General features: G+C 45.8%; 199 protein-coding genes (1 of these 199 cut by a window edge). 110 read left to right on the top strand and 89 right to left on the bottom strand.

Annotated elements, in window-relative coordinates; all coding sequences use genetic code 11:
- Positions 1 to 1,053: the 5' portion of an autotransporter assembly complex protein TamA gene (locus tag AC0J2X_RS11880; protein ID WP_278711894.1), read on the bottom strand. Its footprint begins 786 nt before the window's first position; 1,053 of the gene's 1,839 nt are visible here — the first part of the coding sequence; the start codon lies at positions 1,051 to 1,053; its stop codon lies off the left edge, out of view.
- A gap of 617 nt (positions 1,054 to 1,670) precedes the next feature.
- On the opposite strand from AC0J2X_RS11880, the gene AC0J2X_RS11875 reads away from it, so the two are divergent.
- A complete protein-coding gene (locus tag AC0J2X_RS11875) occupies positions 1,671 to 3,662 on the top strand; it encodes an alpha/beta hydrolase family protein (RefSeq protein WP_014951398.1) in 1,992 nt (663 codons plus the stop codon).
- Positions 3,663 to 3,802: 140 nt separating this feature from the next.
- Positions 3,803 to 5,050, top strand: coding sequence for a multidrug effflux MFS transporter (locus AC0J2X_RS11870; RefSeq protein ID WP_187289704.1), 1,248 nt, complete (start codon positions 3,803 to 3,805; stop codon positions 5,048 to 5,050).
- A gap of 133 nt (positions 5,051 to 5,183) precedes the next feature.
- Here AC0J2X_RS11870 and ilvC read toward each other — a convergent pair whose 3' ends face one another.
- Positions 5,184 to 6,662, bottom strand: coding sequence for a ketol-acid reductoisomerase (ilvC, locus tag AC0J2X_RS11865; RefSeq protein ID WP_014951396.1), 1,479 nt, complete (start codon positions 6,660 to 6,662; stop codon positions 5,184 to 5,186).
- Positions 6,663 to 6,819: 157 nt separating this feature from the next.
- Here ilvC and ilvY point away from each other — a divergent pair, with 157 nt between their 5' ends.
- The gene (ilvY, locus tag AC0J2X_RS11860; protein WP_156079065.1) at positions 6,820 to 7,692 is read left to right on the top strand and encodes an HTH-type transcriptional activator IlvY; all 873 of its coding nucleotides are present in this window, start codon (positions 6,820 to 6,822) and stop codon (positions 7,690 to 7,692) included.
- 20 nt (positions 7,693 to 7,712) lie between these two features.
- Here ilvY and AC0J2X_RS11855 read toward each other — a convergent pair whose 3' ends face one another.
- Complete coding sequence (locus tag AC0J2X_RS11855) at positions 7,713 to 9,227, bottom strand: YifB family Mg chelatase-like AAA ATPase (RefSeq protein ID WP_278711922.1); 1,515 nt, start codon at positions 9,225 to 9,227, stop codon at positions 7,713 to 7,715.
- Between the two features lie 208 nt (positions 9,228 to 9,435).
- A complete protein-coding gene (locus AC0J2X_RS11850) occupies positions 9,436 to 10,053 on the bottom strand; it encodes a trimeric intracellular cation channel family protein (protein WP_014951393.1) in 618 nt (205 codons plus the stop codon).
- A gap of 442 nt (positions 10,054 to 10,495) precedes the next feature.
- On the opposite strand from AC0J2X_RS11850, the gene ilvD reads away from it, so the two are divergent.
- Together ilvD and ilvA are read left to right on the top strand one after the other, a co-directional pair.
- Entirely contained in the window at positions 10,496 to 12,346 is a 1,851-nt protein-coding gene (gene ilvD, locus AC0J2X_RS11845; protein WP_014977810.1) for a dihydroxy-acid dehydratase, read from the top strand.
- A complete protein-coding gene (gene ilvA / locus AC0J2X_RS11840) occupies positions 12,346 to 13,899 on the top strand; it encodes a threonine ammonia-lyase, biosynthetic (protein ID WP_278711923.1) in 1,554 nt (517 codons plus the stop codon). The genes ilvD and ilvA overlap by 1 nt, the downstream gene beginning before the upstream one ends.
- Positions 13,900 to 14,144: 245 nt before the next feature.
- On the opposite strand, the gene plsB is transcribed toward ilvA, so the two are convergent.
- A complete protein-coding gene (plsB, locus tag AC0J2X_RS11835) occupies positions 14,145 to 16,598 on the bottom strand; it encodes a glycerol-3-phosphate 1-O-acyltransferase PlsB (protein ID WP_014951390.1) in 2,454 nt (817 codons plus the stop codon).
- Positions 16,599 to 16,865: 267 nt separating this feature from the next.
- Between plsB and AC0J2X_RS11830 the strand changes: the two genes are divergently transcribed.
- From AC0J2X_RS11830 to AC0J2X_RS11800, 7 genes are all read left to right on the top strand, one after another.
- Positions 16,866 to 19,151: a sensor domain-containing diguanylate cyclase gene (locus AC0J2X_RS11830; protein ID WP_252119424.1), complete on the top strand. Its 2,286-nt coding sequence runs from the start codon at positions 16,866 to 16,868 to the stop codon at positions 19,149 to 19,151.
- Between the two features lie 172 nt (positions 19,152 to 19,323).
- Positions 19,324 to 22,884, top strand: coding sequence for a COG1470 family protein (locus AC0J2X_RS11825; protein ID WP_278711924.1), 3,561 nt, complete (start codon positions 19,324 to 19,326; stop codon positions 22,882 to 22,884).
- A 112-nt stretch (positions 22,885 to 22,996) separates the two neighbouring features.
- The gene (lexA, locus tag AC0J2X_RS11820; protein WP_014951387.1) at positions 22,997 to 23,623 is read left to right on the top strand and encodes a transcriptional repressor LexA; all 627 of its coding nucleotides are present in this window, start codon (positions 22,997 to 22,999) and stop codon (positions 23,621 to 23,623) included.
- A 582-nt stretch (positions 23,624 to 24,205) separates the two neighbouring features.
- Positions 24,206 to 25,369 (top strand): cytochrome c oxidase subunit II, encoded by a 1,164-nt coding sequence (gene coxB, locus AC0J2X_RS11815; protein WP_014951386.1) that lies wholly within the window; start codon positions 24,206 to 24,208, stop codon positions 25,367 to 25,369.
- Between the two features lie 9 nt (positions 25,370 to 25,378).
- A complete protein-coding gene (gene ctaD / locus AC0J2X_RS11810) occupies positions 25,379 to 27,007 on the top strand; it encodes a cytochrome c oxidase subunit I (protein WP_039228778.1) in 1,629 nt (542 codons plus the stop codon).
- A gap of 147 nt (positions 27,008 to 27,154) precedes the next feature.
- Positions 27,155 to 27,742 (top strand): cytochrome c oxidase assembly protein, encoded by a 588-nt coding sequence (locus AC0J2X_RS11805; protein WP_014951384.1) that lies wholly within the window; start codon positions 27,155 to 27,157, stop codon positions 27,740 to 27,742.
- Positions 27,743 to 27,765: 23 nt separating this feature from the next.
- Positions 27,766 to 28,659: a cytochrome c oxidase subunit 3 gene (locus AC0J2X_RS11800; protein WP_014951383.1), complete on the top strand. Its 894-nt coding sequence runs from the start codon at positions 27,766 to 27,768 to the stop codon at positions 28,657 to 28,659.
- A gap of 15 nt (positions 28,660 to 28,674) precedes the next feature.
- On the opposite strand, the gene AC0J2X_RS11795 is transcribed toward AC0J2X_RS11800, so the two are convergent.
- Complete coding sequence (locus AC0J2X_RS11795; RefSeq protein ID WP_039221374.1) at positions 28,675 to 28,884, bottom strand: DUF2909 domain-containing protein; 210 nt, start codon at positions 28,882 to 28,884, stop codon at positions 28,675 to 28,677.
- 45 nt (positions 28,885 to 28,929) lie between these two features.
- Between AC0J2X_RS11795 and AC0J2X_RS11790 the strand changes: the two genes are divergently transcribed.
- Genes AC0J2X_RS11790 through AC0J2X_RS11765 form a run of 6 tightly spaced genes read left to right on the top strand, consistent with a single transcriptional unit; the run spans position 28,930 to position 33,529 of the window.
- Positions 28,930 to 29,634, top strand: coding sequence for an SURF1 family protein (locus AC0J2X_RS11790; protein ID WP_061096216.1), 705 nt, complete (start codon positions 28,930 to 28,932; stop codon positions 29,632 to 29,634).
- Positions 29,627 to 30,166, top strand: coding sequence for a hypothetical protein (locus AC0J2X_RS11785; protein WP_014951380.1), 540 nt, complete (start codon positions 29,627 to 29,629; stop codon positions 30,164 to 30,166). The genes AC0J2X_RS11790 and AC0J2X_RS11785 overlap by 8 nt, the downstream gene beginning before the upstream one ends.
- Positions 30,167 to 30,171: 5 nt before the next feature.
- Positions 30,172 to 31,389: a COX15/CtaA family protein gene (locus AC0J2X_RS11780; protein WP_278711925.1), complete on the top strand. Its 1,218-nt coding sequence runs from the start codon at positions 30,172 to 30,174 to the stop codon at positions 31,387 to 31,389.
- Positions 31,382 to 32,299: a heme o synthase gene (gene cyoE / locus AC0J2X_RS11775; protein ID WP_014980735.1), complete on the top strand. Its 918-nt coding sequence runs from the start codon at positions 31,382 to 31,384 to the stop codon at positions 32,297 to 32,299. The genes AC0J2X_RS11780 and cyoE (AC0J2X_RS11775) overlap by 8 nt, the downstream gene beginning before the upstream one ends.
- Positions 32,296 to 32,940, top strand: a complete 645-nt coding sequence (locus AC0J2X_RS11770; protein ID WP_014977801.1) for an SCO family protein — start codon at positions 32,296 to 32,298, stop codon at positions 32,938 to 32,940. Before cyoE (AC0J2X_RS11775) ends, AC0J2X_RS11770 begins: the two co-directional genes overlap by 4 nt.
- Before the next feature lies 1 nt (position 32,941).
- The gene (locus AC0J2X_RS11765; protein WP_014951376.1) at positions 32,942 to 33,529 is read left to right on the top strand and encodes a GNAT family N-acetyltransferase; all 588 of its coding nucleotides are present in this window, start codon (positions 32,942 to 32,944) and stop codon (positions 33,527 to 33,529) included.
- Positions 33,530 to 33,608: 79 nt separating this feature from the next.
- On the opposite strand, the gene AC0J2X_RS11760 is transcribed toward AC0J2X_RS11765, so the two are convergent.
- On the bottom strand, positions 33,609 to 34,835 hold the full coding sequence (locus tag AC0J2X_RS11760; RefSeq protein ID WP_278711926.1) for a polysaccharide deacetylase family protein: 1,227 nt from the start codon (positions 34,833 to 34,835) through the stop codon (positions 33,609 to 33,611).
- 121 nt (positions 34,836 to 34,956) lie between these two features.
- On the opposite strand from AC0J2X_RS11760, the gene AC0J2X_RS11755 reads away from it, so the two are divergent.
- Entirely contained in the window at positions 34,957 to 36,303 is a 1,347-nt protein-coding gene (locus AC0J2X_RS11755) for an MATE family efflux transporter (protein ID WP_061096212.1), read from the top strand.
- A 65-nt stretch (positions 36,304 to 36,368) separates the two neighbouring features.
- Here the strand turns inward: AC0J2X_RS11755 and AC0J2X_RS11750 are convergent, their stop codons facing one another.
- From AC0J2X_RS11750 to nfuA, 4 genes are all read right to left on the bottom strand, one after another.
- A complete protein-coding gene (locus AC0J2X_RS11750) occupies positions 36,369 to 37,103 on the bottom strand; it encodes a class I SAM-dependent methyltransferase (protein ID WP_069945215.1) in 735 nt (244 codons plus the stop codon).
- 292 nt (positions 37,104 to 37,395) lie between these two features.
- The gene (locus AC0J2X_RS11745) at positions 37,396 to 37,779 is read right to left on the bottom strand and encodes a VOC family protein (protein WP_069945214.1); all 384 of its coding nucleotides are present in this window, start codon (positions 37,777 to 37,779) and stop codon (positions 37,396 to 37,398) included.
- Positions 37,780 to 37,866: 87 nt separating this feature from the next.
- Positions 37,867 to 38,571 carry an aspartate/glutamate racemase family protein gene (locus tag AC0J2X_RS11740; RefSeq protein ID WP_061486839.1) on the bottom strand — a complete coding sequence of 235 codons (705 nt, stop codon included), beginning with the start codon at positions 38,569 to 38,571 and terminating at the stop codon, positions 37,867 to 37,869.
- 473 nt (positions 38,572 to 39,044) lie between these two features.
- Entirely contained in the window at positions 39,045 to 39,623 is a 579-nt protein-coding gene (nfuA, locus tag AC0J2X_RS11735) for a Fe-S biogenesis protein NfuA (RefSeq protein WP_014951369.1), read from the bottom strand.
- Positions 39,624 to 39,783: 160 nt separating this feature from the next.
- On the opposite strand from nfuA, the gene AC0J2X_RS11730 reads away from it, so the two are divergent.
- Positions 39,784 to 42,441, top strand: a complete 2,658-nt coding sequence (locus AC0J2X_RS11730; protein WP_069945213.1) for a M14 family zinc carboxypeptidase — start codon at positions 39,784 to 39,786, stop codon at positions 42,439 to 42,441.
- Between the two features lie 56 nt (positions 42,442 to 42,497).
- On the opposite strand, the gene AC0J2X_RS11725 is transcribed toward AC0J2X_RS11730, so the two are convergent.
- Positions 42,498 to 43,211 (bottom strand): ComF family protein, encoded by a 714-nt coding sequence (locus AC0J2X_RS11725; protein ID WP_014980725.1) that lies wholly within the window; start codon positions 43,209 to 43,211, stop codon positions 42,498 to 42,500.
- A gap of 98 nt (positions 43,212 to 43,309) precedes the next feature.
- On the opposite strand from AC0J2X_RS11725, the gene bioH reads away from it, so the two are divergent.
- From bioH to AC0J2X_RS11710, 3 genes are all read left to right on the top strand, one after another.
- Positions 43,310 to 44,119: a pimeloyl-ACP methyl ester esterase BioH gene (gene bioH, locus AC0J2X_RS11720; protein WP_278711927.1), complete on the top strand. Its 810-nt coding sequence runs from the start codon at positions 43,310 to 43,312 to the stop codon at positions 44,117 to 44,119.
- A 177-nt stretch (positions 44,120 to 44,296) separates the two neighbouring features.
- On the top strand, positions 44,297 to 44,614 hold the full coding sequence (locus tag AC0J2X_RS11715) for a hypothetical protein (protein ID WP_278711928.1): 318 nt from the start codon (positions 44,297 to 44,299) through the stop codon (positions 44,612 to 44,614).
- 14 nt (positions 44,615 to 44,628) lie between these two features.
- Positions 44,629 to 45,555: a putative metalloprotease CJM1_0395 family protein gene (locus AC0J2X_RS11710; RefSeq protein ID WP_156087273.1), complete on the top strand. Its 927-nt coding sequence runs from the start codon at positions 44,629 to 44,631 to the stop codon at positions 45,553 to 45,555.
- A gap of 121 nt (positions 45,556 to 45,676) precedes the next feature.
- Here AC0J2X_RS11710 and AC0J2X_RS11705 read toward each other — a convergent pair whose 3' ends face one another.
- The 3 genes from AC0J2X_RS11705 to greB all read right to left on the bottom strand — a co-directional run bounded on the left by AC0J2X_RS11705 (position 45,677) and on the right by greB (position 50,945).
- Complete coding sequence (locus AC0J2X_RS11705; RefSeq protein WP_278711929.1) at positions 45,677 to 47,455, bottom strand: C1 family peptidase; 1,779 nt, start codon at positions 47,453 to 47,455, stop codon at positions 45,677 to 45,679.
- 435 nt (positions 47,456 to 47,890) lie between these two features.
- Positions 47,891 to 50,281, bottom strand: a complete 2,391-nt coding sequence (locus tag AC0J2X_RS11700) for a Tex family protein (protein ID WP_278711930.1) — start codon at positions 50,279 to 50,281, stop codon at positions 47,891 to 47,893.
- A 178-nt stretch (positions 50,282 to 50,459) separates the two neighbouring features.
- Positions 50,460 to 50,945, bottom strand: a complete 486-nt coding sequence (greB, locus tag AC0J2X_RS11695) for a transcription elongation factor GreB (protein ID WP_014951337.1) — start codon at positions 50,943 to 50,945, stop codon at positions 50,460 to 50,462.
- A 192-nt stretch (positions 50,946 to 51,137) separates the two neighbouring features.
- Between greB and AC0J2X_RS11690 the strand changes: the two genes are divergently transcribed.
- Entirely contained in the window at positions 51,138 to 51,389 is a 252-nt protein-coding gene (locus AC0J2X_RS11690) for a hypothetical protein (RefSeq protein ID WP_472996056.1), read from the top strand.
- 266 nt (positions 51,390 to 51,655) lie between these two features.
- Here AC0J2X_RS11690 and fkpA read toward each other — a convergent pair whose 3' ends face one another.
- Positions 51,656 to 52,441, bottom strand: a complete 786-nt coding sequence (gene fkpA / locus AC0J2X_RS11685) for an FKBP-type peptidyl-prolyl cis-trans isomerase (protein ID WP_014951335.1) — start codon at positions 52,439 to 52,441, stop codon at positions 51,656 to 51,658.
- 197 nt (positions 52,442 to 52,638) lie between these two features.
- Between fkpA and AC0J2X_RS11680 the strand changes: the two genes are divergently transcribed.
- The 3 genes from AC0J2X_RS11680 (at position 52,639) to AC0J2X_RS11670 (ending at position 54,271) form a co-directional block, all read left to right on the top strand.
- Complete coding sequence (locus AC0J2X_RS11680; protein WP_080986360.1) at positions 52,639 to 53,571, top strand: WD40 repeat domain-containing protein; 933 nt, start codon at positions 52,639 to 52,641, stop codon at positions 53,569 to 53,571.
- Positions 53,572 to 53,580: 9 nt separating this feature from the next.
- Entirely contained in the window at positions 53,581 to 53,829 is a 249-nt protein-coding gene (locus tag AC0J2X_RS11675) for a SlyX family protein (protein ID WP_156079025.1), read from the top strand.
- Between the two features lie 283 nt (positions 53,830 to 54,112).
- Positions 54,113 to 54,271 carry a hypothetical protein gene (locus AC0J2X_RS11670; RefSeq protein WP_012520154.1) on the top strand — a complete coding sequence of 53 codons (159 nt, stop codon included), beginning with the start codon at positions 54,113 to 54,115 and terminating at the stop codon, positions 54,269 to 54,271.
- Positions 54,272 to 54,293: 22 nt separating this feature from the next.
- Here the strand turns inward: AC0J2X_RS11670 and AC0J2X_RS11665 are convergent, their stop codons facing one another.
- Positions 54,294 to 55,406, bottom strand: coding sequence for a DUF748 domain-containing protein (locus AC0J2X_RS11665; RefSeq protein ID WP_039235742.1), 1,113 nt, complete (start codon positions 55,404 to 55,406; stop codon positions 54,294 to 54,296).
- Between the two features lie 178 nt (positions 55,407 to 55,584).
- A complete protein-coding gene (locus AC0J2X_RS11660; RefSeq protein WP_012520152.1) occupies positions 55,585 to 55,791 on the bottom strand; it encodes a YheV family putative zinc ribbon protein in 207 nt (68 codons plus the stop codon).
- Between the two features lie 118 nt (positions 55,792 to 55,909).
- On the opposite strand from AC0J2X_RS11660, the gene AC0J2X_RS11655 reads away from it, so the two are divergent.
- Genes AC0J2X_RS11655 through AC0J2X_RS11640 form a run of 4 tightly spaced genes read left to right on the top strand, consistent with a single transcriptional unit; the run spans position 55,910 to position 59,692 of the window.
- Positions 55,910 to 57,862, top strand: a complete 1,953-nt coding sequence (locus tag AC0J2X_RS11655; protein ID WP_014977788.1) for an ATP-binding cassette domain-containing protein — start codon at positions 55,910 to 55,912, stop codon at positions 57,860 to 57,862.
- Positions 57,843 to 58,352 (top strand): TIGR02444 family protein, encoded by a 510-nt coding sequence (locus AC0J2X_RS11650; protein ID WP_014977787.1) that lies wholly within the window; start codon positions 57,843 to 57,845, stop codon positions 58,350 to 58,352. Before AC0J2X_RS11655 ends, AC0J2X_RS11650 begins: the two co-directional genes overlap by 20 nt.
- Before the next feature lie 20 nt (positions 58,353 to 58,372).
- Positions 58,373 to 59,407, top strand: a complete 1,035-nt coding sequence (locus AC0J2X_RS11645; RefSeq protein WP_014951329.1) for a hydrolase — start codon at positions 58,373 to 58,375, stop codon at positions 59,405 to 59,407.
- Positions 59,408 to 59,455: 48 nt separating this feature from the next.
- Positions 59,456 to 59,692 carry a YheU family protein gene (locus AC0J2X_RS11640; protein WP_014951328.1) on the top strand — a complete coding sequence of 79 codons (237 nt, stop codon included), beginning with the start codon at positions 59,456 to 59,458 and terminating at the stop codon, positions 59,690 to 59,692.
- 53 nt (positions 59,693 to 59,745) lie between these two features.
- Here AC0J2X_RS11640 and AC0J2X_RS11635 read toward each other — a convergent pair whose 3' ends face one another.
- On the bottom strand, positions 59,746 to 60,300 hold the full coding sequence (locus AC0J2X_RS11635; protein WP_014977785.1) for an outer membrane beta-barrel protein: 555 nt from the start codon (positions 60,298 to 60,300) through the stop codon (positions 59,746 to 59,748).
- A gap of 826 nt (positions 60,301 to 61,126) precedes the next feature.
- On the opposite strand from AC0J2X_RS11635, the gene AC0J2X_RS11630 reads away from it, so the two are divergent.
- On the top strand, positions 61,127 to 62,752 hold the full coding sequence (locus tag AC0J2X_RS11630) for an OpgD/OpgG family glucan biosynthesis protein (RefSeq protein ID WP_069945204.1): 1,626 nt from the start codon (positions 61,127 to 61,129) through the stop codon (positions 62,750 to 62,752).
- The gene (gene mdoH / locus AC0J2X_RS11625; RefSeq protein ID WP_069945203.1) at positions 62,733 to 64,724 is read left to right on the top strand and encodes a glucans biosynthesis glucosyltransferase MdoH; all 1,992 of its coding nucleotides are present in this window, start codon (positions 62,733 to 62,735) and stop codon (positions 64,722 to 64,724) included. Before AC0J2X_RS11630 ends, mdoH begins: the two co-directional genes overlap by 20 nt.
- A 113-nt stretch (positions 64,725 to 64,837) precedes the next feature.
- On the opposite strand, the gene AC0J2X_RS11620 is transcribed toward mdoH, so the two are convergent.
- The 3 genes from AC0J2X_RS11620 to nudE all read right to left on the bottom strand — a co-directional run bounded on the left by AC0J2X_RS11620 (position 64,838) and on the right by nudE (position 66,962).
- On the bottom strand, positions 64,838 to 65,422 hold the full coding sequence (locus tag AC0J2X_RS11620; protein ID WP_039228733.1) for a YceI family protein: 585 nt from the start codon (positions 65,420 to 65,422) through the stop codon (positions 64,838 to 64,840).
- Positions 65,423 to 65,549: 127 nt separating this feature from the next.
- The gene (gene cysQ / locus AC0J2X_RS11615) at positions 65,550 to 66,395 is read right to left on the bottom strand and encodes a 3'(2'),5'-bisphosphate nucleotidase CysQ (RefSeq protein ID WP_061486826.1); all 846 of its coding nucleotides are present in this window, start codon (positions 66,393 to 66,395) and stop codon (positions 65,550 to 65,552) included.
- A gap of 3 nt (positions 66,396 to 66,398) precedes the next feature.
- Positions 66,399 to 66,962 carry an ADP compounds hydrolase NudE gene (gene nudE / locus AC0J2X_RS11610; protein ID WP_014951322.1) on the bottom strand — a complete coding sequence of 188 codons (564 nt, stop codon included), beginning with the start codon at positions 66,960 to 66,962 and terminating at the stop codon, positions 66,399 to 66,401.
- A gap of 71 nt (positions 66,963 to 67,033) precedes the next feature.
- Here nudE and yrfG point away from each other — a divergent pair, with 71 nt between their 5' ends.
- From yrfG to AC0J2X_RS11590, 4 genes are all read left to right on the top strand, one after another.
- Positions 67,034 to 67,747: a GMP/IMP nucleotidase gene (yrfG, locus tag AC0J2X_RS11605; RefSeq protein WP_069945202.1), complete on the top strand. Its 714-nt coding sequence runs from the start codon at positions 67,034 to 67,036 to the stop codon at positions 67,745 to 67,747.
- 13 nt (positions 67,748 to 67,760) lie between these two features.
- Complete coding sequence (gene yjjX / locus AC0J2X_RS11600) at positions 67,761 to 68,306, top strand: inosine/xanthosine triphosphatase (RefSeq protein ID WP_014951320.1); 546 nt, start codon at positions 67,761 to 67,763, stop codon at positions 68,304 to 68,306.
- A gap of 280 nt (positions 68,307 to 68,586) precedes the next feature.
- Positions 68,587 to 69,975 carry an NAD-dependent succinate-semialdehyde dehydrogenase gene (locus tag AC0J2X_RS11595; protein WP_014951319.1) on the top strand — a complete coding sequence of 463 codons (1,389 nt, stop codon included), beginning with the start codon at positions 68,587 to 68,589 and terminating at the stop codon, positions 69,973 to 69,975.
- Between the two features lie 233 nt (positions 69,976 to 70,208).
- The gene (locus AC0J2X_RS11590) at positions 70,209 to 71,264 is read left to right on the top strand and encodes an MBL fold metallo-hydrolase (protein ID WP_069945201.1); all 1,056 of its coding nucleotides are present in this window, start codon (positions 70,209 to 70,211) and stop codon (positions 71,262 to 71,264) included.
- Between the two features lie 58 nt (positions 71,265 to 71,322).
- On the opposite strand, the gene AC0J2X_RS11585 is transcribed toward AC0J2X_RS11590, so the two are convergent.
- The 13 genes from AC0J2X_RS11585 to gspC all read right to left on the bottom strand — a co-directional run bounded on the left by AC0J2X_RS11585 (position 71,323) and on the right by gspC (position 84,310).
- Positions 71,323 to 72,756: a YdgA family protein gene (locus AC0J2X_RS11585; protein WP_039228728.1), complete on the bottom strand. Its 1,434-nt coding sequence runs from the start codon at positions 72,754 to 72,756 to the stop codon at positions 71,323 to 71,325.
- A 100-nt stretch (positions 72,757 to 72,856) separates the two neighbouring features.
- On the bottom strand, positions 72,857 to 73,612 hold the full coding sequence (locus AC0J2X_RS11580; RefSeq protein WP_039228726.1) for a type II secretion system protein N: 756 nt from the start codon (positions 73,610 to 73,612) through the stop codon (positions 72,857 to 72,859).
- Entirely contained in the window at positions 73,609 to 74,088 is a 480-nt protein-coding gene (gene gspM, locus AC0J2X_RS11575; RefSeq protein ID WP_014977776.1) for a type II secretion system protein GspM, read from the bottom strand. Before gspM ends, AC0J2X_RS11580 begins: the two co-directional genes overlap by 4 nt.
- The gene (gspL, locus tag AC0J2X_RS11570) at positions 74,085 to 75,284 is read right to left on the bottom strand and encodes a type II secretion system protein GspL (protein WP_039228724.1); all 1,200 of its coding nucleotides are present in this window, start codon (positions 75,282 to 75,284) and stop codon (positions 74,085 to 74,087) included. Before gspL ends, gspM begins: the two co-directional genes overlap by 4 nt.
- Positions 75,284 to 76,330: a type II secretion system minor pseudopilin GspK gene (gene gspK / locus AC0J2X_RS11565; RefSeq protein ID WP_069945199.1), complete on the bottom strand. Its 1,047-nt coding sequence runs from the start codon at positions 76,328 to 76,330 to the stop codon at positions 75,284 to 75,286. Before gspK ends, gspL begins: the two co-directional genes overlap by 1 nt.
- Entirely contained in the window at positions 76,327 to 76,953 is a 627-nt protein-coding gene (gene gspJ, locus AC0J2X_RS11560; RefSeq protein ID WP_014951312.1) for a type II secretion system minor pseudopilin GspJ, read from the bottom strand. The genes gspK and gspJ overlap by 4 nt, the downstream gene beginning before the upstream one ends.
- Position 76,954: 1 nt before the next feature.
- Positions 76,955 to 77,383 carry a type II secretion system minor pseudopilin GspI gene (gene gspI / locus AC0J2X_RS11555; protein WP_014951311.1) on the bottom strand — a complete coding sequence of 143 codons (429 nt, stop codon included), beginning with the start codon at positions 77,381 to 77,383 and terminating at the stop codon, positions 76,955 to 76,957.
- Positions 77,380 to 78,006 carry a type II secretion system minor pseudopilin GspH gene (gene gspH / locus AC0J2X_RS11550; RefSeq protein WP_014977775.1) on the bottom strand — a complete coding sequence of 209 codons (627 nt, stop codon included), beginning with the start codon at positions 78,004 to 78,006 and terminating at the stop codon, positions 77,380 to 77,382. Before gspH ends, gspI begins: the two co-directional genes overlap by 4 nt.
- Positions 78,007 to 78,011: 5 nt before the next feature.
- Positions 78,012 to 78,449, bottom strand: a complete 438-nt coding sequence (gspG, locus tag AC0J2X_RS11545; RefSeq protein WP_014951309.1) for a type II secretion system major pseudopilin GspG — start codon at positions 78,447 to 78,449, stop codon at positions 78,012 to 78,014.
- The gene (gspF, locus tag AC0J2X_RS11540) at positions 78,449 to 79,675 is read right to left on the bottom strand and encodes a type II secretion system inner membrane protein GspF (RefSeq protein ID WP_472996055.1); all 1,227 of its coding nucleotides are present in this window, start codon (positions 79,673 to 79,675) and stop codon (positions 78,449 to 78,451) included. The genes gspG and gspF overlap by 1 nt, the downstream gene beginning before the upstream one ends.
- Complete coding sequence (gspE, locus tag AC0J2X_RS11535) at positions 79,676 to 81,241, bottom strand: type II secretion system ATPase GspE (RefSeq protein ID WP_014980696.1); 1,566 nt, start codon at positions 81,239 to 81,241, stop codon at positions 79,676 to 79,678.
- A 1-nt stretch (position 81,242) separates the two neighbouring features.
- The gene (gene gspD, locus AC0J2X_RS11530) at positions 81,243 to 83,294 is read right to left on the bottom strand and encodes a type II secretion system secretin GspD (RefSeq protein ID WP_015000022.1); all 2,052 of its coding nucleotides are present in this window, start codon (positions 83,292 to 83,294) and stop codon (positions 81,243 to 81,245) included.
- A gap of 98 nt (positions 83,295 to 83,392) precedes the next feature.
- The gene (gene gspC, locus AC0J2X_RS11525) at positions 83,393 to 84,310 is read right to left on the bottom strand and encodes a type II secretion system protein GspC (protein ID WP_069945197.1); all 918 of its coding nucleotides are present in this window, start codon (positions 84,308 to 84,310) and stop codon (positions 83,393 to 83,395) included.
- A 129-nt stretch (positions 84,311 to 84,439) separates the two neighbouring features.
- Here gspC and hslR point away from each other — a divergent pair, with 129 nt between their 5' ends.
- The 5 genes from hslR to AC0J2X_RS11500 all read left to right on the top strand — a co-directional run bounded on the left by hslR (position 84,440) and on the right by AC0J2X_RS11500 (position 91,766).
- Complete coding sequence (gene hslR / locus AC0J2X_RS11520; protein WP_014977772.1) at positions 84,440 to 84,844, top strand: ribosome-associated heat shock protein Hsp15; 405 nt, start codon at positions 84,440 to 84,442, stop codon at positions 84,842 to 84,844.
- A 23-nt stretch (positions 84,845 to 84,867) separates the two neighbouring features.
- The gene (gene hslO, locus AC0J2X_RS11515) at positions 84,868 to 85,767 is read left to right on the top strand and encodes an Hsp33 family molecular chaperone HslO (RefSeq protein ID WP_069945268.1); all 900 of its coding nucleotides are present in this window, start codon (positions 84,868 to 84,870) and stop codon (positions 85,765 to 85,767) included.
- Between the two features lie 445 nt (positions 85,768 to 86,212).
- Positions 86,213 to 87,775: a phosphoenolpyruvate carboxykinase gene (locus AC0J2X_RS11510; RefSeq protein ID WP_069945196.1), complete on the top strand. Its 1,563-nt coding sequence runs from the start codon at positions 86,213 to 86,215 to the stop codon at positions 87,773 to 87,775.
- Between the two features lie 253 nt (positions 87,776 to 88,028).
- Positions 88,029 to 90,452 carry a TIM-barrel domain-containing protein gene (locus AC0J2X_RS11505; RefSeq protein ID WP_069945195.1) on the top strand — a complete coding sequence of 808 codons (2,424 nt, stop codon included), beginning with the start codon at positions 88,029 to 88,031 and terminating at the stop codon, positions 90,450 to 90,452.
- Between the two features lie 141 nt (positions 90,453 to 90,593).
- Positions 90,594 to 91,766, top strand: a complete 1,173-nt coding sequence (locus tag AC0J2X_RS11500) for an MFS transporter (RefSeq protein ID WP_039235783.1) — start codon at positions 90,594 to 90,596, stop codon at positions 91,764 to 91,766.
- A gap of 26 nt (positions 91,767 to 91,792) precedes the next feature.
- On the opposite strand, the gene envZ is transcribed toward AC0J2X_RS11500, so the two are convergent.
- From envZ to AC0J2X_RS11475, 5 genes are all read right to left on the bottom strand, one after another.
- On the bottom strand, positions 91,793 to 93,112 hold the full coding sequence (gene envZ / locus AC0J2X_RS11495) for a two-component system sensor histidine kinase EnvZ (protein WP_014951299.1): 1,320 nt from the start codon (positions 93,110 to 93,112) through the stop codon (positions 91,793 to 91,795).
- A 136-nt stretch (positions 93,113 to 93,248) separates the two neighbouring features.
- Positions 93,249 to 93,971, bottom strand: coding sequence for an osmolarity response regulator transcription factor OmpR (gene ompR, locus AC0J2X_RS11490; protein ID WP_014951298.1), 723 nt, complete (start codon positions 93,969 to 93,971; stop codon positions 93,249 to 93,251).
- A 298-nt stretch (positions 93,972 to 94,269) separates the two neighbouring features.
- Positions 94,270 to 95,415 (bottom strand): DUF2855 family protein, encoded by a 1,146-nt coding sequence (locus AC0J2X_RS11485; RefSeq protein WP_061486811.1) that lies wholly within the window; start codon positions 95,413 to 95,415, stop codon positions 94,270 to 94,272.
- Positions 95,416 to 95,582: 167 nt separating this feature from the next.
- A complete protein-coding gene (locus AC0J2X_RS11480) occupies positions 95,583 to 96,488 on the bottom strand; it encodes a phosphoribulokinase (RefSeq protein WP_014951296.1) in 906 nt (301 codons plus the stop codon).
- 122 nt (positions 96,489 to 96,610) lie between these two features.
- Positions 96,611 to 97,546 carry an ion transporter gene (locus AC0J2X_RS11475; RefSeq protein WP_014977768.1) on the bottom strand — a complete coding sequence of 312 codons (936 nt, stop codon included), beginning with the start codon at positions 97,544 to 97,546 and terminating at the stop codon, positions 96,611 to 96,613.
- Between the two features lie 157 nt (positions 97,547 to 97,703).
- On the opposite strand from AC0J2X_RS11475, the gene AC0J2X_RS11470 reads away from it, so the two are divergent.
- Positions 97,704 to 98,465 carry a sugar-binding protein gene (locus tag AC0J2X_RS11470; protein ID WP_061486810.1) on the top strand — a complete coding sequence of 254 codons (762 nt, stop codon included), beginning with the start codon at positions 97,704 to 97,706 and terminating at the stop codon, positions 98,463 to 98,465.
- A gap of 169 nt (positions 98,466 to 98,634) precedes the next feature.
- On the opposite strand, the gene AC0J2X_RS11465 is transcribed toward AC0J2X_RS11470, so the two are convergent.
- The 7 genes from AC0J2X_RS11465 to prmA all read right to left on the bottom strand — a co-directional run bounded on the left by AC0J2X_RS11465 (position 98,635) and on the right by prmA (position 106,555).
- Positions 98,635 to 99,387, bottom strand: a complete 753-nt coding sequence (locus AC0J2X_RS11465; RefSeq protein WP_069945194.1) for a glucosaminidase domain-containing protein — start codon at positions 99,385 to 99,387, stop codon at positions 98,635 to 98,637.
- A 468-nt stretch (positions 99,388 to 99,855) separates the two neighbouring features.
- A complete protein-coding gene (gene purD / locus AC0J2X_RS11460) occupies positions 99,856 to 101,148 on the bottom strand; it encodes a phosphoribosylamine--glycine ligase (protein ID WP_014977766.1) in 1,293 nt (430 codons plus the stop codon).
- 27 nt (positions 101,149 to 101,175) lie between these two features.
- Complete coding sequence (locus AC0J2X_RS11455; RefSeq protein ID WP_039228695.1) at positions 101,176 to 101,991, bottom strand: class I SAM-dependent methyltransferase; 816 nt, start codon at positions 101,989 to 101,991, stop codon at positions 101,176 to 101,178.
- Positions 101,992 to 102,302: 311 nt separating this feature from the next.
- Positions 102,303 to 103,901, bottom strand: coding sequence for a bifunctional phosphoribosylaminoimidazolecarboxamide formyltransferase/IMP cyclohydrolase (gene purH, locus AC0J2X_RS11450; RefSeq protein WP_061487019.1), 1,599 nt, complete (start codon positions 103,899 to 103,901; stop codon positions 102,303 to 102,305).
- An 82-nt stretch (positions 103,902 to 103,983) separates the two neighbouring features.
- On the bottom strand, positions 103,984 to 104,277 hold the full coding sequence (gene fis / locus AC0J2X_RS11445) for a DNA-binding transcriptional regulator Fis (protein ID WP_012520109.1): 294 nt from the start codon (positions 104,275 to 104,277) through the stop codon (positions 103,984 to 103,986).
- A gap of 30 nt (positions 104,278 to 104,307) precedes the next feature.
- The gene (gene dusB, locus AC0J2X_RS11440) at positions 104,308 to 105,306 is read right to left on the bottom strand and encodes a tRNA dihydrouridine synthase DusB (RefSeq protein WP_014951289.1); all 999 of its coding nucleotides are present in this window, start codon (positions 105,304 to 105,306) and stop codon (positions 104,308 to 104,310) included.
- Positions 105,307 to 105,676: 370 nt separating this feature from the next.
- Positions 105,677 to 106,555 carry a 50S ribosomal protein L11 methyltransferase gene (gene prmA / locus AC0J2X_RS11435; protein WP_061486807.1) on the bottom strand — a complete coding sequence of 293 codons (879 nt, stop codon included), beginning with the start codon at positions 106,553 to 106,555 and terminating at the stop codon, positions 105,677 to 105,679.
- 291 nt (positions 106,556 to 106,846) lie between these two features.
- On the opposite strand from prmA, the gene AC0J2X_RS11430 reads away from it, so the two are divergent.
- Together AC0J2X_RS11430 and AC0J2X_RS11425 are read left to right on the top strand one after the other, a co-directional pair.
- Complete coding sequence (locus tag AC0J2X_RS11430; protein WP_014951287.1) at positions 106,847 to 107,608, top strand: substrate-binding periplasmic protein; 762 nt, start codon at positions 106,847 to 106,849, stop codon at positions 107,606 to 107,608.
- A 129-nt stretch (positions 107,609 to 107,737) separates the two neighbouring features.
- Positions 107,738 to 109,357: an amidase gene (locus tag AC0J2X_RS11425; protein ID WP_069945193.1), complete on the top strand. Its 1,620-nt coding sequence runs from the start codon at positions 107,738 to 107,740 to the stop codon at positions 109,355 to 109,357.
- A gap of 98 nt (positions 109,358 to 109,455) precedes the next feature.
- Here the strand turns inward: AC0J2X_RS11425 and AC0J2X_RS11420 are convergent, their stop codons facing one another.
- The 3 genes from AC0J2X_RS11420 to AC0J2X_RS11410 form a co-directional block, all read right to left on the bottom strand.
- Positions 109,456 to 109,749 (bottom strand): high-potential iron-sulfur protein, encoded by a 294-nt coding sequence (locus tag AC0J2X_RS11420; RefSeq protein WP_014951285.1) that lies wholly within the window; start codon positions 109,747 to 109,749, stop codon positions 109,456 to 109,458.
- A gap of 222 nt (positions 109,750 to 109,971) precedes the next feature.
- Positions 109,972 to 110,601 carry a flavin reductase family protein gene (locus tag AC0J2X_RS11415; RefSeq protein ID WP_014951284.1) on the bottom strand — a complete coding sequence of 210 codons (630 nt, stop codon included), beginning with the start codon at positions 110,599 to 110,601 and terminating at the stop codon, positions 109,972 to 109,974.
- Positions 110,594 to 110,785, bottom strand: coding sequence for a zinc ribbon domain-containing protein (locus AC0J2X_RS11410; RefSeq protein WP_014980678.1), 192 nt, complete (start codon positions 110,783 to 110,785; stop codon positions 110,594 to 110,596). The genes AC0J2X_RS11415 and AC0J2X_RS11410 overlap by 8 nt, the downstream gene beginning before the upstream one ends.
- Positions 110,786 to 110,971: 186 nt before the next feature.
- On the opposite strand from AC0J2X_RS11410, the gene AC0J2X_RS11405 reads away from it, so the two are divergent.
- The 3 genes from AC0J2X_RS11405 to AC0J2X_RS11395 all read left to right on the top strand — a co-directional run bounded on the left by AC0J2X_RS11405 (position 110,972) and on the right by AC0J2X_RS11395 (position 113,878).
- Entirely contained in the window at positions 110,972 to 111,259 is a 288-nt protein-coding gene (locus AC0J2X_RS11405; protein WP_230598863.1) for a hypothetical protein, read from the top strand.
- Positions 111,260 to 111,376: 117 nt separating this feature from the next.
- Complete coding sequence (locus tag AC0J2X_RS11400) at positions 111,377 to 113,512, top strand: exonuclease domain-containing protein (RefSeq protein ID WP_069945192.1); 2,136 nt, start codon at positions 111,377 to 111,379, stop codon at positions 113,510 to 113,512.
- 102 nt (positions 113,513 to 113,614) lie between these two features.
- A complete protein-coding gene (locus AC0J2X_RS11395) occupies positions 113,615 to 113,878 on the top strand; it encodes a TIGR03643 family protein (RefSeq protein ID WP_014977757.1) in 264 nt (87 codons plus the stop codon).
- 52 nt (positions 113,879 to 113,930) lie between these two features.
- On the opposite strand, the gene AC0J2X_RS11390 is transcribed toward AC0J2X_RS11395, so the two are convergent.
- From AC0J2X_RS11390 to cutA, 8 genes are all read right to left on the bottom strand, one after another.
- Positions 113,931 to 114,371, bottom strand: a complete 441-nt coding sequence (locus AC0J2X_RS11390) for a hypothetical protein (RefSeq protein ID WP_069945191.1) — start codon at positions 114,369 to 114,371, stop codon at positions 113,931 to 113,933.
- A 250-nt stretch (positions 114,372 to 114,621) separates the two neighbouring features.
- Complete coding sequence (locus tag AC0J2X_RS11385) at positions 114,622 to 115,566, bottom strand: hypothetical protein (protein ID WP_069945267.1); 945 nt, start codon at positions 115,564 to 115,566, stop codon at positions 114,622 to 114,624.
- Between the two features lie 619 nt (positions 115,567 to 116,185).
- Positions 116,186 to 117,529: an acetyl-CoA carboxylase biotin carboxylase subunit gene (gene accC / locus AC0J2X_RS11380; protein WP_039228980.1), complete on the bottom strand. Its 1,344-nt coding sequence runs from the start codon at positions 117,527 to 117,529 to the stop codon at positions 116,186 to 116,188.
- Positions 117,530 to 117,543: 14 nt separating this feature from the next.
- Positions 117,544 to 118,008, bottom strand: coding sequence for an acetyl-CoA carboxylase biotin carboxyl carrier protein (gene accB, locus AC0J2X_RS11375; RefSeq protein WP_014951276.1), 465 nt, complete (start codon positions 118,006 to 118,008; stop codon positions 117,544 to 117,546).
- A gap of 14 nt (positions 118,009 to 118,022) precedes the next feature.
- Positions 118,023 to 118,463, bottom strand: a complete 441-nt coding sequence (aroQ, locus tag AC0J2X_RS11370; protein ID WP_014951275.1) for a type II 3-dehydroquinate dehydratase — start codon at positions 118,461 to 118,463, stop codon at positions 118,023 to 118,025.
- Between the two features lie 303 nt (positions 118,464 to 118,766).
- On the bottom strand, positions 118,767 to 119,576 hold the full coding sequence (locus AC0J2X_RS11365; RefSeq protein WP_069945190.1) for a M23 family metallopeptidase: 810 nt from the start codon (positions 119,574 to 119,576) through the stop codon (positions 118,767 to 118,769).
- 115 nt (positions 119,577 to 119,691) lie between these two features.
- Positions 119,692 to 121,578, bottom strand: coding sequence for a protein-disulfide reductase DsbD (locus tag AC0J2X_RS11360; RefSeq protein WP_069945266.1), 1,887 nt, complete (start codon positions 121,576 to 121,578; stop codon positions 119,692 to 119,694).
- A 63-nt stretch (positions 121,579 to 121,641) separates the two neighbouring features.
- Positions 121,642 to 121,956, bottom strand: coding sequence for a divalent-cation tolerance protein CutA (gene cutA, locus AC0J2X_RS11355; protein ID WP_014951272.1), 315 nt, complete (start codon positions 121,954 to 121,956; stop codon positions 121,642 to 121,644).
- 214 nt (positions 121,957 to 122,170) lie between these two features.
- Here cutA and AC0J2X_RS11350 point away from each other — a divergent pair, with 214 nt between their 5' ends.
- From AC0J2X_RS11350 to AC0J2X_RS11290, 13 genes are all read left to right on the top strand, one after another.
- Positions 122,171 to 122,695: an FxsA family protein gene (locus AC0J2X_RS11350; protein ID WP_061096170.1), complete on the top strand. Its 525-nt coding sequence runs from the start codon at positions 122,171 to 122,173 to the stop codon at positions 122,693 to 122,695.
- Positions 122,696 to 122,971: 276 nt separating this feature from the next.
- Positions 122,972 to 123,262 (top strand): co-chaperone GroES, encoded by a 291-nt coding sequence (locus AC0J2X_RS11345; protein ID WP_012520088.1) that lies wholly within the window; start codon positions 122,972 to 122,974, stop codon positions 123,260 to 123,262.
- 40 nt (positions 123,263 to 123,302) lie between these two features.
- Complete coding sequence (gene groL / locus AC0J2X_RS11340) at positions 123,303 to 124,940, top strand: chaperonin GroEL (RefSeq protein WP_014951270.1); 1,638 nt, start codon at positions 123,303 to 123,305, stop codon at positions 124,938 to 124,940.
- 393 nt (positions 124,941 to 125,333) lie between these two features.
- Positions 125,334 to 126,197 (top strand): DUF2971 domain-containing protein, encoded by an 864-nt coding sequence (locus AC0J2X_RS11335; protein ID WP_472996054.1) that lies wholly within the window; start codon positions 125,334 to 125,336, stop codon positions 126,195 to 126,197.
- A gap of 76 nt (positions 126,198 to 126,273) precedes the next feature.
- The gene (locus AC0J2X_RS11330) at positions 126,274 to 126,870 is read left to right on the top strand and encodes a recombinase family protein (protein WP_472996052.1); all 597 of its coding nucleotides are present in this window, start codon (positions 126,274 to 126,276) and stop codon (positions 126,868 to 126,870) included.
- A gap of 395 nt (positions 126,871 to 127,265) precedes the next feature.
- A complete protein-coding gene (locus tag AC0J2X_RS11325; RefSeq protein ID WP_069945187.1) occupies positions 127,266 to 128,318 on the top strand; it encodes a ParB N-terminal domain-containing protein in 1,053 nt (350 codons plus the stop codon).
- Positions 128,319 to 128,386: 68 nt separating this feature from the next.
- Positions 128,387 to 129,316, top strand: coding sequence for a hypothetical protein (locus AC0J2X_RS11320; protein WP_069945186.1), 930 nt, complete (start codon positions 128,387 to 128,389; stop codon positions 129,314 to 129,316).
- Positions 129,317 to 129,349: 33 nt separating this feature from the next.
- Entirely contained in the window at positions 129,350 to 129,640 is a 291-nt protein-coding gene (locus AC0J2X_RS11315; protein ID WP_069945185.1) for a hypothetical protein, read from the top strand.
- 392 nt (positions 129,641 to 130,032) lie between these two features.
- On the top strand, positions 130,033 to 130,215 hold the full coding sequence (locus AC0J2X_RS11310) for a hypothetical protein (RefSeq protein ID WP_139125445.1): 183 nt from the start codon (positions 130,033 to 130,035) through the stop codon (positions 130,213 to 130,215).
- A complete protein-coding gene (locus AC0J2X_RS11305) occupies positions 130,206 to 130,457 on the top strand; it encodes a hypothetical protein (RefSeq protein ID WP_069949005.1) in 252 nt (83 codons plus the stop codon). The genes AC0J2X_RS11310 and AC0J2X_RS11305 overlap by 10 nt, the downstream gene beginning before the upstream one ends.
- Before the next feature lie 206 nt (positions 130,458 to 130,663).
- Complete coding sequence (locus AC0J2X_RS11300) at positions 130,664 to 131,662, top strand: phage major capsid protein (RefSeq protein WP_069945184.1); 999 nt, start codon at positions 130,664 to 130,666, stop codon at positions 131,660 to 131,662.
- A gap of 99 nt (positions 131,663 to 131,761) precedes the next feature.
- Complete coding sequence (locus AC0J2X_RS11295) at positions 131,762 to 132,799, top strand: DUF262 domain-containing protein (RefSeq protein WP_472996051.1); 1,038 nt, start codon at positions 131,762 to 131,764, stop codon at positions 132,797 to 132,799.
- A 17-nt stretch (positions 132,800 to 132,816) separates the two neighbouring features.
- Positions 132,817 to 133,533 carry an RNA-binding domain-containing protein gene (locus AC0J2X_RS11290; protein ID WP_472996050.1) on the top strand — a complete coding sequence of 239 codons (717 nt, stop codon included), beginning with the start codon at positions 132,817 to 132,819 and terminating at the stop codon, positions 133,531 to 133,533.
- 65 nt (positions 133,534 to 133,598) lie between these two features.
- On the opposite strand, the gene AC0J2X_RS11285 is transcribed toward AC0J2X_RS11290, so the two are convergent.
- From AC0J2X_RS11285 to AC0J2X_RS11265, 5 genes are all read right to left on the bottom strand, one after another.
- Complete coding sequence (locus tag AC0J2X_RS11285; RefSeq protein WP_069945182.1) at positions 133,599 to 134,801, bottom strand: DUF6538 domain-containing protein; 1,203 nt, start codon at positions 134,799 to 134,801, stop codon at positions 133,599 to 133,601.
- Positions 134,802 to 134,997: 196 nt separating this feature from the next.
- The gene (locus tag AC0J2X_RS11280; RefSeq protein ID WP_472996049.1) at positions 134,998 to 141,135 is read right to left on the bottom strand and encodes a pectinesterase family protein; all 6,138 of its coding nucleotides are present in this window, start codon (positions 141,133 to 141,135) and stop codon (positions 134,998 to 135,000) included.
- A 98-nt stretch (positions 141,136 to 141,233) separates the two neighbouring features.
- Positions 141,234 to 144,167, bottom strand: coding sequence for a TonB-dependent receptor (locus AC0J2X_RS11275; protein WP_472996048.1), 2,934 nt, complete (start codon positions 144,165 to 144,167; stop codon positions 141,234 to 141,236).
- Positions 144,168 to 144,314: 147 nt separating this feature from the next.
- Positions 144,315 to 145,637 (bottom strand): pectate lyase family protein, encoded by a 1,323-nt coding sequence (locus tag AC0J2X_RS11270; protein ID WP_156078998.1) that lies wholly within the window; start codon positions 145,635 to 145,637, stop codon positions 144,315 to 144,317.
- Positions 145,637 to 146,380 carry an IclR family transcriptional regulator gene (locus AC0J2X_RS11265; protein ID WP_231513126.1) on the bottom strand — a complete coding sequence of 248 codons (744 nt, stop codon included), beginning with the start codon at positions 146,378 to 146,380 and terminating at the stop codon, positions 145,637 to 145,639. The genes AC0J2X_RS11270 and AC0J2X_RS11265 overlap by 1 nt, the downstream gene beginning before the upstream one ends.
- 516 nt (positions 146,381 to 146,896) lie before the next feature.
- Here AC0J2X_RS11265 and AC0J2X_RS11260 point away from each other — a divergent pair.
- The 6 genes from AC0J2X_RS11260 to cyoE (AC0J2X_RS11235) all read left to right on the top strand — a co-directional run bounded on the left by AC0J2X_RS11260 (position 146,897) and on the right by cyoE (AC0J2X_RS11235) (position 152,466).
- Positions 146,897 to 147,304: a hypothetical protein gene (locus AC0J2X_RS11260; protein WP_156078997.1), complete on the top strand. Its 408-nt coding sequence runs from the start codon at positions 146,897 to 146,899 to the stop codon at positions 147,302 to 147,304.
- Between the two features lie 150 nt (positions 147,305 to 147,454).
- On the top strand, positions 147,455 to 148,396 hold the full coding sequence (cyoA, locus tag AC0J2X_RS11255; protein WP_014977737.1) for a ubiquinol oxidase subunit II: 942 nt from the start codon (positions 147,455 to 147,457) through the stop codon (positions 148,394 to 148,396).
- 2 nt (positions 148,397 to 148,398) lie between these two features.
- Positions 148,399 to 150,387 carry a cytochrome o ubiquinol oxidase subunit I gene (gene cyoB / locus AC0J2X_RS11250; protein WP_014977736.1) on the top strand — a complete coding sequence of 663 codons (1,989 nt, stop codon included), beginning with the start codon at positions 148,399 to 148,401 and terminating at the stop codon, positions 150,385 to 150,387.
- Complete coding sequence (gene cyoC / locus AC0J2X_RS11245) at positions 150,384 to 151,001, top strand: cytochrome o ubiquinol oxidase subunit III (RefSeq protein ID WP_014977735.1); 618 nt, start codon at positions 150,384 to 150,386, stop codon at positions 150,999 to 151,001. Before cyoB ends, cyoC begins: the two co-directional genes overlap by 4 nt.
- Positions 151,001 to 151,372, top strand: a complete 372-nt coding sequence (gene cyoD / locus AC0J2X_RS11240; protein ID WP_014977734.1) for a cytochrome o ubiquinol oxidase subunit IV — start codon at positions 151,001 to 151,003, stop codon at positions 151,370 to 151,372. The genes cyoC and cyoD overlap by 1 nt, the downstream gene beginning before the upstream one ends.
- A 197-nt stretch (positions 151,373 to 151,569) precedes the next feature.
- Positions 151,570 to 152,466 carry a heme o synthase gene (gene cyoE / locus AC0J2X_RS11235; protein WP_014977733.1) on the top strand — a complete coding sequence of 299 codons (897 nt, stop codon included), beginning with the start codon at positions 151,570 to 151,572 and terminating at the stop codon, positions 152,464 to 152,466.
- An 84-nt stretch (positions 152,467 to 152,550) separates the two neighbouring features.
- Here cyoE (AC0J2X_RS11235) and AC0J2X_RS11230 read toward each other — a convergent pair whose 3' ends face one another.
- Positions 152,551 to 153,063 carry a YgjV family protein gene (locus tag AC0J2X_RS11230; protein ID WP_080590411.1) on the bottom strand — a complete coding sequence of 171 codons (513 nt, stop codon included), beginning with the start codon at positions 153,061 to 153,063 and terminating at the stop codon, positions 152,551 to 152,553.
- Positions 153,064 to 153,249: 186 nt separating this feature from the next.
- On the opposite strand from AC0J2X_RS11230, the gene ppiC reads away from it, so the two are divergent.
- On the top strand, positions 153,250 to 153,531 hold the full coding sequence (gene ppiC, locus AC0J2X_RS11225; protein WP_012520075.1) for a peptidylprolyl isomerase PpiC: 282 nt from the start codon (positions 153,250 to 153,252) through the stop codon (positions 153,529 to 153,531).
- Between the two features lie 93 nt (positions 153,532 to 153,624).
- Here ppiC and AC0J2X_RS11220 read toward each other — a convergent pair whose 3' ends face one another.
- The 3 genes from AC0J2X_RS11220 to AC0J2X_RS11210 all read right to left on the bottom strand — a co-directional run bounded on the left by AC0J2X_RS11220 (position 153,625) and on the right by AC0J2X_RS11210 (position 156,237).
- On the bottom strand, positions 153,625 to 154,371 hold the full coding sequence (locus AC0J2X_RS11220; RefSeq protein ID WP_014977731.1) for a hypothetical protein: 747 nt from the start codon (positions 154,369 to 154,371) through the stop codon (positions 153,625 to 153,627).
- Positions 154,372 to 154,547: 176 nt separating this feature from the next.
- Positions 154,548 to 155,654 (bottom strand): FecR family protein, encoded by a 1,107-nt coding sequence (locus AC0J2X_RS11215; RefSeq protein WP_156078995.1) that lies wholly within the window; start codon positions 155,652 to 155,654, stop codon positions 154,548 to 154,550.
- Complete coding sequence (locus AC0J2X_RS11210; protein WP_039229032.1) at positions 155,647 to 156,237, bottom strand: sigma-70 family RNA polymerase sigma factor; 591 nt, start codon at positions 156,235 to 156,237, stop codon at positions 155,647 to 155,649. The genes AC0J2X_RS11215 and AC0J2X_RS11210 overlap by 8 nt, the downstream gene beginning before the upstream one ends.
- 210 nt (positions 156,238 to 156,447) lie before the next feature.
- Here AC0J2X_RS11210 and AC0J2X_RS11205 point away from each other — a divergent pair, with 210 nt between their 5' ends.
- Positions 156,448 to 159,612 carry a TonB-dependent receptor gene (locus AC0J2X_RS11205; protein WP_231513125.1) on the top strand — a complete coding sequence of 1,055 codons (3,165 nt, stop codon included), beginning with the start codon at positions 156,448 to 156,450 and terminating at the stop codon, positions 159,610 to 159,612.
- A 35-nt stretch (positions 159,613 to 159,647) separates the two neighbouring features.
- Here AC0J2X_RS11205 and AC0J2X_RS11200 read toward each other — a convergent pair whose 3' ends face one another.
- A complete protein-coding gene (locus AC0J2X_RS11200) occupies positions 159,648 to 159,830 on the bottom strand; it encodes a DUF6435 family protein (RefSeq protein ID WP_039229326.1) in 183 nt (60 codons plus the stop codon).
- Positions 159,831 to 159,994: 164 nt separating this feature from the next.
- A complete protein-coding gene (locus tag AC0J2X_RS11195) occupies positions 159,995 to 162,322 on the bottom strand; it encodes a TonB-dependent hemoglobin/transferrin/lactoferrin family receptor (RefSeq protein WP_014977728.1) in 2,328 nt (775 codons plus the stop codon).
- A gap of 225 nt (positions 162,323 to 162,547) precedes the next feature.
- Between AC0J2X_RS11195 and AC0J2X_RS11190 the strand changes: the two genes are divergently transcribed.
- Genes AC0J2X_RS11190 through AC0J2X_RS11180 form a run of 3 tightly spaced genes read left to right on the top strand, consistent with a single transcriptional unit; the run spans position 162,548 to position 165,706 of the window.
- The gene (locus AC0J2X_RS11190) at positions 162,548 to 163,342 is read left to right on the top strand and encodes a DUF4198 domain-containing protein (RefSeq protein ID WP_014951253.1); all 795 of its coding nucleotides are present in this window, start codon (positions 162,548 to 162,550) and stop codon (positions 163,340 to 163,342) included.
- A gap of 25 nt (positions 163,343 to 163,367) precedes the next feature.
- The gene (locus AC0J2X_RS11185; protein WP_014951252.1) at positions 163,368 to 164,267 is read left to right on the top strand and encodes an EF-hand domain-containing protein; all 900 of its coding nucleotides are present in this window, start codon (positions 163,368 to 163,370) and stop codon (positions 164,265 to 164,267) included.
- Positions 164,267 to 165,706 (top strand): DUF2271 domain-containing protein, encoded by a 1,440-nt coding sequence (locus AC0J2X_RS11180; protein WP_014951251.1) that lies wholly within the window; start codon positions 164,267 to 164,269, stop codon positions 165,704 to 165,706. The genes AC0J2X_RS11185 and AC0J2X_RS11180 overlap by 1 nt, the downstream gene beginning before the upstream one ends.
- A gap of 104 nt (positions 165,707 to 165,810) precedes the next feature.
- Here the strand turns inward: AC0J2X_RS11180 and AC0J2X_RS11175 are convergent, their stop codons facing one another.
- The 4 genes from AC0J2X_RS11175 to AC0J2X_RS11160 all read right to left on the bottom strand — a co-directional run bounded on the left by AC0J2X_RS11175 (position 165,811) and on the right by AC0J2X_RS11160 (position 171,826).
- The gene (locus AC0J2X_RS11175) at positions 165,811 to 166,518 is read right to left on the bottom strand and encodes a DUF6445 family protein (RefSeq protein WP_472996047.1); all 708 of its coding nucleotides are present in this window, start codon (positions 166,516 to 166,518) and stop codon (positions 165,811 to 165,813) included.
- Positions 166,497 to 167,240: a SapC family protein gene (locus AC0J2X_RS11170; RefSeq protein ID WP_014951249.1), complete on the bottom strand. Its 744-nt coding sequence runs from the start codon at positions 167,238 to 167,240 to the stop codon at positions 166,497 to 166,499. The genes AC0J2X_RS11175 and AC0J2X_RS11170 overlap by 22 nt, the downstream gene beginning before the upstream one ends.
- Before the next feature lie 26 nt (positions 167,241 to 167,266).
- The gene (locus tag AC0J2X_RS11165; RefSeq protein ID WP_014951248.1) at positions 167,267 to 168,835 is read right to left on the bottom strand and encodes a tryptophan halogenase family protein; all 1,569 of its coding nucleotides are present in this window, start codon (positions 168,833 to 168,835) and stop codon (positions 167,267 to 167,269) included.
- 84 nt (positions 168,836 to 168,919) lie between these two features.
- Positions 168,920 to 171,826 (bottom strand): TonB-dependent receptor, encoded by a 2,907-nt coding sequence (locus AC0J2X_RS11160; protein WP_014951247.1) that lies wholly within the window; start codon positions 171,824 to 171,826, stop codon positions 168,920 to 168,922.
- Positions 171,827 to 172,367: 541 nt separating this feature from the next.
- On the opposite strand from AC0J2X_RS11160, the gene AC0J2X_RS11155 reads away from it, so the two are divergent.
- The 5 genes from AC0J2X_RS11155 to speA all read left to right on the top strand — a co-directional run bounded on the left by AC0J2X_RS11155 (position 172,368) and on the right by speA (position 177,887).
- Positions 172,368 to 173,525, top strand: a complete 1,158-nt coding sequence (locus tag AC0J2X_RS11155; protein WP_014977727.1) for an NAD(P) transhydrogenase subunit alpha — start codon at positions 172,368 to 172,370, stop codon at positions 173,523 to 173,525.
- 2 nt (positions 173,526 to 173,527) lie between these two features.
- Positions 173,528 to 173,809: an NAD(P) transhydrogenase subunit alpha part 2 gene (locus AC0J2X_RS11150; RefSeq protein ID WP_014951245.1), complete on the top strand. Its 282-nt coding sequence runs from the start codon at positions 173,528 to 173,530 to the stop codon at positions 173,807 to 173,809.
- A gap of 11 nt (positions 173,810 to 173,820) precedes the next feature.
- Positions 173,821 to 175,209, top strand: coding sequence for an NAD(P)(+) transhydrogenase (Re/Si-specific) subunit beta (locus tag AC0J2X_RS11145; protein ID WP_014951244.1), 1,389 nt, complete (start codon positions 173,821 to 173,823; stop codon positions 175,207 to 175,209).
- 186 nt (positions 175,210 to 175,395) lie between these two features.
- Positions 175,396 to 175,818 (top strand): hypothetical protein, encoded by a 423-nt coding sequence (locus AC0J2X_RS11140; protein WP_014951243.1) that lies wholly within the window; start codon positions 175,396 to 175,398, stop codon positions 175,816 to 175,818.
- 158 nt (positions 175,819 to 175,976) lie between these two features.
- A complete protein-coding gene (gene speA, locus AC0J2X_RS11135) occupies positions 175,977 to 177,887 on the top strand; it encodes a biosynthetic arginine decarboxylase (protein ID WP_014951242.1) in 1,911 nt (636 codons plus the stop codon).
- A 43-nt stretch (positions 177,888 to 177,930) separates the two neighbouring features.
- Here the strand turns inward: speA and AC0J2X_RS11130 are convergent, their stop codons facing one another.
- Positions 177,931 to 179,079, bottom strand: coding sequence for a serine hydrolase domain-containing protein (locus tag AC0J2X_RS11130; RefSeq protein WP_014951241.1), 1,149 nt, complete (start codon positions 179,077 to 179,079; stop codon positions 177,931 to 177,933).
- Positions 179,080 to 179,378: 299 nt separating this feature from the next.
- On the opposite strand from AC0J2X_RS11130, the gene AC0J2X_RS11125 reads away from it, so the two are divergent.
- From AC0J2X_RS11125 to AC0J2X_RS11115, 3 genes are read left to right on the top strand one after another with little or no spacing between them, the layout of a single operon-like run.
- Positions 179,379 to 180,821 carry a DNA-3-methyladenine glycosylase 2 family protein gene (locus AC0J2X_RS11125; RefSeq protein WP_342324272.1) on the top strand — a complete coding sequence of 481 codons (1,443 nt, stop codon included), beginning with the start codon at positions 179,379 to 179,381 and terminating at the stop codon, positions 180,819 to 180,821.
- Positions 180,822 to 180,835: 14 nt separating this feature from the next.
- Entirely contained in the window at positions 180,836 to 181,384 is a 549-nt protein-coding gene (locus AC0J2X_RS11120; protein ID WP_014951240.1) for a methylated-DNA--[protein]-cysteine S-methyltransferase, read from the top strand.
- 33 nt (positions 181,385 to 181,417) lie between these two features.
- Positions 181,418 to 182,302, top strand: coding sequence for a DMT family transporter (locus tag AC0J2X_RS11115; protein ID WP_014951239.1), 885 nt, complete (start codon positions 181,418 to 181,420; stop codon positions 182,300 to 182,302).
- A 17-nt stretch (positions 182,303 to 182,319) separates the two neighbouring features.
- Here the strand turns inward: AC0J2X_RS11115 and AC0J2X_RS11110 are convergent, their stop codons facing one another.
- Positions 182,320 to 183,741, bottom strand: coding sequence for a sensor domain-containing diguanylate cyclase (locus tag AC0J2X_RS11110; RefSeq protein WP_014977725.1), 1,422 nt, complete (start codon positions 183,739 to 183,741; stop codon positions 182,320 to 182,322).
- Positions 183,742 to 183,979: 238 nt separating this feature from the next.
- On the opposite strand from AC0J2X_RS11110, the gene glmU reads away from it, so the two are divergent.
- From glmU to AC0J2X_RS11070, 8 genes are all read left to right on the top strand, one after another.
- Positions 183,980 to 185,338, top strand: a complete 1,359-nt coding sequence (gene glmU / locus AC0J2X_RS11105; protein ID WP_472996046.1) for a bifunctional UDP-N-acetylglucosamine diphosphorylase/glucosamine-1-phosphate N-acetyltransferase GlmU — start codon at positions 183,980 to 183,982, stop codon at positions 185,336 to 185,338.
- 289 nt (positions 185,339 to 185,627) lie between these two features.
- The gene (locus AC0J2X_RS11100; protein ID WP_014951236.1) at positions 185,628 to 186,668 is read left to right on the top strand and encodes a Gfo/Idh/MocA family oxidoreductase; all 1,041 of its coding nucleotides are present in this window, start codon (positions 185,628 to 185,630) and stop codon (positions 186,666 to 186,668) included.
- Positions 186,669 to 186,865: 197 nt separating this feature from the next.
- Positions 186,866 to 187,678, top strand: coding sequence for a DeoR/GlpR family DNA-binding transcription regulator (locus AC0J2X_RS11095; protein WP_014977723.1), 813 nt, complete (start codon positions 186,866 to 186,868; stop codon positions 187,676 to 187,678).
- A gap of 2 nt (positions 187,679 to 187,680) precedes the next feature.
- A complete protein-coding gene (gene glmS, locus AC0J2X_RS11090) occupies positions 187,681 to 189,513 on the top strand; it encodes a glutamine--fructose-6-phosphate transaminase (isomerizing) (RefSeq protein ID WP_014951234.1) in 1,833 nt (610 codons plus the stop codon).
- A 274-nt stretch (positions 189,514 to 189,787) separates the two neighbouring features.
- Positions 189,788 to 190,774 (top strand): LLM class flavin-dependent oxidoreductase, encoded by a 987-nt coding sequence (locus AC0J2X_RS11085; protein ID WP_014951203.1) that lies wholly within the window; start codon positions 189,788 to 189,790, stop codon positions 190,772 to 190,774.
- A gap of 124 nt (positions 190,775 to 190,898) precedes the next feature.
- Positions 190,899 to 191,921: an ABC transporter substrate-binding protein gene (locus AC0J2X_RS11080; RefSeq protein ID WP_014951202.1), complete on the top strand. Its 1,023-nt coding sequence runs from the start codon at positions 190,899 to 190,901 to the stop codon at positions 191,919 to 191,921.
- 19 nt (positions 191,922 to 191,940) lie between these two features.
- Positions 191,941 to 193,866 carry an ATP-binding protein gene (locus AC0J2X_RS11075; RefSeq protein ID WP_014951201.1) on the top strand — a complete coding sequence of 642 codons (1,926 nt, stop codon included), beginning with the start codon at positions 191,941 to 191,943 and terminating at the stop codon, positions 193,864 to 193,866.
- Positions 193,867 to 193,970: 104 nt separating this feature from the next.
- Complete coding sequence (locus AC0J2X_RS11070) at positions 193,971 to 195,047, top strand: GGDEF domain-containing protein (RefSeq protein ID WP_014951200.1); 1,077 nt, start codon at positions 193,971 to 193,973, stop codon at positions 195,045 to 195,047.
- A gap of 23 nt (positions 195,048 to 195,070) precedes the next feature.
- Here AC0J2X_RS11070 and AC0J2X_RS11065 read toward each other — a convergent pair whose 3' ends face one another.
- On the bottom strand, positions 195,071 to 196,069 hold the full coding sequence (locus AC0J2X_RS11065; protein ID WP_014977722.1) for an NADP-dependent oxidoreductase: 999 nt from the start codon (positions 196,067 to 196,069) through the stop codon (positions 195,071 to 195,073).
- A 387-nt stretch (positions 196,070 to 196,456) separates the two neighbouring features.
- On the opposite strand from AC0J2X_RS11065, the gene AC0J2X_RS11060 reads away from it, so the two are divergent.
- A complete protein-coding gene (locus tag AC0J2X_RS11060) occupies positions 196,457 to 197,815 on the top strand; it encodes an OmpP1/FadL family transporter (RefSeq protein ID WP_014951198.1) in 1,359 nt (452 codons plus the stop codon).
- 127 nt (positions 197,816 to 197,942) lie between these two features.
- On the opposite strand, the gene AC0J2X_RS11055 is transcribed toward AC0J2X_RS11060, so the two are convergent.
- Entirely contained in the window at positions 197,943 to 198,827 is an 885-nt protein-coding gene (locus tag AC0J2X_RS11055) for a LysR family transcriptional regulator (protein ID WP_014977721.1), read from the bottom strand.
- A gap of 314 nt (positions 198,828 to 199,141) precedes the next feature.
- Here AC0J2X_RS11055 and AC0J2X_RS11050 point away from each other — a divergent pair, with 314 nt between their 5' ends.
- On the top strand, positions 199,142 to 200,152 hold the full coding sequence (locus tag AC0J2X_RS11050; protein ID WP_014951196.1) for a 5'-methylthioadenosine/S-adenosylhomocysteine nucleosidase family protein: 1,011 nt from the start codon (positions 199,142 to 199,144) through the stop codon (positions 200,150 to 200,152).
- 194 nt (positions 200,153 to 200,346) lie between these two features.
- Here the strand turns inward: AC0J2X_RS11050 and AC0J2X_RS11045 are convergent, their stop codons facing one another.
- Complete coding sequence (locus AC0J2X_RS11045) at positions 200,347 to 200,790, bottom strand: DUF2721 domain-containing protein (protein ID WP_014951195.1); 444 nt, start codon at positions 200,788 to 200,790, stop codon at positions 200,347 to 200,349.
- 317 nt (positions 200,791 to 201,107) lie between these two features.
- Between AC0J2X_RS11045 and AC0J2X_RS11040 the strand changes: the two genes are divergently transcribed.
- The gene (locus AC0J2X_RS11040) at positions 201,108 to 203,177 is read left to right on the top strand and encodes a TonB-dependent receptor (protein WP_014977720.1); all 2,070 of its coding nucleotides are present in this window, start codon (positions 201,108 to 201,110) and stop codon (positions 203,175 to 203,177) included.
- A 185-nt stretch (positions 203,178 to 203,362) separates the two neighbouring features.
- A complete protein-coding gene (locus AC0J2X_RS11035) occupies positions 203,363 to 204,655 on the top strand; it encodes an NAD(P)/FAD-dependent oxidoreductase (protein WP_014951193.1) in 1,293 nt (430 codons plus the stop codon).
- 76 nt (positions 204,656 to 204,731) lie between these two features.
- Here AC0J2X_RS11035 and AC0J2X_RS11030 read toward each other — a convergent pair whose 3' ends face one another.
- Positions 204,732 to 205,298 carry a YceI family protein gene (locus tag AC0J2X_RS11030; protein WP_014951192.1) on the bottom strand — a complete coding sequence of 189 codons (567 nt, stop codon included), beginning with the start codon at positions 205,296 to 205,298 and terminating at the stop codon, positions 204,732 to 204,734.
- A 22-nt stretch (positions 205,299 to 205,320) separates the two neighbouring features.
- Positions 205,321 to 205,848, bottom strand: coding sequence for a cytochrome b (locus AC0J2X_RS11025; protein WP_014977719.1), 528 nt, complete (start codon positions 205,846 to 205,848; stop codon positions 205,321 to 205,323).
- Between the two features lie 460 nt (positions 205,849 to 206,308).
- Here AC0J2X_RS11025 and AC0J2X_RS11020 point away from each other — a divergent pair, with 460 nt between their 5' ends.
- The 4 genes from AC0J2X_RS11020 (at position 206,309) to AC0J2X_RS11005 (ending at position 208,234) form a co-directional block, all read left to right on the top strand.
- The gene (locus tag AC0J2X_RS11020) at positions 206,309 to 206,542 is read left to right on the top strand and encodes a hypothetical protein (protein WP_014977718.1); all 234 of its coding nucleotides are present in this window, start codon (positions 206,309 to 206,311) and stop codon (positions 206,540 to 206,542) included.
- Between the two features lie 43 nt (positions 206,543 to 206,585).
- Positions 206,586 to 207,149 (top strand): CBS domain-containing protein, encoded by a 564-nt coding sequence (locus AC0J2X_RS11015; RefSeq protein WP_014951189.1) that lies wholly within the window; start codon positions 206,586 to 206,588, stop codon positions 207,147 to 207,149.
- A 130-nt stretch (positions 207,150 to 207,279) separates the two neighbouring features.
- Positions 207,280 to 207,726: a hypothetical protein gene (locus AC0J2X_RS11010; protein ID WP_014951188.1), complete on the top strand. Its 447-nt coding sequence runs from the start codon at positions 207,280 to 207,282 to the stop codon at positions 207,724 to 207,726.
- 73 nt (positions 207,727 to 207,799) lie between these two features.
- Positions 207,800 to 208,234 carry a hypothetical protein gene (locus AC0J2X_RS11005; protein WP_318483345.1) on the top strand — a complete coding sequence of 145 codons (435 nt, stop codon included), beginning with the start codon at positions 207,800 to 207,802 and terminating at the stop codon, positions 208,232 to 208,234.
- A gap of 9 nt (positions 208,235 to 208,243) precedes the next feature.
- Here AC0J2X_RS11005 and AC0J2X_RS11000 read toward each other — a convergent pair whose 3' ends face one another.
- On the bottom strand, positions 208,244 to 209,173 hold the full coding sequence (locus AC0J2X_RS11000) for an alpha/beta fold hydrolase (protein WP_283631061.1): 930 nt from the start codon (positions 209,171 to 209,173) through the stop codon (positions 208,244 to 208,246).
- Between the two features lie 146 nt (positions 209,174 to 209,319).
- Between AC0J2X_RS11000 and arfB the strand changes: the two genes are divergently transcribed.
- The 4 genes from arfB to AC0J2X_RS10980 all read left to right on the top strand — a co-directional run bounded on the left by arfB (position 209,320) and on the right by AC0J2X_RS10980 (position 212,952).
- Positions 209,320 to 209,736 (top strand): alternative ribosome rescue aminoacyl-tRNA hydrolase ArfB, encoded by a 417-nt coding sequence (gene arfB / locus AC0J2X_RS10995; protein ID WP_014951185.1) that lies wholly within the window; start codon positions 209,320 to 209,322, stop codon positions 209,734 to 209,736.
- Positions 209,737 to 209,862: 126 nt separating this feature from the next.
- Positions 209,863 to 210,540, top strand: coding sequence for a hypothetical protein (locus tag AC0J2X_RS10990; protein WP_014951184.1), 678 nt, complete (start codon positions 209,863 to 209,865; stop codon positions 210,538 to 210,540).
- Positions 210,541 to 210,663: 123 nt separating this feature from the next.
- The gene (locus AC0J2X_RS10985) at positions 210,664 to 211,683 is read left to right on the top strand and encodes a hypothetical protein (RefSeq protein ID WP_472996045.1); all 1,020 of its coding nucleotides are present in this window, start codon (positions 210,664 to 210,666) and stop codon (positions 211,681 to 211,683) included.
- A gap of 249 nt (positions 211,684 to 211,932) precedes the next feature.
- Positions 211,933 to 212,952 (top strand): outer membrane beta-barrel protein, encoded by a 1,020-nt coding sequence (locus tag AC0J2X_RS10980; RefSeq protein WP_014951182.1) that lies wholly within the window; start codon positions 211,933 to 211,935, stop codon positions 212,950 to 212,952.
- A gap of 41 nt (positions 212,953 to 212,993) precedes the next feature.
- Here the strand turns inward: AC0J2X_RS10980 and AC0J2X_RS10975 are convergent, their stop codons facing one another.
- Positions 212,994 to 214,370 carry a S8 family serine peptidase gene (locus tag AC0J2X_RS10975; RefSeq protein ID WP_472996044.1) on the bottom strand — a complete coding sequence of 459 codons (1,377 nt, stop codon included), beginning with the start codon at positions 214,368 to 214,370 and terminating at the stop codon, positions 212,994 to 212,996.
- 350 nt (positions 214,371 to 214,720) lie between these two features.
- Between AC0J2X_RS10975 and AC0J2X_RS10970 the strand changes: the two genes are divergently transcribed.
- The 3 genes from AC0J2X_RS10970 to AC0J2X_RS10960 are packed head-to-tail and all read left to right on the top strand — an operon-like array spanning position 214,721 to position 216,580.
- On the top strand, positions 214,721 to 215,218 hold the full coding sequence (locus AC0J2X_RS10970; protein WP_039229337.1) for an RNA polymerase sigma factor: 498 nt from the start codon (positions 214,721 to 214,723) through the stop codon (positions 215,216 to 215,218).
- Positions 215,215 to 216,069, top strand: coding sequence for an anti-sigma factor (locus AC0J2X_RS10965; protein ID WP_472996043.1), 855 nt, complete (start codon positions 215,215 to 215,217; stop codon positions 216,067 to 216,069). Before AC0J2X_RS10970 ends, AC0J2X_RS10965 begins: the two co-directional genes overlap by 4 nt.
- Positions 216,059 to 216,580: a CC0125/CC1285 family lipoprotein gene (locus tag AC0J2X_RS10960; protein ID WP_014951178.1), complete on the top strand. Its 522-nt coding sequence runs from the start codon at positions 216,059 to 216,061 to the stop codon at positions 216,578 to 216,580. The genes AC0J2X_RS10965 and AC0J2X_RS10960 overlap by 11 nt, the downstream gene beginning before the upstream one ends.
- 157 nt (positions 216,581 to 216,737) lie before the next feature.
- Here the strand turns inward: AC0J2X_RS10960 and AC0J2X_RS10955 are convergent, their stop codons facing one another.
- The 3 genes from AC0J2X_RS10955 to AC0J2X_RS10945 all read right to left on the bottom strand — a co-directional run bounded on the left by AC0J2X_RS10955 (position 216,738) and on the right by AC0J2X_RS10945 (position 219,558).
- Positions 216,738 to 216,929: a CsbD family protein gene (locus tag AC0J2X_RS10955; RefSeq protein ID WP_014951177.1), complete on the bottom strand. Its 192-nt coding sequence runs from the start codon at positions 216,927 to 216,929 to the stop codon at positions 216,738 to 216,740.
- A 201-nt stretch (positions 216,930 to 217,130) separates the two neighbouring features.
- Positions 217,131 to 217,904, bottom strand: coding sequence for a siderophore-interacting protein (locus AC0J2X_RS10950; RefSeq protein WP_014951176.1), 774 nt, complete (start codon positions 217,902 to 217,904; stop codon positions 217,131 to 217,133).
- Positions 217,905 to 218,394: 490 nt separating this feature from the next.
- On the bottom strand, positions 218,395 to 219,558 hold the full coding sequence (locus tag AC0J2X_RS10945; protein WP_207198635.1) for an MFS transporter: 1,164 nt from the start codon (positions 219,556 to 219,558) through the stop codon (positions 218,395 to 218,397).
- Positions 219,559 to 220,647: 1,089 nt separating this feature from the next.
- On the opposite strand from AC0J2X_RS10945, the gene AC0J2X_RS10940 reads away from it, so the two are divergent.
- The 7 genes from AC0J2X_RS10940 to AC0J2X_RS10910 all read left to right on the top strand — a co-directional run bounded on the left by AC0J2X_RS10940 (position 220,648) and on the right by AC0J2X_RS10910 (position 227,947).
- Positions 220,648 to 223,251 carry an efflux RND transporter permease subunit gene (locus AC0J2X_RS10940; protein WP_472996042.1) on the top strand — a complete coding sequence of 868 codons (2,604 nt, stop codon included), beginning with the start codon at positions 220,648 to 220,650 and terminating at the stop codon, positions 223,249 to 223,251.
- Between the two features lies 1 nt (position 223,252).
- Positions 223,253 to 224,143, top strand: a complete 891-nt coding sequence (locus AC0J2X_RS10935; RefSeq protein WP_472996041.1) for an outer membrane lipoprotein-sorting protein — start codon at positions 223,253 to 223,255, stop codon at positions 224,141 to 224,143.
- Positions 224,144 to 224,171: 28 nt separating this feature from the next.
- A complete protein-coding gene (locus AC0J2X_RS10930) occupies positions 224,172 to 225,785 on the top strand; it encodes a hypothetical protein (protein ID WP_472996040.1) in 1,614 nt (537 codons plus the stop codon).
- Positions 225,786 to 225,812: 27 nt separating this feature from the next.
- Complete coding sequence (locus tag AC0J2X_RS10925; RefSeq protein WP_472996039.1) at positions 225,813 to 226,019, top strand: YgaP family membrane protein; 207 nt, start codon at positions 225,813 to 225,815, stop codon at positions 226,017 to 226,019.
- A 150-nt stretch (positions 226,020 to 226,169) separates the two neighbouring features.
- Positions 226,170 to 226,751 carry a DUF3299 domain-containing protein gene (locus AC0J2X_RS10920; protein ID WP_014951170.1) on the top strand — a complete coding sequence of 194 codons (582 nt, stop codon included), beginning with the start codon at positions 226,170 to 226,172 and terminating at the stop codon, positions 226,749 to 226,751.
- A 5-nt stretch (positions 226,752 to 226,756) separates the two neighbouring features.
- Positions 226,757 to 227,203: a hypothetical protein gene (locus tag AC0J2X_RS10915; protein ID WP_472996038.1), complete on the top strand. Its 447-nt coding sequence runs from the start codon at positions 226,757 to 226,759 to the stop codon at positions 227,201 to 227,203.
- A 15-nt stretch (positions 227,204 to 227,218) separates the two neighbouring features.
- Positions 227,219 to 227,947: a DUF3299 domain-containing protein gene (locus AC0J2X_RS10910; RefSeq protein ID WP_472996036.1), complete on the top strand. Its 729-nt coding sequence runs from the start codon at positions 227,219 to 227,221 to the stop codon at positions 227,945 to 227,947.
- A gap of 18 nt (positions 227,948 to 227,965) precedes the next feature.
- On the opposite strand, the gene AC0J2X_RS10905 is transcribed toward AC0J2X_RS10910, so the two are convergent.
- The 4 genes from AC0J2X_RS10905 to AC0J2X_RS10890 all read right to left on the bottom strand — a co-directional run.
- Entirely contained in the window at positions 227,966 to 228,763 is a 798-nt protein-coding gene (locus tag AC0J2X_RS10905) for a 5'-nucleotidase, lipoprotein e(P4) family (protein WP_472996035.1), read from the bottom strand.
- 62 nt (positions 228,764 to 228,825) lie between these two features.
- Entirely contained in the window at positions 228,826 to 229,752 is a 927-nt protein-coding gene (gene folE2, locus AC0J2X_RS10900) for a GTP cyclohydrolase FolE2 (protein ID WP_075177252.1), read from the bottom strand.
- Between the two features lie 95 nt (positions 229,753 to 229,847).
- Positions 229,848 to 230,324, bottom strand: a complete 477-nt coding sequence (locus tag AC0J2X_RS10895; RefSeq protein WP_230633809.1) for a MerC domain-containing protein — start codon at positions 230,322 to 230,324, stop codon at positions 229,848 to 229,850.
- Positions 230,325 to 230,395: 71 nt separating this feature from the next.
- A partial coding sequence (locus tag AC0J2X_RS10890; RefSeq protein ID WP_472996034.1) for a ZrgA family zinc uptake protein occupies positions 230,396 to 230,686 on the bottom strand: 291 nt, incomplete at its 5' end.

The raw sequence follows: 230,686 nt of genomic DNA, 5'->3' as shown, positions 1-230,686 counted from the left end.
GTAATCCCGCGTTATGTTTCTCATCGGTATACGGTAGTCGGCAGTCACTGATTGTTCTGGCGCTGAAATGAAAATATCAGATGAAACAGAGTGCCCTTTACTATTCACCCAAGGACGCTCCCATCCTAAGCGAACCCGTGGGCCCGTGTCAGTGGCTGCGCCAACAGAAACGTTAAATGCGTCTGTGGGTCTGTGAAGTAACGATACCTCAACCGGTACCAGCAAACCATCAGCCTCACTTACAACCGGGCGAGCAATAACGCGGGTAAAATACCCAGATTGATTAAGGCTTCTGTTGAAATCGGCAAGTGTTGATGAAGAGTACGCATCGCCTGTTTTAAACGGCTTTAGCCGCTCAATGATGGCTTTCGCCTTGTCATCGCCAATAAATTTTAGCTCTCCAAATTGGTACTGGGGCCCGCTTTGCGCAATCAAAAGTACGTTTGCTTGTTTTTCGTCACGCACTAGGTCGAGACGCGTCGCCTGCCAAAAATAATCAAAATAGCCATTAGATAAGGCGTAGTTAAACATGGACGACTTAAACGACTCGTAAATGGTTTGGTTTAACACGTCGCCTTCTTTAAGCTTTAGTGAATTAAAACGTTCTCTGAAAGCCTTATCTTCACGTCCTGCACCTATTATTTCGCGAGTAACCTTATTTATGGTAAGCGGCGCATTCAAAGCAACATTCACTGTAACCTTGTCGCCCTCTTCAATACTTACCTTGGTCTCGCTGTTGTAATAACCATAGGGTTGAACCGCTGTCGCTACTGTTTCGCCCACTTCATCTTGCCAGTAAGGGTCAGTAAGCAACGATTTTTCCACGTCGAGACTGTTTAAATGCAGGCGGATATTATTACGCAGTTTGTCGTCTTCTACGCCCTGAATGTTATAGGAAATAGGGTCTTGGGCATGTGAAAAAGTAAAGAGAGCACACACTAGCGTGCACAATGTACTGCCCACCAAAACTCGGACTGCTTTGGTGATTCTAAACATAAATTGTCGGAAAAGATGGTCTTGCAAACTGGCAAGCCCGCTCCAAATCGAAGGCATGAAAAGGCTAAGTCCTTAAGGTAACGCTGGGCTGTGAAGCTTACCGCTTGATGGTAAAATCCATATTATGTCTGTGGTTAATGATACCACATTTGCAATTTGTATCCGCAAACTACGACGAGAGATCAAATAATTGCGCTGACGTCGGTAAATAATACCAATCCGCATGATAATTGCCCACTCAGAAGGCGCTGGCAAGTTTCCTAGCAAAGCGTGGGAATGCAGGAATGGCTGTTCCCTTTCAAATTCCCAGAATGAAGCTAGGAAGCTTGCCAGACCTTCCCGAAGGGCGAGTTTAAAATGTCCGTACTCTTTGTTGTGTCACCTTGATGTAGAACCACTATACCTGCGGTAACACGCCGCGATTACGAACATTTTAACTCTCGCTGAGTGGGTAATGATCTATGCGGATTGGTATAGAATGCACTCAACGTATTTTCCTCACTAGAATGCTCTTCTTCAGAACATATCTGGCACATCCACTCACTGAACATAGAGCCTAGCATTGCTTTGTTTTTGTACATCTGGGCATGAGTGAGTATACTCTGTGTAACTTAACTTCGAGTTTTTTGCCTAAGCTAAGTTCCACTAACAATAAAAAACAACAAGGGAATGTTATGTCTTCTAATAAGGCTCTCCTACCTACGACACTAGTTACTTTGCTACTGTTGGTTTGCTCTTTCTCCACACTGGGCGCAGATCAAACTAAGGCAGAACCCGAGTACGAAAAATTCAGTTCTTTGCCAACTTATTGGACTCCGTCGCTGTCACCCGATGGCTCAAAAATCGCTTTTGTTCAAAACGTTGAGCAAGAAGAAGCGTTTGCCATGCTTGCCACTTACGACTTAAAAAAGGGTGAAAAGCACTACCTACTGCGATCGGACAATGAACGCGTAAAAATTAACTGGTACAACTGGGTGAACAATGAACGGCTGGTGGTTAGCGCTCGTTACGAAACCCGACGTGGCACCACGAAAGTTCACGACACACGGTTGTTAAGCATTAAGTTTGACGGTGAAGGCGGTGCATTCAACTTGGTTGAATGGGAGAGAATAAAGCGTCGAGCAGGTAACCCGAACCACATTCCTCAATTTCACGATGACGTTATCGACTGGCTGCCTGACGATCCAGAACATATTCTAATTGCCTTAGACGCTGAGGTGTTGGGGCTGCCGTCGGTTTACAAAATCAATGTTAATGATGGTGGCGTAAGTCGCATTATTCGCGGGAAAAAACGCATTAGAGATTGGATGACGGACCAACAAAATAACGTTCGTATAGGTGTTTCGCTTGATTACGATACAGGGGAGCGAGAAGTCTTTCTAAAAGAAGGAGACGATTGGCGCACCTTATTTGCTTACAACGCTATGTCTGACAAGGGTGAATACCCAGTTGGCTTTGCAAAAGACCCAAATATTCTTTATTTCAAAGGTTATAAAGGAGACTTCCGTGCATTGTACACCTTGAACCTTACTACTAATGAGCGAACAGAGGTGTATGCTGATGAAGGGTACGATGTTAATGGTAGCCTTATCTATTCACCGGTTACCCGAGATGCAATAGGAGTACGCCATGACGGTCGACATTATTGGGATGAACGTTACGTCGCTCTTCAAAATGGTATCGATGCTGGTCTTCCTGATTACGACAATACCTTAGTCAGCTTTAGCGACGACGAACAAACATATGTTGTTTATTCAGAGTCAGACACCTTACCAGGAGTTTATTTGTTGGGTGACCGTAAAGAAGGCACGTTAGTGATGCTTTTTGAGCAGTATGCTCAAATAGATCCGGCAAAATTATCTGAGCATACGTTAATTGAATATGAAGCCAGAGACGGCATCAAAATCGAAGCGTATTTGACTTTACCAAAAGGCGAAGGCCCGTTTCCTACCATTATTCATCCCCACGGCGGCCCCGGAGCAAGAGATTTCAGTGGTTTCGACTATTGGACAGCGTATTTTACGTCGAAAGGTTATGCAGTACTAAGGCCTAACTTTAGAGGTTCTAGAGGGTATGGGTACAGCTTTGCGCAAAGCCAAATGAAAGGTTGGGGCTTGGCTATGCAAGATGATATCACCGATGCGGCAAACTGGATGGTAGAGCAGGGGCACGCTGAGCAAGACAACATGTGTATTGTGGGCGCTAGCTATGGCGGTTACGCCGCCCTGATGGCAACTGTCAAAACCCCGGATCTGTTTAAGTGTGCGGTGAGCTTTGCTGGCGTAAGTTCACTTAAACACGTCATTATTCATTCTCGCCGTTTCCTGAACAACGAATTTGTGAAAAACCAAATTGGGGATGATTATGATGACCTTGAAGCGCGCTCGCCTTACTACAATGCGAAAGGGATAAAGACGCCAATTTTGCTGGTACATGGAGATGAAGATAGAGTTGTCCCTCCACTTCATAGTCGCTACATGGCTGACGAGTTAGATGATTACGACAAGGTCTACAAATATGTAGAGCTTGAAAGTGGCGACCACAATTTGTCTATTCAGCGAAATCGTCATATTTTCTTTAAGGAAATGGATGCATTTTTAGACCAACACCTTAGGCCAGCGAGTAAAGCGAGTGCTGCAACGGCAAACGTTTCAGCTTCCGAGTAACACCCGTTAAATGCACCAGTATTTACGACAAGATTTTGCTTGGCTGGCGGCTTTTTAACCAAGTTTCAGGTATACTCAACAAGGCGCGTTAATTTCGCGCCTTTTTAATTTCCCCCACTTTATTTCATATTCGAGACTTTATGCCCCAGACTTCTAATGGCGTATCTGAGGATACTGCAGTTGTGCAAAAGCCAGCGCTTGGCCTTGTTGAATTTGTTGCGCTAATGGCTACGATGACATCCCTTGTCGCGTTGAGCATTGACGCTATGCTGCCTGCGTTGATTCAAATTGGCGAGTCACTACAGGTCGCCGAGGCGCATCAAACCCACTTAATCGTTACCGTGTTCTTTTTAGGCATGGCACTGGGTCAAATGTTCTTTGGGCCTTTTTCCGATAGCCGCGGCCGTCGCCTAACTATATTAGTGGGCCTGTGTATTTTCGCCTTAGGTACATTTGTTTGCATGATGGCCACCAATTTGGAGACCATGCTGGTAGGTCGCGTTATTCAAGCATTTGGGGTGTCTGGGCCACGAATAGCCTCTATGGCAATTATTCGCGACCTTTACGTTGGCGATGCGATGGCAAAAGTCATGTCGTTTATCATGATGGTGTTTATATTAGTGCCTATGTTGGCGCCTATTATTGGGCAAACGGTGATGGAGTTGACCTCATGGTTCCATATTTTCACTATGTTTCTCATTGTGGCTACCATGGCCGGCATTTGGTTTTTTTCTCGTCAAGGGGAAACCCTGCCAAGAGCAAGGCGTAAAAAGTTTTCATGGGCGCAGTTTTTCGCATCTTCAAAGTTCATTCTCACTAACCCAGCAGTGATGGGTTACACCTTTGCCATGGGCTGTATTTTTGGGGCATTCTTGGCGTATTTAAGTGCTTCGCAAACCATATTTACTGTGTTTTACAACGTAGGTGAATGGTTTCCCTACATCTTTGCAACGCTTGCTTTTTCAATTGGTCTCGCCTCTTACTTTAACGGCAAAATGGTAATGCGTTTTGGGATGCGCAAGCTTTGTCGTTTTGCACTTAAAGGAGTTAACGGGTTTGCTGTTGTGTATTTAGCGTTGCTGTTGGCGTACGACGGCTTGCCGCCTTTAATTCCTACGGTTACGGTTATGTTTGTAGGCTTTTTCTTTGTGGGCATACTGTTTGGTAACTTAAACGCCATGGCGATGCAGCCGCTTGGCGATATGGCAGGTTTAGGCGCGGCCATAATTGGCTCATTTTCTAGCCTTTTCTCGGTGCCTGTTGCACTGTTCGTCGACAGTTTCTTAAATGGAAATTTAATGCCTATCGGCTGGGGATTTCTCGTCTTTTTTGCTTTGTCTTACGTATCCGTACGCTATGCTGAGCGCGTTCGTGAAGGTTCTATTTAGAAGGTGTATCGGCGTGTCGCAGAGGTCAGTTGCGTAAGAAAGATACTTATTAGCAGGCTTACGGACATAAAAAAGCCCGACCAAAATGGTCGGGCAAGAGGGCTTAGTTAAGCACCTAACGACAGAAACTGTCCTAACCTATGATGGCCTTCATGTCAGTCATGTAGCCACGTAAGGTCTTACCTACCGATTCCACACCGTGTGAGCGGATGGCTTCGTTAATTTCAACAAGGCGTTTGTTCTCTACCTGATTAGAAGTAGCGGCTAAACCCTTACCGATAACGCTGGTATCAATGGTAGGCATAAATTTCTCACGCAAAATTGGAATTGCTGCGTTAGCAAACAAATAGTTTCCGTATTCTGCTGTGTCTGAAATAACCACGTTCATTTCATACAAACGCTTACGTGCGATTGTATTAGAAATAAGCGGTGTTTCATGCAGTGATTCATAGTACGCAGACTCAGGTAAAATACCGGCTTCAACCATTACGTCGAACGCAACTTCAACACCACACTTGATCATGGCAACCAGTAAGATGCCGTGGTCAAAGAATTCTTGTTCACTGATTTCACCTTCATAAGCCGGTGCGTTTTCAAACGCGGTTTCACCGGTTTCTTCACGCCACTTAAGCAGGTTCGCATCGCCATTGGCCCAATCTTCCATCATGGTGCGAGAGAACTCACCGCTGATGATGTCGTCTTGGTGCTTTTCAAATAGCGGACGAAGTAAATCAGTTAACTGCTCAGAAAGCTCAAACGCTTTCACTTTCGCAGGGTTTGAAAGACGGTCCATCATGTTAGTCACACCGCCAATCTTAAGTGCTTCAGTAATAGCTTCTAGGCCGTACTGAATAAGTGCACCTGCGTATCCTGGCTCGATACCGTCATCAACCATTTTTTCAAACGCAAGTACCGCTGCAACTTGTTGCATACCACACAAAATGGTCTGCTCGCCCATGAGGTCAGATTTAACTTCAGCCACAAATGATGACTCAAGTACACCTGCGCGGTCACCGCCCGTTGCACTTGCAAGTGCTTTGGCTTGATCCCAACCTTTACCTTCAGGGTCGTTTTCTGGGTGTACAGCAATCAGAGTTGGTACACCGAAGCCACGCTTATATTCTTCACGTACTTCAGAACCCGGGCTTTTCGGCGCACACATGATTACTGTGATATCGCTACGAATTTGCTGCCCTTCTTCAACGATATTGAAACCGTGAGAGTAACCTAGCGTTGCACCTTCTTTCATAAGCGGCATAACGGCTTCGACTACGCTAGCGTGCTGCTTATCAGGTGTTAAGTTATATACTACGTCTGCTTCTGGAATGAGCTGTTGGTAAGTTCCAACGGTAAATCCGTTACTGGTTGCGCGCTTATATGAGTCGCGTTGCTCATCAATGGCTGCTTGACGCAGCGCATAAGAAACATCTAACCCTGAGTCACGCATATTCAAGCCTTGGTTAAGGCCCTGCGCGCCGCAGCCTACAATGACAATTTTCTTGCCTTTTAAGAACTGACAACCGTCAGCGAATTCATCGCGTGCCATGAAACGGCAGCGGCCAAGCTGATCTAACTGCTGGCGAAGTGACAGGGTGTTGAAATAATTAGCCATAAAAATTTCCGAACAACATTCATTTTTGTCAATATCAAACACCGACCTTGGTGTTGACAGACCTCGTCTATGACGACTTGATATTGAGACTAAAAGATTTCTTTTGTTTTGGAAAATGATATATTTGCAAGATAATATTGCATAAAGTGAAATGTTTATGGATTTTCGCAGTCTACAGCTGTTCAATCACCTAGCTACCAGCCTACATTTTGGCATTACCGCCGAGGCCATGTATGTGTCGCCTTCTACATTAAGCCGGGTTATTCAACGCCTTGAGGACGAGCTAGGCTGCACGTTGTTTAAACGTGATAACCGCAAAGTGGCGCTAACCCACAGTGGGCACAAGCTGCTGTCTTTTTCAAAGCAAGCGCTGAAGGATTGGCAGCAGCTAAAGGTCGACTTAAAAGAAGATAACGACGCATTGCAGGGCGAGCTCAGCGTATTTTGCTCGGTTACCGCCAGTCAAAGCCATTTACCCGCTATGCTTAGACAGTTCAGGCAACAGCACCCGGGTGTTGATATACGCCTAATTACCGGCGATCCTGCCCTTGCGATAGAAAAAGTGAAAGGCAAACAGTGCGACTTATCTATTGCTATCTACACCCCTGATATGCCGACAGATTTACATTTCACCGCGCTTGATAATGTACCTTTGGTACTTATTGCCCCAAGAGAGTGGCGACTTACTCAACTAAGCCAGTTGGACTGGACCAAGCATCAGGTGATTATGCCCGAAACTGGCCCAACCCGTCGTACTGCCTATCACTGGTTTGCTGAGCATGGCATTCGTCCAAATGTGTATGCTTATGTCGGCGGTAACGAGGCCATCGTGAGCATGGTGGCACTTGAATGTGGCGTGGGATTTGTGCCTAAAGTGGTACTTGATCACTCCAGTATGGCCAATGCTGTAACCCAAATACCTGTTGAAGATATTGAGCCTTATGCTTTAGGTTTGTGCTGCTTGCAGGATAAGCAAAACGAGCCGCTTATTAACGCCTTTATGCAGCTTAATTTGCAAGCGCGAGGCTAAGTTTAAGGCATAGCTGATGATTAGCTAGTGCTCAACTGTTTAATAAGGTTATCGAGGGCGCGATAGCCCAATGCTTCTGCAATGTGCGCCCGCGATACGGCGTGCTCATCTTCAAGATCTGCAATGGTTCTTGCCACTTTTAACGTGCGATGAAACACCCGCATAGACAAATTAAGCTGTTTAGCAGCGGCTTGTAGAAACTGCAAATCAGCGTCATCTAGGAAGCATATATCGGCAAGCTCACCTGCGTGCAGCGCACCATTTGGCTTACCTTGCCGTAGCCCTTGTTTGTGACGCGCTGCAATGACTCGCTCTCGCGTTGCGTGTAACGAGTCGTCAGGTCTATTGGCACGCTCTGGCAGGTCGTAGTCAGGTAGGCGCGGCACTTCGACTTGTATATCAACTCTATCAAGCAGTGGTCCCGATAACCGGTTCAAGTAGTTGAGCTGTTGCTGCGGGGTTAGTCGGTTATCATCAATATCACCCGTCGGGCTTGGATTCATCGCAGCTACTAGTTGAAAGTTAGCGGGGTATGTGGCGCTTCCTGAAGCACGAGACAAATGCACGTCGCCGGTTTCAAGTGGCTCGCGCAATACATCCAGTGCCTTTCGCCCAAATTCAGGCAGTTCGTCTAGAAACAAAATACCATTATGAGCCAGCGATATTTCACCCGGTACAGGGTTTGAGCCACCGCCAGTAAGCGCCACCGCAGAGCTAGTATGATGGGGCGAGCGGAGGTGGCGAGTTAGAAAACGCTCTGCATGCAGTTTTTCGCCTTTCACAGAGTGAATGGCAGCCACTTCCAACGCTTCTTCCTCGCTCATATCGGGTAATAGCGATAGCATTCGGCTGGCGAGCAGGCTTTTACCTGTGCCAGGAGGGCCCACCATAAGTAAATTGTGTGCTCCACTTGCTGCGATAACAAGCGCTCGTTTGGCTTGCTCTTGGCCGATAATGTCATCCCACCCTGAAAGGGGACTGTTAAGTGCTCGCGAGGTAAACGGTTGGCCTTTAGCAAGTTTTTTGTTGCCGGCAAGGTGTTCATAAACAGACTGTAAATCGAAAGCAGGATAGCGTGTTGCGTGAGAAACCAATGCAGCCTCTACGTCATTATCACCCGGGTATACGAGCGCAATGTCTTCGTGTGCAGCTGCCATTACCACAGGAATAAGCCCGTTTACTGGCTTTATTTCGCCGTTTAATGCAAGCTCGCCCACAAAGGCAATGTTGAGCAGGCTAATGTCTGAGATGTAGCCCGACGCAGCTAAAATGCCTACGGCAATGGGAAGGTCGAACCGCCCGCCAAACTTGGGAATATCTGCTGGCGCTAAATTGACGGTTATTCGTTTTGCGGGAAACTCAAAACCACTGTTTATCAGGGCGCTGCGTACTCTTTCTCGCGCTTCTTTAACGCTGGTTTCTGCCATGCCGACCAGTTGAAAAGCAGGTAAACCATTAGCTAGGTGAATCTCTACACTTACCTCTGGCGCTGCCACGCCCTGCCCTGCAAAGGTTTTAACAACAGCCATTCCCATAATCTAAACAACCTCCTCTCGCTGAATACTTATGATTCGTGGTTATGAAACGCAAACGTGTCAGCGCGGTAAAAATGTAAGCCAACGCAGTCGGCGTAAACTTTAGAGAGAGTCGGGATAAGATGTAACTGTACTAACGATGGGATCTACTGAGAGTGCATAAAACGCTTGGCATGTAATGATCCTGCTCAGCAAACTTAGGCTAGTGCTAGTGGTGGTCGTTGTAGAAAACGGGTAGCTGCCAATGCCAGCGCATGGCGCCAAGCCTAAACAGTACGGTTGTGACAAGGGCCGCAATACCACACCACTGTGTGGCGAGTTCCATTTGCATGCCTATTCCATAAACCACGCCCCCTGCAATACAGGTCATTGCATACAGTTCGCCGTTGAGTACCAGCGGTACCTCTCGGCAAATAACGTCCCGTAACAGACCGCCAAACACGCCGGTAATGGTGCCCATGGCAACCGCCACGGCCATGCCTGTGTCGTTGGCTAAGGCTTTCTCTATGCCAACTACGTTAAAAAGCGCGAGCCCGAAAGCATCGGCGATCAATAAATAGTGAAAAGGAAAGCGCGGACTAATACGCAGCCAGATAATGGGTATAAAGGCGGCTATCAGTGTGGTGTATAAATAATCGGTATCGGCAATCCAGAAGACCGGGACATCTAACATGACATCACGTAGTGTTCCGCCGCCAATGGCGGTAGCGCTGGCAAGCACGACCACGCCAAATCCATCCATACGCTTTTGATAGGCCATCAGGGTGCCGGAAATTGCGCACACTGCAACCCCCGCTAAGTTTAACCAATGAAACCAATCAAACATCTTCTTGTACCCTTTTACTACCCTTAAAAACTCGCCATTCCTACCGCAAAATACTTGATCAGGCCTTATGTTTCATGCTATTTCTTTGCCCAATATCGAAACGTACTGTTGAGATTACGGTTCGTGATATTGAGTGATGAGGTAAAGCCATAACCTCTAACGAACAACATTTCATAACTACAATGCCAATGGATATAGGTATTGTATGTCAAATATATCATATAAAACAAAGCGCTACTGATGTGTTAGCAGTTAGGCTTTGTTGCTCCTCGCTTTGAACGACCTTAGATGATGTGTTACATCATCAGTATGACATGCAATTTTGAGTAAAACAGCGCGTATTGGAAGTTGAGCCAAAGCATTACTGGTTTACCACTGTTTTTTAGTTTCACAAAAAGGTCTAGCGCCTAAACCTAGAACCTTAAATTAACGGGAAGGATTTATGCCCAAGTTACGTTCAGCAACTACCACCCAAGGTAGAAATATGGCGGGAGCTCGCGCGTTATGGCGAGCAACTGGAATGAAAGACTCTGATTTCGGCAAGCCTATTATTGCTATTGCGAACTCATTTACGCAGTTCGTACCTGGGCATGTTCACCTAAAAGATCTCGGCCAATTAGTGGCACGAAGCGTTGAAGAAGCGGGTGGTGTGGCGAAAGAATTCAACACTATCGCAGTGGATGACGGTATCGCCATGGGGCACAGCGGTATGCTGTATAGCTTACCATCTCGAGAAATCATTGCTGATGCAGTGGAATACATGGTGAACGCACATTGCGCCGATGCCATCGTTTGTATTTCTAACTGCGACAAGATTACCCCGGGAATGCTAATGGCGTCTATGCGCTTGAACGTACCGGTCATTTTTGTGTCTGGGGGCCCAATGGAAGCGGGTAAAACCAAGCTTTCAGACCAGCTTATTAAACTAGACTTGGTTGACGCCATGGTAGCGGCTGCTGACGACAAAGTTAGCGATGCTGATACCGACGAAATTGAGCGCTCAGCCTGCCCTACCTGCGGCTCATGTTCAGGGATGTTCACCGCGAACTCCATGAACTGTCTAACCGAAGCGTTAGGTTTATCTTTGCCGGGCAACGGCTCTATGCTGGCTACCCACGCCGACCGTGAAGGTTTATTTAAACAAGCGGGCAAACAAATTGTTGAGCTGTGCAAGCGTTACTACGGCGACGATGATGACAGTGTATTACCACGTAATATCGCTAACTTTAAGGCTTTTGAGAATGCCATGAGCTTGGATATTGCCATGGGTGGGTCGACCAATACCATTTTGCATCTGTTAGCAGCGGCAATGGAAGGCGAAGTGCCGTTTACTATGGCAGACATCGACAGATTGTCTCGCAAAGTGCCTCACCTATGCAAAGTGGCACCTTCAACACCCAAATACCACATGGAAGACGTACACCGAGCGGGTGGCGTTTTGGGTATTTTGAACGAGCTAAATAAGGCTGGCTTGCTGAACACCGATGTTAATCATGTTTTAGGAAAACCGCTTACCGACGTTATCAGCGAGTGGGACATCACTAACCCTGAAAACGAAGACGCTATTACCTTTTATCGCGCGGGTCCTGCGGGTATTCGCACGACAAAAGCATTTAGCCAAGATTGTCGCTGGGACGAAGCCGATGACGACCGCGAAAACGGCTGCATCCGCTCTATCGACCATGCGTTCAGTCAAGAAGGTGGCCTAGCCGTGCTTTACGGTAATGTGGCTGAAGATGGCTGTATTGTAAAAACGGCTGGCGTAGATGAGTCTATTCTTAAATTCAACGGAACTGCGAGAATCTACGAAAGCCAAGATGATGCGGTAGCAGGTATCTTGGGCGATGAAGTAAAAGCCGGTGATGTGGTCTTCATTCGCTACGAAGGTCCCCGCGGCGGCCCGGGTATGCAAGAAATGCTGTACCCAACGTCTTACTTGAAATCTAAAGGGTTAGGCAAGCACTGCGCTTTGGTAACAGACGGACGCTTTAGTGGCGGTACCAGTGGGTTGTCTATAGGTCACTGCTCACCTGAAGCCGCCAGTGGTGGTGGCATTGGCCTAGTGGAAGATGGCGATAAAATTGAAATAGATATACCCAATAGAAGTATCAATATTGCTATTAGCGATGAAGAACTAGCAGAACGCCGCGCGAAAATGGAAGCCAGTGATAAGCCTTGGAAGCCGAAAGATCGCGTTCGTGAAGTCTCCACATCACTTAAAACCTTTGCGGCGTTAGCAACCAGTGCCGATAAAGGTGCAGTGCGTGATGTGACTAAGCTGGAAAATCTATAATGGCAGCCGAACACGTTAGCGATCATGAATATTTGAAGAAGATCTTACTTGCCCCTGTTTACGATGTAGCAGTGGCAAGTGAACTTTCCTATATGTCTTTGCTTTCAGCCGAGCTTGGCAATGAAATTTTTCTGAAACGCGAAGATCAGCAGCCGGTAAAAAGCTTTAAGCTGCGCGGTGCCTATAACCGTATTTGCTCACTAAGCGACGAGCAATTGCAAGCTGGCGTAATTGGCGCCTCTGCGGGTAATCATGCGCAAGGCTTAGCGTACAGTGCAAAAATGAAAGGTATTCAGGCGACTATTGTCATGCCTGAAACCACGCCTGATATCAAGGTAGACGCAGTACGACGCTTCGGCGCTGAAAACGTGAATGTGGTATTGCATGGCACCAGCTTTGATCAAGCAAGTAGCCATGCAAAAGCATTATGTGAGACCCACGGTTATACCTTTGTTCCGCCCTTTGACGACCCCGATGTCATTGCAGGGCAAGGTACAGTCGCGCGAGAGTTGCTAGAGCAAAACCCACACCTCGATATCTTATTTATTGCTGTGGGCGGCGGTGGTTTAGCCGCTGGTATTGCGGTTTACTTAAAGCAACTAAAGCCAAGCATAAAAATCGTTGCGGTAGAGTCGGAAGAATCGGCCTGTTTCATTAAAGCAAAGGCGCAAGGCGCGCCTACCGAGCTTGAAAGCGTCGGCATTTTTGCTGATGGCGTTGCTGTTAAAGTGATGGGGCAGGAAACTTTCCGTCTGTGTAATCGTTTAATTGATGAAACCATTACGGTTACTAATGATGAAATATGCGGAGCAATTAAGGATATCTTTGATGATACCCGTGTTATTGCAGAGCCTGCGGGCGCATTGTCGGTGGCGGCAATTCGCAAGTACGCTAAGCAACACGACCTCAAAGGTAAGAAGTTAGGCGGCATTCTGTGTGGCGCAAACATCAACTTTCATACCCTTCGCTATGTGTCTGAACGCTGTGAATTAGGTGAGCAGAAAGAAGCGGTCTTTGCGGTCAAAATTCCTGAAAACAAAGGTGCGTTTAAACAGTTTTGCGAGTGCGTTGGGGCAAAAGCAATCACCGAATTTAACTATCGCTATGCCAGTGAGAGCGAAGCACATATTTTCGTGGGCGTTAAGCTTAAAGGCGGGCAGCAAGAGTTTGCTGCACTGCAAAGCGACCTTGAAAGCAAAGGGTATGACTGCGTTAACTTAACCGATAATGAGTTAGCGAAGCTCCATGTTCGTCACATGGTTGGTGGCCGTCCGCCAACTATTCTCAACGAGCAAGTCTTCAGCTTTGAATTTCCTGAGCGTCCGGGTGCGCTACTGAACTTCTTAAATACGTTAGGTGAACAGTGGAATATTACCCTATTTCACTATCGCAACCATGGCGCAGCAGAAGGTTTGGTATTGGCAGGCTTTGATATCGCACCAGAAAGTAGAGATGACTTTAACCAGCATGTTGCTGAGTTAGGCTATAAGGTTGAAGAAGTAACAGACAACCCCGCCTATCGTTTTTTCCTGTCGCAACCAGCGAAGGTCTAAATAGCGAAACAGGCGAAACGAGCCTATCTCCCGTTTTCGCTTTGTATTGCTTCGCGTTAAGCGCAGGTTTACCGGGGAGCGATACGAAGCGGCACTATCTAGCGTCTATCTATCAATGAAGTATGGGGATTTTCAATGCCTGCCAAGATAGATTGACGCGCAATAAAAAGCCCATGCAGTAGCATGGGCTTTCTCTTTTTACCTAAGCTCCGTAGTGCTGGCAAATTCAGCCAGCTAGCGTCGCCTTAATTCGAAGCGTTTAGTGTAACGTTCTCCAAATGCTGCATCATTTCTGGCCAAATCAGTGCCATTACGTCAGCACGTAAGGCTTCACACTCTTCTGAGTACTTCAAGCTGCCATCTTTTTCAGAGTCCAGCCAGTGGTTTTCTTTCAATGCACTGATAAAGCTAGACAACACATTCTTATCGTAAAACTCTGGTGAGCTTAGCCCGTAGAGAGCAGATAAGCGTTCAGCCACTTGCTTACTTTCGCGCTCAAGCGCACTTCGGCTAATCACTTTTTCTTTATCAAGAATGGTCAATACCACCGCGTAACGCTGAAGCGTTTCCTGCATACATCGGCTTAACAGCCATGCTGAGTGGAATTGTTTGCAGTGTGCATCTGGCGGCAACAGTTCATCGCCCTCCTGACGCAACAATCCTTTGTTTAGTAGCGCTGTTATAAGCGCATCAGTATGCGCAAGCGCCTCATCTTGGGTAAGGTGCAAGAATAGCTCTTTTTGCAGCAACGGATAAAGCGCCGCAATAAGCTGAAAAATACTGTTTTTCGTGGTGCCTTTCTTCGCGAAGATAGACGCCATAATAAGACCTGGGATCGCGAATAAATGCAAAATGTTGTTGCGATAATAAGTAAGGTATACCGCTGATTTTGGTTGAGGACTGATCAAACGCCCATAATCGTCTTCTTTTACGTCAAAGCGGCCTAATTTCAGCGTATCGCGCAGTAGCTCTTCCGCTGATGAATCCGGAATGGTGGCATCATCGCTGAACGGTACCGCTTTAAACAAGTCCATGAAATCGCCCATTGCTTGTTTTAACTCAGCTTCACTCATGGTCTGTCGTTTAGAAGACAGTAAGCATAACGACGCTAACGCCATACCATTTAATGCCGCTGCGCGGTTAATTCGCGTCATGACATTATTGGCCAGTTCGTTAACCGCAGGTGTCAGCCACGCTGGTTTTTTCTCTGGCTCGGCATCGCGACAATCTCGCCAGTTAGGCACATGATTTTCAAGAAACTGGTTAAGCGCAATGGGTTCGCCAAAATTCACGTATCCGTGACCATAATTCTTGAGTTTACGAATAGCTGAGAACACCTGAAGGTTAGATTCTTTTTTCTTCTTAGAGCCTTTGAGTTCGTTCAAGTAGCTCTTCACTTCCATCACGTTCTCATAGCCAATATAGACAGGCACGATACTAACGGGACGGTTAACGCCTTTGAGCATGGCTTGAATGGTCATGGCTAGCATGCCCGTTTTCGGTGGGATCAAACGGCCGGTTCGGCTGCGGCCACCTTCGGGATAGTATTTTACCGAATAGCCTTTGTTAAACAGCAGCTCTAGATATTCTCTGAATACAGCTGTGTAGAGCTTGTTACCTGCAAAACTGCGGCGTAAGAAAAAAGCACCGCCACGACGGAACATTTTTCCAACCGGCCAAAAGTTCAGATTGATACCTGCAGCGATATGTGGCGTAACCATACCTTCGTGATAAATCACGTAGGTCAATAATAGGTAATCCATGTGACTACGGTGGCACGGTACGTAGATGATTTCATGACCATTAGCCGCCAATTCACGAATGCGATCGGCATGACCTACACTAATACCGTTATAAATTTTGTTCCAGATACGGGTAAGTAGCCTGTCGCCAAAACGAATTAGCCCTTCGCGGTAGTCTGCCGCGATTTCTGTGATGTAGGTTTGGGCAGTCTCTTTCGCTTTTTCATGAGACACCTTCTTGCTTCTTGATTCCTCAGCAATAGCGCGACGCACTGCATCAGAGCCCAACACACTATTATTGAGTTCTTGGCGCTCTAACAGCGTAGGGCCAGTCATGCTTTGGCGCTTTCTTTGAAAGTGAGTGCTTGCTACGCGCACAAGCTTATGTGCAATACTTTGGTCACTACCATGTTGATTGGACATCGCGCGTGCAGAAACGGCTTTAGAGTAGTTAATAAAGTTGTCGCGGCCCAAAAACAGCACAATGAACAACTTACGAAGCCAACTTGGCGCCGCTTTATCAGCAATGAGATCGCTTAAGCCTGGCTTACCACGACCCGGGGCACGGCCCCACGTCACATAGACAGGAACAACTTGTAAATCTAGGTTTTCATGGTCTCTATGCAAATGAAAGAGGTCAGTAAAAACGTCTTCAATTCCCGTATCTTTAGCCGACGAACGGAAAAGAGGCTGGGTTTTGCGTAAAAATAAGGTCGACGAATACTCTCGCCCCGCTAATGTGAGGGTTTCTGTAGGACTAGGTAAACCTAGCGCTTTAGTCGACATTCTCAGTGCAAGTTGGTCTGTCACTGAGTTGGTGGGGAGTAGATAAACGATAGGTTTACTTTTATCTATTCCTAATTCGGTTTCAACGTTAACTGGAATGCTGTGGGCTTTAACCAGTAACTTAACAGGATAATGAAATACCGACAGAAGGGCTTTTCGCATCCACGACATGAATTATGTAATCCTATGAAATAAAAACGGGTGAAGTGTAACACAAACGCGTCACAATCTCGCGACAAGCCAATTTCATCGCTTCTCATGCTGTAATGACTATCCATAACATGGGAAGTTCAAAAGCGCCCTTCTCCTTTTCTTGTGAGTCACAGCCATTTCTATAATGGGTTCGAATACAGAGAACGTAACATTAGCTGTATTTAATTGCGGTACAGCCGGACTGTTACTACTTTTATAAGGGTAAATGAATATGAGCAAGCAGTAGTGGATGATCAAAGCCGGTTAAAGACAATTGATGACTTTATGCTCAATAGCGAAGTGCCGTTAGATCTTGATGATTTAATGATGGTGCTCGCAGAGGCATACAAGGTGCCGATCGCACTCATTGGCGTCGTCGGAGAGTTTGAAGAAACCTTTAAAGCACACTACGGAACCACTCTTTCTAAAGTCACTCGTGAACATGCGTTTTGTAGTCATGTTGTTGAAGAGCGCAAGCAGGTGGTTGTTAGCAACGCGCAAGAAGACCCACGGTTTATGCATAATCCTCTCGTCACCGGAGAGCCTCACATTTGTTTTTACGCAGGAACGCCGATCGAGATAAATGATCAGGTAATCGGTGCCGTATGTTTAATTGATACCGTGCCAAGAGAAATAGACGCAAAACACTTAGAAGTTTTAGAGAGAATAGGTGCTTTGGTTAGTCAGCATATTTCGCTTTCAAGAGAACACGAAGCGCTTAAACGCGAGCATGGGCTTATTGAGAAGTCTCCTATTGTGTTGGCAACGTGGCGCTATGATACGTCGTTGAGGCTGGTGTATATCTCGAAAAATAGTGAGCGTGTATTGGGAGTTTCACCCCAAGATTTGCTCACTGGAACGGTGGCATTGAGTGAGGTGCTGTCTGAGGAGGCGGAGGGTGATTTTACCTTTGCTATGCAGGCCCACATGGAAGGTGTTGAAACGCACACCTGCCGTCTTCAGATAAAGACGCCAACGCGTACTATTTGGGTGAGCATGATATCAACGGCAAATTTTCGCGAAGACGGCATGTTGTACTCGGTTCAAGCATTTTTGTTTGACACTAGTGACCAAAAGTATGTGGAAGATAAGCTCAACAAAACCAATCAGCGGATGCGTTTATTACTCGAGGCTTCAGAGTTAGGAACATGGGACTGGAACTTGGCCGCCGATGTTAATCAAGTCAACAAGCGCTGGTGCGACATTGTTGGTCTTGAGTATGAATACTATGACAGTGGCTCCCGCTTTTTTAGACAGCTCATTCATCCCGCGGATTACGTCAAAGTTGAAAAGCAGCTCAACATGCATCTAATTGGTAAGAGCAAAGTCTTTAACACCACATTTCGCATGAAACACACTGATGGCTCTTGGGTTTGGGTTGAAAGTTATGGGAAAACCGTTGAGACAGATGCCCAAGGTAAGCCGGTTCGTATAGCAGGTATTCATAGAGATATAACGCAACGAATGGAAAGCGAACTGCATGAGAGAAAGAAAACCCAGCTCCTTCAATTTATCAATAAAACCCGGGCATCATATCTCCAAAACAATGACTTGACGATGGCGTGTCAGTCCGTATTGGCCGAACTCATAGATATCTCAGATAGCCAGTTTGCCTTCGTCGGCCAAATGAAAGGAGACGGTAGCTCATCTAGACTTTTCATTCATGCGATTTCTGAAATTGTTTGGGATAACAGTAGCTTTTCTCAATATGCAGAATACAAAAAACGAAACCTCTACTTTAGTAACTTCGACAACCTTTTTGGAACCTCAATTTTAACGGGAGAAGTTACCATTAGTAATGCGCCAAACAGTCACCCTAATTCCAAAGGTGTTCCGCACGGTCATCCGCGCATTAGCCGATTTTTAGGCCTACCAATAAAAGTGAAAGATAAAGTAGTGGGAATGGTCGGTTTAGCGAATAAGTTTGATACCTACACTGACGAAGATGCTGAGTTTCTACAGCCCTTTTTAGATGCTTTGGCTGGCTTGTTCTACGCAGTAGAGCTTGAGGAAGCCCGAGCCGTTGCTGAAGAGAAGCTTAGGCATTTGGCGATGACTGATTCTTTAACGGGCCTTTATAACCGACGCGCGTTCCTTGACGAGTGCATCTCATTTTCAAAACAACATTGTCGAGGATGTGTTGCTATTGTCGATATTGATCACTTCAAAAAAGTAAACGATACCTACGGTCACGATGCTGGAGATCAGGCGCTTATTGCTGTTGCGAGAAAAATAGCTAAACATAATCAAGCGCCAAATGTCGTGGCTCGATTAGGAGGAGAAGAGTTTGCAATAGTCATGATAGGTGACAAGAAAGAAGAGATCCATAGGCAGCTAGAAGCACTGCGCATTGCTGTTGAAGAAGGAAGGGTGACCTACAAGACAGACACTATGAATTTATCGATCAGCATCGGCGCAACATTTATCAAAGACACCTTTGAGGCGGATTTCAGCGCCCTCTTATCGCTTGCTGACAAGGCGCTGTACAGAGCCAAGGAGCAGGGCAGAAACCAAGTCGTATGGGATGAATAATAATAGTACGTGGCTTCGCCTACATTAAATATAAGCGTATACGCTCAAGGCGCTGTTGCTAGATTGATAAAGTTAAGTTATAAAAAACGAATATTTTATTAAACTTAATAATTAGGCTTGTTTTGAGCTTTTAACTAAAAAGCCGACATGCCTTTTAAATCAGGGACGATGTATGAAAACTTCGCGCTTGGGTTTTTCTGGCCTTTTTTCTCTTTTAGCTCTAACTGCGTGTGGTGGTGGAGGTGGCTCTGATTCTTCTCCACCTACAAACCCACCACCTCCACCTGAGCCGACAGCACTAGAAATTTTATCAAATCCTTTAGATTACTCAGAGTCACGACTAAACTCGGCGGCAACCACCTATGCTGATGCGAACTACAGTGGAGAAACGAAAGTCTCTACTGTGGATATCAGCGCAGTACAAGAGGTTTACATCACGCTCTTTGGTGACAATACAAGTGGCTCACCCTATGTAGATCAATATGATATCTACACCTTCCTAGATGAGAACGGCAACGTTGAAGGTACGACCGAGTGCTATGAATCAGGATCAGTAACATACTCAGGTAAGCTTGATGAAGACACGGGTAAAGGAACGATTACTGTAGACTATGATCAGTGCATTCAATATTACGACTCCACTCGGTATGACGGACAATTTTCGCTAGTTATTACTGACGCAGGTGAAAACAGCTCCGAAGTAACGTCTTATTTCACTACTTTGTCTATGCTAGACGGTGGCGTGCGCACAACATTAAAAGGCTACTTAAGTGTTGATTTTCGCTACCGCCCACAAACAGGTACGTTTTATGAAGAGACGAGGCAGTATCTTACTGTCACGCACAATGGTGAAACTTACAAGGTCAGTGGCACATCAGCAGAAGGGGTGACAAACAACACCTTCGTGTCTGAACTTAATGGTTCAATCTACATTGCGTCTAAAGGCAAATTGGACTTTGCATATTCTTCTGATCAGGGCGACCTTCCCTATTCGTCATCTGGCTCGCTGGTCGTAAAAGGAGATAAAACGGCTGGAATTGACGTTATTGATGGCGCAGTTCGCTATGGCGAAGATAACAACGGCGATGATATTTACGATGTAGGTGTATACTTTAATAATCTAACAGCGTTTGCCAGCGGAAATCATACTGGCCTTGCGCTTTCAGATATCGATGCGATATCCGTACCTCCTGTAGTGAATCAGCCTTATTACTATGCCTATGAGACTGTCTATACCACAGATGAAGTCACCGTTGAGCCTGGCTACTATCATGATTCAGATACTCCCGACTCAGAGCTGGTGATTTCGTTTCGCTGGTATGTAAATGGTGTAGTCCTTGACGATGTTAATGGTACCACGCTGCCACCTTACAGCGCAGTCTTCGGTGATGAAGTTAAAGTTACCATGGTGGTGTCAGACGGTATTAACGTTGTTGAATCCCAGCCTACTTTCGTTGAGATCGGCAATTCTCCTATGACGCTCACTGCATCGAATATGCCTGAAGTAGTAACTGCGGGCGGATACGTAGAGTTTACCGTATCGATGAGTGACCCAGACAGAGTTGACGATGACGTCGCGGGACAGCTTATTTCAGCGCCTCCCGGTGCTTCGTTAAATGCGGAAGGTCTGATGACCTGGAATGTACCTGCGAATCAACTTTTCAACGCTCAAACTTATATGTTTAGTTTCGCTAGCTTAGACGGAACTGAATCCCAACAAACGCTCGAAATCACTTCTTATGCGGACAAGGCCCCGGCTTATGCTCGTACTACTGTGATGACACCAATTTATAATCACGGCTTTGCTATTGCTTCGACCAATGGTGTAAGTGAACTTATCACGGTAAATGCTCGCAACGTGGGCGCATTTTCGCTAGAAGGCAATACGCTTAAAAATACCTATGTGTATCCGTATAAACTGCCAACTAAAGGCGAAATTAGAAGCGTGCATACCCAAGATGTTGATGGTGACAATAATGATGAAATCTACCTTCTTACTCAACAGGGATTGTCTGTAATAAAAGACCGCGAAAGTAACGCAGAAGCGGTGTTTATTATTGAAGATAGTATTATTTCTGGCTTATTTTACGACATCAATGGTGACGGAGTTGATGAAGTTGCTTATTTATATGGGAGCGAATATTACAATGCGACTTCTATTGCCATTGTAGATGTTCGCACAGGTGAGCAGTTGCAACAGTACGATATTGACGGCGTCAATAACCTTGCTTTTGGTAACGTAGATGATGACGCATCGATAGAAATGGTAACGAACAATGGTTATGTATTTGATATCGAAAGCGGTGCCAACCAATGGCTATACGGTAGCGGGTTCAGCGACGCATTTGTTGTGCTGGGTGATATGAATAACGATGGTGTAGATGAAATCATCGGTGCCGATAGTTGGAATGATATCTCAATCTACTCAGCAGTATCGAAAAGCAGTTTGGCAACGGCGGAACATGGTGACATTTGTGATATCGCCTATAGTAAAGAAAGCCCAGCTACAGAAGGAATAGTGGTTGTCTCCGAGTGTCAGTGGGGACAAGTTAGAGGTTTTGCATTAGAAGCGGGACAAATCTCTGAGCAGTGGGCTCTTAACCACAACACTTACAGTGGCATGTCACTTCTCATTGACGATTTAGACAATGACAATGTGGACGACATTATTTGGACTGGTGAGAATCAAATTTTAGTAGCGCAACAAGATGCCAACGGTGAATATGCCTTGTCAGATATAAAAGGTGCGCCGCGCGCGAGTAGATATCATGCCGCGGGTTGGGCACCTTATGGCGATAATGATGAAAGAGCCGTCTTTGTTAGCGATACAAGTAGTTACGAATCATCTATTCAGATTTTATCGGTAGATAAAGAGGATAACTTTGCGATAAGTGCTGAGGTTGGCGAAGATGTCTATAACTATAGCAAACCGGTCGTTACAGACTACAACAATGACGGTGTGGGTGAGTTACTAATAGGGGCACTGGATTATAGTTCGTCGTTTAATGTCGTGAGACTTACAGATAACGCTATTCAGTGGACACTGAACAATAATCAGAATAGTGAAATTTCGTTTATTGAAGCCATTGACGTAAATAACGACAGTTACGCCGATGCAGTTATTATTGAGAACAATCGACTTAAAGCGTTTGATATCGAGAATCAGGTGCTTATCGACTCAATCATTAACGATTTTTCAATTAATGCGCTTGCTGCCTCTGAAAAAGACGGTGTGCATTATTTTGCTGTTGGGGGCTATAGTTCGCTCAAGCTCTATAAAATGCAGGATGGTGAATTTGTTGGATTGAATGAATTGGAAACCAATTGTGACCAATTGCTCACGGTAAATTTTGATAGTGATAGCGAACTTGAATTTGCGTGTTTAAATAGAAACTACAACACCATCAATGTTTATGACGTGGCGAGCGGTGCATTAGAACTCAAAGACGCTATAGCACCGTCATTCTACCCTCAGTATATAGCGGCTGTTCCAACGACGTCGTCTAATCAGTCGATTCTCGCTATCTACCAGCCTAACGAGAATGACTATTCGTACAATTATTATGACAGCATCGCATATCGCGTGGTTGAGGTTGATAATAAAGGCAATGTGGTGTGGCAAAGCCCTGGACTTGGGCTCGATAATGTTGAAGGCATGCGCACACGTCAAAATAGTGATGGGGAGCTGGAGTTACAAATTAGTAACCCGAACATGGCTCTTCTCGTAAAATAAGAGGAAAGCACTTGTCGTAGGCTATTGCAGATCGCAAAAGACGCGGCAAGTGCTTGTTATTTAGTTTTAGGTGTATATACTTACAGGAACTGTATGAACAGACAGGTCTTTTATGCGCCCACTCACAGCTCGACAAACCGAAGTTTTAGAACTTATTAAAACAACCATGTTAGAAACGGGAATGCCGCCTACTCGTGCGGAAATAGCCCGTCAGCTTGGCTTTCGTTCTGCTAATGCAGCAGAGGAACATTTGAAAGCATTGGCGCGTAAAGGCGTGATTGAAATTTTGCCTGGTACGTCTCGTGGCATTAAGCTCAATATCCCTCTTGATAACGACGCACAAGAAGAAGAAGGCCTACCGTTAATTGGGCGTGTTGCAGCTGGTGAGCCGATCTTGGCGCAAGAGCATGTTGAATCGCACTACAAAGTCGATCCTGCACTGTTTCAACCCCATGCCGACTTTTTGCTACGCGTTAACGGTATGAGCATGAAAGACATTGGTATTTTAGACGGTGATCTTCTCGCTGTTCATCGCACTACTGATGTACACAACGGTCAGGTGGTTGTGGCGCGTGTAGATGAAGACGTCACCGTAAAGCGTCTAGAGAAACGCGGGCGTGAAGTATTGCTTCATGCTGAAAATGATGAGTTTGCACCAATAAAAGTTGATTTGGCGACTGAACATTTTGCGATAGAAGGTATTGCGGTGGGTGTGATCAGAAACGCTGACTGGATGTAGTATTTTAGCTTGTTTGTATAAAAGCGGCGCGTTAGCCGCTTTTTTTATGTCTTTTGTTCCTGTTTTTTTCTTCAATCTGCCAACTTAGGTTTTATCCTGCCCAGCAAACCTGTTAGTTTTCTTCGCGCCTATTTTTATCATTACTCACGTTATTCTTTCTATGAATGCTTCAAGTATTTTCCATTTTTTATTGTGAATTTTGTTTGAAATCGACATTGAGTCATCGATTACTTATTGATTTCTTAACTAGTTAGTCGAGCATTTACTTTAACCCCGTGTTCAAAATGCCTGTTTGATTCCAAGGGCATCCCACAGCAATCGCTTTCTCTTTTTTGCACTTGAAATCCCCGCGACCATTTTAGTAAATGATTAAAAATTAACCACTTCGTTAAATTTTTAATAGAAAAGACTAGACGGCACGACATTATTGCGCAATTCTTATACAGAGATTAACAAAATAATAACAATGACTCTAAATTTGTTTTACAAGTTGAGGTTATGGGTCAATCGTTCGCAAACCATTTGGTAGGGCATCGCGCAAATTAATCAGCGTCTTTGACCACGCCATTACGGAGGTGCTGAGTGAAACAACTAACGACCGTTTTCGCAAAATGGTGTTCTAGTATACCAATTTTGCTTTTTTCCCCTTTGCTTTTTGCACAAGAAGCAAGCGAAGAAGCCTCTTCGCTTAATTTGAGACGCGGTGCTACCGACATCAGTGGGCAGGTATACGACCTCCATATGTTGATGTTCTTCATTTGTGTAGGTATCGCGGTTGTAGTTTTTGGCGTGATGTTCGCCTCAATGTATCTACATAGAAAATCCCGTGGCGCCAAGCCAGCGAATTTTCACGAAAACGTGAAGGTCGAAATTGCTTGGACCGTTATTCCTTTCCTTATTCTTATTTTCATGGCGGTACCCGCAGCGAATACTCTAATTGCTATGGAAGACACGTCTGAGCCTGACATGACGGTGTTAGTAACAGGCTCTCAATGGAAATGGCATTACAAGTACATGGATAGCGATGTCGAGTTTTATTCTTTACTCGCCACTCAGCGCGAGCAAATAGAAAACAAATTTCAGAAAACAGATAACTACCTGCTTGAAGTTGACCGCCCTCTGGTTATTCCTACTGGGAAAAAAGTACGCTTTCTTATTACTTCTGACGACGTTATCCACTCTTGGTGGGTTCCTGACTTTGCCGTGAAAAAAGATGCCAACCCCGGCTTTATTAACGAGTCTTGGGCCAAGGTGAATGAGCCGGGTATTTATCGCGGACAGTGCGCAGAGCTTTGTGGTAAAGACCATGGCTATATGCCGGTTGTGGTAATTGCTAAAGAACCCGCCGAGTTTGAAAAGTGGATGGGCGAACAAGAAGAGATTGTTCGTAAAGCAAAAGAAGAAGAACAGCGTCTACTTTCTATGAATATGTCTATGGATGAACTGATGAAAGAGGGCGAGCGAGTATACAACGCAACGTGCGCTGCTTGCCATATGCCAAATGGTGAAGGTTTACCTGGCGTTTTCCCGGCATTAAAAGGCAGCAAGATGGCACTAGAAGATCAGCAAGGTCACATTGACATCGTGCTGCATGGAAAGTCAGGAACAGCCATGCAAGCGTTTGGAAAAATGCTAAGTCTTAAGGAAATTGCCGCCGTAGTCACTTACGAGCGAAATGCCTGGGGCAATAAAACTGGCGATATGGTTCAAGCCAAAGATGTCAACGCAGTGGCAAACGGAAACTAGGAGCAGACAATGAGCAAAGCAACTGAAGTTATTTCGCCAGATACCTCTGCGCCTCATGACGGTCACCTACATGATGACCATGAACACCACGATCATATTCCTAAAGGGATAACGCGTTGGTTGTTTACCACTAACCATAAAGACATAGGTACACTTTACCTGTGGTTTGCCTTTATTATGTTTTTAGTTGGTGGTGCGATGGCCATGGTGATCCGCGCTGAACTATTCCAACCCGGTCTACAAATTGTAGAGCCAAACTTCTTTAACCAAATGACTACGGTACACGGGCTTATCATGGTATTTGGTGCAGTAATGCCAGCCTTTACTGGGCTCGCAAACTGGCTTATTCCCATGATGATCGGCGCCCCTGACATGGCGTTACCGCGCATGAATAACTGGAGCTTCTGGATTTTACCAGGCGCCTTTCTCATTCTATTGAGCTCGCTCTTTATGGAAGGCGGCGGCCCTGCTTTTGGATGGACTTTCTACGCGCCCCTTTCAACGACTTACAGTGGCGATTCGACAGCGTTGTTTGTGTTCTCTGTTCACATCATGGGTATTTCATCCATTATGGGTGCGATTAACGTGATTGTGACCATCTTTAACATGCGTGCGCCAGGCATGACCTGGATGAAAATGCCGCTGTTTGTATGGACGTGGCTTATCACGGCATTCTTGCTGATTGCGGTAATGCCAGTGCTCGCCGGTGCGGTTACCATGGTGTTAACTGATAAGTTCTTTGGCACGAGCTTTTTTGATGCTGCTGGTGGCGGCGACCCGGTTATGTTCCAGCATATTTTCTGGTTCTTCGGGCACCCTGAAGTGTACATTATGATCTTGCCCGCTTTCGGCATTATCTCGCAAATTGTTCCTACCTTCTCTCGAAAGCAGCTGTTTGGATACGCGTCTATGGTGTACGCCACGGCGTCGATTGCGCTGCTCTCTTTTGTTGTATGGGCTCACCATATGTTCACCACGGGCATGCCGGTGTACATGGAAATGTTTTTCATGTTTGCCACCATGCTTATCTCGGTGCCTACTGGCGTGAAAGTGTTTAACTGGGTAGCGACCATGTGGCGCGGCTCACTGAGCTTCGAAATGCCAATGATGTTCGCTATTGCCTTTATTGTGCTGTTCACCATTGGTGGGTTGTCAGGGCTAATGTTGGCGATCACGCCCGTGGACTTCCAATATCACGACACTTACTTCGTTGTAGCCCATTTCCACTATGTACTGGTAACTGGCGCGGTCTTTTCCATCATGGCTGCGGTGTATTACTGGTTGCCTAAATGGACGGGAAAAATGTATGACACAACCTTAGCTAAATGGCATTTCTGGTGCTCATTGGTATCGGTCAATGTGTTGTTCTTCCCTATGCACTTTGTGGGTTTGGCTGGTATGCCACGCCGTATTCCTGACTATGCATTGCAGTTCGCTGATTTTAATAAATGGATAAGCCTGGGTGGTTTTGCATTCGGTTTATCTCAGCTCATCTTTCTTGCCCTGCTTATCAAGGCATGCAAAAAGCAAGGTGAGCCGGTATCAGCGCAAGTTTGGGACGGCGCAGAAGGATTGGAATGGGAAATTCCATCACCCGCTCCTTATCACACGTTTGAAACGCCACCTGTCGTTAAGTAACGGTAGGTGGAGTTGTGAATAGGTCATTCCTTTCAACCGGCAAAAGCCGATGGGAATGACATTCACACATTGCAGGTGGTGAGGGAGATAAACGACTAAGCAAGCGTTTACCAACCTTCATCTATGGATTTACCCGGAGGTCACGTGATGTCACAGCAAAGCGCGAACAACAAGATGGTTATTAAACTTGTTGCTATTGTCATTGGCATGTTTGGCTTCGGCTTTGCCCTTGTTCCCTTGTACGACGTATTTTGCGACGTTACGGGAATTAACGGAAAAACCGAAGGCACGGCTGCGGTTTATCAATCGGTTGAGATTGATGAGTCGCGAGAAGTGACCGTCGAGTTTATTACTCGCACAAATACCGGTATGCCGTGGGAGTTTCGTGCTGAAACCAAGCGCGTGAAAGTGCACCCTGGCGAACTTAATACGGTGTCGTTTTATGTGAGAAACCCTGCATCAAGCAATATCGTAGCTCAGGCCATTCCCTCTGTATCCCCCGGAACGGCAGCACTGTACCTGAACAAGACTGAATGCTTCTGCTTCAATCAGCAGCCATTAGATGCGGGTAGTGAAGCCTATATGCCCATGCAGTTTTATGTAGACCCTCAGCTACCTGAAGAAATTACGTTTTTTACCTTGCAGTACACACTCTATGACGTCACAGCGCGAGCCAGTGACCTAACGACAACACCGAATCCCTTTATGGCTTCAACACCATCAAATGGCGAATAGGCCGAAGGGGTAAGGAGAAGAAAATGCAACCCGAAGTACAGAATCACGAATACCAAAAATATTATGTACCCGCACAAAGTCCATGGCCCATCGTAGGGGCCGTTGCTCTATTTCTTATCGCCGTAGGTGCGGGCAATTATGTGGTGCAAGCAACCAAAGGTGAAACAGGCTATGGCGGTCATATCCTTTTAGCGGGGATAGCAGTATTGCTCGTTATGCTTGTAGGTTGGTTTAAAAATCAAATAGACGAATCTATGGCAGGGCTTTACAGCGATCAGCTGGGGCGTTCATATCGACAAGGTATGAGCTGGTTTATCTTTTCAGAGGTAATGTTTTTCGCTGCGTTTTTCGGCGCCCTCTACTACGCGAGATTTATTTCCGTTCCGTGGCTGGGCGGCGCATCGAACAACGCTATGACCAATGAGGTCTTATGGCCGACCTTTGAGGCCATGTGGCCGCTGGTGTCAACGCCAGGCGGCACTACCACACAGGAAATGAGTGCTGCGGGGTTGCCCACAATCAACACGGTTATCTTGCTTATCTCATCTATTACACTGCACTTCGCTCATGTGGGACTAGAGCAAAACAAACGCAAACAGCTAACCCTAATGCTGGGTATCACTATCTTACTTGGATGTGGGTTCTTGTTCCTACAGGTAGAAGAGTACATACATGCGTATCGCGACTTGGGGCTTACGCTTCAGTCAGGCATTTACGGCAACACCTTCTTTATGCTCACAGGGTTTCACGGCATGCATGTGACCCTTGGCACCATCATTCTAATTGTACTGTTTTTTAGGGTCTTGAAAGGCCATTTCACGCCTGAAAACCACTTCGCGTTTCAGGCGGGGAGCTGGTACTGGCACTTTGTAGATGTAGTGTGGGTCATGCTCTACATCTTTGTTTACGTACTTTAAAAGGAATCCCCAAACTCAGTAAGGCCTTGGGTTTGGGGTAATTAAACCGGTACCAATAGCGATAAGAATAATAATAACAATGACGGCAGAAGTGAGCACGCGTCGACCAATGTACTTACTCATAGGCCCTTTTGATGTGTCGTTTTTCATCATGATTCGCATCGCCATGAACAAGTTCACAATCATGTACAGCACTAACGCAACAAGGACTATTTTTATCAACATATTCACCTCTGTTTTTATTCTAATTTTGCATGGTGCGAAATAATCATGTTTTCTCGCACTCGCCACGTTATTCCTTGGTTACTCACGGGCTTTAGTGTGGCGATTATGTGCGGTTTAGGGTACTGGCAACTTGATCGCATGGTCCAAAAGCAACAACGCTTAGCTAGCATAGCGCAAAAGCAAAGTAATGGAACCTTGAGTTTAGAAGAGGCGTTGTCTCATGATGATCCTCGGGATATTACCGTATCGTTCAGCGGCGCAATAGACGCTAACCATGTGTTGCTATTAGATAATCAGATTCACAATCAGCGGGTGGGGTTCGATGTCATCGTACCGGTAAATACCAATGTCGGGTGGCTCTTGGTTAACTTTGGCTGGGTGCCTGCGCCAGACTTAACGCGCACGCTACCGGATATAAGTTTTACAAGCCAAACGCGCGAATTAATCGGCGTGCTTAGCGTGCCGGGTAACAACCCCTTAGTGAAAGAAACCAACATGGCTTTGTCGCAAAGCCCCGCGCTGGTACAACACATAGAATTCCCTGCACTAAGCAACGCCTTAGAGCGCAAACTTTTACCCTTTATTCTTCACCTTACCACGCCTGACCCCGCGTTTATTCGTGAACATCAGGCCGTCGTAATGTCTCCTGAAAAGCACCTTGGCTATGCAGTTCAATGGTTTGGTTTAGCTATTGCCGCTGCAGCCATTGGCGGCTTTGCAATTAGTAAGAAAGGACGTAGTTATGAGTAATGCTGCTTCGAAAAAAACATTAATTATTATGGTAGCCGTGTTTGTTTTACCTGTTGTTTTGGCAAAGCTCGCACTTGATAACGATTGGTTTACTAAAGGCGCGACAAATAAAGGTCAGTTGCTCGCGCCGACCATCGACATGAGTGCGCTTTTAGAAAACGCGGAACCTAAATGGCGTTTGTTGTATGTGATGCCAAGTAAATGTGACGCAGTGTGCGAGAACGCACTTTTTAGCATTAACCAAGTGTGGCTTGCGCTAGGTAAAGAATCGGACCGTGCTCAAGCAGTGGTCGTTACTACCGCTTCAAGCGACCAAACTGCGATAGCCGCGCTAGAAGACTACCCTTTTGTCGAAACCTTACCCGTTACTACACCAACGGCGCTTGCCTCTAGCAGTGTTTATATTGTTGATACGCAAAATAACGCCATGCTCTTTTACGACATTAAAGACGATAGAAAAGACGCCGTGATGGAAAGCCGCAACATGCTGGCAGATATGAGAAAGCTCCTAAAATTATCGCGTATAGGATAATGGCCATGAAAAAATTAACCCTATTCAGTATTTTTCTGGCAGCGGTCGTTATTATTCTCGGTGCGTATACGCGTTTGACCGACGCTGGGCTAGGATGTCCCGACTGGCCTGGATGCTACGGTAACCTAACCGTGCCTTTGAGTGAGGAAAAAGTGGCACAAGCTAACGCCGCTTTTCCTGAACGTCCAGTTGAGGCATTTAAGGCGTGGAATGAAATGATTCACCGCTATTTTGCAGGAACGCTGGGGCTGTGTGTACTGGCTATTGCCATTATTGCTATTCGGCAGCGCGACAAAGGCACGCCCGTTAAATTACCTCTGTTACTGCTAGGGCTTATTATCTTCCAGGCAGCACTTGGTATGTGGACCGTGACGCTCAATCTGCTTCCCGTCGTAGTTATGGGGCATTTGCTGGGGGGCTTCTCTGTGCTCTCATGCCTGTTTATTCTCTACCTCCGCTTGCGCAACACCGCAGGCGATGCATCGAAAATTAAACAAGCGCCCATAGCGTCAGCTATGCATGATCAGGATATTACCGACTTACCTCAAGCCAAAGTCTTTCAGCGAAACCTTAAACTTTTCGCCTTCATTGGGCTTGGCGTGCTTGTTACCCAGATTGCTCTTGGTGGATGGACTTCTGCCAATTATGCTGCGTTGGCCTGTACGGAAATGCCGGTCTGTGAAAGCGGTTGGCAGGAAAGAATTGATTTGGCAGGTGCATTCAGTGTGCCTGATGCAGACAACTATGAGTTTGGTGCTCACGATTACGGCGAACGAGTTACCATGCACATAGTGCATAGGTTCGGCGCGGTCATCACGTTTTTATACTTGCTAGCACTAAGTATAAGTGTGTTGGTAAGCCGCTACACCACAAGTAAACAAAAATATGTGGGTGCGTTTATGTTGGTAGCATTGTGCACGCAAGTGGCATTAGGACTTAGCAACATTATCTTTATGCTGCCACTGGCTGTCGCTGTAATGCATAACGCGGTCGCAGCCGTGTTACTTCTCTCCCTACTCAACCTCATTTTTACCGTATTTTTGGTACTAGAAAACGATAACGTCTTCGGTACAGAAAAACGAAATACAGGCTCATTCTCAGGTTCGAAACCACTGCAGGGTGCAGGTGCATTTAGCATCCAAGAAGCGCCTTTGCACGACCCTTTAAACGCGTCAACGTCTTCTCATATTCTCCCTAAAGCACCAGGAGGTTTCCATGGCTAAATCGGTCTCTTTACATGCGCGTACTTCACGTCAGCACAATGTAGTCACGTGGCGAGATTACTATGAAATGACGAAGCCTAATGTCGTCATGTTGTTGCTGTTAACCGCGTTAGTAGGAATGTGTTTAGCTACGCCTTCGTGGGTAAACGCAACCGTACTTATCTGTGGCTTATTGGGTATTGGTATGTTGTCTGCGTCTGCTGCCGTTATTAATCACGTTGTCGACCATAAGATAGATAGTGTGATGGCGCGTACTTTTAATCGCCCCGTCGCAAAAGGCAAGGTTAGCGTAAACAACGCGCTGTGGTTTGCAGGCGTTTTAGGTGTGGTTGGATTTGTAGTGTTGGCTCTTTTTGTGAATATGCTAACCGCGTGGTTAACCTTAGCAAGTTTAGTAGGCTACGCGTTTATCTACACGATGTATTTAAAGCGAGCGACACCGCAAAACATCGTGATTGGCGGTTTAGCAGGGGCTGCTCCACCGCTTCTAGGTTGGACCGCGGTTACAGGGGAAATACATGCCCATGCCCTGCTTTTAGTGCTGATTATCTTTACCTGGACGCCGCCGCATTTTTGGGCGCTCGCTATTCATAGAGAAAAAGATTACGCCAAAGCGAAGGTGCCCATGCTGCCGGTAACCCACGGTGTGTCATTTACGAAAACGTCAGTGTTGCTGTATACAGTATTGTTGGGGCTGGTATGTTTGCTGCCCTACCTTACAGGCATGAGCGATCTCATTTATTTGATTGGCTCAAGTGTGCTTAACATTGGGTTTTTATACTATGCATTAAAGTTAAAATTCGATGCAGAGCCACAAACTGCAATGAAAACTTTTAGGTTTTCAATTATTCATCTCATGGTATTGTTTGTCGTATTACTCTTAGATCACTACATACCACTGAGTTTATGAATCAACGAACTACCGTCGGCCTTGTTGCATTTTTAGCGCTATGTGCAGGCATCGTAGGTGCGCTGTATATCGCGCCCCCAAATGTTGAAAGTCAGCCTGAATACTTTCAGACTTACCCAGAGCCGAGAGCATTATCACCGTTTTCACTTACATCTCATGAAGGTGAAGTGTTTGATAATTCGTCGCTTGAAGGACAGTGGAGCTTAGTATTTGTGGGCTATACCTTCTGCCCCGATATTTGCCCAACTACCATGGCTGAACTGAACGGTATATATCCTGAACTAAAAGCATTAAATAGTGTCGAACCTATTCGAATTGTTTTTGTATCCGTTGATCCAAATCGCGATTCAATTGAAAGACTTTCAGAGTATGTGAGCTATTTTAATGAGGAGTTCATTGCCGTTACTGGAGAGCACAAGGCGCTATTCCCGTTTGTACGTAATTTAGGAATGATGTATGCCATTGCTGAAAGTACCGATAACCCCAACTATTTAGTTGATCACAGTGCATCTGTCGTACTTGTCGACCCTGAAGCTAGGGTGATAGGAAGATTCAAACCAAAAAGAGAGCCAGGAAAGCTATCGATAAGTGATTCCCAGCAAATATTGGCTGATATGCCAATAATAATCTCGAAGCAGTAATATGGAAATCAAAATAAGGCAAGGTGTGGCATCTGATGCTGCGCAAACTACGCCGCTTATATTGAATGCGGCGCAGTCTTTGTTAACGTCTATTTTTGGACAAAATAAAAATAAAACAGCTGAGGGCTACCTGTCTCATGCATGGGAACTCGGTGGCGGGCAATATGGCTTTAAGAATCATTGGGTGGCGTGTAGCGGTGACGAAGTACTCGGCGTTGTGACCTCTTGGCACAGCAAACTCGGTGCAACATTTGATAGGGCGACCCTTGATAGCATCACATCGTACTTTACCCTCGATGAGGCTATGACGGTGCTCATGCGCAATCAGACCGTGGCCATCAATCTTACGCCGCCTACTAATACCGAACTCATGATAGGCCATCTCTCTGTTGAAGAAAGTGCCCGTCGAACGGGCGTGGGAACGATACTGGTAGATGCTATGCAAGCGCGAGCAGAAAAACTGAATAAACGTAAAGTGGTACTAGATGTTGAAGTGTCGAACGTGCCAGCCATTCGTTTCTATCAGCGCCATAGTTTTGTGGAAGAGTCGATAAATAAAGGCTTTATTCGGTTTTCTAAACCTGTATAGGTAAACGTTTCCTTATATAAGCGCGAGCCCAATCGATATGCGCTCGCGCTCAAGCATAGATGTGCCTTATCGACATGCCCTAGTCTGGGTAATTGCCGTTCTCATCTGCCACAAAGAAGGGCGTAGAGTACCAATAATAACGCCCTGATTGCGCATTAGACGGTGCTGTACAATTCACACGTGAACGTCCTACTGGAAGCGTTTCATCAAGGGTAAACGTAAGCACATTTTCTTCTAGGCTAGTCTCTATAGGGTCGCCGCCGAAAAAACAATTTACTTGTGTAAGGCGAACATCGTCACTGTCTATCGTTAAACTAATGGGCGATGACAGGTTTCGCGCTGTCATACGAGGGTCTTTATGTGAACTTTGCGTCACTGGCATGGCAAGACTATTAAGCTTGGTCTTTAGCGTTGCCAAATTGGCGTAAGGACCGGCCGCGGGGAAGCGCGGTAGTGCCTGCATGTCGCTAGATGGGCCCACAGCCCCGGAATGCTGCCCGAATCCAATGTAACCTTCAGCTTTGAGCTTATTAGCGAGCGCCGTGTTGTATTCACCAAACGGGTACGCTAAATATTTAAGGCTAATATCCAGTTTATCTTCAATCTTCTTTTCAGCACTTTCTACGTTCTGCCAAACTTTCTCCAGCCATGCGCGCTCGCCCATTGCTTGCTCACCGTTTAGCATATGAAGGTGGTCTAGCGTGTGGTTGGCAAAAACAACGCCATCGTTATGCATAGCAATAACTTGCTCCCATGTTAGCTGCTTAGGACCTACGCCAATTTCATCAGGGTTGATAAACACGGTATAGGGAAAACCTAGGTCAGCCAGTATTGGGTGAGCATTGTCTAAAATGTTTGCGTAGCCATCGTCAAACGTAATCGCAACCGCATTTTCTGGCAGTGTAGTGTTGTGTTGTATCGCAGAAACAACGTCCTGAAGCGAAACAACAGTGTGGTGTGCGTCCAAGTATTCCATGTGCGATTTAAAGGCTTCAGGCGAAATACTGGTACTGGCTGGTGTTGAAGACGACACATGGTGATAAAGCAAAATGGCGGCGTTAGGCGTGGTGCTCACACTAGAGTCGATGTTACTACCACTTTGTTCCTTTGTAGTGGAAGTCGCATCAGCAACAGGGGTTGTATCTGAGCCTGAAGCAATGCTAGGTGAGACCAACAAAACATTGAAAATTCCCGCAAGCATTGAAGATAAGATCTTCAAACGCGTACGACTCGTCGTTCTATTTTGAATTACATTGTTGGTTTTCATATCATCATCCACTGAGTGCCTAATCAAATTCAATAGCATGGTAAACTCCAAATAATGCGACTTGGCCAATCTTATACATGGTCAAGCTGGTACGCATTTCACTTATGCCGCTGCATAGGTTGATAGTATATAGCGAAATTAACCCCTACTGAGATCATTTATGTCCCCTGCTCAACTAACTCAGCGCTCCTTTTTTGACGACCATTCCCGTCTGTTGGCGTTAGCGCTTCCCATGATTTTAGCGAATATTACTACGCCTCTATTAGGTTTGGTGGATACCGCGGTTTTGGGACACATGTCTTTACCAGCCATGCTTGCAGGGGCTTCGGTGGGCGCACTTATCTTAACGCAAATATACTGGGTGTGCGGGTTTCTTCGCATGTCATCAACAGGCTTGAGTGCACAAGCTAAAGGCTCACCGAACAATACATTAGAGTCAGCAAAAGTGCTGTGGCAAACGGTGGCGGTTGCTCTAGTGTTGGGGGCTGTGGTACTCGCTCTTCAATCTCCTATCTTGTCTATAGGCTTAGCTTTAACTCAGCCAAACAGTGAAGTTGCCCTGCATCTTCAAGACTACTTTTCGACGCGGGTATGGGGCGCACCAGCTGCCATGCTTAATCTGGCATTAGTTGGATGGTTAGTAGGGCAGCAAAAAACGCGCAGCGTCATGGCTATTCAAATTGTGGGAAATTTATTGAATGCGGGACTCGATGTAGTGTTTGTGTTCGGGCTTGGTTTGTCTGTAGCTGGCGTGGCGCTGGCCAGTGTTATCGCTGAGTATACCATGGCTATAATGGCGCTAGCGGTGGCGTTTAAGCGCGTCGGCGGTGTGGCGGTGAGTGCATCGTGGTTTAACCGTGCAGCTCGGAAGGTACTGATGAAACTTAATGGTGACATGCTATTGCGCAACTTAGCATTACAGGGCTGCTTAGCGTTTCTCACCATTCAAGGTGCCCGTTACGGCGAAACGTCGGCGGCCGTCAATGCCATACTCATGCAGTTCTTTGTTCTTATTGCATTGGGACTTGATGGCATAGCCTATGGTGTGGAAGCGCTGGTCGGTGAAGCCAAGGGGGCGTCAGACAGCAGCGAAGTGAAACGACGCACCTACCAAGGGTTAGTCTGGTCGAGTATTTTTGCCCTTATTTATAGCTTGATATTTTTCGCTGGCGGTGAGGCCATTATCGCGCTGCTTACCGAACATAGTGACATTGTAAAAGCTGCGCTACCTTATCTTGGTTTAATGGTATTACTTCCTCTATTAGCGCATTGGTGTTTTTTGTACGATGGCGTATTTGTTGGTCTTACCCGAGCCAGCGCAATGAGAAATACCATGATAATAAGTGCGTTAGGGGTGTATTTCCCCGTTTGGTATCTCACGCAAGATCAGGGTAACGTCAGCCTTTGGTATGCTCTCCTTGCCTTTTTACTCGCTCGCGGTGTGACATTGGCCTGGAGCTTTTATCGTTTAGATAAACGCGGTGAGCTAGCGACACCGCAAAGCTAGTGTTTTATAACGCTTCGCTGACTCTCTCAGTTTTTCTAGGGCATCATTCAGTATTATTTTTTTTGCTACTGTGTTTTTTGCGCAGTTCTTTTTTGCACAATGATAATAGTGTGTAGTTCAGGGTGCTGATCGAATTCAACGTGACGAACAAACCCGCCTGCTTCTATCAATATTTCTATGTATCTATGTAGCCCCAGCGAGGCGTAGTAGACTTCTGGGCCCATCACTTCGTTTGTGTGTTGGCCGCTTTCATCTGTACCCCCACAGCTAAAAAGCAACACTCCGTTATCGTCTAAGTGATCCACTAGCTTCTTAAGCAAAGGCTCTTGCTGAGTTAGGGGAATATGCCAAAAGCTATCCCAAGCACTAATAAACGAATAGTGCTTGGGGATAGTGAATGTACACACGTCGGCGCAATAGAAGGTATGAGCGGGTAATTGGGACGTCGCAATGGCCAGCATATCTTTGGAAACATCAATGCCTTCGTAAGTTAGCCCTGCACTTTCGATAATCGGCACAAAACGATTGGTGCATCCGCAACCTATGTCTAGTGCGTAACCTCGTTTCTTTGGTTTGTCTTTATTGCTCGCTTCTCCCTTATCAAGCGCTTCACTCTTATCATGCGCTTCTCCCTTATCAAGCGCTTCGCTGGGCACCGTATCAGGCTCTTGTGATGGGGTGTCCGCTAAAAATGACAATGCTTTTTGGTAGGCGGTTAACCCATTTGTCTGATTAAATTCAGGACGAGTCCAAAGGTGTGTAATGGTGTCGTAGGCCTTGCCAGTTTCTTCAGGTGTCATATTCCCTCTGTTAGCTGCGCTTTTACTGGTTCAAGGTTAATTCATCTAGCAGCAATGTATAGTGCAAAGTGCAAAGAAGAGAAAAGGCGAAATCCGTTTAGGATATTGAGCGGCCAGACAGTAACACCTATGCAGTTTTGTTTGGTTAGGGCTTATATGTAGACTTAACTAGGCATTACGGAAAACGCTATTGCTCAAAGCGCTATTATTCAAAGGGCTTTGGGCCAGATAGACAGCTAAAAGCGAATAGCCTGCAAAAAGAGCGTGATCATTTAAGCAGGCAGCACTTCAGCTATTTTCTTACGATGTGCGTGGCACAGAGCTTGTTGCCCGCTGGGTCTCGCAGATAAGCAAGGTAAAGTTGGCGTTCCCCATTGCCTCGAATACCCGGTGGGTCCTCGCATGGCACGCCCCCATTCTCGCTTCCTACTTTATGCCATTCATCAACGATGTCTGGTGTTCGAGCGGCAAGGCCGAGTGTGGTGCCATTACCGTGTGTGGCAGCCTCTCCGTTAATCGGCTTTGTTAGCGCTAAAATACCTTTCTGCGTATAGTAAAAAACCCGTCCGTATTCATCAAAAACGCCCGGTTCGTATCCTAATACTCCTAAAATAGCATCGTAGAATTTTTTTGATGCTTCAAGGTCGTTCGCACCAATCATTACGTGGCTAAACATAGCTGTGTCCTCTGAAAATAGTAGGGCCAATTCCCTCTTATCAAAGTTAGGTTATATGTGTTTCGCTACTTACCCTTTGCTAACGCTTTAGGGAGCTAATGCAAAATCTACCGCAGCTGAAGCATGGATAGCGGTAGTATCGTATAACTTAACTTTGGTGTGATGTTGTTGAACTAATAAGGCAATTTCTGTGCAGCCTAAAATGATGCCTTCAGCACCCTCGGCCGCCAGTTCATTTATAATGTCAATATACGCGTTACGGGATTCAACACAAATCACGCCCTTGCATAATTGTTCATAAATAATGTTATGAACCGTGTCTCGTTGTTGGGCATTTGGAGTAACAACATCAATGCCAAAAATCTCTTTAAGGCGTGATGTATAAAAGGTTTGTTCCATGGTGAAGCGGGTGCCCAGTAGCCCAACTTTCTTAACCCTATCTTGTTGCAACACGCACCCCGTAGCGTCGGCAATGTGAATAAGTGGAATGGTGATCTTCTGCTCTATGTCTGTTGCTACTTTGTGCATGGTATTGGTACAAATTAATATGGCTTTTGCACCCGCAGTTTCTAAGTGCTTCGCCTCGCGGATCAGTATATCGGCGGTTTTATCCCATTCTCCTTTATGCTGAAGCTGCTCTATGTGGGCAAAGTCAACGCTGCTTATTATCAGCGGTGCGCTGTGAAGGCCGCCAAGTCGAGCGTTTACACCACGGTTTATGGCTTGATAGTAACTGACCGTTGATTCCCAACTCATTCCGCCAAGCAGGCCCAGCTTCTTTGTTGTATTCACCACAGCTCCTTTTCATATTGTTAGGCACTTTGCGCAACCGCTAATCTACCTATAACCCGAGACGAGCGCTAGGCGAACATAAATGAACGGGAGTCAGCTTCGCAATGTAGAGTATGGCGTATGGGTAAAACTGAGTGCAATCAGACTGGCTTACATTAAGAATAGGGCAAGAAGGTATGGCGTAGAGCAGGAAGTAATCAGAATTTAGGCGGTGGCTTTTTGTTTTTTATAAACGAAAAACGCTGAATAAAAATTCCCCAGTAACCCAACATGGCGATAGCGAAACCGACAAATAATATAAGAAGGCTCAGGTAATGCAGCGTGATATGAAGTTCACTTAAGGTAAACAACAGCAAGACGCCGACAACGAAAATAGATAGACCTATTTTGAATCGTTGCCAGCTTTTGTGAATGTCTTGCTTTAGCATGAGATAGTTATCGAGATATACACTTAAGCAAGTGCAATATTACGCTTAGTAGTAAGAGTGCTCACCCGCTTGGTGCTCAGTCGCATCGCGCACGCCCTTAAGCTCGCCAGCGAATTGCTCAACCATTTGCTTCTCAATACCTTCTTTAAGCGTTACGTCTACCATTGAGCAACCATTGCAGCCGCCGCCGAACTGAAGTATGGCATAGCCATCGTCAGTCAGTTCTGTCAATACAACATTGCCACCATGGCTCGCTAACTGAGGATTGATTTCCGACTCAATCATATAGTTAATTCGCTCAATTAATGGTGCGTCGTCAGACACTTTACGCGCTTTTGCATTAGGTGCTTTTAAGGTTAACTGTGAGCCCATTTGATCGGTAACGTAGTCAATTTCCGCTTCCTCTAAATAAGGCGCGCTTTCTTCATCTACGACCGCATCGAAACCATTAAATGGCAAACGGGTATCTGTTTCTTCAACCGCGTCTGGTGGGCAATAGGACACGCCACACTCAGCCGACGAAGTGCCTGGATTTACGACGAATACACGAATATTCGTGCCAGACTCTTGTTTACTCAACAGTTTTACGAAGTGAGCCTGGGCTTCTTCTGATATAGTTATCATCAGCAAGTCCTACATATTTTGAAATTTGGATTATTGTATCAAATTTACCTGAGTAAAACAGTCAGGTATTAATTAAATAAATTATTCCAGTGAATCGAATTTGTTGAGAGGCGTGCACATCGACACTATTCTCAACCATAACAACAAGACGGGAAGCGCTATGTTCGCGAAATTGCATTACACCGCCAAAAAGAATCCATTCTCACTCGTTTCATTATTAGCCCTTGGTACCATCGCCTTTGGGGCAACAGCCAGTCAGAAATCATTAGCACAACCCGCCTCTGCTTCAACTGTTACTATTGCACCTGATGTAGGCGGGCAGCCGGTGACAGCATACTTACCTGACACGGTATCCTACAACCCAGCTATTCCCACGCCTGAATCGATACTAGGCGCCAACATTGGCGAGTGGCATGTGCGTCACGACCAAGTCGTCAATTATATGAAACTACTTGCCGAGAAGTCTGACCGTATCACCATTGAAGAAACCGGCCGTACTCACGAAAACCGCCCACTTCTGTTACTGACAATCACAGCGCCCTCAAATAGAAACAATATTGAGGCGATGAGGCAGCAACACATTGATGCAATGGAAAGCGGCAAGAAAGTAGGTAGCGATGCTCCCCTTATTTTCTACATGGGCTACAGTATTCACGGTAACGAGCCTTCCGGAACCAATGCTTCACTTGCGTTGGCTTATTATTTCGCCGCGGCTGAAGGTAAAGAAATTGATGCCTTGTTGAATAACAATATTGTGCTGTTTGATCCGTCTTTCAACCCCGACGGGCTTTCTCGATTTGCTCAGTGGGCAAATATGCACAAGGGCAAGCAGCTGGTTTCTGACAGTCGACATCGTGAACACGATGAGGGGTGGCCGTCAGGTAGAACAAATCATTACTGGTTTGATTTAAACCGCGACTGGCTATTGCTGGCGCACCCAGAGTCGCAGGCGCGAATTAAACAGTTTCATAAATGGCGCCCACATATCCTCACCGATTTTCATGAGATGGGGACAGACAGCACCTATTTTTTCCAGCCTGGTGTGCGCTCGCGTAAAAATCCACTGACGCCTGATGAGAACGTAACGCTAACTGAAGCGCTTGCCCAGTATCATGCTGCCGCGTTTGATGAGCAAGGGGAGCTCTATTTTACCCAAGAAGCGTTTGACGATTTCTACGCAGGCAAAGGCTCGACCTACCCAGATTTACACGGCAGTGTGGGTATTCTTTTTGAGCAAGCAAGCTCACGGGGCCACATTCAGGACTCTATTAATGGCAAGCTTGCCTTCAAAGACACCATAGCAAATCAAATTACTACGTCTTTAAGCACTTTTAGAGGCGCATTGGCAAATAAGGCTGCTATTCTCGATTATCAATCGGGTTTTGTTAAGAGCACACAGTCACTGGCTGAAAAGGATGAGCAGGTAGGTTTTGTTGTTAGTGCATCGAATGACACAGCTCGCTTTAACGCATTTGTTGCATTGCTTGAACAGCATCATATTAATTACGAGGTGTTAACGAAAGATGTTGAGGTAAGCAAAGTTCGCTATGGTGCAGGTCGCGCGATTTATATTCCTTCAAACCAGCCTCAATACCGTTTAGTAAAGTCAATTTTCTCTACCCAAACCTCGTTTGAGAACAACACGTTTTACGATGTATCAACGTGGAATTTGGCTTTGGCTTTCAATTTGGATTACGCGCCTCTAGATAGGGGCGATGCGCGAAGCCTAAAACTTAGCGACAACACCGCACTTGCACAACCAACACTTAACGATATTCACCCAGACGCATACGCGTATGCGTTTTCATGGCAGCAGTACTATGCGCCAGCCATGCTGCAAACGTTATTGGAAGCTGGCGTTAAGGTGCGTAGTAGTGAAGAAGCGTTTTCCGCTATTAAATACGATGGCAACAGCATTGAGCTTCAGCCTGGCAGCATAGTTGTACCGAAAGGTCTGGGTCAGCCAGAAAACTTGGCGGCCATTTTGCGCGATGCGCAACAGCAACTTCAGGTGCCTGTATTTAGTTTGCGCAGTGGGTTAACACCCACGGGGCACGATTTGGGTAGCCGGAGCATGGCACCTGTTACCTTGCCACAAGTGTTAATAGTGGGCGGTGAAGGTACCAGCGAATACGAAGCAGGTGAAATATGGCACTATTTCGACACAAAAGTGGGGCTAGCTGCCAGTATCGTTGAGCAACAACATCTGACAAGCGCGCTTAATGATCCTAGCGTTACTTATACGCACCTTCTATTCCCTAGCGGTGGATATCGCTTTAGTGAAAGTGAAAGAACTCAAATTGAGCAGTGGGTGAAAGCCGGTGGCGTAATCGTGGGGCAGAAATCCGCGTTGCGTTATTTCGCTCAACATAAATGGTTAGACGTAGAAATTGTTAGTCGAGAGAGTATTGATAACGCGTTCGATGAAAGCGAACTCAGCTATAAAGATGGCGCTTCGTTATACGCCAGAAAGTTGGTGGCTGGCGCTGTGTTTGAAGCCAATATCGACAATACTCATCCATTGTTCTACGGCTATGATGACGACACGCTACCCATGTTTAAAACCAATAATATGATAGTGGAGGCCAGTAGTTCACCCTTTATAACGCCTGCGCGCTACACTGATGAGCCTCTCATGGCTGGGTTTAGTGACAAAAGAATGGTTGCGCTAATGGCTGAATCAACTGCTGTGACGACTCAAAAAATGGGTCGCGGCGTTGTCATTGGCTTTACCGACAATACGCAGTTTAGAGGGTACTGGTATGGCACGAACAAGATGCTGGCCAATGCAATCTACCAATCGCACTTTATTCGCTAAATCAGTTTGAAAGGCGCGGCGAATGCCGCGCTTTTCATTATCACCGCTTCTGATCACTAGGCTTTCTGATACAGACTGCTTTTAGGCGGTGGCGTAAATGCCGCGACCCACACCTGAATGTGTAAATTTGGGTAGCGTTTTTTGAGCCTTTTACTCAATGTATTCACGGTCACGCCGGTGGTGAGTACGTCATCGACGATTGCAACGCTGAAGTTGCTGCCATCTTTAATACCTTGCGCTATTGCTATCTCATCATCGATACACTGCGTCGATAGGCTAAATACACGGCTTGCGTTTTCGGCTCTCGCCATTTTGGATAAGTGATGCTGCACGCTAAAGCCCCGTCGTTTGGCCCACGACTGGTTAACCGGAATATTCAGCTCACTACTTATGCTTTCACACAGAAGCGTAGCCTGATTGTAGTGCCGTGTAGCAAGTCGCCATGCACTAATTGGCACCGGAAGCAGCACATTGGGCACTGATAAAGTGCACTGTCGCATTTTATGGACAAACCAGTTACTTAATACTTTTCCTGCCGTAAGGGAATGCGTAAACTTTAACTGGTGAACCAGCGATGACATTGGCCACGTATGAAGTCCCAAAACGCGTAACGCGTCATAGTGGCTATGCTTGACGTGGCCTGCCACAGGGCCATATTGAAGTAAATTACTTCCGTGCAACGTGGCATCGAAAAAAAATATGTCATCTTCACACCAGTGACATACTGGCGTAGGACTTGCCTGATAACATAGCAAGCATGAAAGGTTCATAGTGTTGATTCCATCAACTTCCTTGAATTGTCGAACGTCGACCTGTTTTCATTATTTCGTGTTGCCTCAAAAACACGTGACTGCCTAAGGAGGTGTAAATGGAAAGTTTGCATACAAACGGCGAGCTTGTCACCCGTACTCAGGGTACAGGCGTAGATGTGGTATTTCTTCATGGTTGGGGTATGAACAGCGGAGCGTTCACATCCTTTATTCCTTATTTAAGCGATAATTTTCGCGTCACCACCATAGATCTTCCTGGGTTTGGGGAAAATGCAGAGTTCGTCCCGTCACCGTATAACGTGGAAACATTGGCTCAATCCGTTGTGAACCAACTGCCAGACCAGTGTGTGTTGGTTGGGTGGTCATTAGGTGGACTAGTTGCGCAAAAGTTAGCGCTGTTAGCACCAGAAAAACTTACCGGACTGGTAACGATTGCTTCAACACCTCGATTTATAGCAGGGCCTTGTTGGCCGGGTATTGCTGCCGATTTACTTTCAATGTTCGAGACTCAGCTTGAAAAGAACTATCAGAAAACACTGGAACGTTTTTTGGCAATTCAAGCGATGGGCAGCGAAACGGCAAAGCAGGATATTAAGGCGATCAGAGAACAGGTAACCCAATTCCCAGATCCCGCCGAGGAAGCGCTTAAGAAAGGTTTACGCATATTGTCTACTGAAGACATGCGTCAAGACGTGGGGCGAATAACTACACCCACGTTACGATTGTATGGCAGGTTAGATAGTCTAGTGCCGACCAGCGGAATAGATCGTATATGTGAGCTACATCCGCAGGCTGATACCGTTGTTCTGCCTCATGCGTCGCATGCGCCGTTTATTTCACATCCTCAGCAAACTGCTGACATTTTATTTCGCTTTGCCGCTGGCGTTTACCAGCAAAAGGCGTCTTAATAAAGCGATGACATGAAGCTTCAAACCGCCGCTTGCCGATAGTTTGAAGCCTTTCTTATCTTTGACAGCTTAATAAAAATCGCCTGCTTACAATAAGTTAATGACAGGGTGTGATACATGTCTTTCCATTTGTGTGGAATTGGTTAATAATTGCACATGAGAGGTTAGGGGTAGTGTATGACAAGTATCGATGGTTTAGGTGCAGGCTCTGCATTTGCAGCGGCTCAATATGGTTTACAAAATGCCAGCGACGGAATTTCGCAGGCAGCATCAAATATTGCTCAGCGAACTGCTGAGGATGCGGTAGCACCCGCTCAACCTATTGCGACCAATACCGACACGACAAACACGTCATTGAATTCAACGTCTACCTCCACGCGTCTCACTGACGACTTAATCGCGCTCAATGTAAACGAACGTAATGCCCAAGCCTCTGCCAAAGTATTAGGTGTTGCCGATGAGATGCTTGGTACCATCATAGACGTGCTTGCGTAGGTGGAACAGTTACGGTGAATATCGTTACACCAATCCTTAACGCCATTGCTTATCCCACGGCGAACATAAATACAGAGTCTGCACGTAGAGATAACGTGCAGCGAGAAACTATTCCCCAAGCGTCAGATTCCCAGCAAGGGGCTTCTCAAAAAGGCTTAGGGTCAGAAGCCGATAAAGCGAAGAGCCCCGGCCAGCCGCCAGCGCCGGTTACTTACGAGCGCCCTCAGGTACAAACAGAACTTCAAGCTGCCTTTCAAAACGTATTTGGGCAACAGAAAGATAATGCGCAAGATGAGAGTGCAGGCAAGCAGGGCGCGCAAGACAGGCAACAAGAACAGCAAGAGAAACAAGACGCTGCTGAAATTGAGCAGTTAAAAGCCCGCGATCAGGAAGTGAGGGTTCACGAGCAAGCGCATGCTTCAACAGGCGGTCAGTACGCCGGTGCTCCGCAATATGAATACACTACAGGCCCTGACAATAAACGCTATGTGACCGATGGCGAAGTGTCGATTGATGTTTCAGAAGAAAAAACGCCTGAAGAAACGCTGAAAAAAATGGAGCAAGTGCGCGCAGCCGCCCTCGCACCAGCTGAACCTTCATCACAAGATTTAAAAGTGGCTGCAGAGGCTTCTCAAAAAGCCACAGAGGCCCGTAGCGAGATTGCCAAAGGCCAAACAGAAACGGCTTCAGCAGGTTCTACCTCAGCACAAAGCAATGGCATTGTCGCAGACACTGGGGCAGCTGTGCAGCCCGATACAAATATAGGCACCACAACCGATTCCACTGCGAATATGGTGTTAGATAATCAATCTTCATCAGCAGACACACAAGGCTTTCAGGCAAATGAGTCTAATGCGATGCAAACACGGATTGGCCGAATTCAAAATGCTTATTTGCAAGCTTACACCCCCTCTAGAGAAGGTTTATCGCTTCAAGCATGATAACGTGTAATTAACGCTAGCTGCTTAACATTGCACGAACGATTTAGCCCGTCATAGCTAAGGGCTAAATCGCGAAAAAAGCACTTTCACTTCCCTTGCATTGCCTTCAAACCAGCAGGACTTAATAATCCAGTATTGCCTTTGTAAACGGATATTTAGGTGAGCCGCCAGTGATGTCTGAAAGCACCGAGTTCATGGTATCTACGTCGCTATCGAAGCCGCCGTGGGACGTGGCGGCGGTGGCATCACCTTCTTTCCCCTCACTGTACTTAAACGTCACGTTAGGCAGCGGCTGATTAAACACAGCCATACCTAACAAGGGCATCTCTGGTTTGGATTCAAACGCATTTGATACTAAATAGAGCAACGACTTCTGGTAAATACGCGCCACGTGGTCATCTTTTTCCAACGCTTCAGATAAGTTGTAAACCGTGGTCGATTCAATGTGTTTCCCTTCTATAAGCGCAGAGAGCTTTTCGTTGAACAAGGGGTAGCTAATGGCTGGAGCCAGTAAATGCAGACTCTTAATCGTTATGTTTTCATCAACTTTACACAGCCTAGATAGGCTGTGAGCATGAAAAATAGAGCCAGCAGAATGCCCTACAACATGCAGCTTAATATCTGAATTGTCTTTCAAGTAGGCGGCCAATTGCGTTAGGAAATACGTACCATCTGATGTGGTACGGGTAAAAGGCGTGCAAGCGTCTGATTTCATTTCTCGCCACAGTGCGCCGCCTACTTTACGTGTTGCCCATTCTAGTATGCGGTCGGTGTAGTCAGTGAAGGCTCCAACTTTGTTGCTAATCTCTTTATTCTTAAAGCCCAGAATATCCTTGAGTTCTTCTAGCATACCCGTGTCGTACATGAAGTGAATGGGGTAAATATCGTTTTTAAGAAAGGTGTCTTTCATTGCTGCAATGCGTTTAGCCGAAGCTTTTATGCTATTTAAGCCGCCGTGTGCATATAGCATTACATGGCGATGGTTACTTTCGGAAAGTTTTTCAATAATGGCATCGACGTGGTTTTTATTGCTCCAATATTTACTTCTGGTATCAAAGTGCCCGTCGTCGAAATGAACGAAGTGATCTTGAATGCTCACCCGTGGTGTGGAGCGAGAAAACAAACCCTGTGCAATAGAGCGCGTAGCTTGGTGGTAAGTCCCTGTACCTGAAATAGGAAGTGCGAGTTGAACAACCCATGCATCCATAATGTTTAACGCCCAGTCATCGTAACGCCAAAGTGCCAGCCCTGACTTCTTCCAATCCGTCCCCCAGGAGTTTTGGATCCAGAACCCTTCATCGTTATAGCCAACAATGGCAAACGCATGGCCACCCATGGGTTCAGGCCTTAAGCTTATTACATCACCTTCGCTATCTTTCCAGCCTTCATGAATTCTGGCAGAAACAAAGATTACGCCCACTTCGTTAAGCGCCGCATGAAAATCGCTAATTTCTCGTTCAATACGGTAGTACGCACCTAGCCTGTGATTGCTTGCATTGTTAGCAATAGCTAGGGTCATTTCAAATTCGTTGCTGTGCTTAATATCTTCAGTTAGTGACTCGTTACATACGCCACTGTTGTACCACCCCTTAATTGCACCGCGGCAGCTAGAGCCTTCATACGCTTCACCTAACCACTCATCATGACGTTTAGCCATGGCATAAAGCATCCACGGGCTAACAGTATGTTTTCGGCCTTGCTGACGGTAAATGAAATTAATGGTAGCGGCCAATGCAAAGCCGGTGCACGCTCCATCTTTACCTTGGTCTAAAATAACCAAATTGCCTGGCGGGTCGATAAAAGGCTTAAGTGGAGTAAGATTTGGCTGGTAATAACGATCCCGAAGGTCGGGGTAATCGGCGCTGACATTCAGCATGTTTTTTGAGACAGGCGAGTTCATAAAATCATCCTTTGATGAGGGCAGATAATCTTTGCTGTACAGTTGGATGATTACGCTCGTACACCAAAGGTTAGTGGCCCTTAGCTCATTATGGTTGTCCGAAAGTGCTGCCTAGAAAAAGGCTGTGGTCAAATGAGCAACATTACCTTCGTTAAACGTTAAGGCTCTAAAAGCATGTCAACGGCCTTGCTAAACGCTACCAATATACGAACTTCGGTTTCGGTGTGACCCCCACCTCTTCATTATTTCGGTATTCTCTATTTTGGTGCTTTTGGCTAAAGAGTTTTTGGGCACATGAAATTTCTATGCGCCGAACTAATGTACCACAATCTAATGTAGCAAAAACGGCAGGCTAAATGGAAGCGTGATACAAAAAGGGCCTGTCAGTGACAGGCCCTCTATAAGCAACAGTAAATTATGTTGAGTCGCTACTGTTTACTTTTTTGCTTTAGCAAATGCATCAGCAAAGGCGTTGCCCATGGCGCTGTTTTGAGGCTGGCTGTTGCGATTGCCACCACCCTGATTTGAACGAGGGTTAGCTTTAGGGTTTGTACGCCCAGGCCCTTTGTTTTGTGCTCTGCCTGCACCTTGGCTATTAGCTCCTTTACCTGAGGTTCCCTTACCTGAAGCGCTATGGCCGCCTGCATTATTGTTTTGACTCGGTGTATCGTCTAAGCGCATGGTGAAGGAGATACGCTTGCGAGGTACGTCAACTTCAAGCACTTTTACTTTGACGATATCGCCTGCTTTAACTACCTCGCGTGGGTCTGAGATAAACTTGTTAGTCAGTGCTGAAATATGCACCAGTCCATCCTGATGTACGCCTACATCAACGAACGCGCCAAAATTGGCCACGTTGCTAACCACACCCTCTAAAATCATGCCTGGTTTAAGATCGTTAATGGTTTCAACGCCTTCTTTAAACGCGGCAGTTTTAAACTCTGGACGAGGATCGCGGCCTGGTTTATCCAGCTCTTTCAGAATGTCTTTAACCGTTGGCAAACCGAATGCGTCGCTGGTAAAGGTGTCTGGCGACAGGCTTTTTAGAAGCTCGGTATTGCCGATGATGTCATTAACAGCAACAGCAGTCGTATCTACAATTTTATCTACCACTGGGTACGCTTCGGGGTGAACCGCAGAGGCATCAAGTGGGTTTGTGCCGTTTACAATGCGAAGGAAGCCTGCCGCTTGCTCAAAGGCTTTAGGCCCTAAACGTTCGACTTTCAATAGCGCTTTTCGGTCTGGGAAAGCGCCATTAGTGTCTCTGAAATTAACAATGTTATGCGCTAGGGTTTTATTTAAGCCCGATACATAGCTCAAAAGCGCGGGCGATGCAGTGTTTAAGTCAACGCCAACGGCGTTTACACAGTCTTCAATAACACGGTCTAGCGACTTGCCTAACTGGCTTTGGCTTACGTCATGCTGATATTGGCCTACACCAATAGCTTTAGGCTCAATTTTAACCAGCTCTGCCAGCGGGTCTTGCAAGCGTCGAGCGATAGACACTGCGCCGCGGATTGACACGTCAAGGTCAGGCAATTCTTTTGAAGCAAGCTCAGAGGCTGAATACACCGATGCACCTGCTTCACTGACCATAATTTTTTGTGCGGTAAGCTCGCTGTTGTTCTTGAGCATTTCGCCAACGAGTTTGTCTGTCTCGCGCGAGCCAGTACCGTTGCCAATGCTGATTAAATCTACTTTGTATTGCTTGCACAACGTGGTGAGCGTGCGAATAGATTTATCCCACTGGTTTTGTGGTGCATGTGGGAATATGGTGTTGGTTGCGACCACTTTTCCTGTGCTGTCTACGACCGCTACCTTAACGCCGGTTCTCAAACCTGGATCTAAACCCATAGTGGTTTTTGCACCTGCAGGTGCAGCCATCAACAGGTCGTTTAAGTTTTTAGCGAATACCTCAATGGCTTCCTCTTCAGCGCGCTCACGAAGGGCGCTGAATAGCTCAGTTTCCATGTGTAAACCAATTTTGATTTTCCACGTCCACTGTACAACTTGAGCTAAGAAGTCATCTGCACCACGGCCGCGGTGCATAATATCGTAATGGCTGGCAATAATATGTTCGCAATGCGATGGGCCGTTGTCTTCTGACTGCGGGTCGGCATCTAGCTGAATGTGTAGCATGCCTTCGTTGCGGCCTCTAAACATCGCCAGCGCGCGGTGAGATGGTACGTTCTTGTACTTTTCACTGTGTTCGAAATAGTCTTTATATTTGGCGGCTTCTTGCTCTTTACCTGATACAACCGTGCTTTTTACATAAGCGTTTTCAGTTAAGTACTTGCGCACTTTTGCCAGCAGTGTAGCGTCTTCGGCGAAGCGCTCCATTAAGATATAGCGGGCGCCTTCTAATGCTGCTTTAGTATCAGCAATGCCACTATTTGCGTTAACGTATTCGCTTGCTGCACTTTCAGCATCGGTATCTGGGGTAGAGAATAAGGTATCAGCGAGAGGTTCAAGGCCTGCTTCAATCGCTATTTGGCCTTTAGTGCGTCGGCGAGGCTTGTACGGTAAGTACAAATCTTCCAAGGTAGTTTTGCTGTCAGCACTGGTGATACTGCTTTTAAGCTCGTCGGTTAGTTTGCCCTGTTCCTCGATAGATTTAAGGATTACATCGCGGCGCTCTTCAAGCTCTCGCAGGTAGGTTAAGCGCTGCTCCAAGGTACGCAGCTGTGTGTCATCAAGGCCTTGTGTCACTTCTTTTCGGTAGCGCGCGATAAAAGGTACGGTAGACCCTTCATCAAGAAGTTTAACAGCGGCAGTTACTTGCGAAGGTTGAACGCTAAGTTCATCTGCAATTTTATTGATAATCATAAGTCGCTCTAAGATACTAAAAATTCGCGTCAGGCAATGGCGAATAAACGGTGTGTGAAAGGCTTATATACACAGCGTCGGTAGTGAAAATAGGAGCGGTGAGTATATCACCGCGGTGTAGGGGAAGTCGTCTGATCATTGTGTTACAAATGGGTGATTAAATAGGGCATATTAGTGCTCACAGTTTGTCTGTTGCGTCGTACCAAATACGGTTTATCCACCACTCTTTCGTGCCCGTTTCGGTTTTTACAACAAACTCATCGTCTTCTTCTTTGCCAAGCAGTGCTCGCGCCATCGGAGAGTCGATAGAAATGTAATCCTTTCGGCCGAAAATTTCGTCGTAGCCCACGAGCCTAAGTTCCATCACCTTGCCCGCTTCGTTTTCAATTTCAACCCAGGCACCAAAGAAGACCTTACCCTCTTGCTGTGAATCGTAGTCCACAACCTTTAGGTTTTCCAAGCACTTGCGAAGATAGCGTACGCGGCGATCAATTTCCCGTAACTTCTTCTTATTGTACTGGTAGTCGGCATTCTCGCTTCTGTCACCAAGGCTCGCTGCCCAGGTTACCTTGCGAGTAATTTCAGGTCGTTCTTCACGCCACAAGAAATCCAGTTCTTGTTTAAGCTTTAAGTAGCCCTTTCGAGTGATAAGCGGTGTTTTCACAATGTCCTATAAATAATCCAGCTAATTACCCCTACTTTATGTGGGTAATAAGGCAAAACGCAATCTTTCTGTACGTCAAAAAGTGACAAAAGAGCCAGATTGAATAATTATTGAACATAAACCTTTCGTTTAGTGTCGTAGTATAAATAATAGTCAAACCATTAGGGGAAATGAATGCGTAACAGGATACCAATGTTGAACCGTCGAAGGTCGGGGAACGATTCGTTCCAAACCAGCGGTACTATCATCGGTTTTATGCTGTTTTTAAGTGGCGCGCTGTTATTGTTGTATGCCTTGCTTGATATCGTTGTTCGCTTAAATAGTATGCAAACCGTGATATATCTTATTTTAGGTTGTGCTATGTATAAGGTGGGTCAGTCTCTGTTAAATCATTTTGCTACGTTTAAGGTACACACAGAAAGACGGCGCGCCCCTCAGCGTTAAAACCTTTTGTTTTAAGCACCAAGTTTTAAGGCGAAATTGTTCCAAAAAGGCTTGGAATAGACCGTGAAATTTGGTCGATTTAGACTAAGCTTATTAGTGTAATTCGAGGCACCAAGCATATTGAATAACCCACTTTACTATTTGGGTACGCGCGTGGTGAAAACCCACTGGCTCGTAGGGAAAAGGTAAGCAAGGATCACGCTGACTCACTAAAACAAAAAAGCCGACGCTATGCGTCGGCTTTCTCTTTTTCTTAAAGCACTAACTTATTCCGTTGGCGCTTCTGCTTCAGGCTTAACCACTTCTAGCAACTCAACGTCAAAGATAAGCGTCGAGTTTGGCGTGATTGCGCCAGTAGAACGCGCACCATAAGCAAGTTCAGATGGGATATGGAAGCGATACTTTGCGCCTTCTTTCATCAATTGAACGCCTTCAGTCCAACCAGAAATAACGCGATTAAGTGGAAATTCTGCTGGCTCGCCACGCTTGTAAGATGAGTCGAACTCTGTGCCATCTAGCAAGGTGCCACGGTAGTGAACTTTAACCATGTCTGTCGCTTCTGGGCTTGCACCCTCGCCTTCTTCAAGTACTTCGTACTGAAGACCAGACTCGGTAGTTACCACACCTTCTTTCTTACCGTTTTCTTCTAGGTAAGCTAGGCCTGCTTCAATATTTTTTTCAGCGGCTTGTTCCGCCATTTCTTGCTGCTTAGCGCGAAGTACTTCTTCGCCTTGTTGAGCGATTTGCTGAATCTGCTCTGGCGTAAACTTAAGGGTGTCGTTTAGACCGTCTTTAAAGCCTTGTTGTAGCGCATCTTGGTCTAATGTTAAACCCAGTTGCTCTTGTTGTTCGGCACGGTTGCTAACGAACAAACCCATGCTTGCGCCCATGGCGTAAGCTTGCTTTTGCGTATCTGTCATTTCTTCTGCTGAAACAGAAGTTGTTTTTGCACTATCAGCGCTTGTAGAAGCGGCCTCATCAGATGTATTTGGCTGGCAAGCGAAAAGGCCTAGCGCAGCGATAGTAGATAAGGCAACGAGCGACTTCTGCATAAAAACGTCTCCATAAATTTTTATCATCATGCGTCTATGTCTATACTGCTGCATCCAAGGCAGTGTGCACGATAGTTAAAGATGCGTGATCCATGCTATGTTAAACCTAGCGTTTACAAAGCGAAACCCATTTGATTATGTTTAGGCCTCAAATGTTCCATAGAATAGCGTTACTCATCGTACTTATAGGTAATTCCATGGGATGCTCTGTCCCTGATACTACGCCAATACAGCAGTGGCGTCATGTAGAAGAAGGCGCCTATGCCGCAGATATTTCTACCGACGGCACGTTAGCGGTGGTTTCTGGCGTGAATAATGGGGTAAACGTATGGCGAATTGGACAAAGTGATCCCCTTTATCACTGGAGCCACCAAGGTGAAGGTGACAACCTGGTCATGTCAGTGCACATTAGCGCCGACAAAAGCTATGTTGTGACCGCTGACCGCGAGGCGTTTGCCTTATGGAGTCTGGAGACCGGCGAGCCTGAAGGTTTTTGGCGCATTGACGAGTCATCAATTAGAGATGTGGTGGTTACCAATAATGGTAACGGCATATTGGTGGCGCGCTCAAATGGCAAAGTTATGTACTTTGAACCTCGTACTTCGCGTCGACTAGAGTTTTTAGGGCATCAAGAAAAGGTTAACTCCATTGATATTTCCCCTAACGGTAAGTTCGCATTGACGGGGGGCAACGATTACATAGCGTATTTATGGAGCACTGACACTGGGCAAATAATTCATACATTCACCCACCCCACGCGAGTAACAAAAGTAGCGCTTGATGATGAAGGCCGCTTTGCTTTTACTGCGGACAGCCAGAGCAAGTCGCAAGTGTGGAATGTGCAAACCGGGCAGCCTGTGGCATCCCTCAAATATGCAGCGCGTCAGAAAATCTTCACAGACGTTGAGTTTTCCAAAGATGGTCAGTTTTTACTAACAGGCTCTCCCGCCAGAAAAGTATACCTGTGGGATTTGGAAACTGGCGAGCAAGTGCAATCCATTCAGGTTGCTTCACGAGAGTCAGTTTCACCACCAACCGCAGTTGTGTATGGCGTCGCCTTCCTCCCCAATGATAATATATTGTCCATAAGCAGTAGTGGCCTTGCCGAAGAATGGCAACGAGAGAGATAGAGAATTTACATGACAGAGAAAAGCGCTGAGCATTTACAACAGCAAATAGATAGCGCGAATAGCTATATCGAAGAGCTTCAAACTAAAGTTGCGTTTCAGGAGCACACCATTGAGGCGCTAAACGATGCGCTGTCTTCGCAACAAAAGCAGCTTGACGATTTAGCCTTTAAAGTACGCCATGTCGTTGACCGCGTTAAGTCTATCGAGCCGTCTAATATTGCTAAGCAGTCAGAAGAAACCCCGCCTCCGCATTACTAGAACAATTGAAGCGCACTAGTAATTGCAGCGCGGTATTTATTTGGAGCACGTCCATTGGCGATGACACTTATTGTGGGGCGCTCATCGTGGGGTGAGGCCTGTGAAGACATCAAAGGCGCTTCGTTGATGCGCAGTAGTGTTGAAAAAACATCACGCTAGTTCATCTTGTTATGAGTTAGGCGAAGTCTTCATTTAGCCAGGATATACATTTGAATTACACTTGCGCCCCGATGCAAAGGCTTCAGCAAAAAGAAGCCTTTTTTACTATTTAAGAGAGTGAGTTATGAGCGATTTTGATATGGATGCGTTTGATAGCATCGATTTTGACTCTGTTGAGCAGTCAGTAGCAGAGAAACAGGCTGAAAAAGACAAGCAAGAGAGTCAAGAGATTGAAGGTATGCGCGACGGCGCCAACGACTGTGGCGATAGCTGTACTATTTAAGCGCGCCCAGCGGCGAGGGCTCTTAATTTTCAGAGCCTTCCGGCGCTTTCAACTTATCCAGCTCGAGTCTATCCAACTCTATACTTTTCTCCACATCGCCGTTAAAAGCTTCGATAAATGCATTTTTTAAAATCGCGGTAAATGCCTCCCATGTTTGGGTGTCAGGGCTTGATAAATCGCCTTCAACAGGAATGCGTGTGGCAATTTGGTCTTCGCTTTGGTTTTCAAACAGTTCGGTGACAAACGCGGAAATGGCTTCGATACTGCCTTCAATAAAACCATCGCCGTCACGTTCAATGTCACCCTTCCAAGAAAATACCTCCACATTATGCAAAATGGGTTTGATATAGCCTTTTACTTTCCCTTCATTAGACGCCACTTCAGCCGCAAGTGTGAGGGTGCCGGCTTCCAGATCAAACGGTGCGTAGGTATCAAGCAGGTTCTTAAAGTTCACTAGTCCAACGTTGTCAGCTTGAATATCAACGTCAAATGTGGGGGCTGTTGTTGCGGGGTTGAGTTTAGCGTTTAAGGATATCGTGCCCTGCTGTGCCGTTTGTCCTTGCGCTTTGGCCGTTGCTACACGTGAGTCTGACAAGTTATCGCTATTCACCAAGTTATTCACTTCAAGCTGAATATCATGAAGCGCAATGTCGATAGCCGGAGAAGTATCGGGGTTGTGGAAAGCGACTTTTCCTTGGTTAATAGTTAGCTTGTCGATGCGTAACGGGAAGAGTTGGTCGGCGATAGATAACCAGTTTTCATCCTTACCAGACTGGCTTCTCTCCTCCGTGTTGCCGTCTACAAAATTAATCTCGGGGGAATTAACAATGACTTTTCCCACCGCTGCACCTTTGAAAAGCTGTGACCATGAAAGCGTAAACTCCACATAGTCAGCTTTAAATAGCGGTCTATCTACTTGCCCGTTCGCCTTATAAAGCAAAACATGTTCTAAACTGTATGCGCCGCGCCATAGCATTAAATCTACATCGCCCACGCGGCCGTTATATTCTTTTGACTGACTCAGCGTCGTGTTGATGTATGACGCTGCGGCGTAAGGCAAGTAAAGTCTTATGGCAATAAGCGTAAGCAACAAGGCTATAAGGACATAGCAGACACGTTTTTTAGCATGTTTCATATTTCACTCCTTTGCAAAGGAAATACAAAAATTATGCCTGAGCAACCTCTTTCGTTAGGTAACGAGGATACCCAGTGTTGGCGTGGCATGAAGAGACGTTTGCAAAAAGCCTGAGCACAGCGTTGTAAGGTGTTACACAGGCTTTAAGGTAAGATTTACTGAGACGTGGGTAGGAATGTTAGTGCGGTTTAAAGATGCCAATCACATTTTCGTTTGAGCGTGTGGCGGCACTCACCTTTTCATCAGTTTGCGCTTCATTGTATCCACACGCAACGCACTCCAACTTTTCTACGTTATTTTCAAAATATAACGAAATCGTATCTAGCTCTTGGCATTTGGGGCACGTAGCCCCTGCAACAAAGCGGCGTTTTACACGTTTTGACATACATACACCTTTGGAGAATTTCGCGATTATTATACCTTGAAATGGTAAGTGTTGATCAGCTTTTACCTTAAGTTTTTGATATTATACGCGCCCTAGTTTGTTCCATCACAGGTTACTCATGATAAAGCTTTCAAATGTATCGCTACTTCGCGGTCGCAAAATGTTGCTAGAAGAGGCGTCGGCGCAGGTTTTTCCAGGCCACAAAGTAGCGCTGATTGGCAGCAACGGCTGCGGAAAGTCCACGCTTTTTGCACTGCTGAGAAGTGAGTTAAGTGTCGATGCTGGCGACTGCAGCGTGCCGAATGACTGGCGAATTGTGAGCGTGGCACAGGAAACGCCAGCAACTGACCGGACTGCGATAGACTATGTGGTGGACGGTGACAAACATTTACGTAATCTACAGGCGCAATTAGATGCCGCTGAAAAAAGCGGCGACGGTGTAAAGATTGGCCAAATTCACGGGCAGCTCGAGCAAGCGGGAGCATACGACGTGGAAGCTCGCGCAGCGACCATTCTGTCGGGTCTTGGGTTTACCAATGTGCAATTAAGCGCACCAGTTAGCGATTTTTCAGGTGGTTGGCGAATGCGCCTAAACCTAGCTCAAGCGCTGCTTTGCCCTTCAGACTTACTGCTGCTTGATGAACCTACTAACCACTTAGACTTAGACGCCGTTATTTGGCTAGAGAAATGGCTTCAACGCTATGCGGGAACGCTGTTGCTGATTTCTCACGATAAAGCCTTTATCGACAACACGGTTGCGCAAATTATCAGTGTTGAACAACAGAAGCTTATCACCTACACCGGTAACTACTCGTCTTACGAAACCCAGCGCGCTGAACGTATTCGCTTGCAAAACATTGAATATGAAAAGCAGCAGCAAAAAGTAGCGCACCTCAATTCGTTTATTACCCGGTTTAAAGCTAAAGCGAGTAAAGCTAAGCAAGCGCAAAGTCGTATTAAGCAGTTGGAGAAAATGGAAACCTTGTTGCCAGCCCATATGGCAAGCCCATTTAGCTTTTCTTTTGCGCCGCCGTCGGCACTGCCAAACCCACTTGTGCAAATGGAAAAGATACAGCTGGGTTACGACGACCATATTGTGCTGCAACAGGTGAAACTCAATTTAGTACCTGGCAGCAGAATAGGTCTTCTAGGTAGAAACGGACAGGGTAAGTCTACGCTAATCAAACTATTGGCGGGTGTGCATGCGCCAAAGCAAGGTATATTTAATACGGCTAAAGGCCTTAAGATTGGTTACTTTGCTCAGCATCAGTTAGAAACATTAGATGCTAACGCTACTCCGCTTCTTCATTTGCAGCGCATTGACGAAAAAGCCACCGAGCAGCAACTTCGCGACTATCTGGGCGGATTTGGATTTAATGGCGATGAAGCGTTAGCGCCCGTGGCACCTATGTCGGGCGGTGAAAAGGCGCGCTTAGTATTGGCGTTAATTGTTTATCAGAAGCCTAACTTATTGCTGCTGGATGAGCCTACCAACCACTTAGATTTGGAAATGCGCCATGCGCTAAATATCGCGCTTCAAGGTTTTGAGGGAGCCATGGTACTGGTCTCGCACGACCGCTTCTTACTCTCCTCGGTATGTGAAGATTTCTATTTGGTAGACAGTGGCGAAGTTGAACCATTTAAAGGCGACTTGGACGACTATCGCGACTGGATTTTAAAACAGCAGGCAGCGGAAAAAGCCAAGGCCAATAGCGACGCCAAAAACGAAGAGCAACAAGAGACTGGCGCGCAGAGTAAGCCGGAACGCAAATTAGATCGTAAAGAAGAAAAACGCCGTGAAGCCGAGTTTAGGCAAAGGGTTGCGCCACTTAAAAAAGCCATTGAAAAACACGAAAAAGCCATGGAAAAATGTGGTGCTGCTTTGGCTGAGGTGGAAGCGTCACTTGCCGATACTTCGCTTTACAGCGAAGACAAAAAGGCGCAGCTTATGGGCCTACTCGACAAGCAAACTCAGCTTAAGCAACAGCTTGAAGAAGAAGAGATGGCATGGCTAGATGCCCAAGAGCAAATTGAGCTAAAACGAGAAGAGTATGACAATGCCAACGCCTAATATCGAAAACCGCGCGTTTTGGGAGTATAGCGTTTCTCGCTATACCAAAGGTGATATGGCTCCTCTTGCGCTTTTACTACAAGACAACCACAAGGTTAATGTAAACGTTCTCTTGCTGATTTGCTGGTGTTTAGAGAATAATGTCATCATTAATTTGCCACAGCTTAAGGCAGTGATTGCGGCATCAAGTGCGACCGAAGAAAAGTTACAGTATCACCGTGCAAGGCGAAAGGCTGCGAGCCCCGAAAAAGGCGGAGACCAAGCAGAATATGACGCACTCAAAGCACAAGAGCTAGAGCTTGAAAGACAGCAGCAGCACGATATTGTTGCGTCGTTCAATGAGCAGCCAGTCACGCATCTGGGTCAAGGGCAATCTGTATCGTCTAACGTATTTAACGCGTCTATCGCAGCGTTTATAAATGCATACGGACTGCGAGACAACAACGAGGCGCGCCAACTAGTGAGCCTAGTGGTTAATCAACTATCGTAAAAACACAATAAGAAAACAAAATGAGTAAATCAGCGCTATCGCATGGAAAGATAATAAAAAGCAGCTTTAAGGTGCCAGGGTGGGCGAAGAACCGTCATGTGCAAACCATATGGCCGCGTTTTATTCAAAAGCGGTTGCCTTTGTCTTACGACATGGAGCGTCTCACATTACCCGATGACGACTTCGTCGATGTGGCGTGGGGGCCAAAACCGCAGGAAACATCGGGTATCGTGGTGATGTTTCATGGTTTAGAAGGCAGCATTAAGTCGCATTACGCGAACGATATGATGGCGCAACTGTCTGTGAATGGTTGGCAGGTGGTGATGATGCACTATCGCGGCTGTAGCGGCGTGCCAAATTTAAAAGCGCGGGCGTATCACAGTGGAGAAACAGAAGACCCCAGCTTTTTCTTAGAGTGGCTTCACGATAAATTTCCACGAATTCCTAAAGTGGCCATCGGCTTTTCCCTTGGCGGCAATATGCTATTGAAACTGTTGGGCGAAAACCCTGCGCAAAAGTGGCTTAAGGCAGCGATTGCCATTTCTTCACCTCTTAAACTTTCTGAATGCGCTAAATCAATTAACCAGGGTTTTTCTCGTGTATATCAAAAGTATTTACTTACTAGCATGAAGGATACGCTGCGTAAGAAAATGGAGTACATCGATTATCGCAAGCTTATACAGCTAACAAAAACTGATGTGGAAGAGATCACCAGCTTTACCCAATTCGACGAGAAGATCACAGCGCCGCTTCACGGCTTTGCAGACGCTCAAGACTACTATGAAAAGTGTAGTGCGTATCACTTTTTAAGCGCGATCCACTGTCCTACACTGGTATTACATAGCATTGATGACCCCTTTATGAATCACTTAATTGTGCCTAAGGAAGAAGAGCTTGCGCGCAACGTTACCGTGGAGCTAAGTGAACGAGGCGGTCACGTTGGGTTCATGCAAGGTTCTATATTAAATCCTAAAGTATGGCTGCACGAACGGGTGAAACGTTTTGTAAGTGAAGCCTTACCTGTAAATACTACGTGTCGTTATGTCAGCCGCTAATGTTGATGTTCTAATAATTTACCCAAACGCTTTTTATCAGGAGTGTGAATGATAATCCCCATTGATGCGCTAGAAGCCGATACGCTTTATAGCTTGGCTGAGTCTTTTGTTCTGCGAGAGGGCACGGACTACGGCGCTGAAGAAGTTGCGCTAGATGTGAAAGTGCAGCAAGTGTTAAACAGACTCAAGTCGGGTGAGGCGGTGCTGGTCTATTCAGAGCTTCATGAAAGTGTAGATATCAAAAGAAAAGAAGATATTGAGCCAAGCGAAGCTGAAGAACAATAGACACAAAAAAGCCGGGTCGAGCAACCCGGCTACCTACCTGAGGAGAGGAAGGCTTAAAACGCGTAACGTGCAGTTACCTGCATAATGTCTAAATCATCAATGATTCTGTAGTTTGCACCCACAGCCCATTGTGGCGTGATGTAATAGTTGGCGCCTACTCTAAATGTCGCTTCACCATCGTCTACATCGTAGTAGCCAACTTCACCCGCCAGCTCTACCTGCTCTGTGATCATCGAGCGAAGGCCAGCATTAATGCTGTAACCTGTTTCGTCGTTTACGTCACCGTCGATACGCTCTAAGTTGGCACCAAAATACGCGTCTGTTGTCGCGTTAACCGGTAAACGGTAACCCGCACCTAGTGTCAGCATATCAAAGTCAAAGTTGCCCTCTTCAAAGAAGCTATACTCGCCGTTTAGGTACCAGTTGCTGTTTAATAGGTATTTACCGTTAACGGTTAAACCGTCTGGTTCAAAAGACTCATTGTCGTCAAAGTCCATTTTGGTGTAACCACCTTCTACGTAACGCCAGTCAGGCTTGTCGGCCATAGCTGTAAGAGGAAGTGTTGCCGCAGTTAGTGCTGCTGCAATAAGTGTGAATGATTTACGCATGTGATAACTCCTTAGTATGTTCAGTAACCCACCTTGTTCACCGCAAACGTTTTCGTTGTTTAAACACGTTCTGGGTACTCTATAAAGCTCTAACCTTTTCATAATGGTTCTAGTCTTTACACAATGGCTCTAGACAGTTTGCAAAACGTGTTGCAAGTCAGTGCTTTACGACACAATGCAAAAGGCTACTTGGTTGATGAACACAAAGCCGTACTTGCCTTCATGCCATCTTTGTTATTTCCGTTAAGAAATAGTGTCCGATTTATTTATCAACATGATGAATAGCAAAGCGTTTGCCAACTTCGTACTAAATCACTATTTTGATATGTCTTAATTTATCTATGTAGCTAATATTTATAGATAAAATACGTCTGGCTTTTTAGAGGCTACACATTTGAAATGTTCAAAATCAAAGTTTGATGTATTCCTAGTAAAACGTTGGCACATAAAACTGTCTCTAAAAAACAACAGTTATCCTTTTGTCTAACTCATCGGACATTTTTACAAGCCAGTGTTTTCCAATAATCCACAATGTGTGTGTTTGTAAGCCATTGTAAATTATGAAAAATATAAAAAATAACGGCGACTATTTCGTGTTGGAACAGCTTTTGCTCAAGTCTCTGTGTGTTATCCAACATTCACTTTAGCCCTTCGGCAAGGAATTCGGTTTTTCACGATATTAGTGGATAAAGAAAGGAAGAGAGCGCCTTTCTCGCGTGGCTTCAATCAATACCGTTTTTGTAAAAGACGCTTTTCAGTAAGTAAGGCGTGTAACGAGTTGTTGATGGTCATCTGGATAACCATTGTTTTCATAAGGAGAGGACAAATGGCTAAGCCAGTTTCGATTTTCGGTAAAGATTTACAAACGAATGTGCGTCAGCGCAATAAGCTGTCACACCTTCTTTTAGCGATGAGCAGTGTCATCGCATTATTTGCGTTTCATCAAGCCGGTGCAGTTGAGGTTAACAACGATAATCAGCCTCAAAAAGCATCGCCGGTTCTTCAGTCAATTATTGATGCTGCACGCCAGTCAGCGACAGAGAGCTACGAGCAGGACGATCACGGGTTAAACAGCAAGCTTAAAGAAATTGACTACACCACGTATCGTTCAATTCGCTTCAAGCCCGAGCAGAGTCTTTGGCATGGCGAGAATGACTACGAACTGCAGTTTTTTCACCCGGGTTTTTTATATGAATACCCTGTCACTATCCACACTATTGGTGAAAGCAATAAGCCTGAACGCCTAGCGTTCAACAGTGACATGTTCAACTACGACGGGTCTGCGTCGGGGTTAGCTGGGCTAACGGACGAAAAGTCAGGGTTTGCTGGATTTCGCGTTCACTACCCTATCAAGAACGAAGAGTACAAAGACGAATTTGCTGTATTTTTGGGGGCATCGTACTTCCGTCTTGTAGGTAAAAATCAAGTGTACGGTATCTCTGCACGAGGTCTTGCGATTGATACGGCGCTAGCCAAAGGCGAAGAGTTCCCTCACTTCACTGAGTTCTGGGTCATAGAACCGAGTGAGGGTAAGCCGATTACTGTTTATGCGCGTCTTGAAAGCCCTTCTGTAGCGGGCGCGTACAAATTTGTTATACAGCCTGATATTGATACCAGCGTTAAGGTAGAGAGTTGGTTATTTGCCAGAGATGACGTGAGCAAGCTAGGCATTGCACCGTTTACCAGTATGTTCTTGTATGGCGAGAACACAGAAAAGCGCCATGACGACTATCGTCCAGAGGTGCATGATAGTGACGGTGTACTCATGGTAACTCACGCTGGTGAAGAAATTTGGCGCCCGCTGACGAATCCTGCACGCCTTCAAGTCACGTCACTTAGCGACGCAAACCCTAAAGGATTCGGCATGCTTCAACGCGACGGCGAATGGGATAATTACCTCGACGCAGAGGCCAATTACCATATACGCCCAGGGCTATGGGTGACGCCAGAAGCTGGTTTTGAGAAAGGCCGATTAGAAGTCGTCGAAATTCCGACTAAATCCGAAATACACGACAATATTGTGGCTTTTTGGACGCCTGAAAAGCCATTCAATTCGGGCGAATCACTGTATTTCGCTTACGAGCTTAAAACCGTAGAACAAAATCCGTTTGTCAGTGAACTGGCCTCAGTAGTACGTACCCGCCAAGGCAAGGCTGTGTTGCCGGGTGACGAGTTTAAAAACGACAGTCTAAATACGACACGACAGTTCAGCGTGGACTTTAGCGCGCCTTCTGCCGTTGCTTTTGATGACGAGTCGATGAAGCTGGTGGTACAGGGTACTAACGGCACGATTTCTCAGCAGCGACTTTACCCCGTAGCTGACGGACAAGAGTGGCGAGCCACCTTTTTTGTTAAGCCGAAAGAGAAGCAGACGGTAGATATGCGCGCTTACATTGAGAAAGACGGTAAACGTGTGAGTGAGGCTTGGAATTATGTCTACCAACCAAAATAATCGCGCTTGCGCAGCGGTATCGGACGAGGCTAAAGCCGTGCCTCAGGTTAAAAGTGATGGCACTGCACGTGCTTCACATTTCATCTTAAAAGGAGAGCATATGCGTTTGTTTATCATGGCAATGCTAGTTATTCCAAGCACGGCACTGGCCGGTTGGAGTTTATACGAGATCTTTTTACCTAACGGCCTTACCAACCTAGAGATTGCACAGTTGGGGTTGGGGCTAACCCTGTTCGCCTGGTTGTGTATGGCGTTTTGGACAGGCATTATCGGTTTCTTTTTGCAGCTTTTTAACATTGACCCGCTAAGCTTGCGCAGAAATCAACCTCAGCCTGATGCTACTGCGCCATTAACGCAAAAGCACGCCGTGGTTATGCCGGTTTATAACGAAGACACCCGCCGTATTATGGTGGGGTTTGAAGCTTGTATTCGCGAATTAATGGAAAGTGACAACAGTTCTAAATTCGACTTTTTCATGCTTAGCGACACCCGTGATATGGAAAAAGCGGATGCAGAGCTACGTGCCTTTACCCGTTTGAAAAAGCGTTTAGGTGCCTTCTCTAGTCAAGTGTTTTATCGTCGTCGCGAACAAAACCTGCACAGAAAAGTGGGCAACCTTAAAGAGTTTTGTGAACGCTGGGGTGCAAATTACGAGTCAATGATTGTATTAGATGCCGACAGCGTAATGACTGGAGAGCGCATGCAAGACTTGGCGCGTCGTATTGAGCAAAACCCTGATACGGCGTTAGTACAGACCATTCCAATGCCGGTACGTCAAAACACCTTCTTTGGTCGTTTTGTGCAGTTTGCTGCTCACCTTTACAGCCCAATGTTGGCGACAGGTCTATCGTATTGGCAAACAGACAGTGCAAACTATTGGGGGCACAATGCCATTATTCGTATTGCACCATTTATGCAGCACTGCGGGCTACCTACCCTTGAAGGGCGCGCGCCTTTTGGCGGTGAAATTTTAAGTCATGACTTTGTTGAGGCTGCTCTACTGCGCCGTGCTGGCTGGCAGGCCTACTTGCTTACCGACACCACGGGCAGCTATGAAGAAGTGCCAAGTAACATTGTTGACTACGCAATTCGCGACCGTCGCTGGGTGCAGGGCAACATACAGCATTTAGGGTTATTGAACGTTAAAGGTCTTAAAATGGCAAACCGCCTGCACTTCTTATTTGGTGCGTTTGCGTACATCTCTTCACTCATACTATTTTGCATGTTGTCGCTAGGTACAGCAGATGCGTTAATTCGCGCCACGTCAGTGCCAGAGTTCTTCGTGTCTGAATACCAGCTTTTCCCTAGTTGGCAGGTAGCGCGCCAAGACATGATGATGGTAACCATGTGGGGTACGGCGGCGTTACTATTCTTGCCTAAACTTCTCGGTATTACCTTAGCTTTAATAAAACGTCGCGGCGAATTTGGTGGCGCGTGGTCTTTGCTTAAAGGGGCAGCAATTGAATTAACTATGGCCGTGCTTATTGCGCCGCTAATGATGTTCTATCACAGTTATTTTGTGATTAGCGTTTTTGTTGGCCACTCTGTTAAATGGGAAGCGCAAGAGCGCGAAGGACGCAAAGTGCCATGGAAAGTTGCAATTAAACACACGCAAATTATGAGCTGTTTAGCGGTAGCGTGGGGCGTAACGACCTTCTATTTTACCCCGTCGCTATTTATGTGGTTGTTACCTGTATTGGTAGGCATGGTGTTAGCGGCGCCGGTTATCCGCTTAACAAGCAGCGATAAACTAGGCATAGCCATGCGTAAGTGGGGCGTGTTTGTCATTGACCAGGAAGTGAGTGAGTGTAAAGCACTTAAGCGTTTACGCGTTGCAATGGGGTATTTCGCTATATCACAGCACAAGGCAGAAGTACCTGCGCTTCCTGATAACGTGTGGCAGAGCATGCCAGAGCAAGTACTAAGTCAAAAGCCATTGCCTATGCGCCACAGGCTTCCTAACAGCGCATAATGGACTCAAAGTAGATATCAAAACAAAAAAACCGCACATGTGTGCGGTTTTTTATTGCGTTTAGTCACGTGCCACCTAGCTTTTTATCGATAGACGGCGGCAATAACAATGTTTTATTGAGTAAACGTAACTGAAAACGTTACGGGTACTGTTGTTGTTATGCTCTTAAGCCCTGCAATTTTTTGAAGTGCAGCTACGCCTTCAGCAAGTCCAAAAGACTCTGCTTTAATTAACGTTGGTGACGTGGTTGATACGGTAAGCGTATCGTCGTCTACTTTACTTGCTTTAACAGAAAATGACGTAGGAACGGCTTTTCCGTGCAACATCAAAATACCGTCTACCTTCCCGTTAACAACTTGGCCCGATTTCAGGTTCATCATTGACTCAGGCAAGTTGGCCTCAAATGTAGCTTGTGCAAACTTGGTCACGTTGAACAGCATCTCTTGCATTCGCTTGTTGCGAATATCAATGGCTGTATTCACTGACGATAAGTCAACCGCCACGTTAAGTTTGCCACCGTCAGACAGCGTACCATCAAAGCTATCAAACTTATGTACTTCGGTGACTTGTGCATTCTTCGTCGATAAGAAGTGTAGTGCACTTGTTTCGCCGTCTATTGACCAATCGGCTGCGGCGGGAAATGCTAGCCCACATGCGAGCAATGCTGCAGACAACGTGCGAATACGTGTAGTCATCATAGGTTACTCCTTTTACTTTTTGGTTCCATCTGGCTTGATTTAACCACTACCAGAGTAATGTGGCCCAGCAACATTACTACGCTATTATACGTAGGTTAACACGCTGCGCTAAGTAAATTATTACGCGCTAGTGCTGATGTGGGTTTACGAAGTCATCATACTGGACTACATCTTGCCATGGCACCCTTTGATCGCCCATTACCACAAAATCTGGGTTCTCTAGCGAATGACGCTGATTGTAGGTAAGAGGTTCGAAGTTAGCGGCGGCAATACTCCCACCCGCTTCAGAGACAATGCATTGCGATGCGCCAGTGTCCCATTCGCCGGTAATACCGATGCGCATAAACACATCAGCTTTTCCTTCGGCAATAAAGCAGGCTTTCAGGGAACAGCTTCCCAATGGAAGCGTTTGGTATACGCGCTTAGCGCACATTCTGCTGAGCACTTTTTCTCTCGACTGACGACGGCTTATTGCAATCATCACCACACTATTTTTAGGGTCGTCTAGCTTACGTACGCTTATTGGGTGCTCGCCATCAGGTGATGACTTAAACGCGCCTTTGCCTTTCTGGGCGTAATATAACGACTGCCCTGGCGGCCAAAAGATAACGCCTATTGTCGGCTCATTATTCTCTATTAGCGCAATGTTTACTGCGAAATCACCGCTTCTAGCAATGAATTCTTGGGTTCCGTCGATGGGATCGATTAACCAGTATCGAGGCCAATGCTTTCGCTCTTCTAAACTTGCGTGTTTGTTTTCCTCTGAGAGGATTGGGATATCAGGCGTTGCGGCTTGTAAGCGCTTGTTGATGATATCATTTGCCAAATAATCTGCGCTGGTAACGGGAGACTCATCGTCTTTTTGATAAGCGTCAAACTCCCCTTTATCGTATACTTCTAATACGGCTTCACCGGCTTCGATGGCAATTTCTTTCGCAAGTTCTAGTAGGTCGGCATGGGCGTCATCGGGCATTGTTTATTGTTCCTTAAACCACTTTTGAGCTAAAAACAGCGCGGCTATACAGCGTGCTTCTACAAAGTCTTCTCGTGCAAGTAAAGCATCTGCTTCATCTAAAGGCCAGTGAATCACCTCAAGAGGCTCAGGTTCGTCGCCTTCAAGTTGCTTTGGATACAAGTCTCGAGCCAAAACAATGGTCATATTGGCGTTAAAGAAAGTGGGCGCCATGCTGACCTTATGAAGCTCCACAAGATCATTGGCCGCGAAGCCTGCCTCTTCTTGTAGTTCGCGATTAGCAGCTTCAATGGCAGTTTCGCCAGGGTCTATTAAACCTTTTGGGAAGCCTAGTTGATACGAATGTGTGCCGGCTGCATATTCGCGAATTAACACCATGGTGTTTTCATCAAGCATAGGCACTATCATTACCGCGCCCCTGTTTCCGCCAGCCATCCGCTCGAATTCACGGGTGGCGCCGTTCGAAAACTCAAGGTCTAAGCGTTCTACCCTAAAGAGTTTGCTTTGCGCAACGATTTCACGAGAATGAATTTGTGGTAACGGTTTGTTCGGATCAATTTTTGGCATGTCTATCGCTACAACTTTGTTATCATACTTGTATACAATTTCTTAGCTTACTTCATTATAAGGAAAATCGCTTGCCCTTTCTGCCCTGGAATGAAATAGAAACTGTACTGTTAGACATGGACGGCACTTTGCTGGACCTTCATTACGACAACCAGTTCTGGCTACATCATTTGCCTAAACGATTAGCACAAATAAGAGGAATTTCAGAGGCGCAGAGTCAACGTGAAATGACTGCGCGATATGAGTCAGTATTCGGGCAAATTCAATGGTATTGCTTAGATTACTGGGCTGAATCTCTTGAAATGGACTTAGAAAATGAGTTTATGCCTCTGAAGCGTGAGCTGGCACATTTGCTCGCCCTTCGTGACGATACCATTCCGTTCCTTGATGCGCTTCATGACTCAGGCAGGAAGGTGGTATTAGTGACCAATGCGCACCCAAACAGTTTGGCGCTAAAGATAGAGCATACCCAGCTCGACGCACATATCGACAACCTCATCTCTACCCATGAGTTCGGCGTAACCAAAGAGTCTCAGCTGCTATGGGAAAGATTACAGGCACGGGTAAAGTTCGATGCCCATCGCACTTTATTTGTCGATGACTCACTGCCAATTCTAAATGCGGCAAAGACATACGGTATTAAACATTTACTTGCTGTCGATAACCCTGATAGTACCTTGCCAAATCGCAATATTAGTGAGTTTCCAGCGGTGCGCGATTACCGTTTAATGCTAGAAGATATTAAGCAGAACCCTGTTGGGACTGTTTCGAAAGGACGTTTTTAAAGGACGAAAGCACATGGTTTCTGACACAATTTACGTAGGGTCGCTGAATCCGGTAAAAATTAATGCTGCGCTCAATACACTCTCTGACACACTAGAGCACGATTTCGACGCTCAGGGTATGGCTGTACCAAGCGGCGTGCCTGACCAGCCAATGAATGAAGATGAAACGCGCTTGGGCGCCATTAATCGCGTGAAGGCCATGCTTGCTCATCATCAAGGTGGTCTCACAGATGCGTGGTATGTGGCAATTGAAGGTGGTGTGGATGTATTTGAAGATGGTCCTGCTACCTTTGCCTATGTGGCGATATACCATGAAGGTCACTGGTCGGTAACGCGAAGTGCAAGCTTGCCTCTTCCTGTGAGTGTCTATCAGGCACTACAGCGTGGAGAAGAACTTGGGCCAGTTATGGACAAGCTCTTTGATACAGTAAACATAAAGCAAAAAGGGGGGGCTATTGGTTTGCTTACTCTTAATCACGCCTCGCGACAAAGTGTTTATGAAGTGGCGTTAACGCTTGCTATGGCAAAGTTCCATTTCCCTGACTTATACACGGACTAGTGTTGAACCTCTTGTGCTGTACAACAAGGCGCATTACACCGTTAATCAAACAGAGTGCCGCAAGGGTATCCTTACTTAGGAAAAATGATAAGGCGATCGCAACGGTCGCCCTGAAATCTTTACTGCGATAGGTAATCTTTTCTGGATCCTTTCTGACACTATCCATTACTTAGACTTCAAGTTACTTCTATATTATTGAAAATAGGTTAAAAAATATTTTTTGACACCTTGGCTTTTTAGTTGCACTTCCTTCAGACCAAACGGAATAAGGAGAGTGACAATGAGTGAGACAATCAATACCTACAACCCTGCTACAGGTGAAAAGATCGATCATTATCATTTGATGTCAGCCGAGGACGCCGAGCAAGCAGTTACCCGTTCACAAGAAGCCTATTTGAACTGGCGCCGTACGTCATTTGAGACCCGCGCAGATTTATTTAATAACCTTGCAAACCTGATGGAAGAGCGAATTGACGATCTCGCCAGCCTGATGACACGGGAAATGGGTAAGGTTACCGCGCAAGGAAAGCAAGAAGTGCAGCTATGCGCTGAAATATGCCGCTATACGGCCGAACACGGCGCTTCAATTTTGGAAGACGAACACCGCATTTTCGAAGGTGGTCGAGCAATCATTACGTACCAGCCCATTGGCGTTATTCTTGGCATCCAACCGTGGAATTTTCCGTTGTACCAAGTTATTCGTTACAGCGCCTCAAACATAATGGCGGGTAACACCACGGTACTGAAACATGCTAAAAACGTGTTTGGTATGGCGCAAGCCATTCAGCAAATGTACGAAGATGCTGGCTTTCCTAAAAATGTTTACCAGTCGCTGCTAATTGATGGCAGCACGGCAAGTGACTTAATCAAGCACAAATACGTTCGCGGCGTTACTTTTACCGGGAGTGACGAAGTAGGTAAAGAAGTGGCTAAGGAAGCTGCAAGCTTGTCTAAGAAAACCGTAATGGAGCTTGGAAGTAACGACGCCTTTTTGGTGTTAGAGGATGCTGACATCGACCATGCTGTAGAAATGTGTATCCAAGGACGCGTTATTAATAACGGTGAAACCTGTGTGGCGGCTAAACGCTTTGTTATTGTGGATAGCGTCTATGAAGAATTCCGAGACAAATTTGTGGCGCAGTGTAAAAAGCTAAAAGTTGGCGACCCCACAAACGAAAACACGGATTTGGGCCCAATGGCGAGAGAAGACTTGCGCGATGAACTTCATGAGCAAGTGAAAAAGTCGCTAGAAAACGGCGCTACGCTATCACTGGGTGGAGAAATTCCAGACTCTGATGGTTATTTCTACCCAATTACGGTGCTGGAAGATGTATCGCCAGGTATGCCCGCTTATGATGATGAGCTATTTGGACCAGTTGCTTCGCTCATTCGCGTGCGCGACGATAAGCAAGCCATGGAAGTAGCAAATGATTCACGTTATGGCTTGGGCGGCGGTATCTTCAGTACAGATACCGACAAAGCAATAGCATTGGCGAAAGATGAATTTGATACCGGTATGGTTAATATCAATGGGTACTCTTTGGCGCAACCAAACTTACCTTTTGGTGGTGTGAAAGACAGCGGTTACGGTCGTGAGCACGGAGGTTATGGTATGCGGGAATTCGTCAATATCAAAACTATCATGGTCGCTGAGAAATCGGCCGAGTAGTGCACTTCGGTAAGAAGCAATGAGAAGAAAGGCGAACTTCAGGGTTCGCCTTTTTTGTTTTGCCGTACTCCCTATTCATTAAGGTAGTCGCAAAGTAAAGCCCATGTAATCGAAAACAGTCAGGCGAAAAAACAGTGCACAGTCAACCAGGCTGAATAGTTTCGTCCGGGCAAACGGTCTTTTAATCAAATATCTGTGTATTAATGAGTAGGGAATAACATAAGGCGATCGTTATGACGGTTATAAATGAACGGTTAAGTAATGCAAGATCAGGCATTGGGCTTACAAGGCAGGACAAACAGCGCGGTAGAAAACAAAGTGCGTTTTTTTGCGCTATGACAACCACTGCTATTCTATCGTTCTCGGCTTTAGCGCAGCCGTTGTTTCAACCATCAACTACATCAGACGATGCCGGCCTAAGCACCAGTCCTATGGGTTGCCATAACGTTTCAGTGCAAATATTAGGGTCGGGTGGACCTGAATTGGATGACGGCAGAACATCTAGTGCCTATGTGGTTTGGGTAAATGGCAGCGCCCGCGTGTTGGTAGATGCTGGAAGCGGAAGCAGCGTTCAGTTTGGCGCTGCGGGGGCGACGTTTGAATCGTTAGAAGTTATCTTGCTTTCCCACTTACACACCGATCACTCCGCCGATTTGCCAAGCTATGTGAAAGGTGGGTATTTCACCGATCGCGAGAAAGATTTAATAATAATGGGGCCAGAGGGCAACGACATTATGCCGTCCACAAACGCCTATGTGTCGTCGTTAATAGGGAAAAACGGCGCGTTTAAGTATCTATCTTCTTACACCATAGAAGGCCAAGATGACTATACGATATCCACAAAAAGCATCGGGGTCACAACCTTTGAACAACCGTTTAAACGCAATGTAAACGATAGCGTCAGTGTTGAGGCAATGACGGTGAACCACGGGCCTATCCCAGCATTAGCGTGGAAGGTCAAGGCCAATGGCTGCGAGGCGGTATTTTCAGGCGATACCAATAATAAACAAGGAAACCTTGCTCGTTTTGCTAAAAACGCGGACCTTTTGGTGCTGCACAACGCCATTGGTGATGACGCGGGTCAGGTTGCTAAGAACTTGCATATGACGCCGACTCAGATTATCGACATTGCCGCGCAGTCAAACGCTAAGCAAATAGTGTTGTCTCATATTATGAAACGTAGCGAACCGGGTCTTGATGCACTTACTGAGGCGATTACTGTTGTAGCTGAAGGTCGAGTATATGCCGCTGAAGATTTAATGAACATTACCCTGTCTGAACAGGAGTAAAATAAGCGTAAACCGTCTGCGATACACGGTTTACGCTTTTATAGAGGTTCTCTAACTATTATTGAGGGGCAAAAGGCAGCGGAATAGGCGTACCGTTTACACTGGCTTCGCCATCTTTAAGTGTTAGCTTTGTCTCGTAACCTTTCTCGGTTTCTTTTATTAAGCCTTGTTGAGCGAAGGTACTTAGCATCATAGGTGTCTGTTGTTCTACAGCTGCTTGAAGCTCTTCAGCCGTCATATTTTGTGCTTGTGGCGTCGCCATTAGTTGGCCCATCATATAGCCAGATGCCATACTCTGTGCAAGCGCTTTATCGGCGGTGATTTGTGCATCAGCCAGCAAATGCGTGACCCAATAAGCGGCGTCTTCCAACGTACCGGGAAGTGCATCTATACCCACTAATTTCGTGTTTGCGTAAGCGTTAAACGACCCTTCAGGCAACGTTGCTTTCAGCTTCGTTATATTAATCTCAGGCTCAGCTTTAAGCTGTGTTAGCAAGTTAGCTTCAATAAACTCCATCATTTTGGCTGGCACTTCTTCAGAAGGCACTAATAATGAATTGTTGCTAAATTCTTGATAGGCCTTAATGAAGTCGATATCTAAGTTATTGATGGCAACGCCTAATACCATGTCTGTAGCATCAAGCTCAGGGCCCACAGCTTTGTCGACAGCGTATTCTACGTAGACATTGGCGGTGTTATTGTCTTCGTCAATCTTGACGTCAGTAGCAAAAGCTAGGTTCTCAATCTTAACTGTCGCACCTGGCTCAATGTTGGAAATTTCTATGCTTTCAATACGCGCCTTGCCAGTAGATTCAAATAAGTCACCTTTGAACGCCGCTACCATATCGCCATCATAGCTCATATCCATAGACAGATTTTTCATCTCTAAGGAAAATTCATCTGCGCTTATGCTTAGCGATTCACCCGACGACGTATACAAAGTTTTGTCACCATCAGGCTCAGCTTCACCCGCATAACCAGAGAAAAGTAGCGTGAACCCCTCTTCTTCGGCCGTCGCGCTAAGCGCTGGAATAACATCTGCGTAGCTTAGTCCACCAAACAAACCAACCACGCCTTCGTTGCGATAAATTGGCTGTTGGCCATCCCACTGAACGTATTCTCTTAACTCATCTCCATCAATAGAGACCGTATAGTGAACGCGGCCTAATCCTAAGCCATCGCCAAAGTACACCGGTCCGTGATGAGCTACTAGCGTAGCGGTAATGCTAGGGTTTTCTTCCATTGGTATATCAGTGGAGTCAACATTCTGTGCACTAATTAGCGCTTGAAAATCGACAGCAAGCTTGATTTCTGCTGTTGTCGAAAACCAGCCTTTGTCATACGAAAGTACCTCGGCAGAATAAACGGCTTGTTGGTTAATTTCGTTTACGGCGGCGCTAACATTTTCGTGAACGCTAGTGCCAATAAAATAAGGGGCAACGCCAAGTGCAACCAAAGTTACGCCCGCGCCAGCTAGAAGAGGTTTGTTCATGATTACAATCCTTTGTTAAAAAGTGTTCCCAGTTCCTCTGGCCACAAACGTGAAGTACCTTGGTGGCCTAGAAATTCTACGCATAGTTTGTGCTAATGCATCACAGCTTAATAGCGATATAGCCGCTACTATCCGGCGCACCAAACAAGCGTGCGGCCTGATGGACTTCTTGCGGTAAGCTGTCGTCAGGCTTAAATTTACCACTTACTCGAATATTTTTCATCGTAGTAGGGATAACCGCATCCATCGACAAGCTTAGTAAGTTAGGCTCGCTTACTAGTATTCCAATGTCATCGCCTTCACAACGCAGCTTTGCGGAATAAGTGCCAAAATCAATAGGACCCTGTGTGCCGGCAACTGTCGCGTTTAGCCAATCTCCGGTACCGTTTAGCGATTGACACGCAGGCCCAAACGTTAAGTCACTAAGCGACACTTTAAAGCGCCCTCCAGCATTTACTGGCAGCGGAAGGCGAACTTGTGCAAGCACGCGGTCTACCGGTAAATACAGCGTGAAGTTTTCGGTATTTACACTGTTTTGGCTGAAAAGCCCCGTGGTAATAGGCCCTTCAAATGCAATGTCGTTTTTATCGCGAATATTACCTGCTTTAAGGTTTAATTTAATTTTACCTATCAACATATGTAAGGGACTAAGCTCCCATTTTACATTGTTGATAGGCAGGCCATTAACCACTACAGTTTGTGCCTTGCCGGAAAACAAGGTGCCGCTAACACCACTAACGGCAACATTGCTAGGTAACGCAATACGGCCAATAACGTGAACAGCAGGCATGTAAGCAATGGCAAACAATAAGAAGGCAATAATGCCGCCTATAATCCAACTAACTTTCGACTTCATGCTTTACCTAATTGTAATCGGCGAATTTTGATATAGCCTGGCGCATCGGCCTCGGCAATATCCGCTTGAAGAATAATCACGCCCATATTTTCCATGGCTTTGAGCCATTCTAAAACACTGTTAAACGGCGCCTGATCAACCCACACCTGAAGCTCGTCGCCTTGTGGCTGCATACGAGATATAGCAATGTCGTGCTGAGCAGTAGTGCGGTTTACCGCTTGCGGTAACGAGCCAGAGAATGTTCGTTTACCCCCGCTGCTGCGGCGCAATTGCTGTGCTCTTGCTGCACTGTCTTTTACCCAAACCAACAAGGATTGCTGATTGTCGAGAAGCTGTTTCTGTTTATCTAAAGCAGCATTAAGCGGCGACCATACCGCAAAATAAAATAGCGCAATTATTAATAGCACAGCTGAAACCAGTACTAACTTTTGTTCGCGCTCGGTCAGCGCTTTGTACTTTTCTAAGAGTGCATTCATGAGGTACTCCTTACTGATACTGTACCTACAACGCCATTGTCACGATTATTTATGGCCCCTTGTTCAACCACAAAGCCTGCGTTTTCTGCTGTACGTTTAAACTGCTCTAGCGCTTCAAAGTTTTTACCTTGCGCCTGAATGCGAATCTCAGTGCGGGTGGCATCGAAGCGCAGTGTTTGCGGTTTTACATCAGTGGCTGAAAAAGCCGGAGCGAGCTGGTCTAGCATTATTAGCATAGAGGCACTGCCACCGCCTTGTTCTAACTTGGCAAGCTCGCTTTGTAGCTTCAATCGCACGTTGCGATAGGTACCAATATTGGGGAAACCCGCTTTAACAGCGGTACTAATCTCACTGCTTAACGCCTGATTTTGGGCTTTAAGCTGGTAAAGAGAAAACCCTTTGTCGATAAGGCTGGTGCATAGCGCTAACACTGCTAATACTGCCGCAACACGCCACTGATTCAGAACACCGCTGCGTTTGCGTTTTACTTTGTAATCGCCTTGGCATAGGTTAAAGCCGCTTTGCATCGCCTCTTTTGCCAATACTTGCATAGGCAACTCTAAGGGGGCCTGTGCTTCTTCAATATTTGGCAAACTGCTTAAATCGATACCCGCATAATTGGTAATGGTTATCGGGCTTTCTTGTTGTGCTGTAAAATGGACAAGAGTTGGCAGTAACCATGTTGCCTCGCCCTGCACGCCTTTGAATGTGTCTTGTCGAACGAGAAGCTGTTCACCTAACGTAAGCACTGACCAACCGTTTTCGGTGACTGGCACTGCGAGTACATCAGGAATAATGGTGTCGCAGAATAACCCTGCTTCGCTAAGCCAGGACTGCCACAGCTCCATCTTTTCATGGCTAACTACTGCAACGGCCTGTTCATCGCCTCGCTTAGGGCCGATCGCAAAAAATTGCTGGCTAATGTCAGTGGCAAGCTCGTCTTCTAGCATAAACGGGATGGCAGAAATGATCTTGCGGCCAGCTTTAGGCGGCAGCTCAACCCATTTGAGTAAAATTTCGCTGCTAGGAGCTAAGGCAATAACACTTCGTTGCCCCGCGCGTTCGGTCAGCGAAGATAAGGCTTCTGCATTAGGCAGCTCGCCCGATGCAATAATTTCATCTTCGGTTCGCGAATAAACGAGCCAGCTAATTGGGTCTGTATGGTTGGCGCCTAAACGCACCAAGAGTTGTTCCATCAATAGGTTCCCCCAAACTCGCGATTCACAATACTAACGCCGGTATCGGCATTAACGTGAAACACGGTGGAAAGCTTAAAGGTTGCTTTGTTGTATTGTGTTTTTGTATGCAACATAAAATATTCAGTTTTAACCGAAAACCAATCTTGTCGAGTGCTTGTTAAATTAAGCGCTTGAATAGAGGGCTCGCTTAAAAATGCATTGGTATCGTCCCAGCCGTTTTGCGGGCGACTGCTAATCAAACTTGCGGCCTGCTGAATGTCTAACCCCGTTAGGCCTACAAGTAATGGTGCATCTTCTTCTTCTAATGTGTTGACGTTAATTTTCAACTCATTGTAATCCGGGATCACGCAAACTAATGGCAGTAATGCGTCTAGCCATTGTGGTGATACACCGTTAATAATACGCAATTCACTTTTTGATGCCAGTGGTCCGTTAGCTGCTAAGTAAGGAAACTCTCTGGACTCGTATTCGCTGTCTTCTGCACCGTAAGGGCGCATTCTGTCATCTTCGTCTACCCAGTCGGCTAGACTGTCCCGTAAGGTATCTGCGGTGTAGTTGTCTAGTCCGTCAACGCTAAGCGATAGCAACATAGTGTGAAAAGCGTCCATGGCTTCTGTGGTATTACTCGCCCCACTGCTGCCGGTACCGCTGTTATTGCCAGTGCCCCCTGCACTGCCCGACGTAATCGCGTTTAAATTAAAACACGCTTGCAAATCGTCTAAGTTAGCGGTTAAACCACCGTTTTCTAAAGGATAGCTGAATTCTTGTGCCCAAGGCTGATCTATAGAAATCACATTCGGGCTTTCTTCTATCAAAGACTGGATAGACTTACGCGCAAAAGCCTCGGCTCCCATGGCGTACCAGTAGGCTTGATTGTTGTCTTTTAAGTTCATCGTACGCTGCACCTGAAGCTGCAAGCGTGTACCCATTTCTGTGGCTAATACCGCAACCAAGGCTACTATCATGAGCACAATCATTAATGCCACGCCTTGCTGCTTAGCGGGTGGAGCAATCGACTTGCGCTGAGTACTCTTGATTGTCATGACGATTCACCCGTAGTTAAGGTAAATTCTCTGCGTATTTTTCCGAAGTCTTTACTGACAAACTCAATGGCCACCGCGCGCGGCAGTGCAGCCCCCTTATAACTTTCGCTCCACGACAGGTCTTCGTCTTCGTCTAACGAACTACTGTTAGCGGTGGCAAGAAATTCAATTTTTAAGCTTTCTACATCCTCTAACAGCACACGGACTTTGGGCTCGTAGCCTATGACGTTATCCACATAGTTGCTGTAAAGGCGCTCCAGTTTGTTTTCTCTAAGTCTATAGGCGACAAACTGTAGGGTACTTCGTGGCAACATTAACTGAGGGTTGTGCCACCCTCCGCGTACAAAACCAATGCCGTCATCGTCACTGTCGTCGGTTTCACCGCCAGACATGACCACGTCTTGCTTTTCGCCGTTAACCCTTGCTGCGCGAGGCACGGCTTGCTGAAGGTCTCGCTCAATCGTGATCATGGCACGCTGCAATAATTGAAGTTTTGCAAAACGCTCTTCTGAAATATCATTGCTGTCGATAACTGTGGTAAGTAGACCTGTGGATGCAAGCCCAATTAGGGTGAATATGGCCATAGCAATCAGTATTTCGATAAGCGTAAATCCGCGCTGCATGCTAATTTCCCGCCGTCGGTTTAGCAACGAAAGTGGTTACTGATGTAACTGAACTGCCGTAGCTTTCGTCTTCACCCACCGAAACGGTTACCGATCGCAAGTCGTTGTCGTTGGTTTTTGTCACCGTTTGCTGCCAGTACCACGTGCGATCGGCCATCTCCATCGTGCCTTTTAAATTGTTCTTGGGCGGCCACGTGGTATCTAATTGAAGCTGGTTTAAGCGATTGCTTGCCACCCAGTTGGCAAAGGTGACAGATTCTATTTGCCCAACGCTTGATAAATGCTCGCCTGCAGCTTTAAGTACTGCTGTACCGGTTAGCGCAAAAATAAGCAGGGCGACCATAACCTCCAGTAGCGTCAAGCCACTTTGCTGGCGTGGCGTGACAGGTGCAACGTTCTTTGTCGATGCATCAACGTTGAACGCACTCATAGTGGTCTCTCCAGAGGCCCTTCAAGCACTAAAGGCGGAAGATCTTGGTTTTGCAGGCTGTAATAGACGGGGTTGTCGCCGTCATCACCTTCGTAATTAAACGACAAGGTAAAAGGCGTAATTTCGCCACTCGACATTATAAGCACTTGAGGCGGAGGCAGCTTTTTCTCTTCTTCGTTACCTATTTCAACCCCTTCATCAGAAACACTTAAATTCTCGTCGAACAGCTCCCTGTCAAAGAGCCTGTCTTCAACATCCCATGGTAAGTCGTCTAAATTTAAAGTGAAGGTGAAAGGCTCAGGTAACGTATAAGGTTCGTAGGTTTTTTCGCCTTCGATACGCTGCCACTCATCATCGTCGTCTAAGTAGACAAAGTAGTATTCATTTTTATCGGCTTCAAACCGCACACCAAGCTGTTGTTGATTTAACACCGCAAAATCGCTGGCCATATCAACAATCACCTGCAGGCGTTGCGCTTGGGTTTTTAGCAGGTCAGATTTACTCGCACCGAATGCGTTAAACATAACGTAACCCGCCGCCAATCCCATAAGCAGCAGTACCAGCATGACTTCTAATAGGGTAAAGCCTGCTTTTTTCAAAGATGTACTGCCGCGGTTGCGCATAAAGGTTAGTTCAGGTATTCGTTAATGTTCCAGTTACCAATGTCATCATCAGTACCCGGTTCGCCGTCTGGACCATTAGAGAAAATATCAACTACGCCAAGTTCTCCTGGGCTAATTAGTGCATATGGATTGCCCCACGGATCTTCAGGCAGGCGTTTAATGAAACCACCTTCAGGGTAATTACGTGGAATTGGGTCGATAGTTGGTGCGGTAACTAGCGCTTCTAGTCCCTGTTCTGTGGTTGGAAAGCGGTTGTTACGCAGCTTATACATCTCAAGCGCGCTTTCCATTTGCTGGATGTCTACCGCCGCCTTTTTAAGCTGCGCTTCTTCTTGGTTACCCAAGATTTGCGGTGCCACCATAGACGCCATAATACCGATGATTAGAAGTACGACCATGACTTCAATCAAACTGAAACCAGAACTGCGATTAAGTGTTTTCATTAAATATTCACCATGTTGTTCAATGCTAAAATTGGTTGCAATATTGCCATAACGATAAACAGAACAATGCCTGCCATCGATACAATAAGTAAGGGTTCAAATACCTTAAGTGAGACACCAATAAGCGCTTCAAATTCCCTATCTTGATTATCTGCGGCGCGAGCTAGCATTTGCTGTAGCTCACCCGATTTTTCACCTGACGCAATCATATGCATCATCATTGGTGGAAACATTTTTGTGTTATCCAGCGCAGCCCGAAGGCTGCTGCCTTCTTTAACGTTAATGGCTGCATCTGCCACTTGGTTTTTAATATGCTGATTTTCCAGCACATCACCTGAAATGCGCATAGCCTCTAGTAGTGGAACCGCGCTGGCACTTAAAATACTTAAGGTACGTGCAAAACGCGCGGTATTGAGCCCGCGAGACACCCGGCCAATCAATGGCAAGGTTAACAGCGCTCTGTGGTAGCGTAGCTTCATGTGCTTTTGCTGCAGCACGCGCTGAATAATGACAACAAGCACGGCAATACCAATAAGCATAAATAAGCCGTAATTTTGCAGCCAGGTACTGACAGAAATTAGAAACTGGGTAATGGCCGGGAGGTCTTGCCCCATGTGATCGAACTGCCCTACAATTTTGGGCACTACCACCGTTAACAATAGCAACACGATACCCATTGCAAAAAACAGCATTAGCGATGGATAAATCATCGCCTGAGTAATTTGGCTGCGGGTTTGTTGTCTGCGTTCTGTGTAGTTAGCAAGGCGGTTAAGCACGGTATCTAGGTGACCGGATTTTTCCCCTGCTGCGACCATCGCACGGTATAGCTCGTCGAACACACTTGGAAATTGACCCAATGCATCGGCAAGTCCATGTCCTTCCACGACTTTACTGCGTACTGCCATCATCATGTTTTTCTGACGAGGCTTTTCACACTGCTCGGCTACGGCAAGCAGTGCTTCTTCAACGGGAAGGGCCGATTCGACAAGAGTGGCGAGCTGACGCGTGAGTAGCGCTAAATCTGATGCTGAAATACGGGGTTTAAATAAAGAAAACGACAGGCCTTTGCCTTCGCTTTGTGAGCGCTCTGCGACCTGCTCTACTTCTAAGGGAATTAACCCTTTTTCGCGCAGCTGTTGGCGAACCTGGCGTGCATTATCACCTTCAAGTACGCCATTTGTATTTTTACCGCGGGCATTAACCGCCTTAAAAGCGAATGCCGCCATTTAGTCTTCCCTCGTAACTCGAAGCACTTCTTCAAGTGAGGTAGCGCCCGCCAGCACTTTACTACAGCCGTCTTCACGAATGCTTGGTGTCGTCTTTCTGATGTAGCGTTCAATGGCTTGCTCACCTACACCTTCGTGCATCATCTCGCGCACTTTTTCATCTACCAACAATAGCTCGTGAATACCGGTACGACCGCGATATCCGGTTTGATTACACGCGGCGCAGCCATGGGGCTTGTAGATGGTGGTCTCGCTTGTGGCGTTTTGCCCTAATACTTCAAGCTCAGAAGCGTCAGGCGTATGTGGCTTTTTGCAATCTGGGCACAGGGTACGAACGAGCCGCTGTGACAAGACGGCCAATAAGCTCGAAGACAGCAGAAATGGCTCAATACCCATGTCTTCTAAACGGGTGATCGCGCCTGCTGCCGTATTGGTATGCAGAGTAGAGAGTACTAAGTGACCGGTTAAACTGGCTTGAACAGCAATTTGCGCCGTTTCGATATCACGAATCTCACCCACCATCACTACATCGGGGTCTTGACGCAAAATAGCGCGAAGGCCTCTGGCGAAGGTCATATCTACGCGAGGGTTAACCTGCGTTTGTCCAATACCAGGAAGGTCAAATTCGATAGGATCTTCAACCGTTAAGATGTTTCTGTCTCGCGAGTTTATCTCGGTTAACCCTGCATACAGGGTGGTACTTTTACCCGAGCCCGTGGGGCCGGTAACCAAAATAATGCCGTGAGGTTTTCGAATAAGAGATGAAAAGTGATTACGGTTTTGCAGCGTCATGCCTAAATCTTCTAGATTTAAGCGCGCATTGTTTTTATCCAGTAGACGCAATACCACACGCTCGCCGTGGCTTGAAGGCATGGTCGAAACACGCACATCTACTGCTCGCCCAGCAATACGCAATGTAATACGGCCATCCTGGGGCACGCGTTTCTCGGCGATATCTAACTTCGCCATAACTTTAATACGCGATACCAGCATGGAAGAAAGTTTGCGATTCGGGCGCAAAATTTCGCGTAATACGCCGTCTACCCTGAAGCGAACCACAAGCTGGTTTTCAAAGGTTTCAATGTGAATGTCTGACGCGCCTTCTTTAATCGCCTCGCCCAACATGGCGTTGATAAGCTTGATAATAGGCGCATCGTCTTCACTGTCTAACAGGTCTTCAGTGTCAGGCAAGTCTTCAGCAAGAGCGAACAAATCACTCTCGTTGCCAAGGTCTTCCATTAGCTGTTTAGCCGCAGAGCTATCGCGCTGAAACGCACTGGTAAGCAGGCTTTCAAATTCGTTCGCAGGAATAGTTTTCGGTACAAAGGGCTCGCCGTAGAAACGTCGCACTTCGGCGAATACATCAAACGGCGTATTCTCTGTAAAATATAAAACCGCAGGGGTTTCATTGGTTTCCAGCAATACCTGATTGCGCTTCGCAAAGCTAAAAGAAAGCTGTCTTGGACCGGCCTCCTCTTCAGGCAAACCTGCGTCTTCACCCATGGCTTCTAAGGCTTCTTCTTGCGCCTCTAATGCCTGAGTAATTTGTTCGTCCTGCCCTGCCATGCTAGTCGTTACCTTCTTCTTGTTTCTGCTTCTCTTTCTCAGAAAGGTACTCTTCGAATGAAGGTGGCAACGCTAGCGCATCATCCCATTGTGGAATAGTCGGGGTTTCTTCGTAAGGCATTAGCGAAACACCTTCTTGCTGGCGTTTTAGCTGCAGTGCGCGAATGTAATTGTATTTGCGATGGCTGATTGTATTCATGGTTGCACCGTCACGGACAATGGTCGGTTTCAAGAACACCATCAAGTTACGCTTACGCTTGCTGGTTGATGTAGATTTGAATAAATGGCCTAGAATTGGAATATCACCCAGTAGTGGTACCTTAGATTCACTCTCTTGAACGTCTTCGTCGATAAGGCCGCCAAGAACAATAGTACCGCCATCATCAACAATAACCGTGGTCTTAATTTCACGCTTGTTAATTGAAATATCTACCGATGTAGCGCCACTTACGCTAGACACTTCTTGTTCGATAAGCAGCTGTACCGCGTCGCCTTCATTGATTTGTGGCGTCACTTTAAGTTTGATACCCACTTCTTGGCGGTCAACAGTTTGGAAAGGGTTAGAGTTATTCGCGCCCGTTGTTGTACCTGTAATAATAGGCACTTCCTGACCTACGATGAAAAACGCTTCTTCGTTATCCATAGTCGTTAAGTGAGGCGTAGCAAGAATATTAGAGTTGGTATCTGTGCTGACCGCTTGTACCACAGCACCCCAGCCATTTTCGATAACGCCCGCAATTAAGCCATTAGCACCGCCTAAAAGGCTCGCTAATGCAGTGTAATCGCCTTCTCGCGTGTTTGTTACTGTATAAGGAGAACCGTCATCAGACACATAGGTTTCAGTGTTAGTATCTTCTTCAGCTTGTTTTAGCGCAACCGCTAGGCTTCCCACTGGTACAACACCATTATTAAACTGGGTACCACCACCTTGTTCTGACACCCACTGCACACCCAAAGTAGTGCCGTCACCTTCAAAGACCTCAACAATGATGGCTTCAACTTGTACTTGCGCACGGCGAATATCAAGTTGACGTACAACCTCTTCTAATGAGCGCATCATGTCCGGCTCTGCGGTAATAACAATGGCATTAGAATCTTCGTGCGCATCAATGCTGATTTCACGGTTAGAGCCAGCTCGACGTGACGTAGTGCCACCACCTTGCTCTTCAGCTTGAATGCTTGCAGATACGCCCTGTAATACTTTTACTAAATCTTCCGCTTTAGCGTAGTTAAGAAACAGCACGCGGGTATTGCCGTTTGACTCAAGCTCTTGGTCCATGCGCTGAATAAGGTTAATAAGACGCTGACGCGCTTTAATATCACCGCTTACAATAACTGAGTTAGTTCTGTCGTCTGCCACTACGCGAGGCTCAGACTTAGTACCAGTATTGGCTTTACCTTGTGACTTATTAATACTGTCAATAATGCGCACCATTTCTGATGCTGACGCATAGCGAAGTTTAACGATTTCAACTTCTTCGTCACCGGCACGGTCCACGCGCTCGATAATTTCTACCAGTCGGTTCACTACCGCTGCACGGCCGGTTAGCATCATCACATTTGATGGGTCGTGGCTAACTACGTTACCGCCGCCCGCTTGGTCATTTAGCTGGCGTAAAATAGGCGCAAGTTCACGTACCGGTACGTTATACACAGGAACAACGCGAGTGATCATTTCGTCGCCGTCGCGGTTAGCGCCTTCCACTACTGGAATGTTCGATGTTTTGGCGTCTTTAGAGCGAACCACTTTCAAAATACCGCTAGGCATTTCTACAACGGCGAAGTCATACACTTGAAGTACGTTTAGGAAAAACTGGTAATACTGATCTTCATCGAGCATGTCGTAGCTGCGTACGCTTATTTTCCCACGTACGTTGGGGTCGACAATAATAGTGCGCTCTAGATTTTTACCAACGATATTAATGAACTCGTTAATGTCGGTATCTTTGAAATTAGGCATGTACTCAGCGGCTGTCACCGAGAAACACAGAAGCGCCGTGCACATGGCTGTGCTCAAGCGAGATAATAGTTTTTGGCTAGTGCGCCTTTTCATTCTAACTTCCTTCATTTCCTAACTTGTCGATGACCGAATTGCTTTATTTGTTATTTTGTATACCTAGCGACAATATAGTGCTACTACCGTTAGTGGTATTAAGACTCGGGTAAATCTAGGTATAGCGTAGTTAAACCGCCATCTCGAATAATCGTTAATTCTATAGTTTGTGCATTGCGTAGCTCAGACAGCGCCTCTTGCGATTGCTGCAAGTCGGTAAGGTCTAGCCCGTTAATCTGTGTAATGACATCACCAGCCTGAAGCCCTGCCGATTTAAATAATTCAGGCTCTTTGCCTGGGCTCACTTGGTAGCCGATAAGCTGGCCTTCTTCAGTTTTTGGCGATATTGAAATAAAGTCTGTGAAGTTGGCTGGACGTTCTCGCAGAGCTGCAGTCGCCTCTAATGCTTCATCGCTAAGCTCAACGGTGTCTTCTTCTAATTCTTCTGGCTCAGGTCGATTTCTTGCCTGCATTTCACGGCGACGATTAGCTTCGTCGTAGTCAATTCCGTCAAGCATCAGGGTTTCGTTTCTCACCCCGTTCTTAATAATAACGCGATCGTTGTACACTTTTTGCAACGTGGCATTGGTGCCTTCAATCTTCTCACCTAAGCCATAAACCGCTTGGCTGCCGCGATTTTCAATAATAGCGGTACCCGCCTCCTGCTCTGAACTGGCCACAACGCCCGTCAGAGTTAGGTTTAAGCGCGTTTCTGGCGCGTCAGTAACTTCGGCTACCGGTTCAGCGGGTTTAGCCGCTGCATTACCAAACAGATTCAACTGTTGTATTTTGGCAATGTTGACCCCATTTTGGCCTGACGACGAAGAAATAACTGGAGCACGGCTTACTGTGGGTGTCGCAGATAGTTGAGGTTCGGGTATAATTCGCCACACGAGTTTGGCAGCAAATGCAATTAAATACAGGCTGAGCAGAACCACTACGATGGTATGTAGCTGTTTTTGATGCTGGTTCAGATAAACAACCAGAGATTGTGGGTTGGGTTTATTGAATGTCATGCTGCCACTGATGGTACTGCTTTATTATAATATAGTGAATTTTTGGTTAACCGCGCTTTAGCAAACCCATAATAGCCTAGTAAAGGTGAGGGTCACAACACTAAAGCCACACCATTACGAAAATATTACATGAGCCAATCGGATAGCAACAATACAACACAAAATGTCAGGCTGGACAAGTGGCTATGGGCTGCAAGGTTCTTTAAGACCCGCGCAATAGCAAGAGACATGGTGCAGTCGGGAAAAGTCCAGTACAACGGGCAAAGAGCCAAACCTGGCAAGCATGTAGAGCTTGGCGCCATGATTAAAGTTCCCTCAGGATGGGATAATCGTGAAATTAAGGTGCTAGGCTTAAGTGACAAGCGTTTGAGCGCGCCTTTGGCGCAGGCGCTTTTTGAAGAGACGATTGAAAGTGTAACAAAACGTGAAGAAAACCAAACGGCGCGCAAAATGAACGCCTTTCACAGCCCTAAACCAGATCATAGACCTGATAAAAAGCAGCGACGACAGATTATTAAATTTAAGCAGCAATAATGAGCTGCTCAACAGGATTAGTTATGAGCGATTTCGATAAATTACACCGCTTCTTATTTACCCAAGCTAACGTTCGTGGCGAATTGGTTCGTCTTGATGAGAGCTTAACGCAAATTGTGCACAGCTATGAATACCCTGTGCAAATTCAAGCATTGTTAAGTGAAATGGCGGCAGCGACGTCATTGCTAACGGCGACGCTTAAGTTTAAGGGTGAAATTTCACTTCAAATTCAAAGCAAAGGCCCGGTAAGTTACGCGGTATTAAACGCCACTCACGAACAAACGCTTCGCGGTGTGGCGCGCTGGGACGAGACATTAGAAACATTACCTGAAACGTTTTCAGAGTTATTGTCTCAAGCGGTATTGGTCATTACTATCACACCAGATGAAGGCGAGCGTTATCAAGGCGTTGTCGCATTAGATAAACCTTCTCTAGCTGAATGTATTGAAGGCTACTTTGCTCAGTCAGAGCAGCTAGCGACCAGCGTGCACCTAATGACCGACATGAGCGACCCTAAAAACGCGAAAGCGTCGGGTGTGTTACTCCAGGTATTACCTACCGATGCCAGCGCTACCGATGTGTCGCAAGCCAATGAGTTTGCTCATATCACTAAGCTTACTCAAACGTTGACCAAAGAAGAGATGTTTACGTTGTCGGTTGAAGACATTTTATATCGTCTTTACCACCAAGAAGACGTGGAAGTGTATCCAGCGAAGGACGTAACCTTTGCCTGCTCATGCTCAAAGGAGCGCAGCGCTGAAGCACTTCGTCACGTTGAGAAGTCTGAGCTTCATGCCATTATTGCTGAAGAAGGTGCGATCAAAATGAACTGCCAGTACTGTCATACAGAATATCGCTTCGATAGTATCGACGTAGAGGCTATTCACAGCGGCAACTTCGACGCACCGTCTTCAAATCAGTAACTACTTGTTTACTGCTGTGTTAAAGCACCTTCTTTTGAAGGTGCTTTTTGTTTCTGAATCTCTCACCTTCTAGATAGGTTCATTTTTCCAACACTTCACTTGTGGTTAAAAAATGCCCAGTAGTAAGTGTTTAACTTTCCTACATCATCCTATTTTCCTTTTCTTCCTGTTGTGGTGAAAATTTTCACCTTCACTTTCTAAGAAAAATTGTCATTTTTTATTTTGAAATTCATCGATCAATATAGGTTTTCTACGCCCTATTTTTGCATTTATACCCAAGGAAAAGGCTTTCCTTGTAATTAATTTACAATATTTATGAAATTAACATATGAGAAATAGTGAGTATGTGTTTTATAAATGCGCGCTGGGCCTTGTTTACATTACACTCGAAGAGGTGATACTTTTTTGAAAGTACTTTTGAAAAATTACATATAGGGTAACAGCCATGACCGCAGCAGCCTCAATTCAAACGGAGCTGAAAGTAACGCCACTCACCGACCTGCCAAATGCAGAACTTATCGAGCGCGCCGTCAAGCGCGGCGAAGGTGTCCTTGACAAAAACGGGGCGCTTGTCGTAGAGACCGGAAAACGAACCGGTCGCTCTCCAAATGATAGATTTATCGTTAAAGAGTCAACAACCGAAAATGACATCGATTGGGGCAAGGTGAATAAGCCTTTTGACGCTGACAAATTTGATGCGCTGTGGGACCGCGTTGAAGCCTACCTGTCTACCCAAGAACACTTTCTTTCACATCTTCAAGTGGGCTCAGACCCTGAACATGCTTTGTCGCTTGAAGTAAGAACGCAAACCGCGTGGCAGCACGTTTTTGCCCGCAACCTTTTTATTATTCCTGAACAATGGAATGTTAAAGGCGACCAGCCTTGGCAAATCTTAAACGTACCTGGTTTCACTTGTGAGCCAGAGCGTGACGGCACTAACAGCGACGGCACAGTTATCATCAACTTCGCTAAAAAGCGTGTGTTGCTTGCTGGCATGCGTTACGCGGGCGAAATGAAAAAAGCCATGTTCTCCGTGCAAAACTTCCTGCTTCCGGCAAAAGACGTGCTACCTATGCACTGTTCTGCCAACGTGGGTGAAGAAGGCGATGTGACTCTGTTCTTCGGTCTTTCAGGCACAGGTAAAACCACGCTTTCAGCCGATCCTAAGCGCTTCTTGATTGGTGACGACGAGCACGGCTGGGCACCAGGTAGCGTATTTAATATTGAAGGCGGTTGCTACGCTAAATGTATCGACCTATCTCAAAAGAACGAGCCAGTAATTTGGAATGCTATCAAGTTTGGTACCATCCTAGAAAACGTAGTGCTTGATGAAACACGCACGCCGGACTATACCGACACATCGTTAACCCAAAACTCACGTGCGGCCTACCCGCTTTCGCACATTGAAAAGCGCGTTGCTGAAAACCGAGGCGGCGAACCTCGCTCGGTTGTATTTTTGACCTGTGACGTAAGTGGCGTATTGCCTCCTGTTTCAGTGCTAAGTGAAGAAGCTGCGGCGTATCACTTCTTAAGCGGTTACACAGCGAAAGTCGGCTCTACTGAAATTGGCTCTACTAGCGATATTGAATCAACCTTCTCAACTTGTTTTGGTGCGCCTTTCTTCCCGCGCCCAGCAGGCGTGTATGCAGAGCTTCTGATTAAGCGTGTTAAAGCGTTTGGCGCTAAGGTTTACTTGGTTAATACCGGTTGGACAGGCGGCCCTTACGGCACAGGTAGCCGTTTTGATATCCCTACTACGCGCGCCATCATTGATGCGATTGTATCGGGTAACTTGGCTGATGTTGAAACTCAGCACATTGACGCGTTAAACCTAGATGTGCCAGTGGCAATAGACGGTGTAGACAGCAATTTGCTTGTGCCACAAAACACGTGGGCAGACAAAGAGAAGTACAACGAATACGCCGCTAACTTAGTCAACGACTTTAAACAGAACTTTGAAAAATACGACGTTAGCGACGCTATCGTTAAAGCCGGGCCGGGTAACTAACACTCGGTCTGCCCCTTCCCAACGTTCATCACTCTCAACGTGATTGATGTTTTGCCCGCACCGTGTTGCGGGCTTTTTTTGTGTTGTTGTTAACAAATTTAACATTATGAATACGTATGTTTATTTAAGTTGAGCAAGGCACTAGCTATCATTCACCGTACACAAGAAGGCTTTAATTAAGCGCGCTTCGTTAATTAAGTGCGGTTCGCTAATTAGGTGCGCTTCGCTTTGAAGCATAAAGAAGGTTTTGAGCATGATAGACAGGAAACAGCGTATAGCACTTGCATGTGCTGGTTTGGCATTTTTCTCGGTAAATACGGTAGCCGAAGTTCAAACAGCGACACTCGAAAAAGCAACGCTAAATATTGATACGGATACCAATGACTTCACGATAAGCGCGTTGCACGATAGTGGCTTTCAAGTAACGTATCTTACTGATGATAATGGCACGCCTTACGCAAATCTACCGTCTATGGCGCTTCCCGAGCCCGCGTTGACTGATGTTACAGACAAAAAAGCTAATGATGTAGAGCTAGTTGAAACTGCGACAACCCTAATCTTAAAACTCAATAATATTGCAGCGCATGTTGATAAGGCGACGCACGCTATCAGTTATTCTGTTAACGGCAAAATTGTCGCGAAAGAGCAAGGCGGACTAAGTATTTCCAGTAAAGGCGTCAGCCTGTCGTTTGCGTTAGATGAAAACGAAAAGCTCTACGGCGGTGGCCAGCGCGTTTTAGGTATGGATCGTCGTGGTCATAGCATGCCGCTATATAACAAAGCACATTATGGATACACCACATCGTCAAACCAAATGTATTTTGGGCTGTCGGCCGTGATGTCTTCAAAAAATTACAGCGTATTGTTCGATAACACCGCTTCTGGTGAGCTAGATATTGGCAAAACGAACAGCGACGAGTTGCTATTTAAAGCACAAGGTGGCCGTGCTAGCTACATCATGGTGTTGGGTGAAAATTTAGAAGATACAGTAAGGTCTACCGTTGCAGTCACGGGAAAACAGCCGCTTCCTCCACGCTGGCTACTCGGTAACTTTGCGTCTCGATTTGGCTATAAATCACAAAATGAAGTGATGGATGTTATCGATGCCTTTAACACGCAAGATATTCCCGTTGATGCCGTAGTGCTTGATTTATATTGGTTTGGCAAAGACATTAAAGGGCACATGGGGAACTTAAGCTGGGACACTGTCGCTTTTCCTGAGCCTGAGAAAATGATTAGTGAGCTACGCGCTCAAGACGTAAAAACCGTGCTGATAACAGAGCCTTTTATTCTTACGACGTCAAAACAATGGGAAAGCGCCGTTGCCAGTAATGCCCTTGCTCAAAACGATGATGGTGCGCCGTATACCTTCGATTTTTATTTTGGCAATACCGGCCTTGTTGATGTGTTCAGTGAAGCGGGTCAAAATTGGTTTTGGCAATATTATGAAAAGCTTGCTGCACAGGGTGTTGCCGGCTGGTGGGGCGACTTGGGTGAGCCTGAAGTGCACCCTGATGACATTCAGCACATGTGGCAGTCTACAAAAGTAAGCGGCGCAGAAGTGCACAATGCCTACGGTCATCAGTGGGCGAAAACCGTGTATAACAATTTAACTGCGCTACAACCCGACACGCGCCCCTTTGTGCTGATGCGTTCAGGCTTTTTGGGCAGTCAACGGTACGGAATGGTGCCGTGGACAGGCGATGTGAGTCGAAGCTGGGGCGGACTTAAACCTCAGGTAGAGTTGGCACTTCAAATGAGTGTTTTTGGAATGGCGTATACCCATTCCGACTTAGGTGGGTTTGCTGGAGGTGAAACCTTTGATCCCGAGCTTTATACAAGATGGCTTCAGTTCGGTACCTTTTCACCGGTATTTAGGCCTCATGCTCAAGATAATATTGCGCCGGAGCCAATTTTCCACGCCGACCCCGTAAAGTCTATTGCGCGCAAGTTTATCCAACTTCGCTATGACATGCTGCCTTATAACTATTCATTGGCCTTTGAAAATGCGCTTTACGGTACGCCATTAATGCGCCCGTTAGCTATGGCGTACGGTGAAAGCGATTGGTTTGAAAATGCAGACAGTTATCTGTGGGGCGATGGCCTGTTAGTTTCTCCTGTGACGAGCGCTAACCAAACGGTGTGGCCGACCAAGTTGCCTGAAGGCGTATGGTTTGATTTTTTCTCTGATACGAAATACCAAGGTGACCAAACCGTTAACTACCCGCTAAGCCAAGACAATTTCCCAGTGTGGGTAAAAGCAGGAAGCTTTATGCCAATGGCAGACGGGCTTAGCCGCACAGAGCAGTTTGATGCCCGTAAAATAGAAATGCATTACTGGCATGACAATTCAGTGAATTCATCTTCATATGGTTATTACGAGGATGACGGCAAAAATCCAGCGTCTGTCAAAAAAGGCTTATATACAAAGCTACTTCTTAATGCGTCAGTAGACGATAGGGCCGCATTAACCCTGACGCTTGATAGCGAAGGCAGCTATATAGGTATGCCTAAGCAGCGAGACATCACCTACATCGTGCATGGTTTAAGCGAAAAACCACAGAGCGTTTCACTTGATGGCAGGAGCGTACCTGTAATGTGGGATGAAAAAGGGAAAACGCTTTCACTTGCATTTTCTTGCGATTATCAGCAATCTGTAAAGGTAGTGATTATGTGATAATTAAGGGCTGCTGTTCTTTCTTGCACAGTAAAGGTCAGCGCCCTCAAAAGGTTCACTTTGTGGTCAAGGGGCATAACTACGCTGTGCCCTCACGCCTAAATCGGATGTCTTTCTACTGATATCAGCCATGGAGCCTAAATGAGCCGACTTCCTGCCACCATCGTTATTTTTGCTGGTTTTTTTCTAATTGGTAAATTGTTTCTCTTGTGGGGAATATTACTGCCAGATATTGCAGCCGATCTGCAAATGTCTGAAGTAGTCAGTGGCGCACTTTTCTCGCTTTTCTCTGTAGGCATGATGTTAGGCGCTGTGATTGGTGGCAAGTATGCCAGTCGCTTCGAATATATGCCGCTACTCGCCACGTTATTCAGTATGAATACGGCGCTGTTGCTGCTTGTGTCAGTGCTTACCGCTTGGCAATGGTTTTTGGTATTAGCGGTATTAATAGGTGTGGTGAGCTCAACAATATTTACTATTGGCCACACGCTTATTGCACGAATGTACGCAGAAAAGCGCTTTACTATGATGGGCTTAATGGACTTTATGTTCAGCTTAGGAACGTTTGCGGCGTCGTTCTTTGTAACACTGCTATACCTTGTTGAGCACAACTGGCGCTTACCTATTCAGGTGTTGGCAGGCGTTATGATTTTGCTTTCGTGCTACGCATTTATTGCGGCGCGCTCTCAGGCAAAAGTACTTAAAGGTCAGCCAAAAGCGCCTAAAAAGACCTTGGCATTTGGGGTCATTATTAAGCAGCCTGTTTTCATATTTCTAACTTTGCTTACCTTTGGCTATGGTGCTGTAGAATTTGGTAACGCGAACTGGTTTGTGAGCTATGCGCAAAACGGCTTAGGCTTTACCGGCGAACAGTCGCGAAACTTACTGGCATTTTTTACCGCTGGTATGGTGATAAGCCGCCTTACTTTCCCGTTTTTACTGCGATTTGTATCGGTACACCGCATGATTGTGCTTATGGCAACAGCATCGCTAGCAGGTGTATTCGCACTGAAGTTAATGCCTTCATTTTACGGGATTGGCGCAGGTAATTTACTGCTCGGCTTAGGGCTAGGTGGGCTCTTCCCGTTAGCACTGTCTGCTGCAATGAATATCGACAGTGACAACGGCCCGGTACTTTCTGGTATTTCTATTATCGGTAACTCTACTGGCGTGCAAGTGGCATCGTTTTCTACCGGACTATGGGCGAACTTCGCGCCACTTACTACGGCGTTTTGGGTGATCCCACTTGGCGGCTGCGTGCTGTGGTTGGCGTCTTATGGATACAGCCGAAAAATTAAGTACCACAGAAGTTAATACCAATCCGTGTAGTGTTTTTGGGCTTAATGGGTTTGATAGGGTAAATAAAACTCTGCGACCAAGCCCTGCTGAGGATGATTTCGCAACGTCACCTCACCATCGTGAGCTTCTACAATTCGCCTTATTATGGCAAGGCCAAGGCCTGAACCTGACGAATTGCGGGCTTTGTCGCCTTGTGCAAACGGCATGAATACACCGTCGAGCTCCGCTTCCGGTATTCCCGGGCCAAAGTCGCGTACTTTGCAATACACGCGCTTTTCGTGGCGATTGTAAAAGCTGCTAATCGCAATATCGTCCGAGCCGTATTTGAAGGCGTTTTCGATGAGATTATCGATCACGCGTTTCATTGCAATTCGTCGTAGCGACAACGGAGGAATGGCGTTGAGTTTAAGTTCAATGTGGTGCTTATCGTCTAAATGTCTGGCTTGTACCAGTTCTGCAATAATCGCGTTTAAATCGGTTTCTTGAGTGACTTCTTCGGTGTCGTAGCGCGCATAGTCAATGAACTGATCGATGATGGCGTTCATGTCTTCTATGTCATTTACAATGCCGTCTTTAATCCAGTCTTGATCTTCTGGCAGCATTTCTGAGGCTAGGCGTATACGGGTAAGCGGTGTGCGCAAGTCGTGAGAAATGCCCGCTGTCATAATATTTCGGTCATTCTCAAGCTGCTTAATACCCTGATTCATGCGGTTAAACGCCCGAGTAACCTGAATCATTTCGGTGCTGCCTTGTTCGCGAAGCGGCGCCGGGTGCTCGCCTTTACCCACCGCTATTGCTGCTTTTTGCAGGGCTGACAACGGGCGAGTCATGCGTCTTACAAACAACCAGCCGCCGGCCACACTTAATATACCAATTACCATCAAGTACATAGTAAGAGGGGATATATTCGCTTCGTTAAGCCCTGAAATAGGAATAGATATCCACGTGTCTGGGTAGCGGTTCAGGGATATCCACACAATGTAAGGTGCATTTTCATCACTGGCCTGCGTGGTAGTGCTAATACGTACATCAGCAAGTTGCCTGAGCTGCTCGCTAACTTGAGAAGAAATATAGCTATAGTATACGGCGCTCTCTAATCCATTCTGTTTGGCAACGCTTTCGTCAAAGACCTGCACCTGTGTTTTTTGAAAATAGCGGTCTCGGGTCTCTTGGTTAGTCACCAACAAATCGTTGGCGAGCACAGATTTAACTTGGGTGGCCAATAAACTGTTAATTTGTTGGTAACTGGGCTGAATAAAGTAATAGGTAACAGAGATGTAGGACACAATCTGATTAATAAGCAACAGCACGCCAATAAGCATGACGGTTTGGCCAAATGCACTTTTGGGAATTAAACGCATAACATGCCGTCGCTTTGAATCATAAGCCAGTGTTTGGAATGGCAGTAGGTAAACGCATAATTAGGGGTCATGAGTAAACATACTTCACTTGCGCACTGGCCAAGACGGGTAGAGCCCGCCGTATCAGTCATAGGTGCTAAACTTGTTCGCCATCAGGCACGAATACGTAGCCCAATCCCCATACAGTTTGAATATAGCGAGGGTTGGCAGGGTCTTCTTCAAGCATTCTTCGTAAGCGCGAAACCTGAACGTCAATACTGCGCTCTAACGCACTATAGTCGCGACCACGCGCTAGGTTCATCAGTTTGTCTCGCGACAATGGCTCGCGGGGGTGAGTAACCAGAGATTTTAATACTGCAAACTCGCCGCTCGTCAGTGTTAAAGGTGTATCGCCAGCTGTCATCTCACGGGTGGCGAGGTTCAGCTTGTAGTTGCCAAATTCCACAATTTGCACATCTTTAGACGGCGCGCCCGGCGCTTCGCTGCTGCGTCTGCGCAATACCGCTTTAGCACGCGCTAGTAGCTCGCGTGGGTTAAATGGCTTAGGCAAATAATCGTCTGCACCCATTTCAAGGCCGATAATGCGGTCAACTTCATCGCCTTTTGCAGTAAGCATAATAATGGGCATGTCGTTTTCTTGCTGGCGCAATCGGCGGCAAATAGACAAGCCGTCTTCACCAGGTAGCATAAGGTCCAAAACCATAAGGTGAAAATTCTCGCGCTCTAGCAGTCTGTCCATTTGTTCTGCGTTAGCCGCACTGCGTACTTGATAGCCCTGTTCGAGTAAATAGCGCTCTAATAGGCTGCGCAGACGCATGTCATCATCAACAACGAGAATTTTAGAGGTTTCCTGACCCATACTCATACCTTTCGTTTTACTTTTGTTTCACTATAACCACAAGATGTGAAATACAAAAGCGAGAAAAGCGTAAAAGGCTGGGGATGTTTGTTACAAATAGTGTCTAGGTCTGTCGAACTTAGATGTAAAGAAAGAGCCAGCAAAGGCCCAGTAAAAGCCCAGCAGACTCCAACGAGGAGGAAGCCATTACGCTTTTCTTCCCACTGAGCTTATAGTGAACTACGTATTGGTGAGAAGCTTTATAACGTAGGCACTGCAACAACACATCAGCAGTTCAAGTTGTAATCCTTAAGGAGCGCTAATCAAAAGTGACGACATTAAGGGCTTTTGTTTGCGCCGTTCCATTAAGCGTTTCTAAATATAACTGCGTTATAGCATCAGCTCCGCGGTGCGATTGCTCATAAAACTGATCGCTCACTTTCTCTGCGAAGCGTTTCCATGCACTGGCGTATTTTGCCAAAAAGGCCTCGTGCCCCCATTCATGTTGGCGCAGTTTCACGCGAGCTGGCGCGAAAAATATCTCTGCATTGAGCAATTTGGGGTTGGGCTTCTCTTGGGCTTTCCAATCTGTCGCACCAATGAGTGTAACGTCGCTCAGGCTGTCGCCAAGCTGCTTGGTAAGGTCATTAATCAACGTACCGTTGGCAGCGAAATCAAGCAGCCAGTAGCGCGCATCGCTGCTTTTACTGCTATTGCCTTCGCTACTCAGGGCTGAGAGTTCGTCATAACTATACACTTCATCGTAGCAGCCGGACGCTTTTACCAAATCCACGTTTTGTTTCGAGGTTAGCCCAACCACCTTGTAGCTTGCGTTTCGAGTGGCCTTTTGGTCTTTAAGTAGTTGCGCTGTACCCAGTGCGGTTTTACTCGAAGCGCTCGACAACAGTAAGGTTTCATTGTTTGCTTTCTCTGCCACATAGTCATCGAGAACAAACGAAGTCATATAAAGGGGTCTAAAATTAAGCTGCCATGCTTCGCGGTTTTTGTCGTAGCCGGGGTCGGCGGCACAGCGAAGATATTGATCGTAAACAGGGCTAATGCTCTTCCGTTTTTCGTGGATGTCTGAAAAACCGTGAGGGGCAACTTTGCCAGCTTTTATCACCCAATGGCTAGCCATAGGCAGGTAGCCGAACACCTTTTCACCTACTTTGATATCGCTATGACAAGACGCCTTAACGGTAGCAAAGCCCCAAACGGGCACAATACCGAAGCCATGTGCTTCATCAACGTCATTATCACTCTTTGCAGGGAAAAAGCCCCAATAGCCCATTTTAAAACCCAGTGCAGCATAGGTGATGTTGTTGGCAGAAAAGCCAAAGCTGTCTGTCTCAAGCAATACTTCGTCTTGCTGTAAGTCGTTGATGTTTATATCGCGGGAAACAACGTTAGTGTTGGCAAGGTTTTGCTGGTCTACCCAAATTTGTTGGCTTTTAATTGTGGTCATAATAGGAGCCTGCTGTGTCAAAAACTAGGTCGAGAAACTAAATCAAGAAACTAAATCAAGAAGCTAAACCAAGAAAGTTTCCGAATAGAACCTAGATTGACGCAGGGCATGAGCCATTACGACTTACTGTTTTAAATACATGCCTATAGAAGCGATGTATATTGGGCTTACTCGTCGCTGCTCAACCAATCCATCTGATGACCAGCTCTGCGCTTTTTATTTAAGATGTCTTCAAGGAGCGGAGTTAAAATGAGCTCCATGGCTAAGCCCATCTTTCCGCCGGGTACAACCAAGGTGTTGATGCGAGACATAAACGCGCCGTCGATCATTTGAAGTAGGTAGGGGTAGTCCACAGTCTTCATTTCCCGTCTAAAGCGCACAACCACAAAGCTTTCATCTTGGGTTGGAATTTCCCGTGCACTGAAGGGGTTGGAGGTATCAACGGTTGGTACGCGCTGGAAGTTAACGTGGGTGCGTGAAAATTGTGGCGTGATGTAGTGGAAATAGTCGTCCAGTCCTCGCACTATGCTGCTCATTACCGCTTCACGAGAATGTCCTCGGTCAGTGGTGTCGCGTACAATCTTTTGGATCCATTCTAAGTTTACGATCGGCACCATGCCGACCAGTAAATCTACATGTTTTGCTACGTCATTTTCTTCCGTTTTTACACCGCCATGTAAACCTTCATAGAACAGCAAGTCAGTGTTTTTGGGTAAATCTTGCCAAGGTGTAAAGGTGCCGGGCATTTGATTAAAAGGCACGGCTTCATCGAATGTGTGAAGGTATTGTCTAAACTGTCCTGTACCCGAGCTGCCGTATTCCCTAAACAGGGATTCCAGTAGCTCAAAGTCGTTGGCTTTAGGGCCAAAGTAGCTGATATGCCTGCCTTGCTCTTGGGCTTTGCGAATTTCCACTTCCATTTCCGGGCGGGTAAAACGGTGAAAACTATCGCCTCCTACAACCGCAGCATTAACACTTAAGTTCCTGAAAATATGGCGTATAGCGTTGGTCGTGGTAGTAGTACCCGCGCCAGAAGAACCTGTTATAGCAATAATAGGGTGTTTGACAGACATAGGAATTCTTTTTGGAAATGACGGGTACTAGTTATAAGCTGATGTGAGCTAAGAATCAAGGGGAGGTATAAGCGCATACCACTCGATTCTTGGGAGTTGCTTTCGCTCCAGCCTGCGTGTAATCAATCATCTAGCCGTTTGTGATGGTGCTGCAATAGGCGCACAATTAGCTTTGCCTCCTCTTCATCTAAATCAAGAAGTGCGCGAACATGTTCTAGGTGGTGCACATCGTGCTCACTCAACTTTCCGTCGTCCAAAACGCTTCTTACTGTGTCTTTAAACCTATCGCGTTTTAGCTGCATCTGCGACGTGTAGCTAGAAGATAAAATACCCGCTGGTAGGGCGTAAAAACAGATACCCATTATAGTTATGAGGCCGCCAAATATTTTACCCAATGCAGTTATAGGAACGGCGTCACCATAGCCCACCGTGGTCAGCGTGACGAGTGCCCACCACAATGAAGCGGGAATACTGCTAAAAACATCGGGCTGAGCAGCATGTTCAATGTAATAAATACAGGTGGCGGCGATAATCGTGAACAACAAAAGTACGCTTAACGCCGCAATAAGGCTGTGAGACTCGTTGCGCAATACGGTAACGAGAGTTTGCATAGAGCGCGAATAGCGCCCAATTTTTAGAATTCGCATTACCCGAAATATTCGCAAAATACGTAAATCGAACGCCACGAAAACGCTTAAGTAAAAAGGCAGAATTGCCATTAGGTCGACGAGCGCCATGGGGCTTTTCAAATAGGTCCAGCGCTTTTGCCATGTCGTTGTACGTTCGTGATTAGGACGGTTTGGGGCCGATGCGCTGCCGTATAAACGAAGAAAGTACTCAACGGTAAATATCAGTACTGAAACCACTTCGATTATATGAAGTTCGTACTGCCAAATGGCAGGGATACCCGGCACTGTTTCCAGCATCATAGCGACAACATTTACGATAATTAACGCGATAAGAAATACATCAAATATTTTGCTGAGCTTTTTGTACTCGTGAGCCTCGCTGGCAGGCGCAAGGATGTGATAGCACGCGTTTTGAAATGACATAGCCACGGTAGTGAGGGAACGAATGTCCTTTTTATACCAATTACCGTTGCAAATTGGTAATGCTTCTAAAAAAGAAGGAGGTGTTCGGTGCTATTTTCAAGCGCGGATGGGGTCAAAACATGGTAGTTTAAAATACAAATAAGCAAACAAAGAGCGTATCCAATTGAAAAGTGCAAAACATTTAGGGGCAGTACTAACCTCGGCACTGCTTGTGGCTGTGTCTGTGCCCACGGCACAAGCTAAGTCTGACAGCGTACTTTTTTCATCAACGCCACCTGTTATAGATGGTGTAGCCAATGACGCTGCATGGAAAGGGGGCGATTGGCATGAAATGACGTCGCTTATGTGGGGCTCGGCTCCTGAGTCCGGTGATTTTTCTGGTCGATATAAACTGCGATGGAACAAGGATGCGCTGTATCTGTTGGCAGAAATACAAGACGATCACCTCTCAGATACCTATGCCAATCCCCTTGAACGTTATTGGGATGATGACTGTTTAGAAATTTTTATTGATGCTGATGCCTCTGGTGGCGATCACCTTAATAACTACAATGCGTTTGCCTATCACTTAGCGTTAGATAATCAGGTTGTTGATATTGGTCCAAATGAAGCAGGAGAGGCTGTACCACAACTCTACAATGATCACGTAGAGAACAAATGGCAGCGAGATATATCGGCGCCGCATAAGATTCATTGGGAAGCAGCGGTACGTGTATTTGATGATAGCTATCAACACGGAAAAGATAATTCGCCTGCCACCTTAAAAGAAGGTATGACACTGGGCTTTATGCTTGCCTATTGCGATGCGGATGGTGGCGACAGAGAGCACTTTTTAGGCTCTCATGAGATCACCCCAGTAAACGGCGATAAAAACTTGGGGTATAAAGATGCATCGGTGTTTGGAAAGGTGAAGCTGACAAAGTAGTGAACCATAATTTGTCGCTACTTTAATTGATTGACTTGCCGCGCGTAATTGGAAGGAGTCGCAGAAATGCCACTCCTTTTAACCTGCAATCACTCACCTTGACTAAAAGCCATGCCATTTGGCGATAAATAAATGTGCTACAGAGCTCGTCACGCTCTAGCTGGTTGAGTTAATTGGCTTCGCCTTCCTGCTTACTCAGATCTAACTTGTCCAGCACTGCAAGTTTATTAAAACTGATCATCTCACGTATTTCTTTTCCATATTCATCGCCACGCTCAGAATACTTCCCTAAGCCATAGCTGAGCGCAACCCCGGTGACAGCCTTGTCTTCTTCACGTAAGGATTGTCGAATTTTACGCAATGGTTTGTAAGCATCGTGGGTGTTTAAATTTAGCATGTAGCTTTCTACTGAGTCGGCAGGCGAACGGAAATCAGCAACTTCATGATTTTTGTTAGTGTCACGCGATTTTGGAACGATACCGCAGCCCTTAGAGAAACACCACTGACCAAAAAAGTTGTTCCCTAATTTTGCAAAACGAGAGGTACCCCATGCACTTTCATTCGCTGCTTGTGCAATTGCTAACGACGCAGGAACAATGTCGGCACGCCTTAACAACACCTCGCAGGCTGACTCCTGTTCAAGGTCAGCATCGTCAACACGAAACTTTGTCAGGAACTGGTCTAGATTGTCTGCTTCATCCGCGTCGCAAGAACTTTGAATTTGCTCTCTATCGGTGGCTAGCTCTTTGTTCACCTCGACTACAATAGGAGTGAAATACTCAAAAAATGCCGCTTTTCGGTCAGGGCCTGCGGCATAAGCAGTAAAGTCTGGAGCAGATTCTTTGGCAAAAAAGGCGAACCACGCTGCGGTACTCGCCACTACTGCTACAAGCAACACAGCAATAAGTTTAGTGTTCGACATCAGGTGATACCTCTTTTATTAGAATGAAATAATACGCTTTTTAAGCAGACTACCTGAGCTTATTAAATCTCGCTAAGTGGTTAATCATCTATGCGGATTGATATTAATACCATACAGGTTCTTGTATGCGCTGCAACATATGGAGAAGGTCAGTAAATTAAAGATTTATAATGTATACAGTACTATCGGCAAGTACCAAATCAGACTCGATGTGAAATTCAATACCTTATTGCTTATGTACTGAGCGCGAGTTTTCTTTTGTGTTGAGCGTTAGTATCAGGTTAAGCAGTGATATGTAGCTGGGAAACTACGATTTCTGCGTTTACTGCACGTTAGCATGGTAAGTAAGTGGTAAGAGTAGGTAAGAGTAAAAGTGGGGGGCGTAGAATTCACACCCTGGCTTTTCGTAATTATGTAAGAACGCAGCATTACGCTGCGTTCATTTAGCACTTTCTATGAGGCTTTCGGCTACTTGGCTTCAGCTTCACGCGCAATCGCACGGTGCGCGATATCAGTGCGGTAGTACACATCTTTAAACTGAATGGCTTTTAGTAGCTCGTAGGCTTTTTGCTGCGCTTCGGTAACGTTGTTACCCAAAGCTGTAGCGCAAAGTACGCGGCCACCTGCGGTTACCACTTCGCCATCTTGCAGGGCGGTGCCTGCATGGAAAACCTTTCCGTCTAACTTAGCGGCTTCTTCGAAACCAGTAATCACGTCGCCTTTATCATAGCTGCCTGGATAGCCGCCAGCGGCAAGCACAACACCTACCGACGCGCGCTCATCAAACTCAATCGTTTTACCAGCAAGTTCGCCTTTGCACGCTGCTTGGCAAAGTGGAACCAAGTCAGACTTTAAGCGCAGCATGATTGGCTGGGTTTCCGGATCGCCAAAGCGACAGTTGTATTCGATTACCTTTGGAGTGCCATCAGCCATAATCATAAGGCCAGCATATAAAAAGCCAACGTAGTCGTTGCCTTCAGCAGCCATGCCGTTAACTGTTGGCATAATCACTTCTTGCATAATACGGTCGTGAATGTCCTGCGTTACAACCGGAGCCGGAGAATATGCACCCATTCCGCCTGTGTTCGGCCCTTTGTCACCGTCAGCAGCACGCTTGTGGTCTTGGCTGGTGGCAAAAGGAAGTACGTTTTTGCCGTCTACCATGACAATGAACGACGCTTCTTCACCGTCTAGGAATTCTTCAATAACTACGCGGCTGCCGGCTTCGCCAAACGCGTTACCTGCCAGCATGTCGCGGATAGCGTCTTCCGCTTCTTCAAGGGTCATCGCAACAATAACACCTTTACCCGCAGCAAGACCGTCAGCCTTTACTACAATCGGCGCGCCTTTCTCACGCACATAGGCAATAGCTGGGTCAATTTCTGTGAAGTTTTGATACTCGGCCGTTGGAATGTTGTGGCGAGCCAAAAAGTCTTTGGTAAAAGCTTTAGAGCCCTCAAGCTGCGCGGCAGCTTGAGTGGGGCCAAAAATCATTAAACCAGCGTTTGTGAACGCATCAACAACACCTGCAACTAGCGGCGCTTCTGGGCCTACAATAGTAAGCTCAACATCGTTACCCTGAGCAAAAGAAACCAAGCCAGCAATATCATTTACATCGATAGCTACGTTCTCAAGCTTAGGTTCTGTAGCTGTGCCTGCATTGCCAGGTGCTACAAATACTGTTGAAACATCAGAAGACTGCGCTGCTTTAAACGCTAGCGCGTGTTCGCGGCCACCGCCGCCAATTACAAGTACGTTCATTAACTGTTCCGTTTTGAGTGTTTAATTTTATGATTTTGGTTTGGTGAATTTTAGCGTCATGCGATTGCTCTCGCCAATCGCCATGTATTTTTCGCGATCTTGATCATCTAGCGCCAAACGTGGAGGTAGCGTCCACACACCTTTCGGGTGGTCGGCAGTATCCATTGGGTTCGCGTTGACATCGCTGCTTGCTTCAAGCACAAAGCCTGCTTTTTCGGCGGCAGCCACAACGTAAGAACGCTTCATGTAGCCACTTTTCTTCATTGCTTCATCATCTGCGCTTTCAGGAAGCTCATGTTCCACTACGCCCAGTACGCCACCTGGCTTAAGCGCTTTGAAAAATGCGCCAAATGCATTGTCGATACCCTCGTCACCGTGACGCATATACCAGTTGTGTACGTTGCGAAACGTCAGCACCATATCGGCACTACCTGCGTCGCTAATATCTAACGCTTTGATTGGGTCGAATGCAGTAAGCTCAGCACCTTCGTACTTCATGCCCGGCTTCATTTTTTCTTTGAAGCCTTCTACCGATTTTTTAAAGTAACCGCTGGTTTCATCATCAACGTAAAAGTGAGCAGCTACATACTTACCGTTATCTTTTACAACAGAATAAAGGATGTCGGCGTACCAACCACCACCTGGAGAGATTTCTACCACAGTCATGTCTGGGGTAAGGCCAAAAAAGCGCAGTGTTTGCTGAGGATTACGGTACTCATCGCGTACTTTTGCACTAGCAGAGCGGATATCGCTCATTGCGGCATCAGAAATCGCATCTGCGCTGGCATAAGTAGCACTTACACCTAGGGTTGCGGCTAACACATATTGGGCTAACTTTTTCATTCTTATTTCCTTTTTCTGTCGAGGGTAGGCGAATAACATAACACTATTACTACAAATTACTACGGGTCAGATCAAGCCTATCAGCTAACCCCTATTTGCACTTACGCCTTAGCAGAATAATTCGCAACTCTGTCGCTTCGATGAGATTTCATTACAACCAAGCAAATGACCTCGAGTCTGCGTATTTAAAAGGGTTAAGGAAAAATAACAAACACACAGTAAAGCCACTAAATGCCACTTTACTGCGTGTTTAACTTAGGTGTTGGTGTCCCTCACTAAGCCTGCACTAAAAGGTATTGCGTAAATACTTATTAGTGACGGAAGTGGCGCATACCCGTGAACACCATCGCAATGCCGTGCTCGTCAGCGGCATCAATGACTTCTTGGTCGCGCATAGAGCCGCCTGGCTGAATTACTGCTTTAATACCTGCTTCAGCTGCAGCGTCGATACCGTCGCGGAATGGGAAGAATGCATCAGACGCCATTACAGAGCCTGCAACTTCAAGGTTCTCATCAGCTGCTTTAATACCCGCAATTTTTGCAGAGTAAACACGGCTCATTTGGCCTGCGCCCACGCCTACCGTCATACCGTCTTTGCAGTAAACAATCGCGTTAGACTTCACGTATTTTGCTACCTTCCAGCAGAACATAAGGTCGCGTAGTTCATCTTCGCTTGGCTTACGCTTAGTCACAACTTCTAGGTCTTCCATTTCAACCATGCCGAAGTCGCGCTCTTGTACTAATAAACCGCCGTTTACGCGCTTAAAGTCATAACCTTCAGTTAGCTGACCAGTCCAGTCACCACATGCTAGAAGACGTACGTTTTTCTTCGCACTTACTACTTCTTTCGCTTCATCGCTTACTGTCGGCGCAATAATTACTTCCACAAATTGACGGTCAACAATCGCTTGCGCCGTTTTCGCATCAAGCTCGCGGTTAAACGCGATAATTCCGCCAAATGCAGACGTTGGGTCAGTTTTAAACGCACGGTCGTAGGCACTTAAAATATCATCGCCAATGGCCACACCACATGGGTTAGCGTGCTTAACGATTACACATGCTGGCTCTTCGAATTCTTTTACGCACTCAAGCGCCGCATCCGTGTCAGCAATGTTGTTGAATGACAGTTCTTTACCCTGAAGCTGAGTAGCGGTAGCCACAGACGCTTCTTGAACATTGTTTTCAACATAGAATGCCGCTTCTTGGTGGCTATTTTCGCCATAGCGAAGGTCTTGCTTCTTAGTGAGCTGCATGTTGTAGGTACGTGGGAATTCGCTGTGCTGGTGGTCACAGTCTGCTTCACAACCTGTGCTGTCTAAACGAGCACCAAAGTAGTTTGCAATCATGCCGTCGTATTCGGCCGTATGTTCAAACGCTTTAATCGCAAGGTCAAAACGGGTGTTGTACGTTAACGAGCCATTGTTGTCGTTCATCTCTGCAAGCACGCGAGAGTAGTCCGCCGCATTAACAACAATAGTGACATCTTTATGGTTTTTCGCTGCAGCGCGAACCATCGTTGGCCCACCGATATCAATATTTTCAATCGCATCTTCTAGCGTACAGTCTTCGTTTGCCACGGTAGCAGCAAACGGGTAAAGGTTAACCACCACAAGGTCGATAGGCGCAATGCTGTGTTCTTCCATCACTGCTTCATCGGTACCGCGACGACCAAGGATACCGCCATGAATTTTCGGGTGAAGGGTTTTAACGCGGCCAGCCATAATTTCTGGGTGACCTGTGTGATCAGACACTTCTTTAACAGGTAAGCCAGCGTCAGCGAGAAGTTTAGCAGTACCGCCCGTCGACAGAAGTTCTACGCCAGCGTTATGCAGCGCTGTCGCGAAATCGAGGATACCGGTTTTATCAGAGACACTAAGGAGAGCACGTTTAATTGGTTTTGGTGTTTGCATAAATTTTAAGTTTCTAATGTTGTAGTGTTGAAACAAAAAGAGCACCGATTGGTGCTCTTTGGTGGGCAAAGCCCTTGGAATCTTAGTTCATGCCGTATTGCTTAAGCTTCTTGCGAAGTGTGCCACGGTTGATGCCCATCATGATGGCAGCGCGGGTTTGATTGCCGCGTGTGTAAGTCATGACTTCTTCTAGCAGCGGCGCTTCAACTTCAGCCAGTACCATTTCGTACAGGTTATCGATGTTTGCGTTATCCAATTGCTTAAGGTACTTATTAACCGCTTGCTTTACAGAGTCACGCAGTGGCTTTTGAGCTTGCGTTTGTGAAGGCGTAGTTACTGTAGTAGTAAAAGGTGAAGTCACGTTTTGATCGAACATAATACTGTGTTGCTCTTAAGTTAGTCATCACTATGCTGCGGGAGAAATCTGTCGGGTTTCTCGTGTCTGCAGCGCTTGAAAATATGCATTTAGTGCATCGAGTTGCTCATTCGCATCATCGATAGCGTTAAACGTTTTACGAAACTGACGATCCGTATCGTGCTCCGCGAGATACCAGCCCACGTGCTTACGGGCAATTCTCACACCGGCTATGTCGCCATAAAAGTCCTGCACATTGGCTACGTGCTCATGCAAGAGTTCATATAACTCTGACAGCGGCGGTGCTGGTAGGTTCTCGCCCGTTTCAAGATAATGTTGGATTTGCTTAAATATCCAAGGTTTACCTTGCGCGCCGCGACCTATCATTACGCCATCTGCACCGGTGTAATTCAGCACCTCTTGTGCTTTCTCTGGAGAAGTAATATCACCATTTGCAATAACAGGAATTGAAATTGCCGCCTTAATTTGGCGTATGGTGCTGTATTCAGCTTCTCCTTTATACATACAAGCTCGTGTTCTGCCGTGAACAGCAAGCGACTGTATGCCGTTTTGCTCTGCAATGCGGGCAATCTCTACCCCATTGCGATTTTCTGGGTTCCAGCCGGTACGAATTTTTAGTGTCACGGGTACATCAACAGCATTAACTACTGCTTTAATAATCGCTTCCACTGTGTCTGGGTATTGAAGCAATGCAGAACCTGCCAGCTTCTTATTGACCTTTTTAGCAGGACAACCCATGTTGATATCGATGATTTGCGCACCGTTCTCAACATTAAATTGTGCTGCTTGAGCCATAAGCTCAGGATCAGCCCCAGCTATCTGTACAGAGCGAATGCCTTCTTCACCCTCATGATTCATACGCGCTTGTGATTTAGCTGTGTTCCAAACTTTCGGATTACTCGAAAGCATTTCTGAAACAACAAGCCCTGCACCTAAGCGCTTACAAAGTTGGCGAAACGGTCTGTCTGTTACGCCAGCCATGGGGGCCAACATCAAATTGTTTTCTAACTCGTAAGGTCCAATTCGCATTATAAAATGTATAGCTCGCCATCTAAAACTGCACAGAAAATATACACCCGGCTAAAACGGGGCGCTAAGTGTACGTGTTTTCGCAAGGCTTGAAAAGGCTAAAAATCGCACAAAATTTCACTCCGTGGTCTTGACAGTGAAAAAAATCTGTCACATTAGTAAGCTAACGTCGATTTTTAGTTTAAATATTGTACGAAAGTCTTACAGCCCCCGATTTGAAAGGGCTGTAATGTGAAAAAAATTAACAATTAATTAGGCGGTAACGTGCTTTGTCGTACAAATTTTCGTCGCAATTTTGAGGTGGTTTACCGAAAACACACTATTCTAACTGGGCGTAATTTTCACCGACTGGTCGGTTTATCACTCAAACTTAGTGTTTTTTGCCCGACACTCTCGCCCATTCGCCATCTATGGCACTGGGTTCAAGTGTAATATCTTGAGCGTACGCTTCTTCTATGCGCGTAACTTGCTCCGCCAAAATGCCAGAAAGAACTAACAAACCACCTGATTTGCAGTAATTTGTAATCACGCTTTGAAGTTCTAGTAATGGACCTGACAAGATGTTCGCCATCACGACATCGGCTTCAAGCTCAGGCTGGTCTTCAGGAAGGTATACATCCAAACGGTCTTCAACGCCGTTGCGTCGTGCATTTTCTTTTGTTGCTTGTAGCGCTTGTGGGTCGATATCAATGCCGATGACGCGTTTAGCACCCAATTTCAACGCAGCCAGCGCTAATATTCCAGAGCCACAGCCAAAATCGACAACGGTTTTATCTGTCATATCTATGCCGTCTAGCCAGCGCAAGCAAAGCGCTGTGGTAGGGTGCGTGCCAGTACCAAAGGCAAGCCCAGGATCTAACATTACGTTAACGGCGTTTGGATCGGGAACATCGCGCCAGCTTGGGCATATCCACAAGCGCTCGCCAAATTGCATGGGATGGAAGTTATCCATCCACTCTCGCTCCCAGTCTTTGTCTTCAAGTGGCTCAAGCTTATATTTAAAATCAGGGCCTAAGACTTTGGCTTTACCCAAGCGCTGAAGGATGCCTTTCATATCGGCATCAGCTTCAAATAAGCCGACGACTTGTGTATCGGGCCACAGTAACACTTCACCCGGCTTGGGCTCGTACATAGGGGTGTCTTTCGCATCCACATAGGTCACTGCTTGTGAGCCGTTGGCCGTTAGCATGTCGCCTATTGATTCTGCATGTTCAGAGGAGGTATTAATTCGAAGTTGTAGCCAAGCCATAGTTATCGTTCATTGAGACCTTTGCGCTTTATTGTACCTTTGCTTGGCAGTAAACAAAATGCAGGCAAGCGAAAAGCTTTCAGTAAATGAGAGCGCGATGCTTACAGAGGCATGATCAAATCTAACCACTTTGGTTTTCAACAGGCTCTCACGTACTCAATAAAACTTGGCTGCTCAATTGATTACGTAAGCCTCGAGAAAAACTAACCTTTTGTCGACTGGTGAAATTCTAATATAAGTTTATATTATGAGAAGGGTATCGTTTAATTTATAGTCTGGTTCATCTGTTGTATGCGCGCACTTTTATCTGCTGTTTGTTTACTGTGTTTTATCATACCGCTTAGCGCGAAAGAGCTAGATGTGGTTGTAGGCTGGAACAAGCCTCCATACGTTATTTCACAAGAGCACACCGGCTTTGAAGTTGACTTGGTGCGGGCGATCCTTGCTGAAATGGGATATGGATTGTCGCCTATTTATGTTCCTTTCGGGCGTACGGCAAGGTTATTAAAAGATGACGCAGTTGACATTGGACTTACCCTTAATCCTGCACACACGGTCGATCAAAGCATTTTATCTGAGCCATATATTATCTATCAGAACGTCGTGGTAACACGGGCAGACAGAGAACTGACGATAGACAGTATCGACGATTTGAAAGGTAAAAGCGTCATTGCTTTTCAAACCGCTCAATCGGTATTAGGTGAGGACTTTGGGCGAACTCTTGCATCGCAAACTACCTATATAGAAATGGCACGACAAGATCGTCAAGTGGACATGCTGATGCGCGGCAGTGTCGATGTTGCCATTCTCGATAGAAATATTTTCAACTACTTCAAATCTGCAAACAGTGCTTATGCCGAAGACGCAACCGTCTTTCATGAGCTTTTTCCTATATCGCCTTACAGTGCTGCGATCCCCGACCCAGCGCTAAGAGCCAAGTTCAACGCCACCCTTCGGCTATTTATTGAAGATGGGCGGTATCAGTTACTGCTTGATGAATATAAGCTCGATAACCTCCTTCATAAGCTTCCCGTAGCGGAAACGGCAAAATAATTCTTAGACAGTGAACTATTTCTGATCCAACGTATAAGAAACTAACATTACGTTACCTTCTATTGCAGTCAAACGCTGCATAATAAGAAGGAGTAACAGGCGCTAGGATCATACGTTAAGGAAAGGTTTATGTTGAAACAGGGTTTTTTGCTGGCCGTAGTCGTGCTATGCACTGCATGCGTGTCTCAAGCAAATCATACAGATAAGATTGAGCAATGGTTAGATAAGCCTGCTCACGTTCAGGCGCAAGCTATTGCGAGTGGCGAAACGACATCTGCTGAGCTCGTCAGCGGTTATCTTGCGCGAATCGAACGACTAGATGGAAAGGTAAATAGCGTCTTAGCGTTGAACCCTAACGCGCTGACCGAAGCGAAGGCCATCGATAAACAACTAGCGAATGGCGAGACGCTGGGCCCTCTGGCAGGTATTCCCGTACTGCTAAAAGATAATATAGAAAGTGCAGAGATGCCCACCACAGCCGGCTCAATGGCGCTTATTACTAATGACACTGGTCGCGATGCGCCTATCGTAGAAAAACTGAAAGCGGCAGGGGCAATTATTTTGGGTAAAACCAATTTGTCTGAATGGGCAAACTTTCGCTCTGAATCCTCTATCAGCGGCTGGAGTGCAGTTGGCGGGCTTACCCGAAACCCGCATATGCTATCAAGAAGTGCTTGTGGCTCGTCATCGGGCTCGGGCGCTGCCATGTCACTTCGCCTCGCGTCACTTGCCGTGGGCACCGAAACCAATGGTTCTATTATTTGTCCGGCATCCATAAACGGGGTAGTCGGCTTTAAACCAACCGTGGGCTTGCTTTCCAGAACTCACATAGTGCCTATTTCTTTCAGTCAGGACACCGCAGGACCAATGACGTCTAACGTTCAAGACGCCTGGCTAATGACGGCAATCATGGCGGGCCCTGATGCAAGCGATAACGCGACACTAGACGCAGAGTCTCACCGCCCTTCTATGCCAACATCTTCAATGCTGGCTACAGATTTAAAAGGCAAGCGTATTGGTGTGGTTAGGTACCGCCAAGGCGATAACCCTCATGTGCTGGCTGTTTATGAAAGCGCGTTAAAGCAGCTTAAAGCATCGGGCGCGACGCTGGTGGACATCAGTGACTTCTCTCAGCCAGATTCATTTTGGGCCGACTCTTATAATGTTCTGCTGAGTGAGTTCCATCATAGTATTAACGAATACTTGTCGGGGTCTCCAGCAGAGCTTCCTGCAAGGAACTTGTCTGAGCTTATCGATTTCAATAACAAAACAGAGCGCGAGTTAGCGTTATTCAATCAAGACATTTTCGAAAAATCGCTCGCGTCGGCAGCCATTGACAGCGAAAAATATCAAAATGCACTGCGCCTTATTCAAGACACGGCGGGCAAAAATGGTATTGATACGTTGTTAGCAAAGCACAATGTTGATGTACTAGTTGCGCCCTCAAACAGCCCTTCTTTTTTAATAGACGGTGTATATGGTGACCATTCGCCAGTCGGTTTTATCGGTATCGGGTATTTGGCCGCAATTGCAGGATATCCGCATCTCACAGTGCCCGCTGGACAGGTGAAAGATCTTCCTGTGGGAATTAGCTTTATTGGTGGAAAGTGGCAAGACGAAAGCGTGTTGAAAATAGGTAGAGTCTTTGAAGCAAAATACGGCTTCTTCATTAAGCCTGGCCTTCTGCCTACACGTTTTGACAACCCAGCGCTAAAAGGTATCGAAGACGGAATTGACGTAGTTCGCTAGCGGGAAATGAGGATACATAATCGTATTTCGCCTCAACAGAAACGAAAAAAGCCCTTGGTTTAACTCAAGGGCTTTTGAACGTCTTTTCTTTCGATTGGTTAGCCAGGCTTTTTCACCCAAGCGCTACACCAGCCATCAGCGTTAACAAGCTTATTAGGGAAAATGTTACAAGGGCGGTGTTGTTCGCCATCGGCGCCCTGCACGTACATGCAGTTTGCGCATTTTGCACCTTCAACAGTTGACGACGGTGTGTAGTTCAGTGCTTTTGCAGTAGGGTCATCAGCGCTCAATTGTTCTTGAGCCTGAGCACGTAACGCTACACCACCTAATGTAAGACCGATAACTGTCGAGCCAGAAAGCTTTAAAAAGTCACGGCGATTTACAGATTTCATAACATTCTCCTTAAGAGATAGAAACGATAATGATTCTTTTTTATTCAGTGCCTTAAACGCAAAAACCTGCCCAAAGAGGCAGGTTTTGTTTCATGTTTAAATACTATCTCTTTTTGAAAAAAGATCGAACGAAATGTCGCATTTTCGCTTGATCCAGATTAAATAAACTTCAGAGTTACAACCTTAAGTATTGAATGTAAGACCGTTGGACAGTTTATTAGTTCACTTCACGGTTAACTTTACATCGGGCTTTGCATACGCAAATTGCGCAATTCGTTGTGTGCTGTGGTAGCTGTCTAGGCCTGAGATACAGGCCGTTTGCGCTTGCTCTATATCTGCATAGCCGTCTGAATCTATTATTTGCTCAGGAACGTAGAGCTCCTGGATTTCGCCGATAACCATTTCGGTTTCATTAAGCAAAGTAAAATGCTGTGCTACTTTTAAGCCCATTTTAATTTCACTTTCTTTGACATACGGCGCACTGAAGGACTCACTGATCTGCGCGGTTAACCCAACGGCTTCAAATTCACTTTCATCTGGCGCATAGCGGGCTGATGTTTGGTGGGCTTTGTCGACCCAGTCAACAGCCACGTGATTTAGCGTATAAAAGCCCTGCTGTTTTATATTGCTCAACGTATCTCGCGTGACGGTATGTGGACGCATGATCATGCCAATGAGAGGCGGGTTTGCACCGACATGAACAATAGAGCTCACTATAGCCAAATTGTTTGTAACGCCGTTTGTTGTACCCACCAAAGTCGCCGATTTAAAACCAGACAAACTATTAATTAGGTTTGCGCGGTAGCGCTGTGCAAGGGCGTCTATATCACCGCGGGTAAACTGCTTAGTCATTCTCTCTTTCTGCCTCTATCTGAATGTCATCACCGTGCTGATAAGCAGTAAGCTCAATGGGCTGACAACACACTTGGCAGTCGAGCACCTGTACTTGGCCAACATCGTTAATTTCATCTATTTCAACATCATTTGGAGCCATGCAGTAAGGACAGGAAAAGCCCATGGAACGAGTTAAACTCATATTTAAATGCCTTTGTAATCACTAATGCTATTTGTTACGTAATGCAAAGACGAGTGGATTTTCTTTTAGACACGCCCCTTGTATCTGATTTTAAGAGAAAAGGACAAGACTGCCATTTGACGCTTATGAGTAATCAGAAAACTGGGTGCACAAATAATAGATGTGATAGACGAAAAAGGTGACCTTGTGGCAAATAAAGTCGGTCAATGCCCGTGCTGTAATAGAGAAACTCGCCTTACTTACCATCATCTTATACCGCGAAAAATGCACAGGCGTACCTATTTTAAAAAGCACTTTAGCAAAGCGGAGCTTCAGGACGGCATTTACATTTGCAGACAATGTCACAGCGGTATACATCGATTTTATGATGAGATGACGTTGGCCAAACACTACTTCAATTTGCAGCGTTTATTGGCAGATGCGCAGCTTTCTTCGTTCTTTCATTGGGTGTCTAAACAGCGCGTACGCGTGTAAAAGTACACGCTGTGCACTATTAGCAGCAGATGTGATACCCAATCGCGGAGGATTTAATTTGATTCGCGTGGCTGTATAAATATACACTATTGGTGTTTTCATAGCCAAAGATACCTCATGCGAAAAGATTTACCGCCACGTTATTACCTTACACACTTTCACGAGTTCCTTGGGTTCTTTGAGAGTGCTAGCAGGGCGCTTCTAAGTGACGAAGCCACTGACTTTGTTAGGCGTTTTAAAGCGTTAGACGATGACAAACAGTGTATTGTTGTGCGCGCTGCAAATCGCAAGTATGCAGTGATTGACAGGACGCAGTTCAATTATAGCGAAATCGCTGTGCCACAAGAGCAAATAGATTGGCTTACCGACAACGGCTGGTTTGGTGACCTTACCCACGCTTCGCTTAATGACATCGCTGGTGTCTTGACCAAAGATGCTCTGCTTGAGCTACTTGCTGAATACGGCAGTATTCAGGGGCTCGCATCTCTCACCAAGCCTAAACTCGTGACGTTGCTTAATGAACATATCGAAGCTAGAGGCTGGCCAGAGCGTTTTTCGCTAGATAACTACTTAGTGTGCTTGTTCGACGATGCACTTCGCTATTTGCTGTTTATCTATTTTGGTAACACCAAAAGCCGCCTAAATCAGTTTTCTATGCGCGATTTAGGTGTAATGAGAACCCGTTCTGATTCCGTAACGGATACGGCGCGTTTTGAAACTAAAAGCGACGCCCGAGCGTCATGGTTTTACGCCAACCATTACAGCCAGTTAGCTTTTTATAACGATGATATGTTGCTTGCCATTGCCGAAGGTGAACTGCCCATTACAGAAGGTGTGTCGGCATGTTTTTATCGCGACCAGTTTCTCTATGCACTAGGCCTAAAAGTACTGATGTTTGATAGAGCGAAAGGGCTAGAAGTATTGAAAGCGGCGCAAAGCGATAAGGCAAAGGAAAAGTGGTTAAGAGAGAACTACAAGGACGGAAATGAAAATAGTGTTAAACAGACCCTTGAAGAGATAATTGATAATCCGCAATCGGATACGCTGCTAGCATTTGCAGAAGATTTCTATGCCCGTAAATACCACAAAAAACGCACCAGTAAGGTTACCGATATGCTTCGCAATGCTAGCCGTACACTGGATATTGACGTAAGCCAAAACCAACAGGTTGAGCGTGGTGTGCTGGCGTATTATGCAAGGCACGGCATTGAAGGTTGGCGCACGGAAAACCGATTATGGCGCAGTTTGTTCGGCCTTACCTTTTGGAGGCAACTTTACGAAGAAGACACGCTGGTTACGGAGTTTGATCGCAGACCGTTATCGCTTAAACAGAATAACTTTTACGCCAAGTTTGAACACAGTATTGAAGCGTTGTTACAGGCGCTTGATAGCAAAGAAAAACTGCGTTTTCATATTCACAAAATGGCCACGATGCACTATGGCAAAGTGAATAGCCTGTTTATGTGGTCTAGTCATTTGCTTACGCCTATAGAAGCGCTAATTGAGCATGGTTCGCTAGATTCTATTTATGCTTTACTTCGCATGATGTGCAAAGACTTTGAGAGCCTCCGAGATGGCTTCCCCGATATCATGGTATTTGACGGCGCACTTCGCTTTGAAGAAATCAAAGCGCCTGGCGATCAGCTTCGCCGAAATCAGCTGGTTTCAATTCAACGTTTGCAGCAAGCTGGATTTGACGTTGCGGTAACAACAGTGAAATGGATACGCGACCCAGCACAGCCTTATGTTGTGGTAGATATAGAGACCACTGGGGGAAACAGCAGCTACAACCGGATTACCGAAATAGGTATGGTAAAACTTGTTGGTGGGAAAGAGGTGGACAGGTTTCAAACCCTGTTAAATCCGCAGCGCCGCATTCCTAGCAACATTACCCGCCTTACTGGTATTTCGGATGACATGGTGGCAGATGCTCCGCTTTTTGCTGAAGTAGCGGAACACGTGGCAAATTTCACCGAAGACGCTGTGTTCGTGGCTCACAACGTAAACTTTGACTATGGGTTCATCAAGCAAGAGTTTGCAAGACTAGAGCAAAGTTTCAGGCGACCCAAAATGTGTACCGTTCGCGAAATGCGTCGCACCTATCCTGGGCTGCCTTCTTACTCGCTGGCAAACTTAACAAAGCATTTTCACATAGAAATGGAGCAGCATCACCGCGCGCTGAGCGATGCGAAAGCCGCCGCCGAGTTGTTGAAGCTAGCGTTTGAAAAAGACGATGAGCAAGTGAGCGTTTAAGTCGGCCACTAATTGTTTGTAAGTTTAGCGTAGTTGAACTGAACAAAATGAGCCGAAAATAAGTATGTAGTGGGGTTAAACAGGCATATTGAGATGTAAGAAATGGCATTAACTGAAGAACAAGAATCACGTGTAATTGAAATGGCGTGGGAAGACCGTACGCCTTTCGAGGCAATAGAGCGTTTATACGGGCTGCCTGAAAAAGATGTGATAAAGCTTATGCGTAAAAATCTCAAACAGAAAACCTTCAAGAACTGGCGAGAGCGCGTGTCGGGTAGAAAAACCAAACATGCCAGCCTGCGCCCTGAAGGTGTGGACAGAGGATACTGCCCCTCTCAGTACAAATTTAAAGGCGCTAATAAGTAGCGTGTAGAAACCTTTCCTATAGAAGCGGAACGGCCTTACGTTGTCGCTGCCTTTATTTTTTGGGAGGCGAAATAGTAGTAATCGGCAAAAGAAACGCAGTTAACTGCTGCCGCATGGGGGTAGGAAAAACGATCGTGTTTTCTGATTGCAAAATACTCTTAGCGTGGTGAACCTGACGCAATAGATTTTGATAGGTGGCGTCATTTTGCTGAATCGCTTCTACCTTGTTCATGACAAGCTCAATGAACTCTGCAGGAGAAACGTCTGTATGTTGTTTGATCTCAAACGCCAGTGCCTTTAGCACGTAGGCTTCCCACTCCTTTCTATAACTGTCTTTCAGCCGTTCCGGGTAAAGCGTTAAGTCAGATATATCTTGCGCTAAGTCTACGATATCGAGAGGATCATCAAAAAGGACACGAAACGCAAGCAGCGCTTCATCGGAGAGTCGGGAAATGGGAAGTTTTTCTTTGAACTGAGCGTAACGGCTGGGCACAAGAACACCTTCAAATTACGATTATTAGAGTTAAACAATACGAGCTTTAGAGCTTCGTTAAACTAAATTTTAATAAACTCAACTTTAAGTTTAAAGCTCAAGAGATTAAAAATACGTAATCTGCGGCAATTGAACTCACAATGGCGACAAGCCGTAACTTATTATGCACTGTTAAAGTGTGTACGCGTTCTTGCTGTTTGGCCCATCGTTTGATGGGCCTTTTTTATGTGGAGTAGGCGCTTCGTTTCATTCAACTATCGAAGGAGAGTTTTACTCCTGCCAGTAATCGACTGACGCTATCTACCACATCAGCTCTTATAAACCATTCAACATCATGCTTCTCAGATAGCACGCCACTAAATTCCAGAGAGCCGCCGTGACCTGTTCCTAGAAAGTCTTCAATTAATTCAGCGCGCTCACCAAAACTACTGTCTATATAGGAATAGTAAGCAAAATATTCGATAGGATATGATGTGTTAAAAGCGCTTGCAGCGAATTCGCCGCTGGTGCCCACTACAACTTTCGCAGCACTTTCATCAATACGCTGCACTAATTCAATGAACGCGGTATCTTGTTCATTAATACGTAATCGATATTCTGCCCGGGCAAACGTACCGTTCAGCATTCTTTCAAAACTGGCTTCGTAGCTATGTCGTTGTCCCATCTTGGCCGAATATTCAATTTCGAAATACTCGTCCTCTCCGCCAATATTAAAGGCTTCAGATGCTTCAGCATTTGCAAGTTGACCAACGACTATTTCAATGGCGGTGTCGTTTTGCAATTGCCTCACATGACGTACCCCCGTTATCCAACCATCTTTCGACAAGCCGGTGGAAGAAACACGCCCTTTGTAAGTTGGAATAACGCCTAACTCAGTTTTCCCCGAATCGGTTTCATGCCTTAGGTACAGTCGCCGCGCGTAGAGATAATCAGTGTTGTCGCTGCCGAATGTATTGTGGCTTGATGAAAAGTCATCGCCAGTCACCACAAAGCTGTTTATTGACCACGCAGAAGTGATGACAAGAGAGGGATAGTAACGCAGTCGATATTGTTCGCGGCTTGGGCGGTTGGAACGATTATCGTAACGAACTTGAATATCTAGCTTCTGTGAGAAGGTGGGCGCTATTTGTTCTGCCTGCGCGTTAGTTCCTGCAATGGCTATCAGCGGTAAAATAAACAAAAAAAGATTTCGCACCTGTTTAACCTTAAACAACATGATTAAGTAGTTTATACATTAAATCTTTTTATACCAATCCGCATAGATAATTGCCCACTCAGAAGGCGCTGGCAAGTTTCCTAGCGAAGCGTGGGAATGCAGGAATGGCTGTTCCCTTTTAAATTCCCAGAATGAAGCTAGGAAGCTTGCCAGACCTTCCCGAAGGGCGAGTTTAAAATGTCCGTACTCTTTGTTGTGTCACCTTGATGTAGAACCACTATACCTGCGGTAACACGCCGCGATTACAAACATTTTAAATCTCGCTGAGTGGGTAATGATCTATGCAGACTGGTATTACTTAGCGCAACGAATAGCGGTTTAAGGAAAAAAATACAAAAAAAGCCGGCAGGGATGCCGGCAATAAGTGGAGTGGGACTCCAATGAGGGTAAAACACACAAAAGCATTAAAACTCAGGGAGATGTCTTAAAACTTGTATGCAGTATAGAACCAAGTTTTAAATAGGAAAATCGTTAAAAATTGATTGTAGTAATCGGAAAATTAGAATGTGCTGAATAGCGAATAGCGAATAGCGAATAGCGAGTAGCGAAGAAAGAAAATTGGGCTACACAAAAAACAGCGTGTAGCCCAAAGGGGGGATTAGGCTAAGCCTAGCTTCTTCTCTAGGTAGTGGATGTTGGTTCCACCCGCGAAGAAGTTTTCATCGGCCATAATGGCGCGCTGAAGAGGGATATTCGTTTTAATTCCTTCAACCACAATCTCTTCAAGGGCGTGGCGCATACGAGCAATCGCTTCGTCGCGGCTTTCACCATAAGTGATAAGCTTACCAATCATTGAGTCGTAGTAAGGAGGCACGTGGTAGCCCGCGTAAATATGCGACTCCCAACGAATACCTAAACCACCTGGCGCATGGAACATATCAATAGGACCAGGGCTAGGAATAAAGGTTTGTGGATCTTCAGCGTTAATTCGACATTCAATAGCGTGGCCACGAATTTGAATTTGCGACTGATCAATTGACAGTGGCTGACCAGCTGCAATGCGAAGCTGCTCTTTAATAAGGTCAACGCCTGTGATCATTTCAGATACAGGGTGCTCTACCTGAATACGGGTATTCATTTCAATGAAATAGAATTCACCGTTTTCATATAGGAACTCGAAAGTACCTGCTCCGCGGTAGCCAATTTCAATACAGGCTTTGCGGCAGCGATCGCCAATCTTGGTGCGCATTTGCTCAGAAATACCCGGTGCAGGCGCTTCTTCAACCACTTTTTGGTGGCGACGTTGCATTGAACAGTCACGCTCACCTAAGTGAATGGCGTTACCTTGGCCATCGGCTAATACCTGAATTTCAACGTGACGTGGGTTCTCAAGGAATTTTTCCATGTAAACTGTTGAATTACCAAATGCAGCGCCAGCTTCTGCTTGCGTTGTTTCAATGGCTTTAATCAACTCAGCTTCGCTGCGCACCACGCGCATACCACGACCACCGCCGCCGCCCGCAGCTTTAACGATGATTGGGTAACCAATGCGCTTAGCAATGGCTTTGTTGCGCTCTACGTCGTCAGTTAGCGGGCCGTCAGAACCGGGTACACACGGTACGCCTGCTTTTTTCATGGCGTTGATAGCAGAAACTTTGTCACCCATAAGGTTGATAGTTTCAGCTTTAGGGCCAATGAAAATAAAGCCGCTTTTTTCTACCGCTTCAGCAAAGTCTGCGTTTTCCGCTAGGAAACCGTAACCTGGGTGAATAGCAATAGAGTTAGTGACTTCTGCAGCAGCAATAATGCGAGGAATGTTCAGGTAGCTTTCGGTTGCTGATGCTTTACCAATACAAATTGATTCGTCAGCCAGCAACACGTGCTTCAAGTTTTTATCCGCAGTAGAGTGCACTGCTACGGTTTTGATGCCTAGTTCTTTACAGGCTCTCAAAATACGCAGGGCAATCTCACCACGGTTAGCAATAAGTACTTTATCTAGCATAGTTAAGCACTCGCTTATTCGATGATGAACATTGGCTGGTCAAATTCTACAGGGTCTTGGTTTTCAACCAAGATTGCCTTAACCACACCGGCTTTATCTGCTTCAATTTGGTTCATCATCTTCATTGCTTCAACGATACAAAGCGTGTCGCCAACTTTCACTTGCTGACCCACTTCTGCAAATGCTTTTGCCGTTGGTGAAGATGCACGGTAGAACGTACCTACCATTGGAGACTTAACAACGTGACCTTCTGGCTGAGCTGGCTCTGCTGGTGCTTCAGAAGCAGTGGTAGCTGCCGCCGCTGGGGCAGGGGCCATTTGCGGTGCAGCAGGAGCTGCAAAGCTGTAGTTCATTGGCGCTTGAACACCCGTTGGGCCACGGTGGATGCGTACAGACTCTTCGCCTTCAGTGATTTCTAGCTCGGCAATGCCAGATTCTTCCACTAGTTCGATGAGTTTTTTAATCTTTCTAATATCCATGTTCTGTCTCTGCTTTATTTATGCGATTTCGGTAAGTTGATTGCTGCAGTTAGCGCGAGCGAGTAGCCCATGGCACCAAGGCCAACAATGACGCCAGCTGCAACATCAGAAAAATAGGAATGATGACGAAACGGTTCACGGGCGTGAACGTTCGACAAATGCACTTCAATAAACGGGATATTGACACTTAATAATGCATCGCGAAGGGCGACGCTGGTGTGCGTGAAGGCAGCAGGATTAATAATAATGGCATCAACAGTACCCATAGCAGCGTGCACGCGATCAATCAGTTCAAACTCAGCGTTTGACTGAAAATGCGTTAAGGTCACGTTGCTTGACGCAGCCTGCGCCTGCAAATCATCTACGATGTCTTGCAAGGTTTGTGTGCCGTATTTGTCGGGTTCTCTTTGGCCTAACATATTCAGGTTAGGGCCGTTCAATAACAAAATATTCATCTAGTTTGCTGCTATCTTCGGGAAAAAGTCACGGTTATTGCCATTTCAACAAACTTTTGTGACAGTTGCACGAAAAAAAGCCAATTAATTTGCTCGTTTATTGTGTTAAATGCTGATTATAGTGATAGATAAAGATTTCGCAGCAAAATACTGGTCTAATCAGGTGTTTTCGGCGCAAAGTTTATTGGGGGGGTTGCTTGTTGGCTGCCTGTGAAACCGCAGCATGCTGCACTCTCAGAAGGCGTTAGTGGGGGATGAGATGGCAGTTTTAACGAAAAGTATCAGTATGTATTGCTATAAATGCTAAGGCGAGGCCTTAGTTAGGGCGCTGTCGAGGGAAAACGGCACACTCACGTACTTACCATGGAATTTGGCTACATATATGCCAAAGTGAAGGTGGGGTAAGGAAGAAAACCCCGTATTGCCGGTATAACCGATAAGCTGCCCGCGCTTTACAGTTTGCCCTCTTGTTACTACAACACCTTTATATTTCAGGTGGTAGTATTCGCCGGTGGTTCCGTCGCTATGAAGAATAACAACGTAGTTAGCGTATTTTGCAAACTTCGGCGTTGGCCCGCCTTTCGTGCCGTCATCTTTCGTGTCGATCACTACGCCTTCCCGGGCGGCTAAAATAGGTGTACCTACAGGCGCGGCAAAATCGAGAGCATACCTTGACGCACCAGAATGACTAAAATTGCCGTTAAAGCCTTGAACAATACGGTATTTGCTAGCTGGCTGTAGCGGTGGCAGATACGTATAGGCGTTGTCGTGTATCGCGTCTACGCGCCCCACCGTCCATTTAACGCGCAAAGATGCCCAGAATGCGTCGGCATTTTTTACTACGCCAAGGGGCACTTGGTCATTGGTATCTAAAAATGCGTTAACGTGGGCTTTCGATTTAAGCTCCCCATTGCCGGTGGGAATGTCTTGCATAACATTGGAATACAGAGTTAGCGCTACGGGCAATTCTACTTTTCTCTGTACTGAGACTAAATAAAGAGAAGAAGACGAAGGCGTAAGCTCAAAACAAAAGCGTTTGTTATCAAAGCACCCCGTGGTTTTCGCCGTTATTGATAGGGAAAAAGTGAGCGAAATAAAAAAGAAGGCCAGCATTGAAGCCACCCTTCTTTTCTGAAACCCGTTTCTACCCAAGATAAAGAGAGCAGCGCTTCGCACCGCTCGCCATACTCGCCATATGAGAAGAGGAAAGTCCTCGAATCGACGCGCCTTAGTCCAAGCGACCACTTTGACCGTCATTAGTGTTAGACCCATTGTTAAGCCACTCGTTTACGTGACCGGCAAAGGCGTCTGCTTTCATAAACCCGGTGACACGGGCTTTGGTTAGCTCGTCGCCGTTTTCGTCAAAGAACAAAATGGTAGGCAGGCCTAGCACAGTAAAGGTGTCAAAAATCTCCTGACGTTCTGGTGTGTTATCGGTAAGATCCATCTGCATCCATACCGTATTGCTAAGTGCAGATACCACTTTCTTGTCAGGGAACGTGTACTTCTCGAACTCCTTACAGGCTACGCACCAGTCGGCGTACAAATCGACCATCACGGTTTTACCTTGTGCGTTAGCCGCCGCTATTTTATTACGTAAGTCTGCCAAGTCTCGCGCAACAACAAAGTCTGGGTGCCCTGCGTGAACACCATCAGAGTGCTCGCCCCAAAGCCCTGTGTTTAGCCCTGCTTGATAAGTAAGGCCAGCACTTCCCATAATGCCTATTGCCACCACAACAGCACGTACAAGTTTCATCAGTGAGTTTTTGCTGGCGCGATTGAGTACCCAGTAGTAACCGAATAAACCGAAGCCAAGCAATCCCCATAGGAAGCCAGTGGCTGGGCTATTATATAAACGCTCAATAAACACAATGGCCACGGCAAGCATCATAAAGCCGAAAGTCACCTTAACCACATTCATCCAGTTACCTGCTTTAGGTAGGAGTTTTCCACCTGTCATGCCGAACAGAATAAGTGGAACGCCCATACCAATACTTAACAAGTAAAGAGAAATAAAGCCCAGTGTCATATCGCCAGTTTGGGCGATGAATAACAATATACCGGTTAGCGGGGCAGTAGTGCAGGGTGAAGCGATAAGGCCAGACAATACGCCCATAATAAACACCCCTGCGAAACTGCCGGGCGTTTGATTGTTACTCATGTGAGTGAGCTTTTCTTGATACTTTGCCGGTAGCTGAATTTCAAAGCCACCAAACAGAGCAACGGCAAGCGCCACAAATAGCACAATGAATACGCCCAGCACCACAGGGTGTTGAAGCGCAGCTTGAAACTGCGCTCCTGCCACAGCGACAACCAACCCAAGCAACGAGTAGGTAATTGCCATGCCTTGTACATAAACAAAGGTTAGCCAGAATGAATGCGATGCGGTTTTAGGCTTGCCCTGACCAATCACAATGCCCGACACAATGGGATACATAGGAAATACGCAAGGGGTAAAGGCTAAGCCTACGCCTAGTGCAAAAAATAGAGCTAAAGTGAGCGCAAGGTTATCTTTATCAATTAGCCTTTGCGCTAAATCGAACTGCTCGCTTTGCGAAGAGGCCGCTGCGTCATTTGATTCTGAGGTCGTATCTGTATCAGCAACTGCACTGCTTCCCACTTCGTTTAAATACACGACTTTCACTGTCGGCGGGTAGCAAAGCCCTGCATCAGCGCAGCCTTGATAGCGAATTTTAACTACGCCGTCACTGCTCGCTGATTCAATGGGCAAAGTAATAGATACGCCGTTGTAAAACACTTCAGACTCGCCAAAGAACTCATCCTGAATCATTACCCCATTTGGGTACTCAGGCTCGCCAATTTCGGCTTGTTTCGCCACAAACTTAAACTGCTTTAGGTACAGATAATAGCCGTCGGCAATATCGAAGCTTACCGTAAGCACATCGCCTTTTTGGTTAAAATCGAACGCAAACGCTTGGTCTACATCTAAAAATTGGGGTTCATCCACGAACGGATCGTCAAAGGCATTGGGCACCTGAGCCAAGGCGAACGTGCTTAATAACGTCATTAAACAAAATGCTGAAAGTACATAAGCGCTAAAGCGACGAAACAGTGAAGCTGATGCAGTGCCTGATGGAAAAGGAGGTAAAGTCATAAAGTTACAGTTCATTTTTATCTATTTTGCGTTGTCGTTATTTTTATTAGAATTACGTTTTAACTAGCGCTGTAGCGTGGTTTGTAACCACTGACCGTAAGCGCTGCTAGCCTCAGCATTAAGTTCTAACCATTCAGGGACATCGTACGGATGTAGTTCGCTTACTCTATCGAAGGCCTGTAAAACGTGTTGTGTGTTCGTTTTAATAAGCAGTTGGCATTCTGCGTCGGTTTCTACCTTCCCCTGCCACTCATAAACGGACTCTATACCCTTGATTATGTTGACGCAGGCGGCAAGCTTTTCTTCAACAAGCGTGCTGGCAATTAACTGCGCTGTCTTTTCATCGGGCGTGGTGCACAATACAAGTTTAATTGTCATGAACTTTTCCTACTTTGTTTCGCGCCTGTTACTTTGCTACTGGGTCGATATGTAATTGACCTGAAAAGTCGCACTATTCTTTCATAACTACAGTATATCACGGTCGTTATCGGTCGCTTTAAGTGGCTATTTAAGCGAAAGGGTGGGCACCTTTTCTTGTTATTACGTACAAAGACCCTATTACAGGTTATGAATACATGAAAGAGGAAGCATTTTGCGGGTTTTATTTATACTGTTTGCCCTATTACCTATTTTAGAGATTGCGTTGCTAATTAATGTAGGCAGCGTAATTGGTGGTTGGAATACCGTTGGCTTGGTACTTCTTTCTGCCTTTATTGGTGCTTATTTTGTTAAGCGCGAAGGTGTGAGTACGCTGCAAACGGCACAAGAAAAAATGCAGCGAAATGAAGTGCCAGGAAAAGAACTAGTTGAAGGCTTGATGCTGGTGGTTGCGGGTGTTTTACTTGTGACGCCAGGCTTTATTACCGATATTTTCGGCTTCTTATTGGCAATGCCAGGCTCTCGTCACTTCTTTGCTGCTCAGGTCAGTAAGCACATGAAAATGCGTGTTGTTGCTGCGGGGATGGGGCCGGGAACTGCAGGCTTCGGACAGGGTCAGTCACCGTTTGGGCAAAGTCCTTTCGACCAGCGTCCACGTTCACATAATAGCGATGGTGATGTGTTTGAAGGTGAGTACACCGATCACACCACTAACGACCCAGATAAGCGCTTAAAATAGCGAGCCCCAACGCCCTCTCCGTCAGGTTATGAGCGCCGTTTACCGCGATAAACGGCGTTTACTTGCCTGGTAAAAAGAAGTATTTAGTGAAAAAACCAAATTTTTTACATTTTTTTGCTTAAAAACCCTTGAAGTTATCTGGGTACTACCCCATCTATCCGTGCAGAAACGATTTTAACTGCTCAGCAATGAGCAACCCAGGCACACAACATTCGGACAGTCTGAATGTTGGTAATCACATAAACTTGAATAGTGGAATTTTCAGGAGACTTGAAAATGGCAATTCGTCCTTTACACGACCGCGTAATCCTTAAGCGCGCAGAGCAAGAAAGCAAATCTGCAGGCGGTATCGTTCTGACTGGTTCTGCAGCAGAAAAATCTACACGCGGCGAAGTAATCGCAGTAGGTAACGGTCGCATTCTTGAGAACGGCGAAGTTAAAGCGCTAGACGTTAAAGTAGGCGACACCGTTATTTTCAACGACGGTTACGGCGTTAAAACAGAAAAGCTGGATGGTGAAGAAGTACTAATCCTAAGCGAAAGCGACATTCTAGCGATTGTTGAGTAATTACAACTAACGTTAAAACGAATTTTAGAGGAATTTAATCATGGCAGCTAAAGAAGTACGTTTTGGTGATGACGCTCGCAGCAAAATGCTAAAAGGCGTAAACACACTAGCTAACGCAGTTAAAGTAACACTAGGTCCAAAAGGCCGTAACGTTGTTCTAGACAAGTCTTTCGGTGCACCGACTATCACTAAAGATGGTGTGTCTGTAGCGAAAGAAATCGAGCTTGAAGACAAGTTCGAGAACATGGGCGCGCAGATGGTAAAAGAAGTTGCGTCTAAAGCGAACGACGAAGCAGGTGACGGTACAACTACTGCTACTGTACTTGCTCAAGCAATCGTTACTGAAGGTCTTAAGAGCGTTGCAGCGGGTATGAACCCAATGGATCTTAAGCGCGGTATCGACAAAGCAGTTGCGGCAGCAGTTGAAGAGCTTAAAGCTCTGTCTACTGACTGTGCAGACAGCAAGTCTATCGCTCAAGTAGGTACTATCTCTGCAAACTCTGATTCAGAAGTTGGCGACATCATTGCTCAAGCGATGGAGAAAGTAGGTAAAGAAGGTGTTATCACTGTAGAAGAAGGTCAGGCACTTCAAAACGAACTAGACGTTGTTGAAGGTATGCAGTTCGACCGCGGTTACCTATCTCCATACTTCATCAACAACCAAGAAAACGGTACTGTTGAACTAGACAACCCGTTCATCCTATTAGTTGACAAGAAGATTTCTAACATCCGCGAACTACTTCCTACCCTTGAAGGCGTAGCGAAAGCGGGTAAGCCGCTAATGATCATCGCTGAAGATGTTGAAGGCGAAGCGCTTGCTACACTAGTAGTTAATAACATGCGCGGTATTGTTAAAGTTGCAGCGGTTAAAGCACCAGGTTTCGGTGACCGTCGTAAAGCAATGCTTCAAGACATCGCTATCCTAACTGGCGGTACAGTAATCTCTGAAGAAATTGGTCTAGACCTTGAAAAAGTGCAGCTTGAAGACCTAGGTACTGCTAAGCGCGTAGTTATCAACAAAGACAACACAACAGTTGTTGACGGTAACGGCGACCAAGAAGCGATTGAAGGCCGTTGTGCTCAAATCAAAGGTCAAATTGAAGACTCTACGTCAGACTACGACAAAGAGAAGCTTCAAGAGCGTCTAGCTAAGCTTTCTGGCGGTGTTGCAGTAATTAAAGTTGGTGCAGCAACTGAAGTTGAAATGAAAGAGAAGAAAGACCGCGTAGAAGATGCACTACACGCAACTCGCGCAGCGGTTGAAGAAGGTGTGGTACCTGGTGGTGGTGTAGCACTAGTTCGCGCAGCAGCTAAACTTGCTGACCTTACTGGCGACAACGACGACCAAACAGTAGGTATTAAGCTTGCACTACGTGCAATGGAAGCGCCTCTACGTCAAATCTCTATCAACTCAGGTGCAGAAGCATCTGTAGTAGTTAACGAAGTGAAGAACGGCGAAGGTAACTACGGTTACAACGCAGGTAACGATACTTACGGCGACATGCTAGAGATGGGTATTCTTGACCCAACTAAAGTAACGCGCTCTGCACTACAGTTCGCATCTTCAATTGCTTCACTAATGATCACAACTGAAGCAATGGTAGCTGAACTACCTAAAGAAGACGCACCAGCAATGCCTGATATGGGCGGCATGGGCGGAATGGGCGGCATGATGTAAGAATCGCCCCGCTTTCTAGGTCCTTATAAATCAAGGGCTTACAAGCCTTCTGAGACTAACTGTGGTACGTTTTGTATCACGGTTAGTTTCACACCATTTCCTTAATCTCCTTTTACAATATTCCATCAGCTCCTTATAAGCTACCCTTAAATTTCACTCTTTAAAATAAGCTCTGTAAGCGTCTCTATGCTCTCGTAATGGGTCGGGTGTGCCTATGGTCTGGTCACTCTCAAAGTCTTTTCACAGATCTTCTCAGGATCTTCTGTAGGGCACAGGGGGAGGGGGCGAGGTAATAACCCTAAGTGACGATTGCGTCGTTCCGTGACTTTGAACAAAAACGTGTTTTACTTTTGCTCATTTTTTAATAGGCTGAGTTAACTAAGGAGAGTAGCAATGCAAAGAGAAATAGATCCATTAATCTTACAAGTTGCGGATGACCACAAGACTGCGTACCAGACTGGTAAAGATGGGCTGTTTAGATATTCGTTCTATTCTAAGAAATATGCTTACAGGCATGCCGCTCTCTTTACTGATGGGCTGTTGTACCACAGTAACCCTAACTCATTTAACGACCCCTTTGACTGTAAGTTCCACATACCTTTTCCTGATCCCTCAATCGATGACGACAACCTCAAAGGTTTCATAAGTGATATTGAGTTGATGCACAAGTTATACGAAGAATTAGGAATTGCATTACCACGTCGGTCTATGGACAGTATTCTTTCAGATGCGAGTATTAGGGAATCTTTTTATAAGGCTATTAGTGGAGAATATGAGAAAACGAGGGTCTGCTGTTTTACCTCTAAAAATGATAACCCTCTTTTTTGGTCTCATTACGCCAATTCACATAAGGGATATTGCGTAAGGTTTGCTGTGACTGACAATCCCCAAAGCGTAATTCATAACGCTAGGCAGATCGTTTATTCAGAGGACTACCCTACGATAACATTCCCAATTATGACTAAATTAGTGAAGGCGTTAATTCCGTTTTTCCGTAAGTCTAAAGAATGGGAATATGAGGATGAATACAGAAGCATTTTTAGTCCCCATTGGGTCAAGCAGCCTGAGAATAACGGAGAGTCATTATCGCTTACCAACGATAAAATCACTGACGTCTATTTTGGTGTCAAAATGTCAGATGAAGATAAGAAAGACGTTATTCAGCTCATCGATGACGGTCCTTTCACCCCCAAAATTTGGCAAGCAAAAACACACGGCAGCAAATATGAACTGGAGTTTGAGGCTTATAAGCTTTAACTGTCAGAATTTCACACTTTCAAACTGACATTGTCATAAACTTGATTTTTAGAGTTGTTGACAGCGCATTCGCTGGGTGTCACTATCTCTTAAGTTTTTGACATATAGAAGTTCACTTATGGAATTCGTAGGCTATGCAAGGGTGTCTACCCAGCAACAAGACCTCACACAGCAAATAGATAAGCTAGAAGCTTACGGCTGCAAGAAGATATTTAAGGGAAAGCATTCAGGTAAAGAGGCAACTAACAAAGAGGCTCTCGAAGAATTACTAAGATATGTCCGTGAAGGTGACACTGTGGTTGTCACTAAGCTGGATAGACTAGGTAGGTCTTTGTCTCAGGTACTAGTATGCCTCGACACCTTAGTGAAACGTAAAGTCAACCTCGTGACTATTGACCAAGCCATAGACACTAAAAAGACAGACGCATTAAGTAAGGCGATGGTCCAACTCCTAGGGATGTTCGCAGAGCTAGAGAGGAACTTCATCGTGACTAGGACCCAAGAAGGCAAAGCGGCTACGGGTAACTATGGTGGTCGTAAACCTAAGCTCACCAAAGAACAAGAACAAGAGATTCGTGACAAGTTGGCTAATGGAGTCAGCAAGGTCAAATTAAGTAAAGAATATGGAGTCGCAAGGGCTACCATTTTGAATATCAGTAGAAAGGACAAGTAATGGGTCATGTATGTTATACAGTGAAGTTATCACGGTATTGCCCCCTTTTTAATGACTCGTCTAGACCTCGCAGCGTAGCCTCTTTGACTGTCTGAATATCACTCGAATATACCCTGTTTTGAATAATCCCTGACTATTAGAACAAAGTGGAAAGACATTAGGGTATGTACCTAAAGATTCCCTTAGGGACCGTTGAGGCTAGACCTACTAATAATATCAATATTAGTTACCTACCTTAAGGAGTCCCTAGGGCCTCCCCTAAGACATAGACTATTGAGTTGTAATTAGTTTGGTCATCCTCATATAGGGTCATTCGCTACGACCCACCTAGAGTCATACCTCAACTTCCTCAGGTCTCTCCCCTAAGACATAAACAAACAAGGAACACCACACACATGAACACTATTGCACTATCTAAGATTAACCTTAAGGCCCCTACTCAGTTGAGGTCATCAGGTGAAGATATGACTCACGTAGAAGACCTAGCGCATTCATTCGCTGACACTGGGTCCTTCAAGGAACTACCATGGGTAGCCCTGATTAAAGACACAAACGAATATGTACCTATTGATGGTTTCCATAGGTTAACAGCCCTTCAATGGTTAGCAGAACACGAGGACATTGAGTGTCAGGTAGACCTCGATAATGTCTCAGTAAGACTCTCTGAGTTTGACACTATGCCTGAGGCTATCGTAGCTGCTGCTGGGGTCAACGCTAATCATGGCCTTAAGCGTAAGAGTACGGATATACACAACGCTATCCAAAAACTACTTGAAGTTGACCGCATAGGTTTCTCAAAGACCAAATACACACTAGATAGAGAAGCTATCATGAAGGTGGTCAATTGTTCCTCTGCAACCTACAGGAGAGCCACTGAGGAAATCCGTAAAGAGCTTACTGATGCTCGTGACTTTGTGGTCAAACGCTTAGACTATGAAGGTATCTCTCAACGTGAGATTCAACAAAGAACAGGTGTACCCCAAAAGACTATTAGCAGGATTCTTAGTGAGTCAAAACGCTCAGTGAGCAAAATGACTCAGTCCCACGTTGATGACCTTCAGAGTCTTGATGACCAAAAGCGCCATGATGGCAAAACTAGTCATTCAGTGAACACCCTACAGGACCTCAGTGAGTCAAACCGCTCAGTGAGCAAAATGACTCATGATGAAACCCTAGATGGTCTAGGTGAGCAAAAACGGCATAGTGCCAAAATTACACAGTCAAAAAATGAACAAGGTGACCAAAAACGGCATAGTGCCAAAAACGGTCACTCAAGCAATGAACAGGTTCAAAGTGCGGATAAACGGCACGATGCCAAAACTCAGCAAGACCGTATACAGAAACGTAAGGTCAAACTCATTGAGTCTATAACACGCCAGTTGAGTTCCCTCAGTGTAGAGCAGCTCAAGAGTGTAGATGGTCATATAGCTACTGTCTCAGACTTCTAGCCTCTCTCTTCAAACGCGAGGCTACCACTAAGATATTTCTTAACGTATTCCATAGTAAGGGACAGAAAATGAACACTATTGCTTTATCTAAAATCAACCTAGACGCTCCAACTCAACTACGCGCACTGGGTGAAGATATGACTCACGTGAAGGACCTAGCATATTCATACGCTGACACTGGGACCTTCACAGAGCTACCATGGGTGGCACTGGTACAAGAGACTGGTGAGTACGTTCCTATTGATGGGTTCCACAGGCTTAACGCTATCGACTGGTTAACAAAGCAGAACGAGATACCTGTAGAGGTAGACCTAGAGAATGTAGCTATCCGTTACTCTGAATTTGAAACTATGGCTGACGCTATTGTCGCTGCTGCTGGGGTCAACGCTAACCATGGCCTTAAGCGTAAGAGTAGCGACATTCACTCGACAATCAGAAAGCTACTTGAAGTAGACCGTATGCGATTCCTTAAAGATAAGTACACGTTAGATAAAAAGGAAATCATGAGTGTGGTCAAATGCTCTTCAGCCACATACAAGAGAGCTACAGAAGAGGTTAGGGGTGAGCTTACACGTTCACGTGATTTTAGAATAACCACTTTATCAGATGAGGGCCTTACTCAAGCAGAGATTGCTAAACGGATAGGATGCGGTCAAACAACTGTAAGTGGCATTCTTAAGCGAAAAAGCTCAGTGAGCCTTTCTGCTAAACTAGTCAATGAACAACAAGAGGAGTCACATGAAGAAATCACTTCTAGCAATATCGATACAGATAGCTCTATCGAAACCACAGAAGAACAACCTTCAGTCTTAGCCCATGTAACAGAGGCAAGCGTAGCAGAATGCCCTTGGGATGACATAGAAGATGACGTAGAGGTGCAGGAAGAGGCCACAGGTCCGTCTTTTTCTGAGACTAGCGCCCAAGCGAGAATTAGGCTATTCATTGAGGACCTGTCTGAAGAAGATAAGGCTTACGCCCTGAAGCTACTAGCTGTTTAGAGGCTACTTAAAGATGTCCATAATAGAGGCCCTATGGATGACGTTAAGACTCAAGAGGAAGCCACAGGACAGTCTTTTTCTTTAGGTGGCAAAAAACGGCATAATGCCAAAAATAGCCAGTCAGAAAATGAACAAAATGTTCCAAAAGCGCATAATGCGGAAATGAAACAGCCAAGAAATGAACAAAGTGTACCAAAACGCTCAGTGAGCAAAATGGTACAGTTAGACACCTTCATGAATACTAATCAAATAGACCTCTTATCGAACTTATCAGATGGTCAAGAGGCCATTACCCCAGCGTACTTCTCAGAACGGTCACCCTAATGCTTATCCCCTGACTACAGGAAGAAAGAAGCAACTTTTGTACTTCATGGTCACAACAGGAATCACTTAACAGCCTAATGACCCCCTAAAGAATCAAGGCTGTCTTTTCCCTTCCACAATAATCGAATTTTAGAGTGGTCTATTGAACGAATGGTAAAGACACAACCCACATCACGCTATGCAACGTAGCCCTGTGTCTATCGTCAATGGAGGTCACTAGTAAGAGCTATGGGGGCCTATATCTCTTCTGGGGTGTAGCTACCCTTCACGGCCTCCATAGTTTCCCTTAATGGGAAAGCTTTCAATTTCATCTATTCAAAGATACCCAGCGAAGTCCTAGTGACTATGGCGTTGGGTCTTTTTTACATAACCGTTATACAAGGATTAACCCAATGAGTACCAACTCAAAGAAACCACAACGAACCTCAGTGGCGCTCACTCGTGACGAGTATGAGGTCATTGACGTAGCAAGGGCACACTTTAATTCAACTCATGGTGTGAGTGTCTCTCGTACTTCATTCATTACCAGTTTAGCCACTAAGTACAACAGGGAGAACAATCTGCTATGTCATTGAGGTCCATTCTTAAACCTAAACAGGTCACTAAATCTGAGGTCTGTGAGGCCCCTGTAGACACTACGCTCCCTTCTCGCTCTCGTATTGCTTTCATCGAGTTAAACGATGGCAGACGTATTGGTCTAGGTCGTAGCTTTGAATCTAACAAGAACTTACTGACGAGTTCCTACGGCATGACTGAAGAGTCAGCCACTCAGTTTGCTCTAGACATCAATAGGGTCTTTCACTCAGGAGCTAAGTAGCTCTATATGGATCTGTATGATCCTCAGGGAAGACTTCAGAACTCTCACATACATTCACCTTAGTTAAGCTATAAGAACCGCTCACAGATCCCCTCTGGGCCTTAAAGCTACAACTCATTTAATTCGATCACATACAAACACGCTAGGACTCCCTTTGTTGATTCATTGGGTGTGTCTTCGTGTGTCTATTCATAAGGAAATACCACATGAAAAAACAACAATCACAGAAAAACAGTAAACCTCTTAGCTTTGCTGAACTTCAAGTTCTACATGGTGAAGAGCTATCAACAAAAATCATAGACAGAGCCACTCCCTCACACGCTCTTCTAGATGAAATTGACCGTATTGATGTCGAGTCTACAGAGCATAGAGAGCTGGTCGTAACAAGCCGTATCAAAGCGGCCCTAACGGGTGAGCATGGGTCAATAGACTCAAACGTAAGTTTGACTGAAGGTCACCGCTACGCAAGCGTTAAGAGCCTATTTGGCAAGGTCTACGCACAGACACTAATAACTGACGAGATTGTTTCTGACGCTCACATAGACATTAAAGAAGAGTTCATACGGCTAGCCAGTGATGACTTCCTCAATGTACTCGTAGAGCAATTACTATATGGTGATGAGTCCAGAGCCAACGGTATTCAGCGTCTACGTGGTGTGTTAGATGCGCGTATAGACAAAGCTAACGGCTTCTCAGAGGCCTTCAAGGATGATGATGAGCGACACCAAGACTTCTATAAGGTCATCAAGACAGGCTCTAGCGGCTCATTTGGGGCCAACGCTGCGGCTATCAAAGCTCACTTCTCAGCGGTCAAGAAGTCACTCCCTAGCAAGTACAAGCGTAATGCCAAGTGGTACATGAACGCTGACACCTTTGAAGAACTAGAACTGGTAGCAGACTCAACAGGTCAGTCACTACTAATTCGCTGGGGCCGCTCTGTTTATGGTGGTGAAGAGACATTCCTGATGCTAGGTCATCCTATCGTTATCATTGACCAGATGAACCCTAGCGAGGCCAACGGCACTCCTGTAATGTTTGGTGACCTTCGCGCTGCTATCAAGGTGTTAGACCTTAAGGGCGAAGGGTCATACTTCACGACTGATAAGGTGACCGTGAAGGGAGCCACAATCGCTTACATTGATAGCCGTTACGGTGAAATCATACAAGCCAATGATGCGCTTAGAGTGTCGTTACAGGCTTCTTAGTGTTCGCATCTCATGTTACTCGAAGTAATCTTTAAATAAGTTCTTTATTAATCTATTCATATTGAGTAGCTTATGTGTGTTTCTAAAAAAGGACTTAATATGATCGAACTCAGCTCTCAACCTATGTCTATACAGTCAATTTACTCTCTCTACAGGGAAGGTAAGTTGATCGTTAACAGGCGCTACCAACGAAAACTCGTATGGACACTTATTGAAAAACAAAAATTGATTGATTCAATTCTGAATAGATATCCAATACCTGCAATTCTGATAGCTGAGATTGAGGATAAGAAGGGGCACTTCGAAATAATAGATGGCCTACAAAGACTACATGCTTTGATGTCATTCATTGAATTAGCTTTCAAAACGACTGACGAGCAATTTTTCAATCTAGATTATTTTACAACTGCGAAAAACTATAGAGATGAAGGGGCTTTCAAAACTGAAGAAATGACTGATCAAAAGCTTCTTGATAGCAAGCAGGTAAGTTCTATTTTAGATTATATGGTCGCTATGTCGACGATGAGAAATGTTACAGAAGCCCAAGTCAACGATGTTTTCGACAGAATTAATACATATGGGCATCGCCTTAGTGATCAGGAGAGAAGACAAGCAGGGATAAAGAATGAGTTCTCAGATTTAGTCAGAACGATTGCTTGCAAACTGCGTGGTGATGTTTCTGATGAAGTTATGGAATTAATTAAAATGCCCTCAGTAAGCGTCGATTTACCGTTGAATAAACATGGATATGGTGTTTCTGCTGAGGAGGTTTTCTGGGTAAAAGAGGGTATTTTAAGGTCAGTTGATCTTCGTGACAGCCTAGACGAGCAGTGTATAGCTGATATTATTGCTTGTATAGTTGGAAGTAAAATGATCAGTCGCTCCAAAGAAGCACTAGACAATATCTACACTGAAAGTTCAGAAGAGTTCAATCGGGTAGAAGCTGCATTAGAAGTCTATGGAGCAGAAAAATTGATTGATGAATTTAGCTTCTGCGTTGACGAAATCCAGAAATCGTCGTCGCAGAAAAAGCTCAAAGAAATCGTTTACAAAAAGAAGAGTTCCAATCCCTTCCCTGCAACTTTCGCGGTAATTTTTTTAGCATTCCATGACCTTTTAATAAAATCAAAAAAGTAATTTCTGATTATGCTGGTGTGGAATCAGCGCTAGAAAATCTTTCTGAAAGAATAAAAACTACTAAAGATGCAGGATCTCCGGATGAACGGGACAAAAACGTACGTTCTATTAAAGCTCAGATAGAACCATTTTTCGTTGATACGAAAGATCTAAAGCATGTATACGGTCAACACAGCACTCTTGATGTCAATGAACTATTGAGACGTTCAGAAATAGAGCTTGCTGATTATGAATTGAAGCAAGGAATTATGACACTCGCTTCAAGTCAAAGAGCAATAGATGAAAATGCAGTAAAGAAAATAATTAATTCCATTTGCGCGCTTGCTAACAATGGTCCAAATAGAGTAGGTAAATTGCTGATAGGTATTGCTGACGAAGAAAGAGATGCAAATAGAGTACAGCAGCTAGATAACGTGACCCCTATAAAAGTAGGTAAAAAACACGTTGTTGGAGTGAAACGGGAAGCCACTTTACTAGGGAAGAGCGTTGAACAGTACTTGGCTTTGTGGAGGGGAAGAATTCGAGATTCAGAGTTAAGCGAGAGCTTGAAAACTAATGTACTTTCTCACATGGATTACCATGATTATTATGGACTAGGCGTAATCATCGTTACTGTCATACCACAAAATCAAGAGTCTTATGTTGGTAAAAAATCTTATTGGCGTGACGGTGATGAAACTAAGGAAATAACAGACTTTCAACAGCATGGTGTGATTTGTGCTCGCTTTAAGTAACGCAAAGTCTTGCAAATAAGTCACAATGAAGAGCTGATTGGGGCGTTTGCCCCAAAACTTCTTTTTTATAAGTACCATTCCTTCTCAATCTGACTAGCTACTTTATCAACGGTAGCCTTCAGCCGTTTAACATCGTGACGGGCATAATGACCAAAACTCATAGTAGTCCCCGTCTTGTGTCCAGCAACGTAAGCCACGTCAAACTCAGTAAGATTATCAGCACGTTGACCAGCGGTAATGAAGTGATTACGTAAAGAGTGAAACGACCTAGTTGAGTCATCCGTGATCTTATCGACTTTGAACTTGGAGAATGTCCTCCCTGCTGATTTATGATCTAAACGCAAGGGCAGTTCAATGTCGTTTAATTGGTCCGCTAAGGGAATGTAACGAGGTGCACTTTTAGTTTTACCTTTATGGACCACTAAACACCTAATACCTTCAATGACCTCTACTTCAGCTCTACAAAGTTCACTAATACGAGCACCTGTGAATAGAGCTAACTTGGTCAATGGTTTAACACTGTCAGGGCATTCATTAAGAACCTTGTTCAGTTGGTCCTTACTAAATAGCTGTTTTCGCTGAGACTCCCCTTTCTTGTAAGGGCTAAGGTCGTGGTCCTCAAAGGGACTTTGCTTCAACGCTATCTCTCCCAATTGAAACGCATGGACCCAGATGGATTTAAGTCTAGAAAGGTGCGCTGCAATTGTCCCATGGGCGTACTCATCACCAAGGTGTTCTATGTAAGCCACAACGGTCTTCTTGTGGACTTCTGTTAGGGCCATGTCATTGACTCCAACGAAAGTAAGGAACCTATCTAACGCGCTTTGTAGCTTCTGCTTAGTATCATCAGATAGCTTTGTTTTACGTCCTAGAAGGCTCTGTAAGGCTTCCTTTGCGGTATATGAATAGACATGGTTAGTGTCCTTATAAGCCACTTCTCTATAAGCTGCGTGAGCGATAGGCTCTCGTGGGAAGAAGTCATCATATGTGAGATTAGAGCTACGGTCTTTGATGGCCCCCGCGTACTCTTTTGCAACTGTCAGGTGACGTTTAAACTCCTCGCGCTCTGGGCTAATAGTTCCTTGCATCTGGTTTGCTAGGTGCCCGTTAAACTTGTCACGTTTAAGTCTTGCTACCTTCACGCTACTCGTCTGGAGACTGAAAGTTATATGACTTCCTTTGTATAAGTGAGCTATCGCGCTAGGGACTCTTCTAGAGTATACCCATGTGTCGTGATGCTTCTTAATGTGCTTATTTTGTGCGTTCATATTGTTCCCCTATTAATTGGAAGTAATAAGGAATGTGTCACGCTATGTAGCTTCTACATCCCTAATAGTAAGGGATTAAGGGAATCGTGGGTATTTAGGGCACTTTGATGTAATCATCCCCCTAAGCTTAACGCTTAAAAGAAAGGCGCTGCTCATAGAGCAGCGCCTTTTTTGTTTGTGCTAACTCTTTTAGGAGTTAGTTTAACGGAGGAATGTCATCGGCATTCTGGTTGATCTTACCTACGCCCGAGTAGTTGATAACTCGCTGCTTAACCACGTCGGCATCATCTAGTACGTAGTCGTACGGCACTTCGTAGCTGGATGTAGGCGTGGCATCAGGTCCTGCTACAACGTCACCATCAGCTGGCGTTGTCCACGTTACGCCTTCGCCAAACAGGTTGCCTGACGTGTTCCAATATCCAATAACGTCTGAGTAGAAAGAAATAATTGGGTTTTGCGTGTTCTCAAACACATTGTTTTCTACCTGTAGCTCTGCACCAATTCTTGAATTGATTGCCGTAGAGGATATTTGATTGTAGTAGTTGTTATACAAGTGACCGTGACCGTAGCGGAATAACGGTAAACGTGATTCGATATTCTCAAAGCGGTTGTGGTGGAAGGTAATTAAACGCTCGGTATTATCACTGTCTACATCATTCTCAGTGTGGCCGTGTAACGAGGCTTTCCAATGATCATGAAGGTAGTTGTAAGAGATAGTGATGTTTTTCGCGCCGCGTTTACTATCTACTAATCCGTCGTAGAAATCCTTGTCCACAGACAATGTGCTATAAAGCTCATTGTGGTCAATCCAAATGTTGCTGGTGGTAGAGCCGTCGTTATCACCTTCAATAGAGATAGCGTCTTTACCATCAGTAAGCACGTGGTGGATTTTCAGGTTTTGAATAATCACGTTATTTGCACGTCGAATTAAGATGCCAATGCCGTCGAATTCGCCCCTGCCTGCAACCCCGATAATTGACACATCGTTCATGTCTTTTATTTCAATCGGTGAGCCCGTACCGCCATTGTTTGCGTCGGTAATGGTGCCATCTACATAAACCGTCACTGGGGTGTTGCTGTTCGCTGCGCTATCTAGTGCCGCTTGCAGGTCTGCGCCGTTATCTACGGTGACTACTGTACCGCCAGCACCGCCGGTTAATGCATAGTTGTATTGCGCAAAACCGTACGCATCAAGCGTTGGAGCAGGTGCTACATTCGGTAAGTTAGGCTCGCTTGGCACCCAGCCTTCGCCGTTATTAAAATGAGAGAATATTGCCGTTCTGCTGGTAAGTTCAGTCACTTCGCTGTCGGTAAGAATGTGGGCAAACTGACGGCTTGAAAGATCAAGCGGGTTACCCTGCATATCCATGCTGCCGTATTCACGCCATCCAGCTGCTGCGGTTGCAGGGCTAGGGTTTGGTGCAGGTTGGTCGCGTACTCCTTCGCCCGCCCAGCCGATAGTGGCAATGTGGGTGTCGAAACGGTTATTAATAAGCGTAATATTGTCGAAGTAGCTCGCGCTGCCGCCACTTCTTGCAATATACGTAGAGTCGTCGAGTACACCGTTACCAATAGGGCCTGGGCCATTGGTGAAGCTGCTGTTTAAGAAGATAAACCCTTTATAAGAAATATCAGGTACGCGAGCTTGTAGAATGTAGCCGCCCGCTGTGTCTTCGTCAGGGTTGCCATTTTTAGAGTCGCCAATGGTGCGAATTTCGCTGTTTTCAAACAGTGCGGTATTTACGTAACCCCAAATGAAATCAACGTTGCCGGCAATCAATGAGTTGTAGAACCAACTGAAGCCTTTTAACAGCAGCGTATCTTGTTCACTCACAAAGTTCATATCAACGGCAGTTAGACGACCTGAATCACTGTTAAAGTAAATCGTCTCAGCTTGGTTAGAGTAGTCGTTGCTTCTGATGTGTGAGTTTTTCAAAGTGAAGCTCGTTAGCGTCAGGTTATCTACGCCTTCCACTAAAAATACGCTTCTTCCGCCTGATGGCGTGCCCGCCGCAGGTGCTTCGCTCTTGCCGCTACCGCTGTTAAAGCTTTCAAAGTTATCGTAGTACACCACGGTATTGTCTCGGCTCTCGCCTTGAAGCGTGACATTGTTGTTACCGCGAAGGAACAGCATTTCCTGATACTCGCCGTCACGAATCGTAATGCGAGATGGCGTATCGCTGCTTACGTTTTGCATCACGTAATTAAGCGCACCTTGCACCGTGCGGAAATCCGCTTCGCCGTCATCATCTACGGTAACATTCGCGCCAGAAGGTGCGGCAGCTCTTGTTGCAAAGCGCCAGTTCGCACTCTTGCCAATACCACTAAAGCTTTCACCATTTAGCGTTGCGCCGGTTACCGCACCATCGCTAATGGCTACGTAATACGACTGACCATATTGAAGGGCGTTTGTATGAGGTTTAATCACCAATGTGTTGCCTACAACTGATGCTGGGCGGTAAGCCACTTTGCGCTGTCTGTCTTGGCCTTCAAAGCCAATAAAGTCTTCATCAGCTGCAATATTGATAACGTCTACCAGGGTGTCGTCTGTCGCATTGTAAATGCGCACTTCACCGCTACTTCCTAAGGTGGGTTCGCTGTCGAAGGTTAACGAGAGTAGGGTATCGGGATACGCATTGTTATTGCCCGAATACGGTGTGGTATCGGGGAATAAGTCGCCATAGGTGGCGGTAGGCATGGTAAAGCCTTCGCCAACATTAACGGCAATGTGTTTGCTTAACGTAGGGTCAGAGCCAGAAGTAAAAGTTACCATTGCGCTACCGGCAGCGCGAGGGGTAATGGTAACTTGTGGACCTTGCTGCTCTACGCTGACCACACTCGCATCACTGCTGGTTACGGTAAACGTGTCTTCAGTTATACCGTCGTTTTGTACTGCGGTAACGTAAACGAATAACGGATCGCTACTGGTGGTGGTCTCCCACTCTGTTTCTTTGAAATCCAGAGTAAGTTGAACTGGTTTAACAGCGGGGTCACCTACTTTTAAATCGTCCAGCTCGAACGAACGGTTATTAGTGAAGAGGCCAATCAGTCCCGCTGCGCTATAGGTCGTATCTTCTGCTGTACCCATGTTCTCGCCGTCTAAATAAACGGTGAGTTTCTCGTTTTCCATTTCAAAACGTACGCGATACCACGAGCCGTCTGTACCGTCTTTTTCACCCAGTACAATAGGTGACTTAGCTTGGACAGGTCGAGAAATACTGCCTTCGGTACTTACCGCTACTTCCACTTGTGTACTGCTCGATGAGTTTTGTACATTCAAACCTCCGCCGTACCAGTTTCCAGCGCTATCATAACGACCTAGAAGGAAGATCTGTTTGTTTCGCGTGGTGCTGTTTTGTCTTGGACGAATGCGCGCTTCAACAAAGTAATTTCCATTTTCTGGAAGGTTGCTTAGCGCCGACTCTTTAACCAAGAAAATTTCGCCACCTTCACCGCCAGCGGTGTAGCGCATCACTTTGTTGCCGTCATCTTCTACAACATCAAACGTGCCTTGTGGGCCGTTTGAGCCTGCGTCGTCTGAAATAAGCGTGAAGTTATCTAAAGAGCCCGATGCAAAGTCGTCACAGAAGTAAAGCTGTGGTTCATTTTCACAGCTAAACTTGCTGTCATCTGGCGCTTCACCCACATACGATATAACAAAGTTATCGATAACCACTTTGCCGCCACTTTCAGTACGAAGCTGCAGGAACGAGGTGGGTGTACCAATAAATCCATCGATAGTTAGGCGTTGTCCTGGCACAAGGTTATTAACCAGCTCGCTGTAGAATTTAGAGTCGCCACCATGTATCGATTTGCTGCTACTGCTGGTGTTGTTATCTACATATATCTGGAAGTTGTTGTCGCCTTCACTGTCTTCAACGGCAATGATATCCATACTAATGGTATATTCACGGCTTAAATCTAATATACCTGTGGTTACAGTGTCATCAGCGGTTGTGTCTGTATCAGGGGTACTGTTGCCCATGGTAAAGCGTGCACTGTCGATGGCTAGTTGGCCTTCGGAAATCACTAAACCTGAGCCGCCGCCCGTTACGCTATAAAACGGTGTCGCACCACCATCGGTCGACTTGTATTCAGGGCTGAAGAAGGTGTCAGCGTCTGTTTCAAACGTCTCCTCTAACAGGGTGTTTTCATCAATATATTCAATGCGAATATTGTCGATGACCACAATAGAGCCACTTTCCGTTCTAAATTGAAGGTACGAGTTAGGCGTTGCTATCTGTCCTTCTACTGTCATGGTGGTTCCCGGTACTAAATCGAGCACAGGCTCATTAAAGAAACGAGAATCTGAACCTAGGTGTGAGTTGGCGCTGCCAGAAGTATTGTTATCCACGTAAATCTGGAATTTGTTGTCGCCTTCGGAATCTTCAGCAGAAATGACATCAAAGATAACATTGTAAGGACGGCTCAAATCCAGTGCACCGGTTGATGATGTATCGTCAGACGAGCTTTGGGTATCAGGTTCAGTATTACCAAGGGTAAAGCGTCCGCCGTCAAGCTGAATACCAGTGTCAATTTGCGTTACCGAGCCACCGGTAATGGTAAACATGGCGACTTGCTCACCCGCTGCATTTTCAATCGCGGCAAAGTTTGTCGAGAAAATATCCTCGCTTTCGCCTGCAAAGGTATAGGAAAGCGGCAGCGGTACACTTGGAATAACTTCGGGCTCTTCAGGTTCGGTAGGCTCAGGCTCAACCGGAGGCACTGGGTCAACTGCGTCAGCTATCGTTTCAATTTTTAAGTTATCGATAGTGATAGTGGCACTCGAATCTGTGCGCAATTGGAAGAAACTATTAGTTACCGAGCTATCGAGAATTTTCGCGTCAGGTGCGCTAGGATCGCCGCCACCAATATCGTCACCCGGTTCATAGGTATAGGTAAAGCGTGTGCCGGGTACCATCGTACCGTCTGCTAAACCTATGCTCACGAACTTAGAAGCAGCACCGTGTACAGAGTTATCTTGACCTGTGGTGTTGTTATCTACATAAAGGCTGAACGTACCGCCGCCATTGTGAGAAATAACGTCGAAGCTAATGGTAAAACCTTCGCTAAGGTTATAAATACCCATGCCTACCGTGTCTGATGCTGACGTATTGGCACCTGGGTTGGCTGCAGCATTACCTATACTGAATCGATCGCCTTCAAGGGTAAGTTGACCTGTGGTGGCGTCGACTAGTGGGCTGCCACCTGTTACATAATAAAGCGCGCCAGCATCTGGCTCTTCACTTAAGCGCTTGTACGACGATGAGAAAAACGTATCGGTGTCGGTATCGAAGTTTTCTTCAAGCGCCGCCTGGATAGAATTCGCTGCTTCCTCTAGCTTTGCCAGTTCAACATATGCTTGTTCCTGGGTAAAAGCAAACAGGTAGTTTTGCGGGTCTTCGTTGGCAAGACAGCTTTCAACATGCAGCACTAACGGCATAGACTGAGCGTTATCTGGAGATATCACGCACAGGCTGTATACCTCATTAACCGTGTTGAAAGCACGGGAAATAAGATACTCAGTTTGCTCACTGTAACTAAGGGCTATGACTTTTCGTCCAAAAGAGAATTCATAGCTACCTGTTGTGCTTTCCTCACCGTGCACTCTTACAAAAGTACCTGACAAGTTCGCTTCGTCGTCTGGCGTAAAGGTGTAAGTGGCTTGAGATACACTTCTGCCTTCCAGTGTTGGTGCGTAAATGTCGCCTGTGAAGCGGGTTACATCAAAGGTGTTAGGGAAGAGCGTACCTAATTCGGCTTCAAGGTAATTTACGAAATGGCTGATAGCCTGTGCTTTATCCACAAGCGTAGCACTGGCTCCGCCAGCGGAACCCAGCCACACCTCTACATCGGCTGCAAAATCTGCATCAGATTGATTAAAGAAGTCTTCAATGGTTTGCCCTTCGTCTAGCGTAGCTACCGCCACATCGCCAGCACTGGCGCTTAGCGATATACCGTTACTTGGGTCGCCATCGGTATCGAGGGATTGTAAAAGTCGAAGCGTGTTTACGACCGACTGGTTAAAAGGGTTGTCAGTTGCGAACAGGTCAAGAGGAGAAATAACGCTTGATGCCGGTGTTTCTGGAAACGTCAGCTGGCCAATGCTGAAAGCGAGCTGCTCGCCTCTGAAGTAAGAGTACTCACCCTGCGCATTGGTAGTGCCGTTTTCCACAGAAGCAGAGGAATAATTGATTCCTTCAACGGGGCTATCAACAAATACGCCAGTCAGTGCTGGGTCGGGGGGGAGGGTTACATTGGTAGAGCTTTTCTCGCCACAGGCGGCAACGAGAATAACGCCGCCCATAAGGGCAGCAATTTTCGTGAGTTTCATGGTACTCAATCTCCATATTTTACTGGGCGTACTACCGCACTACATGTCCGCTCCAGCTTTATTATGTGGAAAAGGCCGGGTTTCCCCGGCGCAGACAATTAGTAGAACTTAATGTTTACACCCAGCTGGTAGCTGCGGCCGTATTCTTCTTTTTGGTACAGAATGTTGCCGCCGCTTAACGCGTTACCTTGGAAGTAGCGAAGGTCAGACTCCTCGGTAAGGTTGATGGCGTCAAAGTACAATTGTGCGTACTCGGTAATGTCGTACTGAAGTTTAAAGTCTAAGCTTTTAACCGAATCTTGATATTGGTCGCCCCAAATCTTGCAGCCTTTCGGGTCGTTAAGATCGGCAGTAATTGGGCAAGAGCCAATTTGTTCAAGAACTTCAGAACGCACGTTACCAATTAAGCGAGCTGAGAACGTTTCGCTCTCCCAACCAAATACAAGATTAAAGGTGGTATCAGCTTGGTCGGGCAGTGCCACTTTGCCTTGACGAATACTGCTATCCAGCGTGGCTTCACTATCGAGGATGGTGGCATTACTTTGAATGAATAGACCATTTTCAAAGTACTGGTTGTAGCTAAGCTCTAATCCGATAACCGAGGCTTTGTTGCCGTTAACGGTAATGTTTATCTCGTTAAGATATAAATCTTGCGGAATAACAAACTCAGTCACCTGGTTTACCGGAAGCGTTAGCGGCAGGTCATTAAGCGCCATGCCAATTCCGTTTACATCTACGATAAAGTTGTCGATGTCTTTATAGAAAACTGCCGCTTCCATAAAGAGGTTTTCGCTTGGATACCAGCCAATTGACGCATCGTAGTTAATAGATGTCATTGCAACGAGGTTAGGGTTACCCACATCTAGTGCATTATCAGAACCCAACACATACTGGCTTAACTGTTGAAGCGATGCGCCACCTTGACTGTCATCACAATCGTCAGAACCCGGAGGACAAAGCTCAATATCGCTGTCAAACACAGCAAATGCACGGGCTTGTTTAAACGACGGGCGAGTAAAACTCGTCCATGCTGCGGCACGCACTAAGAAGTTTTCACTCGGTTCCCATTTAATGTGTGCACTAGGGAAAAACTCACTGTATTTAATAGACGCTTCTGGAAGAGGGATAGCAATATCCAATGCACCAGCGCCTGCGCCATTAAACTCAAAGTCATCGTTTTCTAAAGACAAAAAGCCGGTAGAAGAGAACTCGGTTTGTGTCCAGCGAACGCCGGTTGTTAGTGTGGCATCTGCGCCTAATGGCAACTCTGCCATTGCGTATACAGCCTGCGTATCTTCGGTAATGCTGTAGTCGCCCTTAGTGCTTTCGATTGACACTTCGCCATTTGTGGCAGGCTCAACCGTTTGACGAGTGGCATCAACAATTTGGTCGACAACTGCGCGGCTTTCAAACGGCAGCTGGAATGCGCTATTTGAAGGTATTTGGGTGTCATAGTCGGCAAGGGTAGAATTCACTGCGACAATACATGCATCGTCGCTACAGTCGCCGGCAGAAGGGTCGAAACTCCACCGATCCTTGTCACGCACGTGATCGCGCTCGCTCACCTGCACACCAAATTTAATGGTGTTTAACCAGTCATTAAAAATGTCGGTTCGCAAGTTAAGGTTCACTGTCTTAATTTCATCAATTCGCGTTCCGCCTTCTAAAAACAGGTTATCGAATTGATAATTTGAAAGGTCAGAACCATCGCCACTACCCGACGTTCCAAAAATACTGTTTTCCGGGTCGTAGGTTAGACCTGCGATTTCAGCAGCTTCCTGTGGGCTTAAAATGCGGGCGTTAATGTTGTCGCGACCGCCTTGACCATAAACAATCAGGTCTCGTTCACGGAATTGAACGCGGCGGTCACCAGTGGAGTCTTCTTCAGAGCGAGATTGAGCGTATTCGTAGTCAAACACGAAGCGTTCAGCAATACGGTTTTCTCCCCCTAAGCTGAACGTGATGGTTTTGTTCTTACTTTCTTGTAGGAAATGCTGGTGGAATACGTCTATATCGCTAAGAATAAACTCTTTCGTAGCGCCGTTTACGTATACAATTTCATCGTTTCCGACAGAGCCTGCATCTTGAAAATCGTAAAATTCTCGCTGTGCGCGATCATCATCTTCAAACTTAGTGAACGTGCCTTTGGCATAATAGTAAGCGTCTGCAGAGGGCTTGTATTCGAGGTTTAGTGCTGCAGCTTGACGAGTTCTTCCTGCAATTTCGCGACGAACTTCTAACTGAGAAGGCGCAAGAATTTCGTCACCCTGGGCAATTTCTTCTTCTGTTTTACCCAAGTCGGCGGTGTAAAACTTCATTTCGTTGGTGCTGTGGTGGCGCGTTTCGTCTATCTGGGTTTTGCGGTCTTCGTGAGAGATGGCAAAACCAATACCAAAGGTGTTGTCGAGGAAAAACTGGGTGCCGTCTAAGCTAAATTTCGGAGAGTGCTTTTCGCGCGCTTCTGAATATGCGTCTTGAACACGCATTTTTAATGTGTTTTTGCCGCGATCGAAAGCTGAAATTGCTTTAACGTTGACTGTACCGCCAATGGAATTTAGGTTTTGGTCTGGGGTGAGTGTTTTCAGCACTTCAATGGTACCGAGAAGGTCAGCAGGAAGTGCGTCTAATCCCACTTTCCGTTCTTCGCCTGCACCAGACATTTGTGCGCCGTTCATATTTATGGATACGAAGCCGGGTCCTAAGCCCCGTACGGTGACAAACTTACCTTCGCCTTCAGAGCGCTGTAGCGTAACACCCGGCAGTCGTCGAAGGGACTCCGCCACGTTCTGATCAACAAAATTGCCTAAATCATCGGTAGAAATAACAGAGCTAAAGCCGCTTTTCATGCGTTCTAAGTCACGCGCTTTAAGGTCTGCCTGTTTAACACCCTTTACTTCAACTACTTCAATTTCGCTAGGGGTCTCATTTGTTTCAGTTTGCTCGGTATTTTCCTGAGCGGGTGCAGTTTGCGCCATGCTGGAAAACGCCGTGGACACGGCTAGAGCGAGGGCTGTCCATTGAAACACTTTCATGTTTTGAACTCCTAAATTCCAAAATCGACATAGCTGTAGTATTTGTATTTTGCTATGCCACCGGTGGCAGTATTGATCTTGTCAGATAGGAATGCACTAATATTTAACGTTTATTTCACAAATTATTAATATATGAATATTTTGTGATCACAGTGTTGGGATTCCTGCGAGTACCCGCCATGAGTTTTCTTCATGAAAAGTAAGAGAGGGCGCGGGGTTGGCAGTAAAGTAGCTGCTGTAAATTGACCAGTCAACCACATCTAATTCACTATCAATTATCCCATTTTTGCTTGTGTACTGATTGCTTTGTATTTGCTTAAGTATGCGCGAGTCTACAGGGTCTAGATCTTTACCTGTGCGGGTGAGATTAGCACCTACGTCTTGGTTTTCAATCAAGCTTGTCCATGTTTGCTGCGCAGTAAGTTGCGCATCGCCTAATTTATCTATTTCATTCTGATGAAAAGGCGACGTTGAAAGAGAACGAGTGATTACGTCTTTTTCTTTCTTTGAACCGGTTTTGGCGCTCTTAACATCTATGCCTTTACTGTTGTCCTCAGACATGTCGCTGTAGCCCTTCATCACGTTTTCAGCAACATACAGTCGAGTGAGTGTTTCCTTATCGTCCCATAATTGGAAAAACCATAACTTTTTCGTAGCGGGGCCTGGGGCATAAATATTCCCAACCAGATTTGCGGTGCCGTTTTCGCCGCCATAAGCTGAGTTTTTTTGCCAGTTGGCAATAACGTTATTTTTGATATCAACGAATTCTTGCTGCTGTGGGTAAGGCGGGTTCAGTCGCCATCCGTTAATGCGCGGGTTTCTACTGGTATGATTGGCCAATATATTGCGCAAAAAGCTAGCATTACTGCCACCCCAAATGCCGCCATAGCCATGGCTACCTTTGTGATGGCCCGCGTTGTTTAAACTCTCTGATAGTATGCTGTATTGCAGTGTAAAGCGTTGGTTATTGTAGAAAGAGCCTACTTCGTCTTTTGACCAACTTAGCGAACAATGATCGATAATGACATCAGTGGTATTTCTAACGGTTACTGCATCGCCTTCTTCACTGTCTTTCCCCGGCCTAAAACGCATGTGACGAATAATAACCTGGTTAGCTTCAACGCTTGTTGATGCGCCAGAAATTACAATTCCGTGGGGAGATGTCTGTCCTGCAATGGTGACGTTGCCATGTTTTATTTCTAACTCCTTTTCTAGCACGATCACGCCAGACACATTAAAGACAATCAGTCTGGGATAGTCTTGCGCAATAGCCCATCGCAATGTTCCCTCTTGTGGGCTTTTGGCATTATCAGACAAAGAGCTAACAACTAACACTTTTCCTTGGTTTCCACCTTGCGTGTATTTTCCGAATCCCAGCGCGCCTTCAAACGCCAATGATTGTGCGTGACAATTAGACAAGGCGAGAAACGCGACGAAAGCGACAATCAGTTGAATTGGAATATGTTTCATTACTGCATGTCCTGCTCGTAAGGGTGGGCACCGGTGGTTGGAAGGCGGGCGATGTCTTTGAGTTTAGCGCTCCATGCTTGGAGTACCTTAACGTCGTGGATCATACCTTCTAACTCTATTGCTAAAATTGATACAAGCTCTCCATCTCGCATGAAGACTGGCACGGCAACAAGCGTTACGTTGCGCGGTGCGAAGTGGCTGACGGCATAGCCTCTGGTACAAGTTGTTGCTCGTAATTTCGCGGCTTGTTGTTCATCAAAGTTTGCGGGGTGTGTGCTGTCGTTCATGTTTTGATACTTGGGATGGTAGGCCAACATGACATGACCCGCAGCAGATTCAAATAAGGGCAGTTTTGTCCCTGGCCTAATTGTTGTTATTTGCTTTTCTCTGGCATCTAAAACGTCAATTACAAACGCGCAGTAGTCGCCTAATGTGCAGATGATTGCGCTAGCGTTGGTTGCAGCTATAAGTTTCGAAAGCGCAGGTGCAGTGATTCTCTGAACGTATCTGCTGCGCGAGTTAGCGGCGCTAATTTCGTAAATGCGTGTGCCATAGAAGTATTTTGTACCACGCTTTTCGACTACCCGTTCGCTGGTTAATGTTCTAAGTAATCTAAATACTGATGTGCGGGGAAGTTTAAGCGCTGACTCAATTTCAGAGGCACTTAAACCCGAGCGAGACTCGGCGATGGCTTGACATAGCTGCAGCGCCTGCATAACACTGGGAATAACATACCTTTCCATCTTTTTGCGGTCCCGAAATCAAGATAATATTGCTCGATATTAACACGAATTAAACAAAATGCTACCGGTGGCATTTTAAATTATTGATGATTTTTAAATCAATTACATTGAAAAAAGAGAGAAAACTGTCGTGCAACTCATCGCATCCATAAGAAGGTTAACGCTTTATCAACCGCGTCCGGTAAGCGGTTTAATTTTGTATATTTAAAACAAAAAATTAACATGTGTAGGTGCTGTCGAGGTGCAAGTTGAAGGCTCAGCGAGCGAAAAAGTGAATGAATGCCTGACATATACGCTAAGGGCGACGATAAATCTGTGGAAGCAGAGTCTTACCTTTTGAATGTTAATAAAATAGTCATTTGTGTCTGGTGCTTTAATTACTAGGTCTTTTTAGCCTGTCAATAGGTGGCTTGTACTTGTCCTTATTTGAGATTACTCTGCCACGCCTGCTTTCTCATTCTCATTTGAAGCAGCGTTAAACTTAGAGCATTGTTCTTGTAAGGCATTACATTCTATATGGCACCACGTTCTTTCGTTTTTTTAGACGAACTGAATTCTTCGATTAGACCCGCAATAAACTACACCAGTGGTGTAGGCGCTATGCTGTGGTTGGCTAATCTGGTGTTACTGCTGAACATTGCGCTAGTTATCAGTGGTACCTTGGCTGACTCGGCAGAATTTGTCAGTGCGTTTAATGAAAGTTTGGTTGTAGAGCCTTTTTTCATTGCACTGGCCAATCACACGCTGTCGCAATTTATTGTTCCCACTATTGCATTAGTGTTAGTTGGTCTCTTGGTAAAAGCCACGGCTATAGCAAAGGCGCAAATAACAAAACAGCGCCGACCTATTCCTTACCTTTGCCCTACATACCCCCAGCCTTTTGTTCAGACGGTTGGCAGTAGAGCGCCCCCACTTTTTAGTTAAACGTCTCCGATTTGATTATCTAACGCCGAAAGCGTTGCGCAGTATGTGTGACAAAGCTTTACCGGTGTGTTTTTCGATGCTGTAACGCTGCCATTCTCTATTAAGCGGCCCAGTCATCGCCGTTTAACTTGTGGGTTATAGGAACTTGTTTTGTCTATTCGTAACCTTTTTACTTTAATTGTTGCTGGTGCAGGGCTGACGTTGGCCGGTTGCAGCGGTGGCGTGCTTGACCCTAAAGGGCAAGTGGGTATGGATGAAAAGAATCTGATTATTCTTTGCACCATCCTCATGCTGATTGTTGTTGTTCCCGTTATTTTTCTTACGCTTTACTTTGCGTGGAAGTATCGCGCTAGTCGCGATTTCGAAATTTATACCCCTAAATGGGCACATTCGACCAAAATAGAAGCGGTGGTGTGGTCCATTCCAATTCTCATTGTCGTGTCGTTGAGTGTGATCACCTGGCGCTCTACTCACGCACTCGACCCTTATGCACCGCTAGAAGGTCAAGGAGAGCACCTTACTGTCGAAGTAGTCTCGCTCAACTGGAAGTGGCTGTTTATTTACCCTGAACAAGGTATCGCAACGGTCAATGAATTGGTGTTTCCAGCCAATAAACCCGTTGCGTTTAAGATTACTTCTGAAAGCACCATGAATTCGTTTTTTATTCCTCAGCTAGGAAGCCAGATTTATTCCATGGCGGGAATGGAAACCAAGCTTCATCTTATTGCCGACGAGCCAGGTATGTACAAAGGCATTTCTTCAAATTACAGCGGTGCGGGATTCACTGGCATGAAGTTTAACGCTATTGCCACACCTACCGAGGATGACTTCGAGGCGTGGGTTGCCAGCGTTAAGCAGTCGCAAACATCGTTAACGTCAGGTGCCTACGAGCAGCTTGCTGAGCCAAGCGAAAACAATCCGGTGACCTATTTCAGCAAAGTCGATGACGGTTTATTTCATAACATTGTTATGAAATACATGAAAGATCACGGCTCTATGGATTTCTACAACAAGCCGGAAAATGCCGCCATGGGCGAACATCACGCCATGCCTGAAATGCAACACAGCCATCACCAAGAGGATGCACAATAACCATGTCTTTATTAGGTAAATTATCTATTGAGGCCGTGCCCTATCACGAGCCGATTATTATGGTGACACTTGCTGTTGTGGCAGTCGTGGGTGTGGTCATAGCCATGCTTATCACCAAGCACAAACAGTGGGGAACCCTATGGTTTGATTGGATAACGTCTGTCGACCACAAACGTCTTGGTATTATGTACATTGTGTTGGCTATGATCATGCTGCTGCGTGGCTTCGCCGACGCTATTATGATGCGTACTCAGCTTGCAATGGCAACCAATGGTGCGCCCGGGTATCTACCGCCAGAGCACTACGACCAAATCTTCACAGCCCATGGCGTTATCATGATTATCTTCATGGCGATGCCGTTTATGATTGGGCTGATGAATATCATTTTGCCACTACAAATTGGTGCTCGCGATGTGGCGTTTCCATTTTTAAATAACTTAAGTTTTTGGCTGACCGCAGGTGGCGCAATTCTAGTAAATGTGTCTTTGGGGTTAGGTGAATTCGCAAAAACAGGGTGGGTTGCTTATCCGCCGCTAGCCGGGTTGGAGTTAAGTCCCGGGGTTGGCGTCGACTATTACATATGGGCCCTGCAGATATCCGGGCTCGGTACGCTGCTAACCGCCGTAAACTTCTTAGTTACCGTGTTTAAAATGCGTGCGCCCGGCATGAAGTTAATGCAAATGCCTATTTTCACATGGACCTGTACGTGGGCAAACATTCTGATTGCTGCTTCGTTCCCAATTCTGACGGCTGTGTTAGCCATGCTGACGCTAGACCGTTATATGGATTTCCACTTCTTCACGAATGAAGCTGGTGGTAACTCTATGATGTATATCAACCTGTTCTGGGCGTGGGGACACCCTGAGGTTTATATTCTGGTACTGCCTGCATTCGGTATTTTTTCAGAAGTTATATCTACGTTTACCGCTAAGCGCCTGTTTGGCTACAAGTCGATGGTGTATGCGTCGGGTGCCATTGCCATTCTTGGTTTTATTGTTTGGCTGCACCACTTCTTTACCATGGGGTCGAGCGCCAATGTGAATGCCTTCTTCGGCATTATGACCATGGTTATTGCCGTACCCACGGGCGTGAAACTGTTTAACTGGCTATTCACCATGTATCGCGGTCGCTTAATATTGAGTGTGCCTGTACTGTGGACGTTAGGCTTTATGGTGACCTTCACCATTGGCGGCATGACAGGGGTGTTACTTGCTATTCCAGGTGCTGACTACGTACTTCATAATAGCTTGTTTCTCATTGCGCACTTTCACAACACCATTATTGGTGGTGCGGTATTTGGCTATCTGGCTGGCTTTGCTTTTTGGTTCCCGAAAGCCATGGGCTTTAAGCTTGACGAAAAAACCGGAAAAGCAGCCTTTTGGTGCTGGCAAATTGGTTTCCTTTTGGCGTTCATGCCCCTATATGTGCTTGGCTTTTTGGGTATGACACGCCGCTTAAATCACACCGACAATCCTGACTGGAATATCTGGTTATACATTGCTGCATTTGGTGCGTTTGTTATAGCAATTGGTATTTTCTTCCAGCTACTTCAGCTGTTTGTAAGCTTCAAAAACAAAGAGAAGCTTAACGATACAACGGGCGATCCGTGGAATGGTCACACGCTAGAGTGGTCAACGGCGTCACCGCCTCAATTTTACAATTTTGCCAAGATTCCTCACATCAAAGACATTGATGCATGGACGGATATGAAGGAGCGCGGCGAGTCGTATCAACGCCCTGAAAAATACACACCTATTCATATGCCAAAAAATACTTCAGCCGGAGTTTTCATGAGCATGAGCTTTACCCTAATGGGCTTTGCGCTTATCTGGCATATTTGGTGGCTTGCTGTTGTCGGTTTAGTGGCAGGAATAGGAGTATTTATTAAGCGTTGCTATACCTCGGATGTTGATTACTACGTGCAGGTAGATGAGGTTGAACGAGTTGAAGCTACGCACTTAAGTGCCAATACAGTGGGAGGTCGCTCATGAGTACTATTGCAACATCAAGCGCCGCATCAATGCCGCATGAACACGCACACGAAGAACATCATGAAAACAACACCGTGTTTGGTTTCTGGTTGTATTTAATGACCGACTGTTTGTTGTTTGCTTCTTTCTTTGCCACCTATGCCGTTCTGTTTATGAATACGGCAGGGGGCGTGTCTGGCAAAGATATTTTTGAACTCAACTTTGTGGCTGTGGAAACAGCTGCATTGCTTTTAAGCAGCATTACCTTTGGCTTTGCCATGATATGTGCTCACCGACAAAACAAGTCAGGCGCCCTTGCTTGGCTGGCAGTGACATGGGCACTGGGTGCGTGTTTTATTGGTATGGAAGTGTACGAATTCCACCACCTTATTGAGCATGGCAACGGGCCGCAGCAAAGTGCGTTTCTAACGGCGTTTTTCTCGTTAGTGGGACTGCACGGACTGCACGTTACAGCGGGCCTTATTTGGATGACAATCATGTTTATTGAAGTAACCCGCCGAGGTTTAGGTGAGCAAACCGTTACTCGACTTAGTTGCTTAAGTCTGTTTTGGCACTTCCTCGATATCGTATGGATATGTGTATTTACCGTAGTGTATTTAATGGGGGCAATGTAATGGCGTTACACGATGCGAAATTAGCTTCAAATACGGACGGTCACGCTTCATCGACCCACAATAGAGATGACGCACATGGCGATGTGAAGTCTTATATTATTGGCTTCATTCTATCTGTGGTACTTACCGCTATTCCGTTCACTCTAGTGATGAATGGCGACCTATCTAAAGTTACCACGATTTGGAGCGTGGTAACTTTGGGCTTGGTTCAAATTTGGGTGCACCTTAAATACTTTTTGCACCTTAACTTTGTTACTGAAGAAGGCAGAGCCAATACGTTTTCATTCTTATTCAGTGCGCTTATTATTTTCATGGTGGTTGGGTTATCCGTTTGGATCATCTACGAATCAAACGCCATGATGATGTATTAGTAAATCTCTGTATATGCGTGGTCTAGCCTGACGATCATGTCAGGCTTTTCAATGTGATTAATTCATCGCGGTCAGTACGTTAAGCCCTCATGTTTCGCCCTTCTATTGGTGCAACCTTTTTTGGGGGCAACATTGGGGCTTCTCAGTACACCTTGATACGTGTCTAAATGGGCGCGTTCTAAATTTGGATTTTACCCATGACCTCTACTTATAAACGTTACCTCTCAGTTACCAAGCCCGGCATTATTATGGGCAATGCTATTTCGGTAACGGGCGGTTTCTTGCTCGCGTCCCGTGGCGATATAGATTATTGGCTATTGCTCGCAACGCTCATCGGTTTATCGCTGGTGGTGGCTTCAGGTTGTGTCATTAATAACTGCATTGACCGAGATATCGACGGCAAAATGCAGCGCACGGCTAGCCGGGTTACGGTAACAGGCGAGTTGCCATTACTTACTGCGATGTTGCATGGTGCTGTGCTAGGCATTTCGGGGTTCGGCTTGTTAGCAGCTTACACCAACCTTACCTCGGTATTTTTTGCCGCTTTTGGCTACGTCATTTATGTGGGTGTTTATAGCCTGTATATGAAGCGAAATTCGGTGTATGGCACCTTCGTTGGCAGTCTGTCGGGGGCCGTTCCGCCCGTAGTCGGTTATTGCGCCGCGAGCGGTCAGTTTGATATGGCTGCGGCTATTTTGCTAAGTATGTTCAGCATTTGGCAAATGCCCCATTCTTATGCCATCGCTATCTTCAGATATAACGACTATAAGGCGGCTGGCATTCCGGTATTGCCTGTATCGCAAGGTATTGCGAAAGCAAAACGCCATATTGTTCTTCATATTGCGTTATTTGCTTTAGTAGTAATGCTGCTTCCACTCAGCGGTTATACGGGTATTGGCTTTTTGACAGTTGCTTTCGCAACAAGCCTTTGGTGGCTGTTGATGGCGCTGCGCGGATACAGACCCGACATCAACGTAGAAGGCTGGGCAAAACGTGTTTTTGGTTTCTCCCTTGTGAATATAACGCTGTTATCCGTCGCTATGTCACTGGACTATCATACGTCAGTAACGAGTCTGTTTGCGCTCTCGTTCTAATTGACGTGTTTCGACTCACTCGGCGAGGTTGGCTTGGGAGCTTCCAATGCAGTGTGTGTATAGCAACGCATTCACTTTGGGCAATCAGGCCTGACCGAGTGCTTTTTGCCCTCTGTACAAGCGAATAATAGTGAAACTATTAACTGCCAGTAGCGTAGCTTCAAGCAGGGTGCCGCCAATAGAGCCGACAATAATATTGTTGGTTAGCCAACATATAGCGCCGCACAAAAACGCTAAACGCATGCGTATTCCTGACAAACAAAATAAGGCATAAGTGCCTATGCACGTGCCCAAAATAGGGAATAAATCGTACCAAGCTTCGGCCAAATACAGCCCGGCTGCTAGCGATATCAATATAAACAGGTAGGCGACACTTCGGGAGCGAGTTTTAATTGAAATGCCTGTTCTTACCACTGAAAGCAAGGCACTTAAGCATGCGGTTACGGCACCAAGTAGCGCAAAATGCAGGGCGTGATTTAAATTCATCACCACCATCATTATTCGCAGGTGCTGATCATCACGCTGATAAAAGCACAAAATGCCAAGCGCAAAACTCAGCATTCCTATCGCTTGGGCCAAGTCGAATTCTGGTAACAAAAGGGAAGGCTCGTCAATGATTGATAAAGGTTAACGATACGCAGTTTTTAAACAGCAGAGTAGCCTTTACATCGCTTTTTTAACCCAACACATCACATTGACTAATGGCAGGCGGGTTGTTCACTAGGGTATACTTAGCGTGCACGATATTATTCTTAAACCCCCGATACAAATTAGGTCCTTTCCATGGCAACGGCATCCGCACTTCACATTTTGGTTAAAACAGAGAAAGAAGCGCTTTCTATTTTAGAGCAGCTTAAAAAGGGTAAGGATTTTGCGACGTTAGCAAAGCGTCATTCTAAATGTCCGTCGGGCAAGCGTGGCGGCGATCTTGGTGAATTCCGTAGAGGCCAAATGGTAAAAGCCTTCGACGATGTGGTATTTAAAAAAGACGTGCTAAAAGTACACGGGCCGGTGAAGACCCGTTTCGGCTACCACCTTATTAAAACGCTTTATCGTAGTAATTAAAACCAGAGCCTTTTAAAACCAAAGCCGCTAAAGGCCGAAGTAAGCCCGATCCATTCAACAAGCGTTTAAAGTATGTCCTAGCTAATTACCTTGTTAATTGCCCGGCTCCCACTTTTCACCGCATACTGAATTTTTGGTAAATATGGCGTACGGGCTGTTGGTGTCGTGCAGTGAATTGCGTAGCGCTGCGCCGTGATCTACCGTAATAAATGCTGTGTCAGAGGCCTTACCTTGTTCATCCAGCATAAAGTAGTCGCTGGAGTAGCTTGTTAGCATCATGCGATTGTCGTAACCCATATCGCTTAAGCGAACCCGGGTAATGGCTTTAAATATAGCGTCGGGGTTAGAAAGGCCTACGATTTTCTTAAAAAAGTAGCCTTTATCAGACTGCAGCTGGGAAAAACCATTTAACGTGTTTATCAGGGTTTTTAAATCTATTGCTTCGCGCTGCAGCATGAAGTCGTGCTGAATGGCATTGCCATCTTTTCTAAGGCTGTCTTTCGACGGTGCTTTACCAGCAGTATAGGCCTGCTTTGCTTCCATTGAAGAAAGGTGCGCTTGCCCTTCCTCTGTATAGTGAATCAGTGCGCTCGTATTCATGTTTACGTAGTAGTCGCTGATCCCCGCAGGTACCACTTCAAATAGCATAACATCTGGGGTTACGGCGCCTCGCTCTTCGGGCGTTTGAGGGCCTTTAGCCACGCACTTGTCAGAAATGAAATAGTAATATTGGCCAGCTTCAATGGCGAAAGCTGTATTAGATAGCACCGCGCAGGTGGCCAGAAATAGTAGCCTGGAAGTGAAATGTTTAATTGCCGTTACAGCACTGCCTATTTGCATATCAAAGACACCTTATTGTTTGATGCATTTATCTATCATACCAATGCATGCCGACTGGTATAAGGCGTCATTGTAAGGGGGAGTGGGTAAAAGCGCGAGTTAAGCTTTAGAACGCGCTTTGTGTTTAGTTTGTAGCTCAATAATGCTAAGTAAGAACTTATGAGCCAAACCCACTGTTAACGGGGGCGAAGAACAATAGTGTCGCTAGAGTAGTCTGTAGATATCTGTAAATTGTCGGCAAGGGCGGCAATAAGCGCGTCTACATCATTGGTGTTGAATAGCCCTGCTACTTGCATGTTAGCAAGCGCAGCATCACCTAAAACGACCGTTTTATCCGTATATCGGCTTACTTCTTCAATCACGTCAATTAATGGCTCGCCGCGAAATACAATCTTGCCTTCACGCCAGCTTAAATCATTCGCGATATCTTCATCTGACACGGTCTCAACGGTGCTGTTAGGCAAAGATAAAAGCGATTTTTCACCTTGAACTAACGTCAGTGGCTGAGCCTGCGGTTTAATAATTGGATCAATAATGCTTTCGCCATTCGCTTTGTTAAGTGTATAGCTGGCGACTTCTACCACGCCTTCGGTAACTACCAGTTCAAGGTCGCCGCGGTGATATTGCACATTAAAAGCAGTACCAACCGCCTGTATGGCTTTACCGGCTGCAAGTACATTGAGCGGGCGTGATTTGTCTTTCGCCACTTCGATATGAAGCTCACCTTTGACAAGCTGAATAATCCGTGAGGTTTCAGTAAAAGCGATGTTCACTTGAGAGTTGGTATTAAGCCATAGTGTACTGCCGTCCTCTAAGCTAATACTCTTGTGCTCGCCCGGTTTGGTCGAAGCTTGTAACGAGTAGCTTGCCATTTGTGCAACAGGTTCGGTTTGGTTAGACGGCGAGAATAAATTTAGCCCCTGATAACTTAACAGCCCGACCATTAAAATCGAGGCAGCAATGGCTAGCGGGCGCTTCCAATTCACGGTGTTGTTTGCTTTGTGTTTGACGCTAGGCTCAGGTGTATGAGGTACGATCTCAGCCAGTTCGCTAAGCACCGACATCTTGTCCCACAAGGCTACCATTTCGAGGAAAGTGTCTCGATGCAAAGGCGTTGCAAGCCATGTTTTTAACGCTTGCATTTCTTCGGCATCAAGCCCTTCGTCGAGTTTCACAAGCCATTCGCTGGCGGCATCAAGCACACGCTCATCACTATTAAACTGTACAACGTTGCTATTGGTGCCTGACTTAGCGTTTTTTGTTTCGTTTGTTGAACTATTCATGGGCGTCTCTCTTTACATCCGCCGTACTGTGTTGCCCACCACTTTGATAAGCATTCGGCCGTGTATGCGACGTCGTTTGTCGTCGCATAAACAAAGTGCATCTTTTTATCCCTTCAGCAATATGCTTTTCCACGGTTTTTTCGCTTATCTCTAATTCTTGGGCAATCTCTTTAAGAGAGTAGCCATACACTTTCTTCAATACAAATGCGCGCCTGCATTGCTTGGGAAGGGCGCGCACTGCGTCACAAAACAACTTAAACTCTTGCTGGGTGGCGTTGTTGTGAAATGTTTCATCTTCAACACCGCTAATTGCGCTTTCCAGTGCTGCCGCAACCTCTACGCTGTCGTCGACCATGCGTGTTTCTGCACGCTTCAAGTGATCGTAGGCCAAGTTTTTTGCGGTTTTAAATAAAAACGACTTGGGCTCTTTAATATGCTCGGTAGATTTCGCCTGACACAGGCGAACATACGTATCCTGCAGTATGTCATCTACTTCTTTAGGCGGCACAAGGCGCGATAGCATTTTGGCCATCGAGCCGCGCGCCGACATATAGGCATTATGTATGGCTGTTTCTATGGGCATATTGTTATTTTTTATCGTTGTTACTTACTAAGACGACAGCCACGCTATTTTCCCCCAGTATTTTCAACATTATCGCTCAAAAATTAAATTTGTTAATGGGTTGTATATAATGCGACGCTAGTTTAAAACAACACCAACAATAACGTGTAGGGTGACGCATACGCATCACACACTCTAATAATCAATAATAACAATAGCGTAAAACCGAATATGCCTGTGGCAAATGAACCATTCGACACAATAATCATGCTGCCTTTTAAGCCTAAAGCTTTAACGGTTGCACTGTGCATGATGTCGTTCGGCGCAAGTCACACTGTTATTGCACAGTCAGTGCTGCCCCACCAACAAGCAGAAGTGATTACACAGAATACATCGCCGCTCTCCGCAATAAATTTCGCTATTCCTGCACAAAGTGCAGACGAGGCAATCATCGCGTTTGCCAATCAAGCCGAGCTGACCGTAGTCTTTCCCTTCAACAAAGTCAGGCATATTTTTGCAAATGAAGTAAGTGGTAACTATACGCCACAAGTAGCAATAGAAAAGCTTTTGGCTGGTACAGGCCTGAGTGCTGATATTGTCGATAACACTCGAATAAAAATAGTGCCTGCTAGCGATAGTGATGAAAACAATCACTTGCTTGGTCGTCTTTTTAACGCCATTACCGCACAAGACGATAGCTTGGTAACCGTACCTGACGAGCAAGGTAGTTACGATATTGAATACATTGAAGTAAGGGGATTACGAGCGCGTGTTGCTCAATCGGTGGGGATTAAACGCAACGCGAACGTCATCATTGATACTATTCAGTCGGTGGATATGGGCAAGTTTCCCGATCAAAACCTCGCAGAAGCGCTGCAGCGTGTCTCTGGCGTATCTATCGACCGTGCAGAAGGTGAAGGTCAACTTGTTACAGTGAGGGGGTTTGGGCCGGAATTTAATCGGGTGTTATTAAACGGCAGGCCTATGGCAACCGATAAGCTCGGGCGCGAATTCAGCTTTGATACACTGGCCTCTGAGATTGTCAGCAGTGTTACCGTGCACAAACAAAGCCAGGCGACTATGCAGTCAGGTGGCATCGGCGCTACGATCGATGTTCACACCGCTAAACCTCTTTCTTTCAAGGGAATGCGGGCGGCTGGCAGCATCAAAATGCAGTACGATACTAACTCGCAACAATATGCGCCTTCTACCTCTGCTATGTTCAGCAACACTTATTTGAATAACTCGTTTGGCATTCTAGCCTCTTTTACTCAACACAAGCGTCAAGCGCGACTAGAAGAAGCGCAAATTGATGGTTGGTTGGTAAATACTAACGTACCTGAAAGTGAGCTTTCTGAAGACGTTTCTACTCTATATGTACCCAGGAATTACGATCAAAGAGTACGCTTTGACGATAGAACCCGTACGGGGTCTGCGCTCGTTTTACAATATCGACCTAACAACAAGCTTGAGCTTACGGCTGATTATCTGGGGTCAACATTTGATGTTGAAACCTCGGCAACCTCAATGGGACATTGGTTTACATCGAGTAACCTTGAAGATGTTACGGTGGATGAAAACGGCACGGCGGTGGCTTTTTCACAAAATAGCGGGCATGCCACCGACTTTCACGCGCGCACATTTAACCGTTCATCGACCTTGAGAAGCTTCGGTTTTGCAGCGAACTACATCGCAAGCGATAGCGTAATTGTTGATGCTGATCTGTCTTACTCAATGGCCAATGTCGATGACAACAATGGAGAGGGGAATTCTCTCTCGCTTATCGGTTATCTAAATCGCTCTTCATTCGATCATCGTCAGTCGAATATATTGCCCGCAATATCGGGCTTTGAACAAGCCAACCCCCGTCAGGTAAATGCCTTGGGGGAGCCGGTTGGCGTGTCCCATTACTTAGATCCAGCCAACGGCCGTTCCCACGTGATGTTGCGCAGAGGGTGGAGTATTGATGACGATATAGGGCAAGCAAAAATCAATGTAAGTGTGCTTGGGGATGAAAACTGGTTTAGCAAAATTGACGTTGGTGGAGCATTAACTCAGCGCGAAAAAGCCAACGAAAGAAGAGACAACGAAGCAGACGCAAGACACTGCAGTTTTTGCGGCTATTTTGATGCACCAGATATTCCCGATAGCTTCCAAACCATATTTGACGCAGGCGACGATTTTCTAGGCTCAATTAGCGGGCATGAGAACATACCTCATCAGTGGCTGCGCCACGACGGTGATACATTATTTCGTTACTTAGAAAACGCTGGGGATGTCAGTCTAGCCGCTGAAACACGGGGAAGCTCTTTCGCTGTTAAAGAAACAGTGTATGCGGGGTATATTCAAACCGCTATTGAGAAGGACTACGCGCCTTGGTTTATCGATGTGCATGCAGGGCTACGTGCTGAGTACACTGACGTAAAGGTAAGCGGTGTCGATGAGCAGTTATCGGCGTTAGTTATTTTAGACCAAACCGAACTGGGGCAAGAGTTTGGCGCCTCGGTAAATATTGATAAATCGTCAAGCTACACCAATCTTTTACCCAGCGTGAGCGTTAAAGCCAGCTGGTTAGATAGTTGGGTATTTCGAGCGGCTTATAATCACAGTATCACCCGCCCAACCTTAGAACAGATGGCACCAGGTGTAACTTACACCACCACGCGACAAGGTGGCGACCTGCGGGCGCGTATCGGAAACGCACAGCTATTGCCCTTTGAGGCAAAAAACATTGATTTGGCCATTGAGCATTACTACCAGGAAAATAGCTATATATCGGCAGGTTACTTTAGAAAAACGGTAGATAATTTCATTGTTAATGAAAGCAGTACACAAACCTTTAATAACGTGACTGACCCTAGCACCGGCACAGATCCAAATGCGGTTGACGATGCTGATGCGTTAGCACGATTTTCCGTAATATCTCCCAGCAACGGCGAGTCTGCAACGGTTGAAGGGGTCGAGATAGCAGTGCAGCATTTATTTGGCGAATCAGGGTGGGGAGTTCAGGCCAATGCGAGCTTTGTAGACAGCAACGCTGAATTAGACACCGCCAATATCCGTTCAACGTTCGCACTTACAGGGTTGTCGGGTGCCAAAAACATGGTGCTGTTTTATGAAAAAAATGCGCTGCAATGGCGGGTGGCCTGGAACCAGCGAGAAGGGTTCTTGCAATCGCTGAACCAAACCCAAAGCACCGAGCCTACTTTTGTTAGCCCCTACAAGCAGTGGGATATGAGCCTTTCATACCAATTTAGCCCGAGGGTTTCTGTATTTTTTGAAGGTATCAATATTACTAACGAAACCGTTCATAAGCGCGGCCGATTCAGCAATCATCTCTTGCTTGTGCAAGACGCGGGGGCGCGCTACGCCTTGGGTGTAAACGTCACGTATTAGTATACGGTCACACGCAATGTGCAAGCGCCTAGCATTTATGTTCCTTGTGTGTTCTTCTCCAGTGTTTCTATTTCTTTCCACAGTTTTTCTGATTGGGCGGTAAGCAATGAATAAGTCTTTATGTCACCGTTTCTTTGCGCGTGCATGGCTTTTTCAAGAAGGGCGTCATACTGCTTTCGCATTTTTTTGGTTGGATTGCTTTTAAAAAGTCCAAACATAGTGAAAGTCCTAAAAAGAGAGATAGCGAGAAAACGTTTGAACAGGAACTTTCGATCACCCATTTTCGTGAACAAACTTTCATAAACATTCATGGGAGAATACTTGAGTGAATAGCAGGCCACTTGGCTAAGTTGAGCTAAGTATGGCCTGCACTTTGGTTACATTAGAACTGGTAAGTGACGTAGGCACTAATACTTCTGCCCGGCTCTGAGTAGCGCTGGTACCCATTACCGCTCACGCCGCCAAAGAAACCACCAGTACCGTCTCTTACGCTATTAAGTACTTCCCAGCGGTAATACTCTTTGTCTGTAAGGTTGTAGATCGCCGTGGTAAAGCGCAGGTTTTCAGTAATGTCGTAGTAGGCGAGCAGGTCGAAAACAGCATAGCCTGCAGGCGTATGCGATGGACCTGCGCCGTTGTTCAACGAGGTGTAGCTAAGTTGAGTACTTTCTTCTACCCCTTTACTCAAAATCGCGACAAGTTCTGCGCCCCAATCACCTTCATCAGATACGTAGCCTAGTCCAACTGTTGCGGTATCTGGCGATACGGTTTCTAAGTCGTCCCCCGCATTGTTAAAAGCAGACGCGGTGTCGTAGGTACCGTCCAATGCTGTATAAGCAAAACGACCCGCAATGTTATCTGTAAAATTGTAATTAGCCGTAACTTCAAAACCGTCAACAGTCAGTTCGCCCGTATTTTGTGGCTGCGTGAATACATCATCAGTATTGACTACGGTTTCACAACCGAAGCGACCGCACTGCACGGTAGTTACTTCAGTGCCATAAGGCGTTGAATAAGTCTCGTCTTGAATCATGTTAGTGTATTCAGTTCTAAACACCGACACGCTGACATTTCCGTTCTCGAAATCACCAATATAGGTGAGTTCAAAGTTAGTCGATTCTTGAGCATCGAGTTCACTGTTGGCAATACGATCAAGGTCAATAAACGTGTTACCAGTTATGATATCGGTGACTTCATCGCCTGAGTTTGTACCAAAATACAAGCTTTGGAGCGTAGGCGCTTGGTAGCCCTGAGCAATTCGAGCATTTATAGAGTGGCCTTTTACGAATTCGTAGGTAGCACCAATCTCTCCTACCACCGCACTAAATTCGCTGTCTGTGATACTTAATCCAGTGGGATCTGAAAATGTGCTGTCTACAGTAGGCGTATATTCCGTAGAATCGTAGCGAAGTCCAAGGTTTACGCTTAATTGCTCGCTCAGTTCAACCGTGTCAGCTAGGTAGGCTGTAATTAACGTTTTTTCGGTTTCTGGAACAAAGCTTTGGTCGCGAATAGGGTAGCCGTCTAATATAGGCGAGTCCGCGGTTTGTCCAGCGAACCTGCGGTCGAACATCACCGCTTCTGCGTCCACCTGTTGATAACTAAAGCCATAAATAATCTCATGGTTAAATTCTCCGGTGATTGATTTGGCTAAATCAACATTGAAACTCAATGAGTCCTGGCTGAAATTGCGGTCCTCGGTACGCAATATAGCGTCGCCGTCTGCACTGCCGTAAAGAAAGCTGGTTACACCCGATGAAAACAGCTCTTGATAGTTCAATGTCACATCTATGCTGTCAGCAAACGCTAGGCCCAAGTTTTCGTTGTTAAAGAAAAGCCCAATTCGCTCGCGGTTATTTTCATCCGCTGAGGTGAAGTCAAAATAAGAATCACTTTGGCGAGAAAGAGGTACGCCGTTCGTTTCTCTGTCTGTCTTTTCGTAAACAAAGCCTAGTTGCTGGTGCTCAGAAAAGTTATAAGCAAGTTTAAGTAAAACTGCATCGACTTGATTATCCATCGGGTCAGCCTGACCACGTGCTGAGCCAGAGATATTCTCACCATGGCTGTGGGCTTCTGTTTCACTACTGTCGCGCATTGTGTATTGCAATAGCGAGTCGAAGTTACCCGTTCTGTTAGCGACGGTGCCGTGTACTAGCCATTCGTCAGAGCGTGCATCAAAACCGGTTTTCAATTTAACGCCTATGGCATCACCTGTGGCAGGTAAAAAGTCGCTCGCTTCATTGGTCACGTAGGTAACTGAGCCAGCAAGGGAGCCTGGTCCTTGCGCGACAGCGCTTGGGCCTTTAGTGATGTTGACGGCTTTTACGTGTTCCAATTCAATTTCTCCGCGGCTCGATCCATACATTCCATAAGCGGCAAATGAGCTTGGGTTTAGCGTTTCGCCTTGACCGACGCCATCTACAGTTACTGCTACAGCGTCTCCTTCCAAGCCGCGAATGTTGAAGCCATCGTTACCGAAACGGTTACCCGTATCATTAGTTTGTACCCCTGGGATATAGCGAGCGGTATCTTCAATATTTGTAATTGAGCGCTTTGACAGAGTTTGTGCATCCAGCACGGTTTCGACAGTCGTTGTCAGGGTTTCTTCACTTTTGGCCTTTGTAACTGCCAATTCTGATTGTTGAGCTAGGGCAGGAAGTGTTAGCGCACAGCCAAGCGAAATAGCTACCGTTGAGCGTTTAAATTTCATTGTTCTTTTCCAATTTTTAATAAAAGTGCAAATAATTAGTATTTCGTATCAACGCTAAGCCTCCTGTTTGCGTCGGTTGATATCATTTTTATTTTTCTTAAATCGCGCCTGTCAAAGCGATTTCTTGACACTTCGTGCGTCAAAAATCGATCGTAATACTATTGATAACAATTATCATTTGCAATAGTATGATTTCACTTTTACACAACTAGAAAATAAAAAACCATGAAAAAACACACGCTCATCAGTTTACCCTTGCTTATTGCAAGCTGCTTCAGTGGCGCTGCTCTAGCCCACGTGGCTTACCTAAAACCGCTTCAGTTTGAACCGGTTAGAGGCGGTAAAGTCACGCTGGATGCATCTTTTGCAGAACAATTTTTTGTACCAGAAGCGGCAATTACGAATGCATCGTTTGAAGTGGTTACCCCTAGCGGCAAGCTAGTGAGTGTGGAGAAGGTTGTCGATCTTTCAACCCGCAATGTTCTAGAGCACACTTTAGAGGAAGAAGGGACTTACCAGTTTTCAACCGGAAAACGCATGGGGGCAATTTTTCGCGTGTATGAAAAGGACGGTGAGCGAGGCTCTATGCGAGGTAATGAAAAGCCTCTACCTGAAGGTGCGATACTAAAAGAGCACTTTCAATCAGTTACGTTTGCAACAACGTACGTAACGAAGAAAGGGCCAAGTGAACAGGCGTTAGCGCCAAGAAACGACGGCTTAGAGATCGTGGCAATTAATCACCCTAACAGTTTGTTTGCCAACGAGAGTTTTAATTTCAAAGTTCTGTTTAACGGTAAGCCTGTAACCGATCATGAAGTCTCGGTGTACCAAGGAAAAGATCAGTTCGCCGAAGAATCTGATGTAGAAAAATTAACGACAAATGCCAAAGGGCAAGCGTCATTTACTCCTTCAGCACAAGATGTCTTTTTGATGCAAGTAAGACTGCGTACCGATGCGCCTGAGGGTGCAGACGTGCCTACCTATAGTTACACCACCACACTTTCGTTCGAAGCCTACTAATTAACAAGGGTACAAGGAGATAATTATGTTTAAAACAGTAAGTTTAGCCGTTGTATCTGCGCTTTGTATTAGCGCTTCGGCAGTAGCTGCACCACATAGCGCCAGCGGCATTATATTGACCTATGACTTAAACAAAGACGAGTCACTTCCATTAGAAGAGTTCGTTGATGCCAGACGTGCTCGCTTCAATGCTTCTGATTCCAATAAAGACGGTGTGCTTGATGAAAGCGAATACGTTTATGAGTGGGAAGGCAAAGTAGAGAAACGGTTAGCTGAAGACAGAAAAGCATCGGTAAAACAAACTCACATACGTTTCCATGCTGTTGACAGCAACGATGACGAGTTCATTACTATTGATGAAGTCAATGCGGTGGGTGAGCGAAGTTTCTCACGTATGGACAGTGATAATGATGGTATAGTTGCACTGGGCGACCCTGAACCAGCGCCCCGTCGCTCGGCGTCACAGGAAAAAGATGACAAACCTGAGCTAGTACAGCGCCCTATGTTGCGCATGCCGACCAGCCACAATATTGAAGGCTTTGTCACCTTATACGACCAAAACGGTGACGAAAAGGTAACAAAAGAAGAGTTTCACGCCGTTCGCAAAGCGCAATTCCAGCGTACAGACGAAAACAGTGACGACAAGCTTACAGAGCAAGAATACGTGCTTGAGTTTGAAGACAGGCTGGATGCACAGATCGAGAAGACCCATGAAGGGCAAATTAAACAAACTTACGTTCGCTTTGAAGTTCTTGATACAGACGAGAATGGCAAAATGACATTTTCAGAGTACATGGTGTCTGGGTTTAATGCCTTTCATCGCTACGACACTAATGGTGATGGCTACTTAACGTTAGCTGATCCAGCGCCTGCGCCACGTCAGCAGGAGCAAAGTGACACCACCACTGCACAAGTCAGCGAATAATGGTTGGGCGTTTCCTTTTATATCTGGCGGTATTTACCGCCAGCTATGCTGTTAAGGCCGAGTTGTATGTGTTTCCTGCACCATCACCAGAAGCAACCTCCCACACGCTTAACACAGAAATAACCCTGTACGAAGAGCAGACATTTAGCGCCATTGAGCAAAAGAATATTGATCTACTGATTAAAGACACCTATCAAACGTTAGACAAATCAAACACAACGAGTGCGCTTAGCGAAATTAATCGACGTTTCGAAGGTACACTTCCGGTGTGGCTGTACAGTGCCATTAAGCGGTGCGAGGATTGGTTTAACCGCACTGAAGGTAACATAAGCTGCCGTAACGGTGAGCTGTACAACTATTGGGAAGAATATATTCAGGGTAAGCATGACCTTTCACGTCGCGAAGTGAGACGTCTTGCTCGTGTGGCGCGCATTGCTGATGTCAATTTTAATGACGATAACAGCGTGGCATTTGCGTCACCTATCCAGTGGGATTTATCCGAGTTCACAGCTTCTCTCGCCGTAGATCGTATTGCTCACTACCTGATATCACTTAATATTCGCTCTTACCACATTAGCGCGCAAGGGCTAGAAACCCACGCGTCGAACCAAGGTTTTAGTTGGCAGGGGAGCGTGGCGCAAGAGGCTGTAACCCAAACTGGCCGTGCAACGGACGCAGTTAGTAATCCAAGTACCATTGCATTCATCAGGCCGTGGCAACGCCCAGTACTTTCTACTTCAAAGCTGGCGTCTTTAGAAAAGGGCGTGTTAAGCCACAGTGACGGTTGGCCTAGCGCCAAGTTTCAATCCATATCAGTGGCGGACAACGCATTTGAAGCCATGTTGTTAGCACACTTTTCGGCAACCAAAACAGCGCAGCAAGCCATGGAGTTAGTTAACGCGAACCCATCACTAGCGCTGAAGTTAGTTGATGAAAATGGCAGGGTGTTTACCAGTAACACCTATACGGCTCGCACGTCGGGTAAAAACAAGGCTGAAAAAAATGGCCACGCCATCTCAATTGATATCACCTTACCGCTATTTGACATTGCAGATTATCGCGGTCCTTACGTAAGCGTGTGGATAAGCGACGAAAAGAACCGGCTAGTAAAAAGCTTGGCGCTTCGCGGCACCAGCGAAAGATGGCTAGGCGAGCTGCGCACATGGTGGCGAAGAGTGGGTCGGAAAAATGAAGGTCTAGTCGATGGGTTTGCCGGGGCTACAAAGAAAAACGCGCCCTTGCACATAGAGTGGGATGGATTGGATGATTTTGGACAAAGCGCAAACTCGTCGTCGTTAATACTTCACATTGAAGTGGCCAGAGAACACGGCGGTCGAAGCTATGAGAAAATTCCATTTACCTTTGATAGCCTGACTTCACCAATAACCGTAACGGGCACGGATGAAATCGCGTCTATTACACTTTCACTAATGAATTAGTCGTCAATCTTAAAATTGCAGTAACGTAACGAGCACTACCAAAGGCAGCTATCGCAAATCGCTATCTGAAGTTTTCATAGTCCTCATTATTAGGGCTGAGCGTTTTACCCTTTAAACGTGATACTGGCGTTTGCGGTTAGCCTGCCTTCTTTCACATCAACAGAATCCGAAATATCGTTAGGTAAACAGCCGCTGTGCAGCAAGTTGGCTGGATACAACACGGCGCGATTAAACATAGGCTCAATACGGGCGATTTGGGTGAACATGGCGGTATCACCGTTTATGTACGCTTTAGGTGGTAACCCTACGCTGGTGGCTTGACGTTTTAAGGTTTTAAAATAGCCTTCGTATTGCGCTGCATTAACCCGCTCTAACCCCGTTTCAATATGTCGATAGAATGCAGTACCGCCCAAAGGCGCGCTAAACAGATAGTGCAGCAATGCCCATTCATTATCCTTTTGCGTATCGATGTGCGGAATACATTGAATGGGCGATAAACTTTTCGGCGCTTGATTGGCTATGGAAAGTTGCACTAGGGGTATTTGAAGCGGCTTTTCCACGCCAAAATCTTGTAGCCCATTATGCGAAGCAAGTTGGCTAAACAACAACGGAAGCGAGGTATGTAGGTGTTTGACATACTCCTGGGGCGGGTGACTTCTCACCCCCGGATAAAAGTCGCCATCTTGTTTTGTAAATGGGTGGTGTTGAGCAATTGTTTCTACCAAACTCAGCGGGTCTGGTATGAAACCATCGATAACAACAATCGGTGTGGCTTGCTCACCAACCTTAATCAATTCGTAGTTTGAAACCATGCGTCTGCGTTTTTATTCGCCTTGTTCTTTTTGTCGATAAGGGCATAGATTTGTGCGTTTGACGCTATGAGCGTGTAAATGCTTTGCAGCATGTGTTGTGCATGCAAATCAGCAATCGCGTCAGCACTAAGCGCCGCTAGCTTATCTTCATCAATGGTATATAACCCTGTTATAGACGTTTTGCTTTCGTTTTCAAAGGTAATATCTAGGGTGAATGGTGTGATAAGGTTGTGCTGTTGCAGCGCGGCAATAAAACGTTGATTTTGCGTTTCACCGTCAAGAAGCTGAGCAAGGATCTGCTGCTTTTCTAACAGGTAGTTACTGGGCTCTCCCGTGTTATCAAAAAGCGGTGTGCCTTTTTCTTCGCTTACTGAAGCGTTATCCATATCAATGCACAGCACCCGGTTGCTGCTGTCAGCGCTTTGCGCTTCCGTTCCTACATAAAAAGGCAGGCGTTCAAACTGTGCGGGAATATAAACCGCATCCCATTCACCTTGTTGCCAAAATAGGTTTTCTTTTTCTTCAAAACCTAATAAGGCAGATAAGCCAAATTGTCCTGAGTCGTCAAACTTGGTGATCACCACGGGATAATGCACCACTAGCTTGTTTAGCTCAGAGACCACCACAGGAACAAGGTGCTGATTGGCACTGAGTGACAGTGCATCGTCGGTTACTTTCAAATCTGCATGTTGTTTATTATTAATGGCAACCATGTGAGTCATACGTAGGCCCTGCTTATTGATTTACGTTAAACGGCCTGCAGGCCGAATTGGTGAATTTTATTAATAAGTTCGCGATGTTTAGGCAGTTTCTCCACCGCCATGCCGCGAGCTTTTCTGTTCTGCATCAACTGTTGCTTAGCAAAGTCGGCGTTCACCCATTGCTGATGTGCGCCTAAATCTGAGGTAAACCCCATACCGTACAGGACATACTGATAGCTTGCCGCGGGGAATACCTCGTTGTTGCTGGTAAAGTCTTTGTCACTAGGTGGGTGGTATTGCCACAGTGCGAGTAATTCTTTTAATGAATCCGGAATAGTATGACTATCGCGATTGTCCCGCCAAAATGCGCTGTCTTCTCGCTTACTCAACATGTAATGCAGCTTTAAGAAGTCGATAATTCGCTGCCAACGGTAAGAAAAGGTGTCATTAAAGCGCTTCGCCACAATATCCATTACGGCTCGATTTGCTGGCAACTGTTCGGCGATCATTGAGGCAGACAGCTCCACCAGTACAAGCGCTGAGGCTTCTAACGGCTCTAGAAAGCCCGCCGCTAGCCCAACAGCCACGCAGTTATTTTGCCAAAAGCGCTGCCTGTGTCCGCTTTGAATAGTAATGTCTTTTACTTTTATCCCATCTATGCCGTTTAACGTGCTGGTTTGGCGAACGTATGTGTCTAAGCGAGCATAGGCGTCATCTTTACTCTGATGCCTACTGGAATAGACGTGGCCTACACCTCGGCGTGACTGCAAACCGATATCCCAAATCCAACCGGCGTCTTGTGCGGTGGAGATAGTGTGGGATGCAATAGGACTTTGCGGGGTGTCATAAGGCACGTGTACTGCTAATGCTCGGTCGATAAAAAGTACATCGTCACAGGGAATAAACGGCACCTTGTAGTGTTCGCCGAGCAGCATAGATTTGAAGCCGGTACAGTCAACAAAGAGGTCGCCTTCTACTGTTACCCCTTGCTCGGTATGAAGGGCTTTGATATCGCCGTTATTGCTGCTTTCGACGCGGTTAACGTCGGCCAGCACATGGTGTACACCTAGTTTTTCAGTGCAGTATTTGGTTAAAAAGGCGGTAAATTTTCCTGCATCTAGGTGATAAGCATAGTTAGCGGTGCCTGCAAACTCTGCGTGGCGTATGCTTTTAGGTGCACAACCTGCTTCGCATATCGCTTCCTGAACACATACTGCATGGGAAAAAGACTCGTTTAATTCTGGTGCTACAGTCTGCCAGTAAGGACCTAAATTTGTTTGCGAAAACCCTTGGGGCAGCATGAGAGGGTGGTAGTAAAAATCGTGCTCTTCACCAGTGGTCCACTTAGCAAACTTTGCTCCTTGCTTGAATGTGGCGTCGCATTCTTTGATGAAAGTGGTTTCGCTAATACCCAATGCAATTAGTGTTGAGCGCATGGTTGGCCAAGTGCCTTCTCCCACGCCAATAATAGGCACATTGGGGCTTTCTATTAAGGTTACTTTAATGTTTTTGCGGGTAGCGCATTGATGTTGCGCTGCAATACGACCAGCCGTTAGCCACCCTGCGCTACCGCCACCAACTACTACAATGTGCGTTATGGGAGTTGCTGTTGTCATACTGATTTCCTGAATAAAAACTGTGGCTACCAAATGGTAGCCACGAATGTGGGACCAACAAATGCCGGCCCCAATTACGCGAAACTAAAAGTTTCCGCGCACACCGAAGGCCCAACGTCTGCCGCTGTCTTCAACCAACAGCAAGTGATTAGAGAAGCGACCGCGTTTATGTACAAACTCTTCTGTAAGGTTAATACCTTCAAAGAAGATTTCTACATTGTCTGTCACGCTGTAGCTACCGCTAATGTCGAGCTGTTGATAAGACTCAACAATGGTTGGGCCGTCACCCTGCCCTTGTGTTAACGACTGAACAAACTCATCACGCCAGTTATAGGCAAGACGAATTTGATAATCGTCAGTTTCATAAAATGCCACCAAGTTGTAAGAATCACTTAACCCGGTTAGTGCAAATACCTGATTAATATCGAATGGATCGAGTTCGGCGTCACTGTCAACGATAGTTCCGTTGGCAAGCACCCCAAAGCCATTATCGAAAGTGTGCTGAAGCGCAAGCTCGAAGCCGTCTACCGTCGCGTCTTCACCGTTATTTGGCAGAGTATTGGTAAACACAGCTACGTCGTCACCCGCATCTGGCGCGCTAGCGTTAGTGCCTGTAGAAGGGTCGGTTAGCAGGCTGCCGTCAGCAAGCTCAAAGGTTTTGTCTTCTTGACTATTAACAATAAAGTTCGATACCAGCTTTCTGAAGTAACCAATCGATGCATAGCTTGCTTCGTCATAGTAATACTCTAGTGACAAGTCCAAGTTATCCGATTTGAATGGCTCTAACGCAGGGTTACCACTGGTAGATGTTAAGTCACCACCTTGGCGGGTGGTTGTAATTACCGTTACCGGCGACATGCTGTTAAGCGTAGGGCGAGTAATAGTTGAACTCGCCGCAAAGCGCGCAATTAAGTCGTCGGTAATTTCCAAACGTACGCTGAAGTTTGGCAATAGCACGTCGTAATCAGACTCAGTAGCAATACTTTGCGCATCACCAAAACCAGCCAGCATTTCGGTTTGATCCAGAATCGTTAAGCCCGTTATTGGCGCTTGCGTTCCGTTAACCGTCACATCCGTCATTTCATAACGCACACCAGCGGTTGCGCTTAAGAACATGTCTGCAACTTCGCCTTCAAAGTCGAATTCCATATAGGTAGAGATAATATCTTCTTCAACTTCAAAGCTGTTGTTACGGCGCACCGCATCAAAACTAATCGAATCACCATTTACGCTCTGATAGTAAGATTCTAAAAACGCAAAGTTGGCTTCGCCATCATGGGCAAGCCAAGAGGTGGGCATGCGACCGCTACCACTTACGTCAGAAAGAAAATCGCTGCCTGCGTCAAAAACGTATTGGCTGCCTGCTGGGATCTCAGGCAAGTCTGGGTAACCACAGTAAGTACAGTGAATACCTACACCTTCATTGTCCCAACGGGTAAGTGATTTGGTTTCGGTGCTGTACTGTGCGCCAAAGCGAATTTCTGTTAGGCCGCTGCCATCTGTTACGTATTCGCCGTCAAAGCGCAGCTGGCTCACTTCATCTTCTACCGCCCAGCCTCGACGCAGCATTACGTGAGCTCGGCTGTTAGCTTCATCAAGATGATTGCTCACACCATCAGGTGTCAGTGCAGGGTTGTATATAGGGAATCCGTCAGGACCAGTAACAATCGCGCCATCTAGTTCTTGTTGTCCGCTATAAATATTGTCATTAGGCGAAGCAAACATGCTGGCAACAGGTAAAATATTGTCATCTACCTGGAATCGTACACGGTTGGCATAACCAATAAGTGAAAGCTGATCGCCGCCACCATTATTGGCTTCGCGTTCGGCTTCTGAATGACTTAAATCAAACGATAAATTCAGATTATCAGAGTACTGGTAATCAAAGTTAAGGCCTATGGCATAGGTATCAGTTAAACGGTCGAACGTTTTGGCGTGCATATCTGTCGCCAAACCTACCTCTTGGTATAAATCGACAATAGTACCGTTTGCATCAACCGTTGGGCTGCGGCGATTGCCGTTTTCATCAAACAGGCTGCCGTCATCACCTACACCCTGAATGTTAGGTGCGGTAAACCAGTGGCCGTACGACGTTGCTTCAGACTCTACGTCAAAATCTGAATACAGTGCGTCAGCAGTTACAACCAGTTTGTCGTTAGGTGCATATTGGAATACAAGATTAGCGTTTGTTCGGGTACGCTCTTCAAAGGTCACTTTGTGATCGTAGTTTCGCGGTGAAAATACATTGCCTGTCCAAGCGTCGCCTGACTGCGTAACAGGGTTTGGCACGCCAACGTTCTCTAGCCAACCGTCCATCTGAGCCTGGTTTAAGCGAGTCTCACGCTCTTGGTGTGAAACGGCAAGTAATACACCGAAGGTGTCGTCATTGAACGTGTTGCTAATAAGGCCAGAAAATTGCGGCGTAGTTTCTTCGCTATTTTCGTCGTACACGCCTTTTACCGAGCCCGCCATTTTAAAACCGTTTAATGCGAACGGGCGCGCGGTATTAATATTAATGGTAGAGCCTACACCACCAGACTGCATTGTGGCCGTTGACGTTTTATGCACATCAAGGCTGCTTACTAACTCTGAAGCAATCGTGTCGAAACTGAACGCACGCGAATCGTTTTCAGACGCCATTTGACGGCCATTTACCAACACGGTGTTAAACTGTGGTCCAAAACCACGTACGGTAATTAGCTGGCCTTCACCGCCTGAACGGTCGATAGATACGCCGGTAATACGCTGTAGTGATTCAGCTAAGTTGGTATCGGGAAAATCACCGATGTCTTCTGCGCTAATGGCGTCGACTACGCCAGCAGAGCTGCGTTTAACATCCATCGATTTTGCAACCGATGAGCGGATACCACTTACCTCAATCACTTCTACGTCTTTATTGGGTTGCGCGTCTTGGGCAAATGCACTATTCGCAGAAATAGCTGACGCTAAAACTGCTGCCACTGAGCATGCAAGCTTGGTTTTCCTATACATGATGGTGTGTGTCCTAATCGTTAATTTTAATGAGCCTTATGGTGTGCACCCCACTTGGCTTTCTCTCACAGCATTTCGCTGTTAATTCATCAAGACGACACGCTTTGTAAAATCCCCCAAATTTATTTAACAATTTTTTAAATTAATTGAATCGTCTTATTTAAAAGGCGTGATTTCTTCGACATCGATTAGCGTATTTCACCTTTACGTGTGTTTAAAAAATGCACAATTATTGATGTATTCACAGAATAAATGCTTCTTCATCTACTTCATTTATCGCCTGTATGCCATTTCTATATAAATATTAGTTATGAGTCGTAAGTAAATGATACTAGTGATGTATGCCCATATAGCGTAGCTTTGCCGCAGTTTCGCTTGAAAAATAAGCGGAATAAGGGGTGCTATTCGAAGCAAAATAAATACAGAAATTGCCTGTTCTGTTTTTGATTTCGCTAGAGAATGCTAGGCATAAGTGAATAAAATGGCTTAGTACTGTTTAAAGGGTGTCATTCTCGGATAGCCGGAATGTGAGGAGAAGCGTGTGAAAATCATAATATTAAATGAGTCAAAAGCGCCAGATCCGCTAAATAATGTGGAGAAGCGATGTGCGGCTACACCTAGTAGTGCACAGCGTCTGGTGAAAAAAGGGGCGACCTTACTGCTAGAAGCGGGGGCGGGCGTACACTCAGGGTATTCAGATAAAGAATACAAAGATGTAGGCGTAACTGTCATCGATGATGTGAATGATGCATTATCAACAGCAGATATGCTGGTGGCAGTAAACAAACCCACCGATGCACAGCTAGCGTTGATGAAAAAAGGGGCCATTGTGGTAGGCCATCTCGACCCTTTCTTTCAGCAATCGCTTGTTGAGTCTATTGCAGAAAAGGGGCTAACCGCTATTTCTGTAGAGATGATCCCTCGTTCTTCTCGTGCACAAAAAATGGACGCATTGAGCTCGCAAGCGAGTCTTGCGGGTTACGTAATGGTGATGCAGGCGGCGAATCAGTTGCCATCAATATTACCTATGATGATGACACCGTCAGGAACAATAAAACCAGCAAAGGTATTTATTATTGGAGCTGGCGTAGCGGGTCTTCAAGCCATAGCAACCGCGAAACGCTTAGGCGCAAACGTACTTGCTTATGACACCCGCCCTGTGGTGGCTGAGCAAGTAGAATCCCTAGGTGGCAAATTCCTTAAGATCGACATTGGGGAAACAGGCCAAACGAAGGACGGTTATGCAAAAGAACTGACCGATGAACAAAAAGCGAAGCAGCAAGAAGCGCAACGCGACGCGATTGCCGACTCTGACATTGTTATTACGACCGCACAGTTATTTGGTCGCAAACCACCAGTGCTTATCTCAAAAGATACATTAGCACTCATGAAACCGGGCAGTGTGGTTGTAGATATGGCCGCAACATCAGGTGGTAATGTTGAAGGTTCGGTTGCTGGCGAAACCGTTGAAGTTAACGGTGTAAAGGTAATTGGTAATGGTTATTGGAGCCAGTATGTGGCTAAAGCCGCCACCGACATGTACGCCAATAACATCTACAACCTTGTGGATGAGTTCTTTGACGATGAAACCAAAACCTTTGGGCTGAATTTAGAAGACGACATTCTGGCCGGCTGTGTTATTACCCACGACGGTAACATCACCAACGACATGCTTAACAACGCATACAAAGGAGCCTAATCATGGAAATCATTTACCTACTTTTCATCGTGCTACTGGCTGCTTTCTTGGGTTTTGAGTTAATTCGAAAAGTCCCAGCGACCTTACATACACCCTTAATGTCAGGCTCTAACGCGATATCGGGTATTACGTTAGTGGGAGCATTGGTAGCCTCGGGTAGCGACAACAATTTGCTAACGACCATTCTTGGTACCGCAGCGGTGGCCCTGGCCAGCATCAACGTGGTGGGTGGTTATCTCGTTACTGATCGCATGCTTGGCATGTTCAAGAAAAAAGATAAATAAGGAGTACGCAAGTGAGTGATATCGTAACCGTAATAAACCTTGCGTACGTAGTAGCTGCGGCACTATTTATACTAGGACTTAAGTTACTTAGCCATCCAGATACCGCGAAAAAAGGTAACTTTATTTCTGCCATTGGTATGCTGGTTGCTGTCGTCGTCACCCTGCTTGACCAGCAGATCATTAGCTATCATTACATCCTGCTAGGTTTTGTTATTGGTGGCGCCTTTGGTGCGTGGAAAGCCAAGACCGTTGAAATGACGGCAATGCCAGAAATGGTGTCGTTATTTAATGGCTTTGGTGGCGCAGCGTCATTGCTTCTGGGTTGGGCAACATTAGCCGGAATGAGCCTAATTACTCTTAAAACTGAAAGTGCGTTTACTTTTATTACCCTGTTTTTCACAATTTTAGTTGGGGGCATTACGTTCTCTGGCTCGGTGGTAGCCTGGGGTAAGTTGTCAGGAAAAATGAGCTCTAAAGCCGTTATTTTCACAGGGCTTCGCGAGCTAAGCATCTTGCATCTAATTGGCATGGTGGTGATTGGTTATTTCTTTACTACCGACCCAAGCAATCCACTTTGGATTTACTGTGCTATTGCGTTGTCACTAAGCTTCGGCTTGTGGGCTACCATTTCAATTGGTGGTGCAGATATGCCGGTGGTTATTGCGCTTTTAAATAGCTACTCAGGTGTAGCAGCGTCGGCGGCAGGTCTTGCTACAGGTAACACAATATTAATTGTTACCGGTTTACTAGTAGGCGCGTCAGGCTTAATTCTTACCAATATTATGTGTAAGGCCATGAACCGTTCATTGATGAATGTGTTGTTGTCTGGCTTTGCCAAGCCAGTCGAGGCCGGCGAAAAAATAGAAGGCGAGATTAAAGTACTGTCGGCGCAAGATGCATTTTATGTATTAGAAGCAGCGCAAGCAGTACTGGTGGTGCCTGGTTATGGTATGGCGGTTGCGCAAGCGCAGCATGCGGTACGTGAACTTCAGTCGTTGCTAGAGGAAAATGGCTGTACGGTTGATTACGCCATTCACGCTGTAGCGGGGCGTATGCCGGGCCACATGAACGTGTTATTGGCAGAAGCTGACGTGCCTTATGACCAACTATACGAGATGGATGACGTTAACCCTCGTATGGAAAACTATGACGTGGTTATTGTTATCGGTGCAAACGATGTAGTTAACCCAGCAGCCAAAGAGATGAAAGGCAGCCCTATTTACGGAATGCCAGTTATCGAAGCACATCGTGCGAAAACGGTCTTTGTACTTAAGCGTTCTGCGAATGCCGGTTTTGCCGGTGTAGACAACCCGCTGTTTTTCAAAGACAACACGCGTATGGTTCTGGGTGACGCTAAAGACACCATTAACAGCATTATTCGCGAGTTCGGAGACGACTAATACAGCGTATCTCTTTGAGACATCTTCTATAAAGGCCTGTTTAAAACACAGGCCTTTTTATTGGGTATTAAACTTAATTATAAAGTACTCAACTATAGTTGTAGTTGATGCTTATCAGCTCTAGTATGTGAATGCTATAGATGTTGAGTTAGCTATTCATATAGTCGCATAGAGATGTACGAGTAAATGTCTACGACCCCTTTTCATATTGAGCCGTTTAGAAATTGTATTTTGGTCACGCTTCGCGGTAAGTGGGATATGTCCACGAACATTCAGTACCTTGCTAAGCTTTCTGATTGCTTGAAAACCCGTAAAGGCAGACCCTTTCACTTATTTGTAGACATGCGTAGTTGGCAAATCCCCAATTCTGATACCTTCAATCAAATAAAAGCGCCCATTAAGTTAGATAGGCGAAGTCAGCTCAGCGAGACATGGCTGGAAGATGAAGCAACAGATGCTGATCACATTGCAGAGAAGTTTTTTAGCGCGCCATCAATTAAACTGGGATTTGAACTTGAACGTACTCAAAGCATCTCAGAGTTTATAACCCATTGTGAAGAAAAAGCAGATAACGTCGTTTTAGATTATGTTCGAACTTGGATAGGCTAAAAAAGCCCGCGTTCGATAAACAAAATTCGTCGCGACAATAGATATTTTATATCGCAACAACTATCGCGTTCAGTCTTACGTTGACTATAATACGCTGCTTATTTTCGCACTTTCTATGCTAGGTATTGGCCTAGCCCACTTACAAATAGGTGAATAAATTGTCAGATTGGAGCATCGAAGAAGCGGAGCGCGTCTATGGCGTGTCTCAATGGGGTGGCGGCTATTTTCAAATTGGTGAAAACGGCAACGTCCATATTACCCCTGTTCCTGAAGATCCTAGCATTCGAATCGACTTTAATTCGGTAATTGAAGATATCCGCAAAGAAGGCGTACAGTTTCCTGTTGTTGTGCGCTTCCACGATATTCTGCGCTCGCAAGTTGCAGGCTTGAACAAAGCATTTAGAAGCTCCATCGAAGAAGCCGAATACCAAGGCCAGTACCAAGGTGTGTATCCGGTAAAAGTAAACCAAATGCGCGAAGTCGTTGAGGAAATTGTCGATGCGGGCAAGCCATTTAACTATGGCTTAGAAGCGGGGTCAAAAGCCGAGCTTCTGACTGTGCTTGCCATGAATACCAACGAAGAGTCTCTGACTATCCTAAATGGTTATAAAGACGACGAAGTTATGCGTCTTGCGCTGTTAGGAAGAAAGCTGGGTCGCCGCGTTGTGGTAGTAGTTGAAAAATACACCGAGCTTCTTCTTCTGGTAAAAATAGCCAAAGAGCTGGATATCGATCCTATCATTGGTGTGCGCTCAAAAATGACGGTGAAAGGTCGTGGTAAGTGGGAAAGCTCTGGTGGTGAACGTGCGAAATTCGGTTTAACCATTACTGAGATCATTAACGCAGCCCGCTACCTTGAAGAGCAAGGCATGGCGCACTGCTTAAAGCTGCTGCATTTCCATATTGGTAGCCAATTAACAGACATTCGTGCGGTTAAAGAAGCGGTAACCGAAGGCGCGCGTATTTACGCAGACCTTCACAAAATGGGCTTCGAGCTAGATTATGTTGATGTAGGTGGCGGCCTTGGTATCGATTACGACGGCAGTAATTCAACTAATGAATCGTCGCGTAACTACAGCATGCAAGAGTATGTTGCTGACGTTGTCTATGGCATGAAGGAAATGTGCGACCTTGAAGGCGTACCGCATCCGCATCTGGTTAGTGAAAGTGGACGTGCAATCACTGCGCATCACAGCTGTGTTATCACGGAAATTGTGGGCGAAATTAAGTCGAATGCGTCGCAAATGGATACATCAGCAAAAGCGGGTGAACACTTCTTCCTTAAGAATATGCGCGAACTTGCAGACACGTTTGATGAACAAACGAACATGCATGAAATTTACAACGATGCGTCGCAGTATAAAGAGCAAGCGCTTGATGCATTTAAATTACGCGTGTTGTCACTTGAAGAGCTGGGCAAAATAGAAACGCTGTACTGGCAAATTATGGGTCGCTTACAGCAGTGGTATCGCAACGAAGAATATGTTCCAGAAGAGCTTCAAGAGCTAGATTACAGTTTGTCGTCTCAGTACCTTTGTAACTTCTCTGTATTCCAGTCAGCTGCTGATACATGGGCCATCGACCAGCTGCTGCCGGTAGTGCCTCTTATTCGTATGAATGAAGAGCCAACGGTCAATTGCTCGCTAGTGGATATTACCTGTGATAGCGACGGTAAAATTGATCAGTTCACTATTGGCCGTGAAATTACTGACGTACTGCCAATGCACCCACTTAAGAAAGATGAGCCGTACTACATTGGTTTGTTCTTAACGGGCGCTTATCAAGACGTTATGGGCGACATGCACAACTTGTTTGGTCGCCTAAATGAAGTACATATTTACAGCTATGACGACGATCCTGAAGACTTTTACATTGAAGAAGTGGTGAAGGGTTCATCGGTAGAAGATGTACTTAACGTTATGCAGTATAACCCGCGCGCAATGGCATCAGACGTAAAACGCATGATAGACAAGCAAGTGTGGGACGGAAAATTGAACCCTCGTGAAGGGGTTCGCTGGACTGATTTTTACGAAAACTGTTTGGCAGGTTATACCTATCTAAAACAGTAGCGTTTAATATCTGAATGAAAGTACCGAAAAGCCGATGCCGATATTACTTATCTGCGTCGGCTTTTTTCAAGTAACGCTTCCAAAACTCGGCTGTCGTTGAATTAATCATATTCGACTCTGCATTCATCAGCATCACATAGCCAACTTTGTGTTCAGGCAAAAACGCCACGTCAGCACGATAGCCTTTTACCCAACCCCCATGATAGTTAAGCTGTAATCCATTTAAGTCGTAAATACGCCAACCCAAACCATAGTGAGCATCGTCAATCATGCCGCGCCAACCTCTGCGGTAGGTTTCGCGCTTCGTTTTCACGCGCTCTGTAGTGACATAGTCCACCATTTCATCGGATATGACCGTGGGGAACTCGCCTAGCAGCGCTTGCAGATAAATCGTCATATCTGAAATGCTAGCGTTAACGCCAGCAGCTGGAGAGAACCGATAGTAGTTGCTTTCTACCTTTCCCTCGCGCCATTTATTTCTGGCGATAGCAATATGAGGTTGAGCCCATGATTCTGATGCAAACAATCCGCCTTTTCCAACACTGGCTGTTTTCATGCCTAGTGGTGCAAACAGATTGGCCTGAAGCTGTCGTGAGTAAGAGGTATTATTGTTACTGAAGTAGTATTCCAGCGCACCAAAGAGTGCATTTTGATAGGTATAGCATTCACCCGGCGCACACAGTGGTTCAAGCTCGCCCAGGGATTTAAGCACGCGCTCCAGCGAGTAGTCAGCTTCAATAAGGTTGTCGTAAGCGTTGGGCATAAAGCCACTAGATTGGCCAACGATATGTTGCAGTTGCAGCGCATTCATTCCTTTGCCTTTAAAAGGAATGTCGGGTAATAAGGTGGTTATCGGTGTTTCCCAGCTAAGCTGGTTTTTTTCTACAAGTTTAGCTGACAACAACGCAGTAAAGGTTTTTGATACAGAAGCTAGCCTGAATACTGTGTTCTCTGTAACTTTCTCTCCGCCGCGTTTGCGGGTACTTCCATATACGTAAACCCTTGGCGCTTTGCCCTGTTCATAAAACACAAACGCATAACCAGGCACGTTGTATTTTGAGGCTTCCTTTTGAACGTAACTAGCATAGTCATCAAGCCAATCCGCAAAAGCGCTTTGTGTAATGACCATTAGCATCGCTATCAGCCAAATTTTAGACAGGCGCAGCTTGAAGGTGCGCAAAGAGTTCAGCATACAGTCAGCTCGTTAAGCCTGTGGTTTTCTGATACATCCATCAGGCGCTCATTATTATTATCGCATTATTATGCGTTTAGCTGCTCCAATGATCAAATGTCGCTAATTATGCTCACTATCTCTTCAATGATTTGATTTATTCTAGCGGTAAGCGAACCGTTGTAAGAATATGCAAGAAAGGAAGAAAAGTTCGACTAGCAAGGTTTGTAATTATTGAGTTCTGATTTTGTCGCACCAACAGGGCCAATGCACGATACACTAGATAAAGGTGATAAACGACAGGTGGGAAGCGCATTCTAATGCCAGACAATCTTTTTGTCTCAGACATGGGGGCTTCAGAAAACTCAACAACTGCTGAGTCAGTGCTTTCAAAAGCAAGACTTAGCAGAGATCCTCGCTTTGACGGACGATTTTTTGTGGCGGTAAAAACAACCGGTATTTTCTGTAGGCCAATCTGTCCAGCGCGACTTCCTAAAGAAGAGAATGTGACTTACTTTCAACACGCCACACAGGCAATGGCACATGGTTATCGTCCATGTTTTCGCTGCAGACCAGACAGTGCACCTCGTTCAGCGGCGTGGAAAGGCGTGGGTGCAACGATTAACCGAGCGTTGTCGCTGCTATCTGTTATTCCCATTGAGCGCGTTGCGGATATTGCTATGCGGTTGGGTATTAGTGAGCGGTACCTAAATAAGTTGGTCGTCAATGCTGTGGGCATACCGCCTAAGCAGTTTCAAAATATGCAGCGCACTTTGTTTGCAAAGCAGCTTATTCAACAAACTCATTTATCTATGACAGATATCGCAATTACGGCAGGCTATCAATCACTGAGACAACTGCAGCGGGCCATAGAGCAATATTGCGCTACGTCTCCTACCCAGCTTAGAAAAAAAGAGCCGGTTCAACAAAAGGCTATCTCTTTTTTTCTTTCTTATCGGCCGCCGTACAATTGGCCCTATGTACGAGATTTCTTGGCAACTCGCGCTATTGAGGGCATGGAGCGAGTAACGAACGAGAGCTATGAACGATACTTTTCATGCAATGAAAGTTTAGGCTTTTTTAAAGCCATTCACGACGAGGCGCGCCACGGATTCAAACTTCTCATCGACATGCCTGATTTAGGTCGTCTTCATACGATAATTGAAAATATAAAGCAGGTACTAGATCTTCACGCTGACCCGATTTTAATTGAACAAAGCCTATTACAGTCTGGGTTACCGCCGAGCAAGTTAACGCCTGGGCTACGCCTTCCCAGTGCATGGAGCGTATTTGAAAGCGGCTGCCGGGCTATTGTAGGCCAGCAAGTTAGTGTAAAAGCGGCTATTGGCCAGGTGACTTTACTGGTACATCAGCTGGGCGAAACGGTATCTGATGCGCTCCCGTCAAACGGTCTTGAATCTATAACGAGTGAACGCTACAGCTTTCCCTCGCCTGAAAGTGTGGCCGAAAACAGTCTTGAATTCTTACGTATGCCACAGGCGAGAAAAGAGGCTGTACGTCACTTTGCTCGTTTATTCATAAACGGTAACATGCCAAGCCATGAAGACATACTCGCCATTAAAGGCGTGGGGCCGTGGACGCTCGACTATTTAAAAATGCGGGGGGAGAGAAACCCTGATATTTACCTTGGCGGTGATTTAATCGTTCGTAAAATGGCGCAGCAGTACCCCATAGCGCCTGAAAAAGCGGCACCTTGGCGCAGTTATTTAACCCTTCAATTGTGGCAGTTAAGCAATCAGTAAAGAGAGTCGTAAGTATGAAATATACAGATTTCGTGAACAGCATACAGGGGCTTGTTAAAGTTGAAGCCACTGATAAAGGCATAACGGCTATCGAGTTCGTGAGTGCCGCTGAATCAGATAATACGGCCAACGCAAAGCAGGGTGGTATAGGCAGAGAAACTGCAGCGCAAGAAAGCGTGCTAAGCAACGACTTTCATTCGCAAAAAAACGCCATCACCGAAGCAGCGTGCAGTCAGTTACAAGCATACTTTGACGGTACGTTACGCGAGTTTGACCTACCGCTTTGCCCTAAAGGTACGGCGTTTCAGAATCAGGTGTGGGATGCTTTGCAACACGTTAAATACGGCGAAACCGCTAGCTATTTAGATATCGCAAAAGCCATTGGCAACCCAAAAGCTGTCCGCGCCGTGGGTATGGCAAATGGTCGTAACCCTATTGCTATTGTTGTGCCTTGCCATCGTATAATCGGAAGTAATAAAACCCTAACGGGCTATGCAGGTGGTTTACCGCGTAAGCAGTATTTACTTAATTTAGAAGGAGCCCAAGGGGTGCTGGGGCTATAAAAGAATGGGTGATAAGAAAATGGTGATAAAAGAATGGCAATAAGAGACATTATCTCGCTGCTGGTGTTAGCCGGTATCTGGGGCGGTTCATTTATTTTCATGCGTGTTGCCGCACCAGAATTTGGTATTTATGTATTAGTAGCCATTCGTACCGTGCTTGCTACAGCGGTATTGCTACCATTGCTGTTAATACGAGGGTCGGTAAAAGACATAAAGCGCCACTGGTTGGCCATTGCGCTGGTGGGCATGGCTAACACGGCGGTGCCTTTCGTCCTGTTTAATTACAGCAGCCTGCATTTAGAGGCAGGCGTTAATGCCATTTTAAATGCCACGGCTCCCATGTTTGGCGCCATTGTCGCTTGGCTGTGGTTAGGTGACAAACTAACAAAGTCAGCAGTAGCGGGGCTTTTTGTAGGCTTTGTAGGCGTGACCGTTATTAGTCAGCAAAAGCTCGGCGAGGGCGATATTAGTTTTCTTCCTATTTTGACTGCATTGTTGGCCACCACTGGCTACGGCATAGCGGCGTGTATGATGAAGAAATGGTTGCAGGGGGTTAAACCTCTGGTTGTCGCTACAGGTAGTCAGGCTATGGCCAGCGTGATGCTAGCACCCTTCGCGCTTGCGACCTTGCCAGAAACAATGCCAAGCGTTAATGCATGGGTAAATGCGGTAGCGCTGGCTGTCGGTGGCACGGGCATAGCGTATATCTTGTATTTCAAACTCATAGCTGACATCGGCCCAGCCAAAGCCATTACTGTAGCTTACCTGGTACCACTATTTGGCATTATTTGGGGTGTACTGTTCTTGCAAGAGCACTTATCAATTCAAACCATTGTGGGTGGTTTAATGATTTTGTTCGGTGTGGCGTTAACCACAGGCGTTCTCAAAAGAAAACGCCTTAAGGTTAAACCTGCTTAGATTGAATCAAACCTGGGCTAGTCTATCAGCTGCATTCTTACTAAATTGCTGCCGTCGCGCTTGGCTTGATAAAGCGCGTCTTCCGCGTGCGCGGTTACTTCGTGCATAGCGCGCGGTGACGCGGTGTAAGATATACCAATAGACGCTGTAATAAGCAGTTCTGGTAACTCTTGTAGCGGCGGCAAGGTAGCGATGCCGTGACGAAGATTTTGTGCCATATCAAAAGCCACATGCGGGCCGGTATGTGGCAATAGAATAATGAATTCTGCACTGCTCCAGCGTCCCAGTACATCTTGCTCGCGCAAGTGCTCAGCCAAATACGCCACAACTTTATCTAATAAGTCGTCGCCTGCGTTTCTGCCGTGAGCGTCAACAATGTCAGAAAACTCATCAATGCTAATCAGCATTACGCTTAGTGACTTATGTTCAGCCAGTAGCGTTTTGTAGATAAGCTGTAAATTCTCTTTTTCTGGAAGACGGTTAGTATGGCGAACAACCAGATCTGGCTGCATGTCTTTTCTGAAGTAATACAACAGATTGTAGATAAGTAAAAACAGCGAGAATACAACAACCAGTAGTGTTACAACGCTGAATATAAATGCTTGTGAAATTTCAGCCTGGCGTTCTTCAAGTGGACTGAGTAAAAACACCGTCCAACCAAATTGATTAAGTTTTACTTCGGCAATAAGGTAATCATTCTGGTCGATCGTCACTAATTTATTGTTGAGTGCCTGCTCGTTCTGGATAGTAAGGGGAAGGCTGGCATACCAAGGCAATTCTGACAAATTGGTAAAATCAGAGTAAGACGCAATAAGATTAGGATCAGAAGACAGCATAATGTCACCCTCACCATCTACAAACAAAAAGTCGTAGCCGTACTCTTGCTTATAGGTATCGAAGACCTCGATAAAACTGCGCAGACTCTTTCCAACACCAAAGAAGCCCAAGAAGCGGCCATCTTCATCGTGGATCTTTATATCAATATAGAAATGGGTGTCTTCCCATTTACCGATATCTGCCACGGCATCGGTAGGGTAGTCCTTGTACTTGAAATACCAGCTTACTTCCCCTTCAATCAGGTTAATTATGCTGCCATCAGAATTATATTGTTTTCTGTCTGCCTCGCTGGCAATAAAGAAAGACAACCCAAACTCGTTTTCAAGACGATCCAATGTTTTGAAAACAGCCTCTTGGTCAATCGTTTCTCCATCCATCAAGTCTACTAACTCGGTGGAATGCCCCAAAGCTTCTGAAATATGGAGTGGTTTTAAAAGTTGCTCCACAATAAGTGAGATTGCGGGCGAAAGTGACTGTTGTTGCGCGCGACTCTGCTCGGCAACAATCTTGGAAATACTAAAATGTACCAGTGTAACGATAGCGATAACCACTACCGCGAATAACACTAAAATGCTTCTATGCAGTGTTCTAAATGTGTTCACAGACTGCGCATGCTCCCTTGCCTGACTGAACTTTACCTATAATGGTAAGTATACCTGTTGCAATATTGAACTACTAGGTGACTATCATTAACTTTAGACTAAATAACAATGAAGGAAAACACCTAGTTTTCGCACTCTGCAAATAGCTTTTGATCACGAATGAACCGCTGACATATGCTATTTCCTTGGTTACACTATGCTCCGATTTTTCATTCTCTTTGCGAAATAAAGGAATTATATGGCTTTCTCAGTGGTTGTTTTAGCGGCGGGTAAAGGTACTCGTATGAAATCATCGTTGCCCAAGGTGTTACACAAAGTAGGTGGTGTACCTATGGCGCAGCGAATTATCAACACAGTAAAATCACTGGGTGCTGACAATATTCATTTGGTCTACGGTCATGGCGGCGACCAGCTTAAGGCAACGGTTGTTGAAGATAATCTAAACTGGTGCTTACAGGCCGAACAGTTAGGTACAGGCCACGCTGTTCAGCAAGCGGCACCTCATATTAAAGACAATGAAGACGTGCTTGTTCTGGTTGGCGACGCGCCACTTATTCGCGAAGAGACACTAAGTGCGTTAAAAGCTGTGAAGGAAAGCTGTGATTTAGCACTGCTCACTGTAAATCTAGACGACCCCACAGGCATGGGCCGTATTATTCGTGAGAATGACAACATTACCGCGATAGTTGAGCACAAAGACGCCACTGATGCCCAGCGTGAAATTAAAGAAATTAACACCGGTATGATGATGATGTCTGGTGCTGATCTTAAGCGCTGGTTGGGCGAGTTAAGCAATGATAACGCGCAAGGTGAGTATTACCTTACCGACGTTATTGCCATGGCAGCGGCCGAAGGCAAGCGAATTCAGTCAGCACAGCCACAGTCTGCGGTAGAAGTGGAAGGCGTTAATAATCGTTTGCAGTTAGCTAACCTAGAGCGCGCGCTTCAGCGTCGCCAAGCCGAGGAGCTAATGACCAATGGCGTGACCTTGCTGGATCCTGCTCGTTTTGACTTACGCGGCCAGCTTGAAACCGGTAACGACGTAATTATCGACGTTAACGTTATTGTTGAAGGTAAGGTGACACTTGGTAGCAACGTCAACATTGGTGCAAACTGTATTCTGCGCAACTGTACTATTGCCGATAACGCTGTAATTGAAGCTAATTCTATTGTTGAAGAAGCCAGTGTAGGTGAAGCCTGTACGGTCGGGCCTTTCGCTCGACTACGCCCTGGTGCAGTAATGCAGAAAAATGCCAAAGTGGGTAACTTCGTGGAAATGAAGAAGGCTATTTTAGGCGAGGGCGCCAAAGCGAATCACTTAACCTACCTAGGCGATGCAGAAGTGGGTGCCAAAGCGAACATTGGCGCAGGCACAATTACCTGTAACTACGACGGTGTGAACAAGTCCAAAACCGTTATCGGCGACAATGCCTTTATCGGCTCAAACTCGTCGCTTGTCGCGCCTGTAAGCATTGGCAAAGGGGCTACCGTAGGTGCTGGTTCCGTGATTACGTCAACCGTAGACGAAGACGCGCTAGCCGTTGCCCGCGGTAAGCAGCGCAATATTCCAAATTGGCCGCGCCCGACCAAAAAATAAAGACGTATCCTTATTAAAGCTCGCTAACGGGTTACATGGTGAGATAGGGCTGGCAAACACAAATAGTGTTTAGCTAGCCCAGTTTCTTCTTCAGCCTCATCAAACTATCGCCCAGTCAGAAAGATGATAAAATCAGAGGGCTTAAATTAACGTCTACTGTGTCGCTGTAAACGCAACTCATTCAGCTATCTGTCTTCTAAATAATGAACTATCTAAGGTTTCCCCTATCTATCATTACTGATAGTGTGTGTTTACTTACCTCTTAATTCTCGTTACACAAGGATATGCGATGATATCTACACTTCTGGTTGGCTTTGGATTTTCCGCCACAACCTTTCATTTGCCATTTCTAAATTATCTACCGCAGTTCTCTGTCGATGTGGTTATCTCTTCAAAACCTGATGTGGTTAACGCAGTTTTACCCCATGCTGAAGTGTATGGCTCGTTGGAAGAAGCGCTTAAAATTCACGATGTAGATTTGGTGGTTATTACAACCCCAAATCACCTTCATGGGCCACAGGCGAAACTGGCATTAGAGCACAGCTGTCACGTATTGGTAGAAAAGCCATTTACATTAGATAGTGAAGAAGCAGAGGCTTTAGTAGAGCTTGCACATTCTCAAAATAAACAGCTTTGTGTTTATCACAACAGACGTTTTGATGGCGATTTTCTTACGATTAAGCAGCTAATTAACGATGAAAAACTTGGCGACATTAAACGTTTGGAAAGCCGCTTCGATCGATTTCGCCCAGTACCACGAGACAGGTGGCGTGAAAATGCAGGGCCAGGAAGCGGTATCTTCTGGGATTTAGGTCCCCACTTAATCGACCAAGCGCTACAGCTTTTCGGCGAGCCGGAAGAAGTGTCGGCAAACATACAGGTCTTGCGTGAAAATGGACAGTCAGATGACACGTTCGATGTAACACTTCACTATGTTGATAAAGTTGTAAAGCTAGGTAGTTCAGCTTTTCAGGCCAGCGCGACATTGCGCTACGACTTGCAAGGCACAAAAGGCAGCTTTCGAAAGTTCTATTTAGATCCGCAAGAAGATCAATTGCGTGCAGAGCTATCCTTTGATGATGAACACTGGGCGATTACAAAAGATAACGAGCATGGCGTGCTAGCTGTGGTCAATGAAAGCGGCCAGCTAGTTGAAGAGACGGTGACAACATTGAAGGGTGAATATCTCACGTTTTTCAATCGCCTTGCTCACGCTATTGAAGACGGTAAATTCTCGCCGGCTGACGCGAGTACGGTCGTACCTGTTATCAAAGTCATTGAGCTAGCCATAAAAGCGAGTGCTCAAAAGAAATCGCTGGCGTTTAATTAAACAATTACCTTGATCGTCGTTTCAATTTAACTTACGATGCTTTCACTTTAAAACTAATAACTTTCGTTTTGAAAGTTATGATTGAATGTTGAAGGTGTGTTTGCGGACTGTTTTGCAGACTTTTCATGGCTTGTTCTCAATTGGAACAACGCGTACAGAAAGGTTTAGCGAGAAGGCGGCAAGAGCATGAGGTTATATTGAAAAGTAGTAAATCGGTTGAACAGCGCCGCCAGCAGATAGTGGCGTGGGTGAAAGAGCATGGTCAATCTCAAGTTGAAGATTTGGCCGTGCGTTTTGCTACGTCTGAAGTCACCATTAGAAAAGATCTCGCAGCCCTTTCGCAGCAAGGTTTACTGATTCGACAGTTTGGTGGCGCAGTGCCTGTACCATCATCTACCAACTCAAATGCTGGGCCATCTCAGTTTATTACCAGTGACCCTTTCGCGAATTCAACTACTAGCCCAGCAATTAACGCTATAGGCCAACTTGCAGCGAGCTTGGTCAAACCGGGCAATAAGCTCGTTATAGACTGCGGGTCTACCACCGCATCCATCTTACCCCATTTATCACATGCCGATGATTTAGTGGTAATGACCAACACATTATCAACCGCCAATTACCTTACCCAAAGTGAAAAAGAGCCGACGGTGTTAATGGTAGGGGGCACATGGGATGCCCAATCTCAGTCGTTTCAAGGCGCTATGGCTGAACAGTTGGTTAGTGCCTATAGTTTTGACTTTGCGTTTATTGGTGCCGCGGGCATAGATGTCAATAGAGGCACCACCACCTTTAACGAGCTTATTGGTGTAACCCGCGCCATGGCTGTGGCGGCGAGTAAGGTGGTTATAGTAGCCAGCTCAAAGAAATTAACGCATAAAATGCCTAACCTAGAGCTAAGCTGGAAAAACATTTCTGTTTTGATCACTGATGAAGGCATTTGTGAACAAGACAAACTTAATATTGAAAATCAGGGCGTGACAGTACTTATTGCAGCGCCGAGTGGAGAATAATTATGTGTGGAATAGTTGGCGCTGTAGCTGAGCGTAACGTGGTTGAAATCCTATTAGAAGGTTTAAAAAGACTGGAGTATCGCGGCTATGATTCAGCTGGCGTAGCGCTATTGCAAGGCGACGGCACGCTTACGCGTATTCGCCGTACAGGCAAAGTACAAGAGCTTGCTGATGCGGTGGCAGAAGGTGAAGCTTTGGGTACAACTGGAATTGCTCATACCCGTTGGGCAACGCACGGTGGTGTGACTGAAGCGAATGCGCACCCACACTTTTCAACTGAACGTGTAGCTGTTGTTCACAATGGTATTATTGAAAACTACGTTAACTTAAAAGCACAGTTAAAAGAGCAGGGCTATACCTTTACCAGCGACACCGACACAGAAACTATTGCTCACACCGTACACGAAGAGCTTAAGTCAGGTAAGACTTTACTAGACGCTGTGCAAAGTGCCGTTAAAACCTTCCACGGTGCGTATGGCACCGTCATCATGGATAAAGAAGATCCTAGTCGCGTAGTGGTTGCACGTTCGGGCAGCCCGCTTGTAATTGGTTTGGGGCTTGGCGAAAACTTCATTGCGTCAGATCAAATGGCATTATTGCCAGTGACACGCCGCTTTATCTTTTTAGAAGAAGGCGATGTGGCAGAGATTACTCGTCGCGACGTTAAAATCTTCGATAAAGACGGCAATGCCGTTGAACGCGAAGTGATTGAGTCGAATATCGAGCACGACGCGGGTGACAAAGCGGGTTACCGCCACTACATGCTTAAGGAAATTCACGAGCAGCCAACCGTTGTTCGTAATGCGCTTAAAGATCGTATTGACGAAAACGGACTTACTGCTGACATATTTGGTAAAGGTGCTGACGAGATATTCAAAAAAGTACAGCATGTACAAATTATTGCCTGTGGTACCAGCTACCATGCGGGTATGACGGCGCGCTATTGGCTAGAACAATATGCAAATGTGTCGTGCAACGTAGAAATTGCATCAGAATTCCGTTACCGCAAGTCAGTAGTGCACCCAAACAGCCTGCTTATTACTATCTCTCAATCAGGTGAGACAGCCGATACGTTAGCTGCCCTTCGCTTAGCAAAAGAGCTGGGCTATATGTCTAGTTTGACTATCTGTAACGTTCAGGGTTCGTCATTAGTACGCGAGTCAGACCTTGCATTTATGACCCGCGCTGGCGCGGAAATTGGCGTTGCGTCTACCAAAGCTTTCACTACTCAGCTCACTGCGTTCTTAATGCTTACCCTAGCACTGGGCAAAGAAAACGGCATGACAGACGCTGACAGCAAAGCTATTGTCTCTGCGCTTCATAGTCTGCCTGCAAAGCTTGAAGAGACCTTAGCGATAACTGGTGGCATTGAAGATTTAGCTGAAGAATTTGCAGATAAGAACCACAGCTTGTTCCTAGGTCGTGGCGATCAATACCCTATTGCCATGGAAGGAGCGCTTAAGCTTAAAGAGATTTCTTATATTCATGCGGAAGCGTATGCGTCTGGTGAATTGAAACACGGCCCACTTGCGCTTATTGATGACGAAATGCCCGTTATTGTGGTTGCACCGAACAACGAACTCCTCGAGAAGCTAAAGTCGAACGTTGAAGAAGTACGTGCCCGTGGCGGCATCATGTACGTATTTGCGGATAAAGATGCGGCGTTTGAAGGTGATGAAACCATGCGCGTTATCAACGTACCGCACTGCGACGAACCAATCGCACCTATCATTTATACCTTGCCACTACAGCTTTTGAGCTACTACGTAGCGCTAATTAAGGGCACCGACGTTGACCAGCCGCGTAACTTGGCGAAGTCGGTTACGGTGGAATAAAGCACACAGCTGAAGCACTTATTCGTGCTCACAAACAAAGCCTGCGGCTGACAAAAGCGCAGGCTTTTTTGTTTTCAATAGGCGATTATTGGCTGCTAATTAAGTGGCTTTTCTGCAAGCCCATGACTCACTATTATTTCACTTCTCTTTCCACCACTCTCACTTTATCGATAAACCTTCTCCATCCGTCTTACTTTGTCAGGTAAGGCAGTTGTAAAACGAGGAGTAAGGTCATACCTATAAGTCATACCAAGTTTCAAAATTGCGAGGCAACATGGCTATTCCATACTCACTGCTAGATTTAGCGCCAATATCTGAAGGGTTTGGCGTAAAAGACGCGTTAAACAATTCAAAGTTAATGGCTGTGGAAGCTGAGCGCTGTGGCTATGAACGTGTGTGGTTAGCCGAGCATCACGGCATGCATGGTGTTGCCAGTTCTGCCACCTCAGTAGTGTTAACGCACATTGCTAACGCCACCGCTACCATTAAAGTTGGTGCGGGCGGTATTATGCTGCCTAACCATGCACCTTTGGTCATTGCTGAACAGTTTGGCACCTTGGCTGAATTATTTCCCAATCGCATAGAGCTTGGACTTGGCCGTGCACCAGGCACTGATATGGCAACCGCACGCGCGCTTCGTCGTAATTTGCAAAGCGATGTGGACAGTTACCCAGAAGATATTCAAGAACTTCAGCACTACTTGGGTACACCGCAAGACGGGCAGCCAATTGTTGCAGTACCTGGGGCGAATACACACGTCCCCCTGTGGTTGCTTGGCTCTAGCTTATACAGTGCCCAAGTGGCGGCAAAGATGGGGCTGCCATATTCGTTCGCCTCGCATTTTGCGCCCGATGCGCTATTCGATGCGCTTCATGTGTACCGCAATATGTTCAAACCGTCGCCTCAGTTATCAGCGCCAAAAGCGATGGCTGGTGTAATGGTGGTGATTGCTGAAACCGATGAAGAGGCTGAACTCCTATTCACGTCAGTGAAGCAGCAATTTATGAACATGCGACGTGGTCTTAATAGGCCTTTCGCTAAGCCTATGCCTAACTTTGACGAATATTGTACGGCGACTGACGAAGCAATGTTATCGAATGTATTGAGGTATGCGTTGGTAGGGTCGAAAGAAACGGTGCAAAACAAGCTAGCTCAGTTTGTTGAAGCGACGGATGTTGATGAAATTATCGTGTCGATGCCGATTTACGATATAGAAGCGCGCCTGTTTAGTGTTAACGCATTTGCGGAAATCGCATCTTAGTTTTAAGAAAGCTATTCCCAGTATTGAATATTTGGTTATAACTTCCACTATGAATGACCTTCGAATAACTTTATGATACGTCTATATGTGCGTATTTTCAGTTAGTTGTGTTAGGTTCACAGTCATGACAAAGGTCTGGTTTTCCCTTCTTTTAGCTTTATCATCTTTGATGTGGGGCGCTAGTGCTGCTTTTGCGAAAGAAACCCTGGACCTAATTGTTCTTGAAACACTGCCTGTTCCCATTGTCGCTGATTCGCGGGCCGAGTTCGAAAAGGAACTTGCGCGGATTATGCCCGATCACGAGATTAACGTAACATCGTATAACGCCGAAGGCTCTGAAGTTCGTGCTAAGGAGATACTTACCGAGCTTGCACAAAACCCAGCGCCTGACCTTATTGTATCGGTGGCGACCCTTGCCACCAGAGCGCTGAATGCGTCTGAAGAGTTTGTTGATGTACCTAAGCTGTTTATGGCGGTCTCAGCACCGGTTGAAGAAGGAATAGTTTCTGCTATTGGTGCGGTTAGTGAACGCAACATGACGGGCGAGTCACACGTGCTAGACGCAAAGGTAAAGCTAGATATGTTAGAGGGCGTGCTCAGAGCGTCTAAGCCCTCATCGCTTTTTACCATCGGTCTAGTCCATTCTACATACCCATCGTCAAGTAACTTGGTTAATCAACTTCTGGCACTGAATGGTGACTACGAGAACATAAATCTTGTTGCTGTTAGTACACCGTATATAGAAGGCGATGATGGACTGGTTGAAATGACTGACAGCATCATCAACAGCTTGCAGCAAAAAACAAACGAGCTGGATGGTTACTGGCTTTCATCTGGGCCGCTCGCGGAATCGAATGGCTTAGTAACAAAGGTAAAGGAAGCTACGGGACTGCTTCCTTTATTCGCAGAAAGCATTTCCTCTGTGAAAGAAGGAGCGCTTCTTGGCGTAGTATCTGAGCCAGCGAGTATTGGCAAATCAGCTGCAAGAAAAGCCAAGCTAATTCTTGAGAAAAAATCGGCGAGGGACATTCCCGTTGATAAAATGGATACGTACACTGTAGCGGTAAATGTGTCTACAGCAATCAAACTGCAGTTGCCCATTCCTTCAAACTACTTGAAGCTGTCGAAAAAACATGTGTATCAATAAGGCCTAATTAGAAGTAAGTATGCGGATTAAATCGAAACTGCTGGTTATCTACATTCCAATTTTATTAATTGGTATGGCACTTACTGGGTATTGGGCTTATTTGACGGCGTACGATTCAGTACGCGAAAGAGAATATCAGCTCCTCACTCAGACGCTTACATTAAACGTTTTAGAGATCATTGACGAAAGACGTGAACTGCTTATTGAGTCGGGCCTAGAGAATGTGCCTGTGTTTCGCGAGGCCTATCAAAAGGAAGTGTTTGAAGAGTTAAAGTCGTTGCAGCAAGCCACCGACCGCCACTTTGCGATCAGTGACAAGAGTGCCGATACTGTGGTGTTTAGTACGATGGAGCACACTGTGGTTCCTAATGTCGAAGATGCGACAATCGCAACCATTGCCAGTCGTAAGGTCGCCTTTGGTGAGTCGAATATTAACGATGCTGACGTGTTATTTGCGTGTGCGGAATTTGCGCCATGGAATTGGAAAGTTACCGTATTACAGCCTGCTGACGCACTGCAATCTTTCCTATCTACTATTGCGTGGCTAACGTCATTAGTGACGCTATTTGCTGTCGTTATTGTCAGTTTGCTTATGGGAAGAGTCACACAGGTGTTTGTTGTTTCTCCTATCGAAAAAATAAAATCAGCAGCAAGTCGCATTGCGGTTGACCATAAGAAGGTCAGTATAGACTTACAGCAAAACGACGAGTTAGGTAGTTTAGCGCGAGACGTTGAGGCAATGTCTGGTGAAATAGAGCAATACGTTGCTCAAGCTCAGCAAGCAAACCGCGCAAAAACGGATTTTCTTGCAGTAATGAGCCACGAAATTCGCACCCCACTGAACGGTATTCAGGGATTAGCAACGCTACTTCTTGATACGCAACTGTCGGATAAACAGCATCAGTATGCCAGCGATTTGAAATCATCGGCGTCTATTCTAGCGACCGTTATCAACGATGTTCTGGATCTCTCAAAAATTGAATCAGGTATGTCAGAAGTTGACGTTACAGAGTTCGATCTTGACGCAATGCTGAATGACCTTATTACGCTACTGGGTACCAATGCTAGCGCCAATAGTACGCGTTTGGTTTACAAAAGTAAGAACATGGAATCGGTGGCAGTAACCAGTGATATTACGAAGTTACGCCAGATAATCATTAACTTGGTGAGTAACGCAATTAAGTTTACTCATAAGGGCACGGTGACTATTTCCGCCAAACTCAAACAGCCTTCACAGGATACCGTGAGCGAGAACCATTTGGTAATTGCGGTTAAAGATACCGGTATTGGTATTGAGCCAGACAGACTCGAGCATATTTTTGATAAGTTTACGCAGTCCGATTCATCAATTACGCGTAAATACGGTGGCACTGGGCTAGGTCTTGCTATTGCAAAGCAGCTTGCACAAATATTAGGTGGTGATATTAAGGTGGTGAGCAAAGTAGGTGAAGGTTCATGTTTCACCGTTACCGCCAAGGTGCAGAGTCGTCGCGTGGTGGAGTCGTCGGCCGATTCGGATTCCGCGCGACAAGCAGAGCGCGCTAGCTTACCAGAAGGTATTAAAGTTCTGTTGGCTGAAGATAATGCCATTAATGCTGTGGTAGCACAGGCACTCTTAGAACAGCTGAAATGTGATGTTGAGCACGTTGATAATGGATTGAAAGCCGCTGCACGAGTAGAAGAGGGCGGTATTGATGTTGTTTTCATGGATGTGCACATGCCAGTGATGGACGGCATTGAAGCGACAAAACGCATTCGAAAGCTTGATGGAGAGCTTAGCAAAATCCCGGTTATAGGGCTTACCGCCGAAGCATTCAAAGAGCGGCACGTGTCATTTAAAGAAGCGGGGATGGACGACATCGTTACCAAACCTGTCACCGTTGAGGCACTGCAAGAAAGTTTGTCAAAACTGGCGCTTAATCAAGAAGTCACTGATAATAGTTAAAGTGATGCAGCTTCAGTAATTTGAAGTTGTAAGAGCCCGTGGGTGATTTCACCATGGGCTAATATATAGATGCTTTAACAGTAACTTATTGCTTAAGGTGGCGTGTGCAAATCAATAAACCCCGCGAGCTACTTCGGCTGAGAATTGCGCTGATCATTGGTGCTCTACTTGTGCTTGCCTTTATGGCTGCTGACTTGATGCTATTACCAAGCAGCATGTACGAGCTGTACATATTCGATCGCTTACTTCTTCAATTCCCTATTATACTCGTCGTTGTTGTACTCTCCTTCTGGCGCAGGTTCATTCAGCATCGAGCCTACATTTTCGCAGGGTTACTTATTGCGCTTTCTTACAGCAACTACTGGTTAATATGGGTTTGCTGGGAAGAGCACAGCTTCATTTTCCCCTACGAGGGCACCATTTTATATGCTTTCTTCTGTGTGTTTGCGCTGGGCATTGCCTTTAAATTAGCGCTAGCAGCCAACGTCATCAACATTCTGGGTTTTTTGGGGTTAATGTGGGTTGCGCCGGTTTATGGTGACAGAGTTCCAATTTCAATGGCATTTGTATCTGGGTCTTTGTTTATTTGTGTCTATGCCCGTTATCGGTTAGATCGCAGCGTACGCATGTTAAAAGAAACCAATGACAGGCTACTTAAACTTAGCAAATTTGACCCCTTATCTGATTTATTGAATCGGCGTGCGTTACGAGAGCAGAGTGAAAAACTGTTGGCGTTGAGTAAGCGTCATAAAGTGTCGATGGCCGTGATGATGCTCGACTTAGACGACTTTAAAAAATATAACGACTGTTTTGGTCATCAGCAGGGGGATGAAGCCATAAAAATACAAGCCCGCATTATGAAGCAGGTCTTTAAGCGAGAGACAGACATATTAGGTCGGTACGGTGGGGAAGAGTTTATTGTTGTATTGAGCGACATTCAGAAAGAACAAGTTGAGAAGCACTGTGATGCACTTTTGAATAAGTGGACAGAAGCAGCACTAGAACATGCACAAGATGCAAAGCATCCTTTAATGAGTTGTTCCATTGGTGTGGTGTTTGCCAAGTCGGCCGAGAACATGTCTATTGATTGCCTTATTGACGAAGCAGATAAAGCACTTTACGAAGCAAAAGAAAAAGGTAAAGCCCAGTTTGTATTAAATCAGGCGCAGTGCTTAGAATAACACTGCGCTTTTTCACGATTGGCTTACAGCTTCACAATCATCTTGCCGGTGTTCTTGCCTTCAAACAACATATTTAGGCCCTTCTCGGCGTTCTCTAAGCCTTTCACAGTGTGTGCACGGTACTTGATTTTACCTTGTTGAACATAAGGTGAAAGCTTTTGCAGTAGTTGTGGAATTTCACCCCAGTGATCAGGCATAGCAAAACCGCGAATGTTAATTCGCTTTTTAATCAGGGGGATCCAGTTCGGGCCCGGTGACGGCTTTTCAGACTGGTAATCGGCAATCATTCCACATACCACAATTCGGCCATGGGCATTCATTCTGTTAAAAATGTGCTGCTGAATAGGACCGCCCGTATTTTCAAAGAAGACGTCTATTTTATTTGGTGTTAGTTCGGCTAACTTTTCTTCTAAATTGTCAGTTTTGTAGTTTATAGCGCCATCAAACCCAAGCTCGTTAACAATCCAATCGGCTTTGTCTTTGCTTCCTACTACGCCAATTACACGCAGCCCGTCTGCTTTAGCAAGCTGACCTACAATTGAGCCTACAGAACCTGCTGCACCCGTAACAATAAGTGTCTCACCTTCTTTGGGCTCGCCAAAATTATATAAACCTGTTGTGGCCGTTAGGCCTGGTAGTGCAAAAACACAAAGGGCCATTTCCTCAGTAATGCCAGGCTGAAGTTTGTTAAAACCAGAACCGTCGCTGAGCACATATTCACTCCAGCCAGTCATTCCCATAACTTTGTCGCCAACCGAAAAATTAGGGTTGTTAGACTCAACCACTTCGCCCACACCGCTTGAGCGCATTACATCGCCAAGCTCCACAGGTGGAATATAGCTCTCTCTGTCTTCACTCATCCAACCTAACATCGCAGGGTCTAAAGACATGTGAGTTTGCTTTATCAAAATTTGACCGTCTTTAGGCGTGGGAATTTCGAGCTCTTTGCTTTCAAATAAATGTGGCCCAATTTTTCTGTCATGGGGGCGATTAACGAGTGTAATTGCTTTGTATGTTGACATGGTGTCCTCCTGTTACAAGCACAAATGGTCGACGTCTTATCGAATGTAAAAGCGCGTCGCTAAACACGGTTGCATCTGCGCTGTTTAAAATAGGGTGGGGGTTATAGACATAAACACAACCTATAATTCAGCCTGTTTATAAATTTGAGTGAAACCTTTTTGCATTTCCAATAGGTGTTAGTGATAGTTAATTAAAATGGCGTTAACAATATTGAGATCTTTCGTTAACGCTGTTTTATCAAATTTGCTTATAAATGCGTCGAAGTTGTAGCTATAATTGTAAAAAATGCGATAAAAGTGCGTAAATGGCGTTTACTTGCATTGAACAAAAGTACTCAGATCCGTAGAATGCCCGATGCAATTTTCCCCTTTTACAATGAGTATCTTATGAAGCAACAGTTTTCTTTACGTGCCTCAGTTTGCTTAGCGCTTGCTACCTTAGCCTCTTCTTCTGCGCTGGCAGCTGGTTTCCAAGTTAATGAACACAGTGCAAACGGTCTAGGCCGTGCCATGGCTGGTCAAGCGGCTAAGCCAGAGAATGCCTCCATTTTAGCAACTAACCCTGCAGCGATTGGTGTATTTAAAGAAGCTGAGTTCAGTGCATCAGTAAGCTTTATCGATCCGAACGTAGATATCGATGGTGATGTTAGCTATGCGTTAGGCGAAGCCCCAGTTGGCCAACCTATGCCAGCAGCAGAAGACAACATTGCAGATACTGCTTTTGTTCCAGGATTCTTTTATGTAAGCCCAATTAATGAAAAGCTATCTGCTGGTGTAGGTGTATTCACAACCTACGGTCTTCGTTCAGATTACTCTGATGATTTTGGTGCGCTGCATTTTGCTGACACAGCTGAAGTAAAAACGGTAACCCTAAACCCTGCTGTATCTTATAAAGTGAATAAGCAGCTTATGGTAGGTTTTGGTTTAAACATCACTTACGCTGAAGCTGAAATTGGTTCTGGCGTATCAAACACGCTAGCGGGCACTGTTGCAGGCCTAGCGCCAACAGCAGAAGCGTTAGGTATTACATTACCTACGCTTACTCCTGGCAATTCACTGTTTAGCATGGAAGGTGACGATTGGGGCTATGGTTGGAACGCCGGTATTTTCTGGCAACCAACGGATATGACTAATGTTGCGCTTTCATACCGTGCAGAAACGAAACTAGAACTAGAAGGCGCGGTATCTTCAGAGACGCCAGTGTTTCCTATCAACTTAAACCAGCCTGGTAGTCTAGATTTGAACCTTGCTGCGATTACAGAGCTAGCGATTGATCAAAAAATTGACAATCAGTGGTCTGTACAAGCAAGTGTTACTTTCACTGACTGGAGTACGTTTGAGAAGCTTGAAGCTAACCTAGAAGACGGCATCGATTTCCTAATTAAAGAAGAGAATTTCGACGACTCATGGCGTGCAGCGCTTGGTGTAACTTACATCCTAAACGATGAAATTACCCTTCGTGCTGGCTATGCTTATGATGACGGTGTGGTATCGGTAGAAAACCGCTCACTAAGTATCCCAGATACCGACCGTCATTGGTTCTCTGGTGGTATGACTTACACGGTTAGCGAAGATACATCAATAGACGTGGCTTACGTATTCATAGATGGCCGTGAAGCGAATATCGACAAAGATAGAACGATTCTAAGCAATGTTCTTCCTGGTACTGACTTTACCACTAACTTCTCAGGCACACAGTCAGCTACTGCGCACATTCTAAGTGTTCAAATGAACACTCGCTTCTAATTTCAAAGAAGCCAAGTTAAATAAGAAAGGCAGCGTATTTACGCTGCCTTTTTGGTAATGACCTATGCACACTGGTATAACGTCGCATTTTTTATGTGCGATGGGGTTCTTGTGCGCTGTTTAACGACTAAATTTGCGCAAATAAATCTTGAAGACATGTAATTGCTGCGCCGATTTTTGCAGGCATTAGCTCCCTTTTCGGTGTAACCGCATAAACCGTATAATCTGGTAACTCCCAGTCAGTGAAGAGCTGCTTCATTTCACCAGACTTTAATAGATGTCTCACTTCTGGTTCGGGAAGAACCGCATAGCCAACACTATCTTGAGTAAGTTTAATCAATGTCTGCATTGAGTTGACATCAATGCGTTGTGTATCCAATTCATACTCGCCTTCGCTTTCGTGCTTCATGACGTATTCTTCAATATGTCTGTGAGCAATGTATGTATGCGCGTTAAGCGCTTCAGGCGAAGTCAGAGTTTCGTTTGCAAGTGGATGGTCTGCAGAGACACATAAAATGCGCTTCCAGGTCGCGAGTACCAAACTGCTGAAATTTGTATCTGAGACTGGGGCGAAGCAAAGAACAAGATCGGCACTGGAAGCGATAATGTCTTTAGGCTCGTCAGTTACGGTTAAAGAAATAGTTATTTTAGGAAATTCTTCACAAAGCTTTTTCAGTGGCTCGCTTAACAGTCCTCCGCCAAAACCCTCCGGCGCGATGATGTTTATTTTACCTGTGGGATCATCCTGCAGACTTTCAATTTTTTGCTGGGCACGTTCTGCGGTTTGTAGCATTTGCTTACTGGTTTCGTAATAGATGCGCCCTGCTTCCGTTAGGCTCAAACTTCGGGTATTTCGGTTAAAAAGGCTAAGGCCGATATCGTGTTCTAGCTTTCTTAACTGCTGACTAATAGCAGAGACAGTCATGTGCAGCTCTCTCGCAGCTACACTCATGCTACCGCTATCGGTTACTGCAACAAAAACCTGAAGAGAGCGAAGTAATTTAGTATTCATGGCGCTTAGTTAATCCTTTTTATTGGCCGCAGTATTTTGACTGTTCATTTGTAGCAAATTAACGACGGAAATAGTCGAATTCTACCGTATTTTAACGTTGATGAACGCTTTTGAAGCAGGTCTTTACGCAATGCTTACATTGGAAAGTTATGCATTCTCTTCGCATTTGTAGCTAAAAGTAATTTTGGAGCTCGCCTTGTTTTAAAGATGTTTTCTTTATGTTTTTAAATGGTAAATTATTGAAATCCAGCGTTTCTTTGCCCGATTAAAGTGCTAGTTTAACTATTCACTAACTATGCAGCTGAGAATCGCGAATGAAACAGTTTACTTTGATGATTATTGTTCTGCTCTCCACCTCGTGGATGGGCGGTTGTACTTCTACTAAAACGTCCGATGGCGCTTCATACGGGCCCGCCGCGTTCTCACAGCCTGCGTTTACTGCTGTTACCGTAGCCTACGCACCCGAAATGCAGGGTATCCTTAATCGTATTGAGCAAGATCCCAATGCATCCATTCACACAACCACAACCATCAAAGGCGTTACGTATCGCATAGGTACCTATCACGACGAGCCAATATTAATATTCGCTACTGGAATGAGCATTGCAAACGCTGCTATGACTATGCAGATGGCGTTGGATTACTTTCCGGTTAAGCAAGTGGTTTACATGGGGATTGCGGGAGCGGTTAACCCAAAATGGCAACCGGGTGACGTCATTGTTCCGGCGCGTTGGTACTACCATGATGAGAGTGTGTACACCAATGAAGATCCGAATGCTCCGGGGGAATACATACTGCCTGAATATTATGCAAAGTTCATTGAAGAGCAAGATGAACGCCGCGCTAAAGATCCTCACACACCAAAATATAAGCCCTTTCACTTCATTCATCCTGACGAAGTGCTTATTGTGAAAGAGGGGATGGATAAACCACAAGATACCGCCTATTTCAGCGCGACACCGCGTCTTTTAACTGCGGCGAAACAAGCTATGAGCACTATGCCAACGCAGCGCGTGCTTGGTGAGCGGGATGCCGAGCTCTTTGTAGGCGGAAATGGTATTACCGGGTCTGTCTTTATGGATAACCGCGAGTATCGAAAGTGGACAAGAGACGTGTTCAATGCCGAAGTAACTGAGATGGAGTCAGCCGCAATAGGTCAAGTATGTACCGTTAACGACGTTGACTGGATTATTGTTCGAGCTATTAGTGATTTGGCTGGCGGTCAAGAAGGCGTTAACGTAGAGAACAAGTACGACGATGAAGTGTCGCGAATTGGCGCTAACGTTCTGTTTTCTGTATTAGATACACTCGCTGAGGACGAGTAGTAGATAGTATGGCAAACATTGAGGCAACGTTGCTTCTTTGCATATGAATGTTAGTTTCAAAACTAAGCCAATCGCGACAGCCTAAAAATAAGTAGGCGGATAGAGAAGGTAAACATTGCGCTCTATCCGCCTTTTTGGTGTGTCGCTGATGGGATCAATTGAACGCCAGCGAGTAAGCCGTTGTCGATACGTGGCTAACGAATGGTTCTGACCATATTTATGGTATTTGTCGCAAGTTTTACTTCAACCAGAAAAACAATGAGCGCACTGATTAGAAACATCATAGCCAGTATGAACAATACGATGACTGGTGTTTTTAAATCGACAACCCATAGCGACCCAGAAAACAGCGCCATAATGACGGTACACACCATTAGTCCAGCGGCGACACACAGCCCAATCGCCCAGTTAATCACTTTTACCCTGCGCCATAGCACCTTAATTTCTTTCTTTGAGCGATCGACAATATGCGGGTCTGAAAGGGTATGAATCTGTCTTTCTGCCACCCTCACCCTGTCTGATATTCGGCCCAGCCGAGACGACATAACATTGAGGAAGCCCGCAATACCGGTAAGTAAAAATACGGGGGCAACAGCGAATTCGATAAGCTGTGAAAGACTAGGAATAAGTGTGTCCAATGGTTCCTCCAGCGAACAAAGTTTGGTGTTTTTACTTCAGGCAAAGAGTGGTTAACCCATTGCTGCAATCTACTAACGTACTGCCAGTCTATATGCGTTAGATACACGTAAATTAGAAATAGTGTATAAAACTAAGACTTGTGTTGTGACAGTAAAGTCTGCGAACTGCAAAGTCTACGCCAACGCTTAAATCAGAGATATGACGTAATTGTCAAAATGCCGCAACAGTTTAGCGAGTTTTAACCCATTCTTGCCTAAATTAACGATACACTAGCATCAGTTGCTAAAAAAACATTTTGTCATCATAAGGATAGATAATGCGCTTTGCCCCAAGCTTTCCTCTGTCGTTGCTAGCTGTGTCTCTGCTATCGCATGCAGCCATCGCTCAACAAACCAATGAAATAGAAAGAATTGAGACCACGTCTTCTCGTATACAGGGAAATATGAATGCTTCCGGTTATGCAGTGTCGTCTATTTCAGAAGAAACGCTTTCGCTGCTTTCATTTCAACATATCCAAGAGTCGCTGAATTACATTGCGGGTGCCGGCGTACAGCGGGGCAATGGGCAAGAGTATTTACCTGCCCTTCGTTCGCCAGTGTTAACCGGCGCTGGCGCGTGCGGCGGAATTTTAGCAGCAGAAGACGGTATTGCGTTGCGCGCAGCAGGTTTTTGCAATATTAATGAGCTGTTTGAAGCACACGGTGAAATTGCACAGCGTATTGACGTGATAAAAGGCCCTGCGTCAGCGCTTTATGGCTCTAATGCGATACATGGTGTGATTAATGTGATTACCCCTGACACAACCCAAGGCGACGGAGAGCTTAGCGTTGATTACGGGTCTTATGGGTTTCATCGCGTAAAGCTTAAAGAAGGGAAAGACTTTGGTCACAGTGGCGTGGGTATCGCCGCCAGTGTTACCAGAGATACAGGATATCGAAATGAAGAGGGCGTTGACCAAGAGAAAGTCTCGCTTCGCCACAGGCTAGAGTGGGACAGCACGGTTATCACGAGCGGCCTTACCTATACCCATCTGGACCAAGAAACTGCCGGCTACATCGAAGGGTTTGAAAGCTACAAAAATACACAAATAGCCAAAAGCAACCCAAACCCCGAAGCGTTTCGAAAAGCAGAAAGTTTTAGGCTATGGAGCAAGTTCGATACAAGCTTTAGCGGTGGTCATGCACTGTCGATTACACCTTACTTACGCAACCAGGACATGCGTTTTAGAATGCATTTTCTTCCAGGCAAACCCCTTGAAACGAATGCCCAAAAAGGCGTTGGTGTGCTGTCTCAGTTCAATTACGTCATTAATGACAGCCTAAGTGCAGATATAGGATTAGACGTAGAATACACAGAAGGTGAATTAACCCAGTCACAAGACAGCGCCACAGAAGGGTCTGCCTTTTTGGTTGAAACCATACCTGTAGGAAAGCACTATGATTATGATGTAGATGCCACGCTACTTGCGCCTTTCTTTACCTTCAATTGGCAAGCTGAGCGTTGGGCTATTTCTGTCGGCGGGCGCTTTGAGTCTATGCAATACGACTACACCAACAATATGAATGTTGGTCGTGTTCGCGAGGATGGCACGCAGTGCGGTTTTGGCGGCTGCAGATATTCCAGACCAGCAGACAGCGAAAATGATTTTGATAACTTTAGTCCGAAGCTTTCACTTCGTTATCAACTTAACCCTCAAACCCAGTTATTTGGCGGCATCGCAAGAGGCTATCGCGCGCCTCAGGCAACAGAGCTGTATCGTTTGCAGCGTGCGAAAACTGTTACTGATCTTGACTCGGTAACGGCCGATAATATCGAGATGGGCGTTACAGGAACACTATTTGACGGCAGCTATACGCTTAGCCTTTACAGCCTACAAAAAGATAATGTGATTTACCGCGACAGCGACTTTTTCAACGTAAGCAACGGCGAAACGTGGCATAGAGGCGTAGAGCTTACTTTTGACCAACCGTTAAGCGATATACTGCGCTTAGATTTTGCTGGTACATACGCAAGGCATACCTACGAGCACAGTCAGCTCTCAGGTGAACAAGACATTAAAGGTAATGATATTGATACTGCGCCAAAGCTTCAGTTTAACGCTCGTTTAAGCTTTGAGATGTCGAGCAAAGTACAAACGCAGCTAGAGTGGCAGCATGTTTCGAGCTATTTCACCGACGCTGAAAATCTCAACGAGTACGAGGGGCATGACTTGGTACATGCGCGCGTACGCTACAGCGTGAACGAAGACGTCACATTGTATGCGCGGGTTAACAATGTATTTGATACGGACTACGCTGAACGCGCTGATTTTACTAGCTTCACAGGACCTCGCTACTTTCCTGGGCGGCCTCGAAACTTCATGATAACGGCATCGTTCACGTTATAGCTTCAAATAAGCAGCCATAATAGATAATTATTAATCTTGAAAATACAGACTATTGCCGTGATTTGCTTGTACCCCAGCGGCATCAGGCGTAGTCTGTAGGCATCAGCATGGGTCTCAGTCACGCCATGTATAGCGCTTGGAAAGGTCAGGCGACATACGTGGAATGATTGTTAATAGGTATACCCATGCAAAAAATAGTAATTGTTGGTGGCGGTGCTGGTGGTCTTGAATTAGCCAGTCGCTTAAGCCGCACCCTCGGGAGAAAGAAACAAGCCGAAATTACCCTCGTCGACCGCAGTCGAACCCATATCTGGAAGCCGCTATTACACGAAGTGGCCGCCGGTGTAATTGATAAGCATTCAGACGGTGTGGACTACGCCATCCACGCTGCAGCTCACCACTACCGCTTTCAATTAGGTGAAATGTGCTCGCTTAACGCGCAAGCGCAAACCATAACCTTGTCGCCTTTAATCGATGAAGAAGGGACTCAGGTTTTACCTGAACGCGAGATTCATTATGACCAGTTAGTGCTGGCGGTTGGCAGCGTGAGTAACGACTTTGGCACACCTGGCGTTGCTGAGCATTGCTACTTTCTTGACTCGTTAAAGCAAGCTGAACGTTTTCACAGAGCGCTTCTTAATCAGCTAATCCGCATCAATCAGCAAGAAGATAAAGACGCCAGAATTGATGTCGCTATTGTCGGGGCAGGAGCAACAGGTACTGAGCTAGCCGCTCAACTTCACCATGTGGCGAATTTGTCCAAGGCGTACGGAATGCCAGACATGTCAGCTTCTCGTCTTAAGATTACGATCGTAGAAGCGGGAGAGCGTATATTGCCTGCGCTACCTGAGCGTATAGCAAACTCTGCAAGAAAAGCGCTGCATAAGTTGGGCGTAGACATTAAAGAGCAAACCATGGTGGCAGAAGCCGACGCGAAAGGGCTGATCACAAAAGACGGTGGTCGGATTGACGCTGATTTAATGGTGTGGGCTGCGGGGGTGAAAGCACCGGACTTCATAACAAAGCTTGCGCTTTTTGAAACGAACAGAGCCAATCAAATTCTTGTTGATAAGCAGCTTCGCAGTTCATCTCATAAGAATATTTGGGTGCTAGGCGATTGCTGCGGTTTCCAGCAGGAAAATGGGAAGTGGGTGCCGCCTCGAGCGCAGTCTGCCCACCAAATGGCGGATATTGTTGCGCATAATATAACGTCGTTATTTAATCAAAAAGACACGAAAGATTTTACTTACAAGGACTATGGATCCTTGGTTCACTTAAGTAAATACAGCACTGTTGGAAGCTTAATGGGCTCACTGTCAAACAGCAGTATGTTCATTGAAGGGCGTCTAGCTAAGTTGGTTTACGTTTCTTTGTATAATATGCACCAGTTTGCAGTACACGGAAAAATTAAAGGTGCTCTAAAGCTCCTTGTGAAGAAGTTAAGTCAGGCCATCAGCCCTAAGCTGAAGCTTCACTAACCACATGTAAAAAAAGCCCCATGTTTGGGGCTTTCTTAAATCATAAATTTAGTTCGCTGGGACTAAATGTAAATAGCTATTGTTTCACGCCTTCAACGTGAAGCTCTAATTCTACCGTCTGCGATGCTGGGCCTAAATCATAGTCGATGCCATAATCTTTAAGTGCAATCGTCGTTGTGCCCATAAAGCCTGCACGATAGCCGCCCCATGGGTCTTTGCCTTCGCCAATCTTTTTGGCTTCAATTGTAATAGGCTTTGTCACACCATGAAGCGTGAAGTCACCCATTACATCCATCATGCCATTGCCTTTATCGACAATTTTTGTGCTGACAAACTTCGCCTCTGGAAAGTCGTCAACGTTTAAGAAATCGTCGCTCTTAAGGTGCTTGTCACGCTCTGCGTGGTTTGAGTCGATACTGTCGGTATCGATAGTCACCATAATTTTTGCTGCACTAGGTGCTGCGTCGTCGTAACTAAAAGTACCTTTAAAATCGTTGAAGCGACCAGTAAGCCACGAGTAGCCCAAGTGTTGAATTTTAAAGTTGATAGACGCGTGGGCGCCTTTGCTATCAATCACATAATCTGCGGCGTTAGCGGTGCTTAAAGACAGCGCAGCGGCCAAGGCAAGTGTTAACTTCTTCATCATTTCTCCTTTTTCCTCAATATCATCGAAGCCGTAACATCTGCTTCAGTGTGTCATCGTTACTAATAAAGTGGTGTTTCAGCGCAGCCAGCGCGTGAATGATCGCCAATACAATCACTGACCACGCAATATAAAAATGGGCCTCTCCTGCAATGTCTTCTTGATTTTCAAAGAACTCGCCCATTGCAGGTACAGAAAACCAATTAAATACGTCGATGCTTCTTCCATCGGCCGTTGAAATTAAGTAGCCGCTCGCGAATAGCATGATAATCAAGGTGTACAAAAGCACATGACCTATGCGACTTAACCTTTTTTCTAACGGGGTGCCATGTGACGGCGGCCGTGAAGTAACAACGCGCGTGACTAAGCGAATAACAGTGATGGCAAGCAAAATTAATCCAACACTCTTGTGCCAATGCGGTGCCGTCTTATACCAGTCGCTGTAATATGTGAGGTCGACCATCCACAGCCCTGAAGCAAACATGCCGACAATGGCAATGGCAGATATCCAATGCAAAATAACTATAGGTCTGGACCATCTTGGTTTCATATCACTTCCGTTATTACTTACTTGCAATCAGGTTGTTTAGACCTTCAGTTAATGCGTTATCTCAAACGCTAAATGACCGCTGAAAAAACACCTCATGGATCAATTGAATCTAGTGTATTTCTAATTACGTTGGCTAAACATCACATTTAATGGGAGTGTTCGTTCTTGTTTTTAGAACGAATTCACAGCAAACAACCCACCAAACCTGAGTCGCGACACGATTAGTTTTCGAAGACGCGTCGTTTAATGGTCGATAAAATGCGCTAAACACCTCTATTAAACGCGCTAAATACTCTTATAGTTTAAATAGGCAGTAACAAAAGTGGCTGCTTTGCTTCAATGTTGTTTAGTTCAGTAGAGGTTGTACGCTTTGCGCGTTTCGTACGTTTTGTTGGCCGTTATTCTGCCAGCGTTATTTTCATCACTAGTATCCGTCTCCGTATTGGGAGAGGGAAGAAGTGTGCAAAATATTGCGGGGCAGTCGAACAGTGCAAATACGCTCTCAACCCTCATTAGCGAATGGGAAAGCTCCGCTTTTGAAGTATCTGACGACGACATTGATGATGGCATTTCGTTTGTCGACATCACCAGCGGCTTGGAAAAATACCGGTTTTCGGCTGGAAAAACGATTGATGCAAAAGCCTTTACTAGGCAGCGCGATAACATCATTCGAGGGCCACCTTCTTTCACTTAATCATTAAAAAACTGAATTTTTTATTTTTGATTAGGAGAAAGGTATGCACGCCTTAAATCTATATAAAACCGAAGCTATCGATACATTGGCATGGCCGGTTGTTGAAAACACTATTACTGTAAAATCATCTGCTATGGCGGTCTTCACTGACTTTAAGCAGCACTTACCACACGTTATTGATGCTCGAACTCCAGCGACGAAAATAGAGTCGATTATGCGTCAGTCTCATGTTCGTATGATGCTGGTGGTAAACAGTGAGAACCGTTTCATTGGTATTGTGACCAGTCACGATGTCGGTGAACAGCAAATCATTCAGCGTGTGAGCGAGCTTAAGATTAAGCGAGAAGAGCTCACTGTTCATGATTTCATGCGTCCTAAAACCTCGCTCATGTCGTTCGATTTCAGTGAGCTAATACGTTCATCAGTGGGGGACGTGATAGAAACACTCAAAGACTACGGGCAGCACCATTGCCTTGTCATGGACAGAGACAGCCATGAAATTCGTGGCGTAATCAGCGTGAGTGACATTGCTAGAGAGCTGCGTTTGCCGCTTGATATACAGGGCCGCCCTACGTTTGCTGAGCTGATCAACATTCTTGCCGCTTAATTTTCAATTTTCTCAATACTGAACCATACTTTGACTATGCGTTGTTTCAAAACAACACGTAGTCAAAGGCATATATCGCCTTAACGGTATTTGCTAGCTTAATATTTTATCGAAGTAGTTAGGTGGTTATATGCAGTATGCTCATGGCGAATTTATTATTACACGCTGTGGTGATGCGGTGCTAACGCAAGCTTATGGGCCGTGGAACAGAGAGTGTGTAAATAGCTTTGCCAGTGAGTATCGCACGCTTTCCGAGTGCTTACATGGGAAAGCTTGGTGCGATATTGTTAGTGTTGTTGGCGAATCACTACTCATTCCTGATGCTGAAGCGCTGCTTCACGAACGTGTGGCTTCGGTAAATCCCATAGGGCTCACTCATGTGGCATTAGTGATGGGAGAGTCAAGCGTTCGAGCAACCACGCAGGCGCAACTTAAACGCGTGTATCGCGATACCAATATTGATTATATTTTTGTGGATTCCATAGAAGATGCTGTTGATTGGTTGTCTTCAAAAGGATTTTCCGTCGATAAAGATGGCATCGATTTGCATCGTGAGAAAGTAGCAATGAAGCTGTAGATAAAACTTGGTACGCATTTCGCAACGTTTCATAACATCTGTATAACATTGTTCGATGAAACGAGGCGATATTATGAATAGATCACTATTTCCTACCAGCGTTGTTACGAAAGCCTTCACTTGGGCATACCAGGAACTCGGTTTAAATATCAAGCAAGCTTCTGAAATATTGGGTATTTCTCCATCTTCTTTGGCGCAGACTACGCTACTTGGGTTTGAGAGTGGCACATCAGAGTACAGAAAGCAGCTCGCTTTTATTCGTATGTATCATTTACTCATTTCATTGTCAGATGGGGACAGTGAGCAAATGAAGGCGTGGTTTAGCAGTTACAATATAACGCTGGGCGCGACCCCTTTTGAAATGTGCAAAGCGTATGACGGCATTGAGAGAGTCGCCGATCAGCTTCGCAAACTGAAGCAGTTGACTTATGGTCGAGAGCGCACACTCGCCGTTGTTGAGTTTTCTCATAAAGAGCACGTTGAAAAGGCAGGTGCAAGGCTTCACTAAGCCATTTACTTAAGCGCTTTCGTCAATCGATATTATAAAGTCTGCGCACGCTTGCACCTGAGTAACTGGGATCATGTGGCCAGCGCCAGAAATAATTTTGTGTACCGCACTTCCTATTGCCTTTGTTACCGCGGTGATGTGCTCATCGGGCCTCAAGATAGTATCTTTTTCACCATACAATACCCCAACAGGGCATTGAATATCTTCATAACGAGTTTGCTGACGGTGCAGACTGCCCTGCGCAGATACTGTATCTCTGCTACCTTCATAAAAGCTTCGAGAGTGAAGCGCTAACAAACCACCGCCTTCAGTTGAAAAGGACGGGGGGACAGGTTCGGGGTGAAAAATTTGTGCGACTTGTTTTCTACCTAACTTTGCACGCAGTGGACTGGCAATGGTTTTTGCAACACTGCTGCGTACCCATTCATTGGGTATGTAAAGCACCGAAAGAGGCCCGGCACCACCTTTTAGTGGTGTAGTTAACGGGCATAGAAGCGAAACCGATTTTATTTTGTCAGGTGCATCGATTGCCATCCTCAGTGCAATTCCTCCTCCCATTGAATGCCCAGCGATGCTCGCACTACCTATTCCCTCTTTTTGCATCCACTCGAGTATCATTTTACTTTGCTGTTCGAAGCTAGCGGATGTGCTTTTGTAGCGGCTCGAAAATCCGCTGCCTGGACGATCAACGGTATAGACCGTGTAGCGGGAAGCGAGGGTTTTTGCTAATTCGCTAAAATTGTTACTATTGCCAAGTAACCCATGAATCAGCACAAGCGCCGGACCGTTTCCTTGCTTTTGCCAGTGAATAATTCCACCATCAACAGGCGTAAGTTTTCCTGATGGTGTGAATGAAGCTTCGATATTGCTGTCCATTTTGGCGGTAAACCAAATAAGCGCTACAAAGATACAAATAATGATGAGCAATGCGATGATCATGTTTTATGTCCAAAATAAGGATAAAAAACAACCTATCGGTTAACGCAAAAATGGTCAAGTAAGCAGTAGTGATAGTGACCTATAGATGTAGGGCCGCTAGTGCTGCAACGTTTACGTGGTTACGCCATGACGTATTAGGATTTGAGATGGAATTAATAATAACCCCTTCTATCGCGATAGATGAAAGCGAAGCTGAATTGCAAGCTATTCGAGCACAAGGTAGCGGTGGGCAGAATGTGAACAAAGTAAGTAGCGCCATACATTTACGCTTCGACATAAATGGATCATCGCTGCCTGAAAAGCTGAAAGAAAAGCTACTTCAGCTTAAAGATAGTCGCGTTACCAACGACGGTGTTTTTGTGCTTAAAGCGCAAAATTATCGAACGCAAGAACAAAACAGAGAAGATGCGCTAGCGCGACTTGTTGCGTGGATAAAGGCTGCGACAATTGAACAAAAACCGCGCATAAAAACAAAGGTGAGCCGTGCGGCAAAAGCACGTCGTGTAGATGTAAAAAAACAACAAGGTGCTAAAAAATCTATGCGTAAGAAAGTGGAATTTTAAACAAAACTAATCTAAAGTATAAAGCCTTATAGATGTCATTTCGCAAGACAACGGAAAATTCTTACAATAATAAATGAATGTGTCTTGTGCTTATGCTAATTATTGGAACTTAGGGAAGCATACAAAGTGACGCGTTCGAACGTTATTCCTATGGTGCTATTTGCAGCCATAGTGGTTTCGCTTGGGATTAATACACCGCAAGCCGCAAACGAGATTATTGCTCGTTTGTTCAACAAATCTATTTCTAATACTGAACTACAGCCTTCACAGGCTGATGTTGACCGTTTTCAGTCTATTTTAACTGACAAGTCTGAGAAAGAAGTACGAGCTATTTTAGCTCAGCGTGCACTTGGTAATAAAATTACCGAGTCTGTTCTTTCAGATTTTGCCGATAAAAATGCGATAGAGCCAAATGAAAGCGAAATTCAATCTGCGTATTCTGTAATAAAATTATGGACCGTTGATTTGGACAGCGATGGCGCCTATCAAGATGAAGAGCTAGAGCGTTACCGTTTCGCAATGGCGGAAGGCATGGCAAAAAGCTGGAAAGTATCGAAAGCCCTTTACGAAGCGTACGGCGGAGATGTGGTTTTTCAACAGGATAACCCGTTAACACCGGTAGGAGCTTATCAAAAACTGTTTGAACAGTATCGCGAAAAGGGGGAGTTTGTTATTTACGACCCTGCTTTCAAAGCTGCGTTTTGGAGTTCAGTTAAAATGAAATATGCCAAAACTTACGACCCAGATAATATAGATTTTTCACTTCCCTGGTGGGAAAAGAGCATGACTGCTTCAGAAAAATAGTTCGAAAAGCCCTGTTTTTACAGGGCTTTTTTAATTCTTTTAAAAAAATCAAACTCAGTGCGGAATAAAAACTTTTCTTCAATCGTTATCTCAGTGTCCTTTATGAAAAACGGAGATAAACGGATGAAAAAGTTAAATACTGCAATTGCACTGGCTTTAGGTATCGCGTCAACGTCTGTGTTGGCTCAAGAAACCACGTTCTCTGCTAACACATCAGCTAATGCGTCGACTTCTGCATCGCTTTCACTAACAAGCGGTGCAACTACACAGTCTGCAAATCGGGTTAATACACAGACTTCTGCCGAAGGCGAAGCATCTACGCAGAGCCAAATGTCCACCGAGAGCTCAGCCGATACCGGTGAACAATTATCCGCAAACCAAACAAGCAACGATCTATCTGCCGATCAGGGAGTGAGTCAAGTTTCTGCAACATCAGATATGGCGAACTCGATAACTTCGCCAGTGGCAGGCGCACTGACAAGTAGTGTGTCTGGGTCATTATCTGTACTGTCATCAGCGTCTGGAAATGCAGAACAAGTCGATGGAGCAGAAAGTGAAGCAGAAAGTACAGCGCAGGCAGCGCCAAGCTTGGCATTGAACCAAATCGGTTCACTAACAAACAATGGTGCGGAAAATACCCCAGGAGGTTCGCTAGCTGGCAGTGTAAGTGGTGCACTAAACAATACTGCAGAAACAGCAGCAGGCAGTACCTTATCGAACACGGCTGCAGGCACCATCGAAAGTGCGGTAAACGGCGGCGTAGCCAATACAGCAGCCAGCACCGTAGCAAGCTCAATGACCAGTTCTGTAACCGGAACGGTTGGCACCGCTGTCGAAGGAACAATTATTGACACGGTAGGAAATACGGTAGAAGGCACGGTAGAAAGCACGGTAGCAAGTACGGTGAATAGCTCTGTAGAAGGCGCAGTTTCAAATACAGTCGAGCAAACTGTGTCAGCAACAGTCGCAAATACGGTAGGAAATACGGTAGAAGGTACGGTAGAAGGCACGGTAGCAAACACGGTGGATAGCACCGTAGCAAGTACGGTAAATAATACCGTGGCGAGTTCGGTTGAAAGCGCCGTAACAAGCACTGTAAACGACAACGTAGCTTCAAGTATTTCAGGTGCGCTTGGCCTTTAATATAAAGGCCTAAACCACTAGGTGGGCGCAGAGCAACCTTGAGCTAGCACGTTAAATAGCCACCTTAAAGTCTGAGTGCGGCTTGTCCAAATAGAAAGGCAAGCCGCTATTTAAGGTCTAGGCTGCAGGTGCGAATACACTGCCTCGCTATCGTGCATTCCCTAAAGCGAGCACCTCAAGTCAAATCTCACGTCTCTCCTTAAAAACAGCAATCGCTAAGTTTCACTTTCTCTGTGGTAGGTAACAACAATGAATACGCAAATACTTCAACACTCATCAACAACAAACAACCTTATTCGTGGCGGCCGCAAATGCCTATCGCTGTCCGTGGCAGCTGTTTTACTCGGTAGTAGCGCTGCTTATGCGGGCTCTGACAGTCACTCGCACAATGATGAAGATGCGAATCATACAAACGCAAAACACCAAACGATTTCATTCTCAGGGTCTGGCTATTTAGGGTACCGCTCTGATAGCAATGTGAGCGTTAGCGAGCTCGATACGAATTCAGATGTGGCCGACGGCGCGGTACAGTCAGAAGCTCAGCTAAAGGTGCTGGTGAAGCCCACAGCGAAATGGGAAAATGTACTGTCGGTAAGTCAGGCGAATACCAACTATCAAACGCTAAGCGAGTTCGATCTTGGCCTTACCACACTGTCCGTTAGCACCAGCTATGCGTTTGACTTCGCCAAACTAGGAGCGCACTACTATCACGCTAGCGCTGAGCTAGACGGGCGTGACTTCCTCACCTATCAACAGTCTGGATTATCTGTCGGAAAATTGTTGGGGCAGCGCACTTACTTGCGTGTTAGTAGCGACCTAATCGATAAACAATTCGAGAACACGCCTGAAGGTGCGCCAATTCGAGATAGTGAAGCAGCTGCTGTGCGCAGTGACCTATTTTACTTCTTCGAAGGGGAAGACTTCTTCCAAATCGCACTTAAGTATCAAAATGAAAATGCCCAAAATAATGTGTTCGATTACACCGGTATCGGGATGGATCTAGCGTACACCTATCCTCTAGCGGTGTTTAGTAAACCCTTGAAGCTTACGGTTGCCTATCAATTAGATGTAAGAGATTACGCCTCAGAACAAGATGGAGGTATAGGCAGGGAAGACGACAGACACGTTGTTGAGATGAGTGCCGATTACGCCATTCACAACAATGTTGATATCAAACTGTCTACGCAATATGGAGACTTTGCTTCTAGTGTCGATGGCGCAAATTACCAAGAAACCATTGCTGAGTTAGGCATTAACGTTCATTTTTAGTGGGCGTTAATATAAGTTCTATAATGAACAGCACGCTTAATTTAAGGCAGCACACCAAAACCGAATACGCTGTCTCGTCCGGGAGCCCCTGCATCTAAAGCTAGCTGCTGAAGTTTCAACAAGGCAGCGTTCCTTTCTTGTTTTTCGCGCAAAAAGCATGCATACAAAGCGGTGGCGCGCGGTGAAGCCATAGAGGTTCCCGTTTGCCTGATCGTTTTTCCATTAGGATGTGCGGCATCTACCGACACGCCAAACGCAGCAAAATCAACGTATTCCCCTTGGTTTGCCCACCGGTAAATTACATTAGATTTATCAACGGCCGTAATGCCCAATGTTTCTGTATAAGCCGCGGGGTACAAGGGTAAAGAGGCTGGCCCCTCGTTGCCCACCGCAGCAATGATTTGAATACCGCTCTTATCCAATTGATTTATGACCCGCGCTAAAATAGGGTTGTCGGGACCTGCAAGGCTCATGTTTATGGCGTCTACCTGCTGTGATGCAAGATAGTTTAAACCTTCAATTAACGACATTAGCGTAGCGCCTTGGCTAACGCTATTACGCGAATAAAACACACTGGCGTTAAATACCTGGCTAGACTTAGGCAACGACGCCGCCAATAGGCTGGCTACTGCGGTACCGTGGTCTGACGAAAAGGCAACGTCAGTTTCGCTGCCCGCATTGCCATCTTGCTCCTGATTTCGATCTTGATTATGACCGACAATAAAAGACGCTTGCGTTAAATTAACGTGTGAGAGCAGTGGGTGATTGGACGCTACATGAGTATCAACCATTCCAATGCGCAGTGGGGTTGGACAGGTTTCCAGCTTTTCACTGCTTATCTCTTGAAAAGACCCGTTCGAAGTGGGCTTGGTCTGTGATAAATAAATATGATTTCGACCAATTTGAGACTGCAAATTATGGGGCAAACTGTTGCGAATAGACGACACATCATTCTCATCTCCTGTGACTTTAACTTTAAAAAGCCACTGAGAGAGCGCGGGCAAAAACTGAGCTTTTTGTATTTCAATATTGGCACCTTGAAAATGTACTTTGTCGGCTTCTTCCCCTAGGAATAGCCACTCCTTTTCGACAGCCAGAAAGCCACTTTCAACCGTTACTTCATTAACAACTACCTGGCCTGAAGTCGATAAAATAGTGGTTGCTGCAGGAGCGATAAATTGGGGGGCAGGAATGTCGCCTAGTACGCCCGACGCCACTGTTGATAAGTCTCTGGCGCCTTCGATAGATGATTGCGCTTTTCGTCTTGCTTCCTCGCGAATGGCGTTTAGGTCGGAGGAGGTTCGATCAATTATCGGACGCACAGGAGACACCACTTGATTCAATGTTCCTGCTAGTTGGGCTTGTGATGTTGGTGCCGCAATCAAACTCAAAATCGCCACAATGAGTGTGTACTTCATTTTACTACCTTTACGTTAACGTTGGGGCAGATCGGTGCCTAAAGAAGGAATGGCATAAATTGTGCCATAGCCTCTATTAGAAGCCTGTGGTCCATTGTGCACAAACGTTGTTCTAAATGTGCGCTAAAGGCGAACAGGCATTTACCACTACCTTACAGTGTAGTGACGATTAGACAGAAGAAAAATTCCAATGCGACCCTTTAGACTGTTAAACATTCGCCTTGTCTAGATGGCTCACAGACCGCTGCAATACAGTGCAGTAAAAAATAGGTCTTAGTACGTGGAATAAAAACAAAAGTGGCTCGTTAACAGACTAGAGATAACGGGAAACCTCACAAAGGTACATGAAAATGAAAGATGAGTTGACTGAACTCGTCCCGTCATTGCGAAAGTTTGCATATTCGTTGACGGGTAACATGCATGATGCTGATGATTTACTTCAGAACACGCTTGAACGGCTATTGAGTAAACCGCTTCCTGAGCAAGTTACATTAATGGCTTGGGCATTTAGAGTGTGCCGCAACTGTTGGATAGACGAATACAGAGCGAAGAAAGTTAGAACCAATGCGACTGATGCCCTTTCCTATGAAGCGCAATCGGCGAATAGCTGCAATGACATAGATGACGCTATAACGCAGACAATTACGCTTAAACAAGTCTCAAGCGCTATGGATGAGTTACCCTGTGAGCAAAGAGAAACCCTTTCTTTGGTTGCTGTACAAGGGATGAGTTACGCGGATGCTTCTGAAGTGTTGCAGGTACCGACGGGCACCATTATGAGCCGTCTTGCCAGAGCGAGAGCAAAAATATCAAACTTACTAAATGGTCAAAACGAGGTGCTATCGTGATCTTAACTGACGAAAAACTCTCAGCATTTTTAGATGGAGAGTTAGATACCGCTGAGATGGATCTGGTTCGTGAAGCGATAGCACACGATGTTACCGTCTCTGACCGACTCGCCGCACTTGCAGAAGTGGATAGAGTTGTGAAGGTGGCTGCTGAAAAAGCGACAGCAGTGGCGCTGCCCAAAGAAATCGTGGCCCTTTTGAGTGATGAAAAACCGTTAAGCCAGGCAAGCGGCGTACAGGTATCCGATACAAGCTTAGCCAGCGTAAGCGCTGCAAATCAAAGCTCCGTAAATCAAAGCTCTGCGGAAAACGTTAAGCCGTTTCCAAAGAAAGCGAATTCAACTAATAGTGCGCCACATAAACAAACGAAGTGGAAGGGGCCTTTTGCAATAGCTGCGAGTGTGGCGGTATTAGCGGGCTTAGTGTTCTTTAATCAACAGGACGCTGAAACAACGCAGCCTTCTCATTGGGCGAGAGTATCATCGGTACTCGACAGTAACCTAACTGGCGAAGCAACAACCTTTGATTCAGGCGTGACGGTTACGCCACAGTTGTCTTTCGTAAATACGGAGTTTAACTACTGTAGACAGGCTGAAGTCGCATCGAAAGATGAACTAAATGTAATGATTGCTTGTAAAGATAAGCAAGGTGCGTGGCAGCTTGCCGCTAGCAAATTGGACGAGCTAGGTGAGAATGCAGGTCAATATCAAACCGCCACTAGCGCTAAAGTAATGGAAGAAGAGTTAGACAAAATGATGGCGTCTGCGCCATTAAACCGAGAGCAAGAGAAAAACGCAATTGAAGCAACTTGGCTAGCTGATAAGGCCGAAGGAGTAAATGATGAAAACTAAAATTATGTTAGTACTTGCGATATTAATTATGGCGGGCTGCGCCAGTCAACCCGATTATAGACAGGCCAAAAAAGGCGGCTTTGGCTACACGGAAAGTAAGTTGAGTGATACCCAATATCGCGTGCATTTCAAAGCGAAGGGGTCTGATAAAGGCAAGGCGATGGATTACGCCATGCTCCGTGCTGCCGAGCTTACGTTATTAGAAGGCTACGACTGGTTTGTAGTGACTGACCGAGAGACCTTAGTAGATAAAGAGACCGTGCAAACCACACCTACCGCAGGCTTTAGCCAGCGATATGCACGGGTTACCGAATGCGGTGTGCTCACTTGCAGAACGTCCTACCACCCTACTACCCAATTCGAAACGGGTGTATTTGTAGGGGGCTCTCAGCAAAGTGAGATCGAAAGTATCTTGAGCATTGAGATAGGCAAAGGTACGCGTCCAACGTCGGCAACGAGCTTTGACGCAAGGGAAGTTCGCGATAACTTACAGCCTAAGACGGAAGAGTGATAAAAAATCAAAGGGCATAACCTCCCTTGACTTTGACACAAATAAAAAGGGCCGCTGCATTATGCAGCGGCCCTTTTAGTAGCAGTAAAGATTAACAATACAGTGATACCAGATTGTTATACTGCCAGTGTCTTAATTCATATATTGAAGACGGCGATTAATTAAAATAACCATCGACCTCTTTTTCAGCTTCGTCACGGCTTTTGCCATAAGCTTGTTGAATCTTACCTACTAGTTCTTCACGTCGACCGTCAATTACATCTAGGTCGTCATCGGTAAGTTTGCCCCACTTTTGCTGCACCTTACCTTTCATTTCTTTCCAATTACCTTCAATACGATCACTGTTCATAACTTGCTCTCCTTATCCAAACAATTGGTTGAAAAAACTGGCGGAATAATTGGCCAGTTATTTTCTTAGCAGCAAATGCTGTTCCATTGTGTAGGTGCATGAAAGTATTGAATTTGTTGTTTATGAAAATTCTGCCGTACAGTTGTTTTTTATGCAGAATTTACAAGTTCTTGCAAAGCCTACAGGAAGCATAGTCATCAACTAGGCCAATGTTTTAGCATACGCTTCACTGTCCTGCCTTTTTTCTATTTTATGTTGATCTTCGCTGCGGCCTTTCTTCCAGTAGCTGCTAATGTAAATATTCTCGTGCGCCACGGATTTTTCGTCCTTGAGCCATGCCCGAATCGCCCGCATATCTGAAAATTCACACGCCACCCAAACTGTGGGGTTTCCGTCGAGCCAAGTTAACTGGTCAAGGCGGGAAGGTAAAGATTGCTCATGTTCCCATATCACCGTTACTCCTTCGGGCTTCTTAAGTGTAACCGCATCCTTTTCGTCTTCAATTTTAATCACGGCGTAGCCTTTGGTTTGCACAGGAAGCTCGGCGAGGTGATTTCTAATACTAGGAAGCGCTGTCATGTCGCCAGCCAACAGTATCCAATCATATTGCTCGCTGAGTCCCTTACTAGAACCGGGCCCTGCGAGCGTGATGATGTCGCCAGGCTTTGTACTTGTCGCCCATGCCGACGCAGGGCCAGTTTTACCACCATCGGCATGGATAACCATATCCAGAATCATTTCAGGCTTCTCTGCGTCAAAGTGCGCAACCGTATAGGTGCGCATTGCCACTTGGCTCGTATCTGTGGGGCGTTTCAGCGGGTTTCCTTCTAGGTCGAACATAAGTTTAATGTACGCACCTGCAGTAACCGAGGGAAAGGTAAGAAGGTCTTCCCCACTAAGGTGTACACGCTGCATATTTGGGGTAATTCGGACTGATTGGGTGACAATAGCTCTGCGAGGTTGCGGTTTAGGCATTAGCTTACTCCTGTGATCTTGAGTAGCTATTCTATTTAGAAATAATTCTCATTTCCATTTCTAAAGGTGAAATGATCAGGATTGTTTAGTTCTATTTTTTAGATTAACTGACCGGTCTTGAGATAAACTAATACAAATAAAATAGATAGGTGTACGTTGGATTAGTACTATAACAATAAGCGAGAAATACGCACTGGAAAAGGAAAGACTAGAGCAAAAGAAAAGGGGCTAAAAAGCCCCTTAAAAAAACCACAACATAACTTGGAAAACACATTTACACACCACAAAGACGCACACTCAACGACTTCATGTATAAGTTAAGATAGCCTAATTATAAAAAGGTTCCGCTTTTTTAAAAATAAAAGGTAAAAAAATAAATACCTTTGAAATAGGCGTATTCCTGTCACCTGTCAGGCTGGCATTAATTCGCTAAGGCCTGTTTAGCTTTGATGACGAATTGGGCCAAATGTATAGCAACGGTAAACAGGACCTAGCCAACGTGTCTTATTCTTCGCAATGTTATGTAGACGACGCATGTGGTTGCTGCGATTAGCGCTGACGCGATAGCGAACGGTAGCGCGATGTCCAGTTGGTAAATGAAAGCTGCCAGTGGCGGACCTATTACGTAGCCCATGGCAGTCGTTGCTGTAATTAACCCAGTGATCGTGGCTTGTTGAGAGGGGGCACAGTAGGTCGTTGCCGCAGCTGCCAAAGATGGGTAGGCCATTCCCATACCTAAACCCATTAATGTCATGGCCGCATAAAGCATAAATAACGAATGTTGAAGAAAGAGCAGCAAGTAGGCTAAGCCCAATAGCGGAAGCGCGATAGTGATCATCGCTTCTTTGCTTATTCGGCCTTTTTGTACCCACCCAAATTGGGCTGTAAGAGACGCGGCGGCACTGACCATCATCGCGAAACCCACTTGCCGAGCAGCGTCTACGGGTGAATAGTCGTAAAAATCGATAAAAAAGAAACCCAGTGATTGCTGCATCATCGCCATTGCGCAAAATACACAAATACATGCAGCGACGAATACATAAGGTACTTTGCTAGGCGCTTGGTTATTGTCGCTAGTCTGCTGAGCGTTTTTTTGCTGAGACAAAGGCGGCAGAACAGGTAGCTTAAAATATACCAATGTAAGCGCCAGCAAGGTTAGCAAAACGATGCTGTACAACGGTGCTAATAAGCCAAAACCGACTAAAAGCCCAGCGTAGGCGGGCCCCACAATTTGCCCTACGTTGCTTGCAGAGGTGACTTTGCTGATTGCACTTACTCGACTTTGGGGCGTACTGATGGCGACGGCGTAACCTACCGCAGAAGGTGGAGTTGCAGACATAATGGTTGATTGCAGACTTCGACTTATCAACAATGCCAAAAACAAATTGGTGCCGCTTATAATGCCAGAAAATCCTGCCATCCATGCACTAGCGAAGGCAAACGTGCCCAAGCTATAACCCGACAGACCAACCATTAAAATACGTTTAAAGCCCGCACGCTTAGCGACCTTGCTCCACACATTCGTGCCAAACGCAAAAATAAGTGCAGAGCTAGACATAATAGTGGCAATGTGGAATTCAGAAAGGTTCGCCTGTCGCCCCATAGAAGGGAGTGTGGTAAGCATTACGCTTTGGCCAACAGACGTAGCGAGCAACGCACAAAAAAGAACTCTAAAAACGATAGTAGATGCAGACGGCGAAAGCACGCAGGTAGCCCTTTTGGTAGGCGATAAAGAAACAACACAATTTTATCACAAATGAAGATAAAAAAATGCCCGCCAAAGGCGGGCCAAAATCAGAGGTATGTAAAGGCCGGGATGGGCCTTTGAGGGGAGAGGGTAGTCGTCGGATGACAACTCACTAATAACATCGACGACATTACCAGTGTCCTCACTATGGTCTCGCTGAAGCAACACACACGTACATTCAACGAATCCAAATTGGGTCAACAATCCCTTGCTGCACGAGACATCACTGTCGGTGCTTGCGATGTAGGTACTCAGAGCTTGTTTGCAATCCTTATGAAACAAGTGCCTTGCATCCTGCGAGTTTAATTAGGTTGTCTTTTACCTAACCTCATCATCGACCAGCAATTTAACGAATCTTCTACAGGCATCCATTAGCTACAATTCTGACACATCCATTTTTCCTTGGTGACACACTCCATGCACTTCCAATGTCGTCACCTTCAGTATTTGTCATCTACGCAATTTGGCCTCTCCGTCGCTAAAGCTGTCCTAGCTACAAACTGCGTTCTGTATTTATCCGTTAGTCTAATGTATGCGTGATCTGTGCCAAACCTTAAATTCAGTTTAGAATAATTTTAAATTACTGATTTTTATGGGTTATTTTTATTTTTGGACAGCGGGTAGCTCGTATTTGAAAAACTAAGGTTGAGTAGGTATGTAGTTTTTTCTCGGTGGTGTGTAGCGTTTTACAAACACTTTTCTTTTCTCTGTGTAACTCGTCGCATTGCTCTTGATCTTTTCTAAAAATACATTAGATTGTTCATATATTAGAAATATCTAATTTAATGCGATATCCCATTAACGCTGTGGCCCATAAATGTACCCATTGTTTTTGCTAACGCAGGTAGGCGTTGTGAAATGTTCTGCAGAGCAAAGGTCATGGTTTGTGAAAGTGAAGCGCCACTCAACACGTCAAGGAAACACAGTGGATGGAGTTAACCCAGTCGTATCACGATTAGAGGGAATCAATGTATTTCCTAGTAGGAGTTCATAGCTATGTTCACGGCAGTTATTGAAAAATTACTGTTCCTCTCTACCCGGAAAGGTAAGTGGGTTTATGCCGCTTTACTGTTGGCTGTTGTCTTTTGCGCTTATCAAATGCGGCTAATTACGATAGATACCGACCCAGAGAATATGCTTGAAGCCAATCACCCTGCTCGCGTTTTTCATAACGATGTGAAGCATACTTTTGCTATGCACGACGCGATAGTGGTGGGGGTTATAGCATCACCGGCCAATGACACAGCCACTGATAATGCTGCTTTAAGTACCAATAAAGGCATCTACACACCAAAGAACCTGCAGGCAATAGACGGTGTTACCCAGCAAATATTAAACACTGAGGGTGTTATTGCTAGAGATGTCATGTCGTTTTCAACAGTGGACAATATCACTCAAGGTGACGACGGTGAGCTCAAGTTCTCTTGGATGATGTCACAAGCCCCATCATCGCAAGAGGAAGCAGATTACATTGCTGATGCTATTGCACGCCTTCCAATGTTACAGGGGAGCCTGGCTTCTTCATCACACAATGCTGCGGCTATCTATGTGCCCATTAAAGATAAAAATGAGAGCTTTCGTATTGCGGAAGACATTCGTGCCTATATTGGCGCGAATACAATAAACGAAACATTGCAGTGGCACATAACAGGACTCCCTGTTGCTGAAGATCAGTTCGGCGTTGAAATGTTTATTCAAATGGCAATTTCAGCGCCAGCTGCGGGACTAATGATTTTTATCCTCCTCTTTGTCTTTTTCCGCAATTTTACGCTGATTACCGCCCCGATGGTGGTGGCAATGGCAACGGTAATTATCACAATGGGGGCGCTAATCGGCTTAGGTTTCACTGTGCACATCATGTCATCCATGATTGCCATATTTTTGATGCCTATCGCTGTTGTTGACTCGGTGCACATATTGTCTGAGTTTTCAGACCGCTATAAACCAGGTCAAAAGGCCGATCAAGTGATTACCACAGTGGTTGAACACCTATTTCAGCCGATGCTGTTTACGTCGCTGACCTCTGCGGCAGGGTTCTATTCACTTATGCTAACTCCCATTCCACCCGTACAGATTTTCGGTGCTTTCATTGGCTCAGGTATTCTGTTGGCTTTCGCTATTACGCTTACCTTTATACCTGCTTATATATCAAGAATGTCGCCAGAGGCGCTCGCAAAATTGCAGTCTGCACTGCACGCCGATGCCAATACCTCATCAATGAAAACAACATATTTACAGCGATTTGTGTACGGCATTCGCACCCTGGCGCTAAATTATAAAAGGGCATTACTCGTAGCATTCATGGTGATTTCAGCGGTGTCAGTGTGGGGTATTTTCCAAATACAAATTAACGACAACCCTGTGCGCTGGTTTAAAGAAAATCATGAAATTCGCGTAGCCGATAAGGCGCTTAATAAAGAGTTTGCGGGTACGTATAACGCGTACATTGTTATTGAAGATACCCGCAAGCTGAAAAGTGCACGTGAAATACTGCTAAGTGCAGTGTTGCCCCCTTCATTAGATGAATGGCGTGAAACAACCCTCGATACACTAAACAATGAAAATGCCGGCAATAATTTTGAGACTCTCGCATTTGCCGTCGATGATGCATTATTCGGTGATCTTGATAGCGACGAATATGACGCTTTAAATCGATTGCTTTCAAGCATTGATGAAATTAAAGGCACAAGCAAAACGTTTCAACAGCCCGATAATGTAGCGCTGCTTTCAGACCTGCAAAATTACCTAAGCACTCAAACGCTGGTGGGTAAAACTCAGTCCCTCAGTGATGTGATTAAAGTGGTTAACCGAGAGCTGCATTCGGGCAATGACAGCGACTACGTGTTACCTAATACTCAGCCGGCGATAGCACAGACGCTCTTGCAATATCAGTCCTCTCATAGGCCTCAAGACTTGTGGCATTTCGTGACACCAGACTATCGTAAAACCTTGGTGTGGCTACAACTATCCAGTGGTGACAACCAAGATATGACAAAGGTAATTGAGTTAGTCGAATACTACTTCGCTCAACACCCACTGCCTGATGGCCTGACATATCAATGGGCAGGTAAGGCATACCTAAATGTGGTGTGGCAGGACAACATGGTTGCAGGCATGTTAGACAGCTTACTTAGCGCCTTCATTATTGTTTTTGTGATGATGGTATTGCTGCTGCGTTCACTGATACTCGGTGTATTAGCCATGCTGCCCCTTACTATAACTATCACCTTTATTTACGGTGCTATTGGCATTGTAGGTAAAGATTACGATATGCCTATTGCCGTGCTTTCAGCCCTGACATTGGGCTTGTCGGTAGACTTTGCCATTCACTTTCTGGCTAGAGCCAAAGAGATTTACAAGCAAACGGGTAACGTGAGTAAAACGTTTGATGCCATGTTTGAAGAGCCTGCTAGCGCTATTACTCGTAATGCGCTGGTCATCGCGCTTGGCTTTACGCCGCTGCTTTTAGCACCACTCGTACCTTACATCACCGTGGGTATTTTCCTGGCAAGTATCATGTTTATTTCGGCACTCGTTACGCTGCTGGTGTTGCCAGCTGCTATGACGTTGCTTAAACGTTGGGTTTTCAAGGAGGCCTAAAATGCGTATTCCCATATTATCAGTGTTCATGTGGCGTCGACCAAAAATACGAAACCTTCGAAGCATGTTCAGGGGCCTTGTTGCGCTATTACTTATATCGGGTAATGGATTCGCTCAAGCCTTGGCAACCCAAAGCGACGAAAGCAGCAGTAGTATCGATGTTGCTGAAATCGTTAATAAGGCTGAGCAGGCGGCGTACTACGCGGGCAATGACGGACGTTCAATGGCGAGAATGCTCATTGTAGATGAGCAAGGTCGAAAGCAAATGCGTCAGTTTACTATTCTGCGCAAAGATGTGTCGAATGAGGCAGGCGCCGACACCGGCGATCAACGTATGCTGGTTTTCTTTAGCCGTCCTACTGAGGTTGAAGGCACGGTATTTCGCGTTGAGAAGCATGCGGCGCTTAATTCTGATGACGACCGTTGGTTATATTTACCGGCTTTAGACTTAGTAAAGCGAATCGCCGCAGGCGATAAACGTACATCGTTTGTTGGTTCTCATTTCTTCTATGAAGATGTTTCCGGCCGCGCAACAGCGCAGGACAGTTTTGAGCTGCTTGAACAAACCCAAACTCATTATCGCTTAAAAGCGACGCCTAAGGACACAGCGCTCGTAGAGTTCAGTCACTATGTAGTAGAGATAGACAAAGGCACTTACCTGCCCACCTTGATTAACTTTTATAAGGGTGACAATAACTACCGCCGCGTTGAAGCTGTAACTATTGAGACTATACAGGGCAATCCTACTGTGGTGAGAAGTAAAGTGACGGACCTTGCATCAGGTGGCTATACCCTTATGGAATTCAGAGGGATTGAATACGACATAGGTCTTCCAGATAGCATATTTAGTGAGCGTAGCCTACGTGTGCCACCGCAACGCTATATTAAATAACACTATTTTGAAAAAGGAATTTAGCACGGTGCGCTTGCCTAAATTACTAGCTCCATCCATATGGATAACGCTGCCTAGCCAAGCCTATGGTCTTTCTGAGTGGGTTAAAAAGCAATGGAGGGCGCACGCTTTACTCGCACCGATTATTCTCACTTTCGCATTTACGGCTGTAGTAGGTCTTCCATTAAACGCCCAGACAATGGGTGTTGAGACCCAGAATCAGAAAGACCCGTTGAAAAGCGGAGTAAAAGAGCGGAAAGCTAACGTAAACGACGAGTGGGACAGCGTGTGGCCTGAGGAGGATAATGTCGAATCAGGTGACGATTGGAGCGATGAGTGGGATGACGAATGGGGCACTGACAGCAAAAGTAAGCTTCGTATTTCTGGTTTCGCCGAGCTCGCCGTAGGAAACCGTTTTTCCCGTGACATGGCTACCGCGTTTGGCAGTCAGAATTCACAATTGAACGAGAGTTTTCAAGCTGCTAACGCGCCATCTGTGTTAAATAACAGCACATTGCGCGACGCCAGAGTTCAACTTCGCGCAGACTATGCATTAGACAGTTCCTCCATTTCCAGTAAAGCCGACGTTTGGTATGACGGCGTAACGTCGTCGTGGGAATCACAACTTCGCGAACTGGCATGGCAAGGTAGCTTAAGCAGTATTCTACCCAGCGCTTTAGTCGGCACGGGGGACTGGGCAAATGCATTTGACATCAAAGTCGGTAAGCAAGTGCTGACTTGGGGGACAGGGGATTACTTGTTCTTAAATGATCTCTTCCCTAAAGATTATCAGTCGTTCTTTGCAGGCAGAGAAGACGAATACCTTAAAGCGCCGAGTAATGCATTAAAGGTGTCGGGCTACACGGATTTTGCCAATGTAGATTTAGTCGTCACACCTGAATTTGAGCCTGATATTGGTATTACAGGCGAAGTATTTTCTTTTTACAGCCCGCAATTGGATGAAAACATTGCCCCTTCGTTTTCTGTTGAACGTGATAATCGCCCACGAGGAAGTGAGCTTGCCTTAAGGGTGTATAAATCTGTTAAGGGGGTAGAGATCGCAGGCTATGGTTACACCGGTTATACAAGGCAGCCCACCGCGACAGATTCTCTTGGAAGACCGCGCTACAGTAAAATGAATGCCTATGGCGCAAGTGTTGTCACGCCTCTTGGGCGGGGGATAGCAAATGCGGAATACGTTTTCTACAACAGCCTTGAAGACATAGATGGAACTGACGGGCAAATAGCGAATGATCAAAGTCGTTTCTTACTAGGCTATAGCCAAGAAATTGCCGCAAATCTTACCGGTGGTTTCCAGTGGTACACCGAGTACTTACACGATGCGGATGGCCTAGATAGAACAGTCTCGTCTTCTGAACGAGTCCAAGAGAAATACCGTCATTGGGTAACCACCCGTTTAACGTGGTTAGCACTTCGTCAAACGCTGACGTTAAATACTTTTCTGTTTTATTCACCCAGCGATAGCGACGGATACCTAAAGACTACAGTGGCTTATTCGCCCACCGACAAGTGGCAAGTGCGAGCGGGGGTGAATGTCTTTTCAGGTAAGGACAACTATACGTTTTGGGGGCAGTTTGAAGACGCAAGTAATGCGTTTATTGCCTATCGATTTTATTTTTAATCTCTTCCAATATTTAAGGATTACGCTATGTCTCAGGAAAAAGCATTAACCGCCTTCGCAGGGCTCATGGTGTTGTTGTCTGTATTACTAACCCAGTTTGTTCATGCAAACTTTATGTGGTTTACCGTGTTTATTGGCGCAAACTTGTTCCAACAGAGCTTCACTGGCTTTTGCCCAGCAACGCTATTTTTTAAACACGTGCTTGGGCTTAAAAGTGAACGGGAGATAGCGTAATCAACTGATGCTTCACAAATGCGCTAGCAAAGCATTTTCTATTGAGTAATTGGCGCTAAGTAACATTTTGCAAAGATAAACGCTTATCGCAATTTACTACGTTGTGATATGTTATAACGTGATTGTTAAATAGTATGTTAGGTCATCTTTGTGAAATTTTCTGTCACGCTTTCTAGCGTTAAATTCGGTTTAATTGCGGCACTATTGGTTTTATTTAGCACGTTAAACCCAACCCAAGCCGCCAATTATGAGGAAATTGACTGGGTAGCTCTTATGCCCGAGGACGATTTAAGCGCGCTTTTAAACAGGCCTGAGTTTTTAAACGATATTGCCGATGGCTCTGCCGCCGACTCTGTCGATGACTTTGCTTCAAAGCAGCTAGAAGATGAACAAGCACAGCGATACCAACAAGCGTTAGTGTCGACGCGAGTGATAGAGGCGTTTGACGGGAAGGCTATCCGCATCCCTGGATTTATAGTGCCTTTAGAGCAAAACGATGAGCAAAAAGCGACGGCTTTTTTCGTCGTTCCTTATTTTGGGGCTTGCTTACACATGCCACCACCGCCGCCAAATCAAATTTTGTATGTTGAATACAAAGAAGGCATTGCAGTTGAGAACTTGTACGACCCTTATTGGTTTGAAGGCACGGTAAAAATAGACAACCACGAAAGCGCACTAGGTACATCTGCCTATTCGTTAGTGCTAGACAGCTTCGCGCTTTACGAGGAGTAACTGATATGAAAAAAACAGTCGTTGCAGCTACCGTTTTATCAAGTCTTATAGCATTTCATAGTACTGCGTGTGAACTACACGCAGGTATGGGAAACATGCAGTTTGGCTTTCAGCACCCCATGATGCAACAGCATTTAGCGGCAGCTAAGGAGCCACTTATTTCGCTCAATATCGACAGAAAGCGAGAAGTGGCTAAGCTTGAGGCGTCAGCCGTTCCGCTGCGATTTACCATTCCTTCGAACTACAAAGAAGTTAGCGTAGATGTGATGGCAAGTGATGGCGTAACGCTACTGTCGCCGCAGCGCTTTTCTCTGCCGTCTACAAAGGGCGAACAAGCCATTAGCTTTCAGGCACAAAAAGAAGGCACGCACGAACTTGTTCTAAAAGTCTATGCGCTTAAAAAGAATGTGCCGGTAACTTACACCCGCAAAGTCAAAATTTTAGCAAGTTAAAAGCTAGGATAATGTATGAAGCGCGCCACGTACGTTTTACTGGCTTCTCTTATTGCTTTGATTGCATTGGGCGCGCTGGTGGGGCTCGGCCTGAGGGGTAAGCTTGATAGCGTAATTGAGCGCTTTTTCGAGAATAACACGGCGATTTACCAAGACAGCCACAGGTTAACTACCGTTCAACAGTTCCAACCCTTATCGTGGGACGCGCTGTTACCTGACGCCGAAAAGGCGCTGTTGGGCCAGACCCGATCGACTCAAAATCCTCAGCAGAATTTACCCCTTCATGAACAGGTATTTCAGTCTATTCAACGCACGTTTGACGATGAATACCAGCAAGCGCTTATCTCAGTGAATACGGTTGACACATTTAACGGCAAGTACGTCGAACTCAGCGGGTTTATTGTGCCTGTAGAGGCCAATGCACAGCGAGAAATAACGGCGTTCTTCATTGTGCCTTATTTCGGCGCGTGTATTCATTACCCACCCCCGCCACCGAATCAAATTGTGTTTGTTTCGTTGAATAATACCCACGAGCAAGGCGGTATTAGAGGAATAGACATCCAGCAGGCGTATACGTTCTCGGGTGAGTTTTCTACCGGGTTGTACGAAGACCCTCAGGGCACATCCGCTTACTTACTGGATGTGGTAGAAATAAAGCCCTATTCAGGGCTGGGAAATGGCATTAACGATGACAACGCTAATCTAACGAACGGCGCTTTCCATATAGAAAGCGACATTCGTTGATTTTACTTTATCAATGGTCTACCAAGAACCATACATGGGGTTTGGCAGAATAAAAATCTCTGTGCCCACTCGTGGCATGAGCAACTCAACGTTGGCAGATTCTTGGGTTACGCCGCCCACATCTTCAATGTTGTCGCCAATTTGCATGATAATAGTGTGAGGCACAGCCCACGTAGACGTCGCGTCTTTAGACGTATTCGAACACGCGATCTTGCCCTGAGTAAGCTGCATTCTGCGCAAGTCTTTGTCATTAACCATACCTTCCTGGCCTACCGCTTCTTTGTCTTCAGCAGTGCGGCCAACAACACAGGTATTACTCGTGGTAAGCGGCAAACCTTGCGCCAAAAGGTTATTCCAGGTGTGACTATCAAGCGCTTTATTGCGATTTGTAATAAGCGCCACCTTGCCATTTCGTGCAACAACTTCATCGATGAAAGCGGCTACACCAGGCACAAGTGTGGCTTCTTCACGTTTTACCCATTCAGCCCAGCTTTGTGAAGAATATCCCAAGCCAGCACTTTCCCGTTCTTTTTGATAGGTGCTATTGTCTAGCACGGTTTCATCAACATCCATCACCACAACATCGCCATTAGTAAAACGCGTAGGTAGCGCTGAAATAGCTTGGCCATACACAAAACTTGAAAGAACAGGGTACTCTTTGCTGCTGGTTTGGTATATCACAGCATTTGACAGAGTGTGTGATTTTACACCAGCAAGCGGGGTTGAGGGCGCAGACGAGCACGCCGCAATAGCTGATACTGCAGCGCCTATGCACGCTGCTTTGCTGATGTAAGAGAGCTTGTTAAGAGATAACAATGTTATTTTCCTTTTATTGTTTCTTCTGCCTACCGGTTTCAACACCCAAATTATGTCTGAATTTATCGATGAACGGGGCCTGATAATTCAGCAATGGCGTCGTGTGCATGCAGACTTTCTTGATGTTCTACTTTTACACGAAAATAGGTAGCTTGGTAATACGTACTTAACGCTTCATGCAGTCGCCTTACCGAATCTTCTACAAACATTAGGTTTTCAGCATTACGCTTGGCAAACGCCTGTTCATCTTCACGCTTAACTGCGGTTTGAAGCGGTGTGCCTAACGCGTTTTCTATCAGGTCAATAATACCAATAAAATCGGGGATCTCGTTGTCGCTTAAATCTAGGGTTATATCGGCAAAAGAACGCTGTGCATGCGCCGTGGCGATGCTGGCTTGTTTAGAAGCGAGCCAAGCGCCCATTTCTTCTACGGATAAACCTTTTCCTTCGAACTGCTGCACAAATACTTCTGATAACGCCTTGCGAGAGAGGGAGGCCGAACAAGGACAAGTACTAGAGTACGGTACTCTTAACTTAAGCTGTGCCTCATAACGTTCAGGTGATCGTCTTACGCAAAGTGAAGCAGGGTACGATTGATATCCTGACATCCTACTTATGAGCGCCGGACGCGACACGGTGAGGTCAAAGTGTAGATTAAGCTGGGCGCTGTTGCTCAGCCCATCTTGAGACTCGATAAGCGCGTTCATTAACGACACAAGTGCCGACTTATGTAAGTCTTGGTTGCTCAAATATCGCTGCAGCAAGCTGTACAATCGAGACATGTGAATGCCTTTAGCATTGGGGTGATCTAAACTCACTGTTACATCGACTTTTGCTTGGCTGGCTAATCGCTCACCGCGCTTACCTAGCACGTGCAGAGGGATAGCGATTCCCTGCATACCTACACTATCAATAACAGGAAGTTGCGCAGTGGAATGCTCTTTAGTGACATCGGGAAGTACCGTGTCGGAATGATTAAAACTAGACAAAATAACCTCTGAATGAGACCTCAAAAACGACTTACACCACTAATATTGCGAGCGTCGCTCGATAAGAATTACCCGCTTTTGAGATTATGATGAAACTAATAGGGTTGTGATTGGGTGGTCTCGCGCTCTTCGCAAATAGGCTCCTGCACGCTCGACCTAAGCCGATAGTTAATCAGGTGCGCACCAACGATAATAAACGACGCGATTACCGTGATTGTTACTTCACCATATTCACCTAGTACTTCGTGTCCTAAGCCTACCCATTCAACCAGCAGCGGACTACTTAAAAGTGTTAGGCCAAAAACGCCAGCAAATACTACCCACTTATTTTTGTGATGTAGGTAGCCTAGTGAGAGCGCAAAAACACCGATGGGCAGCACAAAGAACAGCAATATTTGATGGAAGGTTTCATCATTGAGAATTGACACACCTGCCAATGCAGGTATGGAAATCAATAAAATAGGCGTTAATAAACAATGTATTACGCAAAGGGATGAAAGGAGCATAGCGAGCCTGTCTGAAATGAACTGCACTTTTGGCATTGCGCTGCTTCCTTGAGATATCGAATTCATAGTATGTCCGAAAATTGCTATGGCGCACGCACAATGGGTGAAGCTTGCGCCTGAGAGAATAAAAAATTTAACTAGCTGCTTATCAGTAAGGTTGGCTGACTTGGCGTTATCTCTAGTGCGCCTTGTCCTTTGTTGGTTACCCAAATTGCATTAACGTGCTGCAGGCTTGGCCAATGGGGAAACCCTGTCATCTCAATACGCTTTACGGGGCCTTGGCAACTAAGCAAATATGCGACACGAAAATCAGAGTGCGTGTTGCGATGGGCATGGTCTTCGTGTTCACTTTCATGCTCGTCATGCTCGTCATGCTCGTCATGCTCGTCATGCTCGTCATGCTCGTCATGCTCGTCATGCTCGTCATG

Source organism: Alteromonas sp. R7 (genome assembly GCF_055755235.1).
This window is presented reverse-complemented; position numbering and strand designations above follow the sequence as displayed.

Coding starts and splice junctions, on each gene's coding strand:
- AC0J2X_RS11645 (WP_014951329.1), top strand. CDS start 58,373: ATGAGTAAATCAGCGCTATCGCATGGAAAGATAATAAAAAGCAGCTTT.
- hslR (WP_014977772.1), top strand. CDS start 84,440: ATGAGCCAATCGGATAGCAACAATACAACACAAAATGTCAGGCTGGAC.
- glmS (WP_014951234.1), top strand. CDS start 187,681: ATGTGTGGAATAGTTGGCGCTGTAGCTGAGCGTAACGTGGTTGAAATC.
- AC0J2X_RS10980 (WP_014951182.1), top strand. CDS start 211,933: ATGAATACGCAAATACTTCAACACTCATCAACAACAAACAACCTTATT.
- AC0J2X_RS11455 (WP_039228695.1), bottom strand. CDS start 101,991: ATGAAAAAGTTAGCCCAATATGTGTTAGCCGCAACCCTAGGTGTAAGT.
- AC0J2X_RS11165 (WP_014951248.1), bottom strand. CDS start 168,835: ATGACAACAGCAACTCCCATAACGCACATTGTAGTAGTTGGTGGCGGT.
- yjjX (WP_014951320.1), top strand. CDS start 67,761: ATGGTTTCTGACACAATTTACGTAGGGTCGCTGAATCCGGTAAAAATT.
- AC0J2X_RS11365 (WP_069945190.1), bottom strand. CDS start 119,576: ATGCTGGCCTTCTTTTTTATTTCGCTCACTTTTTCCCTATCAATAACG.
- AC0J2X_RS11795 (WP_039221374.1), bottom strand. CDS start 28,884: ATGTTGATAAAAATAGTCCTTGTTGCGTTAGTGCTGTACATGATTGTG.
- AC0J2X_RS11800 (WP_014951383.1), top strand. CDS start 27,766: ATGCAACCCGAAGTACAGAATCACGAATACCAAAAATATTATGTACCC.
- plsB (WP_014951390.1), bottom strand. CDS start 16,598: ATGTCGTGGATGCGAAAAGCCCTTCTGTCGGTATTTCATTATCCTGTT.
- AC0J2X_RS11590 (WP_069945201.1), top strand. CDS start 70,209: ATGACGGTTATAAATGAACGGTTAAGTAATGCAAGATCAGGCATTGGG.
- AC0J2X_RS11040 (WP_014977720.1), top strand. CDS start 201,108: ATGCGCTTTGCCCCAAGCTTTCCTCTGTCGTTGCTAGCTGTGTCTCTG.
- nfuA (WP_014951369.1), bottom strand. CDS start 39,623: ATGATAACTATATCAGAAGAAGCCCAGGCTCACTTCGTAAAACTGTTG.
- AC0J2X_RS11595 (WP_014951319.1), top strand. CDS start 68,587: ATGAGTGAGACAATCAATACCTACAACCCTGCTACAGGTGAAAAGATC.
- gspL (WP_039228724.1), bottom strand. CDS start 75,284: ATGGAACAACTCTTGGTGCGTTTAGGCGCCAACCATACAGACCCAATT.
- gspE (WP_014980696.1), bottom strand. CDS start 81,241: ATGGCAGGGCAGGACGAACAAATTACTCAGGCATTAGAGGCGCAAGAA.
- cyoE (WP_014980735.1), top strand. CDS start 31,382: ATGGCTAAATCGGTCTCTTTACATGCGCGTACTTCACGTCAGCACAAT.
- AC0J2X_RS11875 (WP_014951398.1), top strand. CDS start 1,671: ATGTCTTCTAATAAGGCTCTCCTACCTACGACACTAGTTACTTTGCTA.
- AC0J2X_RS11005 (WP_318483345.1), top strand. CDS start 207,800: ATGAATAGATCACTATTTCCTACCAGCGTTGTTACGAAAGCCTTCACT.
- AC0J2X_RS11335 (WP_472996054.1), top strand. CDS start 125,334: ATGCAAAGAGAAATAGATCCATTAATCTTACAAGTTGCGGATGACCAC.
- AC0J2X_RS11125 (WP_342324272.1), top strand. CDS start 179,379: ATGCCAGACAATCTTTTTGTCTCAGACATGGGGGCTTCAGAAAACTCA.
- AC0J2X_RS10895 (WP_230633809.1), bottom strand. CDS start 230,324: ATGAATTCGATATCTCAAGGAAGCAGCGCAATGCCAAAAGTGCAGTTC.
- AC0J2X_RS11870 (WP_187289704.1), top strand. CDS start 3,803: ATGCCCCAGACTTCTAATGGCGTATCTGAGGATACTGCAGTTGTGCAA.
- accB (WP_014951276.1), bottom strand. CDS start 118,008: ATGGATATTAGAAAGATTAAAAAACTCATCGAACTAGTGGAAGAATCT.
- gspG (WP_014951309.1), bottom strand. CDS start 78,449: ATGAAAACACTTAATCGCAGTTCTGGTTTCAGTTTGATTGAAGTCATG.
- AC0J2X_RS11315 (WP_069945185.1), top strand. CDS start 129,350: ATGGATGACGTTAAGACTCAAGAGGAAGCCACAGGACAGTCTTTTTCT.
- AC0J2X_RS11400 (WP_069945192.1), top strand. CDS start 111,377: ATGCGAAAAGATTTACCGCCACGTTATTACCTTACACACTTTCACGAG.
- AC0J2X_RS11190 (WP_014951253.1), top strand. CDS start 162,548: ATGAAAAAACACACGCTCATCAGTTTACCCTTGCTTATTGCAAGCTGC.
- cyoD (WP_014977734.1), top strand. CDS start 151,001: ATGGCGTTACACGATGCGAAATTAGCTTCAAATACGGACGGTCACGCT.
- groL (WP_014951270.1), top strand. CDS start 123,303: ATGGCAGCTAAAGAAGTACGTTTTGGTGATGACGCTCGCAGCAAAATG.
- AC0J2X_RS11580 (WP_039228726.1), bottom strand. CDS start 73,612: ATGAAGTCGAAAGTTAGTTGGATTATAGGCGGCATTATTGCCTTCTTA.
- AC0J2X_RS11265 (WP_231513126.1), bottom strand. CDS start 146,380: ATGGAAAGGTATGTTATTCCCAGTGTTATGCAGGCGCTGCAGCTATGT.
- AC0J2X_RS11130 (WP_014951241.1), bottom strand. CDS start 179,079: ATGCTGAACTCTTTGCGCACCTTCAAGCTGCGCCTGTCTAAAATTTGG.
- AC0J2X_RS11650 (WP_014977787.1), top strand. CDS start 57,843: ATGACAATGCCAACGCCTAATATCGAAAACCGCGCGTTTTGGGAGTAT.
- envZ (WP_014951299.1), bottom strand. CDS start 93,112: ATGCGTTTAATTCCCAAAAGTGCATTTGGCCAAACCGTCATGCTTATT.
- AC0J2X_RS11270 (WP_156078998.1), bottom strand. CDS start 145,637: ATGAAACATATTCCAATTCAACTGATTGTCGCTTTCGTCGCGTTTCTC.
- AC0J2X_RS11765 (WP_014951376.1), top strand. CDS start 32,942: ATGGAAATCAAAATAAGGCAAGGTGTGGCATCTGATGCTGCGCAAACT.
- AC0J2X_RS11640 (WP_014951328.1), top strand. CDS start 59,456: ATGATAATCCCCATTGATGCGCTAGAAGCCGATACGCTTTATAGCTTG.
- gspJ (WP_014951312.1), bottom strand. CDS start 76,953: ATGCAGCGCGGATTTACGCTTATCGAAATACTGATTGCTATGGCCATA.
- AC0J2X_RS11185 (WP_014951252.1), top strand. CDS start 163,368: ATGTTTAAAACAGTAAGTTTAGCCGTTGTATCTGCGCTTTGTATTAGC.
- ilvA (WP_278711923.1), top strand. CDS start 12,346: ATGGCAGCCGAACACGTTAGCGATCATGAATATTTGAAGAAGATCTTA.
- arfB (WP_014951185.1), top strand. CDS start 209,320: ATGGAATTAATAATAACCCCTTCTATCGCGATAGATGAAAGCGAAGCT.
- AC0J2X_RS11310 (WP_139125445.1), top strand. CDS start 130,033: ATGAGTACCAACTCAAAGAAACCACAACGAACCTCAGTGGCGCTCACT.
- ilvC (WP_014951396.1), bottom strand. CDS start 6,662: ATGGCTAATTATTTCAACACCCTGTCACTTCGCCAGCAGTTAGATCAG.
- AC0J2X_RS11620 (WP_039228733.1), bottom strand. CDS start 65,422: ATGATGACTACACGTATTCGCACGTTGTCTGCAGCATTGCTCGCATGT.
- AC0J2X_RS11200 (WP_039229326.1), bottom strand. CDS start 159,830: ATGTTTGGACTTTTTAAAAGCAATCCAACCAAAAAAATGCGAAAGCAG.
- AC0J2X_RS11180 (WP_014951251.1), top strand. CDS start 164,267: ATGGTTGGGCGTTTCCTTTTATATCTGGCGGTATTTACCGCCAGCTAT.
- AC0J2X_RS11345 (WP_012520088.1), top strand. CDS start 122,972: ATGGCAATTCGTCCTTTACACGACCGCGTAATCCTTAAGCGCGCAGAG.
- AC0J2X_RS11065 (WP_014977722.1), bottom strand. CDS start 196,069: ATGTCAACATACAAAGCAATTACACTCGTTAATCGCCCCCATGACAGA.
- AC0J2X_RS11760 (WP_278711926.1), bottom strand. CDS start 34,835: ATGCTATTGAATTTGATTAGGCACTCAGTGGATGATGATATGAAAACC.
- AC0J2X_RS11050 (WP_014951196.1), top strand. CDS start 199,142: ATGAAACAGTTTACTTTGATGATTATTGTTCTGCTCTCCACCTCGTGG.
- AC0J2X_RS11790 (WP_061096216.1), top strand. CDS start 28,930: ATGTTTTCTCGCACTCGCCACGTTATTCCTTGGTTACTCACGGGCTTT.
- AC0J2X_RS11410 (WP_014980678.1), bottom strand. CDS start 110,785: ATGAGTTTAACTCGTTCCATGGGCTTTTCCTGTCCTTACTGCATGGCT.
- gspI (WP_014951311.1), bottom strand. CDS start 77,383: ATGAGTGCGTTCAACGTTGATGCATCGACAAAGAACGTTGCACCTGTC.
- gspF (WP_472996055.1), bottom strand. CDS start 79,675: ATGGCGGCATTCGCTTTTAAGGCGGTTAATGCCCGCGGTAAAAATACA.
- AC0J2X_RS10970 (WP_039229337.1), top strand. CDS start 214,721: ATGAAAGATGAGTTGACTGAACTCGTCCCGTCATTGCGAAAGTTTGCA.
- AC0J2X_RS11120 (WP_014951240.1), top strand. CDS start 180,836: ATGAAATATACAGATTTCGTGAACAGCATACAGGGGCTTGTTAAAGTT.
- AC0J2X_RS11140 (WP_014951243.1), top strand. CDS start 175,396: ATGTCTACGACCCCTTTTCATATTGAGCCGTTTAGAAATTGTATTTTG.
- AC0J2X_RS10910 (WP_472996036.1), top strand. CDS start 227,219: ATGAAGCGCGCCACGTACGTTTTACTGGCTTCTCTTATTGCTTTGATT.
- AC0J2X_RS11260 (WP_156078997.1), top strand. CDS start 146,897: ATGGCACCACGTTCTTTCGTTTTTTTAGACGAACTGAATTCTTCGATT.
- lexA (WP_014951387.1), top strand. CDS start 22,997: ATGCGCCCACTCACAGCTCGACAAACCGAAGTTTTAGAACTTATTAAA.
- AC0J2X_RS11635 (WP_014977785.1), bottom strand. CDS start 60,300: ATGCGTAAATCATTCACACTTATTGCAGCAGCACTAACTGCGGCAACA.
- AC0J2X_RS10960 (WP_014951178.1), top strand. CDS start 216,059: ATGAAAACTAAAATTATGTTAGTACTTGCGATATTAATTATGGCGGGC.
- cysQ (WP_061486826.1), bottom strand. CDS start 66,395: ATGCCCGATGACGCCCATGCCGACCTACTAGAACTTGCGAAAGAAATT.
- AC0J2X_RS11725 (WP_014980725.1), bottom strand. CDS start 43,211: ATGAACCTTTCATGCTTGCTATGTTATCAGGCAAGTCCTACGCCAGTA.
- bioH (WP_278711927.1), top strand. CDS start 43,310: ATGGAAAGTTTGCATACAAACGGCGAGCTTGTCACCCGTACTCAGGGT.
- accC (WP_039228980.1), bottom strand. CDS start 117,529: ATGCTAGATAAAGTACTTATTGCTAACCGTGGTGAGATTGCCCTGCGT.
- AC0J2X_RS11085 (WP_014951203.1), top strand. CDS start 189,788: ATGGCTATTCCATACTCACTGCTAGATTTAGCGCCAATATCTGAAGGG.
- AC0J2X_RS11585 (WP_039228728.1), bottom strand. CDS start 72,756: ATGAACAAACCTCTTCTAGCTGGCGCGGGCGTAACTTTGGTTGCACTT.
- AC0J2X_RS11280 (WP_472996049.1), bottom strand. CDS start 141,135: ATGAAACTCACGAAAATTGCTGCCCTTATGGGCGGCGTTATTCTCGTT.
- dusB (WP_014951289.1), bottom strand. CDS start 105,306: ATGCGAATTGGACCTTACGAGTTAGAAAACAATTTGATGTTGGCCCCC.
- AC0J2X_RS11745 (WP_069945214.1), bottom strand. CDS start 37,779: ATGTTTAGCCACGTAATGATTGGTGCGAACGACCTTGAAGCATCAAAA.
- AC0J2X_RS11170 (WP_014951249.1), bottom strand. CDS start 167,240: ATGACTCACATGGTTGCCATTAATAATAAACAACATGCAGATTTGAAA.
- AC0J2X_RS11505 (WP_069945195.1), top strand. CDS start 88,029: ATGATAGACAGGAAACAGCGTATAGCACTTGCATGTGCTGGTTTGGCA.
- ctaD (WP_039228778.1), top strand. CDS start 25,379: ATGAGCAAAGCAACTGAAGTTATTTCGCCAGATACCTCTGCGCCTCAT.
- AC0J2X_RS11755 (WP_061096212.1), top strand. CDS start 34,957: ATGTCCCCTGCTCAACTAACTCAGCGCTCCTTTTTTGACGACCATTCC.
- AC0J2X_RS11035 (WP_014951193.1), top strand. CDS start 203,363: ATGCAAAAAATAGTAATTGTTGGTGGCGGTGCTGGTGGTCTTGAATTA.
- AC0J2X_RS11465 (WP_069945194.1), bottom strand. CDS start 99,387: ATGTCGAACACTAAACTTATTGCTGTGTTGCTTGTAGCAGTAGTGGCG.
- AC0J2X_RS11855 (WP_278711922.1), bottom strand. CDS start 9,227: ATGGGAATGGCTGTTGTTAAAACCTTTGCAGGGCAGGGCGTGGCAGCG.
- glmU (WP_472996046.1), top strand. CDS start 183,980: ATGGCTTTCTCAGTGGTTGTTTTAGCGGCGGGTAAAGGTACTCGTATG.
- purH (WP_061487019.1), bottom strand. CDS start 103,901: ATGCAAACACCAAAACCAATTAAACGTGCTCTCCTTAGTGTCTCTGAT.
- purD (WP_014977766.1), bottom strand. CDS start 101,148: ATGAACGTACTTGTAATTGGCGGCGGTGGCCGCGAACACGCGCTAGCG.
- AC0J2X_RS11215 (WP_156078995.1), bottom strand. CDS start 155,654: ATGAATAGTTCAACAAACGAAACAAAAAACGCTAAGTCAGGCACCAAT.
- AC0J2X_RS10955 (WP_014951177.1), bottom strand. CDS start 216,929: ATGAACAGTGATCGTATTGAAGGTAATTGGAAAGAAATGAAAGGTAAG.
- AC0J2X_RS11700 (WP_278711930.1), bottom strand. CDS start 50,281: ATGATTATCAATAAAATTGCAGATGAACTTAGCGTTCAACCTTCGCAA.
- AC0J2X_RS10940 (WP_472996042.1), top strand. CDS start 220,648: ATGTTCACGGCAGTTATTGAAAAATTACTGTTCCTCTCTACCCGGAAA.
- AC0J2X_RS11730 (WP_069945213.1), top strand. CDS start 39,784: ATGTTCGCGAAATTGCATTACACCGCCAAAAAGAATCCATTCTCACTC.
- AC0J2X_RS11175 (WP_472996047.1), bottom strand. CDS start 166,518: ATGGTTTCAAACTACGAATTGATTAAGGTTGGTGAGCAAGCCACACCG.
- gspD (WP_015000022.1), bottom strand. CDS start 83,294: ATGAAAAGGCGCACTAGCCAAAAACTATTATCTCGCTTGAGCACAGCC.
- AC0J2X_RS10975 (WP_472996044.1), bottom strand. CDS start 214,370: ATGAAGTACACACTCATTGTGGCGATTTTGAGTTTGATTGCGGCACCA.
- AC0J2X_RS10915 (WP_472996038.1), top strand. CDS start 226,757: ATGAAAAAAACAGTCGTTGCAGCTACCGTTTTATCAAGTCTTATAGCA.
- AC0J2X_RS11100 (WP_014951236.1), top strand. CDS start 185,628: ATGATATCTACACTTCTGGTTGGCTTTGGATTTTCCGCCACAACCTTT.
- ilvY (WP_156079065.1), top strand. CDS start 6,820: ATGGATTTTCGCAGTCTACAGCTGTTCAATCACCTAGCTACCAGCCTA.
- AC0J2X_RS11060 (WP_014951198.1), top strand. CDS start 196,457: ATGAAGCAACAGTTTTCTTTACGTGCCTCAGTTTGCTTAGCGCTTGCT.
- AC0J2X_RS11210 (WP_039229032.1), bottom strand. CDS start 156,237: ATGCCCATAGAAACAGCCATACATAATGCCTATATGTCGGCGCGCGGC.
- AC0J2X_RS11715 (WP_278711928.1), top strand. CDS start 44,297: ATGACAAGTATCGATGGTTTAGGTGCAGGCTCTGCATTTGCAGCGGCT.
- AC0J2X_RS11660 (WP_012520152.1), bottom strand. CDS start 55,791: ATGTCAAAACGTGTAAAACGCCGCTTTGTTGCAGGGGCTACGTGCCCC.
- aroQ (WP_014951275.1), bottom strand. CDS start 118,463: ATGAATATTTTGTTATTGAACGGCCCTAACCTGAATATGTTAGGCCAA.
- AC0J2X_RS11300 (WP_069945184.1), top strand. CDS start 130,664: ATGAAAAAACAACAATCACAGAAAAACAGTAAACCTCTTAGCTTTGCT.
- cutA (WP_014951272.1), bottom strand. CDS start 121,956: ATGACAATTAAACTTGTATTGTGCACCACGCCCGATGAAAAGACAGCG.
- AC0J2X_RS11160 (WP_014951247.1), bottom strand. CDS start 171,826: ATGTATAGGAAAACCAAGCTTGCATGCTCAGTGGCAGCAGTTTTAGCG.
- cyoE (WP_014977733.1), top strand. CDS start 151,570: ATGACCTCTACTTATAAACGTTACCTCTCAGTTACCAAGCCCGGCATT.
- AC0J2X_RS11320 (WP_069945186.1), top strand. CDS start 128,387: ATGAACACTATTGCTTTATCTAAAATCAACCTAGACGCTCCAACTCAA.
- AC0J2X_RS10950 (WP_014951176.1), bottom strand. CDS start 217,904: ATGCCTAAACCGCAACCTCGCAGAGCTATTGTCACCCAATCAGTCCGA.
- prmA (WP_061486807.1), bottom strand. CDS start 106,555: ATGGCTTGGCTACAACTTCGAATTAATACCTCCTCTGAACATGCAGAA.
- AC0J2X_RS11690 (WP_472996056.1), top strand. CDS start 51,138: ATGTTGAACCGTCGAAGGTCGGGGAACGATTCGTTCCAAACCAGCGGT.
- AC0J2X_RS11295 (WP_472996051.1), top strand. CDS start 131,762: ATGATCGAACTCAGCTCTCAACCTATGTCTATACAGTCAATTTACTCT.
- AC0J2X_RS11485 (WP_061486811.1), bottom strand. CDS start 95,415: ATGACCACAATTAAAAGCCAACAAATTTGGGTAGACCAGCAAAACCTT.
- AC0J2X_RS11630 (WP_069945204.1), top strand. CDS start 61,127: ATGGCTAAGCCAGTTTCGATTTTCGGTAAAGATTTACAAACGAATGTG.
- AC0J2X_RS11655 (WP_014977788.1), top strand. CDS start 55,910: ATGATAAAGCTTTCAAATGTATCGCTACTTCGCGGTCGCAAAATGTTG.
- cyoB (WP_014977736.1), top strand. CDS start 148,399: ATGTCTTTATTAGGTAAATTATCTATTGAGGCCGTGCCCTATCACGAG.
- AC0J2X_RS11150 (WP_014951245.1), top strand. CDS start 173,528: ATGGAAATCATTTACCTACTTTTCATCGTGCTACTGGCTGCTTTCTTG.
- gspM (WP_014977776.1), bottom strand. CDS start 74,088: ATGAATGCACTCTTAGAAAAGTACAAAGCGCTGACCGAGCGCGAACAA.
- AC0J2X_RS11195 (WP_014977728.1), bottom strand. CDS start 162,322: ATGAAATTTAAACGCTCAACGGTAGCTATTTCGCTTGGCTGTGCGCTA.
- AC0J2X_RS11705 (WP_278711929.1), bottom strand. CDS start 47,455: ATGAACTCGCCTGTCTCAAAAAACATGCTGAATGTCAGCGCCGATTAC.
- gspH (WP_014977775.1), bottom strand. CDS start 78,006: ATGCGCAACCGCGGCAGTACATCTTTGAAAAAAGCAGGCTTTACCCTA.
- AC0J2X_RS11420 (WP_014951285.1), bottom strand. CDS start 109,749: ATGAAATCTGTAAATCGCCGTGACTTTTTAAAGCTTTCTGGCTCGACA.
- hslO (WP_069945268.1), top strand. CDS start 84,868: ATGAGCGATTTCGATAAATTACACCGCTTCTTATTTACCCAAGCTAAC.
- AC0J2X_RS11675 (WP_156079025.1), top strand. CDS start 53,581: ATGACAGAGAAAAGCGCTGAGCATTTACAACAGCAAATAGATAGCGCG.
- AC0J2X_RS11805 (WP_014951384.1), top strand. CDS start 27,155: ATGTCACAGCAAAGCGCGAACAACAAGATGGTTATTAAACTTGTTGCT.
- AC0J2X_RS11025 (WP_014977719.1), bottom strand. CDS start 205,848: ATGAAACCAAGATGGTCCAGACCTATAGTTATTTTGCATTGGATATCT.
- AC0J2X_RS11780 (WP_278711925.1), top strand. CDS start 30,172: ATGAAAAAATTAACCCTATTCAGTATTTTTCTGGCAGCGGTCGTTATT.
- AC0J2X_RS11325 (WP_069945187.1), top strand. CDS start 127,266: ATGAACACTATTGCACTATCTAAGATTAACCTTAAGGCCCCTACTCAG.
- gspK (WP_069945199.1), bottom strand. CDS start 76,330: ATGACAATCAAGAGTACTCAGCGCAAGTCGATTGCTCCACCCGCTAAG.
- AC0J2X_RS11425 (WP_069945193.1), top strand. CDS start 107,738: ATGTTGAAACAGGGTTTTTTGCTGGCCGTAGTCGTGCTATGCACTGCA.
- AC0J2X_RS11285 (WP_069945182.1), bottom strand. CDS start 134,801: ATGAACGCACAAAATAAGCACATTAAGAAGCATCACGACACATGGGTA.
- AC0J2X_RS11785 (WP_014951380.1), top strand. CDS start 29,627: ATGAGTAATGCTGCTTCGAAAAAAACATTAATTATTATGGTAGCCGTG.
- AC0J2X_RS11825 (WP_278711924.1), top strand. CDS start 19,324: ATGAAAACTTCGCGCTTGGGTTTTTCTGGCCTTTTTTCTCTTTTAGCT.
- AC0J2X_RS11670 (WP_012520154.1), top strand. CDS start 54,113: ATGAGCGATTTTGATATGGATGCGTTTGATAGCATCGATTTTGACTCT.
- AC0J2X_RS11430 (WP_014951287.1), top strand. CDS start 106,847: ATGCGCGCACTTTTATCTGCTGTTTGTTTACTGTGTTTTATCATACCG.
- cyoC (WP_014977735.1), top strand. CDS start 150,384: ATGAGTACTATTGCAACATCAAGCGCCGCATCAATGCCGCATGAACAC.
- AC0J2X_RS10985 (WP_472996045.1), top strand. CDS start 210,664: ATGAAAAAGTTAAATACTGCAATTGCACTGGCTTTAGGTATCGCGTCA.
- AC0J2X_RS11500 (WP_039235783.1), top strand. CDS start 90,594: ATGAGCCGACTTCCTGCCACCATCGTTATTTTTGCTGGTTTTTTTCTA.
- AC0J2X_RS11360 (WP_069945266.1), bottom strand. CDS start 121,578: ATGACTTTACCTCCTTTTCCATCAGGCACTGCATCAGCTTCACTGTTT.
- AC0J2X_RS11080 (WP_014951202.1), top strand. CDS start 190,899: ATGACAAAGGTCTGGTTTTCCCTTCTTTTAGCTTTATCATCTTTGATG.
- AC0J2X_RS11010 (WP_014951188.1), top strand. CDS start 207,280: ATGCAGTATGCTCATGGCGAATTTATTATTACACGCTGTGGTGATGCG.
- ppiC (WP_012520075.1), top strand. CDS start 153,250: ATGGCAACGGCATCCGCACTTCACATTTTGGTTAAAACAGAGAAAGAA.
- AC0J2X_RS11510 (WP_069945196.1), top strand. CDS start 86,213: ATGACCGCAGCAGCCTCAATTCAAACGGAGCTGAAAGTAACGCCACTC.
- AC0J2X_RS11750 (WP_069945215.1), bottom strand. CDS start 37,103: ATGACACCTGAAGAAACTGGCAAGGCCTACGACACCATTACACACCTT.
- AC0J2X_RS11275 (WP_472996048.1), bottom strand. CDS start 144,167: ATGAAAGTGTTTCAATGGACAGCCCTCGCTCTAGCCGTGTCCACGGCG.
- AC0J2X_RS11305 (WP_069949005.1), top strand. CDS start 130,206: ATGTCATTGAGGTCCATTCTTAAACCTAAACAGGTCACTAAATCTGAG.
- AC0J2X_RS11220 (WP_014977731.1), bottom strand. CDS start 154,371: ATGCAAATAGGCAGTGCTGTAACGGCAATTAAACATTTCACTTCCAGG.
- AC0J2X_RS11770 (WP_014977801.1), top strand. CDS start 32,296: ATGAATCAACGAACTACCGTCGGCCTTGTTGCATTTTTAGCGCTATGT.
- AC0J2X_RS11680 (WP_080986360.1), top strand. CDS start 52,639: ATGGGATGCTCTGTCCCTGATACTACGCCAATACAGCAGTGGCGTCAT.
- AC0J2X_RS11395 (WP_014977757.1), top strand. CDS start 113,615: ATGGCATTAACTGAAGAACAAGAATCACGTGTAATTGAAATGGCGTGG.
- AC0J2X_RS11850 (WP_014951393.1), bottom strand. CDS start 10,053: ATGTTTGATTGGTTTCATTGGTTAAACTTAGCGGGGGTTGCAGTGTGC.
- AC0J2X_RS11415 (WP_014951284.1), bottom strand. CDS start 110,601: ATGACTAAGCAGTTTACCCGCGGTGATATAGACGCCCTTGCACAGCGC.
- AC0J2X_RS11665 (WP_039235742.1), bottom strand. CDS start 55,406: ATGAAACATGCTAAAAAACGTGTCTGCTATGTCCTTATAGCCTTGTTG.
- fkpA (WP_014951335.1), bottom strand. CDS start 52,441: ATGCAGAAGTCGCTCGTTGCCTTATCTACTATCGCTGCGCTAGGCCTT.
- AC0J2X_RS11205 (WP_231513125.1), top strand. CDS start 156,448: ATGCCTGTGGCAAATGAACCATTCGACACAATAATCATGCTGCCTTTT.
- AC0J2X_RS10935 (WP_472996041.1), top strand. CDS start 223,253: ATGCGTATTCCCATATTATCAGTGTTCATGTGGCGTCGACCAAAAATA.
- AC0J2X_RS11075 (WP_014951201.1), top strand. CDS start 191,941: ATGCGGATTAAATCGAAACTGCTGGTTATCTACATTCCAATTTTATTA.
- ompR (WP_014951298.1), bottom strand. CDS start 93,971: ATGGGTCAGGAAACCTCTAAAATTCTCGTTGTTGATGATGACATGCGT.
- mdoH (WP_069945203.1), top strand. CDS start 62,733: ATGTCTACCAACCAAAATAATCGCGCTTGCGCAGCGGTATCGGACGAG.
- AC0J2X_RS11115 (WP_014951239.1), top strand. CDS start 181,418: ATGGCAATAAGAGACATTATCTCGCTGCTGGTGTTAGCCGGTATCTGG.
- gspC (WP_069945197.1), bottom strand. CDS start 84,310: ATGACATTCAATAAACCCAACCCACAATCTCTGGTTGTTTATCTGAAC.
- fis (WP_012520109.1), bottom strand. CDS start 104,277: ATGTTCGATCAAAACGTGACTTCACCTTTTACTACTACAGTAACTACG.
- AC0J2X_RS10925 (WP_472996039.1), top strand. CDS start 225,813: ATGTCTCAGGAAAAAGCATTAACCGCCTTCGCAGGGCTCATGGTGTTG.
- AC0J2X_RS11000 (WP_283631061.1), bottom strand. CDS start 209,173: ATGATCATCGCATTGCTCATCATTATTTGTATCTTTGTAGCGCTTATT.
- ilvD (WP_014977810.1), top strand. CDS start 10,496: ATGCCCAAGTTACGTTCAGCAACTACCACCCAAGGTAGAAATATGGCG.
- AC0J2X_RS11480 (WP_014951296.1), bottom strand. CDS start 96,488: ATGTCTGTCAAACACCCTATTATTGCTATAACAGGTTCTTCTGGCGCG.
- AC0J2X_RS11055 (WP_014977721.1), bottom strand. CDS start 198,827: ATGAATACTAAATTACTTCGCTCTCTTCAGGTTTTTGTTGCAGTAACC.
- AC0J2X_RS11015 (WP_014951189.1), top strand. CDS start 206,586: ATGCACGCCTTAAATCTATATAAAACCGAAGCTATCGATACATTGGCA.
- nudE (WP_014951322.1), bottom strand. CDS start 66,962: ATGCCAAAAATTGATCCGAACAAACCGTTACCACAAATTCATTCTCGT.
- AC0J2X_RS11030 (WP_014951192.1), bottom strand. CDS start 205,298: ATGAAGAAGTTAACACTTGCCTTGGCCGCTGCGCTGTCTTTAAGCACC.